Annotated in this window: 201 protein-coding genes and 13 pseudogenes (2 of these 214 only partly in view); 112 read left to right on the forward strand and 102 right to left on the reverse strand. The window is 52.1% G+C overall.

From position 1 onward, the window contains the following. Positions 1-263: pseudogene (locus HV334_RS25295) on the reverse strand (site-specific integrase); its annotated part reaches 122 nt to the left of the window's first position; the annotation flags it as partial. A 621-nt stretch (positions 264-884) separates the two neighbouring features. On the opposite strand from HV334_RS25295, the gene HV334_RS11905 reads away from it, so the two are divergent. Both HV334_RS11905 and tnpA read left to right on the forward strand, forming a co-directional pair. Continuing rightward, positions 885-1,703, forward strand: a complete 819-nt coding sequence (locus tag HV334_RS11905; protein WP_181221778.1) for an ETX/MTX2 family pore-forming toxin — start codon at positions 885-887, stop codon at positions 1,701-1,703. A gap of 189 nt (positions 1,704-1,892) precedes the next feature. Further along, positions 1,893-2,351 carry an IS200/IS605 family transposase gene (gene tnpA / locus HV334_RS11910; RefSeq protein WP_131381019.1) on the forward strand — a complete coding sequence of 153 codons (459 nt, stop codon included), beginning with the start codon at positions 1,893-1,895 and terminating at the stop codon, positions 2,349-2,351. 480 nt (positions 2,352-2,831) lie between these two features. On the opposite strand, the gene fnr is transcribed toward tnpA, so the two are convergent. Both fnr and ogt read right to left on the reverse strand, forming a co-directional pair. Beyond that, positions 2,832-3,584 carry a fumarate/nitrate reduction transcriptional regulator Fnr gene (gene fnr, locus HV334_RS11915; protein WP_003020397.1) on the reverse strand — a complete coding sequence of 251 codons (753 nt, stop codon included), beginning with the start codon at positions 3,582-3,584 and terminating at the stop codon, positions 2,832-2,834. A 194-nt stretch (positions 3,585-3,778) separates the two neighbouring features. Then, positions 3,779-4,294: a methylated-DNA--[protein]-cysteine S-methyltransferase gene (gene ogt / locus HV334_RS11920; protein WP_075848156.1), complete on the reverse strand. Its 516-nt coding sequence runs from the start codon at positions 4,292-4,294 to the stop codon at positions 3,779-3,781. 213 nt (positions 4,295-4,507) lie between these two features. On the opposite strand from ogt, the gene smrA reads away from it, so the two are divergent. Next, entirely contained in the window at positions 4,508-5,071 is a 564-nt protein-coding gene (gene smrA / locus HV334_RS11925; RefSeq protein WP_016153202.1) for a DNA endonuclease SmrA, read from the forward strand. A gap of 12 nt (positions 5,072-5,083) precedes the next feature. On the opposite strand, the gene HV334_RS11930 is transcribed toward smrA, so the two are convergent. Both HV334_RS11930 and HV334_RS11935 read right to left on the reverse strand, forming a co-directional pair. Then, a complete protein-coding gene (locus HV334_RS11930) occupies positions 5,084-6,316 on the reverse strand; it encodes a sensor domain-containing diguanylate cyclase (RefSeq protein ID WP_049282426.1) in 1,233 nt (410 codons plus the stop codon). Between the two features lie 67 nt (positions 6,317-6,383). After that, a pseudogene (locus tag HV334_RS11935) lies at positions 6,384-8,497 on the reverse strand (EAL domain-containing protein). A gap of 410 nt (positions 8,498-8,907) precedes the next feature. On the opposite strand from HV334_RS11935, the gene HV334_RS11940 reads away from it, so the two are divergent. The 4 genes from HV334_RS11940 to dbpA all read left to right on the forward strand — a co-directional run bounded on the left by HV334_RS11940 (position 8,908) and on the right by dbpA (position 13,002). Continuing rightward, entirely contained in the window at positions 8,908-10,017 is a 1,110-nt protein-coding gene (locus HV334_RS11940; RefSeq protein WP_049282424.1) for a methyl-accepting chemotaxis protein, read from the forward strand. 156 nt (positions 10,018-10,173) lie between these two features. Beyond that, positions 10,174-11,157 (forward strand): zinc transporter ZntB, encoded by a 984-nt coding sequence (zntB, locus tag HV334_RS11945; protein WP_016153198.1) that lies wholly within the window; start codon positions 10,174-10,176, stop codon positions 11,155-11,157. Positions 11,158-11,432: 275 nt separating this feature from the next. Then, positions 11,433-11,600: a hypothetical protein gene (locus tag HV334_RS11950; RefSeq protein WP_016153197.1), complete on the forward strand. Its 168-nt coding sequence runs from the start codon at positions 11,433-11,435 to the stop codon at positions 11,598-11,600. A 28-nt stretch (positions 11,601-11,628) separates the two neighbouring features. Then, positions 11,629-13,002, forward strand: a complete 1,374-nt coding sequence (dbpA, locus tag HV334_RS11955; RefSeq protein ID WP_181221780.1) for an ATP-dependent RNA helicase DbpA — start codon at positions 11,629-11,631, stop codon at positions 13,000-13,002. Positions 13,003-13,051: 49 nt separating this feature from the next. On the opposite strand, the gene ttcA is transcribed toward dbpA, so the two are convergent. From ttcA to nifJ, 5 genes are all read right to left on the reverse strand, one after another. Further along, on the reverse strand, positions 13,052-13,987 hold the full coding sequence (gene ttcA, locus HV334_RS11960) for a tRNA 2-thiocytidine(32) synthetase TtcA (protein WP_181221782.1): 936 nt from the start codon (positions 13,985-13,987) through the stop codon (positions 13,052-13,054). 198 nt (positions 13,988-14,185) lie between these two features. After that, the gene (gene uspF, locus HV334_RS11965) at positions 14,186-14,620 is read right to left on the reverse strand and encodes a universal stress protein UspF (protein ID WP_016153190.1); all 435 of its coding nucleotides are present in this window, start codon (positions 14,618-14,620) and stop codon (positions 14,186-14,188) included. An 81-nt stretch (positions 14,621-14,701) separates the two neighbouring features. Next, positions 14,702-14,914, reverse strand: coding sequence for a KTSC domain-containing protein (locus HV334_RS11970; RefSeq protein ID WP_016153189.1), 213 nt, complete (start codon positions 14,912-14,914; stop codon positions 14,702-14,704). Between the two features lie 145 nt (positions 14,915-15,059). After that, the gene (ompC, locus tag HV334_RS11975) at positions 15,060-16,193 is read right to left on the reverse strand and encodes a porin OmpC (RefSeq protein WP_016156616.1); all 1,134 of its coding nucleotides are present in this window, start codon (positions 16,191-16,193) and stop codon (positions 15,060-15,062) included. Positions 16,194-16,559: 366 nt separating this feature from the next. Beyond that, positions 16,560-20,084 carry a pyruvate:ferredoxin (flavodoxin) oxidoreductase gene (gene nifJ, locus HV334_RS11980; protein ID WP_181221783.1) on the reverse strand — a complete coding sequence of 1,175 codons (3,525 nt, stop codon included), beginning with the start codon at positions 20,082-20,084 and terminating at the stop codon, positions 16,560-16,562. A gap of 274 nt (positions 20,085-20,358) precedes the next feature. On the opposite strand from nifJ, the gene HV334_RS11985 reads away from it, so the two are divergent. Beyond that, a complete protein-coding gene (locus tag HV334_RS11985) occupies positions 20,359-20,625 on the forward strand; it encodes a DUF333 domain-containing protein (RefSeq protein WP_003020360.1) in 267 nt (88 codons plus the stop codon). 13 nt (positions 20,626-20,638) lie between these two features. Here the strand turns inward: HV334_RS11985 and hslJ are convergent, their stop codons facing one another. Next, positions 20,639-21,058 carry a heat shock protein HslJ gene (gene hslJ, locus HV334_RS11990; RefSeq protein WP_181221785.1) on the reverse strand — a complete coding sequence of 140 codons (420 nt, stop codon included), beginning with the start codon at positions 21,056-21,058 and terminating at the stop codon, positions 20,639-20,641. 112 nt (positions 21,059-21,170) lie between these two features. Further along, positions 21,171-22,160 (reverse strand): 2-hydroxyacid dehydrogenase, encoded by a 990-nt coding sequence (locus HV334_RS11995; protein WP_003833196.1) that lies wholly within the window; start codon positions 22,158-22,160, stop codon positions 21,171-21,173. A gap of 690 nt (positions 22,161-22,850) precedes the next feature. On the opposite strand from HV334_RS11995, the pseudogene HV334_RS12000 reads away from it, so the two are divergent. The 10 genes and pseudogenes from HV334_RS12000 to HV334_RS12045 all read left to right on the forward strand — a co-directional run bounded on the left by HV334_RS12000 (position 22,851) and on the right by HV334_RS12045 (position 31,988). Continuing rightward, positions 22,851-25,482 (forward strand): annotated as a pseudogene (locus HV334_RS12000) (YdbH family protein). Next, the gene (locus HV334_RS12005) at positions 25,479-25,670 is read left to right on the forward strand and encodes a YnbE family lipoprotein (protein WP_016156612.1); all 192 of its coding nucleotides are present in this window, start codon (positions 25,479-25,481) and stop codon (positions 25,668-25,670) included. Before HV334_RS12000 ends, HV334_RS12005 begins: the two are co-directional and overlap by 4 nt. Before the next feature lie 7 nt (positions 25,671-25,677). Continuing rightward, on the forward strand, positions 25,678-26,001 hold the full coding sequence (locus HV334_RS12010; protein ID WP_016156611.1) for a YdbL family protein: 324 nt from the start codon (positions 25,678-25,680) through the stop codon (positions 25,999-26,001). 111 nt (positions 26,002-26,112) lie between these two features. Then, entirely contained in the window at positions 26,113-26,718 is a 606-nt protein-coding gene (locus tag HV334_RS12015; RefSeq protein WP_181221892.1) for a CDP-alcohol phosphatidyltransferase family protein, read from the forward strand. Then, positions 26,715-27,632 carry a phosphatidate cytidylyltransferase gene (locus HV334_RS12020; RefSeq protein WP_153690336.1) on the forward strand — a complete coding sequence of 306 codons (918 nt, stop codon included), beginning with the start codon at positions 26,715-26,717 and terminating at the stop codon, positions 27,630-27,632. The genes HV334_RS12015 and HV334_RS12020 overlap by 4 nt, the downstream gene beginning before the upstream one ends. Positions 27,633-27,635: 3 nt before the next feature. Next, a complete protein-coding gene (locus HV334_RS12025) occupies positions 27,636-28,277 on the forward strand; it encodes a lysophospholipid acyltransferase family protein (protein WP_047501707.1) in 642 nt (213 codons plus the stop codon). Next, on the forward strand, positions 28,270-30,030 hold the full coding sequence (locus HV334_RS12030) for a bifunctional alpha/beta hydrolase/class I SAM-dependent methyltransferase (protein WP_047501709.1): 1,761 nt from the start codon (positions 28,270-28,272) through the stop codon (positions 30,028-30,030). The genes HV334_RS12025 and HV334_RS12030 overlap by 8 nt, the downstream gene beginning before the upstream one ends. Beyond that, positions 30,020-31,324 (forward strand): phosphatase PAP2/dual specificity phosphatase family protein, encoded by a 1,305-nt coding sequence (locus HV334_RS12035; RefSeq protein WP_181221787.1) that lies wholly within the window; start codon positions 30,020-30,022, stop codon positions 31,322-31,324. Before HV334_RS12030 ends, HV334_RS12035 begins: the two co-directional genes overlap by 11 nt. Beyond that, positions 31,300-31,701, forward strand: coding sequence for a hypothetical protein (locus tag HV334_RS12040; RefSeq protein ID WP_016156605.1), 402 nt, complete (start codon positions 31,300-31,302; stop codon positions 31,699-31,701). The genes HV334_RS12035 and HV334_RS12040 overlap by 25 nt, the downstream gene beginning before the upstream one ends. 101 nt (positions 31,702-31,802) lie before the next feature. Continuing rightward, entirely contained in the window at positions 31,803-31,988 is a 186-nt protein-coding gene (locus HV334_RS12045; protein ID WP_016153181.1) for a hypothetical protein, read from the forward strand. Positions 31,989-32,031: 43 nt separating this feature from the next. On the opposite strand, the gene azoR is transcribed toward HV334_RS12045, so the two are convergent. After that, positions 32,032-32,637, reverse strand: coding sequence for an FMN-dependent NADH-azoreductase (gene azoR, locus HV334_RS12050; protein WP_006684422.1), 606 nt, complete (start codon positions 32,635-32,637; stop codon positions 32,032-32,034). 201 nt (positions 32,638-32,838) lie between these two features. Here azoR and hrpA point away from each other — a divergent pair, with 201 nt between their 5' ends. From hrpA to aldA, 3 genes are all read left to right on the forward strand, one after another. Then, the gene (gene hrpA, locus HV334_RS12055) at positions 32,839-36,741 is read left to right on the forward strand and encodes an ATP-dependent RNA helicase HrpA (protein WP_181221789.1); all 3,903 of its coding nucleotides are present in this window, start codon (positions 32,839-32,841) and stop codon (positions 36,739-36,741) included. Between the two features lie 85 nt (positions 36,742-36,826). Next, positions 36,827-37,618, forward strand: coding sequence for a YdcF family protein (locus tag HV334_RS12060; RefSeq protein ID WP_047417340.1), 792 nt, complete (start codon positions 36,827-36,829; stop codon positions 37,616-37,618). 199 nt (positions 37,619-37,817) lie between these two features. Further along, a complete protein-coding gene (aldA, locus tag HV334_RS12065) occupies positions 37,818-39,257 on the forward strand; it encodes an aldehyde dehydrogenase (protein WP_181221791.1) in 1,440 nt (479 codons plus the stop codon). Between the two features lie 40 nt (positions 39,258-39,297). Here the strand turns inward: aldA and HV334_RS12070 are convergent, their stop codons facing one another. After that, positions 39,298-40,224: an alpha/beta hydrolase gene (locus tag HV334_RS12070; protein ID WP_049282409.1), complete on the reverse strand. Its 927-nt coding sequence runs from the start codon at positions 40,222-40,224 to the stop codon at positions 39,298-39,300. Between the two features lie 240 nt (positions 40,225-40,464). On the opposite strand from HV334_RS12070, the gene cybB reads away from it, so the two are divergent. The 7 genes from cybB (at position 40,465) to HV334_RS12105 (ending at position 48,063) form a co-directional block, all read left to right on the forward strand. Next, a complete protein-coding gene (gene cybB / locus HV334_RS12075) occupies positions 40,465-40,995 on the forward strand; it encodes a cytochrome b561 (protein ID WP_019076843.1) in 531 nt (176 codons plus the stop codon). Positions 40,996-41,166: 171 nt separating this feature from the next. Then, positions 41,167-41,586, forward strand: a complete 420-nt coding sequence (locus HV334_RS12080; RefSeq protein ID WP_016153176.1) for a translesion error-prone DNA polymerase V autoproteolytic subunit — start codon at positions 41,167-41,169, stop codon at positions 41,584-41,586. A 2-nt stretch (positions 41,587-41,588) separates the two neighbouring features. Beyond that, positions 41,589-42,857 carry a Y-family DNA polymerase gene (locus HV334_RS12085; RefSeq protein ID WP_029139549.1) on the forward strand — a complete coding sequence of 423 codons (1,269 nt, stop codon included), beginning with the start codon at positions 41,589-41,591 and terminating at the stop codon, positions 42,855-42,857. 278 nt (positions 42,858-43,135) lie between these two features. Continuing rightward, on the forward strand, positions 43,136-44,437 hold the full coding sequence (locus HV334_RS12090) for an AppA family phytase/histidine-type acid phosphatase (RefSeq protein ID WP_181221793.1): 1,302 nt from the start codon (positions 43,136-43,138) through the stop codon (positions 44,435-44,437). 341 nt (positions 44,438-44,778) lie between these two features. After that, a complete protein-coding gene (locus HV334_RS12095; protein WP_003833178.1) occupies positions 44,779-45,054 on the forward strand; it encodes a metal/formaldehyde-sensitive transcriptional repressor in 276 nt (91 codons plus the stop codon). A 32-nt stretch (positions 45,055-45,086) separates the two neighbouring features. Further along, positions 45,087-46,205 carry an S-(hydroxymethyl)glutathione dehydrogenase/class III alcohol dehydrogenase gene (locus HV334_RS12100; protein WP_181221795.1) on the forward strand — a complete coding sequence of 373 codons (1,119 nt, stop codon included), beginning with the start codon at positions 45,087-45,089 and terminating at the stop codon, positions 46,203-46,205. 169 nt (positions 46,206-46,374) lie between these two features. Continuing rightward, the gene (locus tag HV334_RS12105; protein ID WP_181221797.1) at positions 46,375-48,063 is read left to right on the forward strand and encodes a methyl-accepting chemotaxis protein; all 1,689 of its coding nucleotides are present in this window, start codon (positions 46,375-46,377) and stop codon (positions 48,061-48,063) included. A 45-nt stretch (positions 48,064-48,108) separates the two neighbouring features. Here the strand turns inward: HV334_RS12105 and pcaQ are convergent, their stop codons facing one another. Next, positions 48,109-49,032, reverse strand: a complete 924-nt coding sequence (gene pcaQ / locus HV334_RS12110) for a pca operon transcription factor PcaQ (protein WP_003020288.1) — start codon at positions 49,030-49,032, stop codon at positions 48,109-48,111. Between the two features lie 231 nt (positions 49,033-49,263). On the opposite strand from pcaQ, the gene HV334_RS12115 reads away from it, so the two are divergent. The 5 genes from HV334_RS12115 (at position 49,264) to rimL (ending at position 54,519) form a co-directional block, all read left to right on the forward strand. Next, positions 49,264-50,166 carry a manganese-dependent inorganic pyrophosphatase gene (locus tag HV334_RS12115; protein ID WP_181221799.1) on the forward strand — a complete coding sequence of 301 codons (903 nt, stop codon included), beginning with the start codon at positions 49,264-49,266 and terminating at the stop codon, positions 50,164-50,166. 120 nt (positions 50,167-50,286) lie between these two features. Continuing rightward, positions 50,287-51,630, forward strand: a complete 1,344-nt coding sequence (locus HV334_RS12120; RefSeq protein WP_016156596.1) for a VOC family protein — start codon at positions 50,287-50,289, stop codon at positions 51,628-51,630. Positions 51,631-51,823: 193 nt separating this feature from the next. Then, entirely contained in the window at positions 51,824-53,479 is a 1,656-nt protein-coding gene (locus HV334_RS12125; protein WP_029139548.1) for a glucan biosynthesis protein, read from the forward strand. Positions 53,480-53,646: 167 nt separating this feature from the next. Continuing rightward, positions 53,647-53,871 carry a YdcH family protein gene (locus HV334_RS12130; RefSeq protein WP_003833168.1) on the forward strand — a complete coding sequence of 75 codons (225 nt, stop codon included), beginning with the start codon at positions 53,647-53,649 and terminating at the stop codon, positions 53,869-53,871. Between the two features lie 102 nt (positions 53,872-53,973). Then, entirely contained in the window at positions 53,974-54,519 is a 546-nt protein-coding gene (gene rimL, locus HV334_RS12135; RefSeq protein ID WP_181221801.1) for a 50S ribosomal protein L7/L12-serine acetyltransferase, read from the forward strand. Here rimL and ydcK read toward each other — a convergent pair. Beyond that, positions 54,511-55,491: a YdcK family protein gene (gene ydcK / locus HV334_RS12140; protein WP_181221802.1), complete on the reverse strand. Its 981-nt coding sequence runs from the start codon at positions 55,489-55,491 to the stop codon at positions 54,511-54,513. The two genes, rimL and ydcK, sit on opposite strands and share 9 nt — an antisense overlap. A gap of 113 nt (positions 55,492-55,604) precedes the next feature. Here ydcK and tehA point away from each other — a divergent pair, with 113 nt between their 5' ends. The 3 genes and pseudogenes from tehA (at position 55,605) to HV334_RS12155 (ending at position 58,032) form a co-directional block, all read left to right on the forward strand. Beyond that, on the forward strand, positions 55,605-56,606 hold the full coding sequence (gene tehA / locus HV334_RS12145) for a dicarboxylate transporter/tellurite-resistance protein TehA (RefSeq protein ID WP_047358122.1): 1,002 nt from the start codon (positions 55,605-55,607) through the stop codon (positions 56,604-56,606). Next, complete coding sequence (gene tehB, locus HV334_RS12150; RefSeq protein WP_181221804.1) at positions 56,606-57,202, forward strand: tellurite resistance methyltransferase TehB; 597 nt, start codon at positions 56,606-56,608, stop codon at positions 57,200-57,202. Before tehA ends, tehB begins: the two co-directional genes overlap by 1 nt. A gap of 155 nt (positions 57,203-57,357) precedes the next feature. Next, positions 57,358-58,032: pseudogene (locus tag HV334_RS12155) on the forward strand (DUF3313 domain-containing protein). A 35-nt stretch (positions 58,033-58,067) separates the two neighbouring features. On the opposite strand, the gene HV334_RS12160 reads toward HV334_RS12155, so the two are convergent. After that, positions 58,068-58,976 carry a DMT family transporter gene (locus HV334_RS12160; RefSeq protein WP_016156589.1) on the reverse strand — a complete coding sequence of 303 codons (909 nt, stop codon included), beginning with the start codon at positions 58,974-58,976 and terminating at the stop codon, positions 58,068-58,070. Between the two features lie 184 nt (positions 58,977-59,160). On the opposite strand from HV334_RS12160, the gene HV334_RS12165 reads away from it, so the two are divergent. Next, positions 59,161-60,030: a helix-turn-helix domain-containing protein gene (locus HV334_RS12165; protein ID WP_046275602.1), complete on the forward strand. Its 870-nt coding sequence runs from the start codon at positions 59,161-59,163 to the stop codon at positions 60,028-60,030. On the opposite strand, the gene HV334_RS12170 is transcribed toward HV334_RS12165, so the two are convergent. Continuing rightward, entirely contained in the window at positions 60,013-61,179 is a 1,167-nt protein-coding gene (locus HV334_RS12170) for a benzoate/H(+) symporter BenE family transporter (RefSeq protein ID WP_181221811.1), read from the reverse strand. The two genes, HV334_RS12165 and HV334_RS12170, sit on opposite strands and share 18 nt — an antisense overlap. A gap of 105 nt (positions 61,180-61,284) precedes the next feature. Here HV334_RS12170 and HV334_RS12175 point away from each other — a divergent pair, with 105 nt between their 5' ends. Both HV334_RS12175 and HV334_RS12180 read left to right on the forward strand, forming a co-directional pair. After that, positions 61,285-61,821 carry an XRE family transcriptional regulator gene (locus tag HV334_RS12175; protein ID WP_016153160.1) on the forward strand — a complete coding sequence of 179 codons (537 nt, stop codon included), beginning with the start codon at positions 61,285-61,287 and terminating at the stop codon, positions 61,819-61,821. 79 nt (positions 61,822-61,900) lie between these two features. Continuing rightward, positions 61,901-63,862 (forward strand): U32 family peptidase, encoded by a 1,962-nt coding sequence (locus tag HV334_RS12180; protein WP_181221812.1) that lies wholly within the window; start codon positions 61,901-61,903, stop codon positions 63,860-63,862. A gap of 3 nt (positions 63,863-63,865) precedes the next feature. Here HV334_RS12180 and HV334_RS12185 read toward each other — a convergent pair whose 3' ends face one another. The 4 genes from HV334_RS12185 to HV334_RS12200 form a co-directional block, all read right to left on the reverse strand. Further along, positions 63,866-64,096: a DUF2554 family protein gene (locus tag HV334_RS12185; RefSeq protein ID WP_016153158.1), complete on the reverse strand. Its 231-nt coding sequence runs from the start codon at positions 64,094-64,096 to the stop codon at positions 63,866-63,868. A gap of 189 nt (positions 64,097-64,285) precedes the next feature. Further along, positions 64,286-64,411 carry a DUF2474 domain-containing protein gene (locus HV334_RS12190; RefSeq protein ID WP_003020230.1) on the reverse strand — a complete coding sequence of 42 codons (126 nt, stop codon included), beginning with the start codon at positions 64,409-64,411 and terminating at the stop codon, positions 64,286-64,288. Then, positions 64,411-65,421: a cytochrome d ubiquinol oxidase subunit II gene (gene cydB / locus HV334_RS12195; RefSeq protein ID WP_141875205.1), complete on the reverse strand. Its 1,011-nt coding sequence runs from the start codon at positions 65,419-65,421 to the stop codon at positions 64,411-64,413. The genes HV334_RS12190 and cydB overlap by 1 nt, the downstream gene beginning before the upstream one ends. Beyond that, positions 65,421-66,824: a cytochrome ubiquinol oxidase subunit I gene (locus tag HV334_RS12200; protein ID WP_047417372.1), complete on the reverse strand. Its 1,404-nt coding sequence runs from the start codon at positions 66,822-66,824 to the stop codon at positions 65,421-65,423. Before HV334_RS12200 ends, cydB begins: the two co-directional genes overlap by 1 nt. Positions 66,825-67,087: 263 nt before the next feature. On the opposite strand from HV334_RS12200, the gene HV334_RS12205 reads away from it, so the two are divergent. The 8 genes from HV334_RS12205 (at position 67,088) to patD (ending at position 74,924) form a co-directional block, all read left to right on the forward strand. Continuing rightward, a complete protein-coding gene (locus tag HV334_RS12205) occupies positions 67,088-67,276 on the forward strand; it encodes a type II toxin-antitoxin system HicA family toxin (protein ID WP_049259794.1) in 189 nt (62 codons plus the stop codon). Between the two features lie 31 nt (positions 67,277-67,307). Beyond that, the gene (locus tag HV334_RS12210) at positions 67,308-67,724 is read left to right on the forward strand and encodes a type II toxin-antitoxin system HicB family antitoxin (protein ID WP_131341011.1); all 417 of its coding nucleotides are present in this window, start codon (positions 67,308-67,310) and stop codon (positions 67,722-67,724) included. A gap of 92 nt (positions 67,725-67,816) precedes the next feature. Beyond that, positions 67,817-69,226 carry a PLP-dependent aminotransferase family protein gene (locus tag HV334_RS12215; protein ID WP_019076828.1) on the forward strand — a complete coding sequence of 470 codons (1,410 nt, stop codon included), beginning with the start codon at positions 67,817-67,819 and terminating at the stop codon, positions 69,224-69,226. A gap of 329 nt (positions 69,227-69,555) precedes the next feature. Further along, positions 69,556-70,701 (forward strand): putative ABC transporter substrate-binding protein YdcS, encoded by a 1,146-nt coding sequence (ydcS, locus tag HV334_RS12220; RefSeq protein WP_181221815.1) that lies wholly within the window; start codon positions 69,556-69,558, stop codon positions 70,699-70,701. A gap of 16 nt (positions 70,702-70,717) precedes the next feature. Then, positions 70,718-71,734, forward strand: coding sequence for an ABC transporter ATP-binding protein (locus HV334_RS12225; RefSeq protein WP_016156582.1), 1,017 nt, complete (start codon positions 70,718-70,720; stop codon positions 71,732-71,734). Continuing rightward, positions 71,735-72,679 (forward strand): ABC transporter permease, encoded by a 945-nt coding sequence (locus HV334_RS12230; RefSeq protein ID WP_016153152.1) that lies wholly within the window; start codon positions 71,735-71,737, stop codon positions 72,677-72,679. Next, complete coding sequence (locus HV334_RS12235; protein ID WP_181221817.1) at positions 72,669-73,475, forward strand: ABC transporter permease; 807 nt, start codon at positions 72,669-72,671, stop codon at positions 73,473-73,475. The genes HV334_RS12230 and HV334_RS12235 overlap by 11 nt, the downstream gene beginning before the upstream one ends. 21 nt (positions 73,476-73,496) lie before the next feature. Then, on the forward strand, positions 73,497-74,924 hold the full coding sequence (gene patD, locus HV334_RS12240; RefSeq protein ID WP_019076825.1) for an aminobutyraldehyde dehydrogenase: 1,428 nt from the start codon (positions 73,497-73,499) through the stop codon (positions 74,922-74,924). Between the two features lie 191 nt (positions 74,925-75,115). Here the strand turns inward: patD and HV334_RS12245 are convergent, their stop codons facing one another. Further along, complete coding sequence (locus tag HV334_RS12245) at positions 75,116-76,243, reverse strand: multidrug effflux MFS transporter (RefSeq protein WP_115190564.1); 1,128 nt, start codon at positions 76,241-76,243, stop codon at positions 75,116-75,118. Between the two features lie 101 nt (positions 76,244-76,344). Between HV334_RS12245 and HV334_RS12250 the strand changes: the two genes are divergently transcribed. Beyond that, positions 76,345-77,124 (forward strand): helix-turn-helix transcriptional regulator, encoded by a 780-nt coding sequence (locus tag HV334_RS12250; RefSeq protein ID WP_047417382.1) that lies wholly within the window; start codon positions 76,345-76,347, stop codon positions 77,122-77,124. 119 nt (positions 77,125-77,243) lie between these two features. Here HV334_RS12250 and yncL read toward each other — a convergent pair whose 3' ends face one another. After that, complete coding sequence (yncL, locus tag HV334_RS12255) at positions 77,244-77,339, reverse strand: stress response membrane protein YncL (protein ID WP_071524268.1); 96 nt, start codon at positions 77,337-77,339, stop codon at positions 77,244-77,246. Positions 77,340-77,531: 192 nt separating this feature from the next. Between yncL and HV334_RS12260 the strand changes: the two genes are divergently transcribed. Further along, positions 77,532-77,705 (forward strand): GhoT/OrtT family toxin, encoded by a 174-nt coding sequence (locus tag HV334_RS12260; protein ID WP_016153148.1) that lies wholly within the window; start codon positions 77,532-77,534, stop codon positions 77,703-77,705. A gap of 19 nt (positions 77,706-77,724) precedes the next feature. Here HV334_RS12260 and HV334_RS12265 read toward each other — a convergent pair whose 3' ends face one another. The 3 genes and pseudogenes from HV334_RS12265 to HV334_RS12275 all read right to left on the reverse strand — a co-directional run bounded on the left by HV334_RS12265 (position 77,725) and on the right by HV334_RS12275 (position 84,163). Further along, positions 77,725-79,884, reverse strand: a complete 2,160-nt coding sequence (locus HV334_RS12265) for a virulence factor SrfC family protein (protein ID WP_181221819.1) — start codon at positions 79,882-79,884, stop codon at positions 77,725-77,727. Beyond that, positions 79,881-82,851, reverse strand: a pseudogene (locus HV334_RS12270) (virulence factor SrfB). The gene HV334_RS12265 and the pseudogene HV334_RS12270 overlap by 4 nt, the downstream one beginning before the upstream one ends. Positions 82,852-82,855: 4 nt before the next feature. Next, positions 82,856-84,163 carry an SrfA family protein gene (locus tag HV334_RS12275; protein WP_181221821.1) on the reverse strand — a complete coding sequence of 436 codons (1,308 nt, stop codon included), beginning with the start codon at positions 84,161-84,163 and terminating at the stop codon, positions 82,856-82,858. Between the two features lie 282 nt (positions 84,164-84,445). Between HV334_RS12275 and HV334_RS12280 the strand changes: the two genes are divergently transcribed. Both HV334_RS12280 and HV334_RS12285 read left to right on the forward strand, forming a co-directional pair. Continuing rightward, positions 84,446-86,044 carry an ABC transporter substrate-binding protein gene (locus HV334_RS12280; RefSeq protein ID WP_016156573.1) on the forward strand — a complete coding sequence of 533 codons (1,599 nt, stop codon included), beginning with the start codon at positions 84,446-84,448 and terminating at the stop codon, positions 86,042-86,044. Positions 86,045-86,061: 17 nt separating this feature from the next. Further along, complete coding sequence (locus HV334_RS12285) at positions 86,062-86,295, forward strand: YdcY family protein (RefSeq protein ID WP_181221822.1); 234 nt, start codon at positions 86,062-86,064, stop codon at positions 86,293-86,295. Between the two features lie 66 nt (positions 86,296-86,361). Here the strand turns inward: HV334_RS12285 and HV334_RS12290 are convergent, their stop codons facing one another. Together HV334_RS12290 and mddA are read right to left on the reverse strand one after the other, a co-directional pair. Then, positions 86,362-86,811: a DMT family transporter gene (locus HV334_RS12290; RefSeq protein WP_016156572.1), complete on the reverse strand. Its 450-nt coding sequence runs from the start codon at positions 86,809-86,811 to the stop codon at positions 86,362-86,364. Beyond that, a complete protein-coding gene (mddA, locus tag HV334_RS12295) occupies positions 86,808-87,326 on the reverse strand; it encodes an L-methionine sulfoximine/L-methionine sulfone acetyltransferase (protein ID WP_047498607.1) in 519 nt (172 codons plus the stop codon). Before mddA ends, HV334_RS12290 begins: the two co-directional genes overlap by 4 nt. A gap of 37 nt (positions 87,327-87,363) precedes the next feature. On the opposite strand from mddA, the gene HV334_RS12300 reads away from it, so the two are divergent. Then, on the forward strand, positions 87,364-87,939 hold the full coding sequence (locus HV334_RS12300) for an XRE family transcriptional regulator (protein WP_046275593.1): 576 nt from the start codon (positions 87,364-87,366) through the stop codon (positions 87,937-87,939). A gap of 58 nt (positions 87,940-87,997) precedes the next feature. Continuing rightward, positions 87,998-89,035 (forward strand): NADP-dependent oxidoreductase, encoded by a 1,038-nt coding sequence (locus tag HV334_RS12305; protein ID WP_016156570.1) that lies wholly within the window; start codon positions 87,998-88,000, stop codon positions 89,033-89,035. 30 nt (positions 89,036-89,065) lie between these two features. Here the strand turns inward: HV334_RS12305 and pqqU are convergent, their stop codons facing one another. Further along, complete coding sequence (pqqU, locus tag HV334_RS12310) at positions 89,066-91,186, reverse strand: TonB-dependent receptor PqqU (RefSeq protein ID WP_181221826.1); 2,121 nt, start codon at positions 91,184-91,186, stop codon at positions 89,066-89,068. 260 nt (positions 91,187-91,446) lie between these two features. Between pqqU and HV334_RS12315 the strand changes: the two genes are divergently transcribed. Together HV334_RS12315 and HV334_RS12320 are read left to right on the forward strand one after the other, a co-directional pair. Next, positions 91,447-92,508 carry a YncE family protein gene (locus HV334_RS12315; protein WP_046275590.1) on the forward strand — a complete coding sequence of 354 codons (1,062 nt, stop codon included), beginning with the start codon at positions 91,447-91,449 and terminating at the stop codon, positions 92,506-92,508. 136 nt (positions 92,509-92,644) lie between these two features. Further along, positions 92,645-92,866: a YgdI/YgdR family lipoprotein gene (locus tag HV334_RS12320; protein ID WP_003020157.1), complete on the forward strand. Its 222-nt coding sequence runs from the start codon at positions 92,645-92,647 to the stop codon at positions 92,864-92,866. Between the two features lie 41 nt (positions 92,867-92,907). Here the strand turns inward: HV334_RS12320 and ansP are convergent, their stop codons facing one another. Both ansP and HV334_RS12330 read right to left on the reverse strand, forming a co-directional pair. After that, positions 92,908-94,350 carry an L-asparagine permease gene (gene ansP, locus HV334_RS12325; RefSeq protein ID WP_003833088.1) on the reverse strand — a complete coding sequence of 481 codons (1,443 nt, stop codon included), beginning with the start codon at positions 94,348-94,350 and terminating at the stop codon, positions 92,908-92,910. A 280-nt stretch (positions 94,351-94,630) separates the two neighbouring features. Beyond that, positions 94,631-96,171: pseudogene (locus HV334_RS12330) on the reverse strand (PAS domain-containing methyl-accepting chemotaxis protein). A 516-nt stretch (positions 96,172-96,687) separates the two neighbouring features. Here HV334_RS12330 and HV334_RS12335 point away from each other — a divergent pair. The 7 genes and pseudogenes from HV334_RS12335 (at position 96,688) to HV334_RS12370 (ending at position 104,005) form a co-directional block, all read left to right on the forward strand. After that, the gene (locus HV334_RS12335; RefSeq protein ID WP_181221828.1) at positions 96,688-97,686 is read left to right on the forward strand and encodes an MsnO8 family LLM class oxidoreductase; all 999 of its coding nucleotides are present in this window, start codon (positions 96,688-96,690) and stop codon (positions 97,684-97,686) included. Beyond that, positions 97,686-98,807: an amidohydrolase gene (locus HV334_RS12340; RefSeq protein WP_181221830.1), complete on the forward strand. Its 1,122-nt coding sequence runs from the start codon at positions 97,686-97,688 to the stop codon at positions 98,805-98,807. Before HV334_RS12335 ends, HV334_RS12340 begins: the two co-directional genes overlap by 1 nt. A 25-nt stretch (positions 98,808-98,832) precedes the next feature. Continuing rightward, positions 98,833-101,091 (forward strand): annotated as a pseudogene (locus tag HV334_RS25300) (NtaA/DmoA family FMN-dependent monooxygenase). A gap of 10 nt (positions 101,092-101,101) precedes the next feature. After that, positions 101,102-101,611, forward strand: a complete 510-nt coding sequence (locus HV334_RS12355) for a GNAT family N-acetyltransferase (protein WP_016153131.1) — start codon at positions 101,102-101,104, stop codon at positions 101,609-101,611. 9 nt (positions 101,612-101,620) lie between these two features. Beyond that, positions 101,621-102,547: an amino acid ABC transporter permease gene (locus HV334_RS12360; protein WP_016153130.1), complete on the forward strand. Its 927-nt coding sequence runs from the start codon at positions 101,621-101,623 to the stop codon at positions 102,545-102,547. After that, positions 102,531-103,304 carry an amino acid ABC transporter ATP-binding protein gene (locus HV334_RS12365; protein ID WP_016153129.1) on the forward strand — a complete coding sequence of 258 codons (774 nt, stop codon included), beginning with the start codon at positions 102,531-102,533 and terminating at the stop codon, positions 103,302-103,304. The genes HV334_RS12360 and HV334_RS12365 overlap by 17 nt, the downstream gene beginning before the upstream one ends. 83 nt (positions 103,305-103,387) lie before the next feature. Beyond that, positions 103,388-104,005, forward strand: a complete 618-nt coding sequence (locus tag HV334_RS12370; protein WP_016153128.1) for a glutathione S-transferase family protein — start codon at positions 103,388-103,390, stop codon at positions 104,003-104,005. Positions 104,006-104,073: 68 nt separating this feature from the next. Here the strand turns inward: HV334_RS12370 and HV334_RS12375 are convergent, their stop codons facing one another. Together HV334_RS12375 and HV334_RS12380 are read right to left on the reverse strand one after the other, a co-directional pair. Further along, on the reverse strand, positions 104,074-105,384 hold the full coding sequence (locus tag HV334_RS12375; protein ID WP_016153127.1) for an MFS transporter: 1,311 nt from the start codon (positions 105,382-105,384) through the stop codon (positions 104,074-104,076). A gap of 73 nt (positions 105,385-105,457) precedes the next feature. After that, on the reverse strand, positions 105,458-106,654 hold the full coding sequence (locus tag HV334_RS12380; RefSeq protein WP_016153126.1) for an L-talarate/galactarate dehydratase: 1,197 nt from the start codon (positions 106,652-106,654) through the stop codon (positions 105,458-105,460). Positions 106,655-106,973: 319 nt separating this feature from the next. Here HV334_RS12380 and HV334_RS12385 point away from each other — a divergent pair, with 319 nt between their 5' ends. Beyond that, positions 106,974-107,978, forward strand: a complete 1,005-nt coding sequence (locus HV334_RS12385) for a LacI family DNA-binding transcriptional regulator (RefSeq protein ID WP_181220419.1) — start codon at positions 106,974-106,976, stop codon at positions 107,976-107,978. A 34-nt stretch (positions 107,979-108,012) separates the two neighbouring features. Then, positions 108,013-108,240 (forward strand): tautomerase PptA, encoded by a 228-nt coding sequence (gene pptA, locus HV334_RS12390; RefSeq protein WP_181220420.1) that lies wholly within the window; start codon positions 108,013-108,015, stop codon positions 108,238-108,240. Between the two features lie 39 nt (positions 108,241-108,279). Here the strand turns inward: pptA and HV334_RS12395 are convergent, their stop codons facing one another. Continuing rightward, positions 108,280-108,852, reverse strand: a complete 573-nt coding sequence (locus HV334_RS12395) for a flavin reductase family protein (RefSeq protein WP_181220421.1) — start codon at positions 108,850-108,852, stop codon at positions 108,280-108,282. Positions 108,853-109,009: 157 nt separating this feature from the next. On the opposite strand from HV334_RS12395, the gene nhoA reads away from it, so the two are divergent. Next, positions 109,010-109,855 carry an N-hydroxyarylamine O-acetyltransferase gene (gene nhoA / locus HV334_RS12400; RefSeq protein ID WP_181220422.1) on the forward strand — a complete coding sequence of 282 codons (846 nt, stop codon included), beginning with the start codon at positions 109,010-109,012 and terminating at the stop codon, positions 109,853-109,855. Between the two features lie 57 nt (positions 109,856-109,912). On the opposite strand, the gene HV334_RS12405 is transcribed toward nhoA, so the two are convergent. The 7 genes from HV334_RS12405 to HV334_RS12435 all read right to left on the reverse strand — a co-directional run bounded on the left by HV334_RS12405 (position 109,913) and on the right by HV334_RS12435 (position 119,885). Then, a complete protein-coding gene (locus HV334_RS12405; protein WP_181220423.1) occupies positions 109,913-110,806 on the reverse strand; it encodes a PhzF family isomerase in 894 nt (297 codons plus the stop codon). 135 nt (positions 110,807-110,941) lie between these two features. Further along, on the reverse strand, positions 110,942-111,622 hold the full coding sequence (gene narI, locus HV334_RS12410; protein ID WP_003833047.1) for a respiratory nitrate reductase subunit gamma: 681 nt from the start codon (positions 111,620-111,622) through the stop codon (positions 110,942-110,944). Beyond that, the gene (narW, locus tag HV334_RS12415; protein ID WP_016153117.1) at positions 111,619-112,314 is read right to left on the reverse strand and encodes a nitrate reductase molybdenum cofactor assembly chaperone; all 696 of its coding nucleotides are present in this window, start codon (positions 112,312-112,314) and stop codon (positions 111,619-111,621) included. Before narW ends, narI begins: the two co-directional genes overlap by 4 nt. Beyond that, the gene (gene narH, locus HV334_RS12420; RefSeq protein WP_016156550.1) at positions 112,314-113,858 is read right to left on the reverse strand and encodes a nitrate reductase subunit beta; all 1,545 of its coding nucleotides are present in this window, start codon (positions 113,856-113,858) and stop codon (positions 112,314-112,316) included. Before narH ends, narW begins: the two co-directional genes overlap by 1 nt. Further along, entirely contained in the window at positions 113,855-117,595 is a 3,741-nt protein-coding gene (locus HV334_RS12425; RefSeq protein ID WP_181220424.1) for a nitrate reductase subunit alpha, read from the reverse strand. The genes narH and HV334_RS12425 overlap by 4 nt, the downstream gene beginning before the upstream one ends. A 113-nt stretch (positions 117,596-117,708) precedes the next feature. Next, positions 117,709-119,094 carry a NarK family nitrate/nitrite MFS transporter gene (locus HV334_RS12430; protein WP_047358146.1) on the reverse strand — a complete coding sequence of 462 codons (1,386 nt, stop codon included), beginning with the start codon at positions 119,092-119,094 and terminating at the stop codon, positions 117,709-117,711. A gap of 212 nt (positions 119,095-119,306) precedes the next feature. Next, positions 119,307-119,885 carry a TetR family transcriptional regulator gene (locus HV334_RS12435; RefSeq protein WP_181220425.1) on the reverse strand — a complete coding sequence of 193 codons (579 nt, stop codon included), beginning with the start codon at positions 119,883-119,885 and terminating at the stop codon, positions 119,307-119,309. A 117-nt stretch (positions 119,886-120,002) separates the two neighbouring features. Here HV334_RS12435 and HV334_RS12440 point away from each other — a divergent pair, with 117 nt between their 5' ends. Continuing rightward, positions 120,003-121,490 carry an MFS transporter gene (locus tag HV334_RS12440; RefSeq protein WP_019076798.1) on the forward strand — a complete coding sequence of 496 codons (1,488 nt, stop codon included), beginning with the start codon at positions 120,003-120,005 and terminating at the stop codon, positions 121,488-121,490. On the opposite strand, the gene HV334_RS12445 is transcribed toward HV334_RS12440, so the two are convergent. Both HV334_RS12445 and HV334_RS12450 read right to left on the reverse strand, forming a co-directional pair. Then, positions 121,491-121,871, reverse strand: a complete 381-nt coding sequence (locus tag HV334_RS12445) for a GFA family protein (protein ID WP_087121860.1) — start codon at positions 121,869-121,871, stop codon at positions 121,491-121,493. Positions 121,872-122,014: 143 nt separating this feature from the next. Continuing rightward, positions 122,015-122,962, reverse strand: a pseudogene (locus tag HV334_RS12450) (porin); the annotation flags it as partial. A gap of 82 nt (positions 122,963-123,044) precedes the next feature. Between HV334_RS12450 and HV334_RS12455 the strand changes: the two are divergent. Continuing rightward, positions 123,045-124,025, forward strand: coding sequence for an IS5-like element ISKpn26 family transposase (locus HV334_RS12455; protein ID WP_020899206.1), 981 nt, complete (start codon positions 123,045-123,047; stop codon positions 124,023-124,025). 143 nt (positions 124,026-124,168) lie between these two features. On the opposite strand, the pseudogene HV334_RS12460 reads toward HV334_RS12455, so the two are convergent. Together HV334_RS12460 and yddG are read right to left on the reverse strand one after the other, a co-directional pair. Next, positions 124,169-124,309, reverse strand: a pseudogene (locus tag HV334_RS12460) (phosphoporin PhoE); the annotation flags it as partial. A gap of 458 nt (positions 124,310-124,767) precedes the next feature. Further along, positions 124,768-125,649, reverse strand: coding sequence for an aromatic amino acid efflux DMT transporter YddG (gene yddG / locus HV334_RS12465; protein WP_047498654.1), 882 nt, complete (start codon positions 125,647-125,649; stop codon positions 124,768-124,770). A 287-nt stretch (positions 125,650-125,936) separates the two neighbouring features. On the opposite strand from yddG, the gene fdnG reads away from it, so the two are divergent. The 3 genes from fdnG to fdnI are packed head-to-tail and all read left to right on the forward strand — an operon-like array spanning position 125,937 to position 130,531. Then, positions 125,937-128,984, forward strand: a complete 3,048-nt coding sequence (fdnG, locus tag HV334_RS12470) for a formate dehydrogenase-N subunit alpha (RefSeq protein WP_094169740.1) — start codon at positions 125,937-125,939, stop codon at positions 128,982-128,984. Positions 128,985-128,997: 13 nt separating this feature from the next. Continuing rightward, entirely contained in the window at positions 128,998-129,882 is an 885-nt protein-coding gene (fdnH, locus tag HV334_RS12475) for a formate dehydrogenase N subunit beta (RefSeq protein WP_181220427.1), read from the forward strand. Then, positions 129,875-130,531 (forward strand): formate dehydrogenase-N subunit gamma, encoded by a 657-nt coding sequence (gene fdnI, locus HV334_RS12480; protein ID WP_016153106.1) that lies wholly within the window; start codon positions 129,875-129,877, stop codon positions 130,529-130,531. The genes fdnH and fdnI overlap by 8 nt, the downstream gene beginning before the upstream one ends. A gap of 139 nt (positions 130,532-130,670) precedes the next feature. Here fdnI and HV334_RS12485 read toward each other — a convergent pair whose 3' ends face one another. The 3 genes from HV334_RS12485 to sra all read right to left on the reverse strand — a co-directional run bounded on the left by HV334_RS12485 (position 130,671) and on the right by sra (position 134,713). After that, the gene (locus HV334_RS12485; RefSeq protein ID WP_181220428.1) at positions 130,671-132,386 is read right to left on the reverse strand and encodes an ABC-F family ATP-binding cassette domain-containing protein; all 1,716 of its coding nucleotides are present in this window, start codon (positions 132,384-132,386) and stop codon (positions 130,671-130,673) included. Positions 132,387-132,695: 309 nt separating this feature from the next. After that, entirely contained in the window at positions 132,696-134,393 is a 1,698-nt protein-coding gene (gene maeA, locus HV334_RS12490) for a malate dehydrogenase (protein WP_016153104.1), read from the reverse strand. 179 nt (positions 134,394-134,572) lie between these two features. Continuing rightward, positions 134,573-134,713 carry a stationary-phase-induced ribosome-associated protein gene (gene sra, locus HV334_RS12495; protein WP_006684530.1) on the reverse strand — a complete coding sequence of 47 codons (141 nt, stop codon included), beginning with the start codon at positions 134,711-134,713 and terminating at the stop codon, positions 134,573-134,575. Positions 134,714-134,940: 227 nt separating this feature from the next. Between sra and HV334_RS12500 the strand changes: the two genes are divergently transcribed. Next, positions 134,941-135,369 (forward strand): OsmC family protein, encoded by a 429-nt coding sequence (locus HV334_RS12500; RefSeq protein WP_181220429.1) that lies wholly within the window; start codon positions 134,941-134,943, stop codon positions 135,367-135,369. A 50-nt stretch (positions 135,370-135,419) separates the two neighbouring features. Here the strand turns inward: HV334_RS12500 and HV334_RS12505 are convergent, their stop codons facing one another. From HV334_RS12505 to HV334_RS12530, 6 genes are read right to left on the reverse strand one after another with little or no spacing between them, the layout of a single operon-like run. After that, positions 135,420-136,190: a 3-hydroxybutyrate dehydrogenase gene (locus tag HV334_RS12505; RefSeq protein ID WP_181220430.1), complete on the reverse strand. Its 771-nt coding sequence runs from the start codon at positions 136,188-136,190 to the stop codon at positions 135,420-135,422. 11 nt (positions 136,191-136,201) lie between these two features. Further along, the gene (locus HV334_RS12510) at positions 136,202-137,596 is read right to left on the reverse strand and encodes a GntP family permease (protein ID WP_196615732.1); all 1,395 of its coding nucleotides are present in this window, start codon (positions 137,594-137,596) and stop codon (positions 136,202-136,204) included. Positions 137,597-137,640: 44 nt separating this feature from the next. Continuing rightward, positions 137,641-138,564, reverse strand: coding sequence for a 3-hydroxyacyl-CoA dehydrogenase family protein (locus HV334_RS12515; protein ID WP_181220431.1), 924 nt, complete (start codon positions 138,562-138,564; stop codon positions 137,641-137,643). Then, positions 138,554-139,759: an acetyl-CoA C-acetyltransferase gene (locus tag HV334_RS12520; protein ID WP_016156539.1), complete on the reverse strand. Its 1,206-nt coding sequence runs from the start codon at positions 139,757-139,759 to the stop codon at positions 138,554-138,556. Before HV334_RS12520 ends, HV334_RS12515 begins: the two co-directional genes overlap by 11 nt. A gap of 10 nt (positions 139,760-139,769) precedes the next feature. Further along, entirely contained in the window at positions 139,770-140,426 is a 657-nt protein-coding gene (locus tag HV334_RS12525) for a CoA transferase subunit B (RefSeq protein WP_016153097.1), read from the reverse strand. Positions 140,427-140,428: 2 nt separating this feature from the next. Further along, the gene (locus tag HV334_RS12530; protein ID WP_016153096.1) at positions 140,429-141,136 is read right to left on the reverse strand and encodes a CoA transferase subunit A; all 708 of its coding nucleotides are present in this window, start codon (positions 141,134-141,136) and stop codon (positions 140,429-140,431) included. A gap of 142 nt (positions 141,137-141,278) precedes the next feature. On the opposite strand from HV334_RS12530, the gene HV334_RS12535 reads away from it, so the two are divergent. Continuing rightward, a complete protein-coding gene (locus HV334_RS12535; protein WP_016153095.1) occupies positions 141,279-142,169 on the forward strand; it encodes a LysR family transcriptional regulator in 891 nt (296 codons plus the stop codon). 28 nt (positions 142,170-142,197) lie between these two features. Here HV334_RS12535 and HV334_RS12540 read toward each other — a convergent pair whose 3' ends face one another. The 7 genes from HV334_RS12540 to HV334_RS12570 are packed head-to-tail and all read right to left on the reverse strand — an operon-like array spanning position 142,198 to position 149,115. Next, positions 142,198-143,133 (reverse strand): ABC transporter ATP-binding protein, encoded by a 936-nt coding sequence (locus HV334_RS12540; RefSeq protein WP_016156538.1) that lies wholly within the window; start codon positions 143,131-143,133, stop codon positions 142,198-142,200. Further along, positions 143,126-144,112 carry an ABC transporter ATP-binding protein gene (locus HV334_RS12545; RefSeq protein WP_016156537.1) on the reverse strand — a complete coding sequence of 329 codons (987 nt, stop codon included), beginning with the start codon at positions 144,110-144,112 and terminating at the stop codon, positions 143,126-143,128. Before HV334_RS12545 ends, HV334_RS12540 begins: the two co-directional genes overlap by 8 nt. Continuing rightward, positions 144,109-145,005: a D,D-dipeptide ABC transporter permease gene (gene ddpC, locus HV334_RS12550; RefSeq protein WP_075848214.1), complete on the reverse strand. Its 897-nt coding sequence runs from the start codon at positions 145,003-145,005 to the stop codon at positions 144,109-144,111. Before ddpC ends, HV334_RS12545 begins: the two co-directional genes overlap by 4 nt. Then, complete coding sequence (locus HV334_RS12555) at positions 145,002-146,024, reverse strand: ABC transporter permease (RefSeq protein ID WP_016153091.1); 1,023 nt, start codon at positions 146,022-146,024, stop codon at positions 145,002-145,004. The genes ddpC and HV334_RS12555 overlap by 4 nt, the downstream gene beginning before the upstream one ends. A gap of 44 nt (positions 146,025-146,068) precedes the next feature. After that, positions 146,069-147,631, reverse strand: coding sequence for an ABC transporter substrate-binding protein (locus tag HV334_RS12560; RefSeq protein WP_181220432.1), 1,563 nt, complete (start codon positions 147,629-147,631; stop codon positions 146,069-146,071). A gap of 15 nt (positions 147,632-147,646) precedes the next feature. Next, positions 147,647-148,234, reverse strand: a complete 588-nt coding sequence (gene ddpX / locus HV334_RS12565; RefSeq protein ID WP_181220433.1) for a D-alanyl-D-alanine dipeptidase — start codon at positions 148,232-148,234, stop codon at positions 147,647-147,649. A 14-nt stretch (positions 148,235-148,248) separates the two neighbouring features. Further along, positions 148,249-149,115, reverse strand: coding sequence for a MurR/RpiR family transcriptional regulator (locus HV334_RS12570; RefSeq protein WP_181220434.1), 867 nt, complete (start codon positions 149,113-149,115; stop codon positions 148,249-148,251). 400 nt (positions 149,116-149,515) lie between these two features. Here HV334_RS12570 and hdeB point away from each other — a divergent pair, with 400 nt between their 5' ends. Both hdeB and HV334_RS12580 read left to right on the forward strand, forming a co-directional pair. Next, positions 149,516-149,845 carry an acid-activated periplasmic chaperone HdeB gene (gene hdeB, locus HV334_RS12575; RefSeq protein ID WP_181220435.1) on the forward strand — a complete coding sequence of 110 codons (330 nt, stop codon included), beginning with the start codon at positions 149,516-149,518 and terminating at the stop codon, positions 149,843-149,845. A gap of 155 nt (positions 149,846-150,000) precedes the next feature. Beyond that, positions 150,001-151,945 (forward strand): annotated as a pseudogene (locus HV334_RS12580) (methyl-accepting chemotaxis protein). 65 nt (positions 151,946-152,010) lie between these two features. Here the strand turns inward: HV334_RS12580 and HV334_RS12585 are convergent. Beyond that, positions 152,011-153,378, reverse strand: a complete 1,368-nt coding sequence (locus HV334_RS12585) for a glycoside hydrolase family 10 protein (RefSeq protein WP_181220436.1) — start codon at positions 153,376-153,378, stop codon at positions 152,011-152,013. Between the two features lie 12 nt (positions 153,379-153,390). After that, the gene (locus tag HV334_RS12590; RefSeq protein WP_016153085.1) at positions 153,391-153,678 is read right to left on the reverse strand and encodes a VF530 family protein; all 288 of its coding nucleotides are present in this window, start codon (positions 153,676-153,678) and stop codon (positions 153,391-153,393) included. A 455-nt stretch (positions 153,679-154,133) separates the two neighbouring features. Between HV334_RS12590 and HV334_RS12595 the strand changes: the two genes are divergently transcribed. The 3 genes from HV334_RS12595 (at position 154,134) to HV334_RS12605 (ending at position 156,860) form a co-directional block, all read left to right on the forward strand. Further along, the gene (locus HV334_RS12595; RefSeq protein WP_016153084.1) at positions 154,134-154,850 is read left to right on the forward strand and encodes a YebC/PmpR family DNA-binding transcriptional regulator; all 717 of its coding nucleotides are present in this window, start codon (positions 154,134-154,136) and stop codon (positions 154,848-154,850) included. A 742-nt stretch (positions 154,851-155,592) separates the two neighbouring features. Further along, positions 155,593-156,351 carry a trans-aconitate 2-methyltransferase gene (gene tam / locus HV334_RS12600; RefSeq protein ID WP_181220437.1) on the forward strand — a complete coding sequence of 253 codons (759 nt, stop codon included), beginning with the start codon at positions 155,593-155,595 and terminating at the stop codon, positions 156,349-156,351. Positions 156,352-156,482: 131 nt separating this feature from the next. Then, positions 156,483-156,860 (forward strand): GFA family protein, encoded by a 378-nt coding sequence (locus tag HV334_RS12605; protein WP_016153082.1) that lies wholly within the window; start codon positions 156,483-156,485, stop codon positions 156,858-156,860. Here the strand turns inward: HV334_RS12605 and HV334_RS12610 are convergent. The 6 genes from HV334_RS12610 to sad form a co-directional block, all read right to left on the reverse strand. Further along, on the reverse strand, positions 156,857-157,771 hold the full coding sequence (locus HV334_RS12610; protein WP_016153081.1) for a bestrophin family protein: 915 nt from the start codon (positions 157,769-157,771) through the stop codon (positions 156,857-156,859). The two genes, HV334_RS12605 and HV334_RS12610, sit on opposite strands and share 4 nt — an antisense overlap. 208 nt (positions 157,772-157,979) lie before the next feature. Next, entirely contained in the window at positions 157,980-159,431 is a 1,452-nt protein-coding gene (locus HV334_RS12615; protein WP_181220438.1) for a tagaturonate reductase, read from the reverse strand. Positions 159,432-159,537: 106 nt separating this feature from the next. Continuing rightward, positions 159,538-160,065: a GNAT family N-acetyltransferase gene (locus tag HV334_RS12620; protein ID WP_153690369.1), complete on the reverse strand. Its 528-nt coding sequence runs from the start codon at positions 160,063-160,065 to the stop codon at positions 159,538-159,540. An 81-nt stretch (positions 160,066-160,146) separates the two neighbouring features. Further along, positions 160,147-160,506 carry a DUF4186 domain-containing protein gene (locus HV334_RS12625; protein WP_016153078.1) on the reverse strand — a complete coding sequence of 120 codons (360 nt, stop codon included), beginning with the start codon at positions 160,504-160,506 and terminating at the stop codon, positions 160,147-160,149. Continuing rightward, positions 160,506-161,432: a glutaminase B gene (glsB, locus tag HV334_RS12630; protein ID WP_181220439.1), complete on the reverse strand. Its 927-nt coding sequence runs from the start codon at positions 161,430-161,432 to the stop codon at positions 160,506-160,508. The genes HV334_RS12625 and glsB overlap by 1 nt, the downstream gene beginning before the upstream one ends. 175 nt (positions 161,433-161,607) lie before the next feature. Next, complete coding sequence (sad, locus tag HV334_RS12635; RefSeq protein WP_181220440.1) at positions 161,608-162,996, reverse strand: succinate-semialdehyde dehydrogenase; 1,389 nt, start codon at positions 162,994-162,996, stop codon at positions 161,608-161,610. Between the two features lie 102 nt (positions 162,997-163,098). Here sad and HV334_RS12640 point away from each other — a divergent pair, with 102 nt between their 5' ends. Beyond that, entirely contained in the window at positions 163,099-163,974 is an 876-nt protein-coding gene (locus tag HV334_RS12640; RefSeq protein WP_016153075.1) for a LysR family transcriptional regulator, read from the forward strand. Between the two features lie 221 nt (positions 163,975-164,195). Beyond that, positions 164,196-165,392, forward strand: a complete 1,197-nt coding sequence (locus tag HV334_RS12645; protein ID WP_019076778.1) for a sugar transporter — start codon at positions 164,196-164,198, stop codon at positions 165,390-165,392. A gap of 35 nt (positions 165,393-165,427) precedes the next feature. On the opposite strand, the gene HV334_RS12650 is transcribed toward HV334_RS12645, so the two are convergent. Continuing rightward, a complete protein-coding gene (locus HV334_RS12650) occupies positions 165,428-166,093 on the reverse strand; it encodes a MarC family NAAT transporter (protein WP_016153073.1) in 666 nt (221 codons plus the stop codon). Positions 166,094-166,350: 257 nt separating this feature from the next. On the opposite strand from HV334_RS12650, the gene marR reads away from it, so the two are divergent. From marR to marB, 3 genes are read left to right on the forward strand one after another with little or no spacing between them, the layout of a single operon-like run. Beyond that, entirely contained in the window at positions 166,351-166,785 is a 435-nt protein-coding gene (gene marR, locus HV334_RS12655) for a multiple antibiotic resistance transcriptional regulator MarR (protein WP_016156485.1), read from the forward strand. Between the two features lie 18 nt (positions 166,786-166,803). Continuing rightward, on the forward strand, positions 166,804-167,187 hold the full coding sequence (marA, locus tag HV334_RS12660) for an MDR efflux pump AcrAB transcriptional activator MarA (protein ID WP_003032424.1): 384 nt from the start codon (positions 166,804-166,806) through the stop codon (positions 167,185-167,187). Positions 167,188-167,217: 30 nt separating this feature from the next. Further along, positions 167,218-167,436 (forward strand): multiple antibiotic resistance protein MarB, encoded by a 219-nt coding sequence (gene marB / locus HV334_RS12665; protein ID WP_016153071.1) that lies wholly within the window; start codon positions 167,218-167,220, stop codon positions 167,434-167,436. Between the two features lie 30 nt (positions 167,437-167,466). Here the strand turns inward: marB and eamA are convergent, their stop codons facing one another. After that, on the reverse strand, positions 167,467-168,366 hold the full coding sequence (gene eamA / locus HV334_RS12670) for an O-acetylserine/cysteine exporter (protein ID WP_019076776.1): 900 nt from the start codon (positions 168,364-168,366) through the stop codon (positions 167,467-167,469). 198 nt (positions 168,367-168,564) lie between these two features. Between eamA and ydeE the strand changes: the two genes are divergently transcribed. After that, complete coding sequence (ydeE, locus tag HV334_RS12675; RefSeq protein WP_181220441.1) at positions 168,565-169,752, forward strand: efflux MFS transporter YdeE; 1,188 nt, start codon at positions 168,565-168,567, stop codon at positions 169,750-169,752. 40 nt (positions 169,753-169,792) lie between these two features. Here ydeE and urtE read toward each other — a convergent pair whose 3' ends face one another. The 5 genes from urtE to urtA are packed head-to-tail and all read right to left on the reverse strand — an operon-like array spanning position 169,793 to position 175,260. Continuing rightward, a complete protein-coding gene (gene urtE, locus HV334_RS12680) occupies positions 169,793-170,491 on the reverse strand; it encodes an urea ABC transporter ATP-binding subunit UrtE (RefSeq protein WP_047500443.1) in 699 nt (232 codons plus the stop codon). Positions 170,492-170,500: 9 nt separating this feature from the next. Continuing rightward, positions 170,501-171,298, reverse strand: a complete 798-nt coding sequence (urtD, locus tag HV334_RS12685) for an urea ABC transporter ATP-binding protein UrtD (protein ID WP_181220442.1) — start codon at positions 171,296-171,298, stop codon at positions 170,501-170,503. Continuing rightward, entirely contained in the window at positions 171,298-172,371 is a 1,074-nt protein-coding gene (gene urtC / locus HV334_RS12690) for an urea ABC transporter permease subunit UrtC (RefSeq protein ID WP_046276388.1), read from the reverse strand. Before urtC ends, urtD begins: the two co-directional genes overlap by 1 nt. Further along, on the reverse strand, positions 172,371-173,945 hold the full coding sequence (urtB, locus tag HV334_RS12695) for an urea ABC transporter permease subunit UrtB (protein WP_181220443.1): 1,575 nt from the start codon (positions 173,943-173,945) through the stop codon (positions 172,371-172,373). Before urtB ends, urtC begins: the two co-directional genes overlap by 1 nt. A 43-nt stretch (positions 173,946-173,988) precedes the next feature. Further along, positions 173,989-175,260, reverse strand: a complete 1,272-nt coding sequence (gene urtA, locus HV334_RS12700; RefSeq protein WP_016156478.1) for an urea ABC transporter substrate-binding protein — start codon at positions 175,258-175,260, stop codon at positions 173,989-173,991. A 486-nt stretch (positions 175,261-175,746) separates the two neighbouring features. On the opposite strand from urtA, the gene mgtS reads away from it, so the two are divergent. Continuing rightward, positions 175,747-175,842: a protein MgtS gene (gene mgtS, locus HV334_RS12705; protein WP_003032406.1), complete on the forward strand. Its 96-nt coding sequence runs from the start codon at positions 175,747-175,749 to the stop codon at positions 175,840-175,842. A gap of 740 nt (positions 175,843-176,582) precedes the next feature. On the opposite strand, the gene dcp is transcribed toward mgtS, so the two are convergent. Beyond that, positions 176,583-178,628: a peptidyl-dipeptidase Dcp gene (dcp, locus tag HV334_RS12710; protein WP_181220444.1), complete on the reverse strand. Its 2,046-nt coding sequence runs from the start codon at positions 178,626-178,628 to the stop codon at positions 176,583-176,585. Between the two features lie 137 nt (positions 178,629-178,765). Here dcp and ydfG point away from each other — a divergent pair, with 137 nt between their 5' ends. The 3 genes from ydfG to ydfZ all read left to right on the forward strand — a co-directional run bounded on the left by ydfG (position 178,766) and on the right by ydfZ (position 180,677). Beyond that, the gene (ydfG, locus tag HV334_RS12715) at positions 178,766-179,512 is read left to right on the forward strand and encodes a bifunctional NADP-dependent 3-hydroxy acid dehydrogenase/3-hydroxypropionate dehydrogenase YdfG (protein ID WP_016153061.1); all 747 of its coding nucleotides are present in this window, start codon (positions 178,766-178,768) and stop codon (positions 179,510-179,512) included. An 86-nt stretch (positions 179,513-179,598) separates the two neighbouring features. Further along, the gene (locus HV334_RS12720; protein ID WP_181220445.1) at positions 179,599-180,285 is read left to right on the forward strand and encodes a GntR family transcriptional regulator; all 687 of its coding nucleotides are present in this window, start codon (positions 179,599-179,601) and stop codon (positions 180,283-180,285) included. Between the two features lie 188 nt (positions 180,286-180,473). Continuing rightward, positions 180,474-180,677 (forward strand): putative selenium delivery protein YdfZ, encoded by a 204-nt coding sequence (ydfZ, locus tag HV334_RS12725; protein WP_003032393.1) that lies wholly within the window; start codon positions 180,474-180,476, stop codon positions 180,675-180,677. 74 nt (positions 180,678-180,751) lie between these two features. Here the strand turns inward: ydfZ and HV334_RS12730 are convergent, their stop codons facing one another. The 4 genes from HV334_RS12730 to HV334_RS12745 all read right to left on the reverse strand — a co-directional run bounded on the left by HV334_RS12730 (position 180,752) and on the right by HV334_RS12745 (position 185,421). Next, a complete protein-coding gene (locus tag HV334_RS12730; protein ID WP_016156476.1) occupies positions 180,752-182,218 on the reverse strand; it encodes a mannitol dehydrogenase family protein in 1,467 nt (488 codons plus the stop codon). Between the two features lie 159 nt (positions 182,219-182,377). Next, entirely contained in the window at positions 182,378-183,712 is a 1,335-nt protein-coding gene (locus HV334_RS12735; RefSeq protein WP_049041486.1) for an MFS transporter, read from the reverse strand. Positions 183,713-183,772: 60 nt separating this feature from the next. Next, a complete protein-coding gene (gene rspA / locus HV334_RS12740; protein ID WP_181220446.1) occupies positions 183,773-184,987 on the reverse strand; it encodes a starvation-sensing protein RspA in 1,215 nt (404 codons plus the stop codon). A 107-nt stretch (positions 184,988-185,094) separates the two neighbouring features. Continuing rightward, positions 185,095-185,421, reverse strand: coding sequence for a YnfA family protein (locus tag HV334_RS12745; RefSeq protein ID WP_016153055.1), 327 nt, complete (start codon positions 185,419-185,421; stop codon positions 185,095-185,097). Between the two features lie 153 nt (positions 185,422-185,574). Here HV334_RS12745 and HV334_RS12750 point away from each other — a divergent pair, with 153 nt between their 5' ends. Next, on the forward strand, positions 185,575-185,916 hold the full coding sequence (locus HV334_RS12750; RefSeq protein ID WP_181220447.1) for a DUF1283 family protein: 342 nt from the start codon (positions 185,575-185,577) through the stop codon (positions 185,914-185,916). Positions 185,917-185,951: 35 nt separating this feature from the next. Next, positions 185,952-186,512 carry a spermidine N1-acetyltransferase gene (gene speG / locus HV334_RS12755; RefSeq protein WP_006684613.1) on the forward strand — a complete coding sequence of 187 codons (561 nt, stop codon included), beginning with the start codon at positions 185,952-185,954 and terminating at the stop codon, positions 186,510-186,512. Between the two features lie 7 nt (positions 186,513-186,519). On the opposite strand, the gene HV334_RS12760 is transcribed toward speG, so the two are convergent. Then, the gene (locus HV334_RS12760) at positions 186,520-187,230 is read right to left on the reverse strand and encodes a YnfC family lipoprotein (protein WP_181220448.1); all 711 of its coding nucleotides are present in this window, start codon (positions 187,228-187,230) and stop codon (positions 186,520-186,522) included. Positions 187,231-187,332: 102 nt separating this feature from the next. Here HV334_RS12760 and HV334_RS12765 point away from each other — a divergent pair, with 102 nt between their 5' ends. The 6 genes from HV334_RS12765 to clcB all read left to right on the forward strand — a co-directional run bounded on the left by HV334_RS12765 (position 187,333) and on the right by clcB (position 193,777). Further along, positions 187,333-187,641, forward strand: coding sequence for a DUF1161 domain-containing protein (locus HV334_RS12765; RefSeq protein ID WP_103766286.1), 309 nt, complete (start codon positions 187,333-187,335; stop codon positions 187,639-187,641). Positions 187,642-187,782: 141 nt separating this feature from the next. Beyond that, the gene (gene ynfE, locus HV334_RS12770; protein WP_181220449.1) at positions 187,783-190,227 is read left to right on the forward strand and encodes a selenate/tellurate reductase subunit YnfE; all 2,445 of its coding nucleotides are present in this window, start codon (positions 187,783-187,785) and stop codon (positions 190,225-190,227) included. Between the two features lie 10 nt (positions 190,228-190,237). Next, positions 190,238-190,855, forward strand: a complete 618-nt coding sequence (locus tag HV334_RS12775; protein WP_049281795.1) for a DMSO/selenate family reductase complex B subunit — start codon at positions 190,238-190,240, stop codon at positions 190,853-190,855. Position 190,856: 1 nt separating this feature from the next. Then, the gene (locus tag HV334_RS12780; protein WP_049281796.1) at positions 190,857-191,711 is read left to right on the forward strand and encodes a dimethyl sulfoxide reductase anchor subunit family protein; all 855 of its coding nucleotides are present in this window, start codon (positions 190,857-190,859) and stop codon (positions 191,709-191,711) included. Between the two features lie 42 nt (positions 191,712-191,753). Continuing rightward, the gene (dmsD, locus tag HV334_RS12785; RefSeq protein WP_181220450.1) at positions 191,754-192,368 is read left to right on the forward strand and encodes a Tat proofreading chaperone DmsD; all 615 of its coding nucleotides are present in this window, start codon (positions 191,754-191,756) and stop codon (positions 192,366-192,368) included. A 119-nt stretch (positions 192,369-192,487) separates the two neighbouring features. Further along, positions 192,488-193,777 carry a voltage-gated ClC-type chloride channel ClcB gene (gene clcB, locus HV334_RS12790; RefSeq protein WP_181220451.1) on the forward strand — a complete coding sequence of 430 codons (1,290 nt, stop codon included), beginning with the start codon at positions 192,488-192,490 and terminating at the stop codon, positions 193,775-193,777. Here the strand turns inward: clcB and bioD are convergent. The 3 genes from bioD to HV334_RS12805 form a co-directional block, all read right to left on the reverse strand. Beyond that, entirely contained in the window at positions 193,733-194,428 is a 696-nt protein-coding gene (gene bioD, locus HV334_RS12795) for a dethiobiotin synthase (protein ID WP_016153046.1), read from the reverse strand. The genes clcB and bioD overlap by 45 nt on opposite strands. 125 nt (positions 194,429-194,553) lie before the next feature. Continuing rightward, positions 194,554-195,774, reverse strand: a complete 1,221-nt coding sequence (gene mlc / locus HV334_RS12800; RefSeq protein ID WP_016153045.1) for a sugar metabolism global transcriptional regulator Mlc — start codon at positions 195,772-195,774, stop codon at positions 194,554-194,556. Between the two features lie 118 nt (positions 195,775-195,892). After that, positions 195,893-196,801, reverse strand: a complete 909-nt coding sequence (locus HV334_RS12805) for a LysR family transcriptional regulator (protein WP_141875172.1) — start codon at positions 196,799-196,801, stop codon at positions 195,893-195,895. A 107-nt stretch (positions 196,802-196,908) separates the two neighbouring features. Here HV334_RS12805 and HV334_RS12810 point away from each other — a divergent pair, with 107 nt between their 5' ends. Next, on the forward strand, positions 196,909-198,162 hold the full coding sequence (locus HV334_RS12810) for an MFS transporter (protein ID WP_047500485.1): 1,254 nt from the start codon (positions 196,909-196,911) through the stop codon (positions 198,160-198,162). A gap of 33 nt (positions 198,163-198,195) precedes the next feature. On the opposite strand, the gene HV334_RS12815 is transcribed toward HV334_RS12810, so the two are convergent. The 3 genes from HV334_RS12815 to HV334_RS12825 form a co-directional block, all read right to left on the reverse strand. After that, positions 198,196-198,882, reverse strand: a complete 687-nt coding sequence (locus tag HV334_RS12815; protein WP_049281799.1) for a CPBP family intramembrane glutamic endopeptidase — start codon at positions 198,880-198,882, stop codon at positions 198,196-198,198. Positions 198,883-199,034: 152 nt separating this feature from the next. Next, positions 199,035-200,525 (reverse strand): ATP-binding protein, encoded by a 1,491-nt coding sequence (locus HV334_RS12820; protein WP_016156464.1) that lies wholly within the window; start codon positions 200,523-200,525, stop codon positions 199,035-199,037. Continuing rightward, positions 200,522-201,244, reverse strand: coding sequence for a response regulator transcription factor (locus HV334_RS12825; protein ID WP_016153040.1), 723 nt, complete (start codon positions 201,242-201,244; stop codon positions 200,522-200,524). Before HV334_RS12825 ends, HV334_RS12820 begins: the two co-directional genes overlap by 4 nt. Positions 201,245-201,433: 189 nt before the next feature. Here HV334_RS12825 and msrP point away from each other — a divergent pair, with 189 nt between their 5' ends. Then, complete coding sequence (gene msrP / locus HV334_RS12830; protein ID WP_019076759.1) at positions 201,434-202,438, forward strand: protein-methionine-sulfoxide reductase catalytic subunit MsrP; 1,005 nt, start codon at positions 201,434-201,436, stop codon at positions 202,436-202,438. After that, positions 202,439-203,065, forward strand: a complete 627-nt coding sequence (msrQ, locus tag HV334_RS12835) for a protein-methionine-sulfoxide reductase heme-binding subunit MsrQ (protein WP_181220452.1) — start codon at positions 202,439-202,441, stop codon at positions 203,063-203,065. A 266-nt stretch (positions 203,066-203,331) separates the two neighbouring features. Here the strand turns inward: msrQ and HV334_RS12840 are convergent. Beyond that, positions 203,332-203,712: pseudogene (locus HV334_RS12840) on the reverse strand (hypothetical protein); the annotation flags it as partial. Positions 203,713-204,168: 456 nt separating this feature from the next. Between HV334_RS12840 and tnpB the strand changes: the two are divergent. Together tnpB and HV334_RS12855 are read left to right on the forward strand one after the other, a co-directional pair. Next, positions 204,169-204,516, forward strand: coding sequence for an IS66 family insertion sequence element accessory protein TnpB (tnpB, locus tag HV334_RS12850; RefSeq protein WP_000609174.1), 348 nt, complete (start codon positions 204,169-204,171; stop codon positions 204,514-204,516). A 49-nt stretch (positions 204,517-204,565) separates the two neighbouring features. Further along, a complete protein-coding gene (locus HV334_RS12855) occupies positions 204,566-206,101 on the forward strand; it encodes an IS66 family transposase (RefSeq protein WP_001000406.1) in 1,536 nt (511 codons plus the stop codon). A 41-nt stretch (positions 206,102-206,142) separates the two neighbouring features. On the opposite strand, the pseudogene HV334_RS12860 reads toward HV334_RS12855, so the two are convergent. Continuing rightward, positions 206,143-206,424, reverse strand: a pseudogene (locus HV334_RS12860) (phage baseplate protein); the annotation flags it as partial. 10 nt (positions 206,425-206,434) lie between these two features. Then, positions 206,435-207,582, reverse strand: a protein-coding gene (locus HV334_RS12865) for an IS3 family transposase (protein WP_131020090.1) whose coding sequence is annotated in 2 segments (ribosomal slippage) — positions 206,435-207,333 and positions 207,333-207,582 — 1,149 coding nt in all. Because the reading frame shifts where the segments join, the coding sequence is not laid out codon by codon here. A 362-nt stretch (positions 207,583-207,944) separates the two neighbouring features. On the opposite strand from HV334_RS12865, the gene HV334_RS12870 reads away from it, so the two are divergent. The 3 genes from HV334_RS12870 to HV334_RS12880 all read left to right on the forward strand — a co-directional run bounded on the left by HV334_RS12870 (position 207,945) and on the right by HV334_RS12880 (position 211,058). After that, positions 207,945-209,432 carry a carboxypeptidase M32 gene (locus HV334_RS12870; RefSeq protein WP_181220453.1) on the forward strand — a complete coding sequence of 496 codons (1,488 nt, stop codon included), beginning with the start codon at positions 207,945-207,947 and terminating at the stop codon, positions 209,430-209,432. Positions 209,433-209,570: 138 nt separating this feature from the next. Continuing rightward, a complete protein-coding gene (asr, locus tag HV334_RS12875) occupies positions 209,571-209,966 on the forward strand; it encodes an acid resistance repetitive basic protein Asr (protein WP_181221894.1) in 396 nt (131 codons plus the stop codon). Between the two features lie 270 nt (positions 209,967-210,236). Next, positions 210,237-211,058, forward strand: a complete 822-nt coding sequence (locus tag HV334_RS12880; protein ID WP_016153036.1) for a serine protease — start codon at positions 210,237-210,239, stop codon at positions 211,056-211,058. A gap of 34 nt (positions 211,059-211,092) precedes the next feature. Here HV334_RS12880 and mdtI read toward each other — a convergent pair whose 3' ends face one another. Together mdtI and mdtJ are read right to left on the reverse strand one after the other, a co-directional pair. Next, the gene (gene mdtI / locus HV334_RS12885; RefSeq protein WP_181220454.1) at positions 211,093-211,422 is read right to left on the reverse strand and encodes a multidrug/spermidine efflux SMR transporter subunit MdtI; all 330 of its coding nucleotides are present in this window, start codon (positions 211,420-211,422) and stop codon (positions 211,093-211,095) included. Further along, entirely contained in the window at positions 211,409-211,774 is a 366-nt protein-coding gene (gene mdtJ, locus HV334_RS12890) for a multidrug/spermidine efflux SMR transporter subunit MdtJ (protein ID WP_161623250.1), read from the reverse strand. The genes mdtI and mdtJ overlap by 14 nt, the downstream gene beginning before the upstream one ends. A gap of 416 nt (positions 211,775-212,190) precedes the next feature. Here mdtJ and HV334_RS12895 point away from each other — a divergent pair, with 416 nt between their 5' ends. Then, the gene (locus tag HV334_RS12895; protein ID WP_019076755.1) at positions 212,191-213,225 is read left to right on the forward strand and encodes an AI-2E family transporter; all 1,035 of its coding nucleotides are present in this window, start codon (positions 212,191-212,193) and stop codon (positions 213,223-213,225) included. 125 nt (positions 213,226-213,350) lie between these two features. On the opposite strand, the gene pntB is transcribed toward HV334_RS12895, so the two are convergent. Together pntB and pntA are read right to left on the reverse strand one after the other, a co-directional pair. Further along, positions 213,351-214,739: a Re/Si-specific NAD(P)(+) transhydrogenase subunit beta gene (gene pntB / locus HV334_RS12900; RefSeq protein WP_181220455.1), complete on the reverse strand. Its 1,389-nt coding sequence runs from the start codon at positions 214,737-214,739 to the stop codon at positions 213,351-213,353. 10 nt (positions 214,740-214,749) lie between these two features. Continuing rightward, positions 214,750-216,279 (reverse strand): Re/Si-specific NAD(P)(+) transhydrogenase subunit alpha, encoded by a 1,530-nt coding sequence (pntA, locus tag HV334_RS12905; protein ID WP_181220456.1) that lies wholly within the window; start codon positions 216,277-216,279, stop codon positions 214,750-214,752. A gap of 525 nt (positions 216,280-216,804) precedes the next feature. Here pntA and ydgH point away from each other — a divergent pair. The 3 genes from ydgH to folM all read left to right on the forward strand — a co-directional run bounded on the left by ydgH (position 216,805) and on the right by folM (position 220,134). Continuing rightward, on the forward strand, positions 216,805-217,749 hold the full coding sequence (gene ydgH / locus HV334_RS12910; RefSeq protein ID WP_016156455.1) for a DUF1471 family protein YdgH: 945 nt from the start codon (positions 216,805-216,807) through the stop codon (positions 217,747-217,749). Between the two features lie 243 nt (positions 217,750-217,992). Beyond that, complete coding sequence (locus HV334_RS12915; protein ID WP_016153028.1) at positions 217,993-219,375, forward strand: amino acid permease; 1,383 nt, start codon at positions 217,993-217,995, stop codon at positions 219,373-219,375. Between the two features lie 36 nt (positions 219,376-219,411). Further along, entirely contained in the window at positions 219,412-220,134 is a 723-nt protein-coding gene (gene folM / locus HV334_RS12920; RefSeq protein WP_019076752.1) for a dihydromonapterin reductase, read from the forward strand. Here the strand turns inward: folM and HV334_RS12925 are convergent. Further along, positions 220,131-220,466 (reverse strand): GlpM family protein, encoded by a 336-nt coding sequence (locus tag HV334_RS12925; RefSeq protein ID WP_016153026.1) that lies wholly within the window; start codon positions 220,464-220,466, stop codon positions 220,131-220,133. The genes folM and HV334_RS12925 overlap by 4 nt on opposite strands. Positions 220,467-220,583: 117 nt before the next feature. On the opposite strand from HV334_RS12925, the gene rstA reads away from it, so the two are divergent. Next, positions 220,584-221,327, forward strand: a complete 744-nt coding sequence (gene rstA / locus HV334_RS12930) for a two-component system response regulator RstA (RefSeq protein ID WP_181220457.1) — start codon at positions 220,584-220,586, stop codon at positions 221,325-221,327. A gap of 148 nt (positions 221,328-221,475) precedes the next feature. Here the strand turns inward: rstA and HV334_RS12935 are convergent, their stop codons facing one another. Both HV334_RS12935 and HV334_RS12940 read right to left on the reverse strand, forming a co-directional pair. Continuing rightward, positions 221,476-222,504 (reverse strand): HoxN/HupN/NixA family nickel/cobalt transporter, encoded by a 1,029-nt coding sequence (locus tag HV334_RS12935; protein WP_181220458.1) that lies wholly within the window; start codon positions 222,502-222,504, stop codon positions 221,476-221,478. 120 nt (positions 222,505-222,624) lie between these two features. After that, entirely contained in the window at positions 222,625-223,464 is an 840-nt protein-coding gene (locus tag HV334_RS12940) for an aminoglycoside phosphotransferase family protein (protein WP_181220459.1), read from the reverse strand. 191 nt (positions 223,465-223,655) lie between these two features. Here HV334_RS12940 and HV334_RS12945 point away from each other — a divergent pair, with 191 nt between their 5' ends. Next, positions 223,656-224,447 carry an MBL fold hydrolase gene (locus HV334_RS12945; RefSeq protein ID WP_019076747.1) on the forward strand — a complete coding sequence of 264 codons (792 nt, stop codon included), beginning with the start codon at positions 223,656-223,658 and terminating at the stop codon, positions 224,445-224,447. Positions 224,448-224,469: 22 nt separating this feature from the next. On the opposite strand, the pseudogene HV334_RS12950 reads toward HV334_RS12945, so the two are convergent. After that, positions 224,470-224,813: pseudogene (locus HV334_RS12950) on the reverse strand (DUF1294 domain-containing protein). 65 nt (positions 224,814-224,878) lie between these two features. On the opposite strand from HV334_RS12950, the gene rstB reads away from it, so the two are divergent. Beyond that, positions 224,879-226,180, forward strand: a complete 1,302-nt coding sequence (gene rstB, locus HV334_RS12955) for a two-component system sensor histidine kinase RstB (protein WP_181220460.1) — start codon at positions 224,879-224,881, stop codon at positions 226,178-226,180. A 73-nt stretch (positions 226,181-226,253) separates the two neighbouring features. Next, positions 226,254-227,183, forward strand: a complete 930-nt coding sequence (gene tus / locus HV334_RS12960) for a DNA replication terminus site-binding protein (RefSeq protein ID WP_019076745.1) — start codon at positions 226,254-226,256, stop codon at positions 227,181-227,183. Here tus and fumC read toward each other — a convergent pair. Both fumC and fumB read right to left on the reverse strand, forming a co-directional pair. Continuing rightward, entirely contained in the window at positions 227,180-228,583 is a 1,404-nt protein-coding gene (gene fumC / locus HV334_RS12965; protein ID WP_181220461.1) for a class II fumarate hydratase, read from the reverse strand. The genes tus and fumC overlap by 4 nt on opposite strands. A gap of 142 nt (positions 228,584-228,725) precedes the next feature. Next, positions 228,726-230,372: a class I fumarate hydratase gene (gene fumB, locus HV334_RS12970; protein WP_181220462.1), complete on the reverse strand. Its 1,647-nt coding sequence runs from the start codon at positions 230,370-230,372 to the stop codon at positions 228,726-228,728. A 262-nt stretch (positions 230,373-230,634) separates the two neighbouring features. On the opposite strand from fumB, the gene manA reads away from it, so the two are divergent. After that, positions 230,635-230,686, forward strand: the 5' end (the start) of a protein-coding gene (manA, locus tag HV334_RS12975; RefSeq protein WP_049268629.1) for a mannose-6-phosphate isomerase. It continues 1,124 nt past the right edge of the window; the window shows 52 of its 1,176 coding nt (coding positions 1-52); it begins with the start codon at positions 230,635-230,637; the stop codon falls past the right edge of the window.

Below are 230,686 nucleotides of genomic sequence, written 5' to 3' on the forward strand. Positions count from 1 at the left end.
CTTCGTAAACCATACGCGCATCTTCGTGTCCCATCTGACTGGCAATAAACGAAGGATTTGCCCCAGCGGAGAGTTCGCAGCAGGCATAAGTGTGTCGGGACTGATAGGCGTGCCGGTTTCATCTATGAGCGAGCCTGATGCCACGGCGCCATCCATAAGAAATCGATGCTTTACAAAAATAGCCGTTCTTTTTTGGAGTTAGATCTTGGGACAAAAACAAACCTGATTGCCTGCTGCTCAGTTTTCCCGTGCTTTCTGTGATGCATGCTGAATGTTCTCTATGAGGGTACTGCCACCCACGAGCCCCTGAAGGGTATTAATGCCGGATTTTATGGTGATGAAGGATGCTGCGGATACCTCAAGCGCCTTAGATTCAGTAAATAGATTTCAGTAAATAGATCGTATAACTCTTTGAACGTTGTTATCCGCTTCGTACAGCTAAACTTACTGAGTGCCTTTGTTTACATGGTTCAACAAAGTACGAGTCACGGAGGCTGTCTAAAGACTCACCGGGAGGCACCCGGCACCATACTCCATTAGCCCCGACTCCTCTGCTGAGGCTTTTTCATTCATATTGTATGTTTTCTGCTTATTTTTATTCCCAACTATTACTGTCACTCAGAGTGCCAGATATGAAAGAAATTATTTACAGCACTATGCTAATAAAGCATCGACCATTTCAGGATAACTGCGCTGGGCGGATTATTCACCTATGTCGCAATAGATAATATATCCATAATTATAATAAGTGTGATTTTAATGATTCATTTTTAATATAAAATATTTTTGTTGATATTTGTCAATATTCAATATTGTAGTGAGAGTATTAATAATGATGGCAATGCGTTAATAAATGAAATTTCTTGGTGCATGGAGGGAGTAATATGCTAGATAAAAAATCATGGGTGTATCCGGTATATAAAGTTGTTTATGACTCTTACAGGCGCGAAGTCGGAATGACAAATGAAGACTCGTTTATGGCACAAATACGCCCAATAGGTGTGAATGACTTATCAGTTCAGGAAAAGGGAAGGCCGGAAATTACAAATGGCAAAATGGAACTGATGGGCTGTGCAACTCTTCGGAATGATACAAATGAACCTCAAGTACTGACTTCAGGAGAGTTTGAGAAGGAAATTACTAGCTCATGGTCAACTACAGCCACAGACACAAGAACTTTTGGCGGGGAGTTAGAGTATAAGGCTTGCATAGGGCCAAGGTGGTTTCGTTCTGAAATTAGAGTGGAATTTCATCTTGAGTTTAGCCATTCTGAAGCAAAAACCCGGTCAGGTTCTGAGACACTGAGATATAAATTACCGGGACAATCTATTACTGTCCCGCCCCGAAGTGTTCGTTATATATCTTGTTATTTAGTCAAAGGGAATGCAGTGGGTGCAGTTGATTTATTAGTTAAAACTGAAGGTGCATACAGATCGAGTGGTGTTAACTGGAAAGGCGAAAAAATATCTAAAAATGGCTCGATTTATAATATTATTGATGAAATGAGCAAGGTTAGTGAATACCCAAAATTTAAATTAATACCGACTGAAAAGAAAGTTCAGTTTGTTGGTACTGCTCAATATACAATTGATGCTGCGTTTGAAGTATCAGTTCAGGTAACTGATACTCCACCGAATATGGGTGAGAGTAACGATGGTGTTCTGGAAGAATACCGTGTAATACCAGAAATCTTAGCTAGTTAGACGTGTCTTAACCAATTAAGCCTACCTGCGTGGTGGGCTTTTTCTTGTGCACAGAAAACCCCCAGCTAGGCTGGGGGTTCCGGAAAGCTTTCAGCTTTGGGCCAGTTATTAAAACCCCTTTTGATTTGTTAAAACACATTGCGGTCTGGCAACTGCAAATGTTTAACAAGAAATCAAAAGGGGGTCCCAATGGGGGACGAAAAGAGCTTAGCGCACACCCGATGGAACTGTAAATATCACATAGTTTTTGCGCCCAAATACCGAAGACAAGCATTCTACGGGGAGAAACGCAGGGCGATAGGCAGCATTTTAAGAAAGCTGTGTGAGTGGAAAAACGTGCGGATCCTGGAAGCGGAATGCTGTGCGGATCATATCCATATGCTTGTGGAAATCCCACCCAAAATGAGCGTATCCGGCTTTATGGGGTATCTGAAAGGGAAAAGCAGTCTGATGCTGTATGAACAGTTTGGGGATATGAAATTCAAGTACAGGAATAGAGAGTTCTGGTGCCGGGGATACTACGTAGATACGGTGGGTAAGAACACGGTGAAGATACAGGAATACATAAAGCACCAGCTTGCAGAAGATAAAATGGGTGAGCAGTTATCGATCGCTTATCCGGGTAGCCCGTTTACGGGCCGTAAGTAACGAAGTCTGATGCAAATGTCAGATCGTATGCGCCTGTTAGGGCGCGGCTGGTAACAGAGCCTTATAGGCGCATCCGAAAAACCTCCGGCTATGCCGGAGGATATTTATTCCGAAAATCCCTTAGTTAACCATCAACTTTCGAGCTTGATCGTTAAACCCAATCTGCGGGATTTTCAGAAAAGCCCGTAAAGTAAATTGAATCCATGGCTTTCGTAATTGATGAATTTCTAAATGGATGTTAAGTACGTTATGCCATTGGGATGGCCATAACAGATAGCTGAGAGGGATTGTTAGGGCAAATTTGGGTCTCAGGGGCAGGTTTTGGGGCAAAAAAATAGCCGCTATTGTCAGAACCCACTGTTCTGTATGTGTATGAAATACAGGTAAATCATTGAAACAGGAGAAAACCTCCTGCCAGATCAATAAATCGGGAAAATTTAGCGATTTGACAGAAGGATAACAGAAATGCTTGCGGAAAGATTACGCAACGTTACGCGTGTGGCCAGCAAGAACTGCCAGCGCGTCGCTATTCTCAATAGTTATGTATTTGCCTTTCACTGCCAGCATGCCGCTTTTCTGGAAACGACCCAACAGGCGGCTGATGGTTTCAACCGTCAGACCCAGGTAGTTACCGATGTCGCCGCGGGTCATGGTCAGACGGAACTCACGAGGTGAGAATCCGCGCTGGGCAAAGCGGCGAGACAAGTTGTAGATAAAGGCCGCCAGGCGCTCTTCTGCATTTTTCTTCGACAACAGCAGGATCATATCCTGGTCGCCTTTGATTTCGCCACTCATCAGACGCATCATCTGCTGACGCAGATTCGGCATTTTTCCGGACAGGTCATCAAGGGTTTCGAAAGGAATTTCGCAAACCATTGAGGTTTCCAGCGCCTGGGCAAAGCTCGGGTGATGTCCGCTGCCAATCGCGTCAAAACCGACCAGATCACCCGCCAGATGGAAGCCGGTAATTTGCTCATCGCCTTGTTCGGTAATGGTATAGCTTTTAATCGTTCCGGAGCGGATAGCGTAGAGTGATTTAAGTTCATCACCTGCTTTAAAGAGCGTTTGCCCCTTTTGGATAGGCTTTTTGCGCTCGATGATGTTATCGAGCTGGTCAAGCTCATGCTCGTTAAGTGTGAACGGGATGCAAAGCTGGCTGATGCTGCAATCCTGGCAATGGATAGCACAACCGCCAGACTGAATGCGCCGTATAATTCGCTTTTCCGGGATCATAGGTCTGCTCAAGCCGTAATTGATATTTGTCAATTTTAACATCTTTTTGGTGAGCACGTAAGCCTGAGCTACTCCCAATAGAGAATAATTCAGGTATAACCGGAATGAATGTTTGTATCTCCTTGATTAACCGCATTAAATTTGTGGTCACATTATGCGAAAGTGTGACGAATAAGGCATTAATTGCCTGGAATCTAGAGTAGCAAATAGCCTTCGTGACGCAATAACCACTCTTTTCGCTGCACGCCGCCAGCATATCCAGTCATGGTGCCGTTACGCCCAATGACGCGATGGCAGGGGACCACAATGCTTACCGGGTTGGCGCCATTGGCCGCACCGACGGCTCTTGCAGCACCGGGGCGCCCTAACTGTTCGGCCAGTTGACCATAGTGCATGACCTGCCCACACGGGATAGTGCGTAATGCTTGCCAGACTTCACGCTGGAAAGGCGTGCCAGCCGTTGCCGTTTCCAGCGTGTCAATAATGCTGAGATTCCCGGCAAAATACTCCGACAGTTTATCGCTTAATCCGCCTGGGTTTTTAGCTGTAATACGCTGATAACCTTCTGTGCGGTAATGAATATCCAGCAATTGTTCCATGCGATCGCGGTGCTGATCCCATTCCACCGCGCGCAGGCGAAATTGCTCATCACAAATAACCCACAGCGGGCCCAGCGGCGTGTCGATGGTATCTTCCAGTAAGTTCAGCATCCGTTTCTCTCATTACAGCGTTCAGGCGAGGTTACACATTATCACGCCAGCGACAGTCGCAGCTATACCCCTAAAAACGGATATCTGTATGTCGTGAGTAGATCTTTTCAGCGGAGCGAGCCGGGTGAATTATTGGAAATAATCGTAAACCGTTGTCGGTATAATAGTGCGCGGTTATGATAATGCTCGTCGTAATTCGCTGGAGGAAGAAACATGAACCTTGATGATGCTTCGCTGTTTCTGGATGCTATGGGGGATGTCCAACCGCTGAAGGGCTGCGCCGATGTACACTGGCAGCCAACGCGTAATATCCGCACTCCGGCGCGTATCGATACGCTTCAACTGGATAACTTTCTCACGACGGGGTTTCTCGATATTATCCCGTTGAACGAGCCGCTGGAGTTTCGTCGCGAAGGTTTACAGCACGGCGTGACTGACAAACTGCGAACCGGAAAATATCCGCAGCAGGCGAGCCTTAATCTCATCCGCCAGCCCGTAGAAACATGCCGCCAGATGCTATTCAGTTTTATTCTACAGGCACAGCAAGATGGATTACGTAACGTGCTGGTGATACACGGTAAGGGGCGTGACGATAACGCTCATGCCAATATTGTTCGCAGCTATGTGGCGCGCTGGCTGACAGAATTTGATGACGTCCAGGCCTACTGCGCCGCTTTGCCGCATCACGGCGGCAGCGGAGCATGCTATGTGGCATTACGTAAAACCGCGCAGGCAAAACAGGAAAACTGGGAGCGTCACGCTAAGCGCAGCCGCTGAGCAACGTATTTATCAGGCGGCCAATACTCTGTTCCTGCCTTCGTGCTTGGCTTTGTACAACGCGTCGTCCACGCGTTTGAATAATTCATCAATACTTTCGTTCGTTTCGTGCCGCGCAACGCCAATGCTGACGGTAAAGCGGGGAAGACCAGGGAGAGTAACCTTGGCTACCGTCGCGCGGATCACTTCTGCAAGATTGAGGGCGACATCCAGCGAGGTTCGCGGTAGCAGCAGCACAAATTCTTCACCACCCCAGCGAAAAATAAGATCGTCTTTTCGTGCACAGGATTCCAGTGTGCGGGCCAGAGCGCAAAGCACTTCATCGCCTTTTAAATGACCGAAGAGATCGTTAATGCTTTTAAAACGATCGGTGTCGATCAACAACAGACTGTAGTCCTGCGTCAATGATACCGCATGCGTCTGCTCCGGCTCGGTTACCTGATAAAAATGTCGGCGATTAAGTAATCCCGTTAAAGGGTCACGCAGAGCGGCATGCTCAAGCTCCTGTTCCAGCCGTTTTTGTTCGGTAATGTCATGAATAATGCACAACATGAGTTTATTACCGTAAATTTCAATCGGTCCGGCGTAGGTTTGCACATGACGTGAGGTGCCGTCAGCCAGTTTATGGACAAAGTGCAAAGGCTTATGGCCGCCGGGCAGATGGGCGATTTCATGCATTACCGGCAATATATGGCGGCCCAGCATGTTGATCTCCCAGGTATGTTTCTGGCACATCACATCAAGGTTGTAACCATAAAAATTCAGGGCACTGAGGTTTGCATCAACGATCAGGCCATCGCGGGACGGATCAATCAGTAACATTGGCGCGGAGTTGGTCTGGAAAAAACGCGCATAAAAGCCCTGTTTTTTTCGTTGATAAGTTGCTGAACGGCTGGCTTTCAGACCTTGCGCAGTAGGCGTTTCAATGCCTTCGAAAAGGATAACATCCCCCACGCCCGGCAGAGATTTAATGGACAGGCGGCTGGCCAACGCGATTTCCTCACCATCGCGGTAAACCGTGAGGATCTCAACAACGTGATGATGATTGCTCAAGTCACTGAGATACATGGTTAAATCATTTTGAGAATGCGTTGAGAATATGCCCTTGCGCAGTGGGGAAAAACAGAGATCCCGCATTAACTCACGTGCAACGATATTAGCGAACACCAGTTCTTCGGTTTGTGGCGAAACAATCCACACCGGAAAGGTTAACAAATCCAGTGAATGCAGCTCGGTTGTGCTCATCGATAATCCCGTTATCTTTATCTGCTGTGTTGCCCGTTTAATGGCGAATATTTTAGATATTACAGTCTCACAAAGTTATTGATTGTCGGTGAGACAAGGGTTGTACGACTGGCTTTTGTTTGATGCTGTTTTCTGATTGGATCAGTTCATGAATCTTATGCGCTGGCAGCGGTTTTGCAAACAGGAAACCTTGCAGCATGCTACACCCCATCTGGGTAAGAAGTATTTCCTGCTCCTGAGTTTCTATTCCTTCAGCCACCACGCGCATATTCATGGAGTGAGCTATGTCAATAATGGTAGACACAATTTTTGTATTTTTACTGTTCTCGCTAATATCTTTGACAAATATCCTGTCGATTTTTAATTCCCGTGCCGGCAGTGACTTCAACATCAATATATTTGAATAACCAGTGCCGAAATCATCAATAGAAACGGTGATTCCCAAAGCAGAGAAAGCATTCAGGATTTCAATACTGCGTTTTAAATTTTTAAGTGCAGTGCTCTCCGTGAGCTCCAGCGTGAGAGAGGCAGGTGAAAGTTGGTATTGCGCCAGGGCGTTGCAAACAACATCAATAATATCATGCTGTTCAAACTGGGCGGGAGAGAGGTTAACGGCGAGCGTCCATTCTGTATTCCCTTGTAATGTCCACTGATGCAACTGCAAACATGCCTGTTGGATAACCCATTTGCCGACGGGAATAATCAGGCCCGTTTCTTCCAGCGCAGGCAGAAATTCAGCCGGTAGCAGCATGCCGCGCTCCGGATGATGCCAGCGTAATAACGCTTCAAAACCAGTCAGGGAATGATCTCCGGCGGTATATTTAGGCTGATACCATAGCTCAAACTGGTTGCGTTCAAGCGCTTGTGAAAGTTCCTGTAGAAATGTCGGCGGCGTATCAGCGATAGCTTCCATCTGGGGACTATAAATAGCCCAGCCGTTTCTGCCCGCCTGTTTGACATGATACATCGCCATATCGGCCTTCACTTTTAGCTCATGTAGTGTCGAACCATGTTCGGGATAAATACTGCTCCCCGCACTTAACGAAACCCGAATCGTATGACCGAATAAGGTAAAGGGGTCACCGATCGCATCTGAAATTCGCGTAAGCAAGGCGGAGATAGCCTGCGGGTTGCAGTCTGGAACCAGCAAGATAAATTCATCTCCCCCCAGTCTTGCCAGCGTCATTGAATCATCAAGGCAACTGTAGATACGCTGTGTACTGGCAATCAGCAGTTGATCGCCGATGTGATGCCCCCAGGTATCGTTAACGACTTTAAAACGATCGAGGTCGATAAATACCAACGCGAAATGCTGTTGATGCAATTTGGAATGCCGCAGGCAGGCCTATAAGCGGGTATCTATTTGCGTTCGATTAGCAAGTCCGGTCAGCGCGTCGAAGTGGACCTGATGTTCAAGCTGGCAGTTCAACTGATGCAGGTTGTCAGCCAGTCGGGAAGTGCGCAGTTGTGAATCCACCATCGAGACGACCAGCATGATACCCAAAATAATTAGCGTGACGGCGCAGACCCAGACAGAGAGTTCCAGCGTACTTAGCCCATCGTGCGCAGTGTGTCCAAAATGGGTGAACGTTGCCGCTCCCATACCGGTGCAATGCATAGAAGCAATTGCCAGCGCCATAATAAGGGCTGCAATAAGTCGGTTAATCAGCACGCGACGGGTGTTTTGGCGTAAATGGAAGGCCAGCCATAAACCTACGCCAGACGCAACGACAGCAATAATTACAGAGAGCAAAATCAGCGAGCGATCCCATGAGATGGCCACATGTTCGATAATGGCATACATGCCAACATAGTGCATCGTGACAACGCCAGCGCTCAGTATGCTGGTGGCAATGACCAGTCGTTTTGTTGATAGCGTATTACCGGAAATAGCGATATTGATGGCGAGGGTTGCAGAAATGAGCGCAATAAAGAACGAAAACGCGGTGAGTGATAGGTGATAATTGATCGGCATAGTCATTTTCATGGCCAGCATACCGATAAATGCATCGACCAGATCCCCATACCCAGCGTAGCGCCGCCAGATAGCCGCCAGAAGGTAGATTCACGTTTGCTGGAGATTGCTACCTTACCCGCGCTGTCGAGGGCAATAAAGGAGGCAATAAATGCGACAACAAAGGAAATCCCAATCAATACAGGGTCCCACGACACGTGCAACATCTTACTACCTATCGAAAAAAAGCCGTGATGATAAATCTAGCAGGTTTTGTCCAGTTAACCTGATAAAACCAGGAATGTTCTTGTGTTTTTGCAATGAGTATTAGAGCGAAGGGCAAGATATTGAAAATGACAAGCCATTACTTATATAAACATTCATAAAAATTATGTTTCTGTGTGTTTTATGCTCGTCACGTGCTCGCCATCACAATAATCTGATGGTGGGGAACATTACAGCCATTGGCGGGATAAAGTGCTGACCTATTATGAATGACTAGTGTAATTTATTGACTTAAGTAAAAGGTCTTCTGGCTCTCATTGAAAGTTCAGCTTTCGTCACAGAGCAATGGAAATCTGTATTGCAGATGCTATAAAAATAACATCTACGTTATTTCTTGGTGCACAGGGTTAAAATGTTAAATGATATTAGCGTCAGAACCTTTATTATTTTATTTCTGCTCATTACGGCGGTTGCGCTCAATGTTGTTGAAATGATTTTTTCGGCTACCCCAGAAATTATTATTGGTACTAATGCGGTAAGCATTATTTCTATATTATGTTTGTGGTGGTACATGACGAAATATCTGGTCATGCCGATTAATACGGTCAAAAGAAGCATTGAAGAGGTAACATCCGGGAATCTGGCAATCAGTATTCCCGAGTTTGGTAATAACTGTGCGGGTAGACTAATTCCTGGCATCAATAGCTTATCAAGTAATATTTCAGCACTCGTTAATGAGATCAGAACATCCTCGCAAACGGCGATGACGCTTTCTGAACAGCTGGCGGAACGCAGCGCCGAGCTTTCAGTGAAAACAGAACAGCAATCCGGAGCATTAATGCAGACGGCTGCCAACATGGATGAAATAGCGGTTAATACGCGGAATAATGCTGATAACACGCAAATAGCCAGCGCCCAGGCAACAATTGCCACGCAATGCGCCCGTCAGGGTGGCGAATTAATGGTGCAGGTTGCGACAAATATGCGTTCAATCACCGAATGCGCACAGCAAATGACAGAAATTATTACGCTGATAGATGGTATTGCATTCCAGACAAATATTCTGGCATTGAATGCTGCTGTGGAAGCTGCAAGGGCCGGTGAACATGGCAAAGGTTTTTCTGTGGTGGCCGGTGAGGTAAGAATGCTTGCACACCGCAGTGCAGATGCCGCTAAGAATATTAAGCAACTGATTGCCCAAACCCATCAAAATGTTCAGCAAGGCGCTGCTATTGTGCGTGAAGCTGAAAAAAACATGCATGATATTGTCGGGGGGGCAGGGCAATTAAACCAACTGATGGGCGAGATATTAACCACTACGCAGGAGCAGGAGAAAGGGATTATCAGAATTACCCATGCTCTGGCCGAACTGGAGAACGTCACTCAAAGTAATGCCATTATGGTTGATGAGCTTTCTGACTCCTCAGGTATCCTGAAAAACCAGGTGATTGACCTTCAATCGCGAACGCATAAATTTCGCTTAAGTCATACGCTTGAATCAGAGAGACGCCAGCGGGCCTGAGAGGGGCATCTCGTAACCAGCGCCGCATTCGTCGGCGCTTTTCTTATTATCAGATACTTTTTATGAATCATTTCAGCACAATGGGACAATGAGATATTGCTTAACATATTCTGACAGCTAGACTAACGAAAAAAGCTGAATGTTTGTGGAGGCGCTGTGGAAGCCATTAAGGGAACGGATGTTAATGTGCCGGATGCCGTGTTTGCCTGGCTGTTGGATGGCCGTGGTGGGGTGAAGCCACTGGAAGATAACGATGTTATCGACAGTCAACATCCCTGCTGGCTGCATCTTAATTATACCCATCCTGAAAGCGCGCAATGGCTGGCGACAACGCCTTTACTTCCCAATAACGTGCGTGATGCGCTGGCGGGTGAAAGCACGCGCCCACGCGTAAGCCGGGTAGGGGAAGGTACGTTGATTACGCTGCGCTGTATTAACGGCAGCACCGACGAGCGACCTGACCAACTGGTTGCGATGCGCTTATATATGGATGAACGTCTGATTGTCTCAACGCGTCAGCGTAAAGTCTTGGCGCTGGATGATGTGGTCAGCGATCTCCAGGAAGGCACGGGAGCGGCTGATTGTGGTAGTTGGCTGGTGGATGTTTGCGATGCACTAACCGATCATGCCAGTGAGTTTATCGAACAACTGCACGATAAGATTATCGATCTGGAAGATAACCTGCTTGATCAGCAGATTCCGCCGCGTGGTTTCCTGGCATTGCTGCGTAAGCAGTTAATTGTGATGCGCCGCTATATGGCGCCTCAGCGCGATGTCTATTCCCGGCTGGCGAGCGAACGTTTTTCCTGGATGACCGACGACCATCGGCGGCGGATGCAGGATATCGCTGACAGGCTAGGGAGAGGGCTGGATGAAATAGATGCTTGTATTGCCAGGACCGGTATTATGGCGGATGAAATTGCGCAGGTTATGCAGGAGTCTCTGGCTCGCCGAACGTATACAATGTCATTGATGGCAATGGTTTTTCTTCCCAGCACATTTTTAACCGGGCTGTTTGGCGTTAACCTCGGCGGTATCCCTGGCGGTGGCTGGCAGTTTGGCTTCTCACTTTTTTGTATTCTGTTAGTGGTCCTGATTGGTGGTGTTACTTTATGGTTGCATCGTAGTAAATGGTTGTAACAACAACGTTTTTTAGTGACTTTTGCGCATGAAAACGTCCTGGTTTTTGAGCGAAGTCAATAAACCATCTACCTATTCGGGGCAATATCTCTCTCGCAGGTGAATGCAACGTCAAGCGATGGGCGTTGCGCTCCATATTGTCTTACTTCCTTTTTTGAATTACTGCATAGCACAATTGATTCGTACGACGCCGACTTAGATTAGTCGGCTTTTTTTTGCCTGCAGGAAATCAGCGTCTACCCTAAAAGAGCCAACCTGAATAACTGGAGGGGTATATGAACTGTCTGATTGCAACGCCGCACACTGATTCGCTACCGACCGACCCGGTTCCCATTCCCGATCCCATACCTCGTCCGCAGCCAATGCCGGATCCGCCACCGGATGAAGAGCCGATTAAATTGTCGCATCGCGGGCGCAGATCTGCGAGGATACGCGCCTGCTGATTGTGAGTTTTTACCGCGAGATTAAATTGTGACCGCTTTTTCAACCCTGAATGTTTTACCTGCTGCCCAACTCGAGAATCTTAACGAGCTGGGTTATCTTGAAATGACGCCTGTTCAGGCTGCTGCGTTACCGGCAATTCTGGCGGGGAAAGATGTTCGCGTGCAGGCTAAAACCGGCAGTGGCAAAACGGCGGTTTTTGGTCTTGGATTATTACAGCATGTTGATGTCGCGCTGTTTCAGACGCAGTCCCTGGTGCTGTGCCCAACGCGCGAGCTTGCTGACCAGGTGGCGGGTGAGCTGCGTCGCTTAGCGCGCTTTCTGCCTAACACCAAGATCTTAACGTTGTGCGGTGGGCAGCCCTTTGGCGCACAACGTGACTCCCTGCAGCATGCGCCACATATTATTGTCGCCACACCGGGGCGTTTACTCGACCATCTGCAAAAAGGCACTGTTTCTCTGGATGCCCTGAATACGCTGGTGATGGATGAAGCCGATCGCATGCTGGATATGGGCTTTAGCGATGCGATTGATGATGTCATTCGCTTTGCGCCAGCTTCGCGTCAGACCTTACTGTTTTCTGCGACCTGGCCGGAAGCCATTGCCGCCATTAGTGGCCGGGTGCAACAAAATCCATTAACGATCGAAATTGATACCGTTGACGCGCTGCCGGCGATTGAGCAGCAGTTTTTCGAAACTTCCAGCCACGGCAAAATTGCGCTGCTGCAAAAATTGCTCAGTCAGCATCAACCTGCATCATGCGTAGTTTTTTGTAATACCAAAAAAGATTGTCAGGCCGTGTGTGACGCGCTGAATGCGGCGGGGCAAAGCGCTCTCTCACTGCATGGCGATCTTGAGCAGCGCGATCGCGATCAGACGCTGGTCCGTTTTGCCAACGGTAGCGTGCGCATTCTGGTTGCTACCGATGTGGCCGCGCGTGGTCTGGATATTAAATCACTTGAGCTGGTGGTTAACTTCGAACTGGCGTGGGATCCGGAAGTCCACGTCCATCGTATCGGACGTACCGCGCGTGCCGGCAACAGTGGTCTGGCGATTAGCTTCTGTGCACCGGAAGAAGCGCAGCGGGCCAATATTCTTTCTGAAATGCTGCAACTGAAGCTGAACTGGCTGCCAGCTCCCGCTAACGGCCCAGTCCTGCCGCTGGAAGCTGAGATGGCGACGTTATGCATTGATGGCGGTAAAAAGGCTAAAATGCGTCCCGGCGATGTTCTCGGTGCGCTGACCGGTGATATTGGTCTGGAAGGCGCAGATATCGGCAAAATTGCCGTTCATCCGGCGCATGTCTATGTCGCGGTTCGCCAGACTGTAGCGCATAAGGCATGGAAGCAATTGCAAAACGGTAAGATAAAAGGCAAGACTTGCCGGGTTCGGTTATTGAAATAACCACTCGTCGGAGCGCCTGATGGCGCTCCGCTTATCCGGTACTATCGACTTACTTCACTTCCACGACGTCCAGGCGCAGCTCATCCAGTTGAGCATCATCTTCTTCTGGCTGCCAGCCCGCAGGCTGCAGCGGGATCTCTTCACGATCGAACGCTAAATCACCGCCGTCCACAACCTCTGAACCGTGCCTGATACCTTTAAAATCGAACAGATTGATATCGCTAAGATGTGAAGGTACAACGTTCTGCATTGCGCTGAACATGGTTTCAATACGCCCTGGATAGCGTTTGTCCCAGTCGCGCAGCATATCGGCAATGACCTGACGCTGCAGGTTAGGCTGTGAGCCGCACAGATTACATGGAATAATCGGGAAACCTTTCGCTTCGGAGAAACGCTCGATATCTTTCTCACGGCAGTAAGCCAGCGGACGGATAACGATATGTTTACCGTCATCGCTCATCAGCTTCGGCGGCATACCTTTCATCTTCCCGCCGTAGAACATGTTTAAGAACAGCGTTTGCAGGATGTCGTCGCGATGGTGACCGAGCGCAATCTTGGTGGCGCCTAACTCAGTTGCCGTGCGGTACAGAATGCCGCGACGCAGGCGAGAGCAGAGCGAGCAGGTCGTTTTACCTTCAGGGATTTTATCTTTGACGATCCCGTAGGTATTTTCTTCGACAATCTTATACTCCACGCCCAGTTGTTCCAGATATTCCGGCAGAATATGCTCCGGGAAGCCAGGTTGTTTCTGATCGAGGTTAACCGCAACTAAGGAAAAACTGATCGGGGCGCTTTGCTGCAAATTACGCAGGATCTCCAGCATGGTATAGCTGTCTTTCCCCCCGGAAAGGCACACCATAATGCGATCGCCGTCTTCGATCATATTGAAGTCGGCAATCGCTTCGCCCACGTTACGGCGCAGACGTTTTTGCAATTTGTTCAGGTTGTATTGTTCTTTCTTGCTAATATCTTGATTTTGCGACATTTAATAGAGGCTCAATTCATAGTGTGGCATCAGAAGAGTATGCATCACGCCGGATAGTCCGGCAAAAGAAGTCTGATATAAAAACTGTGGCGTGTATGGTACGGATAAGCGGGAAAAATGTCAGCACATTTAGGACAGGAATCGTGGGGTATAAGAGGTAGAAACAAAAAGCCCGCAGCGATGTGCGGGCCAGACAGCTTAGCGGACTACCAGTACCGAACACTCCGCATGACGAACCACGGCTGCGGCGTTAGACCCCAGCAGGTAGGTGGTGATGTCAGGGCGATGTGAGGCAATAATGACCATATCAGCCGGTAATTTTTTGGCCATCTCCAGAATCTTATCTTTTGGCGCACCTTCTGTGACATGAACGTGCACTCTGTCCGTTGGGATATTGAACTTCTTGATAATCTCTTCCAGTTGAGATTTTGCTTCGGCTTTCAGATCTTCCATGGCCGGTAACTCTGCCGAGTAGGCCAATCCCAGGGAAGCATAATAGGGCAGTGACGGAATTACGGTCAAAAAATGAACCTGTGCATCGTCAATTTTTGCCTCTGCTTCAACATGGGCTATAACACGTTGAGTTAATTCTGAGTCTGAAATATCGATGGGTACAAGAATCGTTCTGTTCATAAAACCTCCTGTTTAAGTATCCACCCAAAGCTTACCGCGTAATGGCACTTTATGTACAATGACAAAGATCACATTTTGGCATCACTTTATTTTTATTTCAGGAAACTTTCCTTTTATTACTCCATCGTAAAATCGACCTTTAGAAACGACGCTTAGGAAATCACGAAAAATACGAGCAGGGACATGCTGATATTGCAGAGTAGACAACTGGTGAAAGCGAATTTCTAGCGTGCGGGAGGATTCGTCATAGCCGACGGATGCAATACGGGATGATTTTACAGGATGATGATTCATTGCAGGTATCCTCTACTACAGGTCTTAATGCAAGATATCATCTATCAGAGATGTGTTTTAGCGCAACAGATATAATGTTTTGATCTGGATAAAACAGAATTGTTAGAACATAAAGAGAGCCCGCTGTTGCCAGCGGGCTGACGGATTAGAATTGGTAAACCATACCCAGTGCTACTACGTCATCGGTAGAGATGTCGTTTTGGCTGTAGAAGTTTTTATCTTCATCCAGCAGGTTGATTTTGTAATCAACGTAGGTGGAGAAGTTTTTGTTGAAGTAGTAAGTAGCGCCAACGGATGCGTATTTCACCAGATCCTGGTCGCCATCAGATCCGTTTACACCCAGATCCTTACCTTTAGACATCAGGAAAGAAACTTCCGGACGCAGACCGAAGTCGAACTGGTATTGCGCAGTCACTTCAAAGTTCTGAGTTTTGTTGGCAATCGTATTATCACTACCGTTTGAGCCACCATAAGGGGTCATGTTGCGGGTTTCGGAGTACATGGTTGCCAGGTAGATGTTGTTCGCGTCGTATTTCAGACCGACTGTCCACGCGTCAGCTTTATCACCGCCCGCGGTAGAATCGTTAACCTGCTCGTTAGTACGGTCAGAAGAGGTGTATGCTGCACCGAAGCTTACACCCATACCCAAATCGTAGGTCGAGGAGATACCGAAGCCGTCACCGTTGGAGTTCTTCATGTTACGATCGTCGCCACCGTTATTGGTGCCTTCCTGCTCTGGTGACTGATTTTCGTTCGCGCCCTGATACTGCAACGCCACGTTCAGACCGTCAACCAGACCAAAGAAGTCGGTATTACGGTAGGTCGCCACGCCGTTCGCGCGACCGGTCATGAAGTTGTCTGCTTTGGTGTAAGAGTCGCCACCGAATTCCGGCAGCATATCGGTCCAGCCTTCAACGTCGTACATTACGCCGTAGTTACGGCCGTAGTCGAATGAGCCGTAGTCGCCGACTTTAATACCTGCGAATGCCAGACGAGTCCAGGAGTCGCCTTTATCACCTTCGGTGCCGTTAGCCTGAACCTGATATTCCCACTGGCCGTAACCGGTGATCATATCGTTAACCTGAGTTTCGCCTTTGAAGCCCATACGCATATAAGTCTGATCGCCATCACTGTTAGCGTCATCAGAGAAATAATGCAGGCCGTCTACTTTGCCATAGAGATCTAATTTGTTGCCGTCTTTATTATAAACTTCAGCAGCGTGAGCAGCGCCTGCAGCCAGCAGGGCAGGAATTACGAGAGCCAGTACTTTTCTGTTCATTGAAATAATCCTTTAGTTTTTTTATTAACCTGTGACTACCCATGTAGGGAGTAAAAGCATGCTAAAGGAGAAGTTCCGTAAAGGGATAAATATGAATTGTTACGCCTTAAGTAAAACCTTAAAGAAATAATTCTACGGAAATGATGATAATTGTGGTGAATGTATGGATGGTAAATATATAAAATAAAAATTATACAAGTGAAGTGTGTTGGGCTATTCTGCGCGTGTTATATGCCTTTATTGTCACGTTTTATTTTTCGTTGACGTATTGATAGCTATTATTAATTAGCCAGCGAATAAATTGACAAGCCCGAACAACTGTTCGGGCTTTTTTTTGGGTTCCAGGTTAATACTGAGATAAACGCATTACTCGGTACCGCTCTTTTCCGCTTTTCCAGCCAACTGCGCAAGGAAGTCGTAGCGTTTTTGCAGATCGGCTGCGGCGTCTTTCCAGAGCTGTTCTGCGACTTCTGGCTGTTGGGCATTCAGGCGACGGAAGCGCTGCTCGTTAAGCAATGTTTCGGCCAGGGCGTCTGACGGTGGCCGAGAGTCCAGCGCCAGCGGCAGCTTACCTTCATCTGCTCGACGCGGATCAAAGCGGTACAGCGGCCAGAACCCGGTTGCCGTGAGCTGACGCATCTGATCATGGCTTAGTGCGAGATCGTAACCATGCTCTTCACATGGGCTATAGGCGATAATCAGCGACGGACCTGGATAGGCCTCCGCTTCCTGGATAGCTTTCACCGTCTGGTTCAACTGCGCGCCCAGAGAGATTTGTGCAACATACACGTGCCCGTACATCATCATACTGACGCCAAGATCTTTGCGAGCTTTGCGCTTGCCATGTTCACCAAATTTAGTGACGGCCCCGAGCGGCGTAGCTTTCGACGCTTGTCCGCCTGTATTGGAGTAACACTGGGTATCCAGTACCAGAATATTGACGTTCTCGGTCAGGCTCAGGACGTGATCCAGGCCACCAAAACCAATATCGTAAGCCCAGCCATCACCGCCAATCAGCCAGATAGATTTCTCGACCAGCGCGTCGGCATCGGTTAACAACTGCTGTGCGCCTTCGACATCTTTCAGGTGCTGGCGCAGTGCTGCAACTTGCTCACGGCGCACCTCTGGCGTAGCTTCAGCGTGCAGGGCGTCATTCAGTTCAGCCGGAATGTTATCAGCAAACTGTTCCACTAAACGCATGACGCGTACACGGTGCTGATCCACCGTCAGGCGGAAGCCCAGCCCAAACTCGGCGTTATCCTCAAACAGGGAGTTTGCCCACGCAGGCCCGCGACCATTGGCGTCGGTGGTATAAGGCGTTGAGGGCAGGTTACCGCCATAAATTGATGAACAGCCGGTCGCATTGGCGATCAGCATGCGGTCGCCGTACAACTGCGTAAGCAATTTGATATACGGCGTTTCACCACAGCCAGAGCAGGCCCCAGAGTACTCAAACAGCGGTGTTATCAACTGCGAGGTACGAATATCAATGCGTTCCAGTTTAGTGCGATCGATTTCCGGCAGATTGAGGAAGTAGTCATAGTTAACTTTTTCTTCTTCCACGTGCTCAAGGCGCGACATCATATTGATGGCCTTGATCTCCGGGTTTTGGCGATCTTTCGCCGGGCATACTTCGACGCACAGATTACACCCGGTGCAATCCTCTGGCGCAACCTGCAGGACATATTTCTGACCGCGCATATCGCGTGATTTCACATCCAGAGAATGCAGGCTGGCAGGGGCATTTTCCATCGCTTCTGGTGAAACCACTTTGGCGCGGATAGCCGAGTGCGGGCAGGCGGCTACGCAGTGGTTGCACTGGGTACACAGCTCTTCTTTCCAGATGGGGATCTCTTCAGCGATATTGCGTTTTTCCCAACGCGTGGTGCCCATCGGCCAGGTGCCGTCTGGCGGCAGCGCTGAAACGGGGAGGGCATCGCCCAGACCGGCGAGCATTGCCGCGGTGACGGTTTTCACGAAATCAGGTGCGGCATCAGAAACCACCGGTGGGCGATTAGCGCTATGTGAGTCAACCGGCTGAAGCGCCACTTCGGCAACGGATTCACGCGCCAGGGCCAGCGCCTGCCAGTTACGTTCAACCAGATCCTGCCCTTTACTGCTATAGCTTTTCGCAATCGCACCCTGCAATTCAGCCAGAGCGCTGTCGCCTGGTAAGATTTGCGTCAGATGGAAGAACGCCATCTGCATAACGGTGTTAATACGTGCAGCCAGACCACACTCGCGGGCGATTTTGGCCGCATTAATCACGTAGAAACGCGCTTTCTTCTGATTCAGAACAGCCTGAACTTCCTGCGGCAGACGTGTCCAGACTTCATCCACACTGTACGGGGTATTAAGCAGGAATATACCGCCAGGTTTCAGGCGCTCAGCCATCTGATACTTATCGATAAATTGCAACTGGTGACAACCAACAAAATCGGCTTGCGACACCAGATACGCTGAGCGAATAGGTTGTTCACTAACGCGCAGGTGAGAAACCGTCAGACCGCCTGCTTTTTTCGAGTCATAGACGAAATAACCCTGCGCATACCACGGCGTAGAGTTACCGATAATCTTGATGTTGTTTTTGGTGGCCGACACGCTACCGTCACTGCCCAGCCCGTAAAACAGTGCCTCGAGCTTCGCGGTACCGGGCAGGGTGTTTTCCGGTAACGGTAGCGACAAGTTGGTGACATCATCATAGATACCGACCGTAAAGCGAGATTTCGGCTTCGCGCTACTCAGTTCATTAAAGACCGCCATGACGCAGTCCGGGCCAAACTCTTTGGAAGAAAGGCCATAACGCCCGCCAATCACGCGCGGCAGCGTTTCTCGTTCGCCGCAGTTAAAGGCTTCCGCCAGCGCGGTCATTACATCCAGATACAACGGTTCAGCTTGCGCGCCGGGCTCTTTGGTGCGATCCAGGACGGCGATGCTCCGTACCGTTTCCGGCAGGGCGCGCAGTAAATGTTTGGCAGAGAATGGGCGGAACAGACGCACTTTCAGAACGCCTACTTTCTCGCCGCGTGCCAGCAGCTCTTCGACGACTTCTTCACTGGTTCCAATCGCCGAGCCCATCAAAATAATGACGCGTTCTGCCTGCGGGTGACCGTAGTATTCAAATGGCTGGTACTGACGGCCCGTCGCAGCAGAGAAATCGTTCATCGCCTGTTCTACGTGATCGTAAACCGCGTTGTACCACGGGTTTGTTGCTTCGCGTGACTGGAAGTAGGTGTCCGGGTTCGCAGACGTACCGCGAATAACCGGATGCTCCGGGTTGAGCGCGCGCGCGCGATGAGCATCGATTTCTGCCTGCGGCATCAGCCCGAGGATTGTGTCATCGGCCAGCGGCACTATTTTATTAATTTCATGCGATGTGCGAAAACCATCAAAGAAATGAATAAACGGGACCCGGCTTTTCAGGGTGGCCATTTGCGAAATTAGCGCAAAGTCCTGAGCTTCCTGAACGCTGCTGGCGCACAGCATTGCGCATCCCGTCTGGCGCACCGCCATCACGTCGGAATGATCGCCAAAGATGGATAATGCGTGAGTGGCAATCGTACGCGCCGCAACGTGCAGCACAAACGGAGTCAACTGACCGGCCAGTTTGTACAGCGTCGGGATCATCAGCAACAGGCCCTGCGATGAAGTAAACGACGTAGAGAGCGCACCGGTCTGCAACGCGCCGTGAACGGTCGCTATCGCACCGCCTTCCGACTGCATTTCTACGACACGAGGGGTATCCCCCCACACGTTTTTAAGCCCGTTCCCGGCCCAGGCATCCGCCTGTTCCGCCATCGTCGAACTGGGCGTAATCGGGTAGATGGCGATAACCTCGCTGGTACGAAATGCGACCGAAGCAACCGCACCATTACCGTCAATTGTGATCATACTGACACCCTTACATTGCGCAAAAAAAGGGACACGCGTAACAGCGGCGAATCCTGTAGTTATCCTTTTAGTTTAGCAAAAGCGCTAAAGACAGATTTTCGCTTTTGTGTCCCTCGAATAAACAGAATGAATGGTTTGATCAAAGGAGCAGCCAAAAAATTGCCAGAAAATGTAAACAGTGCGCATAAATGCGCATATTGCCTCTCGACGGCGGTGTTTCCGCTGCCTATTATTTATGGCTGTGTCGTTTGGTTAATATTCAGAGGGGAGTAAGATGCGCGCAGCGTTTTGGGTAGGGTGTGCCGCGTTATTATTATCGGCTTGTAGTAGTGAACCTGTTCAGCAGGCAACCGCCGCGCATGTCGCACCGGGGATGAAGGCCGCAATGTCCAGTTCTGGAGAAGCTAATTGCGCCATGATTGGTGGTTCGCTCTCCGTTGCCCGTCAGCTGGATGGTTCAGCTATCGGAATGTGTGCGTTACCCAACGGCAAACGCTGTAGTGAGCAGTCGCTTGCCGCCGGAAGCTGTGGCAACTATTAAGCCACCGCGTTTCCTACATTAAATCCGCGAGTTTATACGTCAGCGTTTGTTCTGCTGTCGCCAGTGTTAACTGGTCAGCAGTCAGATCGACCTGTGCGCCTTGCTTAAACATGTCGCTGACGATCCCGTCGAGCGCGTTAAGCTGTGGATCGGCGCACATCATGCGGGTCATCGCCATATCTTTAACCTTCAACTCGCCGTCGGACAGTTTGCCCTGACCGTGGAATTGATTACACATCTTTCCCGATACCGTCATGTTTTCGCCAAAACTCAATTCGGGTGGGTTATTGGCGACGGTGACGGCTTTACCATTCACGCTTTGCAAAACGAAGCGGTGATGCTGCAACTGTTCGTGATTGACGGAAACTTTTCCATTGCTCACACAGCCAGCCATCAGCATGCTGAGCGCAATCAACGTGACAACTTTTTTCATTCAATTTCTCTACGTTTGTGACGGGAATACATTCAATATAATAATGATACTGAAGATTTTAGCATCGGTGATTATCTGAAAATACCCCCCTGAATCCAGGGGAGCACAGGGATTAGAAGAGGGCGTTTGGACAGGTTTCGCCTTTGGAGATCTGTGCCAGATTTTGCAGCGTGGTCTCAGAAATGCTGGTCAATGCTTCGGCAGTCAGGAACGCCTGGTGACCGGTGAACAGCACGTTATGACAGGCCGACAGGCGGCGGAACACATCATCCTGAATCACGTCATTGGATTTATCTTCAAAGAACAGGTCGCGTTCGTTTTCATACACGTCCATACCCAGAGAACCAATTTTCTGGTTTTTCAGCGCATCGATAGCGGCTTGTGAATCGATCAATGCCCCGCGGCTGGTGTTAATAACCATCACGCCATTTTTCATTTGCTCAAAGGCTTCGTGATTGAGCAGGTGATAATTCTCCGGCGTTAACGGACAGTGCAGGGAGATGACATCGGACTCCGCGAACAGCGTTTTAAGATCGACATATTCAACGCCTAACTCCAGTGCGGCAGCGCTTGGGTAGGGATCAAACGCCAGCAGGCGCATCCCAAAACCTTTCAGGATCCGCAGTGCCGCAATCCCAATCTTACCGGTACCGATCACCCCAGCCGTTTTGCCATACATGGTAAAGCCGGTCAGCCCCTCAAGAGAGAAGTTGGCATCACGAGTACGCTGATAGGCGCGGTGAATACGGCGATTCAACGTCATCATCATGCCAATCGCATGTTCAGCGACGGCTTCGGGTGAATAGGCTGGCACACGGACGACCTGCAGGCCGAGCTCTTTTGCCGCGTCGAGATCGACGTTATTGAAGCCGGCGCAACGCAGCGCAATATATTTCACGCCATGCTTTTTCAGCTCTTCCAGAACCGGGCGGCTGCCATCGTCGTTAACGAAAATACAGACGGCTTCACAGCCATGGGCTGTTTTGGCTGTTTTCTCCGTCAGCAGAAAGTCAAAGAATTCAAGTTCAAAACCAAAAGCCTCGTTAACCTGCTGCAGATACTTCTTGTCGTACTGTTTTGTACTATAGATGGCGAGTTTCATAAGACTTTCTCCAGTGATTTTGACGTCACATTAATCCAATTCAAATTATTTTACAAAATCTAAAAAGTTATTGATAGCCATAGGCGTAATGAATAATTTCAGCGCATCTGTTGTTAGTGTGGGCAGGTTACTCAATTTCAACAACTGGATATTTTTCCGTCCAACTCAATACCCGTAATCGATGCAGGTAAAAAGCCAGCCGAATCACATCCAGACAGCTACGCTTATACAGGTAGCAAATATCGGGAGGGGTCATGTTAACTCACTCTGAAGCAAAGCGATGGGCCACCTTAATGCTTAAGGCGGCATTATGTGATGGTATGAAACCTGAGGAGATTTCCCGGCAGGTACATCTGGTCTGCGATCATCATGGTAGGGAGTGCCTCGAAGAGCTCATTGAGGAAATTCTGATAGAAGCTGGTCGTTTAGGACCTAAACATAGCGATGGAGAACTGAGGCCTCATTGAGTCTGAGTTCTTTATATTCCCGACGGCACGTGTAACAGCGTGCCATATAAAACAATGCACTATCTTATTGAATTAATTATTATTTTATTGATTCCCGTTGATTAATAAATAGTGCATATACTTCATGGGAATTTATTCTTAATGTGGGCATATCCTGTTAAACATGCCACAATACTGGCCTAAACCGGCTTAAATTTTCGCTAAATCAGGATATTAACTACCCATGAAGGGTAAATATAAAGCCGCTCTGGCACTTCTCTTATTATTGATTCTCGTGCCGCTGACGTTGGTGATGACGCTTGGCCTGTGGGTTCCTACGCTGGTGGGCGTCTGGTTACCTGTTGGCACGCGCGGATGAGAGCCCACGGCTGACACGGCATGGGCTACATATCCCGGAACTCCGCTATCTGGTCGATGATTGCCCGCTAGCGCGCATTACTCAGGCCGATCTTTCCCATCCCAGCCGCTGGTTGCTTAATGTCGGGACAATTGAGCTGGATTCCGCTTGCCTGGCTAAATTACCGCAGACAGAAGCGTCTCCGGCAGCGCCCAAAACGCTGGCTGAATGGCAATCGATGCTGCCCAATACCTGGATTAACATCGACAAAGTTATTCTCTCCCCCTGGCAGGAGTGGCAGGGAAAACTGTCTCTCTCGCTAACGCCATCGACCCAGCAACTGCGCTACCAGGGTGAAAAAGTGAAATTCCAGGGGCGTCTGCACGGGCAAAATCTCACGGTAAATGAGCTGGATATAGCCGCGTTTGAAGGGCAACCGCCGGTAAAACTGGTCGGTGAATTTACCATGCCGCTGGTTCCTGATGGACTACCGGTGAGCGGTCATGCGGTTGCTACTCTGAGCTTGCCGCAGGAGCCCTCACTGGTGGACGCAGAACTGGAGTGGCAAGAAAACAGCGGACAACTGATCGTTATGGCGCGGGACAATGCCGATCCGTTGCTCGATCTTCCGTGGGAAATAACCCGTCAGCAATTAACCATCAGCGACGGTCGCTGGAACTGGCCTTATCAGGGATTCCCGCTCAGCGGGCGGTTGGGCATGAAAGTTGAAAACTGGCAGGCCGGGCTGGAAAATGCGGTGGTGAGCGGGCGTCTGAACATACTGACCCAAGGCGATGCAGGTAAAGGAAACGCCGTATTAACGCTGGGGCCGGGTAAGCTGGGTGTGGATAGTAGTGATATGCCGTTACAGTTGATAGGCGAGGCGAAACAGGGTGACCTGATCTTCTACGCCAAATTACCCGCCAGACTCACCGGAAGCCTGAACGACCCGCAGCTGGCTTTCGAGCCAGGAGCGCTGCTGCGTTCGCGTGGACGGGTGATTGACTCGCTGGATATTGACGAAATTCGCTGGCCGCTGGCGGGCGTAAAAGTAACGCAGCGCGGCGTAGATGGCCGTCTGCAGGCTATATTGCGCGCGCATGAAAACCAGATGGGCGGTTTTGAATTGCATCTGGATGGTCTGGCAAATGATTTTCTCCCTGACGCGGGTCGCTGGCAGTGGCGGTACTGGGGCAAAGGCAGCTTTACGCCAATGCATGCGCGTTGGGACGTGGCGGGTAAGGGCGAATGGCATGACAACACCCTGAAGCTTTTTGATCTCTCCACCGGATTTGACCACCTGCAATACGGCACCATGAAGGTAGAAACCCCACGCCTGGTGATGGACGAGCCGATCGTCTGGGTACGGGATGCCAACAAACCGACTTTTAGCGGCGCGCTGTCGCTGGACGCAGGGAACACCACTTTTACCGGGGGGAGCGTGTTACCGCCGTCAACCCTGAAGTTCAGCGTGGAAGGCACCGACCCGACGATTTTCCAGTTTAAAGGCCAGCTTCACGCGGGCGCGATAGGTCCAGTACAGGTAAATGGCCGTTGGGACGGGATCCGTCTGCGCGGACAGGCCTGGTGGCCAAAACAATCGCTCACCGTATTCCAACCGCTCATCCCACCAGACTGGAAAATGAAGCTACGTGAAGGTGAACTGTATGCGCAGGTTGCGTTTTCGGCTGCCCCGGAACAGGGCTTTGAAGCGGGCGGCCATGGGGTATTAAAAGGCGGTAGCGCCTGGATGCCCGATAACCAAATTAATGGCGTCGATTTTGTGTTGCCTTTCCGGTTTAGTGAAGGCGCATGGCAACTGGGTACGCGTGGACCTATTTCACTGCGTATTGCGGAAGTGGTGAATCAGGTGACGGTGAAAAATATCGCCGCCGATCTACAGGGGGCGTATCCCTGGAGTGAAGACAATCCGTTACTGTTAAGCGATGTCAGCGCCGAACTGCTGGGGGGCAAAGTCATCATGCAACAACTGCGGATGCCGCAGCACGATCCGGCATTATTACGGGTGCAGAATATCTCTTCCAGCGAGCTTATCAGCGCGGTTAATCCCAAACAATTCGCCATGTCTGGCCCGGTCAGCGGTGCGTTGCCGTTATGGCTGGATAACGAAAAGTGGATCATTAAAGACGGCTGGCTGACCAACCCGGGGCCTATGACGCTGCGTATTGATAAAGACACGGCGGATGCCGTCGTCAAAGATAATATGGCAGCCGGTGCGGCCATTAACTGGCTGCGTTATATGGAAATAAGCCATTCCTGGACGAAAATAAATTTGGATAATCTCGGTGTCTTAACCATGCAGGCAACCGTAACTGGCAATAGCCGGGTGGATGGCAAAGTGGGGACGGTTAATTTGAATTACACCCATGAGGAAAACGTCTTTACGCTATGGCGTAGTTTGCGTTTTGGCGACAATTTACAGGCATGGCTTGAACAAAATGCAGCGCTGCCGGAATCCCATTGCCCGGAAGGCAAGGAATGTGAGGAACAACAATGAAAACGATAGCTGCCATGCTGGGTCTGCTGGCTTCATCTCTGCTGATCGGCTGCACACCCAGAATTGAAGTGGCTGCGCCTAAAGAGCCGATCACTATTAATATGAACGTCAAAATCGAGCATGAGATCCATATCAAAGTCGATAAAGACGTTGAGAGCTTATTAAAATCGCGCAGCGATTTGTTCTGAGGTCACGATGAAAAAACAGCTTGCAGTGATCCTGGTGGCATTGAGTTTATTCAGTGGCAATGGGTGGGCATTGACCTTGAATGAAGCCAGATCCCAGGGACGGGTGGGCGAAACGCTTAATGGTTATCTGGTGGCATTGCAAACCGACGCCGAAACGCAGGCGCTGGTGAGTGAGATTAATAAAGCACGCAGCGCCAGCTATCAGCAACTGGCTGAGAGCAATAACATTCCTCCAGATGAAGTGGCGAAAATGGCCGGACAAAAGCTGGTCGCTCGGGCTAAACCAGGGGAGTACGTCCAGGGCATCAATGGTAAGTGGTTGAGAAAATAATGACGAAGTTGTAGATAGAATCCGATTTGTTTTTACACCAAAGGAAAGTATTAGGCGGGTATTGATAATTAATTCACTATAGTCAAGACCGCAAATTATCAAGGAGTGATGATGACGCTTTATCAGATCAAGCCCGCCTTTCAGACACTTTTACGCCCATTGATGTTTTGGCTACATAAGAATGGCGTCACGGCGAATCATGTAACTCTCGCCGCAATGGCGCTTTCTTTTGTGACCGGCGGCGTACTGGTGATTTTCCCCCAACCCGAATATTTTGTTGTTCTGCCCATCGTGCTGTTTATCCGAATGGCGCTTAATGCGCTCGACGACATGCTGGCGCGTGAATGTCACCAACAATCGCGCCTTGGGGCTATTCTAAACGAAAGCGGGGATATTCTTTCTGATATAGCGCTTTATCTGCCATTTATGCTTCTCCCTGACAGTAACGTAATACTGGTTATGGTGATGCTGTTTTGTGCGGTAATGACGGAGTTTTGCGGCGTTCTGGCGCAAACGATTAATGGTGTTCGCTGCTATGCCGGACCGCTGGGCAAAAGTGACCGGGCGCTGGTATTTGGCGCATGGGGCCTGGCACTGACTCTGTGGCCGCAGCTTGTACAGTGGAACAACGTGTTGTGGGGTATTGCTACCCTCCTGCTGCTATGGACGGTGGTTAATCGCTGTAAGAGCGCATTATGCGAAGAGGGGACGAAATGATGCTGCTGGAGCAGTCACTTGCGGTCATTTTTGCACTGCTGCTGGTTGCAACGGTGGTGAATGGCTTACTGGTGTGGCGACGGCCGGATAAAGACTGGCGGGAACTGACGTTACGTATTCGCACCTGGTGGCTAATCATCATCCTGTTTTCTCTTGCGATTTTAAGCCCACACTGGTTGGCACTGATCTTTTTCGCGCTGGTCAGCTTCATGGCGTTAAAGGAGTTTTTAACGCTGGTGCCGTCGCGTCAGACCGATCGCATGCCATTGCTGTGGATGTTCATTGCTATTCCGATTAACTACTGGCTGATTGGCATTAACTGGTACGGTATGTTTGTGGTGTTTATCCCGGTCTACGCTTTTTTATTCTTACCCGTGCGGATGGTCATTGCGGGCGATACTCATGGCTTCTTGCGCTACGCCTCGCAGCATCACTGGAGCCTGATGACTACCGTGTTTGCCTTCAGCCATGTCGCTTTTTTGCTGGTTTTGCCTGATGACGGCAAACAAACCGGTGCATTGCTGGTACTGTTCCTGGTTGGCTTAACGGAATTCAACGATATTGCGCAGTACCTTTGGGGTAAATCAATTGGGCGCATCAAAGTCATGCCTAAAGTCAGTCCTAATAAGACGCTGGCGGGACTGGTCGGCGGCGTAGCGACCACCACGCTAATGGCGGCGCTGCTTGGGCCACTGATGACGCCGTTAAGCATTCCATTGTCATTGTTGGCGGGTTTTATTATCGGCATCAGTGGTTTTTGTGGAGATGTGGTGATGTCAGCAATCAAACGCGATATCGGCGTGAAGGACAGCGGAACATTGCTGCCGGGTCATGGTGGGCTCCTTGACCGGCTGGATTCTCTGATCTTCACCGCGCCGGTGTTTTTCCATTTCATTCGTTACTTTTGCTACTAACTTATGCTGAGTTCAATTCTGCGAACGCTGTTTACGCTGTGTATTGTCTGGCCGGTGATTTGGCTGTGGCTGGGGTTACGTATCAAGCACCGGGAACGTTTACCTGCATGCGGTCCGGCAATTATCGTTGCCAATCACAACAGCCATATGGATGTTTTTGCGCTGCTTTCGCTCTTTCCGCTGCGCCGCCAGTCGTCGGTCCATCCGGTGGCTGCCGCTGACTATTTCCTGCGTAATAAAGCAATGGCCTGGTTTGCGCTTAATATTCTCAACATTATTCCCATTTCGCGAAAAGGCGGAGAAACTAATCCGTTAGCGCAGTGTGAACAGGCATTACGCGACGGAAAGATTCTGATCCTCTTTCCGGAAGGTACGCGGGGTGAACCTGGAAAATTGTCATCGTTGAAATCTGGATTGTGGCATCTGAGCCAGCATGTACCGGAGGTACCGATCATTCCCGTCTGGCTACGTGGCACAGAATCTGTGATGGCGAAAGGGAACCGTATACCACTGCCGCTGTTTATTGACGTCAATATTGGCAGAACGTTGCATTTTCATGGGGATAAACACCTCTTTATGAACGGACTCAGACAGCAACTGTTGCTGTTGGAGCAACAAACTAAAGGATTACATTCGCATGACTAATACACGAATACCTGACGAACGACATTTTGTGACCAGCGACAACACTGAACTGTTTTTCCGCCACTGGCCGGCTACGGCGCCGGGTGCGACGACGAAAGTGATCGTCATGTTCCATCGCGGTCACGAACATTCCGGACGGTTGCAGCATATTGTGGATGAGCTGGCGATGCCGGACACCGCATTCTATGCCTGGGATGCTCGTGGTCACGGCCACTCTCCAGGCCAGCGCGGTTATAGCCCTTCTCTGGCGCGTTCGGTACAAGATGTTGAAGAGTTTGTGCGTTTCGCTGCCGCTGACAGTCATGCCGCAATGGAAGATGTGGTGGTCGTGGCTCAGAGCGTTGGCGCGGTATTGGCCGCAACCTGGGCTCATGACTATGCCCCCGCTATTCGTGGATTAGTACTGGCATCACCGGCTTTCAAAGTTAAATTGTATGTGCCGTTTGCCCGTCCAGGACTGGCGCTGATGCAACGACTGCGCGGTCTGTTTTTCGTTAACTCTTATGTTAAAGGAAAATACCTGACGCACGATGTCGATCGTGTAGCGAGCTTTAATCTTGATACCCAGATCACCCGTGCCATTGCGGTGAACATTCTGCTGGATCTCTACAAAACGGCAGAACGCATTGTCAGTGATGCTGCCGCCATTACGATGCCTGTGCAATTGCTGGTGTCCGGGGATGATTTTGTCGTGCATCGCCAGCCGCAAATTGATTTTTATCAGCGCCTGAGAAATCCTCTCAAGGAGCTGCACGTGTTGCCGGGGTTTTATCACGATACGCTGGGGGAGAAAGACCGGCATCTGGCGTTCGACAAAATGCGTAATTTCATTACCACCTTATATGCTATGCCACTGCAGCGTTTTGATTACAGCAACGAAGATCGCTGGAGTCCTGGCGCTGATACCTGGCGGATGCTCAGCGGGGGACCCGCGCCATATTCTCTCGACGACATTGCGTATCGTGGCCTGCGCTATGGCATGAAGCTTCTCGGGACACAATCGACAGGCGTTCGTCTGGGATTTGAAACCGGCTTTGATTCGGGGAGTACGCTGGATTACGTCTATCGCAATCAGCCGCAGGGCAGCAGCGCGCTGGGGCGTTTGATTGACAAAAACTACCTCAACAGCGTGGGCTGGAAAGGGATCCGTCAACGTAAGATTCATCTGCAGATGTTGATTAGCCAGGCGGTTGCACAACTGGCGGAGCAGGGCACGCCGGTACATGTGGTGGATATTGCTGCCGGACACGGGCGTTATGTGTTCGATGCGTTGGCTGGCGAATCGGCGGTACGCTCAATTTTACTGCGCGATTACAGTACATTGAATGTGAATATAGGTCGGGAAATGATCGCCAGCAGAGGTCTGACTGACATTGCACGCTTTGAACAAGGCGATGCCTTCAACCGTGAAGAACTGGCGGCATTGGAACCTCGTCCTACTCTGGGGATTGTCTCTGGTTTGTACGAGCTGTTTCCAGAGAATTTGCTGGTCAAAAACTCTCTGGCCGGGCTTGCGGATGCGATAGCGCCAGGGGGCCTATTGATATACACCGGGCAGCCGTGGCATCCACAGCTTAAAACGATAGCCTGGTCGCTGACCAGTCATAAAGACGGCAAAGCATGGGTTATGCGCGTGCGTACGCAGGGTGAAATGGATGCGCTGATTCGCGAGGCGGGCTTTGAGAAGTGCACCCAACTGATTGATGAATGGGGGATTTTCACCGTTTCTATGGCGGTACGCCGTGCTTCCTGAACAGCGTAAAGTTACGGTGCAGGCGGTGGGCTGGTTACTGCTGCTGGCACCATTTTTTTTCCTTACGTACGGCAAGGTGAATCAGTTTACCGCCTGGCAAGATGCTCAGTATCAGAACGTTGGTAGCATCGTCTTTGGTTGGGAATCTGCTATTCCTTTTATTCCGTGGACCATCATCCCGTACTGGAGTCTGGATCTGTTTTACGGGTTATCCCTGTTTGTTTGCACCACGCGTTTCGAGCAGCGTCGGTTGGTGCTCAGACTGGTACTGGCATCGTTGATTGCCTGCGGCGGTTTTTTACTGTTCCCGTTACAGTTTAGCTTTACCCGCCCCGAAGTGACGGGCGCGGCGGGTTGGCTGTTTGCACAGCTCGAACAGTTCGATCTGCCCTATAACCAGTCGCCGTCGCTGCATATCATTCTCTGCTGGCTGCTGTGGCGGCATTTCAGTCGCCATCTGTCCGGCGGCTGGTGCAGACTGTGCGATGGCTGGTCATTACTGATCGCGCTATCGGTGTTGACCACCTGGCAGCATCACTTTATCGATATTATTACCGGGCTGGTGGCAGGCATGCTGATTGACTGGATGGTACCGGAACAATGCCGCTGGCGCTGGAGCAAACCGGATGCAGCCTGTCTGAGGCTGATGCGCCGCTACCTGCTGGGCTCGGCATTATGTTTTATTACCGCTGTGTTGCTGACGCCATGGTTGTTATGGCCAGCGCTGGGCTTGTTGATGGTCGGCTGCGGTTACGCTGGATTCGGCGCGGTGGTGACGGCGAAAGATTTACAGGGTCGACTGCCTCCCTCTGTTTACTGGCTATCATTACCGTGGCGTTCAGGAATGTGGCTGTCGATGCTCTGGTTCACCCGCCGTATACCGGCAGTAAGTCCGATTGCGGCTGGCGTATATCTCGGCAGTTTTCCGCGCTGCGCGCCTGCGCAAAAGGCGGTGCTCGACTTAACCTTTGAGTTTTCGCGTGGACGGGCGACAGCCTCGCACACTTATCATTGTGTACCGATGCTGGATTTAGTGATCCCACATGAAGCCGAGCTACAGCAGGCGGTGGACAGTCTGGAAACTCTGCGTGTGCGGCAGGGAACTGTGCTGGTGCACTGTGCCTTAGGATTGTCGCGCAGTGCAATGGTGGTCGCAGCGTGGCTGTTGCGTTATGGCCATGCGCCGACGGTAGAGCACGCCGTGGTGCAAATTCGAGCAAGTCGACCACATGTGGTGCTGACTGATAAACATCTGGAGATGCTGCAACAATGGCAACGGAAAGTGACAATGTAACAGATGCTGAGGTGCTTCAGCACGCTTTGCTACGGCACACGCTGGCAAGCTGGCGCTTCATTCTGCTTTTTTCCCTCCCGCCGATGGTGTGGGCGCTGTTTGTTGCTTCACCAGGTGTCGTGCGCGCCGTCATTGCATTGCTGTGCGCTGTGGTCTGGTTTGGTTGTTGGCGACTGTGGCTCGACCAGCGCTATTTTTCGCTGATTAATAAGCAAAACAACAAGCAGGCCGGAAACGCGTTGTACTTTATCTGGCGACGCGAACGGCTGAAAGCCCTGACGCTGGCTGAACGCCAGTCAGGTGCATTGCGACAATGTCGAAAAACGCTCTGTCTTGTTACAGTTCTGTGGGCTTTCTGGCTGGTGCTGCTACTGTAGTATTCATCTGACTTATTCATCGACATCGCAATAGTTGCCACACGGCATCAAAAAACTGAGGCTGATATAGTTCAACACCGGTCGCGTTGCGGAGTTAAATCATGTGGCTTTTCAAGTGGTATGTCTGGAATCGTTGGATATTCAAGCTGTTAAGCCGGGATGTTGCCGAGCCAGAACAATTTTTGCTGCATTGCTGGGAAGAGAATCTGGCGAAGTGCAGAGATTATGCAACCATCTGGCGTGATATTAACCGCATTCACGGCAAACAGGTGCAGGTAAAGAAGTAAATGCTGGAGAAACCCTCCCACCGGATGGTGAGAGGGTGAATTATCAGGCAGCGACGACGCTGTCGATAGCGGCTTTCGCATCGGACTGCGCTTTGGACGCCACTTCCGGGCCGTACGCAATGCCTTCAGCAAAGACGACGTTCACGTCGGTGATGCCGATAAAGCCCAGGAATACGTTCAGATACGGCGTGATCAGGTCAGTCGGCGTATCTTTATGGATACCACCACGGCTGGTCAACACGACTGCGCGTTTACCCGTCACCAGACCTTCCGGACCTTTCTCGGTATAACGGAAAGTCACACCTGCACGGGCAATCAGATCGAAATAGTTTTTCAGCTGGGTTGGGATGTTGAAGTTATACATCGGCGCGGCGATAACAATCACATCATGCGCTTTCAGCTCAGCAATCAGCTCATCGGACAACGCCAGCGCTTCCTGCTGACGCGGTGTCAGCGGCGCATCGCTCGGGCGCAGCGCACCCACCAGTTCGCCATCCAGTACCGGAACAGGATTTGCAGCCAGGTCACGGACGGTGATTTCATCAGCGGAGTGCTTTTCACGCCACTGTTCAACAAAATAATCAGACAACTGACCAGACTGAGAGTACCCTGCCAGAATACTGGATTTAAGAACTAATACCTTGCTCATGGGTGTTTCCTTTTATGTGTTTGAAGGGGGAGTGCCCCGTTGCTTGTTGACACTTTATTCACAATCCTGTCGCAGTGATAGCGCAATATATCGAATCCTATGTTCGAAATTATTGAACAACACATGAAAAGCGCTGATGTGGTACTCTATACCTATCATCTAAAAGAGATTTAACCCGGCAGAGCACTGCCTTTTAACGCTATGACAGAACAACCAAAATTAACCTTCAACATGTTGCAGCAACAGCTGGATTCACTGATGCTGCGTGACAGACAGCGTTTTGCCCGCCGCCTGCAGGGCGTGAAGAAGGTTAAAAATCCTGATGCACAACAGGCCATTTACCAGGAGATGGCAAAAGAGATTGATCACGCTGCAGGTAAAGTTGTGCTGCGTGAAGCTGCGCGTCCGGTCATCAGCTACCCGGAAAACCTGCCCGTCAGTCAGAAAAAACAGGATATTCTGGAAGCGATCCGCGATAACCAGGTGGTGATTGTCGCCGGGGAAACGGGGTCAGGTAAAACCACTCAGTTACCCAAAATCTGTATGGAGCTCGGGCGCGGGGTAAAAGGGCTGATCGGCCATACCCAGCCGCGTCGTCTGGCGGCGCGTACCGTGGCGAACCGTATTGCAGAAGAGCTGCAAACCGAGCCGGGCGGTTGTATCGGTTATAAAGTCCGTTTTAGCGATCATGTCAGCGACAACACCATGGTTAAGCTGATGACGGACGGTATCTTGCTGGCGGAAATCCAGCAGGATCGGCTGCTGATGCAGTACGACACCATCATCATCGATGAAGCGCATGAGCGCAGCCTGAATATCGATTTTCTGCTCGGCTATCTGAAAGAGCTTCTGCCGCGCCGTCCGGATCTAAAAATTATCATCACTTCGGCGACCATCGATCCGGAGCGTTTTTCAAAGCATTTCAATAATGCACCGATTATCGAAGTCTCTGGTCGAACCTATCCGGTGGAAGTTCGCTATCGTCCAATTGTTGAAGACGCAGATGACACCGAGCGTGACCAATTGCAGGCAATTTTTGATGCCGTAGATGAGTTAGGCCGTGAAAGTCAGGGCGACATTTTGATCTTCATGAGCGGCGAGCGCGAAATCCGCGATACCGCCGATGCGCTGAATAAGCTGGATTTGCGCCATACCGAAGTGCTACCGCTGTATGCGCGTCTTTCCAACAGCGAGCAGAATCGTGTGTTCCAGTCGCACAGCGGTCGCCGTATCGTGCTGGCGACCAACGTGGCGGAAACCTCGCTGACCGTTCCGGGGATCAAGTATGTGATTGATCCGGGTACTGCGCGTATCAGCCGTTACAGTTACCGCACCAAAGTTCAGCGCTTGCCGATTGAACCGGTGTCGCAGGCCTCTGCCAACCAGCGTAAAGGCCGTTGCGGTCGTGTTTCGGAGGGGATCTGTATTCGTCTGTATTCTGAAGACGATTTCCTGTCGCGCCCGGAGTTTACCGACCCGGAGATCCTGCGTACCAACCTGGCGTCCGTTATTTTGCAGATGACCGCCTTGGGGCTGGGCGATATCGCGGCGTTTCCGTTTGTTGAAGCGCCGGATAAACGTAACATTCAGGACGGTGTACGCCTGCTCGAAGAACTGGGGGCGATAACCACCGACGAACAGGCAACCGCTTACAAACTGACGCCATTGGGTCGTCAGCTCTCGCAACTGCCGGTGGATCCACGCCTGGCGCGCATGGTGCTGGAAGCGCAAAAACATGGCTGCGTACGTGAGGCGATGATTATCACCTCGGCGCTGTCTATTCAGGATCCGCGCGAGCGCCCGATGGACAAGCAGCAGGCCTCCGACGAGAAGCATCGCCGTTTCCACGACAAAGAGTCTGATTTCCTCGCATTTGTGAATCTGTGGAACTATCTCGGCGAGCAGCAGAAAGCGCTGTCGTCAAACCAGTTCCGTCGTCAGTGCAAACTTGATTTTCTGAACTACCTGCGCGTGCGTGAATGGCAGGATATCTACACGCAACTGCGTCAGGTGGTGAAAGAGTTAGGGATTCCTGTTAACAGCGAACCCGCTGAATACAGAGAGATCCACGTCGCGTTGCTGACCGGTTTACTGTCACATATCGGGATGAAAGATGCCGATAAACAGGAATTTACCGGGGCGCGTAACGCTCGCTTCTCGATCTTCCCGGGCTCTGGTCTATTTAAAAAACCGCCGAAGTGGACGATGGTAGCGGAGCTGGTGGAAACCAGCCGCCTGTGGGGACGTATTGCTGCACGCATCGATCCTGAGTGGGTCGAACCGGTTGCCCAGCATCTGATCAAACGTTCATACAGTGAACCGCACTGGGAACGTGCGCAGGGCGCGGTGATGGCAACAGAAAAGGTTACCGTCTACGGTTTACCGATTGTTGCAGCCCGTAAGGTGAACTACAGCCAGATCGATCCCGCGTTGTCGCGTGAACTGTTCATCCGGCATGCGCTGGTGGAAGGCGACTGGCAAACGCGCCATGCATTTTTCCGTGACAATTTGAAGTTACGCGCTGAGGTGGAAGAGTTAGAGCACAAATCGCGCCGTCGCGACATTCTGGTTGATGATGAGACGCTATTTGAGTTTTACGACCAACGCATCAGCCATGATGTAGTCTCCGCGCGTCACTTTGACAGTTGGTGGAAAAAGATCAGCCGTGAAACGCCGGATCTGCTCAACTTTGAAAAGAGCATGCTCATCAAAGAGGGTGCGGAAAAAATCAGTAAGCTGGATTACCCGAACTTCTGGCATCAGGGCAATCTCAAACTACGGTTAAGTTACCAGTTCGAACCCGGAGCCGATGCGGACGGTGTGACCGTACATATTCCGCTCCCGCTGCTCAATCAGATCGAAGAGAGCGGTTTTGAATGGCAAATTCCGGGGCTGCGCCGTGAACTGGTTATCGCCCTGATTAAGTCTCTGCCGAAACCGGTACGACGCAACTTTGTGCCCGCGCCAAACTATGCGGAAGCGTTTTTAGGCCGCGTCACGCCGCTGGAACTGCCGCTGCTGGACTCGCTGGAGCGTGAACTGCGCCGCATGACCGGCGTGACCGTTGACCGTGAAGACTGGCATTGGGATCAGGTGCCCGATCACCTAAAAATCACCTTCCGGGTAGTGGATGATAAGAACAAAAAGCTGCAGGAAGGACGTTCGCTGCAGGATCTGAAAGACGCACTGAAGGGTAAAGTTCAGGAAACATTGTCTGCGGTGGCGGATGACGGTATCGAACAGAGCGGGTTGCACATCTGGAGCTTCGGTCAGCTTCCGGAGAGTTACGAGCAAAAACGCGGTAACTATAAGGTAAAAGCCTGGCCAGCGCTGGTGGATGAGCGTGACAGCGTTGCCATCAAACTGTTTGATAACCCGCTGGAGCAACAGCAGGCGATGTGGTGCGGTTTACGCCGCCTGTTGTTGCTTAATATTCCTTCACCAATCAAATATTTGCATGAGAAACTGCCCAACAAAGCCAAGCTGGGGCTGTATTTTAACCCGTACGGTAAAGTGCTGGATTTGATTGACGACTGTATATCCTGTGGTGTGGATCAACTGATCGACGCCAACGGTGGTCCGGTGTGGACCGAAGAAGGCTTTGCGGCGCTGCATGAAAAAGTGCGGGCTGAACTGAACGATACGGTGGTGGATATTGCTAAGCAGGTCGAACAAATTCTGACCGCGGTGTTTAATATCAACAAACGTCTGAAAGGACGCGTGGATATGACCATGGCGCTGGGGCTTGCGGATATCAAATCGCAGATGGGCGGGCTGGTGTACCGTGGATTTGTTACCGGCAATGGTTTCAAGCGTCTGGGCGATACGCTGCGTTATTTGCAGGCTATCGAAAAGCGTCTGGAAAAACTGGCTATCGACCCGCATCGTGACCGTGCGCAGATGCTGAAAGTGGATAGCGTGCAGCAGGCCTGGCAGCAGTGGTTCAATAAACTGCCTCCCGCGCGCCGTGAAGATGACGATGTCAAAGAGATCCGCTGGATGATAGAAGAGCTGCGCGTCAGCTATTTTGCCCAGCAGCTTGGTACGCCGTATCCGATTTCCGATAAACGTATTTTGCAGGCGATGGAGCAGATTTCGGGATAAATCGGTACCAGACAGCATACCGGGTAAGGTGACGTCACCGCCCGGTATGCAACCCGATAAAGTATTAAGATCAGGAGTCATGAGTATGAGCCAGTTTCCGACACTTTCCGCAACCACGCTTGCGGCGATCAATACCGTAGGGCGATGGTTGGCGCAGAATGATTTTACGGGGAATATCACCGTTCAGTCAGATTGCGTGATTCTGGCAGGGAACGCGGTTATTCCGACCATCGACGCCGCCTGCCGGATCGCGAAAGAGCAACAGGTTCCCTTGTTGATTAGCGGTGGCATCGGTCACTCCACACGATTTCTGTATGACGCGATTGCAGAGCATCCTCGTTACAACATCATTCGTACCACCGGACGCGCGGAAGCGGCGATCCTTGCCGATATCGCACATCAGTTCTGGCAAATCCCGGGGGAGAAGATTTGGGTGGAAGACCAGTCAACAAACTGCGGTGAGAATGCCCGTTTTAGCTGTGCATTATTGAATCAGGCGACGGAAAGTATTCATACCGTCATTGTGGTACAGGATCCCACTATGCAACGTCGCACGATGGCAACCTTTCAGCGCGTAACCCGCGATGAGCCGCATGCGCCGCGCTGGTTGAGTTTCCCTGGATTCATCCCTGAGCTGGCCCAACAGCAAGACGGCGTGGATTTTGTGCCAGCAGCAGAAGGTTTGTGGTCAGTGGATCGCTATCTGTCTCTCATAACCGGTGAGCTTCCTCGCCTGCGTGATGATGCCACCGGTTATGGGCCGTGCGGCCGCGATTTTATCGCCCATGTTGATATTCCTCAGAACGTTGAGCAAGCCTGGCAGCAGTTGCAAAATGACATCGTGCTGACTGATTTACTGGAGAGCCGCTCTCTGTAATTCCTGTTGCCCGTTTGTCGGCGTTTTGCGGCAAACGGGCAAAAATCACACCTGTTTTTTCCCTTCATCATCACTTTGCCAGACGCTTTTATGAAGCCGCTCACAGAACAGCCACTCCAGCCATAATACGACCTGCATGATTGATATTAATTAACAATAGTTTTACTTGTTAAAAACAAATCAATCACAGGAGAGCCGCATGTCAGTACCCGTACAACATCCTATGTATATCGATGGGCAGTTTGTGACCTGGCACGATGATGCCTGGATTGATGTCGTCAATCCGGCCACGGAAGAGGTGATCTCGCGTATTCCCGATGGACGTGCCGAGGATGCGAGTAAAGCGATCGATGCTGCACAGCGCGCTCAGCCGCAATGGGAAGCGCTGCCCGCCATTGAACGGGCGAACTGGTTACGCAAAATTTCTGCGGGTATCCGTCAGCGAGCCAGTGAAATCAGTGCGCTGATTGTGGCGGAGGGTGGAAAAATACAGCAACTGGCTGAGGTCGAAGTCTCGTTTACCGCCGACTATATCGATTATATGGCGGAGTGGGCGCGTCGCTATGAAGGTGAGATCCTGCAAAGCGATCGTCCGGGCGAGAATATTCTGCTGTTTAAGCGCGCTTTGGGCGTGACTACGGGCATTCTGCCGTGGAACTTTCCATTTTTCCTGATTGCCCGCAAACTGGCTCCCGCACTGTTGACGGGTAATACCATTGTCATTAAGCCGAGTGAATTTACACCGAATAACGCCATCGCCTTTGCCAAAATTGTTGATGATATTGGCTTGCCGCGCGGCGTATTTAATCTGGTACTGGGACGTGGTGAAACGGTCGGTCAGGCGCTGGCCGCAAACCCGAAGGTGGCCATGGTGAGCATGACCGGTAGCGTCGGGGCGGGTGAGAAAATTATGGCAGCGGCGGCTAAAAATATCACCAAAGTTTGTCTGGAGTTGGGCGGCAAGGCCCCGGCTATCGTGATGGATGATGCCGATCTTGAACTGGCCGTAAAGGCAATTGTTGACTCGCGGGTGATCAACACCGGACAGGTATGCAACTGTGCCGAGCGCGTGTACGTTCAGAAAGGTATTTATGACCAATTCGTCAATCGTCTGGGCGAGGCGATGAAAGCCGTGCAGTTTGGCAATCCGGCTGAGCGCAATGATATTGCGATGGGACCGCTGATTAACGCCGCTGCGCTGGAGCGTGTAGAGCAGAAAGTTGCACGAGCGGTGCAGGAAGGCGCCAGAGTGGTGCTGGGCGGTAAGGCCGTTTCCGGCAAAGGGTATTACTATCCACCGACGTTACTGTTAGACGTGCGCCAGGAGATGGCGATTATGCACGAGGAGACGTTTGGTCCGGTGCTGCCGGTGGTAGCGTTTGATACGCTGGAACAGGCGCTGACGATGGCCAATGACAGCGATTACGGTCTGACCTCATCGATCTATACGCAGAATTTGAATACGGCGATGAAAGCGATCAAAGGGCTGAAGTTTGGCGAAACCTATATTAATCGTGAAAACTTCGAGGCGATGCAAGGCTTTCATGCTGGCTGGCGCAAGTCCGGGATTGGCGGGGCTGACGGTAAACACGGGCTGAACGAATATCTGCAAACGCAGGTGGTGTATCTGCAGTCCTAAGTTTTCGCCGGGTGAGCCTGTACGCCACCCGGCGCAATTCTCACACTTTGCTGGCGATCCAGTTCATCATCAATTCCGGCCAGATGGCCAGCGGCAATCCCTGCGCATCGCGAATACCAAATCCGTGCTTACCGCGTTCAAACAGATGCATTTCGACCGAAACCCCTGGCCTACGTAGCGCATTAAAGAAGACCAGGCTGTTTTCCACCTTCACCGCCGGATCGTCAATGGCGTGTAGCAAGAACGTCGGCGGCGTTGTGTTATCCACTCGCTCTTCAAGAGAATAGCGCTGCAGGTCTTCCTTTTCGGGCGTTGCGCCAACCAGCTCAAGGCGAGAGCCTGGGTGACCGATATCTTCGCGCAGGGTGATCACCGGGTACACCAGCGCCATAAAAGCAGGGCGCGCAGATTGTTCGTCTATGCTATCAATCGGCGTATAAACCGATTCGTCAAACCGGGTTCCCAGACTGGCGGCCACGTGTCCCCCGGAGGAGAAGCCCAACACGCCGATACGGTCAGGGTTGATTTTCCATTCATGAGCGTTGGCGCGAATGTAGCGCATGGCGCGTTGGGCATCGGCCAGCGGCGCATTTGCGCCTTCCTCGTGACCATCGCCCGGCATGCGGTAGGTCATCACAAACAGGGTATAACCGTGAGCGTTAAAGAACGGTGCCAGTGCGCTGCCTTCTTTATCCATCACCACGCGACGATAAGAGCCGCCAGGGGTAACAAGGATCCCTGTGCCGTTAGGTTTTGCAGGGGCGTAAACGGTAATTTCTGGTGCACGAATGCCGGTTACCGCACGATCATAAGCAGACGTTCCGGTATGCCGGGGTTCAGGCGTGAATACCGCATCGCTGTTTTTTGCTCCGGGGGCTTCACCCTGCGGCCAGCATGAGAAGGTGGCCGCGTGGGCAACGGCTTGCTCCATCATGTTTTCTAACGCTTCACGACTCAGTGCTTCCATTACTATGCTCCCTCAGTGGCAAAGGTTAGCTATAACATAGTTAATGAATTGAAAACGGGGAGAGACTCACGACGTATTGAATTCGCGGGAAATGAAAGACGGTGGAGGCGAATCTCCGCCGGAAGGCGAGAGCTTGATAAATTTATCCCGCGTACGAATAAGCCGGGTGAGCAAAAGTTAATGAATTTTTAACAAAAGCCCGTTATGGTGACGCATTATTGTTTTTATTCAGGAAGTGTTATGGGGAATAAGTATTCTGGCCTGCAAATTGGCATTCACTGGCTGGTCTTTTTGTTGGTCATTGTGGCCTACAGCGCCATGGAGTTTCGCGGATTTTTCCCGCGCAGCTATCGTCCCTTATTTAACATGGTGCACGTATCCTGTGGCATCACTATTTTAACGCTGATGGTGGCGCGTCTGCTGGTCAGGCTAAAATATCCGGCACCGCCGATTGTGCCAAAACCGAAGCCGATGATGACCGGAATGGCGCATCTGGGGCATCTGGTTATCTATCTGCTGTTTATTGTTCTGCCGATTATTGGACTGGTGATGATGTACAACCGGGGTAACCCGTGGATTGCATTCGGCATCGTTATGCCGCATGCGGCAGAGGCCAATTTTGATGTAGTGGATATGCTGAAGTCCTGGCACGTGACGCTGGCAAATCTGGGCTATTTTGTTATTGCTCTGCATGCCGCTGCGGCCCTGATGCACCACTATTTCTGGAAGGACAATACGCTGCTGCGCATGATGCCGCGAAAACGCTCCTGATGTAATGCCCCGCAAATGCGGGGTATTTTTTTAGCCGATTATTTTTCCAGACATCATAAAAACTTACCGACAAGATGGTTAAACAACGTCCAGTTCATCACACTCGCTACTTGATTGCTGCTCTTATTAAAACTACTGTATATAAATACAGTAAATGAGAGGCAGATTATTATGTTGTTTTTCCAGCCTGCGGAACGCCGCGAAATTAAACACTTTCCGTTATTTAGCGATCTTGTGCCCTGCGGTTTTCCATCTCCTGCACAGGACTACGTTGAGAAACGTATCGACCTCAATGACCTGCTGGTACGGCATCCCAGCGCAACCTATTTTGTTAAATCATCTGGCGACTCTATGAGGGGAGCAGGGATCGGCGAGGGCGATTTACTGATTGTCGACAGCGCCAGAAAACCTGCCCATGGAGACATTGTTATTGCCGCCGTTGAGGGCGAATTCACCGTTAAACGCCTGCAATTACATCCGGTTGTGATGCTGAAACCAGAGAACAGCGCCTACGCGCCGATCATGATTAGCAGCGAGGACACGCTGGATATATTTGGCGTGGTGACATTTATCATCAAAGCAGCGGGCTGATGATGTTTGCACTGGTGGATGTTAACGCGTTTTATGCCAGCTGTGAGTCGGCATTCCGGCCTGATCTGAAAGGGAAGCCCGTTGTCGTTCTTTCAAACAACGATGGCTGCGTTATTGCCAGCAGCGTAGAGGCAAAGGCGCTTGGCGTTAATATGGGCGCTCCGTACTTCAAACAGAAAGATCTGTTCAGGCGCTATGGCGTGTTCTGTTTTAGTTCGAACTACGAACTGTATGCGGATATGAGCAGCAGGGTGATGTCGATTCTGGAGGAGTTGTCGCCACGCGTGGAGATATACAGTATTGATGAAGCCTTTTGTGATTTAACGGGCGTGCGAAACTGCAGGGATCTTACGGATTTTGGTCAGGAAATCAGAGCAACCATTTTGCAGAAAACACGTCTCACGGTTGGGGTCGGCATTGCTCAGACCAAAACCCTGGCCAAACTGGCGAACCATGCGGCCAAAAAGTGGCAGGAACAGACGGGCGGAGTCGTGGATCTCTCAAATATTGAACGCCAGCGTAAGCTGATGGCAGCACTCCCGGTTGATGAAGTCTGGGGCATCGGACGCCGTATCGGCAAGAAACTGGACGTCATGGGCATTAAAACGGTTCTCGACCTCGCGGATACCGATATTCGCTTCATTCGTAAACATTTCAGCGTCGTGCTTGAGCGAACCGTCCGGGAATTGCGCGGTGAGCCTTGTCTGGCGCTGGAAGAATTTGCGCCGGATAAGCAGGAAATTATCTGCTCAAGATCGTTTGGTGAAAAACTCACGGATTACAACGCCATGAGAGAGGCCATTTGCACCTATGCTTCACGTGCTGCGGAAAAGCTGCGCAGAGAACACCAGTACTGCCGGTTTATCTCTACGTTTATCAAAACCAGTCCGTTTGCCCTGAATGAACCTTATTACGGTAACAGCGCATCGATAAAACTGCTGACGCCAACTCAGGATAGCCGGGACATTATTACAGCAGCCACGCGCAGCCTGGACGCCGTTTGGCGAGAGGGGCTACGTTATCAAAAAGCGGGCGTTATGCTGGGGGATTTTTTTAGCTCTGGCGTTGCACAGCTGAATCTTTTTGATAATAACGCCCCGCGGCGTAACAGCGATAAATTGATGGACCTACTGGATACTCTTAATGCTGAAAAGGGGAAAGGAACGCTCTACTTTGCCGGGCAAGGGATACAGCAGCCGTGGGCGATGAAGCGAGACATGCTTTCACCACGTTATACAACGAGATACAGTGATTTGCTGCGGGTAAATTGATAGCCAAACAAGGCTTCCGCCCACCTTATTTATACCGGATCAATTATCCTTTCAATGGCAGGACGTTGTAAATTGCCAACGATTCCATAACCTTGGATACCTTTCCAGTGCGGCTAAATTAGCGCTCCTTTAATACTTCGATAAGAGACAAAGTTGATATTCAAAAAGTTGGATTGTTGTGAACTCAGGAGTAGGATTATTTCTATCTGATAGAACCAGTTATCGAACTGGCTTATACGAGTTGTTTGTTTTTCACTTACGAAAAGGTGGTGCTGGTAATGAGTACATTCATCATTCGTTTATTATTTTTTTCTCTCTTATGCGGTTCTTTCTCAATACATGCTGAAGAGCAGAACGGTATGAAACTTGAGCGGGTTGTGATAGTGAGTCGTCATGGAGTAAGAGCACCTACGAAGTTCACTCCAATAATGAAAGATGTTACACCCGATCAATGGCCACAATGGGATGTGCCGTTAGGATGGCTAACGCCTCATGGGGGAGAACTTGTTTCTGAATTAGGTCAGTATCAACGTTTATGGTTCACGAGCAAAGGTCTGTTGAATAATCAAACGTGCCCATCTCCAGGGCAGGTTGCTGTTATTGCAGACACGGATCAACGCACCCGTAAAACGGGTGAGGCGTTTCTGGCTGGGTTAGCACCAAAATGTCAAATTCAAGTGCATTATCAGAAGGATGAAGAAAAAACTGATCCTCTTTTTAATCCGGTAAAAATGGGGAAATGTTCGTTTAACACATTGAAGGTTAAAAACGCTATTCTGGAACGGGCCGGAGGAAATATTGAACTGTATACCCAACGCTATCAATCTTCATTTCGGACCCTGGAAAATGTTTTAAATTTCTCACAATCGGAGACATGTAAGACTACAGAGAAGGCTACGAAATGCACATTACCAGAGGCTTTACCGTCTGAACTTAAGGTTACTCCTGACAATGTATCATTACCTGGTGCCTGGAGTCTTTCTTCCACGCTGACTGAGATATTTCTGTTGCAAGAGGCCCAGGGAATGCCACAGGTAGCCTGGGGGCGTATTACGGGAGAAAAAGAATGGAGAGATTTGTTAAGTCTGCATAACGCTCAGTTTGATCTTTTGCAAAGAACTCCAGAAGTTGCCCGTAGTAGAGCCACACCATTACTCGATATGATAGACACTGCATTATTGACAAATGGTACAACAGAAAACAGGTATGGCATAAAATTACCCGTATCTCTGTTGTTTATTGCTGGTCATGATACCAATCTTGCAAATTTAAGCGGGGCTTTAGATCTTAACTGGTCGCTGCCCGGTCAACCCGATAATACCCCTCCTGGTGGGGAGCTTGTATTCGAAAAGCGGAAAAGAACCAGTGATAATACTGATTGGGTTCAGGTTTCATTTGTTTATCAGACGCTGAGAGATATGAGGGATATACAACCGTTGTCGTTAGAAAAACCTGCCGGCAAAGTTGATTTAAAATTAATTGCATGTGAAGAGAAAAATATTCAGGGAATGTGTTCGTTAAAAAGTTTTTCCAGGCTCATTAAGGAAATTCGCGTGCCAGAGTGTGCAGTTACGGAATAAGTAACTAATTATTATATATATAGCGTATTAAAAAATAGAAACCCCCGGTTTGTAGTCGGGGGTATTCGTATTGATCATAATTACATGAGTCTTTCAATTGCCTGTTCTTTGCGAGTGACAATCCAGTTACGCTGCTCCAGAAAAAATCCGGACTGTTCAGCGATGCAGAATACATCGACAAAGCGCTCGGTGTTGCGGCTCTAAAACCGCTTTACACGGTGATATGTCCACATATGTCTAAATGTGCTGTTTGTGCAACGTATTAAATAATAACAAGTTATTAATTTTACAATTAGTTAAAAAGACTGATAGTATACCCCTCTATAGTATTTGGAGGGCGTATGCCGCATTCACCCGAAGATAAAAAACGCATTCTCACCCGTGTACGCCGTATTCGCGGTCAGGTTGATGCGCTTGAGCGCGCGCTGGAGTCCGGCGAGCCGTGTTTGGCTATCCTGCAACAAATTGCCGCCGTGCGCGGCGCATCCAATGGCCTGATGGGCGAAATGGTTGAGATCCACCTGAAAGACGAACTGGTCAGCGGGGAAACAACCCCAGACCAGCGTGCCGTGCGCATGGCTGAAATCGGCCATCTTCTGCGTGCTTATCTAAAATAACACCATCACCTCGCAATAATGGGAAGAGACAAATGAAATCACGTGCAGCAGTTGCATTCGGCCCTGGCCAACCGTTAAAAATTGTCGAAATCGATGTCGCACCGCCAAAGAAAGGTGAAGTGCTGGTTAAAATTACCCACACCGGCGTGTGCCATACTGATGCTTTTACGCTCTCAGGCGACGATCCGGAAGGGGTTTTCCCGGCGGTGCTCGGCCATGAAGGTGGCGGCATTGTGGTTGAAGTGGGTGAAGGCGTTACCAGCCTGAAACCGGGCGATCATGTGATCCCGCTATACACCGCAGAATGTGGCGAGTGTAAGTTCTGTAAATCGGGTAAAACTAACCTGTGTCAGGCCGTACGTGCGACCCAGGGCAAAGGTCTGATGCCGGATGGCACAACCCGTTTCTCGTATAACGGCGAGCCGATTTATCACTATATGGGCACCAGCACCTTCAGCGAATACACCGTTTGCGCGGAGATCTCTCTGGCGAAGGTTAACCCGCAGGCTCCGCTGGACAAAGTGTGTCTGCTGGGGTGTGGCGTGACCACCGGTATCGGAGCGGTCCATAACACCGCAAAAGTGAAAGAAAGTGATACCGTCGCCGTATTTGGTCTGGGCGGCATTGGCCTGGCGGTGATTCAGGGCGCGGCGCAGGCGAAAGCCGGGCGTATTCTGGCCGTTGATACCAATCCGGAAAAATTTACGCTGGCAGGTGAAATGGGCGCGACCGATTTCATCAATCCGAAGGATTACGACAAACCGATTCAGGATGTGATTGTCGAGCTTACCGATGGCGGCGTGGACTTTAGTTTCGAATGTATCGGTAACGTTAACGTGATGCGCGCGGCGCTGGAATGCTGCCATAAAGGGTGGGGCGAAAGCATCATTATTGGCGTGGCAGGAGCCGGACAAGAGATCAAAACGCGTCCGTTCCAGTTGGTTACCGGGCGTGTCTGGCGCGGTTCCGCGTTTGGCGGCGTGAAGGGGCGTACTCAGCTTCCTGGTATGGTTGAAGATGCGATGAGCGGGAAAATTCAGTTGGATCCGTTTATTACCCACCGTTTACCGCTGGAGCAGATTAACGACGCGTTCGATTTAATGCATCAGGGTAAATCCATCCGTACCGTTATCCACTTTGGCGATAACTAATTCATTGGCCAGCGGATTTCACCGCTGGCACTTTCCTGAATTTTTTAGAATTATGTTGTGAAAGTGTGACGAATCCGGCGCTTTTCACGGTAAGTAAACTTCCCGGATTGCCGATGACTATCTAACGGGCGTGTTTTCACGCATAAACCCTACAAGAGAGTCGACGGTCATGGACAACACTACATCGATGCAAGCCCAGCATAAACTGGGCTTTCTGCATCAAATCCGACTGGTTCCGCTGTTTTCCTCCATTCTCGGTGGCATCCTTCTGCTGTTCGCCTTAAGTTCCGGGCTGGCAGGCTATTTTCTTATGCAGGCCGATCGCGATCAGCGCGACGTGACCGATGAGATTCAGGTCAGGATGGGGTTATCTAACAGCTCTAACCACTTGCGTACCGCGCGTATCAACATGATCCACGCCGGCGCGGCGAGCCGTATTGCCGAAATGGATGACATGAAGGCCAATATCGCCGAGGCAGAAAAACGGATTAAGCAGTCGCAGGACGGTTTCAATGCTTATATGTCACGCGCGGTAAAAACGTCTGCCGATGAAGCGTTAGACGCTGAACTGAGCGCCAGCTTCAAAGCCTATACCGACGGCTTACAGCCGATGCTGAAGTACGCTAAAAACGGCATGTTTGAAGCGATCATCAACCATGAAAATGAACAGGCCAGACCGCTGGACTCTGCGTACAACAAGGTGCTGTTAAAGGCGATCGACATTCGTACCACCAGGGCGAATCAGTTAAGCGAACAGGCGCATCAGCGTACACAGCTTGGTATGGCTTTTATGCTGGGCGCATTTGTTCTTGCGCTGGCGCTGACCGTGATGACGTTCATTGTTCTGCGCCGTACCGTCATTCATCCTCTGTTGCGTGCCGCCCAGCGCATTGAGCAAATTTCAGCGGGGGATCTGACCATGCCGGAGGAACCGACCGGGCGCAGCGAAATTGGTCGCCTGAGCCGCCATCTGCAAACAATGCAACGTTCGCTGGGGACAACGGTAGGCACGGTGCGTCAGGGTGCGGAAGAGATTTATCGCGGTACCAGTGAGATTTCGGCGGGGAACACCGATCTGTCTTCACGTACCGAACAACAGGCTGCGGCGATTGAACAAACGGCGGCCAGCATGGAAGAGTTGACGGCGACGGTGAAGCAAAACGCCGACAACGCGCATCATGCGAGCAAGCTGGCAGAAGATGCCTCCGGTAAGGCCAGTCGGGGCGGTCAGATGGTTTCTGGCGTGGTCAAAACTATGGGCAATATCTCAACGAGTTCGAAGAAAATCTCCGAAATCACAGCCGTTATTAACAGCATTGCTTTCCAGACCAATATTCTGGCGCTGAACGCAGCGGTTGAAGCAGCACGGGCAGGAGAGCAGGGCCGTGGGTTTGCCGTGGTTGCCAGTGAGGTGCGCACGCTGGCAAGCCGCAGCGCTCAGGCGGCAAAAGAGATTGAAGGATTGATCAGCGAATCAGTCCGACTGATTGACCAGGGCTCCGGAGAAGTGGTCGCTGCGGGCAATACGATGACGGATATTGTCGATGCGGTAAAACGCGTCACCGACATTATGCTGGAAATTGCAGCGGCATCTGATGAGCAGAGCCGGGGTATCGTCCAGGTGAGCCAGGCAATTTCAGAAATGGATAAGGTAACGCAGCAAAATGCCTCGCTGGTTGAAGAAGCCTCTGCCGCTGCGGCATCGCTGGAAGAGCAGGCGGCGCGCTTAACGGAAGCTGTTGGCACATTCCGTTTAACAGGGACAAGTGCTATTAAACGCGCGCCTGTGACGACAAAGCCTGACCATTCACGCCCGCAGGCGGCAACTGCCAGTGGCGATAACTGGGAAACGTTTTAACAATAAAATCAATTAAGGGACCTGATGGTCCCTTAATTTTTGGCATCAAAACGGTACAGTTTTGCGTATTGCGGCGATCAGGATCTGCGCGGCCTGAGAGAGCTGCACATCGACACGGGTAAGAATGCCGATGGGTTCACCCGCACCGTGGGTGGGTATCGGCAACGACACCAGCGTCGCCTGGCGTAAATCTTCTCTAACTGCGCCTGAAGGGACAAACCACACATAGTCGTAATCGACCGTCAGTTGGCGGGAGAGTGATGCTGACAGCGTTTCAATACAGCCCGGCGGCATTTTGCAGCCCTGACTTTGCAACAACGCCTCTGCGTGCTGGCGAGGGGCGGTTCCTTTTGGTGAAACCACCACCGGCCACTCCATCACCCGACTCAGCGTGATGGTTTCCTGCAACAACGGGTGGTTAGGGCGCACGACCAGTTTGAGCGATTCCAGAAATAACAGCTCGTAGTTCAGACCAACCATCAATTCCGGATCGGCCATACGGCCAATGCCGAGATCAATTTCCCCTGACTTTAAACCCGCCAGGATCATGGGATTACTCATGGTGGCAACCTGCAGCGTGGTCTCCATTTGCTGCTTATGGAACGGGCCAATGACAGCCGGCAGAATGCCCAGGGCCGCGGTGGGTAAGGCGCCAATCCGTACGACATCCGTCTGTGACTCTTCGCGCTGGTTTAAGGCTTGTCCGGCGGTGTTGAGCGCATCCAGCACTCTGACTGCGTGGGTAAGAAACTGTTCTCCGGGCAGCGTTAATTGTGCGCCAAGACGGCCACGCTCAAAGAGCCGGGTACCGGTCAGTTGCTCCAGTTCATTCAGCGTTTTGGAGAGGGCTGGTTGGCTCAGGTTAAGGGTCTCAGCCGCGCGGCCCAACGTTCCCTGCTGTGCAACGGCGACAAAAGTATGAAGGTGGCGCAAGCGAATGCGCTGATTGAACAGAACATTTTTTTCCATATAGAGATGTTAAAAACAGAGTCGTATCGGTGACAAGTGAAGTTGTTCGATTTTGATAACTTGATAGCAAAATATTATTAACATTTATCCTATTTTACTTACAACTGATTTATTTTGCTTATGTTTTGTACAGCGCTGCCGGGCGGTGGGATCATGGAAGAGAATCCGTCCAGTCGATATACTTTCGTTATTGTTTGCTTTTGAACCATTATCTTCACAAGGTACTGATTAATGATAGATGTAATAGGGCACCTTAACCCCGATAGCGATGCCATTTGTACCGCCGCCATGACGGCGCGTTGGCTTACTTTACGTGGCCAGCAGGCGACGGCATGGCGTCTGGGCGAACCTAACCGCGAAACGCAATTTATCTTTGAGCATGCAGGACTGACGATGCCCGAACGGCTGACGTTTGAACTGACCGATCGTGATGTGTGGCTGGTCGATTTCACCGAGCCTGCCCAGGGGCCGGCATCGCTGGCAGAAAGTAACGTCGTGGGAATTATCGATCATCACCGACTCGGTGGATTAGTCACTCGTCTGCCACCAGAAGTGTGGGTGAAGCCAGTTGGCAGCAGCGCGACGCTGTTATGGCAACTGATGACGGAAGAGGAGCGCAACCAGTTGTCTGCCGCTGAGGCCGTTTTATTGCTGGGTGCGGCATTGAGTGACACTGTCACGCTTCGTTCGCCAACGACCACCTCTGACGATCGTCTGGCGGTGGAGGCCCTGGCCCAAAAAACCGGTGTGGATCTCGAGGCGTTTAGTCGCGACCTGCTGTTTGCTAAAACAAGCGTGGAAGGCATGAGCGCCCGCGAGCTTCTGCAGAAAGACATTAAAACCTTCACCATTCATGGACATTCGGTGTGTGTGGCGCAGCTTGAACTGTATGCGCTGCAACAGGTGGATGCGGTGCTGGACGATCTCCGTCTGGAAATGGCGCGCTATGCAGAGGAAAAGAATGCCGCGCTGGTTGTACTGATGCTCACCGATATCAATCTGGGCGACACCAGCCTGTGGTTTACCGGTACAGCGCTGTCAGACATCCCGCAGCCCTGTAAGGTGGAGGGGATGCTCAGCCGTAAAAAACAGATGTTGCCCTGGCTGGAAAGTCATTTAAAACCACGCCAGTAGGTTCTGTTCACCGTCTGTAGGGGTGGGAAATTTACGCGGGGTCACACTTTGTAAATTCTTCCCACCGGAGTCAGCGGCGTTTTCTACACTCCAGGTAATATTCACTGGAGGCATGACATTATGGCGAACACCATCACGGCAGATGAGATTCGGGAACAATTTTCGCAGGCAATGTCAGCAATGTACCAGCAGGAAGTTCCGCAATATGGCACGTTGCTGGAACTTGTCGCTGATGTGAATCTGGCGGTACTGGAAAATAATCCTACGCTGCATGAAAAACTGGCGAATGCAGATGAGCTGGCCCGGCTAAACGTTGAGCGCCACGGCGCCATTCGGGTGGGCACTGCGCAGGAGCTTTCTACGCTACGCCGGATGTTTGCCATTATGGGCATGTATCCGGTGAGTTATTACGATCTCTCCCAGGCCGGTGTTCCCGTGCATTCCACCGCGTTTCGTCCCATTGACGATGCGTCGCTTTCGCGCAACCCGTTTCGGGTATTCACCTCGTTATTGCGGCTCGAATTAATCGAAAACGCCGCGCTACGGCAAAAAGCCGCGGAGATCCTCGCGAAACGCGATATTTTCACCCGTCGTTGTCACGAACTGCTGGATGAGTTTGATGTGCAGGGCAGTTTTACGCCTGAGCAGGCGCAGGAGTTTGTGCAAGAAGCGCTGGAAACTTTCCGCTGGCATCAGCATGCCACGGTCGATGAGGCGACCTATCACGCATTGCACAATGAGCACCGGCTGATTGCTGATGTGGTGTGTTTCCCTGGGTGTCATATCAACCATCTGACGCCGCGTACGCTGGATATCGACCGGGTTCAGTCGATGATGCCGGAGTGTGGCATTGAACCCAAAATACTGATTGAAGGGCCGCCGCGCCGTGAGGTGCCCATTTTATTGCGCCAGACCAGTTTTAAAGCGCTGGAAGAGCCGGTGTTATTTGCCGGTGAAATGCGTGGCACTCACACGGCGCGTTTTGGTGAAATCGAACAGCGCGGCGTGGCCCTGACGCCGAAAGGCAGAGCATTGTACGACGAATTGCTGAATAAAGCGGGAACGGGAAAAGACAACCTGACACATCAGCTGCATTTGCAGGAGGTGTTCAAAGCATTCCCGGACAGCGAATTTCTGCTGCGCCAGCAGGGACTTGCCTGGTTCCGCTACCGGTTGACGCCGTCGGGCGAGGCGCATCGACAGGCGATTCGCCCGGATGACGACCCGCAGCCGCTCATTGAGCGAGGCTGGCTGGTTGCTCAGCCCATTACCTACGAAGATTTTTTACCGGTGAGCGCCGCGGGGATTTTCCAGTCTAATCTGGGGAATGAAACTCAGGCCCGTAGCCACGGTAATTCCAGCCGCGACGCGTTTGAACAGGCGCTGGGGTGTGCGGTTTATGATGAGTTTGCGCTGTATCAGGAGGCGCAAGATCGCAGTAAACGGCGGTGTGGTTTACTTTAATTGAATTTACATGGGATTCGGTCTGTTCCCATCGACATAAAATATTTTCGATTTTGTACAGATAATCGGCGACCAACAATTGGATTATTAATGAATTTTGTCTAGAGTGAGCGGTCAGAAATGTGCACTCTCTTGCCGCTGATTATGGCCGGCGCGGGACCATTTACACGACCAGAAGGACTCACTTTCAGGCATGAATCGCAGACGATTTATTAAAGGTTCAATGGCAATGGCCGCCGTGTGCGGAACCAGTGGTATTGCATCACTCTTTTCCAGCGCCGCCTTTGCGGCAGAGTCTGACATTGCAGACGGAAAAACCGTACGTTTTGATTTTTCCGTTCTGCAATCGATGGCCCATGACTTAGCACAGAAGCCCTGGGGCGGCGCACCGCGCGCGTTACCTGACACGCTGGCCAAACTGACGCCGCAGGCCTACAACAGCATTCAATATGACGCAGAGCAGTCTCTGTGGAACAATGTTGAAAATCGTCAGCTTGATGCGCAGTTCTTCCACGTGGGAATGGGCTTCCGTCGCCGCGTACGCATGTTCTCGGTTGATGGCAGCACGCATATGGCGCGCGAAATCCACTTCCGCCCGGAACTGTTTAAATACAATGATGCGGGTGTGGATACCAAACAGCTGGAAGGGCAGACTGACCTCGGGTTCGCCGGGTTCCGCGTGTTTAAAGCGCCAGAATTAGCCCGTCGCGATATCGTTTCTTTCCTGGGCGCCAGCTATTTCCGCGCCGTGGATGACACCTATCAGTACGGTTTATCGGCCCGCGGTCTGGCGGTAGATACCTACACCGACAGCAAAGAAGAGTTTCCTGATTTCACCTCTTTCTGGTTCGAAACGGTCAAACCGGGCGCAACCTCCTTTACCGTGTATGCGCTTCTCGACAGCCCCAGCGTAACCGGTGCATTTAAGTTCGTGATCCACTGCGAGAAAACGCAGGTGATCATGGATGTACAAAACCACATCTATGCGCGCAAAGACATCAAGCAGCTCGGTATTGCACCGATGACCAGCATGTTTAGCTGCGGCAACAACGAACGTCGGATGTGTGACACCATTCACCCGCAAATTCATGATTCCGACCGTCTGGCGATGTGGCGGGGCAATGGCGAGTGGATCTGCCGCCCGCTGAATAACCCGCAAAAACTGCAGTTCAACGCCTATACCGATAACAACCCGAAAGGGTTTGGCTTGCTGCAGCTCGATCGCGACTTCTCCCATTACCAGGATATCATGGGCTGGTACAACAAGCGTCCGAGCCTGTGGGTCGAACCGCGTAACCAGTGGGGCAAGGGGACTATCGGCCTGATGGAGATCCCGACGACCGGCGAAACGCTGGATAACGTCGTCTGCTTCTGGCAGCCTGAAAGGTCGATCAAAGCGGGCGATGATCTGGAATTCAAATATCGCCTGTACTGGAGCGCACAGCCGCCGGTGCGTTCACCGCTGGCTCGCGTGATGGCGACCCGAACAGGCATGGGCGGCTTCCCGGAAGGATGGGCGCCGGGCGAGCACTACCCGGAAAAATGGGCGCGACGTTTTGCTGTTGATTTCGTCGGTGGCGATCTAAAAGCCGCAGCGCCGAAGGGTATTGAACCGGTGATTACGCTCTCCAGCGGTGAAGCGAAACAGATTGAGATCCTTTACGTGGAACCTATCGACGGTTATCGTATTCAGTTTGACTGGTATCCGACCTCTGACTCAACCGATCCGGTAGATATGCGTATGTTCCTGCGTTGTCAGGGCGACGCCATCAGTGAAACCTGGCTGTATCAGTACTTCCCGCCAGCGCCGGATAAACGTCAGTACGTTGACGACCGCGAGATGCGTTAATCACTCCCTTTACGGCTCTCCGAATGGGGAGCCGTATCTGTAATCCTCTTCACAACCATTCTGTACACTATTTACTCGATCCCGTTCGCATTTTTCTGTAAGTCAAGTGGGTACTCTGGAGGTGTGTATTTCTTATACACGTCCTTTTCCACTAACAGGGAGAAAGTATGTTTCCAGAATACAGAGACCTTATTTCCCGACTGAAATCCGAGAACCCTCGCTTTCTGTCCTTATTCGAAAAACACAACAGCCTTGATCATGAGATCTCCAGACTGGAAGGTTCGGATGGTCGGGGGTATAGTTTGGACATTGTTCGCCTTAAGAAACAGAAACTCCACCTGAAGGAAGATCTGCTCAAAATATTGCAAAAAGAGAGTGTCAGTGAGAGCTAAGTAAAACGGCGCTTGCTGTGTAAAAGGGCTTCCAAAAGGGAGCCCTTCCTGTTTTTATTTGATGAGCAGGGTGGCCTGCTTAACCATCATAATGGAATGAAAATGTCAGAAGTGATTACCATCAATGACACGCTGGAACTGCGTGCCGTAGAAGAGCAACACGTCACGCCTCTGCATCAGTTGGTGCTTAAAAATAAACGCTGGCTCCAGCAGTCGCTGAACTGGCCGCAGTTTGTTGCCTCTGAGGAGGACACCCGCAAGAATGTGCAGGGCAATATGATGTTGCACCAGCGCGGTTACGCCAAAATGTTCCTGATTTTTGCGCAAGAAAATGTGGTCGGGGTTATCTCGTTTAACCAGATAGAACCGCTGAACAAAGCGGCTTATATCGGCTACTGGCTGGATGAGGAGCATCAGGGTAAAGGCATCATGTCCCTGGCGCTACAGGCCTTAATTCATCATTATGCGCAGCGTCAGGAGATTCGCCGCTTCGTGATTAAATGTCGCGTAGAAAACGTTGAGAGCAACCAGGTGGCGCTACGTAATGGCTTCCAACTGGAAGGATGTATGCAACAGGCGGAATTCCTTAATGGTGATTACTGTGATGTGAATCTCTACGCCCGTATCATTGATGGCTCTTCAGAATAAACCTGCGATAGGCGTGCGCGTAATGCGCTGTTCACCGTTAATCACTTTCGGTCCGCGTAGGTGAATGGCATCGCCATCAAACGCCTGGATATGCGCCTGACCGGTTATCTCAATGTGATGCTCGATCAGCACTTCGCCCAGCACGCAGACGTGGCCTTCAATCAGGATGTGGTCGTCTAACTGGAGCGGTCCACCGCGTAATTGCGCATGACCGCCGACCAGCACGTGGTGTTTCAGCACGCAGTTACCTTCAACTACCGCGTGCTCCGCCACCTGCGAACTGTAGCGTAGGGTAGGTATGGCATCTTCTTCGCTCCCGGCGATGACGCGCGCATATCCATAGACTTTGGCGCAATCGCAAATCCAGACATTGTTCTCTTCATTACCTTCCACCTGTGCGAAATCAAAAACTTCCGCCCGATGTTCAATAAAGGCATAGTTGATTTTCGCATCGCCATAGATCTGCGCCTGATGCACCACTCGTGAGTGGCTGACAAAAGCCCGATCATAAATTTGCAGGAACTGGTCGCTTTCACGGGTTAGCCCCCTGGCGGCGATGATTTCAGAGTCACACATCACGCGCGCATCACCAAAGAGAAGGCACTCGCCGCGAACCACAGAATCCTGAATGGTGACGTTGTCACGTATTTGCGCGTTATGACTGATTTCAGCCTGGTCAATCCACACGTCATCGCTAATTTGCGCGCCATCTCTGACCACGCTTGCCTGAGTAATGCGGGCGTTTCCTGTAATCGTCGCGCCGGAAAATGCGAGCGCGTTTTCATCGTAAATCCAGCAATCACCGCTTTGTGACAGCACGCTTTCATTGTCGATCCAGCCACCGGGCGTACCGGCCTGGACATCATTAAAATCAGTGAGCGCAATGATTTGGCGTAGTAATACGCTTTTTTTATTGCCATTATCCTGGTAACTAAAGGATCGAGACTCATCGCTGAGACGATATTTGGTCATAGCTCATTTCCATGTTGCGCACCTTAGTTAAACGTAGCAAAGTTTTCCGCACTGGCTAAATCAGCGGAAATTCCATAAAATGCATTTCAAATATACTTTAAAAAATAAACAAAATGAGTAAGAACAAACAGAGTGAGCGGGTCCTCAATCTTCCGGCCGGTTATTTTGGCATGGTACTGGGCATCATTGGGATGGGGTTTGCGTGGCGTTATGCCAGTCAGGTGTGGCCAGTGAGTCACTTGATTGGCGACGGTTTAGTGATCCTCGCAATGGTCATTTGGGGGCTGCTGACGCTGGCCTTTCTTAGCCGTTTACTGCGTTTTCCGCATAGCGTATTGGCTGAAATTCGTCACCCGGTGATGAGCAGCTTTGTCAGTCTGTTTCCGGCCACAACGATGCTGGTCGCGATTGGTTTTGTCCCGTGGTATCGACCGCTGGCGATTGGGTTGTTCAGCATTGGCGTGGTGATACAGCTGGCCTACGCCGCCTGGCAAACGGCAGGGTTGTGGCGTGGATCGCATCCAGAGGAAGCCACCACGCCGGGTCTGTATCTGCCGACCGTCGCCAATAACTTTATCAGTGCAATGGCCTGTGGCGCACTGGGTTTCAACGACGCAGGATTGGTGTTTTTGGGCGCCGGGGTTTTTTCCTGGCTCAGTCTGGAGCCGGTGATTCTGCAACGTTTACGTAGCTGCGGTGAGTTGCCTGCGGTGTTACGTACTTCACTTGGCATTCAACTGGCGCCTGCGCTGGTCGCCTGCAGCGCCTGGCTTAGCGTTAACGGTGGCGAGGGCGATACGTTAGCCAAAATGCTGTTCGGCTATGGTCTGCTGCAACTGCTGTTCATGCTACGGCTCATGCCGTGGTATTTGTCACAGCCATTTAATGCATCTTTCTGGAGCTTCTCGTTTGGCGTGTCGGCTCTGGCGACAACAGGGCTGCATCTGGGCCACGGTAGCGAGTCAGGATTTTTTCATACGCTGGCGATCCCACTGTTTATTTTTACCAATTTTATCATTGCATTATTACTGGTACGTACGTTTGCATTGCTGATGCAGGGGAAACTGCTCATCCGCACGGAGCGTGCTGCATTACTGAAATCTGAGGATAAATAATGACCCTTTGCGACGAAAACTACTTTACTGAGAAATACGATTTAACTCGTACGCATTCCGATGTTGTTGAAGCGGCAAAAATTGTTAAGCCAGGTAAAACGTTAGACCTGGGCTGCGGTAACGGTCGTAACAGCCTGTACCTTGCGGCAAACGGTTATGACGTGACAGCATGGGATAAAAATCCCATGAGCATCGCTAACCTTGAGCGTATCAAAGCGGCGGAAGGGCTGACCAATCTGCACGCGAACGTCGCGGATCTCAACGCATTACGCTTTGACGGCGAATATGATTTTATTCTTTCTACCGTTGTGCTGATGTTCCTTGAAGCCAAAACTATCCCTGGCCTTATTGAAAATATGCAGCGTTGCACTAAACCGGGCGGATATAACTTAATCGTCGCGGCGATGGATACCGATGATTTTCCTTGTACCGTGGGTTTCCCGTTCGCGTTTAAAACCGGAGAATTGCGCAATTATTACAGCGGATGGGAGCTGCTGAAATATAACGAAGACGTGGGTGAACTTCATCGTACGGATGAAAACGGTAATCGAATTAAACTGCGCTTTGCCACAATGCTGGCACGCAAAACTGCCTGAACCTCCCGCCTGGGTTAACTCTTTCTGCGCTCAGCATTTTTTGTGCCGGGCGTAGAGAGAAAATTGTGCGGTGTTTACCATTTTTAGTACATCCAAAATGAAACGGTTTTGCTATCCTTTTTAAGCATCATTGCGAAAACTAAAGGGATCGTTTCATGCGTACTCAAACTTTATTTAAAGTTGCAGTGCTTACTGGCTTGTAGGCATTATCCGGCTGTGCGTCAAAAGTGACCGCGCCGGATAAATATTCTGGGTTTTTAAAAAATTACTCTGATTTGAAGGAAACACAATCAGCATCGGGACAAACCGTACTCCGTTGGGTTGATCCGAGCTACAACGAATCCAAATATGACAACATTGTATATAACCCGGTAACGTATTATCCGGTTCCTAAACCTACCACGCAGGTAGGGCAGCAGGTTCTTGATCAACTGCTGACCTACACCAATACCCAGTTGAAATCCGCCATCAGCAAGCGTAAGCCCCTGGTTACTACCCCTGGGCCACGTAGCCTGATTTTCCGCGGAGCGATTACCGGTGTTGCAACGAGCAAAGAAGGACTGCAGTTCTATGAAGTGATCCCGGTTGCGCTGCTCGTTGCGGGAACACAAATGGCAACGGGTCACCGTACCATGGATACCAACCTCTATTTCGAGGGTGAGTTGATTGATGCTGCGACCAATAAACCGGTAATTAAAGTTGTACGTAAGGGTGAAGGTAAAGATCTGAGCAACGAAAATACGCCGATGACATTCGAAACGTTGAAGAAAGTTGTTGATGACATGGCGACGGATGCCACCATGTTTGACGTGAACAAAAAACCACAATAATAATCAACGCACCATCTCAGGATGGTGCGTTTTTTTTATGCCACCCGGCGTCGATAGAATAGTTTACCCATCAGCACTTCTGGTCGGGCAAACATCACCATATTCCCCAGTAAAATCAATACTAATCCGGCAATAGCGTTAACCTGCCAGACGTATCCTTCATACAATGTTGACAGCGTTAGCGCAACCAGCGGGAAAAGCAGGGTGCTGTATGCCGCCCTACTGGGACCAATGCGACCTACCAGTGTGAAATAAGCGCCGAAAGCAATCACTGAGCCAAAAATAGCCAGATATAACAGCGCGCTGAGATAGCTGAATGTCCACTGTGGCGTAAAATTGTCCCCGCGCATCAGCGCAATGGCAGCGATCAACAGCGTGCCGTACAGCATGGCCCAACTGTTGGTCGTTAACACTTCCAGCCCTTTTTTCTGGTGACGCATGCTGATCATATTACCCAATGAGAAACCGAAGGTTCCAAGGGCGCTTAAGCCGATACCCAGCAGCAAGGAATGATTGAATCCGCTGTTGAGCAAATCCTGCCAGAACAGAGTCACAATGCCCGTCAGTCCAAGACCGGCTGCGATATAGAAACGCAGCGGTGGTCTTTGCCCAAAAAAGATGAAGCTATTGACCGCATTGAACAGGACGGCCATTGAGAAAATTACCGACTCCAGGCCGGTATTAATCCAGGCCGCAGCCGTATAAAAACACCAGAAGTTGAAGCAAAAAACGCATCCACCCTGTAACAGACAAAACAGATGATCGCGACCAGACAGTTTGCGTAATTTACCGCTAACCAGCAGGATCACTATCATCAGCGAACTGGCAACGGCGAAGCGCCAAAAGATAGAAACCGGCGCAGAAACCGGGCCCTGCTGCAAATAAATCGCAATCCATGTCGTTCCCCAAATTACCACCACCAGGCAGTACAACAGTGCGTTCATACAACTCTCTCTTTTTTGGATTCAGGTTCACACTGTGTCATGTCTGGCGGCAGGAGGCTTTCATCGGTTTGCGGCGGACTTGCAAAATCTTGCGCTTTTTTAGCGTAAAAGCGAAAAGGAAGCTGTTAACAATATGTGGCTGTTATAGACTGAAAGCCTGCTAACTTATTTTGAATGTGATGGTATGCCTCAGCCCTACGATGCCTTTGAAAACTTACGCAAACATAATGCCGTGCTGCATGAATCGGTTGCGTTACATTCAGGGATCCAACTGGCGGCCTGGTCAAACAAGCGCGATACCATCACCCAGTATTGCGATCACCATACGCTCAGTTTATATATCGCGGATGGCTACGAGAGTTACCACAAAACGGCGGGGGGCTGGAAGAATGGCGGCGGACCGGACCGTTTTTGCCTGATGCCGAAAGAGAGCGAGTCAAGTTGGGATATCCGCGACGATCTTTCCTTTGTTCATCTCTATTGTACCGACGAACATCTACGCGAAGTGGGTGAAAAAGTCTGGGATAAAAGCCCCTATAGCTTCACGCTGGACGAGCACACGTTTGGCAGTGACCCGGGGATCACGGCGGTTTACCGTCAGTTTCTGCTTGATAACGACTGGCAGCAACCGGCCAATCACCTCACGCTCAGCGCGGCATCTTCGCTACTGTTAACGCATCTGATCCAGCATTACAGCAACGTCCAATGGCGACTGCCCACCGTCACCGGGGGACTCGCGCCCGTCACCTTGCGTAACGTGCTGGCCTATATTGACGCGCATCTGGCGTACCCAATCACCCTGAACGATCTGGCTAGCGAGGCGGCGCTTAGCGAATTCCATTTTGCCAGAATGTTTCGCCAGTCGATGAATATGGCACCGCATCAGTACGTGATGCAACGTCGTATGGCGCTGGCACAGCATCTGGTCTGTTACACTTCACGCAGTTTGTCAGATATTGCGATGACCTGCGGATTCAGTTCGGCAAGCCATTTTAGTAACCGGTTTAAACAGGTAACCGGTAAAACGCCAACGCAGCTACGTGCGGCGAAATAACGTCAACACGGCGTAGCAGATACCGCCGACGACCAGCCCCCAGAATGCAGATCCAACCCCCAATAACGTCAGGCCGCTGGCCGTGACCAAAAACGTAACGATGGCTGCGTCGCGTTCCGCTTCATTATGCAACGCCTGATACAAACTACCGCTAATCGTCCCGAGCAAGGCCAGACCGGCCAGCATCTGGATCCAGCTTACGGGTAGTGCCGCCATTAGTCCTGTGACTGAACCGCCAAACACCCCTGCCAGAAGATAGAAGACGCCAGCCGCGGCGGCGGCGAGCCAGCGTCGTTTGGCATCAGGATGCGCTTCGGGACTTTGGCAAATTGCGGCGGTTATGGCGGCAATGCAGATGGAGTAGACACCAAACGGCGAAAACAGCAGCGCCAGCAGGCCGGTAAAGATAATGAGCGGTGAAACGGGTAATGAATAGCCCGACGCATTCATAGTGGCAATACCTGGGGCATTTTGCGAAGCCATGGTAACCAGAAACAGCGGCAGCGCAATGCTGATACTGTGGGCAAATGAAAAGTGTGGGGCAATAAACGCAGGTATGACCGGCGATAAATTCACTCCGCTTGTGACAATGTCACCTTTTATTAGCGCGATAGCGATACCCGCCAGCATCGCGGCGATCGTCGCGTACCGTGGGGCTGTGACTTTAAATACCAGCCATGCCACCAGCATACTACCGCACAAAATAAGCTCACTGTTGAGGCTATTAAAGGCCTGCAGACCAAAGCGCAGCAGGATCCCGGCCAGCATGGCTGATGCCAGTGAGTGAGGGATTATTTTCATCAGACGGGCAAACAATCCGGTTATGCCGCACAGCACAATCAACGCGTTAGCTACGATAAAAACGCCGATAGCATCCTGAATCGATACCCCGTGCAGACCCGTAACCAGCAGCGCGGCGCCAGGTGTTGACCAGGCCGTGAGCACAGGAGCGCGATACCATAACGTCAGCGCCAGCGTACTGACGCCCATTGCAATCCCCAGCGCGGTCATCCAGCCCGCGATTTGATCGGTGGTCGCACCTGCGGCCAGGGCCGCTTGCCAGATAATGGCAGCCGAGCTGGCGTAACCGACCAGGACAGCCACAAAACCCGATAATACGGTGGGTAGTGGGATGGAAAATGCGCGCATAGTCACTCCGTGTGCGTTATAACGGTCAATTAATGTAGCACTGTGCGTTATAGCGTACAAGTGCTAAGCTGTAGCCTTGAGAAAGGAGAGTCAGGAAGGCGAAAAATGGAAAACTTAACCCACTATCTGGCCACAACGCTCCGCACGCTACGTCACCAGCGGGAATGGAGCCTGTCACGTTTAGCGGAGGAAACCGGCGTGTCAAAAGCCATGTTGGGGCAGATTGAGCGCAACGAATCCAGCCCAACGGTGGCGACATTGTGGAAAATTGCTACCGGACTGAACGTGCCATTCTCGACGTTTATTTCACCGCCAGAGTCAGACGGCGCGCCAACATTCGATCCCCAGCAGCAGGCGATGGTCGTCACGCCATTGTTTCCGTGGGACCCACAGCTGTGCTTCGATCATTTTTCGATACAGCTGGCACCCGGCGCACTCAGTGAATCGACTCCGCATGAAACCGGCGTTATAGAGCACGTGGTGGTGATAAATGGGCTGCTGGATATGTGTATTGAGGGGCAGTGGCGCACCATGAAATCCGGCGAGGGGGTGCGTTTTGCGGGAGACAGGGCGCATAGCTACCGTAACAGTAGCGAACAAACGGTTCACTTTCATTCCCTGATCCATTACCCGCGCGGTTAATCGGGAAAACTATTCCGAAAAGCCGCGCTTGTGACTACAATAGCCGCCATTTTTACCACTTGTGGATGGTAACAACTGTATGCGCCAGCAGCCTCATCACCTTGAATTGTTAAGCCCGGCCCGGGATACCGCCATTGCACGTGAAGCCATTTTGCACGGCGCTGACGCCGTTTACATTGGCGGACCGGGTTTTGGCGCGCGTCATAACGCCAGTAACAGCCTGAAAGATATCGCCGAACTGGTGCCGTTTGCGCATCGTTACGGGGCGAAAATCTTTGTGACGCTGAATACAATCTTGCATGATGATGAGCTGGAGCCCGCACAGCGATTAATTACCGATCTGTATCAGACCGGCGTTGACGCTCTGATTGTGCAGGATATGGGGATTCTGGAGCTGGATATTCCTCCCATTGAGCTGCATGCCAGCACCCAATGTGATATTCGCAGCGTCGAGAAGGCGAAGTTTCTTTCTGACGTCGGATTCACCCAAATTGTCCTCGCGCGCGAACTGAGCCTTGAGCAAATAAACGCCATTCATCAGGCTACGGATGCGACTATTGAATTTTTCATTCACGGTGCGCTGTGCGTCGCCTATTCAGGCCAGTGTTATATTTCACATGCGCAAACCGGACGTAGCGCTAACCGCGGTGACTGTTCTCAGGCTTGTCGCCTGCCGTATACCCTGAAAGACGATCAGGGGCGCGTGGTGTCCTATGAAAAACATCTGCTGTCGATGAAAGATAACGATCAGACCGCCAACCTCGGCGCGTTGATTGACGCAGGCGTGCGCTCCTTCAAAATTGAAGGGCGCTATAAAGACATGAGCTATGTGAAGAATATTACCGCGCATTATCGTCAGATGCTGGACGCCATTATTGAAGAGCGCGGCGATCTTGCCCGTTCTTCAGCCGGGCGTACCGAACATTTCTTTACTCCATCCACGGAAAAGACCTTCCATCGCGGCAGCACCGATTATTTTGTGAATGCCCGTAAGGGGGATATCGGCGCATTCGACTCACCAAAGTTCATCGGTCTGCCGGTTGGCGAAGTCCTGAAGGTGGCAAAAGATCATCTCGATGTTGAGGTAACAGAACCGCTGGCCAACGGGGATGGTCTGAACGTGTTAATCAAGCGTGAGGTCGTCGGATTTCGCGCCAACACCGTTGAAAAAACGGGGCACAATCGTTATCGGGTGTGGCCGAATGAAATGCCCGCCGACCTGCACAAAGTGCGCGCCAACCATCCGCTGAACCGCAATCTCGATCATAACTGGCAGCAGGCGTTGGCCAAAACCTCCAGCGAACGCCGCGTCGCGGTCGATATTGAGCTGGGCGGCTGGCAGGAACAGTTGATCCTGACGCTCACCAGTGAGGAGGGGGTGAGTATCACCCATACGCTGGACGGCCAGTTTGAGGAAGCGAACAATGCAGAAAAAGCGTTGAGCAACCTACAGGATGGCCTGGCAAAGCTGGGACAAACGCTGTATTACGCCCGTAATATTCAGGTGAATCTGCCGGGAGCATTGTTCGTGCCTAACGGTCAACTGAATCAGCTGCGACGTGAAGCGGTCGACATGCTGGATGCCGCTCGTTTGCAAAACTATCAGCGCGGTCGCCGTAAACCGGTTGCCCAGCCGGTGCCGGTTTACCCGCAAACGCATCTGAGCTTTCTGGCTAACGTCTACAACCATAAAGCGCGAGAGTTTTATCACCGTTATGGCGTGCAGTTGATTGATGCCGCCTATGAGGCGCATGAAGAAAAGGGCGATGTGCCTGTGATGATCACCAAACATTGCCTGCGTTTTGCGTTTAACCTGTGTCCGAAACAGGCGAAAGGAAATATCAAAAGCTGGAAAGCCACGCCGATGCAGTTGGTTAACGGCGATGAGGTCCTGACGCTGAAATTTGATTGCCGACCGTGCGAAATGCACGTGATCGGCAAGATGAAACATCACATTCTGAAGATGCCGTTGCCGGGCAGCGTGGTGGCTTCCATCAGCCCTGAAGAACTGCTGAAAACGTTGCCAAAGCGTAAAAGCTAACGGTTAGCTCTGATGTGTATCGGGTTTGCGTGATTTTTGCCAGTAATGGTGTTCGCGAAGATCGGCGGCGGATTCTTCCGCCGTCATTCGTAGTTCATCGCTGTCGGCTGTGTGTCGTAATAAGTGATCGGCATCCTGCACCTGAAGATATTCATGTCCCTGATTAGTAGCGAGAAGCTGACCGGAAAAAAGCGCGCTGGCCAGCAATAACACCGTTAACCCTTTCTTAAACATCATGCACCCTCTGGTACGTTAGCTGCGGAATTGACGATAATTTCGCCAGGTGACTATTCAATATTTTAATCGGGTTAATGACAATCTCTGTTTTGTCATTTCGATGTTTTTTACATTTTTGTTTAGATAACGTTGGGATTTGTCACAACCGGGCAGTGCAGCGCTGCCCGGTTGTTATCAGGGAGAGAATCAGGATTTAAATCCGGCGGCCGTCATCAGGAGACGAAAGAACATACCAACGGCGGCCAGGGCCAGCACGCTGCCGCCCCAGAGGATCACCAGCCACATCAGGCGTTTCCAGATTGTCTGTTGCATCAATGATACCCCTCACCATGTTGAACTTTGCCGCGGAAAACGTAGTAGCTCCAGAAGGTGTACACCAGGATTATCGGGATAATCAGCAGCGCGCCAACCAACATAAAGCCCTGACTCTGCGCCGGAGCTGCCGCCTGCCACAGCGTAATGGACGGTGGAATGATGTGGGGCCAGATACTGATCCCCAGCCCGCTGAACCCGAGAAAAATCAGCCCCAGCGTCAATACAAAAGGCAGCGTATGGCTGTTTTGCTGACCCAGCGAACGCCACAGCCAGAGGCTAATCAGCGCAACCAGGAGCGGAACCGGCATCAGGAACCACAGATTGGGCAGGCTAAACCAACGATCGGCAATGGCGCTGTGCGCCAGCGGCGTCCACAGACTGATAATGGCAATGACAACCAGCATCGCCAGCAGCAGTTTTCTTGCCACGCAGCGCATTTTATCCTGCAACGGATTTTCGCTTTTCATCACCAGCCATGTTGCCCCCAACAGGGCGTAGGCTACAACCAGGCCCACGCCGCAGAACAGGGTAAAGGGGGTCAGCCAGTCGAAAGGACCGCCGCTGTAGCTGCGTCCGGTGACGGAAAATCCATTGAGTACGGCACCGACCACAATACCCTGAGTGAATGTCGCGAGGATTGAACCGCCGAGAAAAGCTTTATCCCAGAATGGTCGATGCGCCGGCGTGGCTTTGAAGCGAAACTCAAACGCGACGCCGCGAAATATCAGGCCGATGAGCATCAGGGTCAACGGGATCGTCAGCGCATCGACAATCACCGCATAGGCCAGGGGAAAAGCGCCGAATAATCCGGCGCCGCCCAACACCAGCCAGGTTTCATTACCGTCCCATACCGGGGCGACGCTGTTGACCATCACATCGCGGTCATCCGCATCCGAAATCGCAGGGAATAAAATACCGATCCCGAGATCAAAACCGTCCATCACGATATACATCAGCGTGGCGAACACGATAATTACAAACCAGATAACTGATAAATCGATACCCATTAGCGGTGTGCCTCCGGTTGAGAATCGAGAACGACAGCAGAAAGCGGCCGCGCCGGCGTGCCTGTTGGTGGAATGGTCGGCTCATCTTCCTGTGGTCCTTTACGGATCAGGCGGATCATGTAGCTGTAACCCACGCCAAACACCGAGCTATACACCACAAAGAAAGACAGTAGGCTGATGCTCATATGTAAATCACCATGTGCGGAAACCGCATCCGCCGTACGTTGCAAACCGTAAACCACCCACGGCTGACGGCCAACTTCGGTGGTCACCCAGCCAGCAAGGATGGCAATCAGACCGGAGGGCCCCATCCACAATGCAAAGCGCAGGAAAGGACGTGAGGTGTATAGCCGCTGCTTATAACGCAGCCACAGGGCAAACGCGCCCAGCAGGATCATCAGCATGCCTAACCCTGCCATAATGCGAAACGACCAGAACACGATGGTGGAATTGGGCCTGTCTTCCTTCGGAAATTCTTTTAACGCCGGGACCTGTTTATCCAGACTATGAGTCAGGATCAGGCTGCCCAGCGCCGGGATTTCCAGCCCATAGCGGGTGCGCTCCTGCTCCATATCCGGCCAGCCGAACAACAGCAGCGGGGTCGGTTCACCGGGCGGATTTTCCCAGTGTCCTTCAATCGCCGCAATTTTTGCAGGCTGGTGCTTCAGCGTATTCAACCCGTGCATATCGCCAATTAAGGCCTGCAGCGGGGCGACGATTAACGTCATCCACAGCGCCATTGAAAACATCGCGCGAATTGCTGGCGTGCTATTACCGCGCAATAAATGCCATGCGGCTGATGCCGCGACAAACAGCGCGCTGCTCAGGAAGGCGGCAACGGACATATGCAGCAAACGATAAGGGAAGGAAGGATTGAAAATCACGGCGAACCAGTCGACGGGAACGACTTGCCCGTTAACAATTTCATAGCCCTGTGGCGTTTGCATCCAGCTGTTGGAGGCGAGGATCCAGAAGGTAGAAATAATAGTACCCAGCGCAACCATACAGGTCGCGAAGAAGTGAAGTCCTGGGCCAACCCGGTTCCAGCCAAACAGCATTACCCCGAGGAAGCCCGCTTCGAGGAAGAAGGCGGTTAATACTTCATAGGTCAGCAGCGGCCCGGTGATGCTACCGGCGAACTCGGAAAAACCACTCCAGTTCGTGCCGAACTGATAAGCCATCACCAGCCCGGAAACCACGCCCATACCAAAGTTTACGGCGAATATTTTCGACCAGAAATGGTATAGCGAGCGCCAGGTCGGATTTTTCGTTTTTAACCATAACCCTTCGAGCACCGCCAGATAACTGGCGAGGCCAATGGTAATCGCCGGAAAGATGATGTGAAAGGATACCGTAAACGCGAACTGGATCCTCGCCAGGTGAAACGCGTCAAGACCGAACATGCTTAGCTCCGCAGGCAAAATTGATTTAGCGCAATTCTAAGGCTGCGAAGCAATGGAAGGCAGAAACAGAACAGTTCTTTTTAACCATAACAGTTGTCGTGCTGTTATAGGTTGGCCTGGCTGATATGAAATCTGGAACCTGGATTCCTGTTATTGAATCGCGTCCTCCCCACGCGAGTGATTTTACGCTATCACTAGCGAGGTAATGAAAAGGTAATCATAAATGTTTACTTTGTGCGTATAATAGACGACAGGGAGGCGCAGTGAAGCAAAGTGAGTTCAGACGCTGGCTTGAATCTCAGGGAGTGGCTGTTACAAACGGCTCAAATCATCTGAAGTTGAGGTACCAGGGAAGGCGTAGCGTTATGCCCAGGCATCCTGGTGATGAAATAAAAGAAGCCTTGCGAAAATCGATCCTGAAGCAGCTTGGTTTACAGTCATCATCAATATGAGGTTAATTATATGAGAGATTTTGAAAAAATCATGCGTTATCCCGTTAATCTAATCCCCGCCGTGGAAGGTGGATTCGTGGTTTCTTTCCCGGATATTCCTGAAGCATTAACTCAGGGCGAAACCCGTCATGGGGCTTTGCAGGCTGCGCAGTCTGCATTGGTGACCGCTTTTGAATTCTATTTCGACGATAACGAACCGATTCCTTTACCTTCGGCGGTTGGCGCTGAAGGTGACTATGTGGAAATCCCCCTGAGCATTGCGTCGAAGGTTCTTTTGTTAAATGCCTTTCTTGAATCAAAAATCACCCAGCAGGAGCTGGCAAACAGGATTGGCAGGCCTAAGCAGGAAATTACCCGTTTGTTCGATTTAAAGCACGCGACAAAAATTGATGCTGTGCAAATAGCTGCACGCGCCTTAGGCAAGGAGCTGTCAGTAACAATGTTGTAAAACTGTTAACTATAACAGTTATAAAAAATGCCCTGATTATGTAAACTGATATATACAGTGCGTGTCACCGACACCGATTATCAGGACGAAAAATGAAAAAATACCAGCGACTGGCTGAGCAAATTCGCGATCAAATCGCGTCTGGCGTATGGCAGCCCGGCGATCGCTTGCCATCCTTGCGCGAGCAGGTGGTCAGCAGCGGCATGAGTTTTATGACCGTCGGACATGCATATCAGTTGCTGGAAAGTCAGGGCCGGATTATCGCCCGGCCGCAGTCGGGTTACTATGTTGCCGCGCGCCCTGAACGTGAGCTGGCAGCGCCGCAGGCGCAGGTGATGCGCGATGAAGCGGTGGATATCAACACCTATATTTTTGATATGCTGCAGGCCAGCCGGGATGCGTCAGTGATGCCATTTGCTTCTGCATTCCCCGATCCGCGTCTGTTTCCCCTCCAGCAGTTGAACCGCTCGCTGGCGCAGGTCAGTAAAACCGCGACCGCCATGAGCGTGATAGAAAACCTGCCGCCGGGAAATGATGAGCTGCGCCATGCCATTGCCCGCCGCTATGCTCAACAGGGGATGACCATTTCACCTGATGAAATTGTCATCACAACCGGTGCGCTTGATGCCCTCAACCTGAGCCTGCAGGCGGTTACCGAACCGGGAGACTGGGTAATTGTCGAAAATCCCTGTTTCTATGGGGCGTTGCAGGCCCTGGAGCGATTACGGCTGAAGGCGCTTTCGATTGCCACCGACGTGAAAGAGGGGATCGATCTTACCGCGCTGGAGCAAGCGTTGCAGGAGTATCCGGTAAAAGCCTGCTGGTTGATGACCAACAGCCAAAATCCGCTGGGTTTTACGCTCAGCCCAGAGAAAAAGGCGCACCTGGTCGCATTGCTGGAAAAATATCATGTAATGCTGATAGAAGATGATGTCTACAGCGAGCTGTACTTTGGTCGCGAAAAACCACTGCCTGCCAAAGCCTGGGATCGCGCCGACAGCGTTTTGCATTGTTCGTCTTTCTCGAAGTGCCTGGTGCCCGGATTTCGCGTGGGCTGGGTGGCGGCCGGGAAGCATGCTCGACGTATTCAGCGACTCCAGCTCATGAGCACGTTATCCACCAGTTCCCCCATGCAGCTTGCGCTCGTGGATTATCTGTCAACCCGGCGCTATGACGCGCATCTGCGCCGCTTACGCCGTCAACTGGCGGAACGCAAACAGCAGGCCTGGCAAACGTTGCTGCGCCATCTTCCGGCGGAAGTCAAAATTCACCATAACGACAGCGGCTATTTTCTGTGGCTGGAACTGCCAGAACCGCTTGATGCAGGCGTGCTCAGCACCCAGGCACTGGCGCACCATATCAGCATTGCACCGGGAAAAATGTTTTCGACCTCGGGGAGCTGGACTCGTTTCTTTCGCTTTAATACCGCATGGCACTGGGGAGAGCGTGAGGAACAGGCTGTGAAACAGCTGGGAAAATTAATTCGCGAGATGATGAAATAAAACGTAACGCGCTATTCAATATAAAAGAATAGCGCGTTCTTATTTTCGAAATAGAGAATACCTAACCCCGATGTTATTTATATCGGGTGCTACCATACAAAAAATCAATAGTTCTTACTATTGCCACCGTTGCACCTAACTCCTTGTCTATACTCCAGAAGATTAAAGCTCCCGATCAGCATCAGTAGCGTAATGAGCGTTAGCTCACAACCTGATTAAATTTCCTTGCGCCAGCAGGAACGCTTACAACACCCCGACTATTTTTAGGAAAGGACATATATTTACGGCAAGGCTGCCGCTCAATATTTTTTAGACAGGAGTAAGACGTTATGAGCAAGCAGTTTGCCCTCAGTAGCCTGTGCGCACTCAGTATGACGCTGATGACTGCACAGGCAGCCGAACCCCCGACATCCTTAGATAAACCGGAAGGCCGTCTGGATATTATTGCCTGGCCGGGCTACATCGAACGTGGACAGACCGATAAACAATATGATTGGGTCTCGCAGTTTGAAAAAGAGACCGGCTGCGCGGTCAATGTTAAAACAGCGGCCACTTCTGATGAAATGGTCAGCCTGATGGCAAAAGGCGGCTACGACCTGGTCACCGCTTCCGGTGATGCCTCATTGCGTCTGATTATGGGAAAACGCGTTCAGCCGATTAATACCGCGCTGATCCCTAACTGGAAAAGCATCGATCCGCGCGTGGTAAAAGGCGAGTGGTTTAACGTTGGCGGAAAAGTTTACGGCACACCGTACCAGTGGGGACCAAACCTGCTGATGTACAACACCAAAATTTTCCCAACGCCGCCGGATAGCTGGAACGTGGTATTTGTTGAGCAAAAACTTGGGGACGGAAAAAGCAATAAAGGGCGCGTTCAAGCCTACGATGGCCCGATCTATATTGCCGATGCTGCATTATTCGTTAAGGCGACTCAGCCGCAACTGGGCATTACCGATCCCTATCAGCTCACCGAACAACAGTATCAGGCGGTGATCAAAGTCCTGAGCGATCAACACGCGCTGATCCATCGCTATTGGCACGATACCACCGTGCAAATGAGCGACTTCAAAAACGAAGGTGTGGTGGCGTCCAGCGCCTGGCCTTATCAGGCGAACGCCCTGAAAGGAGAAGGCCAGCCTATTGCCACGGTCTTCCCAAAAGAAGGGGTTACCGGATGGGCTGATACCACCATGCTGCACAGCGAAGCCAAACACCCGGTGTGCGCTTACAAATGGATGAACTGGTCATTAACCCCGAAAGTTCAGGGCGACGTCGCAGCCTGGTTTGGTTCTCTGCCAGTCGTGCCTGAAGGTTGTAAAGCCAGCCTGCTGCTGGGTGAAAAGGGCTGTGAAACCAACGGCTATAGCTACTTTGACAAAATTGCCTTCTGGAAAACGCCGATCGCAGAAGGTGGCAAATTCGTTCCTTACAGTCGCTGGACGCAGGATTACATCGCCATTATGGGCGGTCGTTAATTCCGCTGGGGGTTTTATGACGTACGCAGTGGAGTTTCATAACGTCTCGCGTCTGTACGGGGATGTTCGTGCAGTTGATGGGGTGAGTATTGCGATTAACGACGGTGAGTTTTTCTCTATGCTGGGGCCATCCGGCTCCGGCAAGACCACTTGTCTGCGCCTTATTGCAGGGTTTGAGCAACTGTCAGGCGGCGCAATCACCATTTTTGGTAAGCAGGCCAGCGAATTGCCGCCCTGGGAACGGGACGTCAATACGGTATTTCAGGATTATGCGCTATTCCCGCATATGTCGATTCTCGACAATGTCGCCTACGGGCTGATGGTCAAAGGTATTGATAAAAAACAGCGTCACGCAAAAGCACGTGAAGCGCTGGATAAGGTTGCGCTCGGTTTTGTTTATGAACGCAAACCATCGCAACTCTCCGGTGGTCAGCGGCAACGCGTGGCGATTGCCCGCGCGCTGGTCAATGAACCGCGCGTCCTGCTGTTGGATGAACCGCTCGGGGCATTGGATCTTAAGCTGCGTGAGCAGATGCAGCTGGAACTGAAAAAGTTACAGCAATCCCTGGGTATCACCTTCATTTTTGTCACCCACGATCAGGGTGAAGCCCTGTCGATGTCCGATCGTGTGGCGGTGTTTAATAATGGCCGCATCGAACAGGTGGATTCTCCGCGTGAACTGTACATGCGTCCGCGCACACCGTTTGTGGCAAGTTTCGTCGGGACGTCAAATGTTTTTGATGAAACGATGTCAGCGAACGTTTGCGGGCTACAGGGTATGTTTTCCCTGCGTCCGGAACACATTCGCTTGAATGATACCAGTGGCGAAGTCCAGGCCCGGGGGGTTATCCAGGCGGTGCAGTACCAGGGCGCGGCGACACGTTTTGAGCTGAAACTTGTTGGCGGTGAAAAATTGCTGGTTAGCCAGGCGAACCTGACGGGAGAAATGCTGCCGACAACGCTGTCGCCGGGTCAACAGGTGATGGCATCGTGGTCACGCGACGTGATGGTACCGCTGGTTGAGGAGAGGTGAATGGCTATGAATGTCTTACATTCGCCTCCACAGTCGACAAGTCTGAACCGGATCTCAGGGTTCTTCTGGCGTAATCCGGGTCTGGGGCTGTTTTTGCTGCTCCTCGGACCGCTGATGTGGTTTGGGATCGTCTACTTCGGCTCATTACTGACGCTGTTGTGGCAAGGTTTTTATACCTTCGATGATTTCACCATGTCGGTCACACCCGACCTGACGCTGGCGAATTTGCAGGCGCTGTTTAATCCCGCCAACTACGACATCATTTTGCGTACCCTGACGATGGCGGTGGCGGTCACCATTGCCAGCGCGATTCTGGCGTTTCCGATGGCGTGGTATATGGCGCGATATACCAGTGGCAAAATGAAAGCCTTTTTTTACATTGCTGTGATGTTGCCGATGTGGGCCAGCTACATTGTTAAAGCCTACGCATGGACGTTACTGTTGGCTAAAGACGGGGTGGCGCAGTGGTTTTTAACCCATCTGGGGCTGGAGCCGTTGCTGCTTTCGTTCCTGACGCTGCCTGCGGTAGGCGGGAATACGTTGTCGACTTCAGGGTTAGGGCGTTTTCTGGTGTTCGTCTACATCTGGCTGCCGTTTATGATCCTGCCGGTACAGGCCGCGCTGGAGAGACTTCCGCCTTCGCTCTTACAGGCCTCCGCTGATTTGGGCGCTCGTCCGCATCAGACTTTCCGCTATGTGGTCCTGCCACTGGCGATACCCGGTATCGCGGCAGGGTCGATCTTTACCTTCTCTCTGACTTTGGGCGATTTTATCGTGCCGCAACTGGTGGGACCGCCAGGCTATTTCATCGGCAATATGGTGTATTCGCAACAAGGGGCGATCGGCAACATGCCGATGGCGGCGGCATTTACTCTGGTGCCGATTGTGTTAATCGCACTGTATCTGGCGTTCGTGAAGCGTCTGGGAGCTTTCGATGCACTCTGAACGCGCGCCCTGGTTACTCAAACTGGCGGCATGGGGCGGGGTTATTTTCCTGCACTTTCCCATCCTCATCATCGCCACCTATGCTTTTAATACTGAGGAGGCTGCTTTTAGTTTTCCACCGCAGGGGTTAACGCTGAAGTGGTTTAGCGTTGCGGCGCAACGTAGCGATATTCTGGAATCGGTGACGTTGTCACTTAAAATCGCTGCGTTGTCGACGGCCATTGCTCTTGTTCTGGGGACGCTGGCCGCTGCCGCACTGTGGCGCAGGGACTTTTTTGGTAAAAGCGCAATATCGCTGTTGCTGCTGTTGCCGATCGCGCTGCCGGGGATTATTACCGGTCTGGCGCTACTGACGGCGTTTAAAACTATCAACCTGGAACCCGGTTTTATCACCATCGTGGTCGGCCATGCAACGTTTTGCGTGGTGGTGGTATTTAACAACGTCGTGGCGCGTTTTCGCCGTACCTCATGGAGTCTGGTTGAAGCGTCTATGGATCTTGGCGCCAACGGCTGGCAAACCTTTCGTTATGTCGTGCTGCCAAATCTGGCGTCGGCACTGCTGGCGGGAGGGATGCTGGCGTTTGCTTTGTCGTTTGATGAAATCATCGTGACAACGTTCACCGCCGGACATGAAAGAACACTTCCTTTGTGGCTGCTCAATCAACTGGGTCGACCACGAGATGTGCCTGTCACCAACGTTGTGGCATTGCTGGTAATGCTGGTGACAACACTGCCAATTTTAGGGGCCTGGTGGCTAACGCGTGAAGGCGACACTCTCGCCGGAAACGGTAAATAAACGACGATATGGGAAATTGCTATGCAACATCAATTACTGATTAATGGCGAGCTGGTCAACGGTGAAGGTGAAAAGCAGCCAGTCTATAACCCTGCCACTGGAGAACGCATTCTGGAGATTGCCGAGGCGTCAGCCGGGCAGGTTGATGCGGCGGTACGTGCTGCAGACAACGCATTTGCCACCTGGGGACAAACCACACCGAAAGTCCGTTCCGAACTGCTGCTGAAACTGGCGGATGCTATCGCCGATAACGCGCAAACCTTCGCTGAGCTGGAATCGCTTAACTGTGGTAAGCCGCTGCACTGTGTCCTTAACGATGAAATTCCGGCAATCGTCGACGTTTTCCGCTTCTTCGCCGGGGCTGCTCGTACCCTGCAAGGGCAGGCGGCCGGAGAGTATCTGGAAGGGCATACGTCGATGATTCGTCGGGATCCGCTGGGCGTGGTGGCCTCTATCGCGCCGTGGAACTACCCGCTGATGATGGCGGCGTGGAAACTGGCACCGGCGCTGGCGGCGGGTAACTGTGTGGTGATTAAACCGTCAGAAATCACCCCGCTAACCGCTCTTAAACTGGCTGAATTTGCCAAAGATATTTATCCGCCAGGCGTTATCAACGTGCTGTTTGGCCGTGGCAAAACGGTGGGTGACCCGCTGACCGGTCATGAAAAAGTCCGGATGGTTTCCCTGACCGGCTCCATTGCGACCGGTGAACACATTATCCAGCACACCGCGCCTTCGATTAAGCGCACACATATGGAGCTGGGCGGCAAAGCTCCGGTCATCATTTTTGATGATGCCGATCTGGATGCGGTGGTGAGCGGCGTGCGAACCTTTGGGTATTACAACGCCGGGCAAGACTGTACCGCCGCTTGTCGAATCTATGCCCAGAAAGGCATTTATGACGCGTTGGTTGAGAAACTTGGTGCCGCGGTTGCCAGCCTGAAAATCGGCGCACCGAATGACGAATCGACGGAGCTGGGGCCGGTAAGCTCGCAGGCGCACCTCGATCGCGTGACTAAAGCGGTCGATGAAGCCAAAGCACTGGGGCATATCAAAGTCATCACCGGTGGTAAAAAAGTGGACGGCGCAGGCTACTACTTTGCTCCGACGCTGTTGGCCGGGGCGAAGCAGGAAGATGCTATCGTGCAGCGGGAAGTTTTCGGTCCGGTGGTCAGCGTCACCGTATTTGAGGATGAAGATCAGGTACTGGCGTGGGCTAACGATTCGAAATACGGCCTGGCATCCTCCGTCTGGACTCGGGATGTGGGGCGCGCGCATCGATTTAGCGCTCGCCTGCAGTATGGTTGCACCTGGGTCAATACCCACTTCACGCTGGTCAGCGAGATGCCGCACGGCGGACAAAAACAGTCTGGTTATGGCAAGGATATGTCGGTTTACGGGCTGGAAGATTACACGATTGTTCGCCATGTCATGATCAAGCATGAGTAATATCTGAAGCGCGAGCAATAAATGCGGCACGGATAGCTAAATACTGGCAAACGTGTGTCTATATTATTCGCGCCACTGGCCTCGTCGCCATCGGACGGCGGTAAGTTGGAAATATCCGCGAGGTCAGGCTATTAATACAACAAAGCCCCGGCTTAATGTCAGGGCTTTGTGCTTTCAGGATCGTCATCCGATTATCCGCGCCGCAAGCTGCAAATCCAGGCGAGTAGCGCACAGACGCTCAGAACCAGCCCCAGTTGTTGCACCATGCCTGCAACCCCCAGCATCATTCCCAGCAACAGGTAATAGCTTAATCCGAATAATGCACCGGCGGCCCCGGCCTGTTCACGATAGTGGCGTAGGGCCTGACTCAGCACATTGGGGATCGCGATGCCATAAGCAATCACCGCGCCGAAAACCGGTATCAGAATCCACGCGGAGTGCTGTAACCACCACGCGGCGAGGCCTGACAATGCTGCCAGCGCACAGGCATAACGTACCCTCTGTTCCGACGTCAGGTCTGTCGTCAATAATCTCCGGTTCAGCAGGCTGCCCGACAGCGAAGCAAACGCAAGTAGTCCCCCCGTCCAGCCAAAGGCTCTGGAACTCCATCCCAATTGCCCGAAAAGAAACGGAGCCAGGCTGTAATAGCTAAACAGCATGGTATTCAGCAGCGCAACCAGCATAGTATTTTTCCACAGTTCGCGGTCACGCATCATGCGGGAGAGCAGTGCAGCAAGGCTGGGTCTGAGCGTATTTTCGGGCCGGGTTTCTGGCAGCATGGTCGCAGTCAGTAGCAGCAGTAGCAGCGCCAGCAGCACAAGGGCAATAAATACACCGGTATGACCATACAGGCTAACCAACCAACCTCCGCTTAGCAGGCCGAAAACGGGACTCAATGCCAGCGCAGCGCCCATCACGGAAAAGACGCGGGATAGTGCAGTTGATTCATATGTGTCCCGTAACATGGTCTGTACCACCACTGACCCGGCAGCCGCGCCGATGGCTGAGATCATCCGCGCCAGCAGCAAAACGCTGAAGTCAGTGGCAACCACGGCCAGGGCACAACCTGACCCATAGCAGATAAGTCCTGCCAGCATCGCCCAACGTCGACCGATGCAGTCGCTCAGCCAACCCCACATCGCCACGCCGATGGCGAAGGCAATAAAATAAACGGAGAGTGTTTGCGCCGCGCGTTCACTGCTTACGTGATAAGACGTGGCGATTCCTGGCAATGCCGGGCTATAAATGGTTTCCACCAGTTGCGGAAACATAATGAGCAAAGTAAGAAGCCACAGCGGCGGGCGGCGAAGGGTGTTCATAGCAATATCCAGAGAGACAGAAAACTGGCGGGCATTATTGCTGAAAGGGAAGTGTCGCATTACCATTATCAAGACTTTAAATATCAAATATCGGACAGATAATGGAAATTGCCCCGGATGATGATTTCGATGCGGATAGCTTTGATAAACCGGTAATCGGGATTGCCTCCGAGATGGGCGTACACGATTCCGGCCGGCATAGCCATCTTCGTCATCAGCTACTTTTTTCGGCAGCGGGAAGCATTACGATTGAGCTGGAGCATGCCCTGTGTCTGCTACCGCCACGGCGCGCGGTCTGGATCCCGGCTGGTACGGTACATCGCGCCATAATGCGCGGGGTGATGGCTTATCGTTCGTTGTATTTTTCAACTACATTGCCGTTATCTAAGTTACCGCTGCAGATAGTCGACGTTAATCCTCTCTTTTTTGAAGTAATAGAACGTATGGCTTTCTGGCCATGGGAAATGCCTGCCGCGCAGCAGGCCAGTCTTATCACCGTTTTCTGTGAGGAAATGCGGGCCGCCCACAGTGAAAACTGGACATTGCAGTTTCCCTCAGATCCACGGCTGAACGTGTGGCTTGAAGGAGTACGTATGGGCGAGTTGCCACCACGACTAAATCAATTATCCCAACGGGTTGGGGCATGCGAGAGGACGATCAGTCGAATATTTACCAGGGATACCGGGATGAATTATCAGAGCTGGCGGCAGCAATTTAGACTATTAAAAGCCATGGAGATGCTGGCTGACGGGGGGCAGATCAGCCAGGTGGCGCAATATCTGGAATTTGTCAGTGACAGTGCTTTTATCGCTTTTTTCCATCAGCATACCGGCACAACACCGAGCCGTTATGCGGGCAATATAATGCCGCAGAAGGATTAGGGGGATTACATACTAAGGATAATTTACCGGGTGGCAGGAGAGTGGGAAAATCGTGTACTAATGGCAGAGAGAAGAGCCTCTCTGCCAGCAGACGCTGCAATTAATCAAGAAGAACGACATCAAGCAAACCAGCCAAACCTTGCGGAAATCAGACTGAAAAGTCCTACAGCAGCAAATATATTTATCAGCACCACAGTTTTACTGGAAACATTCATTTGTGCCACCTTTCGTTTTAACCCTTATGGGTATAGTACGGGTTATAACTATCCGCAATAGTACGGATTCTGAACATAATGAAAACGGCTTGTTTTACCGGCGTTTCTCTTAAAATAATTAATAAAACTTGATGTGGGTCATGAAAAAGAGCATATTGCGCGCGATTTTACCTTTCGGCCCGGATGCCTGACATGTCTCTGTACCAAAAAATGTTGGTTTTTTATGCGGTGATGGCCGCTATCACGGCAATCATCACCTGGTTTCTTTCCCGCGATAAAAAGCGGATTCGTTTTCTCAGCGCGGTATTAGTCGGGGCGACCTGGCCGATGAGTTTTCCCGTCGCGTTAATGTTTTCTCTCTTCTGATGACGGCGTAAACGCCGTTTCAGGAGGAAAGCAGGGCATCTAATCGTTTTTTGTCGGCTGCGCAAACATCCTGCGGATGCTGATATCCCACGTTTTCATTGGCGCGGGTATACAAAGCGACCAGCCAGTCGTAAACGTAACGGCTTGCGCCATGCGAAGGTTGTTCATCCAGTTTCGTCAACCGTAACATCGGCTGTTGCGCCGGGGCACTAAAAATAGCCGATCCTTTTTGGATCCTGCTGGCCGGACGCTGTTCCTCTGCCACGCTGGCAAATCCAAGCCAGGTAATAAAATCCCCAATATCGGCGTGAAGCTGCGCGGCGCAGACGTTTTCTCGCTGCATAATGCGCTGTAAGCGTTGCGGCATCTCCAGCCGATAGCTGGTGGTGACGAGGATATCGGCAACCTGCCTTAGCGTACGCGGCTCGAGACGTAAACGGCGCGCATTATTTTCATCGCGACACCACTGGCGCACGTGGTTAACCCACATTTTGTGCGCCAGATACCCGGCCTCTTTGCTTTCCGGCGAGTGCGGTGTGTCACGCACCTCGGCAAACAGGTCAATCTCTTCATTAAATAATCCGCTCACCTGTTCCTCGCGCGGCTGCTGAACACGCAGCAGCGACTCAAAGAGGCGCATCGGCGGAAGCAAACCGTCCAGGAGTTCGCCATGCTTTGCCGCCTGGGCCTGGAGCTGGCGGATCACCGACTCATTGCTACCCGATTCGGTTTCAACGGGGTTAATCCAGCCGATCAGGGTTTCGCGTACACGCTGCTGGTGCTGCTCACGCAGGGAGGTCAATCTCGCCTGGCGTTGCTGGGGCGAGGTTGCCTGAGTCAGCCATTCGACGAGGCATTGTAAGCTGTGTTTATCCAGCGCCTGCAGCGTGCCCCAGTGCAGTCCGGGCTTGCCCATTAATTGCTGCACAGATTCATCAAGATTTTGCTGAGTGCTAAACCGCGCATCCTGCGGAGTAATGGCCCAGACCACTCCCGGCAATGCGGCGTCATGTACGGGCTGAGTATCGTTAACCCAGCCCAGCAGCTTGCGGGTGATGGCGGGCGTCTGGGAGCGGGTAGATACCGCATTACAGATTAAAAGTACATCCGGTTGCAGATGCTGGCGATAATGTTCCAGCATCCAGCCTAATTTGGCCTGCCACAATGGATGGGGATGAACATCCGGGGCGAGGGGAATATCCAGCAGATCGACATTCTCCAGTACCGCGTCTTCAACCGTCAGGACCAGCTCGCGCGTGAGCAGCGCCAGCGAAGCCTGAGAAAGGCTGACCGCATTGAGCAACTGATCATTTTCTATTGGATGAACCACCACATCGCTTTGCGCCTCATTCCCGTTCAATGCTACCTGAGTCAGGAAACTCTCGGCAGGTAAACCAAAATGGTCAACCAGCAGGCTCAGCGGAGCCGCGAGTTCTTGCGCGCTCCCGGTTTGTTGCAGCGTATGCGCCAGCGCCAACCACTGTTGCGTCAACTCTGGTTGTTCTCCCCACAGTAACGCCCAGGCGTTTGCCCGGGTAGTCAGATCCAGAGCGGGTAGCAGCGTGGCAAACTGATGCCATAGCGCGTCGTCAAATTGCTGTTGTCTGGCCGGTACGCAGGCGCGCCAGAAACGACCAATTGCCGCGACATCATGCGCGGTAATGCCCGGCACCGGATGACGCTGGCGCAACGTTTGCCATTTTTCCAGGCGCGCCTCAATAATCGATTTCTCGACCTGGCGGTTGTCCGCAAGCGCACAGAACTGGGTAATAAATAGCTGTACCAGTTCGGCTTCACTGAGTAGCCGCAGGCGCAACGGCCATTCACCATCGAGCGGATTTTCATCACGCGTAAAGCGGATCGCCATATTGGTTGGCGCATGACCAGGATTAATATGTGAAAAGTAATCAAAGCTGCGATCCGGGGTAACGATATTCACTTTGCCATTGGCGTTGCTGCACAATGCTGTGAGCAGGTGCGCTTTTGCCGATTGCGAATGTCCGTAAAGCCCAACGCATCCTCGCGATGAAAAGGTCGTCTTCAACGCAGATTCATTAACGGCGGCCAGGGTGAGCTGTGCCAACAGGGCATCCGCTTCATCATCAAGATGCGCCGCACGCTGACGGGTATCAGTTACCCACTCGATGGCGGCCTGCGCGGTGTTTAACATCTTACTCATTTCAGGTACACGCTCCCGCTATCAATCCAGTAATGGCTCCCGCTATGGCGTCGGTCTGCCAGCGTATTCAGTTTTAACGTTAAGGCATTGGCGGCAACGGGAGTGCCATCCTGTAACCACGCATCGCTCAGTACGAAGAATTCCGGGCCGCTTTCTTTGCTACCACCGCGTAGCTGCAGCCGTACATTCAACACGCCATCTCCGGCGATGGTTTTTGCCAGTTCGGCAGAATTTATGCTGAGCGTATACAGCGGTGTGGCAGGCCAACGGCTGTTGGCCAGTTGACGGAAACCTAACGTAACGTTGCCGCGCAATGGGAAGTGCAGGCGGGCATCCAGCTTCGCGCCGGGCTTATCCAGATCGATATCGTGATACCAGATGTTCTCATCACGCAGCGTATTGACCGTATTATCCAACACGCCGAGATAACGTACGGCCGATATCGGCAGCTTTAAAGTTGAAACGCGGCAAGCGTAGATCCAGCGCCAGGCTACACAACATGGCACCAACTGCTGCGGTGGATTTGGGGTTACCAATCCGCCCTTGTTGGCTGAACGGATACCACTCATGTACGCGGTAGTTATCCATCCAGATCATACGATTAACCGGAACGGGCTGCAGATGGCGGATCAACGCCTGTACGCCAGGTAAACAGGCGGGTCTGCCGGTCACTAATAAAATATCGCAGCGATAGTGTGAAATGGCCTCACAGACCGCGTGCAGTGGGGAGGTCAGGGTAAACTGGCCCGCCAGTAACGCTTCTTGTAACTGCCTGAACTGCACCTGTAACGGCACGCTCAACACATCAAACGCTGGCGATCCCGCAGGTAACGCATGATCGATAGCCTGCTGGATGTAATTCAGCACGTTGCGCGTTGGTTGCTGGCTCAGGAGTTCGCCAAAGGTGGCATGCAGACCCGCTACCGGATCGTTAATATCACTTTGTTCCCAGGCTGAAAGTACCGCATGACCGAGCGGCATAAAGAGTTGTAACGCCGTTTGTTGACGCAAAATCGCCTGGGTGTCGATGCGCCCAGAATCGCCAAATAGCGTAGCCAGCAATGCGGCGGCGTCGGTCACGCCAGCCTGTTGCAGGCGGGTTTGCAGCGCAGGCAACACGCAACGCTGAATCACGTCCAGCAGCATATCATCGCCCGCAACCTTAAAGCCTTCACGGAACAGCAGGTGCGGGGTAATTTTGACGTTTGTACCCACGCCGTCATCAAGCTGATAATGGACGACGGCCATATCCGTTGTCCCGCCGCCAATGTCGATCGATGCCACGCGCAGCGCACGACCTTTAGTCTCACCAGGCTCCGGCAGACGGTCCGGGCGGGCAAGGGCGTTAAAGAACGATTCGGTGTGGCCATCGTAGTGAGAGATAGCTTCGTTATACAGCCACACCAGTTGCCCGCAGCTGGCCTCATCCCATTCCATCTGGATCTCAGGTACGGGAACCACGCTCTTTTCCTGCTGTTTACGGGTGGTGAAGTCTTCATCCTGCGGGTGCCAGCCCATTGCTTTCCAGACCAACGCAATAGCTTCAAACATGCGCAGGCGGAAAATCTCACGCTCCTGTTTGGGCATCGCCGACGGCAGGGTCAGGATCAGCGTACGCAACTGACGAGGAGATGCCGGGAATCCGAGGCGCAAACGCGTCGCCACGCTGTTAATTTGCCCCAGCGCCTGGGCCAGTATTTCGCACAACATATGCGTCATCAGCGTACTGCGGCTGTATTGCGGTGAGAATACCGGCAGACGATCATCCTGCGGCAGGCTGAACAGCGGTTGCCCGTCATCGTTCATCAGGTTCATTAGCGGGAAGGCGGTAGCCAGTGGTTCGCGCTGGGTTTTGCCATTCATCTGGCTAAAGCGCCAGTCATGCAACACCGGCGTTTCGTCCCACAGATAACGGCGCGGGCTGGAGATCCCACTGCTGCCTTCAGTGCCCATGCGCTGCATCGCCAGCTTTCGGGCTTCATCGCCAACGCGGACAATCGACGGCCAGATAAAGGCATCATCACGACCGCTCTCCACGGAAAAGTGCTGCTTACCAAAACGCGCTTCGGAAAACTCCAGTCGGCTGGTGAACAACGGATCGTTGAGAAACTGTGGCTCGCTTAACGAACGCACCTGCAATTCGGCTGTCTGGCGCAGTCCGTCATTGGCATCCCCGTGATCTTCAATCAGGACGCCACAGGTATGGGTGTTACCGATATCCAGGATAAGATCAACGGGAATGGCGGGCGTGCTAAGGGTATGCGTGACCAGTTTCACTTCCGGAACGGAAAGCTGCTCGCCTAACAGGGTCAGCACATTCAGCCAGTGCGCCTGATATTCAAAGTTACGCAGCGCCTGCTGGATCTCTTGTTCTGAGCGGTTCTCATGCTGTGTGACATGATGCATAAAGGATTCGCGCAACCAGCCGTCAATCCAGGTCTGGTCGAGGAAATCGGCAATTTCGTTGTCATGCCAGGCCAGCGCAAATCGCGTACCGTTCAGCAGGTCATTTTCGTTGGGGGTTAACGCCGCAGGGGCATTTTCAGTGAGCTGGCTGTCCAGCGCCACGGTGACGCGGTGGGTGTTGCCCGCGCTGTCAGGTTGCGCCAGCTTTCGCACCTGTACGCGCGCCCAGTTATCCGGGCCTTCAACGAACGTACGCGGCGGATTAAAGCGCAGGAACGGCAGCGGCAGCCAGACACCGTCGAGCACGTCCAGCGAATAATGCAGCTTCTGGGTGCTTTCCGGCTTCACCACTTCGGGCTGACCGCCGGTGCTGCCAGGTAAGGTATAACGTCCGGTTGTCAGATCGAAATCCAGCCGCAGCAGGGGACCGTTTGCTGTTTTGCGCACAAAGCGTCCATGATGCGCAGATTCCTGCGGCGTCAGGCCAAAATCCAGAAATTGCACACCGCTATTGGCGATGAGCGTCACGCTCTGTTTGTAGTCACACAGATTCACCAACATAAAATCAGGCACCTATCTTTTTGATCGTCAGAGGGATTTCCGCGTGATCGTCATAACGTGCGGTACAGGCGGCGACGTCATTGGTTCCCGCTTTGCAGGTAATTTCCGGCATCGGATAACGTGACCCGTCCGTACAACGGGCATTCCCGCGACTCTTAATCATTAATTCACCTGACTGATGCAAACCGGAGAAAATCTCGGCACGACAAACAATATTGTCGCCATGAACCACGCGCGCTGTGCCTTTATTGGCCTGGATCTGATAGCGCAGCGACGGCGCTTTACCGCTAACCGGATCTTTAACATCAACCATGACGCGCCAGTTACCGTTGAGAAAACGCGTCGTTCCTGCCTTCATCTGGTTGGCATCCATCACCAGCGCATCTTTCGGAATCGCGGCGATCACGACCGGTCCTTCGACAGGTTTTTCTTTTTTCGCAGCCGGAACCACTTCAGCCCGATGCAGCGGCAGTGCAGATGTCAGTTCTGGCAGCGGTGCCATATCTGCCTTAGCGACGTCTCTTGGGGGAACAGCGGGTACGGGCTGGGAGGGCTGTTGCTTCCACAACAGCGGCCCAACCATGGCTGCAATGATCACCGCGGCAACGGGCAGGCTCCACAGCGGCAGGCGGCGTGCGGGTTTCTTCTGTGCGAGCGGCGGCGAGACTTCAGGTTCGTTAACAACGACCGGGGGTTGTGGTTCAGGTTCAGCCGGTTTAGGTAGCTCAACCACTGGAGTCAACAAAGGCGCCTCGGCCTCGGCGAAGGTGATTTGGGCAGTGATTTCTTCTTCCGGCTCAGGCTCCGCTACGGTGACGACCGGAGGAATATCGGCAAGGCGCAGGCAATCGAGCACATCGTCGCGAGGATTTTCATTCAGATTGACGAAACCCCAGAACGTAATAACGGGTTTACCTTCAACCAGAAACACGTGATTCTCACCAGGAAACTGGATGGCTTTTTCCAGCAGTGAGCCAAACAGTTGCAGGGAGGTTTTACCCGATTGCAGACTTTTACGGCTCAGCGCCGCCGCATTTTCCAGCGTGCTTCCCAGATAGCGCAGCGCACGAAAACGGGCCTCTTCATCAGCGGCTTTCCATGCAACGGCTTTCCCTTCAATCGGCGAATACCAGTCAACGCGATCGCCGTTGTCGTTAATTTGTGGGATCGCCAGACAATCCACCATCGCCTGCTGTTTACGCAGGCGAAGCGTTTCACGAATTTGCAATGCTGAATCAAACACGGCCTGACCACCGCCGCCCACGGCCTGATAGTCATCCAAATTGCCGCTGCGCAAGAGAGTTTTTGCCACGTTGTTACCCCTTAGACTTCTTCACGTATCTACTTTACGTTTTATAAAAACGAGCAAACGGTGGAAGAGAGGCAAAAAGGGGCGAATTTTCATGGCATAGAGTGCCGGGAAAAATCTTGACGTTTTGAAAAAGACTTAAGGGAAATTAATTCGCTTAGGGTGATGAATTATTCAGCAAAATACACCGGATTAGAATAACCTGATAGTGATTTGTTATTGGTCAGTTTTTGTCAGCTATGCTCTGATATCCCGGTTAATAATAAAATAAGAAGGCTTATAACCATGATTGCAAGGAAAACGTTACTCGCGCTGGCGCTCAGCGCCGTCTTACCATCAGGCGCGGCGTTCGCGGCCAATACTGACACTCTCATTTACTGCTCAGAAGCGTCGCCAGAGTCATTTAACCCGCAAATCGCCAGTTCCGGTCCATCGTTTGTGGCCAGCTCACAGGTGCTCTACAACCGACTCATCAACTTTGATCCGGTAAAAAATACGCCAGTTCCGTCTCTGGCAACGGACTGGACGATTTCGCCGGACGGTAAGACCTACACTTTTACCCTGCGTCAGGGCGTGAAATTCAACAGTAATAAATTCTTCAAACCAACCCGTGACTTCAACGCTGATGACGTGGTTTTCTCGGTATTACGACAGAAAGATGCCGATCATCCGTACCACAAAATTTCTCAGGGAAGCTACGAATACTTCAACGATGTCGGTCTGGATAAACTGATTAAAGAAGTGAAGAAGGTCGATGATTATCACGTTCAGTTTATCCTTAATGAACCTAATGCCGCGTTTCTTGCCGACTGGGGAATGGATTTTGCCTCCATCCTCTCTGCGGAATATGCCGACGTGATGCTGAAAAAAGGCACCCCGGAAAACGTCGATAACTGGCCAATTGGCACCGGGCCATACGTGTTGCAGCAGTACAAGCAGGATTCGCAAATCCGCTATCTCGCCAACCCGAACTACTGGGACGGTGCCGTCCCCACGAAGCACCTGATCTTCTCAATCACGCCAAACGTTCAGACCCGATTGGCGAAACTGCAAACCAATGAATGCCAGATAATTCCGGCGCCTGCGCCCGTACAGTTTGACGAGATTAAGAAGAATAAAGATTTGACGCTGCATTCGGTTGAAGCGCTGAACGTCGGGTATCTGGCGTTTAATACCGAGAAAAAACCGTTTGATAACGTGCTGGTGCGTCAGGCGCTTAACTACGCGACAGACAAAAAGGCCATTATTAACGCCGTCTTTTTAGGTTCCGGTACGGTGGCAAAATCGCCAATTCCGCCGAATATGTTGGGGTTCAATAAAGATCTGCAGGATTACGCTTACGACCCGCAAAAAGCGAAAGATCTGCTGAAACAGGCGGGACTGGAAAACGGCTTTGAAGCGACGCTGTGGTCAATGCCGGTTCAGCGCCCATACAACCCGAACTCCCGACGGATTGCCGAGATGATCCAAAGCGACTGGGCGAAGGTTGGCGTGAAGGCGAAAATTGTGTCGTACGAGTGGGGCGAATATCTCTCCGGAATGCGTAAAGGTGAGCATGACACCGCGTTGTTCGGTTGGATGTCAGACAACGGCGATCCGGATAACTTCGCCGATGTACTGCTGGGCTGTGACAGCATTAAAACCGGATCTAACGCCGCGCGCTGGTGCGATAAAGAGTATAATTCGCTGGTTCAAAAGGCGAAACTGGTGAGTAAACCGGAAGAACGCGCCGCGCTTTACCAGCAGTCGCAAGAGATTTTCTACCAGCAGGCTCCGTGGATTGCGTTGGCAAACGGGAAAACGTTTTACGCGACGCGCAGCAACGTCAGCGGATACAGCGTTAGCCTGATGGGCAGCGATTTTTCAAAAGCAAAATTAAATTAATGAGTTAAGGAGAGGTTATGTCGCATCTGGATGAGGTCAGCGCACGTGTTGATGCCGCCATTGAAGAGAGCGTCATTACGCATATGAATGAATTGCTGATTGAACTCAGCGATGATGTCGTGCTGAGCCGGGAAGAACGTTACACCCAGCAACAGCGTTTGCGTACGGCTATCGCACATCATGGCCGTCAGCATAAAGAGGATATGGAAACCCGTCGCGAACAGTTGACCAAAGGCGGCGCAATCCTTTAATTCGTTGTGGCCAGATGGCGAAGTAACATCTTATCCGGCCTGCATGTTCAGGCCGGATAAGCGCAATTAAAACGAACGTCTCGCCACCAGCCAGGCCCCAACGACCAGCAGCACCGCGCCGCAGACCGGCCCCACCAACGCCCGCAGCGGCACGCCATGACTGCGGAGAATATCCAGCACCAGTCCGCCGATTAACTGGCTGGCCACCAGCACCGCGATAGTGGTTGCTGCACCCACATTTTGGTATCCACTGATGCTGGCAAAAACAAAGAACGATCCCAGCAAGCCAGGGATTAGCGTCCACCAGCGCACGCTGGAAACCAGTTCCCCAAACCCCGCCATACCTTGCTTAAACCACAGTATGCTGACAAACAGCACGATCCCGACCAGCGAGTTAAGTAACATGGCGATGAGGATCGTCGAGGACGTCTGCGTGATGCGTACCATCAAGGTATTTTGCACCACCAGACCAATACCTGCGGCAATCAGAAAGGAGAGGGTTAGCGTCTGGTTCATCTGCTGGCATCCGGTTCGCGGCGATCGTCTAACTGCAACTGCATAAAAGTCAGATCCAGCCAGCGCCCAAATTTCGTGCCAACCTGTGGCATTTGCGCGGTGGTTTTAAAACCCAGCGTGCTGTGCAGATGCAGCGACGCCTGATTCTGAGACTCAATGCCCGCAACCATCACATGCTTGCCGCACGCGCGGGCTTCTTCTATTAACCTGCTGAGCAGCGATCGTCCCAGGCCTTTACCCTGATGAGCAGGATGGACATATACCGAATGTTCAACGGTATGACGGAATCCATCAAAGTTACGCCAGTCGCCAAAGGAGGCGTACCCTGTAATCACGCCATTCTCTTCACTCACCAGCACCGGATAGCCCATCAACTGGCGGGCTTGATACCATGAGATACGGTTTTCGGCATCGACCGTTTGATCGTTCCAGATAGCCGCCGTATGCAGTACCGCGTGGTTGTAGATTTCTGCAATGGCGGCACAATCTTCTTTGCTGGCAAATCGAATGGACATGTTGAACCTCAGGGATTGTTCACTATAGTATTACAATATGAATACTATTGAAGACAGCATAAATCAACGGATCGGTGCAAGAATTCGCATTGAGCGGGAGTCTCGCGGCTGGTCTCTGACGGAACTCGCTGAACGCGCAGGCGTGTCGCGGGCGATGATCCATAAAATAGAGCGCGGTGAGAGCAGCCCAACGGCCACGCTGCTGGGCAGGCTCTCCGGTGCCTTTGGTATCAGCATGTCTATGCTGATGGCGCGGGCCGAAATGCAGGAGGGCAAGCTGCTGCGCTTCGCTGATCAGCCTGTCTGGCACGACCCGCAAAGCCACTATCTGCGCCGCCACGTTTCACCGCGCAGCGATCTGCCTATTGATCTGGTGCAGATAGAATTGCCTGCCGGAAGCGATATCCCGATGCCAGCCTCTTCCTATGTGCAGGCAAGACAACTTATCTGGCTACAGCAGGGGGAATTGGTCTTTGTGGAAGGGGACGTGCGTCATGAAATGCGGGCTGGCGATTGCCTGGAGCTTGGCCCGCCGAATGATTGTCGGTTTATCAATGAAACCGCACACCCCTGCGTTTACCTGGTTGTGCGGTTAAATCATGTCGTCAGCTAACTGGCGGGCACAGGCTGCTACTATTGATGGAATCATGCCAAAAGCAGAGGAGCACATCATGGGTCAACAGACTAATCGCAATCGCCGCTGGGTACTGGCTTCCCGCCCGCATGGCGCGCCGGTCCCGGAAAACTTCCGTCTTGAAGACGATGAGGTGGCAACGCCGGGTGAAGGCCAGGTTTTGCTGCGCACCATTTTTCTTTCCCTCGATCCCTACATGCGCGGACGCATGAGCGATGAGCCGTCTTACTCCCCGCCGGTAGAGATTGGCGGCGTGATGGTTGGCGGGACCGTGAGTCGCGTGGTGTCCTCCAACCATCCTGATTACCAGCCTGGCGAGTGGGTGCTGAGCTACAGCGGCTGGCAGGACTATGACATCTCCGACGGTAACGGGCTGGTGAAGCTTGGCGATAATCCTGAACATCCCTCCTGGGCGCTGGGAGTGATGGGGATGCCAGGATTTACTGCTTATATGGGGCTGCTGGATATCGGTCAGCCAAAAGCGGGGGAAACGCTGGTTGTGGCCGCCGCCACCGGCCCGGTTGGCGCAACGGTAGGGCAGATTGGTAAGCTCAAAGGCTGCCGGGTGATCGGGGTTGCAGGCGGGGCAGAGAAATGCCGACATGCCACCGAGGTCTTGGGCTTTGATGTCTGCCTCGATCACCACGCACAAGATTTTGCGCAACAGCTGGCAAAAGCCTGTCCGCAGGGGATCGATATTTACTACGAAAACGTCGGCGGCAAGGTATTTGATGCCGTTCTGCCATTGCTCAATACCTCTGCGCGCATTCCGCTGTGCGGACTGGTCAGCGGTTACAACGCCACATCGCTTCCAGGCGGACCCGATAGATTACCTTTGCTGATGGCAACGCTACTGAAAAAGCGGATCCGGATGCAGGGCTTTATCATTGGTCAGGATTATGGTCACCGCATTCAGGAGTTTCAGCGGGAGATGGGGCGCTGGGTTAAAGAGGGCAAAATCCATTACCGCGAGCAAATCACCGACGGTCTGGAAAATGCGCCGCAGACCTTTATCGGCCTGCTGACCGGCAAAAACTTCGGTAAAGTGGTGATTCGTCTTGCAGACGATGCGTAAAACGGATGGCGGGAGTCATTCCCGCCAGTGCTATTCAAAACGCCAGGCCAGATTAATCCCTACGCCATAGTTTCGTCCTGGCGCCGGTTCGTAATATCGACCATTTGCCTCATTCACTATCACCGAACCGACGTAGGACTTATCAAACAGATTATCCACCCGACCGAACAGGTCGATCATCAGACTGCGGTAATAAAATTTATAGCCGGTATTTAAACCCACTACGGTATAGGACGGGGCTTGCGCCGTATTTTCATCATTGGCCATAATGTTGCTCATATAACGAACATCAGTTCCCGCATACCAACCTTCATCAGGCACGTAGCCCAGCGAAGCAAATCCCATGTTTTGCGCAATGCCAGGCAGGCGGTTGCCGTTGCAGTTTTGATCGCCACAGACGTTGCTGCGGTAGGTCGCATCCAGCCAGGTCCATGCAGCTTTTACGCGCCAGCTTGCGGCAAAGCGTTGGTCCCAGGATAACTCACCTCCCTGACGGCGGGTTTTTCCAGCGTTTTTGTAGGTTGTCCGCCCGCCGCTACTGCTGTCAACCACGATCTCGTCATCGGTATTGGTCTGGAATAGCGCTGCGGTAAACAGCCCATCGCCGATACGCGTTTTACTGCCGATTTCCACGGTATCGTTTGTGGAAGGCTGTAGGTCAAAATTCATCCCACTTTGGCCGTCGGAGCGGTAAGACAACTCGTTGATGGTGGGCGTTTCGAACCCGCGTCCTGCGGCCAGGTAGACGTTCCAGGCATCGGTGATGGCGTATTTTAACGATCCAGCAGGTAACCACTGGTGATAGCTGGCGTCACCGCTGTCATCTGCGTTACCAGGCGTAATATAGCGATCGTTAGAATCAAACCACACCGAACTGTAGCGAACCCCGGCATCCAGCGAGAGTTTCTGCGTTAATTGCCACTGGGTTTGCAGATAGGGATCGACATTCCACATCAGGTTACGTTCGTTACGTCGTAAGTCGCCTTTCTGACCATATTCTGGCACGCCATCATCAAGGCGAAAGTTGTTGTAGCCTTTACGGTTCTCGCTCATGTTTTCGTAATTCAGACCGGTGGTGAAGGTCACGGGTACGCCCAGCTCGCCACGGTGAGTCCAGCGGTTGTCTATCCCCTGATAATGACGTTGCAGGGTAATAACGCCTCCGGCATGAGACGGTTTTAACTGCGGGGACATCGGGATCGACTGATACTGAGTGGTTTCACGCTCCCCCGCATAGGTCATGATGCTGATATCATCCTTCGCGCTAAGCTGGCGTTCATAGCGCAATCCTGCCTGGGTCTGCTTGATGGTTTTTCGCGTGTTGTATTGCTCAGCGCGGGGAGATTGCTGCGGATTGGCCTGCCACTCCGACTCGGTAAGACCACCAGGATCGTCAGCTTTACTCTCTACGCTATTGAAAATCAGGGTTAGTTTGCTCGTATCGTCCATGCGCACGCCCAGTTTGGCATTGGCCAGATTTTTTTGTGCGCTGCTGCGATCGCGATAACCATGGGTGGTAAACCGGGTTGTTGAAACGGTGTAATCCACATCCCCTCGCTGTGTGCCATCGCCCAGTGCGCCCGTTGCTTTTAACCCGTAGCGCCAACTGCCAAAACTGCCGTAATAACTGCTGGCTTCAATGGTTGGCGGCTCATGTCCCGTTTCAGTGCTGACATTCATCACTCCACCAGACGCATTGCCATACAGAGCAGAGAAGGGGCCGCGTAAAACCTCAATATTTTGTACGCTGCTGATATCAATATTGGATGTTTGACCCTGCCCATCCGGCATGGTTGCCGGGATCCCGTCGACATACAAACGAATGCCGCGGATGCCATAAGTGGTTCGCGAACCAAATCCGCGAATCGACAACTGGAGATCCTGGGCGTAGTTTTGCCGATTTTGCACCTGTAGCCCAGGGACGCTGGTCAGGGATTCAGACAGGTTAATTCGCGGCGTTGCCAGACGCATATCTTCTCCGTCAACGACGCTGACGGCGGCAGGGGTGTCCAGTTCAGAAACGGACTGTGGTGTCGCGCTAACGATCAGAGTTTGATCGTTTATCTCACTTTCTGCCACGGCATAAGGCGAGAGGAAGACAGGCAGTAAAGAAACAGGAAGTGCAGTGTAGCGGGATGCAAAAATCGTCATGAACAAGGCCAGTTAATGATGCTTACGCCGTAACACCAGCGATAAGCGCGTGAATTTTTTTATAAAAGATGAATTTTAGCGCTGCTGAATTGCGCTAATTTTTCGGGCAATGACAACGATTGTAGTCAATATGTGAAGAAGTGCTCCACTTTGAGATGAATAATGATTACTATTCTCATTCTTAAAAAAGGCAAAACCATGATTTTGCTCATTGAAGCTATGTGAAGCAGTAACAAACGAATTTATCAAAGGGAGTCGTCATGTCTTTACGTCATCTGTTTTCGCCGCGTCTGCGTGGTTCTTTACTGTTAGGTTCACTGCTCGTTGCATCATCTTTTACTACGCAGGCTGCAGAAGAACTGCTGCGCAAAGCCGTGGGCAAAGGCGCCTATGAAATGGCATACAGCCAGCAAGAGAACGCGCTGTGGCTGGCGACCTCGCAGAGCCGCAAACTGGATACCGGCGGGGTGGTTTACCGTCTTGACCCGGTCACCCTCGAAGTGACTCAGGTTATTCATAACGATCTCAAACCGTTTGGCGCCACCATCAACAACGCCACGCAAACGCTGTGGTTCGGCAACACGGTAAACAGCGCGGTGACGGCAATGGATGCTAAAACGGGCGCGGTGAAAGGACGTCTGGTGCTGGATGCGCGTAAGCGTTCTGAAGACGTTCGCCCACTGCAGCCGCGTGAGCTGGTCGCCGATGACGCCACCAACACGGTATACATTAGCGGTATTGGTAAAGAGAGCGTGATTTGGGTGGTGGACGGTGATGCCATTACATTGAAGGACACCATTCAAAATACCGGCAAAATGAGCACCGCTCTGGCTGTCGACAGCAAGGCTAAACGACTGTACACCGCCAATGCGGACGGTGAATTCATCACCATTGATACCACCACCAACAAAATTCTCAGCCGTAAAAAGCTGCTGGATGATGGAAAAGAGCATTTCTTCATCAACCTGAGCCTGGACACGGCGGGCAACCGCGCCTTTGTCACCGACTCTAAAGCGGCGGAAGTGCTGGTAATCGACACCCGTAATGGCAACGTCCTGGCAAAAGTCGCCGCGCCGGAATCCCTGGCCGTGCTGTTTAATCCGGCGCGTAACGAGGCCTACGTGACCCATCGTCAGGCCGGCAAAGTGAGCGTGATCGACGCGAAAAGCTATAAAGTCGTTAAAACGTTCGAGACCCCAACATTCCCGAATAGCCTGGCGCTCTCCGCCGACGGTAAAACCCTGTACGTTAGCGTGAAACAGAAGTCCACCCGCGAGCAGGAAGCCACCCAGCCGGACGATGTTATTCGTATTGCGCTGTAATTAACCGGAGGGGGAAACCCCTCCTGTCACTTCTCTAAATCCCCCGATACGCCTCGTTACACCCCGCCAGTAGCCTGACCCACTTCAGGGACTTACACTACGCCCTCAACGGCTAACTGAATAACACGGGAATACCATGAAAAAGCCATTTATCTGTCTTTGTGCAGGCGTAATGCTGTTTACATTGGCAGGATGCACCACCGATTACGTCATGACGACCAAAAGCGGACAAACCATCACCACTCAGGGTAAGCCAAAACTGGATAAAGACACGGGAATGACCAGCTATACCGATCAGGATGGGAATGCGCGGGAAATTAACAGCAACGACGTAGCGCAGTTGATTGAAGCGAACTAAAAAAGAAGGCCTGAAGGATTAACCTGTCAGGCCTTCTGCCGTTATGGCGCGGTGCGGTGGATCTCTGCAACGCGTTTACGCACACCGAACCAGCCCGCGACCAGCAGGATGGCAATCAGCGGTAATGACGCGATGGTATAGGTGCCATTTGGATAGTCAAACGCCATCAATACCAGTACGCTCAGCAGGAACAGCAGCGTTAACCACGAGGTAAACGGTGCGCCCGGCAGTTTAAAGCTGACGTCTGCCGTTTTACCTTCTTTTATGGCCCGGCGCAGACGCATCTGACAGACCATGATAAACCCCCACGACGCAATAATGCCCAGTGACGCGAAGTTCAACACGATCTCAAACACCTGTGATGGCACCAGATAGTTCAGGAATACCCCGACGACATACACGACCAGCGTGGCGAGGATCCCGGCCCAGGGCACCTGTTGACGGCTCATTTTAGCCATGAATTTCGGTGCCGAACCGCCCATCGACATGGAGCGTAAAATACGCCCGGTGCAGTACAGCCCTGAGTTAAGGCTGGAAAGCGCCGCGGTGAGCACCACAATATTCATGATACTGCCAATGTACGGCACGCCCAGTTTGGAAAAGAAGGTCACAAACGGGCTTTGCCCCGCCTGATAGGCGTTCCAGGGCAGTAGCAGAACCAGCAGCACGACAGAACCCACATAGAAGAGACCAATACGCCAGATAACGCTATTGATTGCTTTCGGCACCATCGTTTGCGGATCTTTGCACTCACCGGCGGCGGTACCCACCAGTTCAATAGAGGCAAAGGCAAAAACCACACCCTGTACCAGTACCAGCGCAGGCAACAAGCCATGCGGGAAGAAGCCGCCGTTGTCGGTAATCAGGTGAAAACCCGTGGCGTTACCATCCAGCGGCTTTCCGGTACCTAAAAAAACGGTACCTACCACCAGGAAGATCACAATTGCCAGTACCTTAACCAGCGCAAACCAAAACTCCATCTCCGCGAACCACTTCACGCCGATCATGTTCATGGTGCCGACAATAGCCAGCGCGCCGAGGGCGAACACCCACTGCGGCACGTCGCCAAATGCGCCCCAGTAGTGCATATACAACGCCACCGCGGTGATATCGACAATGCCGGTCATTGCCCAGTTGATGAAGTACATCCAGCCAGCCACATAGGCGGCTTTCTCACCTAAAAATTCACGGGCGTAGGAAACGAAGCTACCGCTGGAAGGGCGATGTAAAACCAGTTCGCCGAGCGCGCGCAGTATAAAGAACGAAAAAATACCGCATACCAGATAGACCAGCGCCAAAGCCGGGCCGGCCATCTGCAGGCGTGCGCCTGCCCCTAAAAACAACCCGGTACCAATTGCGCCGCCAATGGCGATCATTTGTACCTGTCGATTGCCCATCGCTTTGTGATACCCCTCTTCGTGAGCATTCAACCAGCGTCGTTTCGCCGCATGTTGTTCCGCGGCTTGCGTGTTGTTTGTGTTCATTACGATTCCTGTTGACCTGACAAAAATACAACATCCTTTTTGCCGCACCTGCTGCGGCGAAAACAGCCTTACCCTTCATTGTGTTACGGGGGAAAACTGCCGGCCGAGCATCCTACATTCAATTGATTGGTTCCGCAAAGCTCCGGTAACAAGAATTCAGCATTTTTATACAGCCGGTACTGGCGCGGTGTGGCCTCGATTCAGCCAATAAAAGAGAAGGGCCTTTATACCTGTAGAGGAGTGCGCTTATCGAGACATTCACCCAATAAGCGCCGTAACGTTATGCCGATACGCCAAAGACCTGAACGGCCTGCTGTAAGCGTGATGAACGCTGGGTCAGATCGGCGGTGGCGTCGGTGACGCGCTCCACCATCTCGGCATTATTGTGTGTCATGGTGCCAACGCGTGAAATTGAATCGTTAATCAGATCCAAAGCCTGGGTTTGCTCACGCGTGGCCAGACTAATGTCTTTGATCATCATCGACATCTGCAGTACATCCCCAATCATCCCGGTAAGATGCGTTTCTGTTTGCTCCACCATTTTGACGCCGCTATTAACATTGGCGACGTTCTTCTCAATAAGCTGTTTGATCTCTTTTGCCGCAGACGCCGAGTGTTGAGCCAGATTGCGGACTTCTGCCGCAACAACGGCGAAGCCACGCCCGGATTCCCCGGCTCGCGCGGCTTCAACCGCGGCATTGAGCGCCAGAATATTGGTCTGAAAGGCGATGCTGTCGATCACGCCAATGATGTCAACGATCTGCCCGTTGTCACGCGATATCGCCTGCATCATGGCGATAGTTTGTTTCATGATATCGCCGCCTTCTGCAGCGTTGGCGCTGGTTTTATCGGCCATGGTCATGGTATGTGCCGTCGTTTCAGCGGTTTGTTGTACCGCGCTACCAATTTCTTCAATGGCCGCAGCGGTTTGTTGCAGGTCGGCAGAGGTTTCTTCTGAACGCTGATGCAGCGCCGTACCTTCTTTTGACACCCGCTGACTGATAGCGCGAATACCGGAAATTTGCGTACTGACGTCATCGACCAGAGAACTCAGATTAAGCCCGGACTGATTAACCAGTCGCATTAGCATTCCGATCTCATCCACCCGATTTAAATGACAGTTATCAGGTTTACGTCCGGACACCACTTTCTTCATTTGCGTCAGGAGCGTATTAACTGGCTGACAAATTTGATACTTAAGGTAAATAGCCAGCGCCAGAAATAACACCAGCAAGCCACCCGACTGAATAAAGGGATTAAACGGAGCGAAGATAAATAACAAAGCGAGCAGGGCCGTCCCCCCTAAAGAATAATTGACGCGCTGGCTGATATTCAGCCATTTAAACATGGAGGTCCATGCCAATAAGCCGCGACGAATGATAATCCCTTTAAAAAGTCGAAAGCCTTTAAACTGCTGACTATTCATTTTTTGGTATAAACTTTCGCTGTGAGTTATTTCATCACGCGAAGGAACGGTACGCACCGAGATGTAACCGGTGAGTTTTTCATTGTGCCAGACCGGCGTAACGTTGGCGCGAACCCAGTAATGGTCACCATTTTGGCGGCGGTTTTTCACCATACCCGTCCAGCTGTCTCCCTGCTGTAGCGTGTACCATATATCGGCGAATGCAGCGGGAGGCATGTCAGGATGGCGAATAATATTATGCGCTTCGCCCATTAATTGATCTTCGTTAAATCCGCTGGCATCGATAAAAGCAGAGTTAGCGTAGGTAATATGACTTCTTTATCCGTCGTTGAAAGCAGCGTCGCTTTGTCGTTAAGTGCGTGCTCAATTTGTGTAACGGGCATGTTACTTTTCATAGAGGCCCCATAATGATATGTATAATCCATACAAAAATTCCCGCAATAAAATCGGGAGGAATATTAAAAAGCCGTTTTAAACCGTTTTAATAAGAAACGCTGCATTCTCTACTAATCATCATTTCTGTGGAAGTATTTAAATTAAAAAATCTCTGTGGAATATTCATTCAGGGTCATAAAACTGAAACATTTTATACAACCGCATAACGTTTTAAGTCATTTAACCTGACTTAACGTAAATCGCGTTAAAAAACGTTTTCGCAAAAAGAAAACTGGCATGAAATGATTTGGATGTTATTCCCGTGAGACCAACGACCCTATTATATTTTGTAGGCCATACATTCCGCGTGTTTTCAGTTTCGTGTTCCGACCAGTACAAGGCAATCCGAATTTTAACCCTGACAGCGTCAGGGCTGGTTATCTACTTTTTAGCTGAGCAAATGTGAATTAAATGTTTCTGCATGGTTATCTGATAATTTAATAATAATGACATGTTAACAAGCATAGGCCCGTAAGATGTCATATCGCCTGAGTATTCTGGATAAAAGCCCCCTCGGGGAAGGTGAAACCGCCGCGATGGCGCTTGCCCGGACGTTACGTCTGGCGCAGCGGGCAGAAGAGTGGGGATACCATCGTTTCTGGATCGCTGAACACCATAATACGCCACAGCTGGCCAGCCCATCACCGGAGCTGGTGATTGCCTGGATCCTCGGGCAAACCCAGCGTATTCGCGTAGGCTCCGGTGGCGTGATGCTGCAACATTACAGCCCGTACAAAGTGGCGGAAAACTTCAATCTTCTGGCCTCGCTGGCACCCGGGCGTGTCGATCTCGGCGTAGGGAAAGCCCCTGGCGGCTTACCACTGTCGACTCAGGCACTACAGCAAGGAGTGCATCAGGATGAAAAAGGCAGTTTTGCCGACCAACTTTCCCAGCTTAACGACTGGCTGACGCTGAGCGGCACGGAAAGCGGGGAAACGGTATTTCCGACGCCAATCCCACCGTTACCGCCGGAAGGATTTGTCCTGGGAGCCAGTGTGCAAAGCGCACAGTTAGCAGCGCAATTCAATTGGCATTTTATCTTCGCGGCACACCTCAACGGTGACCGCGCGTTATTGCGTGACGTTTTGTCCTTCTGGCAGGCCCACAGCGCACGTCCGACGATAGTTGCCGTCCAGGTGATTGTGGCTGACAGTAACGATACCGCCGCGCAGCTTGCGGAAAACGTGCAAATCTGGGGCGTGGAGCTGGAGAATGGTCAACGTGTCACGGTAGCCAGCGAAGAGCAGGCGCTGGCATTCGCCGCGCAGGCCGGCAGTCCGCCACGCAAAATCGCGCGTCGTGAGCAGGCGTTGTTACACGGCACGGCTCAGGAGGTGATGGCAAAGCTGAATGCCCTGCATACGCAATTTGGCATTGAGGAGTTCATTATCGACACGCCAGTCGCGGAAGGTCACGCGCGTCTGACATCGCTGCGGTTGTTGGCGCAAGCCCATAACGCCGTGGAGGTGCTCTGATGACTCTGGCCTCAACGCTTATCAACTGGCGTCGTGAATTACACCAGCACCCGGAGCTTTCCCTGCAAGAGTCGGCAACGACGGCGCGCATTCACGCCTGGCTGCACGCAGCGGACGTCGAGATTTTGCCGTTCGACCTGAAAACCGGTCTGGTCGCGGAAATCGGGCAGGGAGAAGATGTCATCGCGCTGCGAGCGGATATCGATGCGCTACCGATAGAAGAAAGCGCCGATGTGCCGTTTCGCTCCCTCACACCGGGAGTGATGCATGCCTGCGGGCATGACGTCCACACCAGCGTCATGCTGGGCGCCGCGCTGCTGCTTAAACAACAGGAAAAACACTTACCGGGGCGCGTACGTATTTTGTTTCAGCCCGCTGAAGAGAGTTTCGGTGGCGCAAAAACGCTGATCCGCGCCGGTGCGCTGCACAACGTTGCGGCTATTTTCGGCATGCACAATGAGCCAGGTTTACCAGTGGGGGAATTTGCCACACGCGGCGGTGCGTTCTATGCCAACGTCGATCGCTTCGTGCTGCGTATTAATGGCAAGGGCGCACATGCGGCGCGTCCGCATGAAGGCAGAGATGCCATCCTGCTCGCCAGCCAACTGGTCACGGTGTTGCAAAGCGTTGCCAGTCGCGACGTTAACACACTTGATTCAGTGGTGCTTAGCGTGACCCGTATTCAGGGAGGAAATACATGGAATGTGTTGCCAGAATCCGTTGAGCTGGAAGGGACGCTCAGAACGCACCGGACTTCGGTGCAACAGCAGGTTAAAGCACGGGTTAATGACATCGCCGCCGGTTTTGCCCACGCCTTTGGCGCACAAATCGATGTTATCTGGCATGCGGGGCCGACCGCGTTGGTAAACGATGCACGTTGGGCCGATATCGCCACCGCCGTGGCGAGACAATCAGGCTACACCACCCACCATGCCGACCTGCATATGGGCGGCGAGGATTTTGCTGTCTATCTGGAAAATACGCCTGGCGCATTTGTCAGTATTGGCAGCGCCAGTGAATACGGATTACATCATCCGGGCTTCAATCCGGACGAACGTTTAATTGAACCTGCCGCGCATTACTTTGCACAGTTAGCAAAAACGGCATTCGCACATCTTTAAGTTTACCTGTTGGGTAGGGGTTATTATGGCTGAAAATCGGCAACTACGGCTCGGCACTATTCTGCATGGCGCAGCGGGAAATATGTCCGCATGGCGTCATCCGGCGGCACAGGCCGATGCCAGTATTAATTTTGATTTTGTCAAAGAGACGGCGCTTATTGCGGAAAAAGGGAAGCTTGATTTTATTTTTGTCGCCGATGGTCTGTATATTAATGAAAAATCAATCCCACACTTTTTAAATCGCTTTGAGCCGCTGACGGTATTATCTGCTTTGGCCAGCATTACCCAAAATCTGGGATTGGTTGGCACGGTATCCACGTCATACAGCGAGCCGTTTACTACCGCACGGCAGTTCGCCAGCCTTGATCATCTCAGCCAGGGGCGAGCCGGATGGAACGTGGTCACATCACCTCTGGAGGGTTCGGCAAAGAACTATTCCCGTGCCCAGCATCCAGAACATGCCCTGCGTTATCGTATCGCCGATGAATATTTACAGGTGGTGAAAGGACTGTGGGATTCCTGGGAAGATGATGCTTTTACCCGTAATAAGGCAAGCGGAGAATTTTTTAATCCGCAAAAACTGCATACGCTTAACCATCATGGAGATTATTTTCAGGTCGCAGGGCCGTTAAATATTGGGCGCACGCCACAAGGCCGTCCGATTATATTCCAGGCGGGCGCTTCACAGGATGGTAAGAAATTAGCGGCGCAGCATGCCGATGCTATTTTTACCCATCAGGAGTCGCTGGCGGAGGCCAAAGAGTTCTATCAGGATGTAAAAAGCCAGTTGGCCTACGCCGGGCGACATCCCGAACAACTGCATATATTCCAGGGCGTCAGCGTGATTGTTGGCGACAGCGCAGAGGATGTTGAGCAGCAGTATCAGACTACCGCTGCGCTGGTCTCTATTACCGACGCGCTGAACTACCTGGGCCGCTACTTTGAACATCATGATTTCGCCCAATATCCACTGGACGCACCGTTCCCGGATCTGGGTTCCCTTGGACAAAACAGCTTTCGCAGTACGACTGATGAGATCAAACGCAACGCGCGTGAGCGTGGCTTAACGCTACGCCAGGTTGCTCTGGAAGCGGCCAGTCCACGCCCACGTTTCAGCGGTACGCCGCAACAGGTTGCCGATGGTCTTCAGCAGTGGTTCGACGAAAAAGCCGCAGACGGTTTTATCATCCAGGGTGGAACGCCAGATACCTTCCCGCGTTTTGTCGAACAGGTTGTCCCCGTGCTTCAGGCGCGTGGCCTGTTCCGCCATGAATATCCCGGTACGACCCTGCGCGCAAGCCTGGGACTCGCGACACCTGCAAACCAATTCACACAATAAGAGAAAAACGCTATGCAGAAAAAATCAGTCTTCCTCGCGCTGTCACTGGCTTTCAGCGCTAACGTCTGGGCAAATGATGTGACTATTAACGGTACAGGCGTAAGCCTGGAAGCCAATAAAACGCCAATCAATACGGCAAAAAATCCGCAGGCGATTGCGCAGTTGCCCGCGAATCTGCACCTGGCCGTACCGGGTAAATTCACCGTGGCGATTGCCGGGTTAAGCCAGCCGCCGCTGACCGTCTTTGCCGATGACAATAAGACACTGATCGGCAGCGAGGCGGACATCGCTCGTCTGGTGGCTGACAGTCTGGGGCTGGAACTCAACGTCGTGCCCACGTCATGGGAAGACTGGCCGCTGGGCGTCACGTCCGGCAAATATGATGCCGCGATCAGCAATATTACCGTCACCAAAGCCCGCAAAGAGAAATTCGATTTCGCGACGTATCGTAAGGACTCCCTTGGCTTCTATGTCAAAACCGGCAGTAAGCTGAAGAAAATCGAGCAGGCAGAAGATATCGCCGGTCTGCGCATCATCGTCGGTTCGGGGACAAATCAGGAAGCCATCCTGCTCGCCTGGAACGATGAGAACGTGAAGAAAGGGTTGCAGCCGTTTACGCCGGTGTATACCAAAGATGATGCCGCGCAAACCCTGGCCCTACAGTCAGGCCGCGCCGATGCTTACTTCGGTCCTAACGTTATCGGCGCGTGGAAAGCTGCACTCAACGGTAAAACGCAACGGGTGGGCAGCGTTGATGGCGGTTGGCCAAAAGCGGCACACATCGCTGTGACGCTGAAAAAGGACAGCGGTCTGGTTCTGCCGGTACAAACCGCCCTCAACGGCGTAATTGGCAACGGCGACTATGACAAGGTGCTGAACCGCTGGGGAGAAGGGGTGGAACGTATTCCGCAATCTGAAATCAACCCGGCCGGTTTAGGCGACTAAGGAGGTCATCGTGAGCGATCAATTTCGCGTGGTCTCACCTGAAGCCAGCGAGCTGCAGCCAATTTTGAACGGTCTGTTCGGTGAATATGCCGCCCGCTATGGCGATTATTTTTCTCGCGACGCTGAAGTGGAGCTGACCGAATGGTATCTGGCACCGCAGGGACTTTTCGTGGTACTGGAACGCAGCGGCGAGATTATCGCCACCGGGGCCTACAAACCTTACGACAAAGACACCGCCGAGATTAAGCGCATCTGGACGAAAAGCAGCCTGCGTCAGCAGGGGCTGGCGGCGCGCGTGGTGCAGGAGCTGGAACGCAGGGCGCTGCTGGCGGGCTACAGCCGGATTTATCTGACCACGGGATTTCGCCAGCCGGAGGCCGTGCGACTTTATTTAAGCCAGGGCTACGATCCGCAATTTGATACAGCGCGCGATCCCGAAGAGTACAGCCTGCCACCGTTTGATGGACGGCTACGCTTTACCAAACTGTTGACCATCGCCGGTCAGGCCAGAATAGCCTGAGGAGAGAAGATGAAAACGACGGAGAGTATTAAAGTCGTACCGGCGCGCTATCCTATGCGCACCGCAGGAGCAGTCATTGCCTTGTTTGTCCTGGCGGTGATTATCCAGTCCGTGGCGTTTAATCCGCGCTGGGAATGGGGCGTGTTTGCCCGTTGGTTCTTTGATCCGGTTATCTTGTCCGGCCTTGGGCAAACTCTGCTACTGACGCTTATCGGTACGCTGTTGAGTATTATCATCGGTGGTCTGCTGGCGCTGGCACGGCTTTCATCTTCCTGGCTGCTGAACGGTCTGGCATGGGGATACATCTGGCTGTTTCGTTCGTTACCGCTGATTGTGGTGCTCATCGTTTTGTACAACTTCTCCTATTTGTACGACACGCTGGCGATTGGTATTCCGTTTACTCCCATTCAATGGGGCAGTTTTGAGACCATCAATGTGCTCGGCCAGTTTTCCACCGCGGTGGTTGGCCTGACGCTGGTGCAAAGCGCCTATACCGCTGAAATTATTCGTGGTGGATTTTTAGGGGTTGACCACGGCCAGTACGAGGCAGCGGCAGCGCTGGGCTTACCCGCATGGCGACGTACGCTGCGGATTATTCTGCCGCAGGCGCTGCGCACCATTTTGCCTGCTGGCTTCAATGAAATCATCAGTCTGGCGAAAGGGACGGCGATGGTATACGTGCTGGCAATGCCTGAGCTGTTCTACACCATACAGATGATCTACAACCGCACGCAGGAAGTGATCCCGCTGCTGATGGTGGGTGCGGTGTGGTATCTGGTGATCACCAGCGTCCTGTCGTTAATTCAGCACCTGGTCGAACGCGCGCTGGCCCGCAGCGAGCGACGTTCCGCAATCAATACCGCCCGGGTGAGCCGTGCAGAAAAACGCAACCGTCAACGTCCGCAGCAGGAGGCCGTCCATGTCCCACTCGCCTGAAGGCCATATTTCCATTACCGGCGTCAGCAAATACTTCGGTCGCCACAAAGCGCTGGATAATGTATCGCTGGAGATCCCTCCCGGAACGGTAACGGTTATTCTTGGCCCGTCCGGTTCAGGGAAATCCACACTCTTGCGGACGATCAACCATCTGGAGCGCGTCGATGAAGGGTTTATTCAAATCGATGGCGATTACATTGGTTATCGTCGGCAGGGAGACAAGCTGTATGAGCTGAAAGAGGCGGAAATTTTGCGCCAGCGCGTTAACGTCGGCTATGTGTTCCAGAATTTTAATCTGTTCCCGCACTTAACGGTGCTGGAGAATTTGATTGAAGCGCCCATTGCGCACGGTCTGGCATCGCGTAAAGCCGCCACCGAGCGGGCATTAACTCTGCTTGATGCCGTTGGCCTGCGTAATAAAGCCGATGCCTGGTCGCGTCATCTCTCCGGCGGTCAGCAGCAGCGTATCGCTATAGCCCGTGCGCTGGCGCTAAATCCACGCGTTATGCTGTTTGATGAACCCACTTCAGCGCTGGATCCTGAACTGGTTGGCGAAGTTCTGGATGTCATCAAAGCACTGGCGCAGTCGGGAACCACGCTGGTTGTGGTGACGCACGAGATTGGGTTCGCCCGGGAAGTGGCGGATCAGGTGGTGTTTATGGTCGATGGCAAAATTGTCGAACAGGGCAGCAGCGAGCAGGTGCTGAATCATCCACGCCACACGCGCACCCAGCAGTTCTTGTCGAAAGTGCTGTGAACTTGCAGGGAAAGATAGGCAGGTCTGCATAGACTGACGAATGCTGCTCTACACTTAGGGTTTTAACTTTGGGGGGTTGCAGCATGATTAAGGTCTATGGGGTGCCGGGCTGGGGATCGGCCATCAGTGAAGTGATGCTCACACTGGCGGAGATCCCTTACAGCTTTATTGATGTGGATGGTTTTGACCGCGACGGGCCTTCGCGGGAGTTGCTTAAAAAAATGAATCCGCTGTGCCAGGTGCCCACACTGATACTGGAAAATGGTAACGTGATGACGGAAACGGCGGCGATCGCCCTGATGATCCTCGATCGTTGTCCTGAACTTGCGCCACCCGTTGGGCACGCTGAGCGCCAGCAGTTTCAGCGTCTGTTGATATGGCTGGTGGCAAATGTCTATCCAACGTTTACCTATGCCGATTATCCACAACGCTGGGTACCAGACGCCGCGGCGCAGTTGAAAAAGAACTGTATTGAGTACCGCAAATCGCTTTATATGTGGCTGAACGACCAGCTAAGCGCTGAGCCGTACGCGTTTGGCGATCAGCTAACACTGCTGGACGTTTATATTGCCGTTATGCGCACCTGGGGGCCGGGGCATGACTGGTTTCAGGACAACACGCCCAATATCAGCGCCATTGCTGACGCGGTTTGCCAGCATCCTCGACTGCGTACCGTACTGAAAAATAATAAGATTATTTGAAAAAAAAACGCTGTTCCGCAGGAGTGCAAATCCCGGAACAGCGGGCGAACTATCGCCATAAGCTTACATTACGCGACGGACGGGCTCAGCGTAATACGATCCAGCGGCCCCACGATAAACAGATAAGAAATCAGGCCAATCAGCCCCATCGAACCGACGTACAGAATGGCGTAATCGAATGACTGGGTATTCGCCAGAATGACGCCGATCACCAGCGGCGTGATAATACTCGCCATATTGCCGCACATATTGAATACGCCGCCAGCAATGCCGAGCACTTCTTTTGGTGAAGTATCGCTAAGTACGCACCACCCCAGATTGCCAAAGCCTTTGGCGAAAAATGCCAGACTCATCGCCGCGATAACCACAAATTCTGACGAGGTGTAGTTAGCGATAACGATGACACAGGAAAGTAACATTCCGCAGATAACGGGTAGCTTACGAGCAACCGTCAGGCTGTAGCCGCGCTTTAATAGCCAGTCTGAAAAAACGCCCCCTAACAATCCACCGATAAAACCGGCAATAGCAGGAATACTGGCGACAAACCCCACTTTAAGGATCGACATTCCTTTAGCCTGATACAGATAGGTAGGAAACCAGGTCAGGAAGAACCAGGTGATTGACGTCACGCAGAACTGCCCGATGTAAACGCCAATCATCATGCGGTTGACGCAGACGCTTTTTATTTGCGCAAAGGTAATCTTCTGTGGCTCTTTTTTATTTCCCAGCGACGGTTCGCCACCGCCTTCCCGGATATAGTCAATTTCCTGCTGGTTTACCTTCGGATGATGCATAGGATCTCTGATTTTTACCAGCCAGAAGATGCCAAGAATAACGCCAATCGCCCCGATGTAATAAAAAACAAAGTGCCAGCTGAGATTATGCAAAATAATCGTCATTAACGGTGTAATTACCCCTAACGAGATATATTGCGCGGCCTGGTAAACTGAGGTGACAAAGCCTCGTTCATTATTAGGAAACCACTGTACGCTTAATCGGCTGTTGGCAGGAAAGGCCGGAGCCTCAATGGCACCCATCAGTAAACGTAAGATTATCAATACCACAAGTGGACTGGCATACAGATAAATGGTGCCCTGAAACATGGTCACTAGCGACCAGCCAATCAGGGCGCAGCCGTATACCAGACGAGAACCGTAGCGATCAAGTAGCCAGCCGCCAGGCAATTGCATAATGACATAAGAAATACCGAAGGCAGAAAAGGCCAGCCCCATTGCTTCGGGATCAAAACCTAATTCTTTGCTCATAATCGGAGCCACGACGGATAACGTCGCGCGATCGGCGTAATTAAATACGGTGGCTAGAAACAGAAATATCAAAATACCGTAACGCACTTTTGTGCGCTTTATTATTGTGTTCATCACCCACTCCTTTCATAAGGTTGAGAGCGTTTCTGTAGGGAAGAGGGCGGGTATTACTTACCCGCCAAATAAATTAAGGACGTTTACCAAACTCGCAGGTTAATTGCGTCCAGCGACGTGTCTGCTCGCTGATGCTGAACCCCAGACCGTGACGGTCGGAAACCCACATCCGCCCATCGCGCAGCTCAAGCTGTTCATTAAATAACGGGTTCAGCCATTCGAAATGTTCCAACCATGGCTCAAGCGGGTAAGCGGCGGACAGATGCAGGTGAACTTCCATGGCAAAGTGCGGAGCCAGTTTGCGACCGTGTTTCGCCGCCAGGTCCATAATTTTCAGAAACGGTGAAATTCCCCCCACACGCGGTGCATCGGGCTGCACAAAATCACTGGCATTACCGAGGATCAACTGTTCATGTTCGCGGAAGCTGGTCAGCATTTCACCGGTAGCAATCGGGGTATCAAGCGCGGCGGCCAGTTGGGCGTGACCTTCCACATCGTAGGCATCCAGCGGCTCTTCAATCCAGATCAGATTGAACTGCTCCATTTTTCGTCCCATACGAATGGCGGTTTCTCGATCCCACTGCTGATTGGCATCGACCATCAGCGGGAAGTCATCGCCCAGCGCTTCACGCACCGCGGTTAAGCGGCGAATATCCTCGGCGCAGTTTGGCTGACCAACCTTGAGTTTGATGCCGCCGATGCCGTTTTCACGGGAAATAACGACGTTTTTGAGCACCTGATCCAGCGGCGTATGCAGGAATCCGCCGGAGGTGTTGTAACACTGCACGGAGTCCCGGTGTGCACCCAATAGTTTTGCCAGCGGCAACCCTGCTCGCTTGGCCTTCATATCCCACAAGGCGATATCGATAGGGGAGATAGCCTGAACCGCCATGCCGCTGCGCCCCACGGAAGCGCCAGCCCACAGTAGCTTGGTGTAGATCTTGTCGATATCGTTTGGATCTTCGCCTAACAGGTTATCGGCAATTTCTTTGGCATGAGCATAGATTCCCTGGCCGCCAGCCCGTTTGGAGTAACTAAATCCAACGCCTTCAAACCCGTCGCGACTGCGGATCTCCGCGATAATAATGGCGACTTCGGTTAGGGGTTTCTGGCGACCGGTCAGCACTTTGGCATCGCTCACGGGTGTTGCCAGAGGAAGGAAAGCCAGGGATAGCTTAACCCACTCGATACGGTCGCCGGTTTCAGCCGCGGTTTTTGCATTGGCTGATTTGGCATACGTTACGGCATCGGAATTCGCACTTAATGACATTTTAATCTCTCCTGGTGATAACAAATGATTGCGCTAACATTTTTAGTGTTAGCGCAATCATTGCGCCAGCGAATTGAATGCGTTTTGAACAATCACTCACAAATACTGAGACAAAAGGGCAGTAACTTGTAAACAGCATCACATTCCAATACTTTATGGGTAAATGCACAAGTCATTATGATGGCGCTATCATTTTAGATGACGCTAATTAACTAAGCTGCTGTTTTCTCAGCGTTATCGTAGAGTGGCGCTGGCAATAGCCGAAATCATGATGAATAATGCCAGGATAAATCAGCGATTTTTGACAAGGGCATCGACAGTGAAAAATCCCAGACCTCCGCGCGCACCCACGCTGGAAGATGTTGCCCGTACCGCGGGATTGTCGCCCATGACGGTGAGCAGGGCGTTGAATTCCCCGCAGCTGGTGCGCCCGAGAACGGTTGAAAAAGTGATGCAGGCGGTACGCGCCACCGGATATATTCCCAACGCGCTGGCCGGGGGGCTGGCGTCGCGTCGCAGTAAGCTTATCGCTGTGGTTGTCCCACAAATTAACAACAATATGTTTGTCGATACCATCCAGTCATTAAGCGATGAACTGGCTGAACGCGGGTACCACATCTTGCTCTGCGTGTCGGGTTATACGCCGCAAACAGAGGCTGAGCTGGTGGCGACGCTGCTTTCTCGTCGCCCGGATGGTGTAGTGCTCACCGGTATCCATCATACCGCCGAGCTGAAAAAGGTGATTCTTAATGCGGCCATCCCGGTCGTGGAAATATGGGATTTAACGCCAACGCCCATCGATATGCTGGTGGGGTTTTCGCATGAAAAAGTCGGGCAGGCGGTAGCAGACTATTTGCTGGAAAAAGGGTATCGCCGTCCTGGTTTGCTATGGACCGCCGATCGCCGGGCTGGCCAGCGTAAACAAGGACTGTGCGATGCGCTGAGCCGTCATGGTATTGCGGCTGGTGCACAGGTGGATGTCCCGCTTCCTGCCTCTCTGGCATTGGGGCGTAGCGGGTTGGCACAGCTATTGGCTGAACGCGCGTTTGATGTCATCGTCTGTAGCTCAGATACGTTAGCCCAGGGGGCGATCATGGAAGCTGAAAGCCGTGGTCTACGCGTGCCGCAGGAATTAGCGGTAATCGGTTTTGGCGATCTCGACTTTGCCGCCAGTAACCGACCAGCCATCACCACCGTCAGCGTCGACAGACGGGCTATTGGACAACGCGCCGCCTCTCTGCTTGCCGATCGTATAGAACAAATTCCGCGTGAAGACGATATTATTGATGTTGGATTTCACCTGGTGGAACGAGAATCCGCATAAGTTACCTGCATCCCAAAACAATAAGGAATCTGCTATGCCGCACGTCGATATCAAATGTTTTCCTCGCGATCTTAACGACGAACAAAAATCCGCGCTGGCGGCGGATATTACCGACGTCATTATTCGTCATTTGCAAAGCAAAGACAGTTCAGTGAGCGTGGCGCTTAATGAAATTGAGCCCGAGGCGTGGCAGGGCGTGTGGGATACGGAGATTGCGCCGCAGATGGCTAGGTTGATTAAAAAACCCGGCTACAGCATGTAAGACAAAACGGGCGGATTTTCCGCCCGTTTTGTCGTGCCATTATTCAGCTGCTGTTATGAGTTTTCCACTGGTGACAAACGTTCCGGCCCCAAGGTGATGCAGGGTATTGAGCTTGCCATCATCAAACTGCCAGCGTCCTTCCACGAAGGCTCGCTCATCAGCGGCAGCCGAGACCACTTCACCAAACAGCGTGTCATATTTTTCCTGTGCCGCAGTGGCAGGCAACAGGCGACACTCCATCCAGGCCAGACATTTTGCTTCAATCAGCGGTAAACCCAGTACCGGTCCCTGCACCACGGGAATGCCGTAGCAGTTGAATTTATCTTCCACCCGACCGGAAACGCTGCCTACGGCCCAGGTCCAGTTGGCGGCGGTAACGCCCGGAATAACGATGCCGAATTTGCCGCTACGTTCAATGAGCTCACGTGACCAGGCGGTCTTGTCGACAACAATCGCGATCCGCGGTGGTTCAAACTCCACGGGCATTGACCACGCGGCAGCCATCACATTTCGCCGCTCGGTATGCTCATCCCGGCTGGTGATTAATATCGTTGGGCCGTGATTTAGCAACCGACTGGCATGTTTTAATTCGATCGGACGAAAATGGCTCATGGATGCTCCTTGGCTGAGAGATAACACACCACAATAAACATAGATATTAACGGTATTAGCGATTTTGTCGCCTCGCCAGGAGGAACAACGCACAAAATCGACGGCGCAAAATTAAAAATGCGTTATAAGTACTGCATTAATCGAACAGGAACTCCGTATGACGCCTTTTTTAACCGCTTATTTTGCCCGTATTGGCTGGTCAGATTTGGCCAGGGGCAACATTGAAACCTTACGGGCGCTGCATTTACTGCACAACGCCGCCATACCTTTTGAAAACCTGGATGTATTGCTTCCAAGAGAGATGCAGCTTGACGATTTGTCTTTGGAAGAGAAGCTGGTGACGGCGCGTCGCGGCGGCTATTGTTTTGAACAGAACGGAGTATTTGAGCGGGCGCTACGCGAAATCGGTTTTACCGTACGCAGTCTGCTCGGACGTGTGGTACTGGCGAACCCGTCAAGCCTGCCACCACGCACGCATCGTCTGTTGCTGGTTGAGTTGCAGGGAGAGCAGTGGATCGCCGACGTTGGTTTCGGCGGGCAGACGCTGACGGCGCCGATTCGTCTGCAGGCGAATGTTGAGCAGAAGACACCACACGGCGAATATCGGCTGATTCAGGAAGGTGAAGACTGGATCCTACAGTTCTGTCATCACGAACACTGGCAATCAATGTACCGTTTCGACCTGGTCATACAGCATCAGAGCGATTATCTGATAGGCAACTTCTGGTCCGCTCACTGGCCGCAATCACATTTTCGCCATCATCTGTTGATGTGTCGTCATCTGCCTGACGGCGGGAAATTAACGTTAACCAATTTTCATTTCACCCATTATCAGGATGGACACGCGGTAGAACAGATTAATCTACCTGACGTCGCCAGTCTGTATGCTTTGTTGCAGGAGCGGTTTGGCCTGGGCGTGGATGACGTGAAGCATGGGTTTACCCAGGATGAGCTGGCGACGGTAATGGCGGCGTTTGATACGCATCCGGAGGCGGGGAAATAGGGGCATCGGAATTAGTGCCGGATTGGCGTAATCGCCTTATCCGGCCTACGGGAACAATTAAAAATCTATCGTCCATTCTGCGTGAAACAGGATCACCGCCGAACCGGTAATGGTGACTTTTTCTGGCTGGTTATCACGGATAGTCACCGTCACATCAACAATACCGTCGCGCCCGAGCGCACGGCCCTGATGTCCCTGAACACGTAACGTTTTCCCATCATGTGCCATCAGCCCATGGTGAACCAACCACGCGCCCATTGGACCGTTGGCATTGCCGGTAACCGGGTCTTCCACAATCCCAATTGCAGGCGAAAACATGCGGCCATCGGTGGCGTTTTCGCCCGGGCGGATTTGAAAAGGAAAGAAGCCGTTACAGCCAATTTGTTGGCTGATGGCTGTCAGAGCCTGCAAATCAGGGGAAAGGGCGTCGAGGTCCACCTCGGGCTTGAGCGGAATCATCACTTTCGAATGCCCGGTGGTAGCAACCTGAATCGGCAAGCCTGCCAGCATATCGTCTTCGCTCAGGTGTAGGGCCTCGATAATCGCACTACGAATAACCCCTTCCAGCGGAGGTTCAAATCCGGGTACGCCTTGCTCAAGGCTAATACGATAGTCATTCCCGATAGCTTCGATATCCACCCGATGACGACCGGCCAGCGAGGTTTGCCAGACTGTACTGTTGCCCAAGCCAAGCACGTTTGCCCGCACATAATGTGCAGCGACGGTAGCATGCCCACAGATAGGAACTTCGACCGTCGGCGTGAAATAGCGGATGCGAACATCGCTGTCGTCGCTGGTCAGCAGGAAAGCGGTTTCCGAATGACGCAGCTCGCGAGCAATGAGTTGCATCTGCGCTTCGCTCAGTCCGTCAGCATGCAAAACCACGCCTGCTGAATTGCCGCGAAAGGGTACCGAGGTAAAGGCATCGACGTGGTAAACCTGTGGTTTCATTAACGTTCTCCCTGGAATGGAGAAGCATCATAACGTGCAAAATGCCGGATGGCGATGATCGCTATCTTATCCGGCCTACGGTGCCTGGTTGTAGGCCGGATAAGGCGTGTCGTCACCCGACATTTCAATGCGGATTTATCGGCGTGAACGCACTATTTGATAGCGGCGGGTAAAGTACTCAAACGGCGCGCTCCACACGTGAACCAGGCGCGTGAACGGGAACAGCAGGAAGATAGTCATCCCCAGAACCAGATGCACACGGAAAATCAACGCCACGCCATCCAGATGCGCAGACGCGCCGCCCTGGAAAGTCACCACCGACTGCGCCCAACCTACCAGTTTCAGCATTTCACTGCCGTCAGGATGCTGCGCAGAGAATGGGATGGTGGTTAAGCCGAGGATACACTGAATCAGCAGAACGCAGAGGATCAGGATATCGGCAGTGGAGGAGGTTGCACGAATGCGCGGATTGGTCAAACGACGTACCAGCAAGCCAGCGCCACCGACCAGCGTCAGCACGCCACAGAGCCCACCGGCGATCATCGCCATCTGCTGCTTCACCGCAATCGGCAGGAACCAGGCATACATCCAGTGCGGGGTTAACATGCCAAACAGGTGCCCGAAAAAGATCCCCAGAATGCCGATGTGGAACAGGTTTGACCATAACACCATGCCGCGTTTGTCCAGCATCTGGCTGGAAGAGGCCCGCCAGGTGTATTGCCCGTAGTCATAGCGTAGCCAACTGCCGAGGATAAACACCGTGCCGCACAGGTACGGGTAGATATCGTAAAAAAAGACGTTCAGGTACTGTATCATTTCGGGCCTCCCGCGCTGACGTCGACATACTGAGGTGCCACGTCCTGGCTAAAGCGTCGTTGATAGTTTTGTAACGGTGAACTGTCACAGGCGGTGGCGTTATCCTCGATAAACTTCACCTGTTCCTCTTCCCAAACGGCATCCAGCGCCTGTCGGGTATCGTCGCGGGTTTCCGTGCCAACCTGTTTAGTGACACTGTCACTTGAAAGAGGGCTTCCGGCAAGCAGTAGCAGGGCGTCAAACAGTTGATACCACGGCGTATCACGCTGTTTCAAACGCCCCCCCAGCAGCGCCAGAATCGGTGCGACGTTCTGCAATCCTTCTTTGGCCTCCGCTTCCGGCAACACGCTTAAGTACTCCAGATACAGCGGCAGATGATCCGGCAGTTCGCGGCAGTCGAGCTGCAGTCCGACCTTTTCGTACTGCGCCAACAGATCAACCATCGCCTGGCCCCGATCGCGAGACTCGGCGTGCACGTGCTCAAACAGCAGCAGAGAGGTGGCCCGGCCCCGGTCAAATATCTCACACCATTCGGCTTGTTTATCCAGTAATGGCGCATTGAGCAGCCCCTGGCTAAATTCGGTAAGCATTGGGGCATCGCTGGCCACAAGCGCCAGCGCCTCGTCTTTACACTCCCACAGCAACTCGTCGGGATATTCCATCAGCAGGCCGATAACCTTCAGGATTTGCATTATTCACCCTCCGCTTTATCGCGCACTTCGGTGATGTCGATGGCGTCAATACGACTGCTGTTAAACAGGTTGAATTTGGTATCTGAGCCATGGCAGCCGTCGCCAAAGGTAAATCCGCAACCGTTTTTCTCCGGGAACGCATCACGCGCCATTTCACGGTGGCTGGTCGGGATCACGAAGCGGTCTTCATAGTTGGCGATGGCCAGATAGCGATACATCTCTTCAACCTGCTCAACGGTCAGACCCACTTCCTCAATCGCGCGGGTGTCCGTAACGCCTTCTACGGTTTGCGAACGCATATAATGGCGCATGGCCATCATTCGTTTTAGCGCGCGCAGTACCGGACCGGTATCGCCCGCGCTAAGCATGTTGGCAAGGTACTGAACCGGAATTCGCAGTGATTCAACCGCTGGCAGAATGTTGCCATTGTGCGGCAGTCCCCCCGCGTCAGCGACCGACTGAATCGGCGACAACGGCGGTACATACCAGACCATCGGCAGGGTGCGGTATTCCGGGTGCAGCGGCAGCGCCAGCTTCCAGTCCATCGCCATCTTGTAAACGGGCGAACGTTGGGCCGCTTCGATGACGTTGTGCGGAATACCTTGTTTTAACGCCTCTTCAATGACCGCCGGGTCGTGTGGATTGAGGAACACATCGCACTGACGCTCGTAGAGATCGGTCTCATGCTCGGTGCTGGCTGCTTCTTCGATGCGGTCGGCATCGTACAGCAATACGCCAAGATAGCGGATGCGTCCCACGCAGGTTTCCGAACATACCGTCGGCTGGCCGGACTCAATACGCGGGTAGCAGAAAATGCACTTCTCTGATTTACCGCTCTTCCAGTTAAAGTAGATTTTTTTGTACGGACAACCGCTGATGCACAAGCGCCAGCCGCGACATTTATCCTGGTCGATCAACACGATGCCGTCTTCTTCACGCTTATAGATGGCACCGCTCGGGCAGGTGGCGACACAGCTTGGGTTCAGGCAGTGTTCGCACAAGCGCGGTAAATACATCATGAAGGTGTTTTCGAATTGCCCGTACATCTCCTTTTGCATTTTCTCAAAGTTACGGTCGCGGGCACGTTTTGAGAACTCGCCGCCGAGTAACTCTTCCCAGTTAGGGCCCCAGATAATCTTGTCCATCCGTTTGCCATCTATCAGCGAACGTGGACGTGCGGTGGGCTGATTCTTGCTTTCCGGCGCGCTATGCAGATGCTGATAATCGTAGGTAAAGGGTTCGTAATAATCATCGATTTGCGGGATCACCGGGTTAGCAAAAATTTTGGTGATAACGCCCATCTTGCCGCCCAGGCGCGGCCTTATCTTCCCGTTAACATCGCGAACCCAGCCGCCTTGCCACTCTTCCTGATCTTCCCAGTTTTTCGGATAGCCAATGCCTGGCTTGGTCTCAACGTTGTTAAACCACGCATATTCCATCCCTTCACGTCCGGTCCAGACGTTTTTACAGGTGACGGAGCAGGTGTGGCAGCCGATGCACTTATCCAGATTAAGAACCATGCCTACCTGTGAGCGTATTTTCATTTTTTCGCCTCCTGTACCTGATCGCGACCTTCATCATCCAGCCAGTTAATATTTTTCATTTTTCTAATCATGATGAACTCATCGCGGTTAGAGCCGACCGTGCCGTAATAGTTGAAGCTGTATGCCAGTTGCGCATAGCCGCCGATCATGTGCGTGGGTTTCGGGCAGACGCGGGTGACTGAGTTATGGATCCCGCCGCGCATACCGGTGACTTCCGAGCCAGGGATATTCATGATTCGCTCCTGAGCGTGATACATCATGGTCATTCCCGGCGGCACGCGCTGACTTACCACAGCACGCGCGGTGAGCGCACCGTTGGCGTTAAAGGCTTCAATCCAGTCGTTATCCTCAATGCCCAGCTCTTTAGCATCGGTCTCACTGATCCAGACAATGGGGCCACCGCGCGACAGCGTCAGCATCAGCAGGTTTTCGCTGTAGGTAGAATGGATCCCCCATTTCTGATGCGGAGTCAGGAAGTTGAGCGCTTTTTCCGGGAAGCCGTTAGGCGGAACTTCGCGCATATTGCTGACGCTACGGGTATCGATAGGCGGACGATATGCCACCAGACTTTCACCAAACGCTCGCATCCACGCGTGATCCTGGTACAACTGTTGGCGACCGGACAGGGTACGCCACGGGATCAGCTCGTGGACGTTGGTATAGCCTGCGTTATAGGAGACATGTTCACTTTCCAGCCCGGACCAGGTGGGGCTGGAGATGATTTTGCGCGGCTGCGCCTGAATATCGCGAAAACGGATTTTCTCGTCTTCTTTGTTCAACGCCAGATGCGTATGGTCGCGTCCGGTCATCGCTCCCAGCGCTTCCCAGGCTTTCACCGCCACCTGACCGTTCGTTTCCGGTGCCAGGGCGAGGATCACCTCAGACGCGTCCAGCGCGGTGTCTATCAGTGGTCGGCCTTTCGCCGGACCTTCGCGTTTGGTGTAGTTCAGCTTGCCGAGGAAATCGACCTCCGTCTGGGTATTCCACGTAATACCTTTCCCGCCGTTACCGAGCTTGTCCATTAGCGGACCGAGCGAAGTGAAGCGTTCGTAGGTGGCGGGATAGTCACGTTCCACAACGGCAATGTTGGGCGCCGTTTTCCCCGGGAGGAGATCGCATTCGCCTTTACGCCAGTCCTGAATGTCAAACGGCTGCGCCAGCTCTGCCGGGGAGTCGTGTTGCAGCGGTTGCAATACCACATCCGTTTCTTGCCCAAGGTGCCCGACGCAAACCTCAGAGAAGACTTTGGCGATGCCTTTATAAATTTCCCAGTCGCTCTTCGATTCCCACGCAGGATCGACCGCCGCCGACAGCGGGTGAATAAACGGATGCATATCCGAGGTGTTCATATCGTCTTTTTCATACCAGGTGGCGGTCGGCAAAACGACATCGGAGAACAGGCAGGTACTCGACATACGGAAATCGAGCGTTACCAGCAGATCAAGCTTGCCCTCTATCGCCGCGGACTGCCATTCCACCTCTTCAGGTTTTATACCTTCGCTTGAACCGAGCGCTTCCCCCTGGATCCCGCTTTCGGTACCCAGCAGATACTTGAGCATGTATTCATGCCCTTTACCGGAGGAGCCGAGCAGGTTAGAGCGCCAGACGAAGAGATTACGCGGATGGTTGTTACCACTATCCGGCTGCTCGCAGGCAAAACGAATTTCACCCGATTTCAGCGCCTGTGCAGTGTATTGTGCAGGCGACACTCCCGCTTGTTCTGCCTTTGCTTTGACGGTCAGAGGGTTGAGGTTGAGCTGCGGCGCGGACGGCAGCCAGCCCATTCTTTCTGCCCGCACGTTAAAGTCGATCAAATGTCCGCTAAACTTGGACGCGTCAGCCAGCGGAGAGAGGAGTTCCTGAGCGGTGAGTTTTTCATAACGCCACTGGCTGGAGTGATTGTAGAAAAACGAGGTGCTGTTCATCTGACGCGGCGGGCGGTTCCAGTCCAGCGCAAAGGCCAGCGGCAACCAACCAGTTTGCGGACGCAGTTTCTCCTGACCCACATAGTGCGCCCAGCCGCCGCCGCTTTGTCCCACACAACCGCAGAACACGAGGATGTTAATCATTCCACGGTAGTTCATATCCATGTGATACCAGTGGTTGACGCCAGCCCCGAGGATAATCATCGAACGGCCATGGGTTTTGTGCGCCGTATCGGCAAACTCACGGGCGATTTGTTCGATATGACGACGAGGGACACCGGTAATTTGCTCTCCCCAGGCCGGGGTGTAGGCTTTCACTTCGCTGTAATCTTGCGCGCTATGAGCGTCATCCAGATCACGGTCGAGGCCGTAATTCGCCAGCACCAGATCATAGACGCTCACCACCGGGCAACGGCTGCCGTCGGCGAGGGTAAGATGTTTTACCGGCAGTTGACGAATCAGCACGGGTTCCTGTTTCACGCTGCGAAAATGTGGGTTTTCGTTGCCGCCGAAGTAGGGGAATGCCACGCCGGTCACTTCATCATGCTGACCAAGCAACGAGAGGAAAAGTTCTGTTTCAGCGCCAGCCGCCAGTGGCTCCAGGTTCCATTTACCTTTCTCGCCCCAGCGAAAACCGATAGACCCGTTCGGGACCACCAGTTCGCCAGCAGTGTTAAAGGCCACGGTTTTCCACTCCGGATTGTTACTTTCGCCCAGACCATCGACAAGATCTGAGGCGCGCATCATGCGCCCTGGCACGTAGCTGCCATCTTCCCGGGCATCCAGCAAAACCAGCATCGGCATATCGGTATAGCGACGACAGTAATTGATGAAGTAATCGCTGGGATTGTCGAGGTGGAATTCTTTCAGGATGACGTGGCCCATCGCCATCGCCAACGCGCTGTCTGTCCCTTGCTTGGGGGCCAGCCACTGGTCGCACAGTTTGGCGACTTCCGAGTAATCCGGCGTAATGGCAATCGTCTTGGTGCCTTTGTAGCGTACTTCAGTAAAAAAGTGCGCATCCGGGGTACGGGTCTGCGGCACGTTTGACCCCCAGGCGATGATGTAGCTGGAGTTATACCAGTCGGCGGATTCTGGAACATCGGTCTGTTCGCCCCAGGTCATCGGTGATGCAGGCGGTAAATCGCAGTACCAGTCATAGAAGCTCAGGCAGGTTCCGCCCAGTAGCGAAAGATAGCGTGTGCCTGCGGCATAGGAGACCATCGACATAGCAGGGATCGGGGAGAACCCGGCCACGCGATCCGGGCCATAGGTTTTCACCGTCCAGACGTTGGCGGCAGCAATGAGCTGATTAAGCTCTTTCCAGTTGGAACGGATAAAACCACCGCGCCCGCGTACCTGCTTGTAGCTCTGGCATTTTTGCGGGTCGTTCATAATGGATTCCCAGGCCAGCACCGGATCGGGCTGGCGGGACAGGGCGTCGCGCCACAGTTCGATCAGACGTTTACGCACCAGGGGATATTTCAGACGGTTGGCGCTGTAAAGATACCAGGAGTAGCTGGCACCGCGCGGGCAGCCACGGGGTTCATGATTTGGCAGGTCAGGGCGGGTACGCGGGTAGTCGGTTTGCTGCGTTTCCCAGGTCACCAGTCCGTTTTTGACGTAGATTTTCCAACTGCATGAGCCGGTACAGTTAACGCCGTGGGTAGAACGCACAATTTTGTCGAACTGCCAGCGCTGACGATAGCTGTCTTCCCAGTCCCGGTTGGTGTGCATCACTTGCCCGTGCCCATCGGCAAACGTATCGCCCTTTTGTTTAAAGTAGCGAAAGCGATCGAACAGTTTACTCATGACATAACTCCTGCTTTGAGAATATTGCCGACGGTGAATCGAACGGTAGGCCGGATGGCGGTTAACGCCTTATCCGGCCTATCGAACTGTCCGATCCTGCGGTATCCATTTTGTTATTTTTTTTGTGATTTACGGCCATAGACCAGCCAGGTCACCAGCACGCAGACGATGTAAAACACGAGGAATATTTTCATTGCGCCCACCGGAGAGCCGGTCAGCGCCAGCGATGAACCAAACGCTTTGGGGATGAAGAAGCCCCCCACAGCGCCAATAGCAGAGATGAATCCCAGGGCGGCAGCGGTATCGGTTACCGCCTCACGTTGGGCCTGTTCTTCAGTACCACCGTGCAGCTTCACCCGGTATATGGTGATTTTGCGAAAGATCACAGCGATCATCTGGAAGGTTGAGCCGCTTCCCAGACCCGCAGTCAGGAACAAGCCCATAAACACCAGGTAGAAGGCGACAAAGTTTCCTTCGCCTGACCCAGGCAGGGTGAGGAACAGCAGGGCGCTAAACAACGCCATAAAGATGAAGTTAATTAACGTGACGCGCACACCACCGAATTTGTCAGAGATCACCCCACCTGCCGATCGCGCAAGAGCACCGATGAAGGGGCCGAAGAACGCCAGTTGCAGGATATTCACGTCCGGGAACTGAGTTTTCGCCAGCATGGCAAAGCCTGCCGAAAAGCCGATAAATGAACCGAAAGTGGCGAGATACAGCAGGCTTAATAACCACAGATGAAAACGTTTGAGGACCGGCAACTGGGAAGCAATTGAGGCCTTCGAACTGGCAATATCGTTCATTCCCATGCCTGCTGCTAAGGTGGCTATCAGCAGTAACGGAACCCAAATCCATGCGGCATTGGCCAGCGACAATAACGAGCCGTCGGCTTGCGGTACGCCCTGTACGCCCAAAAAGGTAAAGATAGGCAGAAAGATCACCAGCGGCGCGATCAACTGCATCACGCTGACGCCAAGGTTGCCGAGACCGCCGTTAACGCCTAATGCGCTGCCTTGTTTCGCTTTGGGGAAGAAAAAGCTGATATTACCCATGCTGGAGGCAAAGTTTGCGCCAGCAAAACCACACATCAGCGCAATGATAATAAATACGCCAAACGGAGTAGCGTTATTTTGCACGGCAAAACCGAGCCAGACGCAGGGAATCACCAGAATAATCGTGCTAAAAATGGTCCACCGGCGCCCACCAAATATAGGTACCATAAAGGAGTAGGGAACGCGCAATATTGCGCCAGAAAGAGAAGGCAATGCCGTTAATAAAAACAGTTGGTCAGTAGTGAAATTAAAACCAATTTTATTCAGATTGACGGCCACGGCGCTAAACAACATCCAGACGCAGAACGCCAGCAACAGACAACTTACTGATATCCAGAGGTTTCTGCGTGCAATATGCTTACCTTTGTTTTCCCAAAAGGCGGGGTTCTCCGGTTTCCAGTCAGTTAAAAGATAACGATTATTTTTCTCATTTGATGCTGACATATTATTCTCCATGCCCATGCCGTTCATGAAAAAGAAATAAACGCACACAGCGCCGCGCGAGTTCTTTTTAGAAATTATTGAAAAGTTTTGGGAATATTGACTGAAAGAATAGATAAAAAAGTGCAATAACGCGGCGTGATGAGGGAATTACATGTTGCTTAAGTGTTACCAATTGTAAAAATAAAAGATGTATTATTAATTCATCTATAACATCAATTAACTAACTCTAACGTAATCATACGATCCAAATGGCGTTCGAATGCAGGGTCGGTCATTTCCTCAATGCCTAAGACATAGATGCCATCCAGGCCGCAAACCAATGCGATTAAGCGCCAGGCCACCTCGGCCGCATCCGGTATTGCTGAAAATTCACCTGCACTCTGTCCTTGAGTGATGATAGCGGCGGTTTCTTCATGCCACATCCGCATGGTTAGCAGGTAGGCGCTTTTGATTTCCGGATCTTTATCCGCCAGGACCTGCGCTTCGCGCCACAGTTTAATGTAGGGTTCGAACCCGCCATCTTCGCTGCCCAACATAGCATGCAGTCGTTCGCGGAAGCTGGCGTTATCACTGACCTGTTCGGCATCCAGAAGGGTCCGTATCAGTTGCACAAAAGCGAGGGATTTTAACTCACCCGCAGAGGTAAAGTGATGGTGTACCTGCCCGGTGGACACCTGAGCTTCCGTGGCAATACGCCGCACCGTCATAGCAGTAAATCCTTCCTCAAGCGCGACACGCATGGCCGCTTGCAGAATAACTTCCCGACGTTCGTCCCGATTCAGATAGCTCATCTTTCCTCCTGTACCCGTATAGCACGCAGTTTAACAAAAAGTTGGACATACGTTCAAATTTCCGTAGGATCGCTAAAGCTGGACACGTGTCCAGTTTCAGTTTCGTTAGGGAGTTTTATGTTTCGTCAGTGGTTAACGTTAGTCATTATTGTACTGGTCTACATCCCTGTTGCGATTGATGCAACGGTGCTGCACGTTGCCGCGCCCACGCTGAGTATGACGCTGGGTGCCAGTGGTAACGAGCTGCTGTGGATCATTGATATTTATTCTCTGGTAATGGCCGGAATGGTATTGCCAATGGGTGCGCTGGGCGATCGTATTGGCTTTAAACGTCTGCTGCTGTTAGGGGGCGGATTATTTGGTCTCGCATCGCTGGCCGCTGCCTTTGCCCACAGCGCGGGTTGGCTGATTGCCACCCGGGCCGTATTGGCTATTGGGGCGGCGATGATTGTTCCGGCAACGCTTGCGGGTATTCGCGCCACATTCGCTGAGCAACGGCATCGCAATATGGCGCTCGGTGTCTGGGCTGCCGTGGGTTCCGGCGGTGCGGCATTTGGCCCACTGGTTGGTGGGATGCTGCTGGAGCACTTCTACTGGGGATCCGTATTCTTAATTAATGTACCGATTGTCCTGGTGGTAATGGCCTTAACCGCACGCTTAGTGCCGCGCCAGGCCGGACGTCGCGATCAGTCGTTAAATTTCGGTCATGCGATAATGCTGATTGTCGCCATTCTGCTGCTGGTTTACAGCGCTAAAACCGCGCTGAAAGGGCATACGGCGACCGCTGCCATTGCGTTGACGCTGTTAACCGGCGCGTTACTGTTGTGGCAGTTTGTCCGCATTCAGCTCGCTGCTTCCCGCCCGATGATTGATATGCGGCTGTTCACGCATCGCATCATCTTAAGCGGCGTTGTGATGGCGATGACCGCGATGATAACTCTGGTGGGTTTCGAGTTACTGATGGCTCAGGAGCTACAGTTTGTTCATGGTTTAACACCGTATCAGGCGGGACTGTTTATGCTGCCGGTGATGCTGGCAAGCGGCTTCAGCGGACCCATTGCCGGTATGCTGGTGTCACGCCTGGGATTACGTTGTGTGGCAACGGCGGGTATGGCGCTTAGCGCCGTCAGTTTTTACGGCCTGGCGATGACAGATTTCAGTACTCAGCAGATTCAAGCCTGGATATTAATGGCTTTGCTCGGTTTCAGCGCCGCCAGTGCGCTGCTGGCCTCAACGGCGGCTATCATGGCGGCAGCCCCGGCAGAAAAAGCCGCAGCCGCGGGCGCCATTGAGACAATGGCTTATGAACTGGGGGCCGGGCTTGGGATCGCTATCTTTGGTTTGTTGTTGAGCCGCAGCTTTTCAGCCTCGATTCTGCCACCTGTCGGACTTAACCCACAGGAGATAGAACGAGCCTCATCGTCAATGGGGGAGGCGGTGCAACTGGCGCACTCGCTCCCGTCGTCGCTGAGTGAGGCGTTGCTGTCGGCTGCTAAAGAAGCCTTTACCTGGTCGCACAGCGTGGCCTTAAGCAGCGCCGGCAGCATGCTTATCGTATTAGCGGTAGGAATGTGGTTCAGTCTGGCAAAGGTACAGCGTCAATAACTAATGGGCTAAATGACAGGGGTAATCCATCTCTTCGACTTCTTTCCCACTCAGTCGAGCGTATTGCCCCGTCAGCCTCCAGAACGCAGGCTGTGTTTCCGTATAGATCTCTGCCGCTAAAACCAGGCGGCGGCGATCCACCTCATTCAGCTCCAGCAGCGTCCACGGCACAAAATAACGATCGCTGCCCGTTAGGGTAAACCACAGCGGGCACCCGCATCCGGAACAGAAGAAACGTTCACCACGATTTGAAGATGGGAAGTGCGAAGGTTCTGCTGAATCTGGCGACATCAGCGGCTGAGCGCTGGCTTCCAGATACATAGCGATGCCACCTGACCACTTCTGGCACAGCGTACAATGACAGGCATAGACATCCAGCATTTCGACGTCGACGGTAAAATGACTCTGCCCGCAAAGACAACGACCAGTGAATGTCTGCACGGCATACTCCTTATGACCGAGTCTACATTAAGAGAAAAAGCCAGCCCTGGAAGGACTGGCTTTGTATTCAGACTACAACAAAATTAGAACTGGTAGTTCAGACCAACAGCAACGATGTTGTCAGTGCTTACACCGGCAGCTCTTGTGAAGTTGTTGGCATCCAGCAGGTTGATTTTGTAATCAACGAAGGTGGACATGTTTTTGTTGAAGTAGTAGGTCGCGCCCAGATCTACGTATTCAACCAGATCCTGGTCGCCGTAACCGTTGATGTCTTTACCTTTAGACTTCAGGTAAGCAACGGACGGACGCAGACCGAAGTCGAACTGGTACTGAGCAACAGCTTCAAAGTTCTGTGCTTTATTTGCAATACCGATGATCTCAGTACCTTTAACAGTACCACCAAAGGTAGTCATGTTACGGGTTTCGGAGTAGGTGGTTGCCAGGTAGATGTTGTTCGCATCATATTTCAGGCCAGCAGCCCAAATTTCAGCGTTCTTACCGTCAGCTTTGAACTGACCGCTGTGGTTGTTCTGGGAGTCAGTACGGTCAGATTTCGCATAGGTTGCACCTACACCGAAGCCATCGTACTCATAGGTAGTTGACAGACCGAAGCCGTCGCCATTAGCTTCTTTGTCGGCGCTACGATCGTTTTTACCCTGGTACTGCAGGGCAAAGTTCAGACCTTCAACCAGACCGAAGAAGTCGGTGTTACGGTAGGTTGCAACGCCAGTAGTACGACCAGTCATGAAGACGTCAGTCTGGGTCCAGGTATCGCCACCGAACTCTGGCAGAACGTCGGTCCATGCGCCGATGTCGTAAGCTACGCCGTAGTTACGACCGTAGTCGAAAGAACCGTATTCAGCGAATTTCAGGCCAGCGAATGCCAGACGGGTTTTATCTTTGTCGGAACCCTGATCTTCAGAACGGTTGCCTTTGAATTCATATTCCCACTGACCGAAACCAACCAGTTGGTCGTTGATCTGAGTTTCGCCTTTGAAGCCCAGACGCGCGTAAGTTTTGTCGCCATCGCTGCTGGTATCGTTAGGGAAGGTGCGAACAAGTTCCTGATATGAGATCATCATATTCATCCGGAGCGCATCCCAGAGGGACATCATGAGCCATCAACTCACCTTCGCCGATAGTGAATTCAGCACTAAGCGCCGTCAGACCCGAAAAGAGATTTTCCTCTCCCGCATGGAGCAGATTCTGCCATGGCAGAATATGACCGCTGTCATCGAGCCGTTTTATCCCAAGGCGGGCAATGGCCGACGGCCCTATCCGCTGGAGACCATGCTGCGTATTCACTGCATGCAGCATTGGTACAACCTGAGCGACGGTGCCATGGAAGATGCCCTGTACGAAATCGCCTCCATGCGCCTGTTTGCCCGATTATCCCTGGATAGCGCCCTGCCGGATCGCACCACCATCATGAATTTCCGCCACCTGCTCGAGCAGCATCAACTGGCCCGTCAATTGTTCAAGACCATCAATCGCTGGCTGGCCGAAGCAGGCGTCATGATGACCCAAGGCACTTTGGTGGATGCCACCATCATTGAGGCACCCAGCTCTACCAAGAACAAAGAGCAGCAACGCGATCCGGAGATGCATCAGACCAAGAAAGGCAATCAGTGGCACTTTGGCATGAAGGCCCACATTGGTGTCGATGCCAAGAGTGGCCTGACCCACAGCCTGGTCACCACCGCGGCCAACGAGCATGACCTCAATCAGCTGGGTAATCTGCTTCATGGAGAGGAGCAATTTGTCTCAGCCGATGCCGGCTACCAAGGAGCGCCACAGCGCGAGGAGCTGGCCGAGGTGGATGTGGACTGGCTGATCGCCGAGCGTCCCGGCAGGGTAAAAACCTTGAAGCAGCATCCGCGCAAGAACAAAACGGCCATCAACATCGAATACATGAAAGCCAGCATCCGTGCCAGGGGGGAGCACCCGTTTCGCATCATCAAGCGGCAGTTCGGCTTCGTGAAAGCCAGATACAAGGGGCTGCTGAAAAACGATAACCAACTGGCGATGTTATTCACCCTGGCCAACCTGTTTCGGGTGGACCAAATGATACGTCAGTGGGAGAGATCTCAGTAAAAACCGGAAATAACGCCAGAAATGGTGGAAAAAATAGCCTAAATAGGCTGATTCGATGTGTTTGCGGGAAAAAAATCGGCCCAGATCCGCGAAATTTTAATCAGCGAGTCAGCTTGGGAAGAAATGACCTACTTATTCGCACCTTCCTTAGAGAAGTAGTGTTGAGCGTGAACTTTACCGTACAGGTCCAGTTTGTTTGCGTCTTTGTTATATACCTCAGCTGCGTTTACCGCACCTGCCGCCAACAGGCTAGTCACTGCCACTGCAACTAATTTAAGTTTCATTCTAAATAATCCTTATAATTATTTCTTGGTGTGTTTCCTAAACCATTGCTAAACGAAGGGGTTCGTCAATGGCAAACCATTTTTAAATGACGCAGTGGTATAAGTTCAATAATAAGTTTCATAATATTGCGAAATATTTGAAGTTGTGTGATCCAGATCTACATAATATAGCTGATTGTATTAATCTTAATATGTGACAGATCGGAATGGGTATATTTACATGGGGAACTATTGTGCAGGCTATGATTTAAATGGCGTTAGTTTCGCAGGTGTAATATATACATGTGAAGAGATATAGATGACCGAGTAATACTTTCGGGTGTTAATTAATTTCCATATGTTTAACATTTAATTAAACAAATATAAACATAAACCGCAGCGGAATGAACAATTATTATTCATTAAATTGTCTAAAGTATAGCCGGATTTTATTTGTTTGTGATAAAATCCGACTTTTTTCAGGCACGGCGCGTTGCCAGCCAGCAAAGCAGAGACCCCGCGCAGACCATCAGCGCTCCTTGCCAGAAGGATAGTGACAGCGGGGCGCTGAGCAACACCGCGGCCAGCGCAGAGGACAGCACTGGAGTAAAATAAGACCCGACGGCCATAACGGTCACGTTGCCATGCAAAATGCCAATATTCCACGCAGCATAGGCAAATCCTAACGTTAATGCTGCCGTGAACATTTTAATCGTCACCGAAGTGCTAAAAACCATTTCTGGTTGAGGCGTAATTAAATAGTAAATCCACAAACTTGCCGCCGTTAGTAAAACGAACACGGTGATGCCGTTAAAACCTTTTGCATATTTATTGGTCACCGTGCAATACGTTGCCCAGATAAAAGCGCCGAGAAAGGCGAGGAAATAGCTAAGCGGACTGCTGGCAACATTACTGATAATTTCTCCAGGATTGAGGCCGTTTTCGCCCCCCAACACCCAACAAACCCCGGTCAATGCGATGATTAATCCGGGAATCACCAACCAGGTTGTTTTTTGGCCATTAAATAAGATGGCGAATAATATTGTCAGACTTGGCCAGAGATAATTGACCATACCCACTTCAATAGCCTGGTGACGAGTGGCGGCATAGCCGAGGGCCAGCGCTAAACATATTTCATAGCTAACAAAAAGCACGCTACCGGCGATTAAATATCGCACAGGAATTTTTCTGATATTTGGGAATCCGACGGTAAATATCAGCAACAGGCCGCTTAATGTAAAAATCATCGCCGCGCCGCCTGCCGGCCCCAGTCCTTCGCTTACCCCACGAATAAGCCCGACCATCGTGCTCCAGAGCACGATGGCAATAAGCCCAATTAACGTTGCTTTTTGTTTTGTCATGCTGATTGTCTGTCCATGGTACTGGCAAAAATTAAGCTGAAATGTATAGCACCTTTACACCGTAGCGCGCTAATTAATTCCCTTTTGTCTACTCCCTTATGGGTACAAAGGTTAAGCGAAGTGCACTATTTAGTAGCGGAACCGTTTCGTTATTGATTTGACGCAAAAAAAATATGGATATAGCTGATAGTTTCGTCGCGAAGTTGTACATGTCATCTTTCAATCATGCCGCGCTGGCGCAATTTGAGAGATTTCCTGTACGAATCCCTGCAAAAAAGAGGAAAGCAATGGACGTCAGCCGCAGACAATTTTTTAAAATCTGCGCGGGCGGTATGGCGGGAACAACAGTAGCCGCTCTGGGTTTTGCACCCAAAATGGCACTGGCTCAGGCGCGAAACTATAAGCTGTTGCGCGCCAAAGAGATCCGAAACACCTGCACATACTGTTCCGTAGGTTGCGGGCTATTAATGTATAGCCTGGGAGATGGAGCAAAAAACGCCAAAGAGTCGATTTACCATATTGAAGGGGATCCGGATCATCCGGTGAGCCGTGGGGCATTATGCCCTAAGGGCGCAGGATTACTGGATTACGTGCACAGTGAAAACCGTCTGCGTTACCCGGAATATCGCGCTCCAGGCTCCGACAAATGGCAGCGTATCAGCTGGGATGAGGCTTTCACCCGTATCGCGAAGCTGATGAAAACTGACCGCGACGCCAACTTTATTGAGAAGAATGAGCAGGGCGTAACGGTAAACCGCTGGCTTTCTACCGGGATGCTGTGCGCATCTGCGGCAAGTAATGAAACCGGCATGCTGACGCAAAAATTTGTGCGCTCACTCGGCATGCTGGCAGTAGACAACCAGGCGCGCGTCTGACACGGACCAACGGTAGCAAGTCTTGCTCCAACATTTGGTCGCGGTGCGATGACCAACCACTGGGTTGATATTAAAAACGCCAACGTCGTGATGGTGATGGGCGGTAACGCCGCTGAAGCACATCCGGTGGGATTCCGCTGGGCGATGGAAGCTAAAAACAACAATGATGCCACGCTAATTGTTGTTGACCCCCGTTTTACACGTACAGCCTCGGTAGCGGATATTTACGCGCCAATTCGTTCCGGCACGGACATTACGTTCCTGTCCGGCGTCTTGCTGTATCTGATTGAAAACAACAAAATCAACGCTGAATACGTTAAGCATTACACCAACGCCAGCCTGCTGGTGCGTGATGATTTTGCTTTTGAAGACGGTCTGTTCAGCGGTTACGACGCGAAAAAACGCCAATACGATAAATCGTCCTGGAACTACCAGTTCGATGAAAACGGCTACGCGAAACGCGATGAAACGTTAAGCCATCCTCGCTGTGTCTGGAATCTGCTAAAACAGCACGTTTCCCGCTACACGCCGGATGTGGTGGAAAACATCTGCGGTACGCCAAAAGAAGACTTCCTGAAAGTGTGCGAAGTGCTGGCTTCCACCAGCGCAGCGGATCGCACCACCACGTTCCTGTATGCGCTGGGCTGGACACAGCATACCGTCGGGGCGCAGAACATCCGTACCATGGCCATGATCCAGTTGCTGCTCGGCAACATGGGGATGGCAGGTGGCGGGGTCAACGCTTTACGCGGTCACTCCAACATTCAGGGTTTAACCGACTTAGGGCTGCTCTCTACCAGTCTGCCAGGCTACCTGACGCTGCCGTCAGAGAAACAGGCCGATCTGCAAACCTATCTGGCTGCTAACACGCCAAAAGCGACGTTGGCCGATCAGGTGAACTACTGGGGCAACTACCCGAAATTCTTCGTCAGCCTGATGAAATCTTTCTACGGCAATGCGGCGCAGAAAGAAAACGACTGGGGCTTTGAGTGGTTGCCGAAGTGGGATCAGTCCTACGACGTCATCAAATACTTCAACATGATGGATAGCGGGAAAGTGACCGGCTACATCTGTCAGGGCTTTAACCCGGTCGCGTCCTTCCCGGACAAAAACAAAGTGGTGCAGTGCCTGAGCAAACTGAAGTATCTGGTGATTATCGATCCGCTGGTGACCGAAACCTCTACGTTCTGGCAGAACCACGGCGAATCAAACGACGTTGATCCGGCTTCTATTCAGACCGAAGTCTTCCGTTTGCCATCCACCTGCTTTGCGGAAGAGGACGGCTCCATCGCCAACTCCGGTCGCTGGCTGCAGTGGCACTGGAAAGGTCAGGATGCCCCGGGTGAAGCCCGCAACGACGGCGAAATTCTGGCCGGTATTTATCACCGTCTGCGCGACATGTATCGCACTGAAGGCGGTAAAGCCGTAGAACCCGTGCTGAAAATGAGCTGGAACTATAAGCAGCCGGACGAACCGCACTCCGAGGAAGTGGCAAAAGAGAACAACGGCTATGCGCTGGAAGATCTCTATGATGCCAACGGTGTGCTGGTTGCGAAGAAAGGCCAGTTACTCAGCAGCTTTGCGCTTCTGCGCGATGATGGGTCTACGTCATCGTCCTGCTGGATTTATACCGGTAGCTGGACCGAGCAGGGCAACCAGATGGCCAATCGCGATAACGCCGACCCGTCAGGTCTCGGTAATACGCTGGGCTGGGCCTGGGCATGGCCGTTAAACCGTCGCGTGTTGTATAACCGCGCTTCGGCGGACCCGCAAGGTAAGCCATGGGATCCAAAACGCATGCTGATCCAGTGGAACGGCACGAAGTGGACGGGGAACGATATCCCGGACTTCAACACCGCAGCACCGGGCAGTGGCACCAATCCGTTTATTATGCAGCCGGAAGGGCTGGGTCGTCTGTTCGCTATCGATAAGATGGCGGAAGGTCCGTTCCCGGAACACTACGAGCCGATGGAAACGCCGCTGGGTACGAACCCGCTGCATCCGAACGTGATCTCCAACCCGGCAGCGCGTCTGTACGAAGCGGATAAGTTACGCATGGGCACGAAACAGGACTTCCCGTACGTCGGGACGACCTATCGTCTGACCGAACATTTCCATACCTGGACCAAGCACGCATTGCTGAATGCGATTGCCCAGCCAGAGCAGTTTGTGGAAATCAGCGAAACGCTGGCGGCAGCGAAGGGGATCTCCAACGGCGATCACGTCAAAGTCAGCAGCAAGCGTGGATTTATTCGCGCAGTTGCCGTGGTTACCCGTCGTCTGCGTACTCTGCACGTCAACGGTCAGCAGGTTGAAACGGTTGGGATCCCGATCCACTGGGGCTTTGAAGGAGTCGCGCGTAAAGGCTATATCGCCAACACCCTGACGCCGAATGTCGGTGATGCAAACTCGCAAACGCCGGAATACAAAGCGTTTTTAGTTAACATCGAGAAGGCGTAAGGGAGGCGAACATATGTCTATGGAAACGCAGGACATCATCAAACGGTCCGCAACAAACGCCATCACGCCGCCGCCTCAGGCCCGTGATTACAAAGCTGAGGTCGCAAAGCTGATCGACGTTTCCACCTGCATAGGCTGTAAGGCCTGTCAGGTGGCATGTTCAGAGTGGAATGATATCCGCGATGAAGTCGGCCACTGCGTCGGGGTGTATGACAACCCTGCCGATCTTAGCGCCAAGTCCTGGACGGTGATGCGGTTTACCGAAACCGAACAGAACGGCAAACTCGAGTGGTTGATTCGTAAAGACGGCTGTATGCACTGTGAAGATCCGGGCTGCCTGAAGGCATGCCCGTCTGCCGGGGCTATCATCCAGTACGCCAACGGGATTGTTGATTTTCAGTCAGAGCACTGCATTGGCTGCGGCTACTGTATTGCCGGGTGTCCATTTAATATTCCGCGCCTCAATAAAGAGGATAACCGCGTATATAAATGTACGCTTTGTGTGGACCGCGTCAGCGTCGGGCAGGAGCCTGCCTGCGTGAAGACCTGTCCGACCGGGGCAATCCATTTCGGCACCAAGCAGAAAATGCTGGAAATGGGCGAACAACGTGTGGCAAAACTGAAAGCACGCGGTTATGAACATGCCGGTCTCTACAACCCGGAAGGTGTGGGTGGCACGCACGTGATGTACGTTCTGCATCATGCCAACCAGCCGGAGCTGTATCACGGCCTGCCGAAAGAACCGCAGATCGATACCTCTATCAATCTGTGGAAAGGGGCGCTGAAACCGCTGGCCGCTGCCGGATTTATCGCCACCTTCGCCGGACTGATTTACCACTACATTGGTATCGGTCCGAATAAGGAAGTGGACGACGACGAGGAGGATCATCATGAGTAAGTCGAAAATGATTGTGCGCACGAAGTTTATCGACCGCGCCTGTCACTGGACGGTGGTGATCTGCTTCTTCCTGGTGGCGTTGTCGGGGATTTCGTTTTTCTTCCCGACTCTGCAATGGCTGACGCAGACCTTCGGTACGCCGCAGATGGGGCGCATTTTGCACCCGTTCTTCGGACTGCTGATCTTCGTGGCACTGATGTTCATGTTTGTACGCTTTGTTCACCACAACATCCCGGATAAAAAAGATATCCCGTGGCTGAAAAATATTGTGGAAGTGCTGAAAGGCAATGAACACAAAGTGGCGGACGTGGGTAAGTACAATGCCGGACAGAAAATGATGTTCTGGTCGATCATGAGCATGATTTTCGTGCTGCTGATCACCGGCATCATTATCTGGCGTCCGTACTTTGCGCAGTTTTTCCCGATGCAGGTCGTGCGCTATAGCCTGCTTATCCATGCGGCTGCGGGGATTATCCTGATGCACGCCATCCTCATCCACATGTATATGGCATTCTGGGTGAAAGGATCGATTAAAGGCATGGTCGAAGGGAAAGTGAGCCGTCGCTGGGCGAAGAAACATCACCCGCGCTGGTATCGCGAAGTTGAACGACAAGAAGCGAAAAAAGAGAGCGAGGAAGGGGTTAACTAACTCCTGACGTGCCCTGATCGTAATGGCGCTACACCAGTAGCGCCATTTTTTTGCCAAAAAAATGTCATGTTTCGATAAGCCGGATGACGGGCCTATACGCGCATTTTGCTGATGTAGGCCTGCCATCCGGCAATACGGTTTACTCCAGTTGTGAGTTCAGGCGCTCAATCTCCTCACTCCATTGCGCCTGTAACAGCGGCTTTTGATGTTTCGGCTTGCGGGCAAGATCGTCAGCCAGACGCTGCTCCAGCTCAAGAAGTTGTTCCAGCAATCCATCGCTGTCACCGCTTATTTCGGCTCTCGCATCGACCACCGTTTTGGGAACGGTTATCTCCGAGGATGTTTCCCGAATACGCGCATTGACCGCGTCCAGATCGTGCCATTCACTGAGTTCGCCGTGGTCGATCAACCAAAACCGGTTACAGCTTTGGCTAATAAGCTGACGGTCGTGACTGACCAACAACACGCCGCCGTTATAGCTTTGCAGCGTTTCTGCCAACGCCTCTTTACCTTCCAGATCCAGATGGTTGGTCGGTTCATCGAGCATCAGCAGGCTGTAGCGCGCAAGCGTTAGCCCAACAAACAGCAGCCGGGAGCGCTCGCCGCCGCTTAGGGAACTGATCCGCTGCGCGTGACGAACCCACGGAAAACCCGCGCTAATCAGCGCCATTTTGCGGATATCAGGCTGCGGAGCAAACGGCTCCAGCGCGTCAAATAACGAATCGTTATCTGCGAGTTGGTGCAGCGTCTGGTCGTAATACCCCAACGTAACGCGCGGGTGCAACACCAGTGAAGGTGATGCCAGTTGTGAGTGAAACTGTTGCCAGATAAGCCTTAACAACGATGATTTCCCGCAACCGTTGCGCCCGACAATCGCCACGCGATCGCCGCTTTTTAACCGGAGACCGGCAATGGAAAACAGCGTATCGGCGTCGGGAGCAGGGGCCACGGACAGATTAGTCATCTCCAGCAAACGATCCGCACGCAGGGCATCTCCCTGCAATGTTAGTGTCCACTGACTTCCTGACGTCACTTCAGTCTGTACCTCTTTCAGGCGCTGTACCTGCTTTTCCATCTGCTTGGCCTTGCGGGAAAGATCTTCGTTGTCGTAGACCCGCCCCCAGGTAGCCAGCCGTTTGGCGCTGGCGGTCACCCGGTCTATCTCCTTTTGCTCAGCCTTATGGCGCAGAGCATCGCTGATGTCTCTTTCTGCCAGAGCCTGACGCGCTGCGCTACAGGGCAGATCGAAGGCATGAAGAGTTCGATCGCGCAGGATCCAGGTTCCGTGAGTCACCGCGTCTAACAGCTGCGGGTCGTGGGAAACCACCACAAAACTGCCAGACCAGTTTTGTAAGAACTGTTCCAGCCACAGTAATGTTGGCAGATCCAGGTGGTTACCCGGCTCATCCAGCAGCAGCAGGTCAGGGTTTCGCATCAGCGCCCGCGCCAATAACAGACGCGTGTGTTGGCCGCCGCTCAGCGTGTGTGCTGTCAGAGATAAATTCTCCGGCGTGAACCCCATTTCGGCGAGCAGTGCTTCAACTCGCCACTGCTGACCTGCGCGTTCATGCTCGGGCAGTTGAGCCAGAACGGCTTCCTGCAGCGTGAGCGGCAGTATTTCGTCAGGCAGATGTTGTTCTACACGGGCGAGATGGCAGTGATTTGCCTGCGCGATAACCCCACTGGTCGGCGAAATTGTGGCATCGAGCAGTTTTAACAGCGTGCTTTTGCCGCAGCCGTTGTAACCGATAAGCCCGATGCGGTCGCCTTTTTTCAGGGTAAAGGAAAGATCGTCGAATAGCGTGCCGAATGCCGTATCAACGTGTAAGGATTGTGCGGTTAGTAATGTGCTCATTGTTGCTTACTCAAGAGTTACAGGCGTAAAAACGCCTCGTCAAACATCGCTGACGATAACCCGGTAAGCCCGAGAGAAGGGGATTTAGAAGTTAGCTTCGCTCAAGCAGAAGTTATCGCAGCACGATACCGATAACGCTTGAGCACTGGCGATCGCCAAAAGCATGTGAAACGATAAAACGTTCACAGTACAGCATAAGTATCCTCCTTTTGTTTTTCAGAATGTTAATCGGTAGCGAAAGTGTAATCGTAAGTCACGCAGTCGCGCAAGTTCTGAGCGCCCGGCAGCAACGTGCCGCCGGGCAAACCGTCAGATAGAGGTACGACGGTAGTCGCGGTATTCTGCCTGCCAGAAGTTATCGTCAATCGCCTGTTGCAGCGCTTCGGCGGAGGTTTTCACCGCCACGCCTTGCTGCTGGGCCATTTTACCGACGGCAAACGCGATGGCGCGGGAAACGGTCTGAATATCTTTCAGCTCAGGTAACACCAGTCCTTCGCCGTTGAGCACCAGCGGTGAATACTGCGCCAGTGTTTCACTGGCCGACATCAGCATTTCATCAGTGATACGCGATGCGCCAGAGGCAATTACCCCCAGACCAATACCCGGGAAGATATAGGCGTTGTTACATTGGGCAATGGGATAGATTTTCTCTTTCCACAGTACCGGTGCGAACGGGCTACCGGTCGCAACCAGCGCGTTACCCTCGGTCCAGGCGATAATATCCTGTGGCGTGGCTTCTACGCGGGAAGTCGGGTTAGACAGCGGCATGACGATCGGACGCGGGCAATGCTTATGCATTTCGCGAATGATCTCTTCGGTAAACAGGCCGGTCTGTCCGGAAACACCAATCAGGATGTCCGGCTTAACGTTGCGTACCACATCGAGTAACGACAGCACATCTTCTTGCGTATCCCAGTGCTGCAGATTTTCGCGTTTTTGCACCAGTTTGGTCTGGAAAGAGAGCAGGTTCGGCATCTTATCGGTTAACAGGCCGAAGCGATCGACCATAAACACGCGTTGACGCGCCGCTTCTTCGCTTAAACCTTCACGCTGGATTTGCGCGATGATCTGCTCGGCAATTCCGCAACCGGCGGAACCTGCCCCGAGGAAGACAATGTTCTGTTCGCTTAACTGGCTACCGGCCGCACGGCTGGCCGCAATCAGCGTGCCAACGGTCACCGCAGCGGTACCCTGAATATCGTCGTTAAACGAGCAAATTTCATCGCGATAGCGGGTCAACAGCGGCATGGCGTTTTTCTGTGCGAAGTCTTCAAACTGCAACAGCACGTCCGGCCAGCGATGCTTCACGGCCTGGATGAATTCATCGACAAATTCGTAGTATTCATCATCGGTGATACGCGGATTACGCCAGCCCATATACAGCGGATCGTTGAGCAGTTGCTGGTTGTTTGTTCCGACGTCCAGTACCACCGGCAGGGTGTAGGCCGGGCTGATCCCACCACATGCGGTATACAGCGACAGTTTACCGATTGGAATACCCATCCCGCCGATCCCCTGATCGCCAAGACCCAAAATACGTTCCCCATCGGTGACAACGATGACCTTGATATTGTGGTTAGGAACGTTTTGCAGGATATCGTCCATATTGTGGCGGTTCTGATAAGAGATAAACACGCCGCGCGCGCGACGATAAATCTCGGAGAAACGCTCACAGGCCGCGCCGACCGTTGGGGTATAGATAACTGGCATCATCTCATCAAGGTGATTATGCACCAGCCGGTAAAACAGGGTTTCGTTGGTGTCCTGGATGTTGCGCAGATAAATATGTTTATCGATTTCGGTTTTAAATCCCTGATATTGGATCCAGGCGCGTTCAGCCTGTTCTTCAATCGTCTCGACCACTTCCGGCAGTAACCCCAGCAGGTTGAAGTTACGGCGTTCTTCCGCACTGAAAGCACTCCCTTTATTCAGTAAAGGGAATTCAAGCAGAACCGGGCCAGCGTAGGGGATGTAAAGGGAACGCAGTTTTTTAGTTTCGTTTTCCATGTCACTCACTCTTTTTTGAATAACCGTCCCTGGCACTCTTTATGATCGTATGTGGCCTGTCAGCCAGGGAAACGGCCGAAGTATAAAGCATTGTGAATGGGTTAAGGGGTTTTATAAGCAAAAACACCACTGCGGTTGCAATGGTGTTTATCTCGTTATTCAGTCAGACGTGCGAAAGGCTATTTGCCGTCAGCGCGGCGCTTTCTTCCGGTAGGATTATTGACCACGTTGGTTTTGTCACCTTCGGTCACGACTTTACGTTGATTTGAGATTTTGTGGTCCAGTCCGAGAATATGACGGGCCTGACGGTTCGATTTCATTCTAACTCCTTAATCCTGTTACTGGTTTCAAGGGCGAGTCCGTATGAGAACGGACGAAATACAACCTGATAGAAAGCCGATGTTAAAAATAGCGGCTTTCTGGATGGTCGGTCATTTCAGCTGAAAGGTCAATGCTTAAGCGGCAAATGAGAACTATCCCGTATGTGCCATGCTTTTTCTCAGCCGTCCTATACTTGTAACTCCAACGACAACACAGGAGAGCGGTAATGACTATCCATAAGAAAGGTCAGGCACACTGGGAAGGCGACATTAAGCGCGGTAAAGGTACCGTGTCGACCGAAAGTGGGGTGTTGAATCAGCAACCGTATGGGTTTAATACCCGATTTGAAGGGGCGAAAGGCACCAATCCTGAAGAGTTGATTGGCGCGGCGCATGCAGCCTGCTTCTCAATGGCGCTTTCGCTCATGCTGGGCGAAGCGGGTTTTACCCCAGATGCCATTGATACCACTGCCGATGTTTCTCTGGATAAAGTGGATGCCGGATTTGCTATCACCAAAGTCGCGCTACACAGTCAGGTGAGCGTCCCTGGGATAGATGCCGCCACGTTTGACGGCATCATCCAGAAAGCAAAAGCCGGCTGCCCGGTATCACAGGTACTGAACGCGGAAATCACGCTGGATTATCAGTTAAAATAGTAAAGATGGTGTGCCGGATGCGACGGGGTCTTATCCGGCACCAGATGTCTTTATTGCGCCACCCAGCCGCCATCCATATTCCACGCCACGCCACGCACCTGCGACGCACCGTCTGAGCACAAAAATAGCGCAAGCTGACCCAACTGTTGCGGCGTGACGAATTCGCGCGACGGCTGTTTTTCCGCCAGCAGGGCGTCACGCGCAGCGTCAGGCTCAGCGCCTTCGGCAATACGTTTATCGATTTGCTGCTGGACCAACGGCGTAAGCACCCAACCGGGGCACAGCGCATTGCAGGTGATACCCGTCTGCGCGGTCTCCAGCGCAATGGTTTTGGTTAATCCCACCACGCCGTGCTTCGCCGCCACATAGGCGGATTTCTCTTTTGAGGCCACCAGGCCATGAACAGAAGCGATATTGATGATGCGTCCCCAGTTACGCTTACGCATGCCGGGAAGCGCCAGGCGCGTGGTGTGAAAGACAGAAGAGAGGTTAATGGCGATAATCGCGTTCCATTTATCAACCGGGAAGGTCTCCACCGGTGAAACATGCTGGATCCCGGCATTGTTGACCAGAATATCCACACCGCCAAATTCGCTATCGGCATAGCGCATCATGTCGGCAATTTGCGCTTCATCGCTCAGGTCCGCACCATGATAGCCTGGCGTTTTGCTATATTGTGCAATGGCATCTTTGGCGGCTTCCACATCACCAAATCCGTTAAGGATCAGGGTAGCGCCCGCTTGCGCCAGCACCTGTGCGATGCCTAATCCAATACCGCTGGTAGAGCCGGTAACCAGAGCGGTTTTTCCCGTTAAGTTCATGATGATTCTCCTTAAACAATTCCGGTGGTGTAGAAGACGCCGATAACAAACAGCACGGCCAGACTTTTAATTACGGTAATGGCGAATATCCCGCCGTACGCCTGACGATGGCTAAGACCGGTTATGGCCAGCAGGGTAATGACCGCACCGTTATGTGGCAGGGTATCCATACCACCGCTGGCCATTGACGCCACGCGGTGGAAGACCTCGAGGGGAATATTGGCGGCATGGGCGGCGGCAATAAAAGTGTCAGACATGGCGGCGAGGGCAATACTCATCCCGCCAGACGCCGAACCGGTGATCCCGGCAAGCGTGGTGATGCTGATAGCCTCATTGAGCAGCGGGTCGGGAATGGCTGCCAGCGCTTTTGACAGCACGAGGAAACCTGGCAGGGCAGCGATCACTGCGCCAAAACCGTATTCTGATGCGGTGTTCATGGCCGCGAGGATCGCGCCGCCAACCGCCGTTCGGCTCCCTTCCGCCAGGCGACCTTTAATGTTGCGATAGCCGAAGAGCACCACCAGGAGGATCCCAGAAATCAGCGCCGCTTCTACCGCCCAGATAGCGGTGATTTTACCGACTTCGGTGGTAATCGGTTTGGCAAGGCCCGGAAGTTCCAGTTGATGCGTAGCGCCATACCATTGCGGGATCCAGTGAGTAAACAGCAGGTTAAAAACGCCAACCAGGATCAGCGGAGAGATAGCAATTATCGGGTTCGGCAGGTTAATGTTATCCGGCGTTTCCGGCTCGTTTAACAGTTCAGTGCCGTACCCTTCATTCTTTGCCTGCGCTTTACGACGCTGGCGCTCGAGATAAACCAGACCGACAACGATGATAAACAGAGAGCCGATCAAACCCAGCCAGGGCGCGGCCCAGGCGTTAGTTCCAAAGAAGCTGGTCGGAATAATGTTCTGGATCTGCGGCGTGCCTGGCAGAGCGTCCATGGTGAAGGAAAACGCGCCCAGCGCAACGGTGGCCGGGATCAGGCGCTTCGGAATATTGCTCTGACGGAACAGCTCCGCTGCAAATGGATACACCGCAAATGCCACCACGAACAACGATACGCCGCCGTAGGTCAACAGTGCACACACCAGTACAATCACAGGGATGGCGTGACGACGCCCGAGAATGTTGATGGCGGCGGCAACGATGGAGCGAGAAAAACCCGATAACTCGATTAACTTGCCAAACACAGCGCCCAGTAAGAACACCGGGAAGTAAAGCTTCACAAAACCGACCATTTTTTCCATAAACAGGCCGGTGAAGGCAGGGCCGACGGCGCTGGGTTCGGTGAGCAATACAGCACCTAATGCCGCGATGGGGGCAAACAGGATGACGCTATATCCGCGATAGGCTGCCAGCATCAGCAGGCCCAACGCTGCCAGGGCGATTAATACACTCATCATGACTCCTCAATATCATTGTTATAGTGGGGGTACAGAAAGAGAAGTTACGGTTTCAGGGCAAAGCGCAGCTGATGCTCTCTGCGTTGCTGGATATATTTCTTGCGCGAATCATCCCAGCGATAAAATCCCTGACCGCTGCGCAAACCGGTATCACCGTTAGCCACCTTGTCAGCGACCAGAGACATCATGTCGCTCCCGGTTGCCAGCTCCGGTAGCAGATGCCGACAAATGTCCTGTACCGTAGAAAGTCCGGTCATATCCGCCGCCTCCAGCGGACCGACCATCGCATAGCGGCGACCGAGCGAGGCGCGCATTACCTGATCCACCACCTCTGCGCTGGCGATCCCGCTTTTTACGATATGCAACGCTTCACGCAGCAGAGCGAACTGCAGGCGATTACCGACAAACCCCGGCGCGGCGCGGTCGAGCACAACGGCTTCCAGCTGCATCGAAAGCAGCAGCTGTTGCAGTTCCTGCAGATATTCCGGCTTCGTGGCCGTGCCGGGTACAATCTCAACCAGTGGAATAAAATGCGGCGGGTGCCAGAAATGGGCGATTAACAACCGCTCAGGATGGGCGAGCTTCTCTGCCAGCGCATCCGGCGGCAGGCCGCTGGTGTTACTGGCAATGACGGCCTCAGGCGCGATCAGTGCTTCCAGTTGTGCATACAACGCGTGCTTGAGTTCGAGTCGCTCCGGGATGGCTTCGATCAGTAACCCGCACGCGGCAATATCGTGCAGCGAGGTAGTACCATGCAGACGACTCACAGCCTGTGCTTTGTCGTTTTTAGGAAACTGTTCGGTGGTAATCAGTTCATCCAGAATACCGCTGGCAACTGCGCCAATGTCTGCAATACGGTTGCTATCGGTGTCGTACAGCCAGACATCGTGACCATAACGGACGAAGTGGGTGGCAATACCGACACCCATTAACCCCGCGCCCAGTACGCAGATATGCTTACTTTTCATGAGATACCTCCTGCGGGCGCTCAACCGCCAGCGCCACCCCCTGACCGCCGCCTACGCACAGCGTAGCCAACCCTTTGGCGGCGTTACGGCGGGCCATTTCGTGCAGCAAAGTCACCAGAATTCGGCAACCTGACGCGCCAATGGGATGGCCCAGCGCAATCGCGCCGCCGTTTACGTTCACCCGATTGCTGTCCCAGTTCAGGGATTCGCCAACCGCCAGCGCTTGCGCGGCAAAGGCTTCGTTGGCTTCAATGAGATCGACATCATTCAACGTCCAGCCAGCTCGCTTCAGGCACTGAAGTGATGCCTCTACCGGCCCAATGCCCATAATCGCAGGGTCGACGCCGGAGACGGCGTAGCCCGCTACTCTGGCAAGAACCGGCAGATTAAGTTCTGCTGCTTTGGCGGCGCTCATCAACATCACCGCGGCGGCGCCATCGTTGATTGAAGAGGCATTCCCGGCGGTCACCGTGCCGTTACCAGGGCGAAACGCTGGTTTGAGCTGCGCCAGCTTTTCAGCCTGCGTATCCGGACGAGGCTGTTCGTCACGATCCACGACACGCGGCGGTTTTTTGCCCTGCGGGACGCTGACTGGCGTGATTTCCGCGCTAAAACGACCGGCTTCAATGGCGGCGGCTGCTTTTTGCTGTGAGCGCAGGGCAAAGGCGTCCTGCTGCTCGCGACCGATCACGAACTTATCCGCCAGATTTTCCGCGGTAATCCCCATGTGATAGTCGTTAAACGCATCCCACAGACCGTCATGCACCACGCTGTCTTTCATGCTGGCATGACCGAGCCGCAGTCCCGCCCGGGCGCCGTCGAGGAAATAGGGCGCATTGCTCATGCTCTCCTGCCCACCGGCAATCACAATTTGCGCATCGCCGCAGCGAATCGCCTGGACCGCCTGATGCACCGCCTTCATGCCCGAGCCGCACACCAGATTCAGGGTTAACGCGGGCGTGGTGACCGGCAGTCCTGCGCGTAACGCTGTTTGCCTGGCAGGGTTCTGCCCGCAGCCTGCCGTCAGAACCTGGCCGAAGATCACTTCATCAATTTGCTCAGGTGCCACGGCGGTTTTTTCAAGCAGCGCACGGATCACCACTGAACCTAGTTCAACCGCGGAAAGCGGCGCCAGCGCGCCATGAAAACTGCCAATTGGGGTGCGCGTTGCCGCGACAATAACAACATCCTGCATGGTCAGCTCCTCAGCTAAAGTGCATTTCGGGGACATTTTCGGGAACGATCAGCTTGCCGGCGGTTCTGGCGACAATCTCATCGACGCTGATGCCCGGCGCTCGCTCGCGCAGAATGAACGCCCCGTCGGCAATCTCCAGCAGCGCCAGATCGGTAAGCACACGTTTAATACAGGCCACGCCGGTCAGCGGCAGGGTGCAGGCGGGAAGCAGTTTCGACTCGCCGCTTTTAGAGGCATGCGTCATCACCACGATGATGTTGTCGGCTCCGGCAACCAAATCCATCGCGCCGCCCATGCCTTTCACCATTTTTCCGGGGATCATCCATGAGGCGATATTGCCGTTAACATCCACTTCAAACGCGCCGAGCACCGTCAGGTCGACGTGACCGCCGCGGATCATGGCGAAGGATTGCGCCGAGTCGAAGATTGCCGCGCCTTTGCGCGCCGTCACGGTCTGTTTCCCGGCGTTGATCATGTCAGCATCAATTTCGTCTTCCGTGGGAAACGGGCCCATACCCAGCAAACCGTTTTCCGATTGCAGCATTACGTCCATGCCTTCAGGAATGTAGTTCGCCACCAGAGTAGGAATACCAATCCCGAGGTTGACGTAATAACCGTCTCGCAGTTCGCGGGCGACACGCATCGCCATTTGTTCACGCGTTAACATGGTCAGGCTCCTTTCTGGCGCAGGGTGCGTTGTTCAATACGTTTTTCAAACTGCCCCTGGATAATGCGGTTAACGTAAATTCCGGGGGTGTGAATTGCGGCGGGGTCCAGCTCTCCGGGAGGGACAATTTCTTCAACTTCCACGACGGTAATACGCCCAGCGGCGGCCATCAGCGGATTAAAATTCTGTGCGGTGTGGCGATAAATAACGTTGCCGTACCAGTCGGCTTTCCAGCCTTTAACCAACGCAAAATCACCGGTTATCGCCTGCTCTAAGATGTAAGGGCGTCCGGCAAACTCGCGAACTTCTTTCCCTTGCGCGACCGGGGTTCCGTATCCGGTCGCGGTAAAGAATGCCGGGATCCCCGCGCCGCCCGCGCGCAGCTGCTCAGCCAGCGTGCCTTGCGGCGTCAGGATAGCTTCCAGTTCACCGCTGAGAACCTGCTGCTCAAACAGGGCGTTTTCACCTACATAAGATGCGACCACTTTGCGTACCTGGCGCGTTTCCAGCAAAACGCCAAGGCCAAAACCATCCACGCCGCAGTTGTTTGACACAACCGTAAGCCCCTGAACCTCCCGACGGCGTACTTCGGCAATCAGGTTCTCAGGGATCCCACATAAGCCAAAACCGCCCGCCAGCAGCGTCATGTTATCGGTCAGTCCTTCCAGCGCCTCTTGATAGGTGGCAACCCGTTTATCCAGTCCAGCCATATACTTGCCCCTCCTGTTGTCCTTGCCGACATCATTGGGGGTGAAAAATGATTTGTTAATTTTAAATTTGTGACTCACTCATTGGGTTTTTTTATCAATTTAATGTTAATTAAAGGTATTCAACAAGTTAAAGGAATGCGAAATGGGAATGAGCATCAAACAGTTACGCGCGTTTTTAGCGGTAGCTCACACTCTGAATTTTGCTCATGCCAGTGAAAGACTGAATATGTCGCAACCCGCTTTAAGCCTGGCGATTAAAGGACTGGAGGATTCACTGGGCGGGGCGTTACTGTTGAGAACCACCCGCAAAGTGACCCTGACGCAGGAGGGAGAAACGCTGCTCAACATGGGGCGACAGCTGCTGGCGGACTGGGAGAATACGGAAGAGGCAATGCGCCAACGCTTTACGCTGCAGCGCGGGAAAATTTCTATTGCCGCCATGCCCTCATTCGCCGCTAACGTCCTGCCATCGGTACTGAAAACGTTTCGTGATTCCTACTCCGGGATCAACGTAACGGTACATGACGTGATTAACGAACAAGTGATTGAGATGGTCAGTGAAGGGCGGGTGGAGATGGGCATTGCCTTTGAGCCGGACTCTTCAGGGCATCTGCATTTCACCCCGCTCGGCGTGGATCGTTTTATCGCGATTGTTCCGCCGACATGCAAACTGGCGGGCCGGGATCGTATTGCGTGGCGCGAATTGCTGACGCTGGATTTTATCACCCTGCAACGTCCTTCCGCCGTGCGCCTGATGCTGGAAGAACAGCTGGTGCAAAGTGGGCATACGCTGGAAGTGGCGCTGGAGAGCCATCAATTGGTGACGGTTGGTCGCCTGGTGGCGAGCGGACTGGGCGGCAGCGCTGTGCCCGCATTGTGCCGTACGCAAATGACAGAGCTGGGCGCAACCTGTATCGATCTGGATACGCCGGTGATCCAGCGTCGGATCGGCGTTTTGCGTTCGGCGCATCATAAGTTATCTACCGCTTCTGAAGTGCTGGTGGATTCACTGAAAAAGGCGTATTGCACCTGACTCTCACGCAATACGCCAACCGCTCAGCTCATGCAACCGCCCGCCAGCAGCGAACTTCACCACCGCTATCACTTTTCAGCAATGCCTGTTTCTTCTCACAGCCGCTGGTCGCCAGTGGGCATCTGTCACGGAAAAAACAACCCTGGGGCAGCGTTCGGTTCCCCGGTAGTTCGGTTTTCCGTAACACCAAATCCTCCGCCAGCGGTGCTCCCGTTTTAGGGACCGAATCCAGCAATAATCGCGTGTAGGGATGGGCGGGCTGCGTGAGTACCTGCTGCGCATCGCCCAGCTCAACAATTTGCCCGAGGTACATCACCGCCACGCGGTCGCTCATATGGCGGACCACCGACACGTTGTGCGAGATCAGCACGTAGGTCAGGTTTCTGCGCGCCTGCAATGACACCAGCAGATTGAGAATTTGCGCCTGCACGGAGATATCCAGCGCCGAAGTAGGTTCATCAAGCACAATCACGTCCGGCTCTGATGACAACGCCCGGGCGATGGCAATACGCTGGCGCTGTCCACCGGAAAACGCATGCGGCAGGCGGTCGAGATATTCAGGACGAATTCCCACTTGTCGCGCCAAATCTTCAGCAAGCATACGGCGCTCACGTTCTGCAGGACGTTTTTGGATCCACACCGGTTCGGTGATAATCCGCCATACCGGTAAGCGCGGATCCAGCGATGAAAGGGGATCCTGAAAGACCATTTGCATACCGGTATGCTGCTTGTCACCACGGCGCGCATAGTTGCCCTGACTGGGTTTCAGCATCCCCATCAGCAGTTGCGCCAGCGTACTTTTTCCACAACCGGACTCGCCAACAATCCCCAGCGTTTCCCCCTGACGGATCTGTAAATCCAGACCATTGAGGGCATGCACCCGTTCCGTTACCTTGCCGAGCCAGTTTTTACGCGCAGGGAAGTTGACATGAACATTCTGCAGCGCCAGTAAAAAATCAGACATGTGTTGTCTCCAGTTGCGGATACCAGCAGGCAGATTGTTGATCCCCGCCTCCCTGACTGCGTAACGCAGGTGTTTCTTCACAACGGGGGCCAGCGGCAAAGCAGCGCTCGCGAAACGCGCATCCCGTCGGTAAGCAGGTTAAGTTCGGCACGGTGCCGGGAATGGCGGGCAGCAATGCGCGCGGCTCGCCGTGTTCCGGCGCGCATTTCAGCAGACCAATGGAATAGGGATGCGTCGGGCGTTGAATAACGGTTTGCGTTGGGCCACTCTCAATTACGCTTCCGGCATACATGACGTACAACCGGTCGCATAACTGTGAAACCACTGCCATATCATGGCTGATAAATAACACGGCTGTCCCGCTGGCTCGCGCTTTTAACTTCAGCAAACGCAGCACCTGCAGTTGCACCGTGACGTCCAGAGCGGTGGTCGGTTCATCGGCAATGATAAGCTCCGGTTCACACGAAAAGGCCAGCGCTATCATTACGCGCTGGCGCATCCCGCCGGAAAGCTCAAACGGGAAACGCTTCATGACTTCCGCCGCGTCCGGGATTTGCATCTCCTGGAGTAAAGCGATGGCTTTCTGACGGGCATCCGTGCGGCTTAACGCCTGATGATGGCGGATAACCTCCACCATTTGCTGACCGATGCGTCGGGTCGGATTCAGCGCCGTCATGGGTTCCTGAAAGATCATCGCTACGCGTGCGCCGCGCCATTGGCGCATTTGCTTCTCGCTGGCATTGAGCACATCTTCCCCCAGCAGCGAAACGCGTCCCTGGTGGATATGATAACTGCCTTCCGGCAGAAGACGCATGGTGAGCATGGCCGTCACGGACTTACCGGAACCGGACTCACCAACCACGCCAACGATTTCTCCGCGGTTGATATGCAGCGATACATGGTTAAGCGCATGCACGTCAGCTTTATAGCCGGGAAAACTCAAATGCAAATCTTCGATTTCCAGCACGGGTTGTGTCATGACTGTTTTCCTCCGGCTTTCGGGTCAAGCAGATCGCGAATACCATCGCCAAAGAGATTAAAGCCCACGGCGGTAATCAGAATGGCGGCGCCGGGGAAAGCGCAATACCACCACTGATCAAGCACATAGTTACGGCCTATTGCGACCATCGCTCCCCATTCAGCGCTGGGTTGCTGTGCGCCCAGACCGATAAATCCGAGCGTGGCGGCCATCAGGATCGCACTGCCGATATCCAGCGACGCTTGCACAATTAGCGGGGGCAGAGAGTTACGTAAAATGTGCCAGCTAATCAGATGCCAGCGTGATGCGCCGTAGGTCCGCGCCGCCTGCACATAGGTAAACTGGCGCACTACTAACGTTTGACCGCGTGCGAGGCGCACATAAAACGGAATACGTACGATAGCAATCGCCAGCATGGCGTTAAACAGGCTTGGACCCAACGCGGCGGCCAGCGCCATCGTCAGCACCAGCGAGGGAATGGACAGCATAATGTCCATTATTCGCATAATAATTGCATCGGCGCGTCCGCCCATTACGCCAGACAAACAGCCCAGCAGCGAACCCAATCCCCCGGCGATACCCACCACGACCAGCCCCGCAACGACCGATTGTTGGCTACCCACCAGAACGCGGCTGAACAGATCGCGGCCGACTTCATCGGTACCAAACCAGTGAGCGGCTGACGGGGGCAGCAGGCGTGCACTCAAATTGATGGCATTAGGGTCGTGAGGGGTTATCCACGGCGACAGCACCATCAGCAGCAGTATCACTACAATGATGACCCCGCCAACCAGCGTCAGCGGGCTGCTTTTCATCATCCAGAACAGTTTAGCCCAGTCCGTGCGACGGCGTGCTGTCTGAGGCGCGGCTGGCGTTTCTTGTGTGAGCATCATTGTGCGTCTCCGCGTCCAATTCGTGGATCGATCCACAAGTAGAGTAAATCCACCACCAGGTTAACCAGCACATAGGCGAAAGAGACCACCACGGCAAATCCCATTACCGCCGGGAAGTCGAGCGCCTGAATCGACGTCACCACCCAGGCACCCATTCCCGGCCAGGCGAAGACCGTTTCAGTCAGCACCGCACCGTAGAGCAGATCGCCCAATGCCAGGCCGAGAACGGTTATCGAGGGGATAAGCGCATTTGGCAACGCGTAACACAACACGATGTACCAGCCCGGCAACCCGCTGGCGCGAGCGGTGCGAATGTAATCTTCACTCAGTTGCTCCAGCATGGCGGAGCGAATCTGACGGGCAACGATCCCCAGGTGCACAAAGGCCAGCGTCAGTGATGGCAGGATCAGATGCTGAAGCGCATTGAAAAAGACTTCGCCATTGCCTTCCAGCAGTGCATCAATCAGATAGAACCCGGTGACGTGAGTTGGCGGATCCAGCCAGTCGTCTAAACGTCCACCGCCGGGTAAAATTTGCAGATGACCATAAAACAGCACGATAACCCCCAGCCCCAGCCAGAATGCTGGCGTGGAGATACCGGTGATTGCCATCAGACGGACGAGGTGATCTAGCCAGCGGTTGCGCCAGACCGCAGATAAAATGCCCAAAGGAATACCGATAACCAGCGCCAGCAACAAGGAGCAGAAAGCCAGCTCAAGGGTGGCGGGGAAGAAGATGCGCAGCTCATCCAGCACCGGACGTCCGGTGCGAATAGAGGTGCCTAAATCGCCGTGAAAAATGTCGCTGACATAGCGAAAAAACTGGACATACAGCGGCTGGTTCAGCCCCAACTGTTGGCGAATATTTTCGACAATTTCATCACTGGCGCGATCGCCTGCCAATAGCCGCGCGGGGTCGCCAGGTATCAGGTGCGAAATAATAAAAGTGATTACGCAAACACCGATAACCACCAGAATAAGTCCCCAGCATCGCTGGCGTAAAATGCTCCAGAACGTCATTAGCTTCCCCTTGCGGAGCCAGAGCGGCTCCGCATTAACGTGGCTTATTTACTCATGGTGGAGATATTGAAGACCTGTTCCAGCATGGGGTTGAATACAAATCCTTTGACGTCTTTGTTCATCGCCAACTGATAGTTTTTCTGGAATAAATAGACGTAGGCGGCTTCATCAATCACGATAGTTTGCGCCTGCTGGTAGTCATTGGTTCTGGCAACCTGATCGGTCGTGGCCAGCGCGCTACGCAGCAGCTTATCGACCTCACCGTTTTCATAGAACGAACGGTTACCCGGCAAGCCTTTCTTATCTGACTCAAACCAGTAGTTCATAAACATGTACGGATCGGCGAAATCTGGGCTCCAGTTGCCAATGGCAATGTCGTAATCTCCTTTGCCCACGCGGTCACGCATGGTGGCGTTAGCCAGTTTTTCCAGCTTCACCTTAATGCCCAGTTTGCCAAGGCTTGCCTGGGTCGCGAGCGCGATAGGTTCCCAGTTAGGGTCATTATCCGAGTACAGGAAGCTCAGGCTGTCAGGTTTGGTGGCAACTTTCTCCCACGCCGCTTTCGCTTTGGCTTCATCGAAACTGTACTGCATGGCCTTGTCGTCAAAACCCCACATGCCTTCAGGGATCGGACCTCGCATTTGCTTACCGTTGCCGCTCAGGATCCCGTTTACCATGCCTTTATAATCGGTGGCCCACGAGATGGCGCGGCGTAAATCCACCTGATTGAGCGGCGCTTTACTGTTATTCAGATACAGATAGGTCACGCGCAACGAGGGATAATCCGCCACGTTAACTTTGCCTTCCTGTTTTAAGGCGGCAAGTTGGTCAACCGGAAGCGCATCGGCAATGTCGATATCACCCCGCGACAATTGCAGACGGCGAGAGGCGCTTTCACCGATGATTTTTACCGAAACCCGCTTAAACGCCGGTTTTGCACCGGCATAATATGGGTTAGGAACCAGCACCAACTGCTGTCCCTTTTGCCAGCTTTTGAGCATGAAGGGACCGGAGCCTGCCGTGTTCTGCGCCAGGAATCCGCGGGCATCGTCTGCGGCATGCTCTTTTAAGACGGCCGGGTTAATAATTGAGGCCCCGTCATTGGCCAGCGTATACAGGAACGGCGCAAATGGCTGGCTGAGGGTAAACTTCACCGTATTGTTATCGATAGCCTCAACCTTCAGATCTTTCGGGAACGCTTCTGCAGGCCCCTGGCCGATTTTGAGCAAGCGTTCAAAAGATTGCTTAACCGCATCAGCCGTCACCGGCGTTCCGTCGGTGAATTTGGCATCGTTTTTCAGGATAAACGTCCACTCTTTTTGGTCGTCAGAGGCCTTCCAGCCGCTGGCCAAATCGCCTTCAACTTCCGTGGAGCCTTTACCGCCATCCGTTTTGTACTGAACCAGCCGCTGATAAGAGGGATAGGTGACCGTCCAGTCGTTGTTATCGATGGTCACGGCGGGATCGAGCGTCTGCGGATCGGCAGCTTTGCCGATCACCAGCATATCTTTGGGAACGGCGGCCTGCGCAGCGGGCAGGGCAAACGCCAGCGCAACGGCTATCAGAGCGGGGCGAAAAAACGCGTTTAACGCAAGTGTAGTCTTCATAACCAGGCTCCAGAATTAAAGGGAATGTTGTGTTGTTATGGGTGTGACAGTGTAACAATCTATCTGATCGTCAAGCAGCGGATAGCGGGCGGCATCAGGTAATTCAAAATGCCACCACTCGCTGGTGATACCGACAAAACCGCCGCCGAACATAATGGCATTGAGCAGCAGGCGGTTGCGCTGCGCAGCCGGAGGAACAGAAGGGTGCCAGGCATGGGAACGGTCGTGCATCTCATCAAAGCCCGCGCCCATATCGAGAAGATTGCCACGATCGTCCATTAGCGTAACGTCAATGGCCGTCCCGCGGCTGTGATTAGATCCTATCGCAACATCGACAACATACTGAGGATCCGGACACGCATTCCACAACACAGCCTGCGCCTGCTGCGGGCGATACGCGTCGTATACCACAAGTTTCAGGCCCGCCAGTTGCGCAATACTGATGCTTTTCGCCAGCGCAGTGACCGCCTCGGTGTGCAACAGGCAACGAGCATCCCGGTAGATAGGGGCGCCGGTAATGTTGTCTGCCGTAGCGTATTTAAGATCGATATGCAGCGACGGGAATATCACCGACAGATCGACCAGTTCTGGGGTTTCTGACATAGCACGTTTCCTGTTTATTGTTCGAATTGACCAAATTGTTGTTGTAACTGGCGATTGGTTTGCAGGCGTTCTGCGAGGGATTCACCCAGTTGTGCCACCACCGCAGAGAGTAATAAGTTGAACAGACAGCTCACCGGAGCCAGTGAGTCCCAGAAATGTCCGGTGTCAGTTTTCACCTGAAGTAAGTCAATGGAATAGTCTCTGGCCCACGGGCACCACACATCGGTGATTAACGCCAGCGGAATGCAGCGTTCTGTGGCAACGCGGCAATATTGTCGCGAGATAGCGGAATAGGCACGCATATCGGTGATCACCACGTAAGGCTGGGTGAATCCTGAATTCAGCGACTCGACCCAACTGCCGGAAAGCCCTTCGGAGTAGCTGACTTTAGGCCGCAGGTATTCCAGGTGACTGAAAAAGGCGTTAGCGATCCCGCGGGTGGACTGGATCCCAAGGATATACACGGCTTCCGCATGCGCCAGCCGCTGCGCTATGCGTAAAAACGTTTCGCCTTGCGCGAGTTGATAGACATAGGTAATGGCGTCGATTTCCAGTAACAGCGACTGCTGCGCGCGATCTGGCAGGCTTTGTTGTTGGTGCCAGGAGTCCAGCCGCTCGTTCATCCCCCAGGGTTGATAGGCGACGACGGGTAGCTCCCGCAGGCTGGCTTTTGCATCTTCCAGATTGCGAAAACCCAGTTTACGCAGATAGCGTCCAACGGTAATGCCGCTGGTTCCGGTCGCTTTAGCAATACCATCCGCGGTTTCAAAAGGGATCTGCACAGCATGGGCTAACAGCCACCCGGCCACGCGCTTTTCGCTGGGCGTCAGTTGGCTAAAGGTCTGCTCTATACGGGTAAATAACTCCGGTTTCGCTGTCATTACCTTCTCGCTGTTAATTGTTTGTCAGAGTACGGTTCACTGTTAGCAAATTAACAATGCAGGACGCGTGCCATGTTAGTAACAGCGGCACGCCGACCATTTTTGTTAAAAATCAGCCCATATCCGTTAACTAATGATCAACATTTGTGCAGCGTAGTTCAGTTTTGGTGCAGCGACAGGGGAAGAGGGGTATGAATCTGCTGATTTCGTCGGAACGATCACATTGTGGTCACGTTTTACGCCCAGACATCAGAATCAGTAATGTGAAATATAAATTTCAGCCATATCAATGGTGGCAATCTTTATTCTTATGACGTTAGGGGTATTATTTTTTGCGAACTACATTAACGGTTTGAAGCGCAAGTGTAGATATTATTTATATTATAAATGGAGTACTACAATGAATAAATTCTCCCTTTCTACAGCAGGTATTCTGGTCGCAGCGCTGTTAACCAGTGTCAGCGTCAATGCAGCAACTGATAACGCTAAAATTGAAGTGACTCCAAAAGGCATGAATTGCCAGGAGTTTATTGATTTGAACCCGCAAACTATGGCCCCGGTGGCTTTCTGGGTGCTCAATGAAGACGAAGATTTCAAGGGTGGCGATTACGTAGACTATAACGAAACCGTGACGACTGCAGTTCCTCTGACTGTTGAACTTTGTAAAAAACATCCGCAGAGCGAATTAAGTAAAATAAAAGACGAAATCAAAAAAGAATTATCCAAATAAGATTAAGTCATTATTAAAACCCAGCCAAAGTGCTGGGTTTTGCTATTTGTGACAATGTCACCTATTTATTTTGTGATACTTAAGAAAACTTTATAAAGATATAAACGCCTGTGCCGATACTGGATAAAAGTTAGCCTTTTGCAGAAGGAGTTTGTATGGCCTGGTATCCTACTCGTATTTCAACGCGTTTAACCATCGGCGGCATTCTGCTGCTTGCAGTCACGACCCTTGTTATTGTGGTGATTATGCTCTGGCGTGGCCAACCGCGCGTCGTTGAAATCAACACCGCCCTGATCGAAGAAACAGGGCAAGGTTTAACCCGCCAGTTGAGTACCGTATTGTCCCGAATTGAAGGTGAGACCGTCAGCTTGTCACGACTGGCTGAGGTGCTGCCAAATGATGAATCTCTTTACCAAAGCGTCGTTCCGCATCTGATTGGTGAAGATAAAGATTCGATTATTACCGGCGGCGGCATCTGGCCAGAACCAGTACGCTTTCACCGCAGGTGTGGAGAAAAGAAGCTTTTTCTGGGCGCGTAATGCTGAAGGTAAACTGGTGTATTCCAACGACTATAACGTCGAAGGGTCAAGCGGATACCACAATGAAAACTGGTATCAGCATGCCAAAGGGCATTCACAAAACAGTTGCTTATGGTCTGATGTCTACCAGGACGCCAGTACAGGCGTCAACATGGTGACGTGCAGCGTACCTTATCAACTGGCGGGCAAGTTTGCCGGTGTCGCCACCACCGATATTCGCCTGGATAACGTCGCCACTTTCATGCAGCAACAGGGAAACAGCACCGGTGGTTACGCGTTTGTGGTGGACAAGCAGGGACAAATCCTCTATTTCCCGCAGGCCGATCTGGCGAAATATAAAACCATTAACGATCTGGCGCAAAGCGCGCAATGGCTTATCCCGGTGGAAAACGGTCTGAAATCTCTGCGCCCAGCGGACGGGGTGAAAACGATTACGCTTGCAAATGATAACGTCCTGAATTCGGCTTCACGGGTGATGCTGTTCCCGATGGCGGATACCGGTTGGGTTGTTGGTCTTGCGACGCCTGAATCGCGTATCGTCGGCCTTGCCAAAGTGATGATGCAGGACGTGCTGGAAGTGTTGATCCCGATCATGACCCTGTTGCTGGTGGGATCCTGGCTGGTGGTTCGCCGACTGATTTCGCGTCTTGATGATACCCGTCAGGCTCTCGATGACATTGCGCAGGGAGAAGGCGATCTTACCCGTCGCCTGGATGTCCGTGGCAAAGATGAGATTTCCGCTATCGCCGAAGCGTTTAACCTGTTCGTCGATAAAATCTCAGCCATTCTGATCACTGTCAGAAGCAGTAGCGTAGTGGTTGCGAATAACGCTGTCAGCCTGGCAGACAGTAATATGGAACTTTCATCTCGCGTTACGCAACAGGCCGCTGCGCTGGAAGAGAGTTCGGCGGCGATGGAACAGTTAAATGCGACCGTTCATCAAAATGCCAGTAATACACAACTGGCGGATGAACTCTCTGATAGCACCGCGCAAACGGCCAACCGCTGCGGCGATGTTATGCAGGGTGTTATCTCTACAATGGATAACGTCAGTGCCTCATCCGGCAGAATGGTGGAAATTGTCGCGGTTATCGACAGCATTGCGTTCCAGACCAATATTCTCGCCCTGAATGCCGCGGTTGAAGCAGCCAGAGCAGGTGATGCCGGGAGAGGGTTTGCCGTTGTGGCCTCCGAAGTGCGCACTCTGGCTCAGCGCAGTGCCACTGCCGCGCAGGAAATAAAAGCATTGATTGATGAATCCGTTTCTCATGTAGGTAGCGGAAGTCAGCAAATTCACAATGCGGGCGAACGTCTGGGAGAACTGGTCAGTAATGTACGTCAGGTACGTCAGTTGATGGGGGAAATACGAGTTGCGGGTGAAGAACAACGCAAGGGCGTTTCCGAAGTTACGCTGGCCGTTACCGAAATGGACAGCACCGTTCAGCAAAACGCCTCGTTAATAGATGATGCCGCCGCGCGAACGCAGGCGCTGAAAGAGGAGGCGGAACAGCTGGCGATGCTGGTCTCATCATTCAGATTGCCTGAGCCTTCAGTTGCCTGATGGATCGGTTAAGAGCGTCCGTATTACCGGACGCTCTTGCGTTATAAATCCAATACGGACGACCATTAACGCCCCCAACGACTGCGAATATAGGTCACAGCTTCCTGCGTTTGCGGCTGATTAAGGTAATCTTCGCGAAACAAAATTGTGCCGTTAATGTGCGGTTCAGACTCGTTCAGATCGAGCTGTTTTTTCAGCTCCGGCACGCCGCCTTTAACCGTCCAGTCAGGTTCTTTTCGCGACGGCTCACCGACTTTGTACAACGCCACGCCAATATACAGGCGGGTGTTGGTTGATTTGACGACATCTGCCCACCATTTCGCCAACACATCGTAACGCGCCGCGTCGCGGGCAAAAGGCCAGTACAGCTGCGGGGCGATGTAGTCCAGCAAGCCTTGTTGCACCCAGCGGCGGGTGTCCGCATACGATTCATCATAGGCTGCCGCGCCGCGCGTGTCGGAGCCCGCCGGATCGTGCGAACGGTTGCGCCACACGCCCGCAGGGCTGACGCCAAATTCAACTTCAGGTTTGAGTTTCTTGATGGTTCGTGAAACCTGAGCGATCAGGCGTTGCGTGTTATCGCGCCGCCAGTCAGCTTTGGAGACAAATCCCTGGCCGTATCTTCTGAAGGTCTGGCTGTCGTTGAGCGCAGAGCCGGGAGACTCGGTATAGAAGTAATCATCGAATTGCACGCCGTCAACCGGGTAATTCTCAACGACTTCAGCCACGATACTGGTTATCCAGTCACGCACTTCGGGAATACCGGGATCTAACACAAAACGCTCGGCCGAGGTACGGATCCAGTCCCGATGCAGGACAAAAACGCTGGAAGGCGTCTGTGACAGCGTGTTGTTTAATTCGGTAACCGTTGCCGGTTTAGTGTTCACGGACACGCGGTAGGGGTTAAACCAGGCATGGACTTTCATTCCGCGTTTATGCGCTTCATCGAGCATAAACCGTAACGGATCGTAACCCGGATCCTGACCAATCTTACCGGTCAGGGTATCTGACCACGGCAAGATTGTAGAATGCCACAGCGCAGTGGCATCGGGCTTCACCTGGAAAAAAACGGTGTTAATACCAAGACGTTTCAGGTTATCCAGCTTGTCCGTCAGCGCCTTTTGCTGCTGGCTGATACGAACGGCAGGCGAGCTGATGTTGACGGATGAAATCGGCGGCCAGTCAAGACGCGAAACCGTTGCCAGCCATATACCGCGTACCGGCTCCTTGCTCTGCTGTGGATTGCCCACCGGGGGCAGTGGGGTGATTTTTGAACCGGGCGGCTGTGAAGAACAACTGCCAAGTAGCAACATACTGCCTACGAGCAGCGCGAACCATTTCATGTTGGTTCGCGGCAGCCTGGCTCGGGAACGGGCGAGAATATTCTCCAGTTTTTTCTGATAATTTGCTGAAATAAAACCGGATGCTGACATCAGATTTTGCTCTTAATTCTTCTTGTTGCGGCTGTTAGCCCAGGGATCGAACGCCGGTTCGGTGGTGTTATTTGAGGCAAGGTCATGCAGTGAATCCAGGTACAGCGCTTCAACTTCTGCCCGCGCCCACGGCGTGCGGCGCAGAAACTTCAGACTGGATTTAACGCTCGGCTCATTTTTAAAGCAGTTGATATTAATGCGTTGCGCCAGCTCAGCCCAACCATAACGATCAACCAGTGCATTGACCTGCATTTCAAGCGTTACGCCATGTAAAGGGTCTTTAGAAATATGAGCATTCATATGAAGTCCAGTTCAGTGGTTCCAGATTTTGTCAGTAGTGCAACGGGAAGAAGGTTACAAGAAAGCGGGGCGACCAGCAATGGCATCTGTTCCTCAGGCTTTCATGATTAAGAAGTAAACATCAGCCAGACATTGCTGAAGAAAAGATGTGGATTAGATGCGTTCATTAATCTTAAGTGAGTATTTATACCTGGATTGTTACTTTAGCTTCTCTTTATTTATATATTATTGCTGTCGTTCAACTATTAAAATTAAAAAACGAAAGATCCAAAAAAAACCGAAAATAACATATCCATAATGTTAACTATTGATAAAATTAAAGTAACATTTAGTAAAACATGGATATTTTGTTTTTCATGGACGAGAGTTTACATATCATGATATAATATTGCGGAAAAATTTGCAGGTTATTAATCTGCGTGTAATGTAAATGAATTTCTGAGGAGACTATTCCAGTGGGACGTAAATGGGCAAATATTGTTGCTAAAAAAACTGCTAAAGACGGTGCAACGTCTAATATATATGCAAAATTCGGTGTAGAAATCTATGCTGCTGCCAAACAAGGTGAACCAGATCCAGAATCAAACTCTGCTTTAAAATTCGTTATTGAACGTGCGAAACAAGCACAGGTTCCTAAACACGTTATTGATAAAGCAATTGATAAAGCCAAAGGCGGCAGCGATGAAACGTTCGTGCAAGGGCGTTATGAAGGCTTTGGTCCAAGTGGTTCACTGATTATCGCTGAAACGTTGACGTCAAATGTTAACCGTACGATTGCTAATGTCCGCTCAATTTTCAATAAAAAAGGCGGGAATATCGGAGCGGCAGGTGCTGTCAGCTATATGTTTGACAATACCGGGGTGATTGTATTTGCAGGAACAGATCCTGACCATATTTTTGAAATTTTGCTTAATGCTGATGTAGATGTTCGCGATGTAACCGAAGAAGAGGGAAACATCGTTATTTATACTGAATCTACAGACCTTCATAAAGGAATTGCAGCCCTGAAAGCCGCAGGGATTACTGAATTCTCAACAACAGAATTAGAAATGATTGCTCAATCAGAAGTTGAACTTTCACCAGAAGATTTAGAAATCTTTGCAGGACTCGTAGATGCCCTTGAAGATGACGATGATGTTCAAAAAGTCTATCACAACGTTGCAAACCTCTAATTATAAATAAAGGAATCTGTTATTGCGGCAGATCTTTAACTTATAAAGTTGTTACAAAAATATCTAGCCCGATACATTGATTATAAAAAAAGAAAAAATTTACGGTAGAAAATCAAAGTGACTGTCTGCTTTTGCTCAAGGCAGACAGTCATGTCCAGCAGTTTTCAGTCAGGATTAGCAGGGGGAGCTTTTCCAGGAATGAAAAAAACCGCTTCCTGGCTTCCTGACTCGAAGGCGACAACAGCTCTGACCTTATCGTTTTTCATCACTGTGTACCAACCGGAACCGCCAAACTGAGAATGGCTAAAGAGGGATCTGCATTCGGGGTCATCTGACGAAAACTTGTTACCGTAGCAGATAAGGGAAGGGTAAGGATTTGATGGAACGGCGTCAGCTAAGGGGTATGAACTAAGCATCCATCAAATACCAAATTGCATTTAACATAATATACATTATGCGTACTAGTGTTGAGTAAGGTAGAATCTGATGCTTTATGGTAATCCTTGTGCTGCTCGATAATGATGGCCAAACCTCTTTTCAAATGCCGTTACCAGCGCTAACACTGAACATCAAAACTGATAACTGTAGTTCACGCTGGCAAACCACAGACATGCCAATCTGTCTTCCTGGCATATTTCTGCCCTTATCCTTCATTATCATATAATCTTCTAAATGAAATGGCTCACCGGCAAGGACTTATGCGGTCCTTTCTGCCTTTTTCTCTCATACTGGAGATTCATTCATGGCTGACTGGAACCCTTCGCTTTATCTGCAATATGAAACTGAACGTTCAAGACCCGCAGCGGAATTACTCAACAGAGTGGCGTTAGAGAGTGTTCGTTCAGTTGTTGATCTTGGCTGTGGTCCGGGAAACAGCACGGCATTACTGCTTCAGCGCTGGCCTTCGGCTGTAATAACCGGGGTTGATTCCTCACCCGCCATGCTGAATGAAGCGCGCAACGCATTACCGCAATGCCATTTTATTGAAGCGGATATCAGTCAGTTCCAGCCCGAGCATCCTGTGGATCTGCTTTACGCAAATGCGTCTTTACAATGGGTACCCGATCACTATGAACTATTGCCGAACCTGGTATCGCTGCTGGGTCGCAACGGCGTTCTGGCCGTGCAAATGCCGGATAACTGGCTGGAACCCACGCATGTTCTGATGCGCGAAGTGGCTTATGAACAGGGTTTCCCGGACCGGGGTCGTGCGCCACTTCCTGGCGTACATGCCTACTATGATATTTTGACCGAAACTGGCTGTGAGGTGGATATCTGGCGCACCACGTATTATCACATTATGGATTCTCATCAAGCAATTATCGACTGGGTAAGTTCTACAGGCCTGCGCCCCTGGTTGCAGGATTTGAGAGAAAGTGAGCAACGTCAGTATCTGGCGCGCTACCACGAACTACTTCAGGAGCAATATCCACTGCAGGAAAATGGCAAAATTTTACTGGCGTTTCCCCGATTGTTTATTGTTGCGCGCCGCAATAATTAAGCATTTATCATCAGATAGATCACAGGAATAGAGGATCGCCTATGAGCGCCCTCGCCTTTTTAACATAAGGATCTAGTGACAATGCGAGGCATCTGCTAGTGTCTTGCCACGTGTTTCCGATGGGAGTTGTTATGTCTAAAGTCTACATTGGTGGGTGTCTTTGTGGTTCGATCCGCTTCACGGCCAGCAGTCCTAATAATTCCCATACCTGCTCCTGCGATATATGCCGGAAACATACGGGCGCACCGACCGTCGTCTGGATTGAGTTTGATGCAGAAAATGTAGAATGGACGGGAAAAGCCGGCAAACCGACAACCTGGCGCTCATCAGAAACGAGTTGTCGAGCCTTTTGCCCTCAGTGCGGCAGTTCCGTGGGCGCTATTGATGACGCCCCGGTAATTGCACTTTTAGCCGGGGCTTTTGATGATCCTAACGATGAAGACCTGGCACCAGAGTTTCATTCGTTTTCCGATATGCAGCCAGCCTGGTGGCAAAACGAACGTAACTAAGTTAGTTGGTAATGCTTATCAGGCATGTGTTTTGCTGGCACATTTGTTTCATCGTTCATCTGCAGCAAATCGATTTCGATCGCATTGCAAATCGCATCCAGCGGCAGGTCATTGTTCTCTGTGCCAAACGGATCTTCAAGCTCTTCTGCCAGCGTGTCGAGCGAGATAAACGTATAGGAAATAAGCACCGAGATAAACGGTGTCATATAGTGCAGATCCACCACTAACGCGAATGGCAGCATGATACAAAACAGGTATACCGTGCGATGAAGGATCAACGTATAAGCAAACGGGACCGGCGTATTCGCAATCCGCTCACAACCAGCCAGTACCGCAGACATATCGTTTAACCTATTGTTTAAACTATGAAATAATATGTCTGACAGTTGACCATTACGCCTGCGCACGGCCAACCACTCGCCCATCAACAACAAAATGCGGTTTGCTGGAGATTGTGAGGCAAATACCGTCTGCAGATCTTTCTCGCTGAGGTACTTCGCCAACGGCTCTGCCTGTGGCTTTCGACGTAAAGTCATGCGTAAACAATGGGCAAACGCGATTTGCAGACGAACAAACTGCCCTAATTCGGCGTCGTCCGGTAAGGTGGTTTTTACCTCACGCAGTAGCGATCGGGAAGCAATCATCAACTGCCCCCACAGGTGTCGGGCCTCAACGTAACGTGAGTAACAGGCGTTATTGCGAAAACCTAAAAAGATTGCAATCGCCACGCCGAGAATGCTGAATGGCGCCAGGGTGAATTTGATTCCCAGCATCGTATACCACGGAAGCATGATAATAACGGCGATGGAGAGCAGGAAGTTCAGCAGCAGTCGTGAAAAGATTTTAGATAATACTGACCCATGCCAGACGAATATCAGGCGTAGCCAGTGTTGTTGGGGGCGAACGATCATGGTTTTCTTCGGGAAAATGTGAAATCCATCACATTAGACGCGATCATGATCAATGTTGCAAGTTAATCGCAACATTAACTAAACAACTGTTGCTCTGCCAGAACCACCGCGCACCGGAGTTACAGAACGGTGAAGTCATTAATAAATAATAGTATGTTGTAACTAAAGAATGTTCTATAAAAAACCCGGCCTGAGCCGGGTTGTCTTCTTAGCACAATGGCTTAACGGCTTCACGCATGCCTTTGGCCAGAATGGTATCCAGATCGGCTGAAACCTGCTCCACGAGTCCGGAAACCTGAGCCAGATCCTGTTCCCAGTGTTCTTTAACGCCCAGTACCGATTTGACTAACTCTTCGGTGCTTATCTGGCGGTCATGATGCTGGGACCACAGCTGTTGAAAACGTGCCATCCAGTGCGCATCATCCTGGACCGGATAAGCCTCACCGTTACGCTCTCCACGATAGAAAGCTATCAGCGCGGCAAGCGCAAACGTCAGGCGCGCCGGCAGTTTACCGCTGGCCTGTTGCCCTGCCAGCAGCTGCGGCAAAATACGGGTACGGAATTTAGTCATGCCGTTCAGGGCAATCGACAGCAACTGATGCTTGATGTACGGATTGCAGAATCGACCGGTCACCGCGCTGGCGAAAGACGCCAGCTCATCGCGGGGTAAATCCAGTACCGGAATGATCTCTTCATAAATCGCTTTTTCAACGAAGGCGCAAATCTCTGCGTCATTCATCGCCTCACCCACGGTGTCCAGCCCTGCCTGCCAGGCAACGGGAACCAGTGCGGTGTGTGCGCCGTTGAGAATCGCCACTTTCCGTTCTTTGTACGGTTTGATGTCATCAACAATCAGGACATTGAGCGGATACTTATCCAGACGCAGTTCTGCAGCTAATGACTTCGGTCCCTGAATAACGAACAGATAGAAGTGTTCTGCAGTGTCGAGGAAGGCATCGTGATAGCCCAACTCAGCTTCCAGTTTCTCCACTTCGTCACGCGGATAACCGGTAACAATGCGGTCCACCAGCGTGGAGCAAAATGCGTTGGCCTGATCCAGCCACTGAATAAATGCCTCCGGCAGCGCCCACTCCTGAGCGTAGCGCAGCACCAGTTCACGCAGCGCATCACCATTGTAATCAATCAGTTCGCAAGGAATGATAATCCAGCCTTTATCCGACGCGCCATTAAAATGGCTGAAGCGTTCGAACAACAGTCGGGTCAGTTTAGCCGGATAACTCACCGCCGGTGCATCCTCAAACTTATCGCCCGCGTGGTAGCTGATGCCCGCTTCAGTCGTGTTGGAGAACACAAAACGCATATCTGGATTATGCGCCAGCTTCAGGAACTCATCGTATTCGCTATAGACGCTGATTTCGCGGTTAACCGAACGGATCAAACGGGCATCGCTTACGGCCTCGCCCTTCTCATTCAAACCACGAATGATGGTGGTATAGAGACCATCCTGCGTACTCAGCGATGGCGGGAAGGTACTTTCGATGGGACGAACAATGACTACACCAGCGTTCAGATCGGTATGTTCGTTCAGCCAATCGACTTGCCAGTCAACAAAGGCGCGCAGGAAGTTTCCTTCACCAAACTGAATAATGCGTTCAGGATACTGAGCACCGGGGAAATCGCGACGATTTAGTGTTTGCACAATGGGTTCCCTTTTTAATTAGTCATACAACCTGATTGAATTGGTCCAATAGGTTAGCAAACTTTAATACATTGAAACCCTGTTTTGATCAATCCCCGGCGACAAATTAGAGAGTTTTGTAGAAAAGTGTGGTCCCGGTCAGCTTCCCGTCAGGCATTTTTGCATAGTCCGGTATCACCCCTACTTTTTGCCATCCACAATTGTGGTAGAACAACTCAGCGCTGCTGCCCGTCGCTGTATCAAGCACCAGCAGCGTTTTCCCTTGCTGACGCGCGCAGTTTTCGAGTTCGTTCATCAACGTCCGGGCAACACCACCGCGCCGTGCTGAGGGGTGAACCAGCAGCTTGGCGACATCAGCACGATGAGGTTGGTTTTCGGGTTGATCGATAATGAGCTGGACGGTACCGACAAGCACCCCCTGTGCGTTCTGCGTACCCAGAACAATCCTTTCTCCACGGTCAACGCTTTGCGCGACACTTATCCAGAAAGGCCGTGATTTATCACCACTAAAAGGGAGCATAAAGCTGACAGAGGCGCCATCATTGACGCATGTTTCAAGGATATCGCTGAACTCACCGATTCTCGACAGAATCTGGGCCGCGCTCAGCACAAAGCAGGGTTTACAGGAAGCCATTTTTTTCTCCTTAGAATGACCCCTTCATACTGCTTTTAACAATTACACAACACAAGGAGTCATATCATAGGATTATGTTATCTATGGCTTGTTCATCTGGATCACTAGCCAGTGATAGATAACCGTGACAACGTAACGCTGCTGTTCATCGTTTAACGCCACCCCCTGAGGGATATCATGCCATTTCGCCAGACATCCCCGACAACAGGTCGCCGTAGCATGTTGAGCGATAAATACCGGATGCCCGCGCATGGGTGTCTGCTTACCGTCATTGGCAGGAAACGCGGGCGCCAGCCGTTTGGCAATAAAATCCGTGGCGTGTTGTTCGATAACCGGCGCGCCTTTATCCAGACAATACTGCCTTTCTTTCTGACCAAGGCGAAACCGCGAGCGAAACGTTGATTTCGCCAGCCGGGCAAAAAGAGGATCGAGCGTGTTCATCAGTAAACCGAGCGCCCCAGTTGTTGCGTTAGTTGCTCCAGCACGGCGATACCCGCCAGCGAATTTCCCGCCGCATCCAGTTCCGGACTCCAGACGGCAATCGCCATCTCGTGAGGCACGATAGCCACGATACCGCCCCCCACACCAGATTTCGCCGGTAAGCCCACTCGCCAGGCAAATTCCCCTGCATTCTGATACATGCCACTGGTCGCCATCAGCGCGTTGATCTGCCGGGCTTGCATAGGCGTCACCACGGGCTCTGTAAGATGAAAAGCATGTCCCTGATTCGCCAGAAAGACGAACGTGCGGGCCAGCTCTACACAGCTCATTTTCAGTGCGCAGTAGTGAAAGTAATTTTGCAAAACGGTGGTCACGTCATGGTGAAAATTGCCAAAGGACTTCATTAGCCAGGCAATAGCCGCGTTACGCGCCGAGTGCTCAAACTCAGAACGCGCCACCGTCGCATCATAGGCGATATCCGAAACGCCGCTTAGCGCCCGTACCACTTCCAGCATCCGTTGACGCGGTGCGCTCAGACGTCCTTGCAGCATATCGCAAACCACCAGCGCCCCGGCGTTGATAAAGGGATTGCGTGGGATGCCTTGCTCCATTTCCAACTGCACCAGGGAATTAAAAGGATGCCCGGAAGGATCCTTGCCGACGCGTTGCCAGATCTCATCTTCCTGATAGTGACGCATCGCCACGACCAGACTGAGCACCTTTGAAATTGACTGAATAGAAAAGCGCTCTTGCGCATCCCCCGCCTGATAGTGCTGTCCATCGACGGTGCAAATAGCAATACCCAGTTTTGAACCGTCGACAGAAGCTAAGGCAGGAATGTAATCAGCGACTTTACCCTGACCAATCAGCGGACGAACCTGCTGCACAATGGTCTCTAAAATTGAATTGTCCATGGCCCTGGCCACAACATGCTCCTTGCTCGCAGGTATGAAAGGCCTGCGAGTATAACAGAGCTGAATACGCAGCGTCAGGCCGGAAGGCGGAATCTGGCCACGGTCTGCATGAGCGGGTGAGATTCATGCCGTAGACAGAAATATTGCAGAATTAAGGCCGGTGCCCCCGTCGGAGGCACCCACACCATCAGAGGCGGTTTTTCCAGACGGTCTGTACATTACAAAACTCATGCAGACCAAAGTGTGAAAGCTCGCGGCCAAAACCACTTTTCTTCACGCCGCCAAAAGCAACGCGGGCATCGCTGGCGCTGTAACCATTGATAAATACGCCCCCACACTCCAGGCGTGACGCCATCTTCTGCGCCAGAGCTTCATCCGCGGTGAACACCGTGGCTGATAAGCCGAAATCACTGTCATTAGCCAGCGCTAAAGCATGTTCCGCATTCTTTGCAACGGTAATCGCTGCAACCGGGCCAAACAGCTCCTGACGAAAAGCCGTCATCTCCGGGGTGACATCCCCCAGAACCGTCACGGCATAGTAATTGCCCTGACCCGCGATTTTTTCCCCGCCGAGAAGTAACCGCGCGCCTTCGGCAAGGGAGGCTTCGACCTGCTGATGCAGCTCATCGCGCAGATCAAATCTTGCCATCGGACCCAGATCGTTTTCTTCGTTCAGCGGGTCGCCCATTTTGAGCGCGCTCGCGGCCGCCACAAAACGAGCCGTAAATTCTGCCGCAATTCCTTCTTCGATAATAAAGCGCTTTGCTGCCGCACAAACCTGTCCGGTGTTCTGATAACGACCGGCGACCGCCGCCTTAACGGCCAGATCGAGGTCAGCATCATTAAGGACAATAAACGGATCGGAACCCCCCAGTTCAAGCACGCATTTTTTCAGCGCCGCCCCCGCCTGAGCACCAATCGCAGCACCAGCTCGAACGCTGCCCGTCACCGTTACCGCCGCGATACGCGGGTCATTGATCATCTGACTTACCCCGGCGTTATCGGCATTCACCCAACCATAAACACCCGCGGGAACGCCCGCATCAGCAAAAACCTGCGCGATAATCGCAGCACAGCCGGTTACGTTTGGCGCATGCTTTAACAGATAGCCATTTCCGGCCAGCAGAATTGGAATGGCGCCGCGAAGTACCTGCCAGAGCGGGAAGTTCCACGGCATGATCGCCAGAATAGTTCCAACGGGGCGATACTCAATCACCGCCTGGTTGTTCTCCACCAGCGTAGGTTCCGGGTTGAGCATCGCCGGTCCATGTTCGGCGTACCAGTCACACAATGCGGCTGATTTGGCAACTTCACCACGCGCCTGCTTGATGGGTTTCCCCATTTCACGTGAGATACACTGCGCCATCTCTTCGGCGCGATGACGCAGAGCCTGCCCGATATGACGCAGCGTTTGCGCACGCTGCTCAACGCCAGTGTGTTTCCATTCGCGGTAGCCATTCGCGGTAAGGCTCAGCGCATGTGCAATCTCCTCAGTACTGGCCCACGGCATTGCCGCCAACCTTTCACCGTTGGTAGGGTTAACGGAAATCGCATGTGTTGCTGCTGTGATAGTCATAAGTGCCTCTCTTTATCGCAGGGTATGGTCATATCATGCGCATATTTACTCTTTCTGAAAAATGAATAATATTAACCACACCATTCACGAAAAGAGAATATTATGGATCTGACGCAACTGGAAATGTTCAACGCCGTCGCGGAGACAGGCAGTATTACGCAGGCCGCCGCGAAGGTGCATCGCGTGCCATCCAATCTCACCACCCGTATTCGCCAGCTTGAAGCCGACCTTGGCGTCGATCTGTTTATTCGTGAAAATCAGCGTTTGCGGCTTTCCCCGTCCGGGCACAATTTTTTACGCTACAGCCAGCGGATCCTCGCCCTGGTTGACGAGGCGAGAATGGTCGTCGCCGGCGATGAACCGCAGGGGTTGTTCTCTCTTGGCTCGCTCGAGAGTACTGCCGCTGTGCGGATCCCTGCCACGCTGGCTGAATACAATCAGCGTTACCCCAAAATTCAGTTTGCGCTGGCGACAGGTCCTTCAGGCACGATGCTGGACGGCGTGCTCGACGGGACGCTGAACGCCGCCTTTGTCGACGGCCCAATTACTCATCCAGGTCTTGAAGGAATGCCGGTCTACCGTGAAGAGATGATGATAGTCACTCCGCACGGTCATCCCCCTATCCAGCGGGCCAGCGACGTTAACGGTTGCAGCATTTACGCCTTTCGCGCCAACTGTTCCTATCGTCGCCATTTTGAAAGCTGGTTTCATGCCGATCGCGCAATGCCTGGCACCATTCATGAAATGGAGTCGTATCACGGCATGCTGGCTTGCGTCATTGCCGGTGCGGGTATCGCGCTGATACCGCGTTCGATGCTGGAGAGCATGCCAGGACACCATCAGGTCCACGCCTGGCCGCTAAGCGAAAACTGGCGCTGGCTGAATACGTGGCTGGTCTGGCGCAGAGGGGCAATGACGAGGCAACTGGAAGCGTTTATTGAGGTATTGAACCCTCAGTTGTCGAAAAGCACGGAATAATTCGCGATTCTCAAACAACGCCATAAATAGTGTTCCGGGTGAATTCACACGCCCGGAATTTCATTAATAATGAAACAGTTAAAATTACGCGGAATGTTCGGCAGTCAATTTTGCCACCCAGTCAATGAAATGGGATCTGCATCACGAAATGATTGTATTTTAGCCAGCAAAAGTTTTAAGATCGTGGCCTTACCTTTTCGCAGCTAATCCACCTAATTGATATGACAACAGACACTGTTTCCCGCAAGGTCGCGTGGCTTCGGGTAGTTACGCTTGCCATTGCCGGTTTTATTTTCAATACCACTGAGTTTGTCCCTGTCGGTTTGTTATCCGACATCGCACAAAGTTTTAATATGCAGACCGCTCAGGTCGGGATCATGCTGACGATCTACGCCTGGGTTGTCGCCCTGATGTCGCTGCCTTTCATGCTGCTTACCAGCCAGGTAGAACGCCGCAAACTTCTGATCTGCCTGTTTGTCGTTTTTATCGCCAGCCACGTTCTCTCTTTCCTGGCATGGAATTTTACCGTGCTGGTGATCAGCCGTATTGGTATTGCTTTTGCCCACGCTATTTTCTGGTCGATCACCGCATCGCTGGCGATTCGCCTGGCTCCTGCCGGGAAACGCGCGCAGGCTCTCAGCCTGATTGCGACCGGCACCGCGCTGGCGATGGTGCTGGGCCTGCCTATCGGGCGCATCGTTGGTCAGTATTTTGGCTGGCGTACTACCTTCTTCGCCATCGGTATGGGGGCGTTAGTCACCCTACTTTGCTTGATTAAGCTCCTGCCAAAATTACCCAGTGAGCATTCCGGTTCATTAAAAAGCTTGCCGGTTTTATTCCGCCGTCCGGCATTGATGAGCCTGTATCTGCTGACGGTGATTGTGGTCACCGCGCATTACACGGCCTACAGCTATATCGAACCGTTTGTACAGACCGTCGCCGGACTGAGCGCAAACTTTGCCACCGTGCTGCTGCTGGTTCTGGGTGGCGCGGGGATTGTCGGTAGCGTCATTTTTGGCAAGCTGGGTAATCAACATGCTTCCGTATTGATTAGTAGCGCCATTGCCCTGCTGACGGTGTGCCTGGTGCTGTTACTGCCCGCAGCGGACAGCGAAATGCATCTGGCCGTCCTGAGTATATTCTGGGGCATCGCCATTATGTTGATAGGCCTGGGTATGCAGGTCAAAGTGCTGGCGCTGGCCCCGGATGCCACCGACGTCGCAATGGCCCTTTTCTCTGGTATCTTTAATATCGGGATAGGCGCTGGCGCGCTGGTGGGAAATCAGGTGAGTCTGCACTGGTCAATGTCTACGATTGGTTACGTAGGTGCAGTGCCTGCGGTTGTGGCGTTCATATGGTCGGTGATTATCTTCCGTAAATGGCCAGTATCACTGGAAGAGCAGCCTCAGCATTCATAAAAGCGTGCCCGGTAGACAATACCGGGCACGTTGTTTTAAGCGTAAGTTTTAATGATTTCCAGCACGCCGTTAATAATAAACTGCACGCCCATACATACCAGCAGGAAGCCCATCAGTCGGGAGATCGCCTCAATACCGCCTTTGCCGACCAGGCGCATGATCCCGCCAGAACTGCGTAAACAGCCCCACAGGATAACCCCGACCACCGCAAAAATAATCGGCGGTGCGACCATTATCACCCAGTCCGGAAACTCAGCCCCATGACGCACGGTGGACGCCGAGCTGATGATCATTGCAATCGTACCCGGACCCGCGGTGCTTGGCATGGCCAGCGGAACAAATGCAATATTGGCCGTCGGTTCATCTTCCAGTTCTTCTGATTTGCTTCTCGCTTCCGGAGAGTCATGTGCCTTCTGCTGTGGAAACAACATTCGAAAGCCGATAAACGCAACGATTAACCCACCCGCGATACGTAACCCGGGAATCGAAATCCCGAAGGTATTCATCACCAGTTGTCCGGCATAATATGCCACCATCATGATGGCAAACACGTAAACGGACGCCATGAGTGACTGACGGTTACGCTCTGCGCTGTTCATGTTGCCGGCAAGGCCGAGGAACAACGCCACGGTGGTTAACGGGTTTGCCAACGGTAACAGGACTACCAGCCCCAGTCCTATTGCTTTAAACAAGTCCATCATAATGTCATCTTTCCTGTGCGTTAATCGTCAACGGCAAGTATACGGTGAAATCCGGGAGATAAGCCATTTTCGCGGTGTAAGGATTCATTTTTCACCCGCACGTATAAACCATAATTTTCAAACCGTTAAAATTCCACTCGCCAGAAATTGAGTCTGATGATTTAGCAAAACGTGGCATTTGCTGACCCATTCATTTGACTTATATTTGCCTAAGCAATAATATCAGCCGTGACTAACTACTTGCCAGGGCAACCATTGTGAAAAGCACCAGTGATCTGTTTAACGAAATCATCCCACTGGGTCGTTTGATCTACATGGTTAATCAGAAAAAAGATCGTTTGCTAAACGACTATCTGTCACCGCTGGATATCACGGCATCACAGTTCAAGGTGCTCTGCTCCATCCGTTGCGCGGTGTGTATTACCCCTGTCGAATTGAAAAAAGTGCTGTCTGTCGATCTCGGCGCCCTGACGCGGATGCTGGACAGGCTGGCCTGTAAAGGCTGGATAGAAAGGCTTCCGAATCCACATGACAAGCGAGGCGTGCTGGTGAAACTCACCGAGCATGGCGCGGCAATTTGCGAGCAGTGTCATCAATTAGTAGGGCAAGACCTGCACCAGGAACTAACAAAAAACTTAACGGCGGATGAAGTGACCACGCTTGAGCATTTGCTTAAGAAAATCCTGCCGTAAACAGAAAGAGGTATGACGATGTCCAGACGCAATACTGACACAATCACTATTCATAGCATTTTGGACTGGATCGAAAATAACCTTGAATCGCCGCTCTCGCTGGAAAAGGTGTCAGAGCGTTCAGGTTACTCCAAATGGCACCTGCAACGGATGTTTAAAAAAGAAACCGGTCATTCACTGGGTCAATACATCCGTAGCCGTAAAATGACTGAAATAGCGCAAAAATTAAAAGAGAGTAACGAGCCGATCCTTTATCTGGCGGAGCGTTACGGTTTTGAGTCCCAGCAAACGCTGACCCGGACATTCAAAAACTATTTTGATGTTCCGCCGCATAAATACCGTATGACGAATATGCACGGCGAATCACGCTATTTGCTGCCACTCAATCAATGTAATTGCTAATCGCCAGTTAACGACGTAACCGAGGAAATCATGAAACTTCTGTCTTATGCGATGCTGGCCCTGCTGTATGTTGTTTCGGGCCAGAGCATGGCGGAACAGACCGCGCAGCCTGCCACACAAAACAGTCGTGATGCGATGATTATGCCGCCTGCGCACGATCGGTCCCCGTTCGATTTTAATCATATGGGTGCAGGCAGCGACAAATCCGACGAATTAGGTGTGCCTTATTACAATATGCGCAACCTGTAATTTTTTTGCCCCGTCACTGCGGGGCTTTTTTTACCCTCTCGCCTGCGCAGTCTTACGCAACCGAAAGCCAAACACATTGATGTACAATCCTGCCATGATCAGCAGCGCACCGAGCAGTTGTAATCCGGTAAGCGTTTCATCCAGCAGCACGGCTGCACTCGCCAGTCCAACAACCGGCACCAACAGCGACAACGGCGCGACACGCCAGGTTTCATAACGCCCGAGTAAAGATCCCCAGATGCCATAACCCACAATGGTCGCCACAAACGCCAGATAAACCAGTGACAGAATGGTGGTCATATCTATCGTCACCAGACTTTGGATAATTTGCGTTGGGCCATCGAGAAGTATTGAGGCGAGGAAGAATGGGACAACAGGAATCAACGCACTCCATACCACCAACGACATCACCGCCGGGCGTGACGTATGCTGCATGATTTTTTTATTAAAGATATTACCGCTGGCCCAGCTTAGCGCCGCCGCCAGCGTCAGCATAAAACCGAGCATGCCAACATGCTGTCCGTTCAGACTGGCCTCAATCAGCACCAGCACGCCAAATATGGCCAGCGCAATTCCTACCCGTTGTTTACCTTGCAGACGTTCACCAAAGGCGAATGCCCCCAGAATGATGGTGAAAAACGCCTGAGCCTGTAATACCAAAGAAGCTAACCCGGCAGGCATACCGAATTTGATGGCGCTAAAGAGAAACGCAAACTGCCCAAAACTGATGGTCAGCCCATAGCCGAGCAGCAGTGAAAGCGGAATTTTCGGCCGGGCAACGAAGAAAATCGCCGGAAATGCCACCAGTAAAAAACGCAACCCTGCCAGCATTAAGGGTGGCATATTGTGTAGACCCACTTTGATGACGACAAAGTTCAGCCCCCAAACCACAACGACCAGTAACGCTAATAACCCGTCTTTACGCGACATACCACCGCCCCTGCGAATATTAAATTTTTGTAAACAAATTAAAGTAACGGAAATCGTTGTGCCGTAACAGATCATTAATTCAGGTAGGCCACACAGGGCATTTTCGGACAACTTATTGAGTGTACATCACACTTTTAGCATGCTATTTGTTTCTGATATCTAAAAAAAACATAACAACATGCATTGTCGGGCAGGAAAATGAATATCTCTCTGAGAAGGTCCACTCTCGCGTTACTCGCGTCATCATTGTTATTAACGATTGGGCGTGGCGCCACGCTGCCCTTTATGACGATCTACCTCAGCCGACAGTACAATCTGAGCGTCGACCTGATCGGTTATGCGATGACGGTCGCACTGACCATTGGCGTCGTGTTCAGCCTTGGCTTTGGTATTCTGGCCGACAAGTTTGATAAAAAACGCTATATGCTGCTGGCTATCTGCGGCTTTGCCTCTGGCTTTATTGCTATTCCACTGGTGCATAACGTAGTGGTAGTGGTTTTGCTCTTTGCCCTGATCAACTGCGCCTACTCCGTCTTCGCCACGGTGCTGAAAGCCTGGTTTGCCGATAATCTCTCGGCGACCAACAAAACTAAAATTTTCTCGCTTAACTATACCGTGCTGAACATCGGCTGGACCGTAGGCCCACCGCTGGGTACGCTCCTGGTGATGCAAAGCATTAACCTGCCGTTCTGGCTCGCTGCTGCATGTTCAGCACTCCCTCTGGTGTTTATCCAGACCTGGGTAAAACGTTCACCAGCAGCATCAGAAGGTCTGAACGCCGCAGTTTGGTCCCCCTCGGTACTGCTGCGCGACAGAGCATTATTCTGGTTTACGCTGTCAGCATTTTTGGCGTCATTCGTTGGTGGTGCCTTCGCGTCCTGTATTTCGCAATACGTTATGGTGGTTGCAGACGGCGATTTTGCCGAGAAAGTGGTGGCAGTCGTCCTGCCTGTTAACGCCGCCATTGTGGTATCACTGCAATATGCCCTCGGGCGCAGGCTCACCGCCACCAATATTCGCCCGCTAATGACTGTGGGCACGCTGTTCTTTGTGGTCGGTCTGGTTGGCTTTATCTTCTCCGGCAACAACCTGGTGTTATGGGGCATTTCTGCGGCCTTTTTCACTATCGGTGAGGTCATTTACGCGCCGGGTGAATACATGCTCATCGACAACATCGCGCCTGCAGGAATGAAAGCCAGCTATTTTTCTGCCCAGTCGTTAGGCTGGTTGGGCGCAGCGGTAAACCCATTAGTCAGCGGCGTCATTTTAACCACATTGCCGCCGTGGTCGCTGTTTGTGGCGCTGATGGTGGCGATCGTTCTTGCCTGGGCGCTAATGATAAAAGGCATGCGCGCCAAACCCTGGGGCCAGACGGCGGTCTGCTAATGATGATCGCGACAGAGCCAAAGCCGCTCTGTCGCGAATCTCAAATGGCGACCAGCCCTCGAACGCCTTCGGATTCCATATTTTTACCGTCACCGCTTTGAATAATGCTGCCTCGCGACATGAGTAAGTATTTGTCGGCCAGTTGCTGCGCAAAATCATAGAACTGCTCTACCAGCAAAATGGCCATGTCACCCCGGTGCGCCAGTTGAGAAATCACCTGCCCAATTTCTTTAATCACCGACGGCTGGATCCCCTCCGTGGGCTCATCGAGGATCAACAACTGCGGGCGACTGGCCAGTGCTCGTCCAATCGCCAGTTGCTGTTGTTGCCCGCCGGACAAATCTCCGCCCCGCCGATGTTTCATCTCCTGTAGCACTGGAAAGAGCGCATAGATATCATCCGGCACTCGTCTGGCCTCCTGTGCTGAAAAACGGGAAAGGCCGAGCAGCAGGTTCTCTTCTACCGTCAGTCGCGGGAAAATATCGCGACCCTGTGGTACATACGCCACACCGGCCCTGACCCGCTGATGCGGCTTCCAGTGAGTGACATTTTTCTCCTGCCAGAGCACACTCCCGCTGCGGGCAGGAATAAGCCCCATCAGGCACTTCAGAAGCGTCGTTTTCCCCACGCCGTTACGCCCCAGCAGACATGTCACCTCGCCGATACGCGCCTCAAAGTTCACACCTCGCAGAATATGGCTGCCACCATAGTATTGATTCAGTTCTTTCACCTGCAGCATCTGTGCTCCTTAACGCCCGAGATAAACATCAATAACCTGCTCATTGGCCTGCACTTCGCGCAGACTTCCCTGAGCCAGAACGCGTCCCTGGTGTAAGACCGTGACGCGATCGGCAATGGTTTCGACAAATCCCATATCGTGCTCAACAACCATCAGCGAGTGCTTCCCGGCAAGCTTACGAAACAGTTCCGCAGTGTATTCCGTCTCCGCATCCGTCATGCCCGCCGCGGGTTCATCCAGCAGCAGTAAATGCGGCTCCTGTACCAACAGCATGCCAATTTCGAGAAACTGTTTTTGCCCGTGAGAAAGTAGCCCGGCGCGGCGGGCCCGCTCGTTGCCCAGCCGCAACAGCGCCAGTATTTCATCTATACGATCCCGTTGTTCGCCGGTGAGGCGCGCCCGTAAAGAACCCCAGACAGATTTATCGCTTTTCAGCGCCAGCTCCAGATTCTCCTCTACCGTTAACGCTTCAAATACCGTGGGTTTCTGAAACTTCCGCCCAATTCCCTGACGTGCAATAGCGATGGGATCCAGCGTTGTTAAATCGGTCGACTGATCGTATATCGCCCGACCACTTTGCGGCCTGGTTTTGCCGGTAATAACATCCATTAGCGTCGTTTTTCCGGCACCGTTGGGACCAATGATGCAACGCAGCTCCCCAACGCCAATATTGAGCGTGAGATCCGTTAACGCCTGGAAGCCATCGAAGTTAACGTTGATTTTTTCCAACTGGAGCACCGGGTCCGTTTGGTTGCGAAACCGATCGCCTGGCATCTGGCGAGTAAAAAGCCCTTCATCTGGCTGCATTATTTGTCTCCCTTGCGAAACAGACCCATCACACCACGAGGTAAAAACAGCGTAACGCCAATAAAGATCAGGCCAAGAAACAGTTGCCAGTATTCCGGCATAATGACGGTAAACAGGCTTTTAGCGCCGTTCACCAGTACGGCGCCAAATACCGGGCCAATCAGGGTTCCACGCCCGCCGAGGGCAACCCAAATCGCCGCTTCTATCGAGTTGGTCGGCGACATTTCGCTGGGGTTAATGATTCCCACCTGCGGAACATACAACGCCCCCGCCAGGCCACACAGCACGGCGGAAAGCGTCCACACCAGCAGCTTGAAACCTTTCGGATCGTAACCACAGAACATCAGACGGTTCTCGGCGTCGCGCACGGCGGTGAGAATTCGACCAAACTTACTGCGGGCCAGCGCCAGTCCCAGCCATATTGCCAGCACCAGCAGCATGACCGTCGCCAGAAACAGCGCGATACGGGTTGAGGTCGCGGTCACCGGAAATCCCAGAATGGTGGTAAAGCCGGTAAAACCGTTATTTCCCCCAAAGCCGGTTTCGTTGCGGAAAAACAGTAACATTCCGGCGAAAGTCAGGGCCTGGGTCATGATGGAGAAATAAACCCCTTTGATTTTTGAACGGAAGGCAAACCAGCCAAATACCAGCGCCAGCAGGCCCGGCACCAGCACAACCAACAACATCGCCCAGATAAAATGTTGCGTTCCCCACCAAAACCAGGGCAGCTCGGTCCACGACAGAAACGACATAAAGGCCGGTAATCCTTCGCCGGAAGCCTGGCGCATCAGGTACATTCCCATCGCATATCCCCCCAGCGCAAAGAAAATACCGTGGCCCAGCGAGAGCATTCCCGCATAGCCCCACACCAGATCCAGCGCCACCGCCACAATGGCATAGCAGAGAATTTTCCCGGCCAGAGTCAATGTCCACACCGATATGGCCAGCGGATGATCCGCAGGTAACAGCGCCAGAAACGGCAGAATAATCAGCGCCAGCAGTAACCCCAGCCCCAGGATGCGTGTCGCGCGCGGCGCTTTACGCGCCAGCGTTAATGTCATTGGCATCGTCATCAGTCAATAACCCTCCCTTTCAACGCGAACAGCCCCTGAGGACGTTTCTGAATAAACAAAATAATCAACACCAGAATCATAATCTTACCGAGAACCGCTCCCACCTGAGGCTCAAGAATTTTGTTGAAGATCCCAAGCCCAAACGCAGCGGCTACACTCCCCGCGAGTTGTCCCACGCCGCCCAGCACCACCACCAGAAACGAATCAATAATGTAGCTTTGCCCCAGCTCCGGTCCTACGTTGCCTAACTGCGAGAGCGCTACGCCCCCCAGTCCGGCAATCCCTGAACCAAGACCAAAGGCCAGCATATCCACTCGTCCGGTAGGTACGCCGCAGCAGGCCGCCATATTGCGATTTTGCGTCACCGCACGTACGCGCAGTCCGAGACGGGTTTTATTCAACAACAGCCAGGTGAAGAACAGGACCAGAATGGCAAAGCCAAGCACCACAATTCGGTTCCACGGCAAAATCAGATTGGCATAAACCTGAATGCCCCCGGAAAGCCATTCCGGATTAGCGACTTCAAGGTTTTGCGCGCCGAAGGACATACGCACCAACTGGATAAGCATCAGGCTGATCCCCCACGTTGCCAGCAGGGTTTCGAGCGGACGCCCGTATAAATGGCGGATCACTCCGCGCTCGAGTAGCATTCCAACCCCAGCGGTAAACAAAAAGGCGACCGGAAGCGCAATAACCGGATACCAGGCCAACCATTGCGGGAAAAACTGGCCCATCAGCTGTTGCACCATCCAGGTACCGTAAGCGCCGAGCATTAACATCTCACCATGCGCCATATTAATGACGCCAAGTAAGCCGTAGGTTATCGCCAGACCCAATGCCGCCAGCAGCAAAATGGAGCCCAGCGACAATCCCATAAATGCCTGTCCAAGAAGATCGCCAACCTTCATGCGATGCGCGATGGCATTCAGGCTTTCGTCAGCGGCAGCACGAACGCGGGCATCAGGTTCATGTTCAGCATGGGTGAATGGCTGCAGGCGCGCCTGGGTTTCAGGATCGTTCGACGCCCCTAGCAGTTCGATTGCCTGACGTCTGATCTCAGGCGAGATGCTGGTCAGTTGCAGGTTTGCCAGTGCAATAGCCAGTAAGGATTTCACGTCAGCATCGGGCTCCTGGGCCAGTCGTTGCTGCAAAAACGGCAGCATCCCCGGCTGGGCTTCACGCTGTAATGTACGCGCTGCCCCGCCTCTTTGCGTGACACTGTCACTTAAGAGCTGGTGGACGGCCAAGGTTCCGGCAACCAGATTACGCAGGCGGTTAGTCAGGCGGATTTTTTTTAGCTCGCCGTTCGGACCTGCCGCCATTCCTAGTGGTTGTACGTGCGAGCCGTTCATGATGAACGCGTTTTTCGCGTTATCTGTCAGCAGGTTCTCATCACTCAGCGCTTTGAGCACCGGCAAGCGTTGAACGTCGGGTTTTACCGACCATTGTTCTAGCAAGGCGGCCTGCTGAGTCCGGTTGGCGGCGGTAAAGGTATCGGCATCTGCGGCCTGCGCTATCCACGGCAAAAGCCACGTCAGCAACAACACACCACGAATAAAGCGCATGGCTTTCATGAGCATTCTCCAAAGCGTTGCCCTCCCGCAGGAGGGCGTAAGATCAGTTGCTGGCGGTTTTAACGGGCTGTTCAGATTTTTTATCATTACCGGCGATATACGGACTCCACGGCTGGGCGCGAACCGGCGCTTCGGTTTGCCACACCACGTTAAACTGGCCGTTACCTTCAATCTCGCCAATCATGACGGGTTTATGCAGGTGATGGTTGGTCGCATCCATGGTCAGGGTAAATCCTGATGGTGCCGCGAATGATTGTCCTGCCATAGCCGCCCGGACTTTATCCACATCGGTAGTTCCGGCTTTTTCTACTGCCTGCGCCCACATATGCAGGCCAACATAAGTGGCTTCCATAGGGTCGTTGGTCACCACCGAATCAGCATTCGGCAGCTTATGTGCTTTGGCATACGCCCGGTAATCCGCGACGAACTTCTTGTTGGCCGCATTATCTACGGACTCAAAGTAGTTCCACGCAGCCAGGTTGCCCACCAGCGGTTTAGTATCGATACCGCGCAACTCCTCCTCACCCACAGAGAATGCCACCACCGGAACATCCGTGGCTTTCAGGCCCTGGTTCGCTAACTCTTTATAGAATGGAACGTTAGAATCCCCGTTGATGGTCGATACCACCGCCGTTTTTCCTCCTGCGGCGAATTTTTTAATACTGGCAACAATGGTCTGGTAATCGCTGTGTCCGAATGGGGTATACACCTCTTCGATGTCTTTATCGGCCACGCCTTTCGAATGCAAAAAGGCGCGTAAAATTTTGTTAGTCGTACGCGGATAGACATAGTCCGTACCCAGCAGGTAGAAGCGCTTAGCGCTGCCGCCGTCCTCACTCATCAGATACTCAACCGCCGGGATCGCCTGCTGGTTAGGCGCAGCGCCGGTATAGAAGACGTTAGGCGACATCTCCTCACCTTCATATTGCACCGGGTAAAACAGCAGACCGTTCAATTCTTCAAATACCGGTAAAACCGATTTACGCGAAACCGATGTCCAGCAGCCGAAAACCGCCGCTACCTTGTCCTGACTCAGTAACTGACGTGCTTTTTCAGCAAATAACGGCCAGTTCGAAGCCGGGTCAACCACCACCGGTTCCAGCTTTTTGCCCAATACACCGCCCTGCGCATTGATTTCATTAATAGTCATCAACGCCACATCTTTCAGCGGCGTTTCGGAAATAGCCATGGTGCCGGATAACGAATGCATGATGCCAACCTTAATAGTGTCGGCCGCCTGAACGCTAAAACTCATTCCCATTGCGACAACAGAGGCGGAAAGCGCAAAAGCTTTTAAAAATGTACGACGCTGCATAGTTTCACTCCTGAAATTAGTCTTGTTGAAAGCTCCGGTGCAGCCGGGCAGACAAAACGGTGCAAATTAAGGGTATTCAGAAGTGATAAGGCAAAAACGATGCCAGATATTAAAACATCATATAAAATCAATGAATTAGAATTTTAGGCACAAAAAGCAGTATTAATTTTTGCCGCCAGAAGGATTAATCGCGTGAAACATTGAACCACAATGAGACAACTCTGCATTATAAACGTGCAACAATCTGTGTCTGTCACACACGGTCATAACGGCGTGCCCCGGTATAAAAACATGGTTATTTGTTCGCAGATAACCGTGCCTTGTCACTATTATTTATTTTTCCCGACGTAATCACGTCAAAATTTTACTTTTCCGCCGAAATAATCACACAGTTCAGCCTTTGTTTAAGATTGAATTGCTACTATAGTCATAAGCGAGGTGAACTTAAGGTAAGAGAGGAAACTCACAAATAAAGGAGCATTTACTATGCTGGGTAATATGAATATTTTTATGGCTGTTCTGGGAATTATTTTATTTTCCGGTTTCCTGGCCGCGTATTTTAGCCACAGATGGGATGATTGATGAACGGAGATAGTCCTGAACCGACCCGGCCCCTTGCTGCGTAGCTGCACAAGGGGCCATTTTTTTACCTGAATTCCCCTTCCCGGCACCTTTTCCCTGATGTACAGATAAAAAAAAACCGCCGGATAAACCAGCGGTAAATGCTTGCATGGATAGATTTGTGTTTTGCTTTTATACGCTACCTGGCAATTACCTGCGAAGATAACGGATAGTTGGCTAATCTATCATCGACAACCCCAATGAACGTTAAACGAAACGTAACTACCTTCTATAAGACATGTTGGCCGCTAATGAGATTCTTGCAAACCGTACAGTAATCCATGTTATCGCAATGGTTATAAAATGAGCTATTTATTGCTTCATAGTGTATGGTAAGCACCCCATCACAAGGACAATCAATATGTCGATACTCAAAGATATTAAGATGCGTACTTTACGACCAGTGAAAAGTACCTGTCCTCACTGCTGCCGCCAGTCAATGCACAGCCTGTCGAGAATAAAAAACAACATAACGTTAGTCTGCCCCAACTGCGGCAATACCTACCTTCCTTCCCAAAGCAAACCAGTCAAGTAACGTAAGAACAGGAAAACAATGCCGACCTTTCACCAGCAGCACTCCCTACCCGAGCGTCTCTATGAGATGCAAGGCATCAATACCCAACAACGATTCATTTTGCTGAAGAAAAAATCCAGCTAACAACCGGGCACCACGCCCGGTTCAATTTTCTGGCTGACCTGTCTTAAGCGCTCAAGCCACGATGTTCCAGCATGGGTTCCATGCGCGGTTCACGCCCGCTCCACTGGCGATAAAGTTCAGTTAAATCAGTGCTGTTTCCGCGGGACAAAATTGCTTCGCGGAATTTCTGTCCGTTTTCACGGGTTAATCCGCCCTGCTCTACGAACCACTGATAGCCGTCATCGGCCAGCATTTGCGTCCACAGATAGGCATAATAACCTGCGGCATAACCGCCACCGAAGATATGGGCAAAATAACTACTGCGATAACGCGGCGGCACGGCCTTGAGATCCAAACCTTCCGCCGCCAGCGCCTGCTGTTCAAATTGATCGACCGGATGAGATGACTCGCTCAACTCCAGAGAGTGCCAGCGCATATCCAGCAATGCAGCGCTGAGCAGTTCGGTCATGTCGTAACCTTTGTTAAACAGACTGGCCCGCTGCATTTTATCCCGCAATGCCTGCGGCATTTGCTCCCCGGTATCAACATGTCGGGCAAAACGGGCAAAGACCTGAGGATGGCTCGCCCAGTGTTCGTTGATCTGTGAAGGAAACTCGACAAAATCACGCGGAGTGTTGGTCCCAGAAAGCGTGGCATAACGCTGAGTGGCGAACAGACCGTGCAATGTATGTCCAAATTCATGAAATAGCGTAATAACATCATCCCACAGCAGCAATGCAGGCTGATCCTGTGCTGGTTTTTGATAATTACAGACGTTGTAAATAACCGGTCTGGTTTCGTTAAGCAGCGATTGCTCGACAAAATTGCCCATCCAGGCTCCGCCGCTTTTTGATTCCCGGGCAAAGAAATCACCGTAAAATAGCGCCAACCCTACGCCATCATGATCGAATATTTCCCATACCCGAACATCCGGGTGATAAACCGGAATATCGAATCGTTCAACGAATTTGATGCCAAAGAGTTGATTGGCCGTCCAGAAAACGCCCTCGTTCAGCACCGAATCAAGGGCAAAGTAAGGTTTGAGCTGTGCCTCATCAAGGTCATATTTCTCACGACGGACCTGCTCGGCATAAAACGACCAGTCCCAGGCCTCGGCGCTAAACGACTCGTGTTCTTGAAAGATAACGTTCTGGATTTCAGCCTGCTCATCCAACGCCCGCGCCCGCGCGGCTGGAACAATAGATCGCATAAATGTCAGTGCCGCTTCCGGTGTTTTTGCCATCTGGTCGGCAATTTTCCAGGCTGCGTAATTGGCAAAACCAAGCAGTTGCGCCTGCTGCATCCGGATTGCTACCAGTCGCTGAATAATAGCTCGCGTGTCGTTGCCATCATCATTTTCAGCCCGCGTCCATGCGCGGGTGAACAGTTTTTCGCGGGTCTGACGATCGCGTAAAACCGCAAGCGCCGGTTGCTGTGTTGTGTTTAATAGCGGGATAACCCAACGCGCTTCAAGCCCTTTCGCCCTTGCAGCTTCGGCGGCAACGGCAATTTCTTCTGTGCTCAGCCCCTCCAGATGCCGGATATCATCCACCACCATAGCACCTGACGTGTTTGCTGCCAGCAACCGTTGATTGAACTGGCTGGTCAGCGTGGCTGACTCCGTATTGAGCGCTTTAAGTTTGGCTTTATCGGTCTCGTTCAGACGGGCGCCGGCCAGTACAAAACGCTGATACACAACCTCCAGCAGACGTATTGATTCGCTATCCAGACTTAACGTACCACGCCGTTGCCAGACGGCTTCGACACGGGCGAAAAGCGCGCCATTGAGATAAATATCATTGGCAAGGTTCGCCAGCTCTGCGGAAAACTCTTCGTCAATGCGCTGTAGTTCATCGTTGGTGTGCGCCGCCGTCATCGCGAAGAAAACGCTGGTCACACGCGTGAGCAGCCCCCCGCTTTGTTCAAGCGCCAACAACGTATTAGCAAAATCAGGAACCTGTGAGTTTTGCACAATAGCGTCGATCTCGGCGCGTTTTTGCCGCACGCCTTCATCAAACGCTGGACGATAATGCTGCACGTCGATCTGATCAAACTGCGGTGCCTGATACGGCAATGTGCTGTGGTGTAAAAATGGATTCGTTAACGACATCTTTCACTCCTGAAAACGATTTGTTTACCAGAGTAGACTTCCCGGGAATCGACCGCAATCGCGTTAAGCAGGAATAGCTCTGAACGGAAATGACGTGCTATGGTAGTACTACATAAAAAGCGTTGAGGAACAGTGAGATGATCGTTTTAGTAACCGGAGCAACCGCAGGTTTTGGTGAGTGCATTACGCGTCGTTTTATTGAGAATGGGCATAAAGTTATTGCCACCGGACGCCGCCAGGAGCGCCTGCAGGAACTCAAAGATGAGCTGGGTGACCGCCTCTATACCGCGCAACTGGACGTACGTAATCGTGCATCAATTGAAGAGATGCTGAACGCCTTACCCGCTGAATGGCGCGATATTGATGTTCTGGTCAACAACGCGGGTCTGGCGCTGGGCCTTGAGCCAGCCCACAAGGCCAGCGTTGAAGACTGGGAAAATATGATCGACACCAACAACAAAGGCCTGGTTTATATGACCCGAGCCGTTCTGCCAGGCATGGTTGAGCGCAACCGCGGTCATATTATCAATATCGGTTCTACCGCGGGAAGTTGGCCATACGCTGGCGGGAACGTCTACGGTGCGACCAAAGCGTTTGTTCGCCAGTTTAGCCTGAATTTACGTACTGACTTACACGGCACTGCGATTCGCGTTACCGACATTGAACCGGGTCTGGTTGGCGGTACGGAATTCTCTAACGTACGTTTCAAAGGCGATGACGCCAAAGCTGAAAAAGCCTACGAAAACACCACCGCCCTGACCCCGCAAGATGTTACAGAAGCGGTATGGTGGGTGGCGTCCTTACCCGCTCATGTCAACATTAACACCCTTGAAATGATGCCTGTCACACAGTCTTTTGCCGGACTGAGTATTCATCGGAGCTAATTTCTCTGCCCGGCCTTGCGCCGGGTATAGATAGCCTGAAATAAGTGATAAGATCTCCGGGTTAACTCTCTAAAAAGTAAGAATGAATGACCGTAGAAACGCAGCTCAACCCTACACAACCGGTAAATCAACAGATTTACCGTATTCTTCGTCGTGATATCGTGCACTGTCTGATTGCACCCGGTACGCCGCTGTCGGAGAAAGAGGTTTCCGTACGCTTTAATGTGTCACGCCAGCCGGTACGAGAAGCATTCATCAAACTGGCAGAGAACGGTCTGATTCAGATCCGCCCGCAGCGTGGCAGCTACGTAAACAAAATTTCGCTGTCGCAGGTGCAAAACGGCTGTTTTGTTCGCCAGGCAATTGAATGTGCCGTGGTCCGCCGCGCCGCATCACTGATCACCGACAAACAGTGCTATCAGCTCGAACAAAATCTGCATCAGCAGCGCATCGCGATTGATCGAAAACAAATCAATGATTTCTTCCAGCTTGATGACGAATTTCATCAGAAACTGGCTTTAATCGCTGAGTGCCAGCTCGCCTGGGACACCGTTGAGAATATTAAGGCCACGATTGACCGCGTTCGCTATATGAGCCTGGATCATATCTCTCCGCCTGAAATGCTGCTGCGTCAGCATCACGATATTTTTACCGCACTTGAGAAACATGATGGCGATGCCGTTGAGCGCGCAATGATGCTGCATCTCCAGGAAATTGGTGAGTCCGTTCAGGTAATCCGTCAGGAAAATAGCGACTGGTTCAGCGAAGATTAATATTACGCTCACCTCACACCGAGGTGAGTTTCTCCTGCCTTCCCCTCTCCCGCACATCTGCATAAAAAAAGCTGTGATTTTGATCGAAAACAAAAAAAATCATTAACGAGAAGCGTATTTATATTGCGCCCGTTACGTGGGACTAGAGCCCACGGGCTTTGACGGTAAGTTGGAAAGGAGAAAACACCATGAAAACATACGATCGTAACCGTAACGCAATCACCACTGGCAGCCGCGTCATGATTAGCGACACCGGACTTACAGGCCGCATTACAGCGATAGATACCGATGGCCTGACCGCTGAGCAAATTCGCCGCGGGAAAACAGTGGAAATCGAAGGGTGTGAAGGTAAATATGCCCCCCTCGAGCTGATTCGTTTGGGCATGAACTAATTGGTGTGAATGCCAGAAAACAATGCGCCATCTGGCCCGTTTATAGCCAGATGGCGACTTAAATGATGTTCTCGTTACTTCAGTTTTGCAGCATACTTCGCAACGGTTGCCTTCGCCCCTTCAGCCAGTAAAGCAAGATAGGCTTGTGTGACCTGGTTCTTGAACAATTCTACCTGCGGCAGTTCACGACCAAAAATAGCATCGATCGCCAGCAGCGCCTGGACACGATCTTCGCCCTCGTTACTGCTATGCACCGCTTTCTGGATCACCGGTAACAGCGGATCGCTGATTTCAATCGCCTGGCCCTGATCATCCACACCGCCGACGTAACGCATCCAGCCAGCCACGCCCAGCGCCAGCAGTTCAAAATGGCTACCGTGCACAATGTGCCAGCGAACGGAGTCCAGCATACGCTGCGGCAGTTTTTGACTGCCGTCCATCGCGATCTGCCAGGTGCGATGACGCAGTGCCGGGTTGCTGTAGCGCTCAATTAACAGATCGGCATAGTGCGGAAGATCCACACCTTTCACTTTTAACGTGGGCGCTTGTTCCTGCAACATCAGCGCGCGCGCGGCGAGGCGATAATTTTCATCGCCCATGCAATCGTTAATGTGCTGATATCCCGCCAGATACCCCAGATAAGCAAGGAAAGAGTGGCTGCCGTTGAGCATACGCAGTTTCATCTCTTCAAACGGAATGACATCAGCAACCAGCTCCGCTCCCGCCTTCTCCCATTCAGGGCGGCCAGCGACAAAGTTATCTTCAATAACCCACTGACGGAACGGTTCACATGCTACGCCTGCCGGGTCGCGTACGCCGGTAATGTGTTCAATTTTGTCCAGCGTATCCTGGGTAACAGCAGGGACAATGCGGTCAACCATTGTCGACGGGAATGTGACATGTTGTTCGATCCACGCAGCCAGTTCCGCATCCACCGCCCGGGCATACGCGGTGACAACATTGCGCATCACATGACCGTTTTCTGGCATGTTGTCGCAGGACATCACGGTAAAAGCGGCTAAACCCGCAGCTTTGCGGCGTGCAAGCGCCTCAACCACAACGCCTGGCGCAGTTTTTGGCTGTTTTGGATTTTGTAGATCGGCGGCAATCATCGGGTTGTCTAACATCAATTGACCGGTCGCCGGAGAATGGCAATACCCTTTCTCGGTAATGGTCAGGGAAACAATCGCAACCTGCGGTTCACTCATCGCAGCCAGTACGCTTTCCAGACCATCAACCTGCGCATGCAGCGCATTTTTCACCACGCCCACGACTCTTGCAGTCCATGCATCCGCAGACATTTCTGCAACGGTATACAGGTTATCTTGCTGTTTCAGATCGGCAATCTGCTGCTCGCCGCCAATCAGGTTCACTTCGCAATAGCCCCAGTCACTGCCGTGATCTGCAGCGAGAATGTCAGCGTAAACCCCCTGATGTGCGCGGTGAAATGCGCCAAACCCCAGATGAACAATACGCGGGACCAGTTTTGTACGATCGTAGTCGGGAAGTGCAGCCTTTGCCGTTAAGAGCTTGTTTTGCATGGTATGACCTACTTATCAATGAAATCAGGATTGATTCAGAGTAACGCCTATATGGTTGTATGTTTTGATTTGCATTAAGCTTTTAATGATTGGTATGACATCACTTAAAGCTGTGTACCATAAAAGGTAAATTTGGCGGCATATTGCCGCCAAAGGATATTAATGTTTCTGCCACTGCTGGTATTCACGTTTAAGCCTTTGCGGTGCAGTTTCCGGCATCATCAGCAAACCAATAACTGAGATGACGCCAAGTACAATCACATAGGTTGCGAGTCCATAATAATGTCCACCAGTTACTTGCAGAATTTTTACTGCTACTAAACCAAGAATCCCACTACCAATTAGCGATCCCAACTGCCAAATTAATGCTATTCCGCTACAGCGAATATGAGTCGGGAAAAGCTCTGGGAAATAAGATGCCTGAGGTGCATAACACATACTATGCCCAACGCTCAGTACTAGGATCATTACTATTTGCGTAAGCCAAAAGCTATCCTGATTGATTGCAAGGAAGAAAGGAATAATCATAACGACCTGGAGCAATGCGCCGATAATATAAACTGGTTTACGCCCAATTTTGTCGCATAGCGAGCCCATCATCGGTATTGCAATTATTTCTATAATCACCGCAACAATCATTGTCTCCATCAAGATATTTGCATCGAGATTGTTTGCCTTACCGTATGCAAGGACAATCACTGTAAACATTGCAAATGTGCAAGCCTCAATCAGCTTCGCACATACTCCCTTAACGACAATTCCCGGAAAATCACGGATAACTTCAACTAATGGGCGTGATTCTTCTGCTTTTGTCTCCCTAATCTGAGCAAAGACTGGTGATTCGTCAATTTTTAAGCGGATAAATAACCCAACAATAACCAGCAACAGACTTAACAAGAACGGTATACGCCACCCGTAATCCATCATTGCCTCTGGAGAAAGAGTGGCATTTAACAACGCAAAGAGTGCTAACGGCAGAAGAAAACCAACTGGGGCACCGATTTGAACCCAACTCGAAAAAAATCCACGATGTTTGGGCTCAGAATATTCAGCAGTCATCAATACTGCACCGGCTTGTTCTCCTCCAACACCAAAGCCCTGTAATACACGAATAAATATAAGTAAAGCTGGAGCCCATACACCTATTTTTTCATATGTAGGTAACAACCCAATACAGAATGTCCCTAAGCCAACGATTAATATAGTAATAACCAGTGCTTTTTTGCGCCCGACCTTATCGCCAATATGCCCAAAGACAATTCCTCCTAATGGTCTAGCCAGGAAACCAACGGCATAGGTTGCAAAAGCAGCCAGCGTACTAATTAACGGATCGTCACTTGGGAAAAATAAATGACCAAAAAAGAGTACGGCTGCTGTCCCATATGCAAAGAAGTCATAGTATTCGGCAGCAGTACCAATTGCGGAGGCTGAAGCCACTCTGCGAATAATGGGTTTATTATCTACGTTATTTTTAATATCGACTGAACTAACCATAAGTTTTACCTTCTGTAGGGTATTGAGTTAATCAACATCTTTCGTACGTAAAATTTATATTTACCAGTTCCACAACGTGCCATCTTCCAGACGAGCAACAGGCAGATATGCAGGGTCATACGGATATTTCGCCGCCTGCTTTTCATCAAACTCGATCCCAAGACCTGGTTTGTCTCCAGGATGCATATAGCCGTTATCAAAGGTCCAGTTATGCGGGAACACTTCCAACATTTGCTCGGAATACCCCATATATTCCTGTACGCCGAAGTTCGGCACCCACAGATCAAAGTGCAACGCAGCGGCCATGCATACTGGGGACAGATCGGAAGGTCCATGCGAACCGGTACGTACCTGATACAGCGACGCAAAATCGGCAATTCGACGCATGCCAGTGATACCGCCCGCATGGGTGATGGTGGTGCGGATATAGTCGATCAATTGCTCTTCGATAAGCTGTTTGCAGTCCCAGATGCTGTTGAAAACTTCCCCTACCGCAATCGGCGTGACCGTATGCTGGCGGATCAGGCGGAAGCATTCCTGGTTTTCAGCCGGGGTTGGGTCTTCCATCCAGAACAGACGGTATTGCTCGATGCTTTTGCCGAAACGGGCCGCTTCAATTGGCGTCAGACGGTGGTGCATATCGTGCAGAAGATGTTCGTTGAAACCAAACTTGTCGCGCACGGCTTCAAACAGTGTTGGTGTGAAATCGAGGTACTTCTCCGTTGACCATAACTGCTCTTCTGGCCACTGCCCTTTGGTAGCGGGTTCGTAGGCCAGTCCTTTGCCTTTAGACATACCGTAAGTGGTTTTCATACCCGGCACGCCGCACTGCACGCGAATTGCTTTAAAGCCCATCTCTTTATGGCGCGCATAATCTTCGAGTACGTCATCAACGGTATGGCCTGTGGTGTGACAGTAAACCATAACGCCTTCACGAGATGCGCCGCCGAGCAGCTGGTACAACGGCATATTCGCCGCTTTCGCTTTGATGTCCCACAATGCCATATCCACCGCGGAAATCGCCGACATGGTGACCGGACCACGACGCCAGTACGCGCCTTTGTAGAAAAACTGCCAGATGTCCTCAATTCGGTGCGCATCGCGACCAATCAGCTGCGGACAAACATGATCTTTCAGATAGGACGCTACGGATAACTCGCGTCCGTTTAACGTCGCATCTCCCAGCCCAGTGATCCCATCGTCTGTCGTAATTTTCAACGTGACAAAATTACGCCCCGGACAGGTGACAAACACTTCAGCCCCAACAATCTTCATCTCTTATTCCTTGCATTTGTTCTTGTGATGCAGGAAATTTACCCAACTGAGCTACTACCATACAAGTATGAAGATCAAAAAAACGCTGATTGATCACAAAAAAGGCGCTATGCGCGCCCCCATCCCGCCACAATAATCAGCATGCCGCACAATGCCACCAGCGCGCCTGACCAGTCGTACAGGCTAAGTTTTACGCCGTCAACAATACGTAGCCAAAGCAACGCTGTCACCACGTAAACTCCACCATAGGCCGCGTACACACGCCCGCTTGCTGCCGGATGCAGCGTCAGTAACCAGACGAATAAGGCCAGTGACATCCCGGCGGGTATCAGCAGCCAGGCCGTAGCCCCTCGCTTAAGCCAGAGCCAGGGTAAAAAGCAGCCAATGATTTCGCATAACGCGGTGATGAAAAAAAGGAATGTGGTCTTAAGCATTGATGTTATTCAGTTACCTTCGGTTTAACCATGATACGACAGAATGTCGTTAGCGTATCCATCTCCGCTGAGTGGGTATGCCCGCAAGCCGGAATAGTGTAGAATTTAACCCTGTTTTATTGTTTTTCCCCTTTCCCATAAAAGGAATTCGCCATGAATATTACACTGACCAAACGCCTGTGCCTGACGGCTATGCTGACGCTGGCTGCGGCTGTGTACACCTCTTCCGCATTTGCTGAAACCAGTAAACTGATCATTGAATCCGGGGACAGTGCGCAAAGTCGTCAACAGGCAGCAATGGAAAAGGAACAATGGAACGATACGCGTCAGTTACGCCAGAAGGTCAACAAGCGTGCAGAGAAAGAGTGGGACAAAACCGACGCAGCTTTCGATAGCCGTGATAAATGCGAACAGAGCGCTAATATTAATGCGTACTGGGAGCACAACACCTTGCGCTGCCTCGACCGCCGCACTGGCCGCACCGTTGCCCCATAATGATTGCACTTTGAAAGATATTGAAAGGATACGATATGACTAGCGCCCTCAGTGTTAAGCTGCGCCCGCTGGAGCGTGAAGATTTACGATTTGTCCATCAGCTTGATAACAACGCCAGCGTAATGCGTTACTGGTTTGAAGAACCTTACGAAGCATTTGTTGAGCTGTCAGATCTGTATGACAAGCATATCCACGACCAAAGTGAACGTCGCTTTGTTGTGGAATGCGACGGTGAAAAAGCCGGACTGGTGGAGCTGGTTGAAATTAACCATGTGCACCGCCGGGCAGAATTCCAGATCATTATTTCGCCGGAGTATCAGGGCAAAGGTTTGGCTTCCCGGGCTGCTAAGCTGGCGATGGATTACGGCTTTACCGTACTTAACTTATATAAGCTGTATCTGATCGTTGATAAAGAGAACGAAAAAGCCATCCACATCTACCGTAAACTCGGGTTTATGGTCGAAGGCGAGCTGATTCATGAATTCTTTATCAACGGTCAATACCGCAACACTATCCGCATGTGTATCTTCCAGCAGCAGTATCTGGCAGAACATAAAACGTCAGGTCCCAACCTGCTGCAACCTACCGCTCAATAAAGACTGACTAATAGTAATCGATGGTGTTTTCAATCGAGTAATGGTGTTCAACTGCCGGCTTCACGCTCTCGTCAACGATAACAAGCTGGCAGTTGACCGGATTAGCATAGTCATCATACTTGCACGTTTGTTTTACATTACCTAACGGATGGTTATTGAGCAGACTTACCGCGGTGTAATCCAGCTTCTTTAACGGGTCAACCGACGGTTTGGCATCAACCTGCAAGGTATTGTCCTTATTGACGGTGGTTTTACCCAGCGGGTAGCCTTCCGCATCATAGCGATATTGCACCTTCATCTCTTTTCCCGTGGCGGAAACGACAAAACCGTTATCGTCGGTATCCCATACCACGCCCGCCGCAGGCAGTTCTGCTAACTGACATTTACCCTGTAAGCGGATCCGTTTTTCCAGCGTTTTGGCGTCCCGGTAATAGTTAGCATCCAGGACCAGCGCCATGCCGGTATTGCTTTCGATATCATGCAATTCAAGCGTATCGAAGCACCCTTCCTGTGAGAGCGTACCGACAACGCGCTTGGTGACTACACCTTTGTCATTAAGCAGCGTCTGGCTGAAATCTTTTACTGGCCCGCGAAGCGGATCGAAATCAAATTCATTGGAAAAACTGGCCATTTCCGGCGTAAAGGAATCCAGGCCTTTGGCGTTATCACACCCGACCAGCATGACGCACAGGAAACCTAATAAGATCTTTTTCTTCACATTTTTCACCGGGATAAGAAGATAATTCTCAATCATATTAGCAAATACAGTTATTTACACCAGAAATGCTAATCTTAGTCCAGGTCGATCATAAAGGAGCTGATGATGAAATACATAACAGGAATTGCCGCGCTCTTACTGGCCGTCGCGTCCCCGCAGGTTTTGGCGGCACCGGCGTCATGTGAACGCGTGAAAAGTGATATCGAACAGCGCATCATTAATAATGGCGTTGCTGAATCCAGCTTTACGCTGAACATTGTCCCCAACGATCAGGCCGATCAGCCTGATTCACTGGTCGTGGGACATTGTGCAAACGATACGCACAAAATTCTCTATACCCGAACCAACAGTGGCAATGCCCCAGCCAATAGCACCCCTGCCCAGGACGGGCACGCCGCCGAACCGCAATAAATCACGCCCTCCGTGCGCGGAGGGTCACTCCAGTTTGATATGCATTAAGATGACATACCCATAAGTGGGTAAACTCAAACCATTATTAGCATGCTATTAATTTCGTTATAGAAATTAATATATAGCGATAACTATAATGGGGTGAGTAATGTCAAAACTGAGCAATATGGAGGCATTAGCCGCAGGACGTTAGTGAAATCCTCGGCAATCGGTTCGCTGGCGCTTGCCGCGGGTGGGCTGTCGTTACCTTTCGGAATGCGCACTGCCGCCGCAGCGGTACAGCAGGCGATACAACCCGTTGAAGAAAAAGTGGTTTGGGGCGCTTGTTCCGTAAACTGCGGCAGCCGTTGTGCCCTGCAACTCCACGTCAAAGATAATGAAGTCCTTTGGGTGGAGTCCGATACGACCGGGGACGATATTTATGGTCAACACCAGGTTCGCGCCTGTTTGCGTGGGCGCTCAATCCGTCGACGGATCAATCATCCGGATCGCCTGAATTACCCCATGAAGCGCGTGGGCAAACGCGGTGAAGGTAAATTTGAGCGTATAACCTGGCAGGAAGCACTGGATACCATCAGTGCCAGTTTGAAAAATACCGTGCACAAATACGGTAACGAGGCCGTGTATATCAACTACACCTCTGGCATTGTAGGCGGCAACATTACTCGCTCCTCCCCTTATGCCTCGCTGGTCGCTCGCCTGATGAACTGCTATGGCGGATTCCTGAGTCATTACGGCACCTACAGTACCGCACAAATCGCGGCGGCAATGCCTTATACCTACGGTTCAAACGAAGGCAACAGCACCTCCGATATCGAAAACACGAAGCTGGTGGTGATGTTCGGCAATAATCCCGCCGAAACGCGTATGAGCGGAGGTGGAATCACTTACTTCCTGGAACAGGCCAGGGAGCGCTCTAATGCCCGGATGATCGTCATCGACCCGCGTTATACCGATACCGCAGCGGGTCGTGAAGATGAATGGATCCCTATTCGTCCAGGCACCGATGCCGCATTAGTAGCCGGAATCGCCTGGGTCCTGATTCACGAAGATCTCGTTGACCAGACGTTTCTGGATACATACTGCATCGGTTACGACGAGAAAACCCTGCCCGCCGACGCACCCGCTAATGGGCACTACAAAGCCTATATTTTGGGCAACGGTGATGACGGTATCGCTAAAACTCCCCAGTGGGCCTCACATGTTACCGGGATCCCAGCCGAGCGCATTATCAAACTGGCTCGGGAAATCGGCAGTACAAAACCCGCATATATTTGTCAGGGCTGGGGTCCGCAACGCCAGGCTAACGGCGAGCTGACCTCACGCGCAATCGCGATGCTGCCAATCCTGACTGGCAACGTTGGCATCAACGGCGGCAATAGCGGTGCACGAGAATCAACCTACACCATCACGATTGAGCGTATGCCGCTGCCAGAAAATCCCATTAAGACCCAGATATCCTGCTTTAGCTGGACCGACGCAATCGTCCGGGGCCCGGAAATGACCGCTACCCGCGATGGCGTACGTGGGAAAGATAAGCTCGACGTGCCGATTAAATTTATCTGGAACTACGCGGGCAACACCATCACCAATCAGCACTCAGATATCAATAAAACGCATGAGATCCTTCAGGACGACACGAAATGCGAAATGATTGTGGTCATCGAAAACTTCATGACCTCTTCGGCCAAATATGCCGATATTCTGTTGCCTGATTTAATGACCGTCGAACAGGAAGACATCATTCCTAACGATTATGCAGGCAACATGGGTTACCTCATTTTTATTCAACCCGCGACGTCGCCTAAGTTCGAGCGCAAACCGATCTACTGGATAATGAGTGAAGTCGCAAAACGTCTTGGCGATGATGTCTATCAACGGTTTACTGAAGGCCGTACCCAGGAGCAGTGGCTTCAGTATCTGTATGCAAAAATGCTGGCTAAAGACCCCGCGCTCCCGACTTATGACGAGCTGAAAAAAATGGGGATCTATAAACGCAAAGATCCTAACGGACACTTTGTCGCCTATAGAAAATTCCGCGAGGATCCACAGGCCAACCCGCTCAAAACACCGTCTGGCAAGATTGAAATTTACTCCAGCCGACTGGCGAAAATTGCCAGTACATGGGAACTGCAAAAGGACGAGGTAATCAGTCCGCTTCCCGTTTATGCATCCACGTTTGAAGGGTGGGATGACCCGAAACGCAGTTCATTCCCGCTGCAGATGTTTGGTTTCCACTACAAATCCCGCACCCACTCCAGCTACGGCAATATCGATGTTCTCCAGGCATCCTGTCGTCAGGAAGTATGGATCAATCCCATCGATGCCCAAAAACGGGGGATTGCAAATGGCGATATGGTGCGAGTCTTTAACGATCGCGGTGAACTGCGTATCCCGGCAAAAGTAACGCCACGAATTTTGCCCGGAGTAAGCGCAATGGGCCAGGGTGCATGGCACGATGCCGATATGGCTGGCGATAAGATTGACCATGGCGCCTGCGTCAATACGCTGACAACTCAGCGCCCGTCTCCGCTGGCAAAAGGCAACCCACAGCATACTAACCTGGTCGAGATCGAGAAGGCATAAGGACTAACCCATGACAACTCAGTATGGATTTTTTATTGATTCCAGCCGTTGCACGGGGTGTAAAACCTGCGAGCTGGCCTGCAAAGATTACAAGGATCTCACTCCCGACGTCAGTTTCCGGCGTATTTACGAATACGCTGGAGGCGACTGGCTGGAAGATAACGGCGTCTGGCAACAGAATGTCTTCGCCTACTACCTCTCCATTGCCTGTAATCACTGCGAAGATCCGGCCTGCACCAAGGTTTGCCCCAGCGGCGCTATGCATAAGCGTGAAGATGGTTTTGTGGTGGTGGATGAAGACATATGCATAGGCTGTCGCTACTGCCACATGGCCTGCCCGTACGGCGCACCGCAGTACAATGCCGCCAAAGGTCATATGACCAAGTGCGATGGCTGTCATGACCGCGTGGCCGACGGCAAAAAACCCATCTGCGTCGAGTCCTGTCCGCTGCGCGCGCTGGACTTTGGTCCAATTGATGAGCTGCGCAAAAAGCACGGTGAACTGGCGGCGGTCGCTCCGCTGCCAGGTGCGCACTTCACCAAACCGAGCATTGTGATCAAACCCAACGCCAATAGCCGCCCGACCGGGGATATCACGGGTTATCTGGCGAATCCGCAGGAGGTGTAACATGGGCAATGGATGGCATGAATGGCCGCTGGTCCTGTTTACGGTGCTGGGCCAGTGCGTGGCCGGGGCGCTGATAGTGAGTGGCTATGGCTGGCTGACCGCTAAAGACGAGGTGGCAAAACAACGTATCGTGCGCAGCATGTTTTTTCTGTGGCTGGTGATGGGCATCGCCTTTCTCGCCTCGGTAATGCACCTGGGTTCGCCACTGCGTGCCTTTAACTCGCTGAACAGAGTTGGCGCATCTGCGCTGAGTAACGAAATCGCCAGTGGTTCACTGTTTTTCGCCGTCGGTGGCCTGTGGTGGCTGGTGGCGTTTCTCGGTAAAATGCCCGCAGCGTTAGGTAAAATCTGGCTGCTGGTGGGCATGCTGCTGGGTCTGGTATTTGTGCTGGCGATGACCAGCGTCTACCAGATAGACACTGTCCCGACCTGGTATAACGGCTACACTACGGTGGCATTTTTTATGACGATGTTGCTGAGCGGACCGCTGTTTGCCGCCCTGCTGCTGCGTGCTGCGGGTGTTTCCTCTGGCACCGCCAGATTCGCCTACATAAGCGTTTTGGCCCTACTGGTGATCGTGGCGGTTATTGTTCTGCAGGGACTGTCGCTCGGCGGGATCCACAGTTCGGTGCAATCCGCCAGCGCGCTGGTTCCCGACTACGGAAGCTTGCAGGTCTGGCGCATCATTCTGCTGGCCGCCGGTCTGGGCTGCTGGATATGCCCGCTGATACGTCGTAAAGCACCGTCCGTCGGCGGCCTGGCGCTGGGCTTAGTGTTAGTCCTCGCCGGTGAAATCATTGGCCGCGGATTGTTTTACGGTTTACATATGACAGTCGGAATGGCTGTTGCAGGTTAACTTTCGGGTGCGGGGCAACCCGCACTGTTCAGGATTGTTTGCATGACCCATTTTTCGCAAGGTGACAACTTTTCTACCGCGGCGCGCGTTCTCGGCGCACTGTTTTACTATGCGCCAGATAGCGCGGAAGCCTCTGCATTAGTCAGCGCGTTAAGAGCCGATGGCTGGCAGGCGCAGTGGCCGCTCGATCAGGCAATGCTTTTCCCGCTGGCAGCACGCCTACAAGCCGAGGTCGATGAGCCTCTCCCGCAGGCCTGGCAACGCCTGTTTGTCGGTCCATATGCGCTACCCTCTCCGCCCTGGGGATCCGTCTGGCTGGATCGTGAAAACGTGTTGTTTGGCGACTCTACGCTGGCACTCCGTCAGTGGATGCGGGACAACGGCATCCAGTTTGCCATGCAGCAAAATGAGCCAGAAGATCACTTTGGTGCACTGCTGTTGCTGACGGCCTGGCTTGCTGAAAATGAACGCCACACCGAGTGCGAACAGCTGCTGGCCTGGCATCTGTTCCCGTGGTCATCCCGCTTCCTTGATGTGTTTATCGAAAAAGCTGATCATCCGTTTTACCAGGCGCTGGGGGAGCTGGCCCGTCTGACGCTGGCGCAATGGCAGTCGCAGTTACTGATCCCGATAGCCGATAAGCCACTTTTCCGTTAGTTTCATCACAGGCAGGATGTGTCCTGCCTGTGTAGCATCCTGTTGCGCACGCTGAGCTTTTGCTTCTGTTGCCAAATAGCCGCAAAATAAAGCGTCTGAAATTTCCTGTCTGGCCACTCATGCATCATTTACATGCTTATCCTGACCTGCGCGCCATGTTCCGCCGCCTGCTGATTGCTGCGCTGATTGGTATCCTTGCTGCGTTGGCCGTCGCAGGATTTCGCCACGCCATGCTCCTTCTTGAATGGTTGTTCCTGAGCAATGACACAGGGAGTCTGGTCAACGCGGCAACAAACCTTTCCCCTGTAAGACGCATGCTGACACCTGCGTTAGGAGGGCTGGCGGCGGGTTTGCTGCTTTGGGGATGGCAAACGTTCAACCGGTTAGGCCCGCAGGCTCCCACTGATTACATGGAAGCCTTGCAAACTAACGGACAATTTGACGTCAGTGCAAGCCTGGTGAAATCGCTGGCCTCGTTACTGGTCGTCTCCAGCGGGAGTGCCATCGGGCGCGAAGGTGCCATGATTTTACTGGCAGCGCTGGCAGCCTCCAGCTTTGCTCAACGCTTCACCCCGCGCACAGAATGGAAGTTATGGATTGCCTGCGGAGCCGCTGCGGGTATGGCCGGAGCGTATCATGCCCCACTGGCGGGCAGTCTATTTATTGCTGAAGTGTTGTTTGGCACGCTGATCCTCGCGTCACTGGGACCGGTGGTGGTATCCGCCGTCGTCGCCTTGCTCACCACCAATATGCTGAGCGCCAGCAATGCGCTGCTGTATGCCGTGCACTTCACACGGGAACTGCATGCGCTGGAATACGTCATGATCATCAGCACCGGTCTGGCTGCCGGCGTTTGCGGACCGCTATTCATGTGGTTGATGACCGCCAGCCATAATGGGTTTTTGCGCTTAAAACTCTCGCCCCCGTGGCAACTGGCGCTCGGCGGGCTGATCGTTGGCCTGCTGTCATTGCTCACGCCTGCGGTCTGGGGTAACGGCTACAGCGTGGTGCAGTCATATTTACTCTCCCCACCGCTGCTGGCCGTGGTGAGCGGGATCTTCATCTGCAAATTACTGGCGGTGCTTGCCAGCAGTGGTTCCGGTGCGCCTGGCGGTGTGTTTACGCCAACGCTGTTTGTCGGTCTTTCGGTGGGTATGCTGCTGGGACGAGTGTGGGGATTATGGCTTCCGGGTCCGGATGAGATTGCCATTCTGCTGGGATTAACGGGGATGGCCACGCTGCTGGCAGCTACCACGCATGCGCCAATAATGTCGACACTGATGGTTTGTGAAATGACCGGGGAGTATCGTCTGCTCCCCGGATTGCTGATTGCCTGTGTGGTGGCGTCTGTACTGTCGCGAACGTTACGCCAGGACTCTATCTACCGACAACACGCTGCCGAGCATTGACAGACGGATGTACTGAGACAGCTCGCGTTGCTCTGCGCGAGGCAGATAAGGCAGTTCACCGATCAGCGGTGCGGGTAATTTTTTGCCCAGCACATCAATGATTTCCGCATAATGTGCCAGCCCCGGGTTGATTCGGTTCGCAACCCAGCCAATCAAAGGCAGTCCGTCGCTGGCAATCGCCTGCGCGGTGAGGATGGCATGATTAATACAGCCTTCCTGGATACCCACTACCATTAGCACCGGCAGTTGTTCCTGCACCACCCATTCAGATAACGGACGCAGATCGTTCATCAGGCTCCGCCAGCCTCCGGTGCCTTCCACGACAACGTGATCCACTTTTTCGCTGAGGCTTGCGAGGCCGTTGGATAACAGGGTGTAATTGACCGGACCACTATGCGCTACGCTGCTTTCATCCTCACTCAACGCAATCGGGTTGACCGCCTCGTAGGGCAGTTCGATAGTAGACACGCTTTGCAGCACCAGCGCATCTTTGTTGCGCAGACCTTCAGGTGTCTCTTTGCTTCCTTTAGCCACGGGTTTGTAGCCCGCAACGCTTTTACCCCCTGACGCTAACGCTTGTAGTAATGCGCGGGAAACCACGGTCTTCCCAACAGAAGTGTCTGTACCTGTAATAAAGAAACGCTTCAGCATCACTAACTCCACCGTTATGCTTTGAAAATATAAGTCAGGAAAATAATACAGTGGAGAAAGTCTAAGGTATGACGACAAGAATCGGCTTGAGATAGCGCAATTTTTCGTACAACAGTTAAAAAATGTTAACCCTGTAATAGACGAATCAACAAAGAACCGTTATACATCGCGTCCTTCACGAGCGCCGCCCCTGCCATCGTCCCTTGATTGGTGAACTGCGTACTTTCGACGACAATATGCTGACTGTAGGCCGGGAGCGCTTGTTGACGAATGCTGTCAGCAATAGTGGGAAACAAAATATCCGCCGCTTTACTGAGCGGAGAACCAATCAATATCTTTTGCGGGTTGAACAAATTCACCATGATGGCCAGAATGCGTCCGACATGGGTCCCGACGCCGCTAATGATATCTTTCGCCAATAAATCCCCCTGCATCGCCGCCAGACACAGCGCGTCTACCGTTAACGGTTGCCCGTGTAGAGAAGAACTCATTGACTGCTTCAAGCGTACCTGTGCCAGTTCGAGCACGCTGTCGACGCTGGCGATCGTTTCCAGGCAACCATGGTTGCCGCAATAGCAGCGTTTGCCGTAGGGGTCCACCTGGGTATGACCAATTTCCACCAGGCTACTGCTGCCGGCATGCAGTAGATGACCGTCGGTGATTACCCCTGCCCCCACGTTATGATCGATCACTACCTGAATGACGTCGCGCGCGCCGCGCGATGCGCCAAAAAGCGCCTCGGCCATAGTCCAGGCGCTGATATCATGCTGAATATAGACCGGCACGCCGGTATGATTTTCAAGCGCTTCACCCAGCGGCATCTCTTTGACATCGTCGTAGAATGGCATGCGATGAACGATACCGTTTTCAGTATCAATAATGCCGGGTAAGGTAATGGCGATGGAGGTTAAGCGCTCCAGCTTTTGCTGGTGGCGGATGAAAAACTGATCGACCTGGGTAATAACGCGTTCCAGCAATGGTGTTTCACTGACCAGCGCCATTTCAAGACAATCTTCAACCACCAGTTTGCTGCTCAGATCGCGCAGCGCCAGAAAGATCTCGCCGCGACTGATACGAATGGATAAATAGTGCCAGGCTTCCGTTTCCACAACCAGCCCAACGGCCGGACGTCCACGGCTGCCCGCTTCCTTGATTTCCAACTCTTGCACCAGGTGCGCTTCGAGCATTTCGCGGACAATTTTAGTAATACTGGCAGGCGCCAATTGTGCCAGGCGAGAGAGATCAATACGCGATACCGGACCCAGCTGATCAATCAGGCGATAAACCGCGCCCGCATTGGTCTGCTTAATTTGATCGATATGCCCAGGCTGACTATCAGCAACCACCACTTACTCCCTTTATTTTCGCGCTCCGAAATAATCTGCGGGCTATGGTGAAGCACTTCAATGGCTTCCGTCAACTTTTTACTTAGCCTTGTGATTTACTGCACATTTTCGCCCATTTTTAAACTAAATTAATCGCCTGAACGGCCGCCAGCAGTTGCTCGCGAAAGCGTTGCGCGGCGTGACTTTGCTCATGATGTTTTGGCCACACTAGCCACATTTCCGAAACGGCATCTTCTTCCGCTATCGGGATCCAACACATTTCATACAATTGCACCCGTTTAAAGGAAGCGGGAAGAATGGAAACGCCTAATCCTGCGGCCACCAGCCCGATGATAGTCATCGCCTCACCAACCTCCTGAGTGATAGTCGGCTTCAGTCCATAGCGATGCATGAGGCCAAGAATATCGTCATACAACCCCGTCCCCACATGCGGATCAAAAAAGACAAATGGCTCATTGGCCAACTCCGCCAATGTGACCACGGGCTTTTGCGCCAACGGATGCGCGCGCGGGATCATCGCCATCAGCGGCTCATGCAGAATGATTTCACGCTCCAGCGTTTCCGGAAGCTGCGTGTTGCGCAGAAGTCCCAAATCCAGCGTTCCTTCATTGAGCGGGGCAATTTGCTCGCGCGTGTTCATTTCACGGGTTTGCATATGTACAGCGGGGTAGCTCTGGCGAAAGAGGGATAACGTATCTGAAACCGCTTTGATAAACGGTGCCGATGACGTAAAGCCGATACGCAATTCCCCCGCTTCTCCCAGATGCAGACGCTCAGCCCTGGCAGCGGCCTCATTAACCAGCCCCAGGATCTGCCGACTGTCTGCCAGAAACTGCTTTCCGGCAGAGGTCAGCGCCACGCTGCGGTTAGTGCGCGCCAGAAGTCGGGCGCCGACCTGCTGCTCGAGGATCTGGATTTGCTGGCTCAGCGGCGGTTGCGAAATATTCAGCCGTGCCGCCGCCCGGCCAAAATGCAATTCTTCGGCAACCGCTACAAAGTAACGTAAATGACGCAGCTCGATATTCATATTTTTAATATATCATTTGAGATTATTAATATATTAGACAGAATAATGCAATTTTCATACTCTTAAAGCTAGTCATGTAGAGGTAATTGATTGAGCAAGGATTTCAAGTGAGCCGTACAACCACTGTCGATACCGCGCCGACAAGCGATGTTGATGAACAGAGAGTTACCCCGCCGGATAGTTTTATCAAACGCGGAACATCCCCATTTATGCGCGTCACGCTGGCGCTGTTTTCGGCCGGACTGGCGACATTTGCTCTCCTCTATTGCGTGCAACCCATACTGCCAGTGCTCTCGCACGAGTTTGGGGTCTCTCCCGCCAGCAGCAGTATTTCGCTTTCCATCTCAACGGCGATGCTCGCGATCGGTTTACTGTTTACCGGTCCACTTTCCGATGCGATAGGCCGCAAGCCGGTGATGGTTACCGCCCTGCTGCTCGCGTCCTGTTGTACGTTGCTTTCGACGATGATGACCAGCTGGCACGGTATTTTAATCATGCGTGCGCTGATAGGTCTTTCGCTCAGCGGCGTGGCGGCAGTGGGAATGACCTATCTGAGCGAGGAAATACATCCCAGCTTCGTCGCCTTCTCAATGGGCTTATATATCAGCGGTAACTCGATTGGTGGTATGAGTGGCCGTTTGATAAGCGGCGTGTTTACCGACTTTTTTAACTGGCGTATCGCGCTGGCGGCGATCGGTTGTTTTGCCCTCGCCTCCGCGCTGATGTTCTGGAAAATCTTGCCGGAATCTCGTCATTTCAGACCCACATCGCTGCGACCGAAAACGCTGTTTATCAACTTTCGTTTGCACTGGCGCGACAGAGGCTTGCCGCTGCTGTTTGCGGAAGGTTTTTTACTGATGGGGTCGTTTGTCACGCTGTTTAATTACATCGGCTACCGTCTGATGCTCTCGCCGTGGGAACTCAGCCAGGCGGTTGTCGGTCTGTTGTCCGTAGCCTATCTGACCGGGACCTGGAGCTCACCGAAAGCGGGGTCGATGACCACCCGCTATGGACGTGGTCCGGTAATGCTCTTTTCAACCGGCGTGATGCTGATTGGACTGTTGATGACCCTGTTCACGTCGCTGTGGCTGATCTTCGCCGGGATGCTGCTCTTTTCAGCCGGGTTCTTTGCCGCGCACTCCGTGGCAAGCAGTTGGATTGGACCACGGGCAAAACGCGCTAAAGGCCAGGCATCTTCCCTGTATCTGTTCAGCTATTATCTGGGTTCCAGTATTGCCGGTACGCTGGGTGGCGTATTCTGGCACAGCTACGGCTGGAACGGCGTGGGCGGATTTATCGCCCTGATGCTGGTGCTGGCGTTGCTGGTCGGTGCACGTCTGCACCATCGTCTGCACGTATAATCCACGTTGCCCGGGTTCCGGGCATCGCCTTCATCAACCATGCTGTAACGTCTGAGCCCCCATTTGCAGGGCAATAACCGTCCCGTTCATCGCTATATGCAGCATAACCGGCATCAGCAGGCCGTTGCTTTTCAGTCTGGCGATGATCAAAACCTGCGACACAAGAAACAGCATCAGCAACGTGCGCAGATCCACATACTGCGTATGCATGATGGCAAAAATGACCGATACCACCACCGACGACAGCCAGGTTTTATTATTGAACCAATACTGGAATGCGTTGAATAAACAGCCCCTGAAAACAATCTCTTCATACACTGGCGCAATAAATATCAGGGTCAGAGTAGATAACCACAGCGCGTAGCTGTTTAGGGATATCTGGCTGGTCACCCACGCTTCGGTTTGTCTGAGGCCCAGAAACCATGGCAGGATAAGCTGAATAAACAGCAGCGCCACGAACAAAATGGCAAACCACCTGGCGTTGAAAATTCCCTTTCCCAGCCCCTCTCTTTTTCTGAAGAAGAAGTAATACAGCGGGACCAGCACAACAAATTCCAGCGCAAACAGCAGCGGAAAAAGTAGCCCTTTGGCAAGCAGAACCTGGCTGGCGGGGAAAAACAACGGAATAAACGTGAGGCCAAACATCAGCAAAAACATGGTAAAACAGCCAGCAACCGCTTTGGTCCTGACGATATACAGGTTGTCGGCATCCTGTGACATACGATCTCCTTGCGCTTATCAAAGATAACTTGATGAATTATCAATATATGATAAAAATTCTCATTATCACTGACAACCTACCAACTTTTACGCAATGCCCACGGTTTACAACGTGTATAGCGTTATAGACTCTTTTCAGCGGAACATTCTCATCAGCTACTCAGTGGAGAATCCGCCAGCGGCAACGAAAAACGGAAACAGGCCCCTGCCGTTGAATTAATCAGGCGGATATCTCCCCCATGCAGTTCGAGCATTCTGCGCACGATCAGTAAGCCCAGACCACCACGCTCAGCCCGCTGCTCACGGGGTAGTAACGCCGTCGGGCGCTGAAATAATACTTCGCGAACAGCCTCTTCGACGCCAGGCCCGCTGTCCTGCACTTCTGCTAACAAGCGGTCTTCATCACGCCAGACTTTTAGCCACACTTCGCCCCCGTCAGGCGTATGACGGATAGCGTTATCCAGCAAATTCGTGACGATTCTTTCCATCATCGATAAATCGGCATTCACCAGCGGTAACGGACCAATTACGTCAAGGTGCAACTGCAAATGACGCGTGGCAACGGGTAGATCAAATTTCTGCGCCACATCCTGGATCAGCTCGCCAATAGCAAAACGTTCACGCTGTGGTTTTATGCCGCCATGCTCAAGTCTCGCCAGCTCAAAAAGCTGTTGTGACAGATGGCGAACCTTATGCCCCTGGCGCAGTGCAATACTAAGATAATGCCGGTTTTCCTCCGGCGTCATCGTATCGGCTTTCAGCGACAGCATTTCCAGATACCCCAGCAGTGAAGTGAGCGGCGTACGTAAATCGTGCGAAATATTGGCGATAAACTCTCTGCGCTGACGATCGCTGTCAGCTAATAAATCCCATTGGTGGGCAATTTTCTGTGCTAACTCAATAAATGCATTGTTCAGCAACGCAATTTCATTCGCCGGAGCTAAATCGGGCTTTTTCTGCGCTAGCTGTTTGATGACGCTAATGCTGTCCTGCTCCAGATTAACCACCTGACCGGTCAGCCTTTTCACCGGATTCGTCACCCATCTCCACACCAGGTACCCCGCGATTGCACCGGCTAATAAAACCAGTATTAACGTCCCGGTCACGGTGTTCCAAAGCGTTTTTTGCCAGGCGGTATTCGCCAGCATATTGAGATCTTCGCCCTGGAGAATAATGTACAAATAGCCATGCAGCTTGCCGTTAAATAAAACTGGCGCGGCGCTGAATACCTTTTGCTGGCTGCTGCGCGGATCATTGCCATAAACGGGCAGCTCGTCCGAATTAAGGAAAACCTGGATCGGCTGTACGCTAATGTTCTGGCGCTGAATATGCCCAGGCGGAGCGGCATCAGCAAGTATCTCGCCTGATGGTGAAACCAGATACAGCTCCACGCTAGGGTTGAGCGTCATCAGGTGATTAAACAGTCCTTTTAAGGTCTGCCGATTAACCTGCCCGCTGGCATCAATAAGCGACTCACTTTTGACAATTTTGCTTGCCAATTCCAGCGAGAGCCTTTGCACCATGGCGTCGCCATACTGTTTACTGCTGCGGATCTGGACAACGCTGACCGCAACCGCGCAAATCAACATAATAGCGGTAAAGACCAGGGTCAGACGCTGGCTCAGCGACAATCGATAAATCATGGTTGATGCTCCGCGTTAACCGCAGCAAGCTTATAGCCTCGTCCCCACACGGTAAGAATAATTTCCGGCTCCGCAGCATCTTTTTCAATTTTGGTGCGCAGGCGATTGATATGACTGTTCACCGTATGCTCATATCCTTCGTGCTGGTAGCCCCACACCTGGTCTAACAACGCCTGACGCGAAAAGACCTCCCCGGGATGGCGGGCGAAAAAATAGAGCAGATCGAATTCACGCGGCGTTAAATCGAGGGATTTACCCTGCAGGCGGACTTCCCGGGCTAATGGATCAATCTCCACACCATGGACGGTGATAATCCCCGCCTCCATACGCAGGTTCTGACTCATCGCCTCTTGACGGCGAAACAACGCCTTCACCCGGGCCATCAATTCCAGCACCGAGAAAGGTTTGGCTAAATAATCATCGGCGCCCATTTCCAGCCCCAGTACGCGGTGAGTTTCACTGGTGCGAGCGCTGATAATAATGACAGGTAGATAGAAACTCATTTGCCGAATGCGACGACAAATTTCCAGACCGTCCACGCCCGGCAGCATTAAATCGAGGATAACGGCATCCCAGACGTGCTTCTCCAGTAGCTCGACCGCTCGTGCCCCATCAGCCTCATGAATAATTTCGTACCCCTCATCCTTCAGGCTAAGTTGCAAAAGTGAGGCAATATCGCTGTCATCTTCCACCAAAAATATCTTTTTCGCGCCTGCCATCAGTGTCATCCCCCTCTCGTCATGCTGAAAGCTTACCTCAGGCAAGGGGCGGAAGTTATCACAAAATTTTTAACTTTTCGTGAGGATCCAGGGATACGCATGCGTCCAGTATGTCGTTATAGATAGGTCAGGCATCAACAGGGAAACGTCGATTTGTTTTCCTTAACATGAAAATAAAAAGGAAAAGTTATGCAGAAAAAACATCCACTTCGGGAAGCTGATGTTACCGCCGAGTCCGTTTTTTTTATGCAACGACGACAGATCCTCAAAGCTCTTGGGATAGGTGCGGCGGCGGCTTCGTTCTCTTCCCCGACACAGGCCGGTCTGCTGAATTGGTTTAAAGGCAACGATCGCCCGTCTGCACCAGCGGGCAAACCGCTCGAGTTCACAAAACCCGAGATCTGGCAAAACAATCTCCCCTTGACGCCGGAAGACAAGGTAACGGGCTACAACAATTTCTACGAATTTGGTCTGGATAAAGCCGACCCTGCCGCGAATGCCGGTAGCCTGAAAACCGATCCCTGGACGTTAACCATCAGCGGTGAAGTGAACAAACCTTTAACGTTGGATCATGATGCGCTGACGACTCGTTTTCCATTAGAAGAGCGTATTTACCGGATGCGTTGCGTTGAGGCGTGGTCGATGGTTGTACCGTGGGTCGGCTTTCCTTTGCATAAATTATTGGCGCTGGTTGAACCCACCAGCCACGCCAAATACGTCGCCTTTGAAACACGCTACGCGCCTGATGAAATGCCCGGCCAGAAAGATCGCTTCATTGGTGGCGGGTTGAAGTATCCCTATGTTGAAGGTTTACGTCTGGACGAGGCCATGCACCCGCTTACCCTTCTGACCGTGGGCGTGTATGGCAAAGCGTTGCCGCCGCAAAACGGGGCGCCAATACGCCTGACCGTACCCTGGAAGTACGGCTTCAAGGGCATTAAATCGATAGTCAGTATTAAGCTGACGCGTGAACAGCCGCCGACGACCTGGAATATGTCGGCACCTAACGAATACGGTTTTTACGCCAACGTAAATCCGCAAGTCGATCACCCCCGCTGGTCTCAGGCCACGGAACGTTTTATCGGTTCGGGTGGCATTCTCGATGTGCAGCGACAGCCCACTTTGCCTTTTAATGGTTATGCCGATGAGGTGGCTTCTTTATATCAGGGCATGGATCTACGGGAGTATTTTTAAGTGAGGTTAACCGCAAAACAGATAACCGGCCTGAAAGTACTGCTGCATCTCGCCGGTTTATTACCCCTGCTATGGCTCTTCTGGGCCGCACAGCATGGTGAGTTGGGGGCCGACCCGGGTAAAGATATCCAACACTTTACGGGCATCACCGCGCTGAAGTTTCTGCTTGTTACCCTGCTGGTGTCACCGCTTGCCCGCTACGCAAAGCAGCCGTTGTTGTATCGCACCCGTCGATTATTAGGGTTATGGTGTTTTGCATGGGCCACGCTGCATATGACCAGCTATGCGCTGCTGGAGTTGGGTATACAAAATCTGGGATTATTGGGACGTGAACTGGTTTCACGCCCATGGCTAACGTTGGGCATGACTGGTTGGATAATCTTATTCCTGCTGACGCTGACCTCCACGCAAGCCGCGCAGCGTAAAATGGGCAAACGCTGGCAAACGTTGCACAACTACGTCTACCTGGCGGCCGTTTTGCTTCCGCTGCATTATCTGTGGTCGGTAAAAGTGTTATCACCGCTCCCCATTATTTATGCCCTCTGTTTTCTCGTGCTACTGGCTTTTCGCTATAAAAAGCTGTTACGCAAAGTCGGGTACAAAGGTGTGTTTATGAAAAGTGAATGAATCACGGTAAACTTCTCATCACACCTACAACAGAACGAGAACAAAAAATGAGTAACAATGATAATTACCATCAGCTCACCCGCACGTTCCAGCGGCTCTCTCGCTTCTCCCACCTCTCGGCAATCGCCAGTTGGGACATGTTTACCATTATTTGAATTTTATACTTTTCAATACGTTAATCAATTTGGCGTATGAAAAGTGCATGAATCGTGCATGTAGCACCTAGATAATTTTACATTTTAAAACTATCAAATCCAGCTAGAAAATCAGTATGTACCCTTCTTGTTTGGATTCACAGAGTACTTCTTCAAAGCACTACCTGTACCAGCATTACCAAGCGCCTTTGTAGCTCCAGCATTAGCGGAGTCTGAGAAGGTGCTTTCACCATCTTTTACCGTAACGCTCTTGGAACAATTCAGACGGGCTTTTAACTGTTCGTTGGTAAGTTCACTTGAAGAACGGTTATAAAGTTCCTTACAAGCCAGCATAGGCGTATTTTTGCTACGGTCTGTTGTAGTGTTACCAATGCTCTTTTTAGAGGTTACACCATCATCTTTAGTAGTTGCTGTTTTACCAGTTGCTGCACTCACATCTGTAGTCCCTAGCACAGCTTTAAAATCCACACCTTGGAAGGTCATCTGTAAGCGTCGTCTGAGTACCGTCTGGTCCCGAATCCAGGATCCTGTAACTTAAGCACCCACTTATTTTGCAGGTGGACACCTCATGCGCGCTAAAGAAAGACTTCCCCGGAAACACTATTCCCCTGAATTCAAAATGGAACTGGTCAGGCTGGCTCTTGAAGAAGAAGGCAGTATTGCCGCACTGGCCCGGAAACATGACGTCAATGATAACCTGCTCTTTAAATGGATAAGGCTCTGGCAGCGTGAAGGGCGGGTCTGTCGGCCCCGAAAAAACTCATCGTCGCTTCCTGCCCTGATACCCGTGCAGCTTCAGGCGGGCTCTTCTCTCCCAACCTTCGAACTACCATCCTGCTCTCCTCCCGCTACCTGCCACATAAAATGTCGGGGAGGAGAAATAACACTGACTCATCCCTCTGCTGAACTCATGAGCACTGTCCTGCGCGAACTGATGCGGGGGCCGGTATGATAAATCTTCCCGCAGGCACAAAAATCTGGCTGGTTGCCGGTATCACCGATATGCGCAACGGCTTCAATGGCCTCGCCGCAAAGGTGCAGACCGCGCTGAAAGATGACCCGATGTCCGGCCACGTCTTCATCTTCCGGGGACGCAGCGGCAGTCAGGTAAAACTGCTCTGGTCCACCGGCGATGGTCTGTGCCTGCTGACAAAGCGACTGGAACGTGGTCGCTTCGCCTGGCCCTCAGCCCGCGATGGCAAAGTGTTCCTGACGCCGGCGCAACTGGCGATGCTGATGGAAGGTATCGACTGGCGACAGCCAAAGCGGTTACTGACATCCCTGACCATGTTGTAGCGCTCTTTATCCTGGTTGTCGCAGAATAAGCCTGGTAAAATACAGGCTTATGAACGATACCTCTTCTGACGACATCCTTCTGCTGAAACAGCGCCTGGCCGAACAGGAAGCGTTGATCCACGCCCTGCAGGAAAAGCTGAGCAACCGGGAACGCGAAATAGACCATCTGCAGGCGCAACTGGATAAGCTGCGCCGGATGAACTTCGGCAGTCGTTCCGAAAAGGTATCCCGCCGTATCGCGCAAATGGAAGCTGACCTGAACCTGCTGCAGCAGGAAAGCGATACGCTGACCGGCCGGGTGGATGACCCGGCAGTGCAGCGCCCGCTGCGTCAGACCCGCACCCGCAAACCGTTCCCTGAGTCACTCCCACGGGATGAGAAGCGGCTGCTGCCGACTGAGCCGTGTTGCCCGGAGTGCGGTGGTTCGCTGAGTTACCTGGGTGAGGATGCCGCCGAACAGCTGGAGCTGATGCGCAGCGCCTTCCGGGTTATCCGGACAGTCCGTGAAAAGCATGCCTGCCGTCGGTGCGATCGCATCGTTCAGGCCCCGGCTCCTTCGCGCCCCATCGAACGGGGGATCGCCGGACCGGGGCTGCTGGCCCGAGTGCTGACCTCAAAGTATGCAGAGCACACACCGCTGTATCGCCAGTCGGAGATCTATGCCCGCCAGGGTGTAGTGTTGAGTCGTTCTGTACTGTCGGGCTGGGTGGATGCGTGTTGTCGTCTGCTGGCACCGCTGGATGAAGCCCTTCAGCACTATGTCCTGACCGACGGCAAACTCCATGCTGACGATACGCCTGTCCCGGTGCTGTTGCCGGGCAATAAGAAGACGAAGACCGGGCGCTTATGGACGTACGTTCGAGACGACCGCAACGCCGGATCAGCGCTGGCCCCCGCAGTGTGGTTCGCTTACAGCCCGGACAGAAAAGGTATCCACCCTCAGACCCATCTTGCAGGCTTCAGTGGCGTACTGCAGGCTGATGCCTACGCCGGGTTCAACGAGCTCTACCGCGACGGCCATATAAAGGAAGCCGCGTGCTGGGCCCATGCCCGCCGAAAAATCCACGATGTTCACGTCCGTACCCCGTCAGCCCTGACGGAGGAGGCGCTGAAACGGATCGGCGAGCTGTATGCCATCGAGTCGGAGCTCAGAGGTAAAAGAGCAGAGGAACGGCAGGCAGTCCGGCACCAAAAAGTGCTGCCGCTGCTGGCGTCACTGGAGGGGTGGCTGCGGGAGAAACAGAAAACCCTCTCAAGGCACTCAGAACTGGCGAAGGCGTTCGGGTATGCGCTGAACCAGTGGCCGGCGCTGACCCGCTATGCAGAAGATGGCTGGGTGGAGGTGGATAATAACATTGCCGAAAACGCCCTACGACTGGTCAGTCTGGGGAGAAAAAACTGGCTGTTCTTCGGCTCGGATCATGGTGGTGAGCGCGGTGCGTCACTGTACAGTCTTATCGGGACGTGCAAATTAAACGGCGTGGATCCGGAACGCTATCTGCATCATGTACTTGATGTCATCGCCGACTGGCCTGTGAACCGGGTGGGTGCTCTGCTCCCGTGGCGGGTTACTCTGCCTGCCTGACCAGCTTCACTTCGTCAATACGGTTCTCACTGCACGCTTACGGTCATCTGAATACGAAGACCATTAGTAATAGTGTGTTCTTTAGATGCCTTAAACTGTGTAATAACAGCATCATCAATCTTGATTCCATCCTTACAGACAATGGTAATAATCTGTTTCTGGTCTCTCCAGGTCTCTACAGTTGAAATAAAGTTTTCTACAAGTTGCCCTTGTCGGGTTCTTAAAATAGAACCGCTTGAATCAACTACTACAACACCTGAAATAGTGATTGTTTTAGGTGCTCTTTGAACGTTATCTGTAATAGTCTGCCCAGACTGAATCGCCACGGATAATCTAGACACTTCCGAGCCGTTGATAATACTGTTTTTCATATTCTGTCGGTGACATCTGTTCGCTAGAACCATGCCGACGCTTACTGTTATAAAACATTTCGATGTAATCAAAAATATCACTGCGGGCTTCTTCTCGCGTTCCGTAGATCTTTTTCTTTATCCGTTCACGTTTCAACAACTGGAAAAAACTTTCTGCAACCGCATTATCATGGCAGTTACCGCGACGGCTCATGCTACCCTCCAGGCCGTGTGATTTCAGGAACGACTGCCACTCATGGCTTGTGTACTGACTGCCCTGATCCGAATGAACCAGCACCTGTTTTTCGGGATTACGCCGCCATACAGCCATCAGCAGTGCGTTCAGGACAATGTCCTTTGTCATCCGGGATTGCATGGACCAGCCGATAATTTTGCGTGAGAACAGATCAACAACAACGGCAAGATACAGCCAGCCTTCGTGGGTCCTGATGTAGGTTATGTCCGTTACCCAACGCTCATCCGGAGCATCCGGATTGAACTGTCGCTGGAGCCTGTTGGGCGACACGATACTGGCCTCGCCTTTACGTGCCCGCGGGCTCCGGTATCCGACCTGAGCCTTTATCCCGACACGTTTCATCAGTCGCCAGACCCGGTTCACTCCGCACTGTTGCCCGCTGTCCCGCAGATCCAGATGGATTTTGCGATAACCATAGACGCATCCCGATTCCAGCCAGAACTGTTTAATCTGTCCTGTCAGTCTCAGGTCTGCCTGATGGCGTTGTGAATGCGGCTGCTGAAGCCAGGCGTAAAAACCACTGGGATGAACATCCAGCACCCGACAGAGCAGGCGAACAGGCCAGCAACAGGAGTTGTCACGGATAAAGGCGTACCTCAGTCGGACAGCTTTGCGAAGTACGCCGCAGCTTTTTTTAATATGTCCCGTTCGTCGGTAACCCGTTTCAGCTCTTTCTGGAGACGGCGGATCTCGGCCTGAGCATCTGACTGTTCTTTATTAGTGGAAGAATCCGGACCGTACTTCTTTATCCAGGCATAAAGGCTGTGGGTGGTGATATCGAGACGTGTTGCAACGCTGGCAACAGAATAACCGCGATCAACAACCTGTTTGACTGCTTCAGTTTTAAACTCTTCGGGATAACGCTTACCGCTCATGGGCACCTCTCTTTAAGCCATCTTAAATGACTCTGAGGTGTCTGTTAAACCCGTGGCGATTCAACAAAGCATCATCAACCAAACGGTCACGATATGACTTAAGGGCGTTTCTTAAGCTCTCGAATGGAAGAGAAAGCTCTTTGAATCTTACATACTGAATGGTCAACTTTTGTGCTCTAAATTTTGCAATCTCTGGTATTCGAGTCCTAAGACTTACCGACAATGTTCGATTGTTAAGTTTTTTCCTCCAGAGGTAGCCATCTTTCTGAGAGTGGCTAAGATGGGTGCATGAAAAGTGCATGAATCGTGTATGAATCACGGTAAACTCCTTGAAACATACCCAACTAACGAGAAGAAGAACTATGCAGAAAAACCTTTCTTATCAGGCACTCACCCGCACGTTCCAGCGGCTCTCTCGCTTCTCCCACCTCTCGGCAATCGCCAGTTGGGACATGTTTACCATGATGCCATCTGGCGGCAGCAAAGCTCGCGGCGAAGCACTGGCCGAGCTGAGCGTGCTTGAGCACCAGTTGTTAACCGACCCGAAGGTGGCAACGTGGATCGCCGCAGCCCAACAGGAAGACCTTAACGATGTTGAGCAAGCCAACCTGCGCGAAATGTCGCGACTGCATCATCAGGCATCCTTACTACCTGAATCGTTGGTAGAAGCGAAATCACTCGCGGGTAGCCGCTGTGAGCATGCCTGGCGCAGCCAGCGACCAGCGAATGACTGGGAGGGATTTTCCGAAAACCTGAAAGAGGTCGTGAAGCACAGTCGTGAAGAAGCCCGGCTGCGTGCCGAAGCCACAGGCTGTTCGCCGTATGACGCGCTACTGGACATATTCGAACCAGGGATGACCAGTGCCCAATTGGATGTTCTGTTTGCAGACGTTAAAAGCTGGTTACCGGATCTGCTCAACAAGGTGGTGGTAAAGCAGTCTCAGCAGTCGCTCATCGCCCCGGTTGGTCCTTTCCCAACCGCAATCCAGCGAGAGTTGGGCCTTGAAACGATGGCGCAGTTGGGATTCGATTTTACGGCTGGTCGACTGGATATCAGTGCGCACCCCTTCTGTGGTGGCGTACCTGAAGATGTGCGTATCACCACCCGCTATGATGAAAACGAATTACTTAGCGCGCTGTTTGGCGTGATCCATGAAACCGGTCACGCCCGCTATGAGCAAAATCTGCCGCACAGTTGGTCAGGGCAACCTATCGCTCTGGCACGCTCAACCGCTATTCATGAGTCCCAGAGTCTGTTCTTTGAGATGCAACTGGGGCGCAGTAAAGCATTTCTGACGCGGTTAATTCCTGCTGTGACGCGCCACTTTGGCGATCAGGCTGCGTTTGAAGAAAGCAATTTCATCGCCTGGAACCAGCAGGTTAAACCCGGTTTTATCCGTGTTGATGCCGACGAGGTGAGCTATCCTGCTCACGTTATCCTGCGTTATGAAATCGAACGCGCGCTCATTAATGGCGATATTGAAGTGGATGATATCCCGGCATTGTGGAATGAGAAAATGCAGTCCTGGCTGGGGCTGTCAACCATCGGCAACTATCGTAACGGTTGTATGCAGGATATTCACTGGACCGACGGCGGCTTTGGCTACTTCCCTTCCTATACTTTAGGCGCCATGTATGCGGCGCAGTTATTCAGTGCCGCTAACCGCGCATTGCCTGATTTAGAGCAGTCTATTGCGCAAGGTGAGTTTGGTGCCCTGTTTGACTGGTTACGTCAGAATATCTGGCAGCATGGCAGCCGTTTCACCACTGAACAACTTATTACCCAGGCCACCGGAGAGCCGCTCAGCAGCCGTTATTTCCGCGCTCATCTGGAAGCCCGCTATTTGTAATCTCATACCGTGAGTCATTGTACATATCGTTACAAGCCGAAACCAATGACTCACGGAAGCCCTGTGATTACAGCGATATAGTTATTTCAACGGCCCCGCAGTGGGGTTGAATGAAAAAACCAAATCGAGGGTATGAGAATGAAAAAAGTATTAGCTCTGGTTGTTGCCGCTGCTATGGGTCTGTCTTCTGCTGCATTTGCTGCTGAAACAACTGCTACCACCGCTCCGGCTGCTGCTGCAACCACCAAAGTAGCTCCGGCAAAAACCACTCATCATAAAAAACAGCACAAAGCAGCGCCGCAGAAAGCGCAGGCAGCTAAGAAACACGCTAAAAAATCCGCCACAAAACCGGCTGTAGAACAGAAAGCGCCAGAGCAGAAAGCACAGGCAGCTAAAAAACACACCAAAAAAGCAGCGACCAAACCCGCTGCAGAACAAAAAGCACCAGAGCAGAAAGCTCAGGCAGCAAAAAAACACACCAAAAAAGCCGTAAAACACGACACCGCTAAACCCGCTGCTCAACCAGCTGCATAACACATTTGTAGTTACTATGGCGTCCCCCACGCCATAGCATACGGCGCTAAATCGACCTGATTTAGCGCCGCCTTTTGGAGGGTAAAATGGTGTCACATTATCGCTTTGAGTTCATTCTTATTACCCTGATAATTTGCGCCCTCATTGCCATGCATTTTTATCTTTCCTGAGTGTAGTTATCTGATTTTACTCCCACTTTCCCGCCGTCCCGTCTATAGTATTAACTGAGGGTTTGCTGTTAAAAATCATAATTCCCCACCAGAGTGTGATATGCATAAAACCATTGCTGTGTTACTGGGTTCAATTTGTTTACTTCCTGTCGTGGCGCATGCGGACCAGCCTGCAACGGCCAGCGCTGAAGCAGAAAACGTAAAAACGCTGTTTTTTGGTCATGACGATCGCATAAAAGTGACTGACCCAACGCAATCTCCTTGGGACGCTATCGGGCAACTGGAAACCGCCAGCGGTAACCTGTGTACTGCCACGCTCATTTCACCACGACTGGCACTGACTGCCGGACACTGCTTACTCACCCCCCCGAAAGGCAAGCCGGATAAAGCCGTGGCATTACGCTTCGTGTCGAAAAAGGGTGTCTGGCGCTACGAGATCCACGGCATTGAAGGACGGGTTGATCCCTCGCTCGGAAAACGTTTAAAAGCCGATGGCGATGGCTGGATTGTGCCGCCTTCCGCGGCCCCGTGGGATTTTGGTCTGGTGGTGCTGCGTTACCCACCTTCTGGCATCACACCGCTGCCATTATTTGAAGGTGATAAAGCGGCATTAACCGCGGCGCTGAAAACCGCAGATCGTAAAGTTACGCAGTCGGGTTACCCGGAAGATCATCTCGATGACTTGTACACGCATCAGGATTGCGTGGTGACCGGTTGGGCGCAGAATACCGTTTTGTCGCACCAGTGCGACACACTCCCGGGCGACAGCGGTTCACCATTGATGTTGAAGACAGATACTGGCTGGCAGTTGATTGGCGTACAAAGCTCCGCTCCGGCGGCGAAAGATCGCTGGCGGGCCGATAATCGCGCCATATCCGTGACCGGTTTTCGCGATAAGCTGGATGAGTTGGCGAAGGAATAACCTATGCTGCCCGTAGTAACGGGCAGCACTGAGATCAGGCAAGTTTAATCATCACCATTCCGGCAAGCAGCAGCGCCAAACCGATCCAGCCTTTTTGATTCAGGCGCTGACCAAACAATACCCAACCTGCCGCTAACGTCGCGGCAATCCCGAAGCCGCCCCACAAGGCGTAGGCAACAGAAAGGTCGATACCTTTTACCGCCTGGGACAGCGCGCTAAAGGCCGCTAACACGGCTACCAGCGACAGCACGCCATAAGTCTTGCGGCGAAACCCATCTGAAAATTTCAAAAAGACGTTAGCGACGATTTCGAGCACAATGGCTATGCCAAGCCATGCGCCGTGAACCCACTCAAACTGCTGCATGGCTCACCTCTCTGCCCGCCTTTGTCGGTTTTCGTGTACCGGATTTAATCAGCACAATACCTAACACCAGCGAGACCAGTCCAGCCACCTTCATCGTGGACAAGGTTTCGTCAAATAACAGCACGCTGAACAGCGTAATAAATAAAATACCGATACCTTCCCATAAGGCATAGGCCACACCAAGGGCAATTTTTTTAACGGCAAAACTGAGAAAAATATACGATAAGGCAATCATTACCAGCATTAAAATAAAGCCCGAATTACCATGGCCGACGCTTGCCCATTTCATTGACAGCGTACCAGTAATTTCAGCCGCGATGGCCAGACCTAATAATATCCAGTAAAACATAATGCTTCTCCTGCTTGAGAATATAGTCCTTTGGGCCTACTGCATGCAGTAAACCAAAAAATAAAATTAGTTAGCTCAGCGCACAGCGCCAGCTCAGGCAGAAGAAGGGACTAAAGCGCGTTGCGCCAGTGTTGCTCACCCGCAAGCAAGAAAGTGGAGGAGGTACGAAGAAGTGAAGGTAAACGCAAAAACATCCTGAACATATTGTCCATAATATTACAATTATCCGCAGTGTTGCTTCTCATCATCGCGGATGATAATTGTCCTCGGTAGTTAAACACAGATGATTTGTACCATAGCTTCAATGCGAACTCAAAGTCTTTTCACTTCTTTACCTGCCCCATTTGATTTTTGTTATAACGGCTCGACGCAAATCACATTATTATTCAGATTCAAAAATGAAAAATGCAGGAATACACATGGCGAAACCGATCATCACGCTTAACGGCCTAAAAATAGTCATTATGCTGGGCATGCTGGTTATCATCCTGAGCGGCATCCGCGTTGCCGCAGATATCATCGTCCCATTTATTCTGGCGTTATTTATTGCCGTCGTGCTTAACCCCGTGGTGCAGCGGATGGTCAAACTTCGCATACCGCGCGTAATAGCGGTATCATTGCTCATTGTTATTATTGTGATGCTAATGGTGTTGCTATTAGCGTATTTAGGTACATCCTTAAATGAGCTTGCGCGAACGCTGCCGCAGTATCGCTCTTCACTGGTTATCCCACTCAAAAACCTTGAGCCGTGGTTACAGCGCGCAGGGATCGGCGTTTCCGTGGATGAACTCGTCAAATATATCGACCCGAACGCGGCAATGACGCTGGTGACCAATTTACTGGCGCAGTTGTCTAATGCCATGTCATCGATATTTTTACTGCTGTTGACGGTGGTTTTTATGCTGCTGGAAGTACCGCAGTTACCCAACAAACTCAAACAAATGATGAGTCGTCCCATTGAGGGAATGGCGGCGATTCAACGCGCCATCGACAGCGTATCCCACTATCTGGTGCTCAAAACGGCGATCAGCATTGTGACCGGGCTGGTAGCCTGGGGCATGCTCGCCGCACTCGACGTGCGTTTCGCTTTTGTCTGGGGACTGCTGGCGTTTGCGCTCAACTATATTCCTAATATCGGTTCAGTGCTGGCCGCCATTCCCCCTATTGCTCAGGTGCTGGTATTTAGCGGCCTTTATGACGCCCTGGTGGTTTTCGCAGGTTATCTGGTCATTAACCTGGTGTTCGGGAATATCCTCGAACCGCGGATCATGGGACGTGGACTTGGGTTGTCTACACTGGTGGTGTTTCTGTCGTTAATCTTCTGGGGCTGGTTACTGGGGCCTGTCGGGATGCTGCTTTCTGTGCCGCTGACCATCATCGTGAAAATCGCGCTTGAGCAAACCAACGGTGGTCAAAGCATTGCAGTGTTGCTGAGCGATCTCAATAAAGAATGAATATACACGGCGTTTTACGGTGATTAGACGGCTAAAACCGTATGGGTTTATGAGTGGTAATCATGAATAGCGGAGTATTAAAAAAAAACGGCCTCCGCAGAGGCCGTCTTGGTTTGCGCTGACGATTACAGCGCTTTCAGGATCGCATCCACGCTGGCTTTGGCATCGCCAAACAGCATATGGGTGTTTTCTTTAAAGAACAGCGGGTTCTGCACGCCAGCATAGCCGGTGTTCATAGAGCGTTTGAACACGATAACGTTCTGCGCTTTCCATACTTCCAGCACCGGCATACCGGCGATTGGGCTACGCGGATCGTCCTGCGCCGCCGGGTTTACCGTATCGTTGGCGCCAATCACCAGCACGGTATCGGTATCGGCGAAATCATCATTGATTTCATCCATTTCCAGCACTATGTCATAGGGTACTTTGGCTTCCGCCAGCAGCACGTTCATATGACCTGGCAAGCGCCCTGCTACCGGGTGAATACCAAAGCGTACCTTGATGTCGCGGGCGCGCAGTTTCTCGGTGATTTCAGCAACCGGATATTGCGCCTGTGCCACGGCCATGCCATAGCCCGGGGTGATTATCACGGAGTGCGAGTTCTTCAGCATTTCTGCCGTGTCTTCCGCATTAATCTCACGATGCTCACCGACTTCTTCATCAGACCCCGTAGAAGAACCATCAGAACCAAAGCCACCGGCAATCACGCTGATAAACGAACGGTTCATCGCCTTACACATGATGTAAGACAGGATCGCACCGGAAGAACCGACCAGCGCACCGGTGACGATCAGCAGATCGTTGCTGAGCATAAAGCCCGCCGCCGCCGCCGCCCATCCTGAATAGGAGTTAAGCATTGAAACGACGACCGGCATATCCGCACCGCCGATGGACGCCACCAGATGCCAGCCAAAGGCTAACGCAATAATGGTCATCACCAGCAGCGCCAGAACCTGCAGACCCACGCTTTCGGTACGAACAAACACCACCAGCAGCAGGAAAGAAACAACCAGTGCCGCCAGGTTCATTTTGTGACGATTCGGCAGCATCAGCGGTTTAGAGGAGATCTTACCGCGCAGTTTGCCAAACGCCACCACGGAACCGGTAAAGGTCACCGCACCGATGAAGATACCAAGGAACACTTCCGTCAGGTGAATGTTCACCAGAATCGGTTCCAGGCCCGTGTCGTGATACAGGTAGCTGTTGAAACCCACCAGTACCGCCGCCAGACCGACGAAGCTGTGTAGAATCGCCACCAGCTCCGGCATCTCGGTCATCTCGACTTTCTTCGCCAGACGAATACCAATCGCGCCGCCGATGATCATCGCCACCAGGATCCACGCAACGTTGCCGGTCTCCGGGCCAAAAATCGTGGCAATCAGCGCAATCGCCATCCCGGCGATACCGTAGTTGTTACCCTGTTGAGAGGTTTCGTGTTTCGAAAGCCCCGCCAGGCTGAAAATAAACAGGATCGCGGCAACAATGTATGCAGCTGTAACTAATCCTCCAGACATATGTTACCCCTTAGTTTTTCCGGAACATTTTCAGCATGCGCTGAGTCACGGTGAAGCCACCGAAAATATTAATGCTGGCAATAAGCACCGCGATAAAGCTCAGGAAACTCACCCAGCCACCCTGGCCAATTTGCAATAACGCCCCGACAACGATGATCCCGGAGATAGCGTTTGTCACGGACATCAGCGGAGTGTGTAGCGCGTGCGACACATTCCAGACCACGTAGTAACCCACTACACAGGAAAGCGCGAACACCGTAAAGTGACCCAGGAACTCTTTCGGCGCGACATCAGCGAGCCAGCCAAACAGTATGACGACCAGCGCCATCAGCGCATATTTGCGCCACGGTGAGGTCGGTTTTTTCTCTTCTTTCGGTGCGGGCGCGGCTTTTGGCGCAGCCTGCGGCTGAGCAGAAACCTGGATCGGCGGCGCAGGCCAGGTGATTTCACCCTCGCGAACCACCGTAACGCCACGTACGACTACGTCGTCAAAATCGACGGTGATATTGCCGTCTTTCTCTTTGCACAACAGCTTGAGCAGGTTAACGAGGTTCGTGCCATAAAGCTGGGAAGACTGCGTCGGCAGTCGGCCTGGCAGATCGGTATAACCGATAACCTTCACCCCGTTCTCGGTGGTGGTCACCTGGTTGGGCACGGTATATTCGCAGTTACCGCCGTTTTGCGCGGCGAGATCGACAATCACGCTGCCCGCCTTCATCGAATCGACCATTTCACGGGTGATCAGTTTCGGTGCCGGTTTGCCCGGAATCAACGCGGTGGTAACGATAATATCAACGTCTTTCGCCTGTGCGGCGAAGAGCGCCATTTCGGCTTTGATGAACGCTTCGGACATCACCTTGGCGTAACCGTCGCCGCTGCCGGCCTCTTCTTTAAAGTCCAGTTCGAGGAACTCAGCGCCCATACTCTGAACTTGCTCTTTCACTTCCGGACGGGTGTCAAAAGCACGAACGATAGCGCCCAGGCTGTTTGCCGCACCGATAGCTGCCAGACCTGCCACACCCGCCCCAATCACCATGACCTTGGCAGGTGGAACCTTGCCCGCGGCGGTGATCTGGCCGGTGAAGAAGCGGCCAAATTCATGAGCGGCTTCAACAATGGCACGATACCCGGCGATATTCGCCATCGAGCTTAAGGCATCAAGCGACTGCGCGCGCGAAATACGCGGCACGGAGTCCATCGCCATAACCGTCACGTTGCGCTCTGCCAGCTTCTGCAACAGCTCAGGGTTTTGCGCGGGCCAAAGAAAACTCACCAGCGTCGTGCCCGGGTTGAGCAACGGGATTTCCGCCTCTTCCGGCGCGTTGACCTTCAGGATGATCTCTGACTGCCAGACGGCATTTCCGTCAACAATTTCTGCGCCTGCTTGTACAAACGCCTTATCGTCAAAACTTGCCAGTTGACCTGCACCGCTTTCAACCGCGACGCTGAAACCCAACTTAAGCAGCTGCTCAACCGTCTTCGGCGTAGCTGCGACACGGGTTTCATTGGTTAACCGTTCTCTTGGTATGCCAATTCGCATAATGTTCCCTTCCATCTGTATTTGTGATGATGGTTTATCAATGTTCGCACGAGGCATGCGCGCACTCTCGAAAGAGGTCAGTGTTACCCCAATAAAATAAAACAGTAACAAACTCTGTATAACCTACTGAAAATGACGCCTGTGATCTAGCGCCAAAAAACAGTATTTATTATGAAATTCGCGAAATAGAGATGAATCGAACCGCTGGCAGATAAAATACCCTAAAAATAGCCCACAAAGGCCGATAATTCGCTCAAGCGAAGCGGCAAAACATGATTACGTGCCTGCCAAAAACAATTGATTAACATTAAATTAACTTATGAAATTCAACTGCTTTATCAGTTTTGGTCGCCAAACGCCGAAATTTTCGACATATCACAAAATGTTATCTGTGTTGTTACGTCACGTGGCACGATGAGTGAAAATTGACGCAGACACTGACACAATTTAAATGCAATAATCAGCGACGTTTCTAGTCAATAACAATACCAGTACCTGGTTTGCGCAAGGCGAAGGATTATTTTTATGAAGCTTAAGAACACTCTCCTGGCGTCCGCACTTATTTCTGCGACTGCTTTTTCTGTAAATGCAGCGACAGAATTGACGCCGGAGCAAGCGGCTGCCCTGAAACCCTATGACCGCATTGTGGTTACCGGTCGTTTTAATGCTATCGGTGACGCGGTGACCGCCGTATCACGCCGTGCAGATAAAGACGGTGCAGCCTCCTTTTATGTTGTTGATACCTCAGATTTTGGCAGCGGCGGTAACTGGCGCGTTGTAGCCGACATCTATAAAGCCGATGCTGAAAAAGCGGAAGCGTCCAAAAACCGTGTCATTAACGGCGTGATGGAATTACCGAAAGATCAAGCCGTTCTGATAGAACCATTCGATACCGTTACGGTGCAGGGTTTCTACCGCAGCCAGCCTGAAGTGAACGATGCCATCACCAAAGCAGCGAAAGAGAAAGGCGCTTACTCCTTCTACATCGTGCGCCAGGTCGATGCCAACCAGGGTGGTAACCAGCGTATTACCGCATTCATCTATAAGGCTGATGCGAAAAAACGCGTAGTACAAAGCCCTGATGCGATCCCAGCAGATTCAGATGCCGGACGTGCCGCATTAGCCGCCGGTGGCGAAGCCGCGAAGAAAGTTGAGATCCCAGGCGTTGCGACTACCGCGTCTCCGAGCGCTGAAGTCGGACGTTTCTTCGAAACGCAATCCACCAAAGGTGGGCGTTACACTGTCACGCTGCCGGATGGAACCAAAGTTGAAGAACTGAACAAAGCAACCGCCGCTATGATGGTGCCGTTCGACAGCATCAAGTTTACCGGTAACTATGGCAACATGACTGAAATCTCTTACCAGGTTGCCAAACGCGCAGCGAAGAAAGGCGCTAAGTATTATCACATCACCCGCCAGTGGTCTGAACGTGGTAATAACATGACCATCAGCGCTGACCTGTATAAGTAATACTCAGTCCCTTATCAGGTCTACAGCCTTGTAGACCTGATAATTTCCCGCCATCCTCCCCTCGGGCGAAAAAAAACAGCAGTATTAAGACTACTTTTCACACTATTAGTCACAAATCTCTCTATCCCCATTGCATGCGTTCTCTTCTCTCCGTAAAATCCCGCGCCTTAGTGGCTTTCACCATTTTTATGCGGTTTGCCAAAATAATTATTCTCTCACTCTCGTTTTTGTCACTGGATACAAATGGAAAAGAAATTGGGTCTGAGCGCACTCACCGCGCTGGTTTTAAGCTCAATGCTCGGCGCTGGTGTTTTCAGCCTGCCACAAAATATGGCGGCGGTAGCAAGCCCGGCTGCATTACTGATTGGTTGGGCGATTACCGGTGCGGGTATCCTTTTGCTCGCCTTTGCCATGCTGATTCTGACGCGTATCCGTCCTGAACTGGATGGCGGCATATTTACCTATGCACGTGAAGGTTTCGGTGAGCTGATTGGCTTCTGCTCCGCGTGGGGATATTGGCTGTGTGCTGTTATCGCTAACGTTTCGTATCTGGTGATTGTTTTCTCTGCGCTCAGCTTCTTTACCGACACGCCGGAGTTACGTCTGTTTGGCGACGGTAATACCTGGCAGTCGATTGTTGGCGCATCGGTGCTGTTGTGGGTGGTCCATTTTCTGGTGCTGCGTGGTGTGCAAACGGCAGCCAGTATTAACCTGGTGGCGACGCTGGCGAAATTACTGCCGCTTGGTCTGTTTATCGTGCTGGCGTTTATGCTGTTTAAGCTCGACACCTTTACCCTCGATTTTACCGGCGTAGCGTTGGGCGTTCCCGTCTGGGAGCAGGTAAAAAACACCATGCTCATCACCCTGTGGGTTTTCATCGGTGTGGAAGGCGCGGTGGTGGTTTCAGCTCGTGCCAGAAACAAACGCGATGTCGGACGCGCTACGCTGCTGGCGGTACTCGCCGCGCTGGGCGTTTATCTGCTTGTCACCCTGCTGTCTCTGGGCGTTGTCGCGCGTCCCGAACTGGCGGAGATCCGCAACCCCTCAATGGCCGGTCTGATGGTGAAAATGATGGGGCCATGGGGTGAAATTATTATTGCCGCAGGTCTGATTGTCTCCGTGTGCGGTGCTTATTTAAGCTGGACGATTATGGCGGCGGAAGTGCCGTTCCTCGCCTCCACGCACAAAGCGTTTCCACGCATTTTTGCGCGGCAGAACGCGCAAGGCGCGCCATCGGCGTCGCTGTGGCTAACCAATATCTGCGTACAGATTTGCCTGGTGCTGATCTGGCTCACAGGTTCCGACTACAATACGTTATTAACCATCGCCTCAGAAATGATTCTGGTGCCCTATTTACTGGTCGGCGCATTTCTGCTGAAAATTGCCACTCGTCCAATTCATAAGGCTGTCGGTATCGGAGCGAGTATTTATGGCATATGGTTATTGTATGCGTCAGGTCCGATGCACCTGCTGCTGTCTGTGGTGCTGTATGCGCCAGGGCTGCTGGTCTTCCTTTATGCCCGTAAAACACACGCGCATGAAAACGTATTAAAACGCCAGGAAATGGCGCTGATCGGCCTGCTGCTTGTTGCTGCTGTTCCGGCGACCTGGATGTTGATGGGGTAACATTGTCCCCATCGTTCGCGACACATGGAGATTACGATGGGTAAAAAGCCCCCTTTGCCAATTCTTATCACCGGAGGAGGTCGACGTATCGGCCTCGCCGTCGCATGGCACTTTATTAATCAAAAACAGCCAGTTATCGTTAGCTACCGCACGCATTATCCGGCTATTGATGGCCTGCGAGATGCGGGCGCGCTGTGTATCCAGGCTGATTTTTCCACCGATGAGGGCGTACTGGCCTTTGCGGATGAGGTCAAAGCACAGACGGATGGCCTGCGCGGTATTGTGCATAATGCCAGTGCCTGGCTTGCAGAAAAGCCCGGTGCGCCGTTAACCGAAGTGCTGTCAGCCATGATGCAGATTCACGTCAATACCCCCTACCTGCTCAACCACGCGCTGGAAGGATTGCTGCGCGGGCATGGACACGCGGCCAGCGATATTATCCATTTTACGGATTATGTTGTGGAGCGTGGCAGCGATAAGCACATCGCTTATGCAGCCAGCAAAGCGGCGCTGGACAACATGACCCGCTCGTTCGCGCGCAAACTGGCACCAGAAGTGAAAGTGAACGCGATTGCCCCCTCGCTAATCCTGTTTAACGAGGGTGACGATGCAGAGTATCGTCAGCAGGCATTGAACAAATCACTGATGAAAACAGCGCCGGGTGAAAAAGAGGTCATTGATTTAATTGACTATCTGTTGACCAGCTGTTTTGTCACCGGGCGTAGTTTTGCCCTTGATGGCGGGCGTCATCTGCGTTAGTGCAATTTAATCCAACAAAAAATAAGCAACCATGCGCTCAGGCCCCAGCACACCACTGAACCGCCGAGCGCAACGGGTAAGCGCATAAATCCGGTGAAATACCACAGCGAAACGAGGTAGACAAAATAGGGAATAATCGACCACATGCTGAAGACAATGGTTGTACGCAACGCTTCGATCCCACGTTCACTGGCCACGATATAGTGGGCAATCAACGCAAAGGTCGGGAACAACGGAATTAATCCGGCAATATAGTAGTTCTTTGTTTTCGCCAGCACACCAATCAACACCACCACCAGCGCACCGAGCGCCGCTTTTATAACGAGTCCCATCACTCTGCCTTAACACATCAATAACATCAGCCCCTAGCATAACGGAAGCGTTCTTGTTTAGAAAAGATTAATGGAAGGAAAAACCAGGGCGGTGTATGTTGGCGTTTTATATTCAAAATGAATGATATGAACACCATCGTATTTGTTGAAGATGATCCCGAAGTTGGCTCGCTGATTGCGGCCTATCTGGCCCGGCATGATATTGAGGTTATCGTTGAGCCTCGAGGTGATTTGGCCGAGGAGAAAATCCTGCAAGTTCAACCCGATCTGGTGTTATTAGATATCATGCTGCCGGGCAAAGATGGGATGACTATCTGCCGCGATTTGCGTGGACGCTGGCAGGGTCCAATTGTCCTGCTCACCTCGCTGGACAGCGATATGAACCATATCCTGGCGCTGGAAATGGGTGCCTGTGACTATATTCTGAAGACAACGCCGCCAGCAGTGCTGCTTGCTCGCCTGCGTCTGCATCTGCGCCAGAATGAACATTCAGTCCAGTCTAAAGGCATTCAGGCGGCAACCATCACGCCGCACACGACGCTGCGCTTTGGCACACTCACTATCGACCCAACCAATCGTTCCGTGCTGCTCGGCGGCGAGCAAGTCTCACTCTCCACCGCCGATTTTGAATTACTGTGGGAGCTGGCAACCCATGCCGGGAAAATTATGGACCGCGATGCGCTGCTGAAGAACCTGCGCGGCGTAAGTTATGACGGCATGGATCGCAGCGTTGATGTCGCAATTTCCCGGTTACGCAAAAAACTGCTCGATAACGCGACTGAACCCTATCGAATCAAAACGGTGCGCAACAAAGGTTATCTGTTTGCACCGCACGCCTGGGACGATGAGTCTCAAATGTAATCCCTCCGGGCCGACCATTATACGTTACACCGTCACTTTTAATATCACCCAGATTTGGGTGATGAAAATGGTGTGTATCGTCACCGTGAATTAGTCAGTCCTCAAGTAAGATCAAAGCCTTCCCTTTCACGGAAGGCTTTCTTTTGTGTCAACTAAACGTCAGCCCGTCGTATTTTTTCCAACGGTAATTTACTGCAGAAATAATCCAGCAGACGATAAAGACGCCAATAATCGCAAACCCGACATTCCCCATATGGTCACTCAACTCGCTGACGGTATCCCACAACCCCCCCTGAAGCGAAAATGCGTCAGAGAGAAGCCCCAGCGCCTCCAGCCCGCCAATAAAAAGCGCAACAATTACCGAGGTCCCGGTGATGGTCATATTGTAATAGAGCTTACGCTGCGGCTTATTGAATGCCCATCCGTAGGCCTCAACCATCAGGATACTGTCGAGGCAGTCAATCAGCGCCATGCCGCAGGTAAACAGCGCCGGGAACACGAGAATTGACCACACCGACATGCCACTGGACGCGCTTGAAGCAGAAATTCCGAGCAGAGAAATTTCAGTAGCGGTATCAAAACCCAGGCCAAACAAAAAGCCGACAAAATACATATGCCAGTCTTTGCCTACCAGCCGAAACGCCGAGCGGAAAAGCCAGTTCAGCGGGCCTGAAACTGTCATTTCCTCTGTGGTGCCATCGTAAGTACCGGTGCGTTTTAGATGACGAAAAGCCTTCCAGACATGACAGAATATAACGAGATTAATGGTAGCCAGAATCAGCAGAAATACGGCAGAAACCGTGGTACCTATCAGACCGCCGACATTCTGAAACCATGCCATGTGTTGCTTAAACACGCTGGTGGTCAATGCAATGCCAATGCTTGCCAGTACCACAATGGTGGAATGCCCCAGGGAAAACCAGGCTCCCGTCGTCAGGGCGCGTTTTTTCTGCTGCATGAGTTTACGCGTAGCGTTATCTATCGCGGCGATATGATCGGCATCAACAGCATGGCGCAAACCATAGCACCATGCGATCAGACTAAGCGCCAGTAACGATGTGTTGTTGCTAAACACAGTGAAAGCCCACAGCCACGCCACGATGTTTGCCCCGATGAGTAAGACCATCAACAAAATAATGTTCGGGCGTTTTTTTAATAATAAAAACAATGCGTTCATTGCTCACAGCCTGTCAAATTTGCGCTAAAAAACACACTACACCGCCGTTCACTGATTGATTAATAAAACATTTACCAGGCTAATGATAACTCTAAAGAATTACCAGCCCAGTGTCGTAGATCAAAATTGATTACCCCCAAAAGCGAGTTCCGCGCTCGCTAACTCTGCGATGCGCAGGGGTATCGTGGCGCAGTCTCCTTCTTGCAGAAACCAGGCAGACGACAACCCACACCAGGCAATAATCCACATCAGCAAACGCTGCCGTTCAATCCTCGCGATTTCAGACACAATATTTACCCGTTGTCTGAATTTTACTGGCTCAATGGCGACAGGTTTGGTGGGGTCGGCAAGATCGGGATTAGTAAAAATATTGGCGTAATCAAAGCCACGCTCGCCCACCAGCCCTTTAGGATCGATAGCCAGCCATCCTTTCGTTCCGAAATCAAGAATATTGCCGTGGTGTAAGTCACCGTGCAATACGACTTCATTCTGGGGAGAGGAGAGCAATACGTTTGCCACCTCTGCACAATGCGTCAGGATGCCGCCATGCTTTTTCGCGGCAGGAGCCAGATCGCGAAACCAATAAAGTAGCGGTGTTAACGCAGGCGTTGACGCATTCCGGGGGAGATGGAGTCGACTGGCTGCATGGCAAATAATGCGACAGGCCTGCGCATCATTGCCAGACCAGGACATGTCCGCTAAAGACCCCGCCCCTGTTGCACGTTCTAACAGAATCGCCCCTGCTGCATGAGCAAGCACTTTCGCAGCACCATTCCCGTTCCACCAGACCATTAGTTCGCAGCCGTTCCGTTCACTGTCATCGTCGGTGAGTTTGAGTATGGCTTTCTGACCATCTTTGGTCACCACGGGCAAAAGCTGTGATGTGTGCGTCTCAAGCGGTTGGCCATCAGGAGTAAGTCCCCAACGGCTAAGCCAGGTGTTGAACAGACTATTTTCCAAACATTATCCTCATTTTTTCGCCGGAAATGACCCTCGACAGGGACGGTGTAGACATTATTCCTGCTTTCTGCTGGTTGGGCCACAACGACTCACGCCCACAATACCTGGCTTATCGTGTAGAGCACTAAAGGGCACACCCTTGCGTATCGGTGTGCCATGCTGACTGTGTTTTTTCAATAGAGGAAGACACGATGATCACGTTATGCAAAGCCTGTGGAACATCCTATGAGGTTGCAGACGCCCTTCCTGAACATTGCGATATCTGCCAGGACGAACGTCAGTATGTCCCCGCGACCGGACAGGAATGGGTCGATTTTGCCGCACTTTGTGCTTCGCACACAAATAAGTGGCGGCAACATGACAGCACCCTCCTCAGCATCCGCACCGTTCCTGGTTTTGCAATTGATCAACGGGCGTTTATTCTGCGTACTCCGGAAGGCAATATTTTATGGGACTGCATTGCCACGCTCGACGACGCCACAAAAATGCTAATAACGTCCCTGGGCGGGCTTAAGGCCATCGCGATTTCGCATCCTCATTACTACACCACCATGCAAGACTGGGCTGACGAATTTAACGCTCCCATTTATCTCCATGCCAACGACCGCAAGTGGGTAATGCGCGACAGCCCGTGGATTAAATTTTGGGATGGCGACACCCTGGAACTAACACGCGACGTCAGTGTGATACGCCTCGGCGGACACTTTGCTGGCGGCTGCGTTCTGCACTGGGCGCGAGATGAAGGCGTGGTGCTTTCCGGCGATATCGTTCAGGTCACCCCTGGGGCGCATGCCGTCTCCTTTATGTGGAGCTACCCCAATATGTTGCCATTGCCAGCCGCAACGGTCAGCGACATTACCCACCGCCTGAGTACGGTGAAATTTAAGCAACTTTATGGCGCGTTTGAAGGGAAAGACATAACGAAAAATGCCGATGACATCGTGCAGCGCTCAGGTGAAAAGTACGTTTCCTGTCTCAAGTAAGCAGGCTGCCTGTCACTGACGTTCACCAGGATGAAAAAGGATAGAAATGATAGGCCGCTCCGATGACAGACACATTCACTATCACACTGATAATAAAGTAGGTTTTGAATGGCTGTTTTTGTGTTTTATGGCGAAAGAGTTGTTGAGCGGCTATCGCGCCCCCCACCCGCCAACAACGCCAAACAGCAGCAAAGTGGACTCCGGCACTCGGCGCCAGGCCCTGCGCGCTGCCATTTTATCCGCACCGTACATTGCCAACGTCAGTATGTTGGCGAGCAAAAACCATATAACAAAGGGATGCGAGGTGAAAATGCAGCCTAACGCTGCGAAAATGAGTAGTAAATAACAACAGCGATTGAAATTCATATTTTTATATCACAGCAATTTTGAGAGTATCGGTGAGCATTATATTATGTATTCGGTGATTTTTTATGAAGAAGCTGTTTGTACAGTTTTATCTCCTGCTGTTTGTCTGCTTTCTGGTGATGACCCTGCTGGTCGGCCTGGTCTATAAATTCACCGCAGAGCGCGCAGGCAGACAATCCCTCGACGATTTAATGAAAAGCTCGTTATACCTGATGCGCAGCGAGCTTCGCGAGATCCCGCCACGTGACTGGGGTAAAACGCTGAAGGAGATGGATTTGAACCTCTCCTTTGACCTGCGCGTTGAACCGTTAAATAAGTACACGCTGGACGTTCAAACAATGCAACGTTTGCGCGAAGGCGATATCGTGGCGCTTGACGATCAGTACACATTTATTCAACGGATCCCACGCAGCCATTACGTGCTGGCCGTCGGCCCGCTTCCCTATCTCTATTTTCTTCATCAAATGCGCTTGCTGGACATCGCGTTGATGGCGTTTATTGCTATCTCACTGGCCTTTCCGGTACTTATCTGGATGCGTCCGCACTGGCAGGAAATGCTGCGACTGGAAGCTGCTGCACAGCGTTTTGGGGAAGGACATCTGGGCGAACGCCTCCATTTTGACAGCGGTTCCAGCTTTGAGCGATTGGGTATCGCGTTTAACCAGATGGCAGACAATATCAATGCGCTAATCGCCAGTAAGAAACAACTTATCGATGGCATTGCCCATGAGCTTCGTACCCCACTGGTACGCCTACGTTATCGTCTGGAAATGAGTGATAACCTCACCGCGCAGGAATCCCAGGCGCTGAATCGCGATATTGGTCAACTGGAAGGGTTAATCGAAGAATTACTGACCTATGCCCGGCTGGACCGCCCGCAAAATGAACTGAAGCTCAGCGTACCGGATCTGGCCGTTTGGCTGATAACCCATCTGGAGGATGTGCAAAGCGTAAACCCTGAGCGTGCGGTGCACTTACGCCATCTTAATATTGGTGACTACGGCGCGCTGGATATGCGCCTGATGGAGCGCGTACTGGATAATCTACTGAATAACGCCCTGCGCTATTGCCAGTCTACGGTGCAAGCGAGCCTGTTATTGAATGGCAATCAGGCGACGCTGGTTGTGGAAGATGACGGTCCCGGTATTGCTCCAGACGCCCGCGAACAGGTTTTTGAACCGTTTGTACGCCTTGACCCCAGCCGTGACCGGGCGACCGGTGGTTGCGGGCTTGGGCTAGCCATTGTTCACTCGATCGCATTGGCTATGGGCGGTACGGTCGTTTGTGATGAAAGTGAACTCGGCGGCGCCCGCTTTTGTTTCAGTTGGCCCGTCTGGCATAACATTCCTGAAATTTCAGCTGCCTGACCCATTCGGCTCGGTGGTCAAATGGTGGAGGTTGTGCTATAAAAAAGTATGTTGTAACTAAAATGGTAAATCTATGGCCCGTTACGATCTCGTCGACCGCCTGAACGGCACCTTCCGCCAGATGGAGCAAGAGCTGGCGCTTCTGAACGACAATCTGTTGCAGCAGACGCTGCTGATTGCGCGCGTCTTCTCGTTACCGGAAGTGGCCAAAGAGGCAGAACATGCCCCACTGCAGAACATTGATGTTAAGCAGCATTTAGGTAAAGAGGCTGAAACGCTGGCGCTACGCCACTATCGTCATCTGTTTATCCAGCAACAGTCCGAGAATCGTAGCAGCAAAGCGGCCGTCCGCCTGCCAGGCGTACTGTGTTATCAGGTAGATAACGCAGCTCAGCGCGCTCTGGAAGAGCAAATACAGCGTATTAACCAGCTAAAAACCACCTTCGAGCGCATTGTCACGGTGGAATCAGGGCTGGCACCGGCAGCGCGTTTTGAATGGGTGCATCGCCACCTGCCGGGACTGATTACGCTGAATGCCTATCGTACGCTCACCCTTGTCAGAGAGCCTGCCACCCTGCGATTTGGCTGGGCCAACAAACACATTATTAAAAATCTGAAACGCGATGAAGTACTACAGCAACTGGAAAAAAGCCTGACGTCGCCGCGCAGCGTACATCCCTGGACGCGGGAAGAGTGGCAAGCGAAACTTGAACGGGAATATCAGGATGTCGCCGCCCTGGGCCAGCAGGCGCGCCTGAAGATTAAACGGCCGGTAAAAGTGCAGCCCATCGCCCGCGTCTGGTACAAAGGAGAACAAAAGCAGGTGCAATATGCCTGCCCGACGCCCTTGATCGCGTTGCTCAACAATGAAAACGGCATGACCGTACCAGATATCGGCGAGTTACTGAATTATGATGCCGACAATGTTCAGCATCGTTTTAAACCTCAGGCGCAGCCGTTGAGATTGATTATTCCCCGGCTGCACCTGTACGTTGCGGATTAACTGCCTGGCCGCATACTGCCAACCATCAGTTCCGGGCGTACCCAGCTGTCAAACTCCGCTTCGGTTAGATACCCCAGCGCCAGGGCGGAGGCTTTTAACGTCAGCCCCTCTTTGTGCGCCTTTTTGGCAATTTCAGCGGCTTTATCATAACCGATATGGGTATTGAGCGCGGTCACCAGCATTAGCGACTCGTTGAGCAGTTGATCGATTCGTTCACGATTAGGCTCGATTCCTGTCGCGCAGTGCTCGTTAAAGCTTTCCATACCGTCAGCCAGCAGACGCACCGACTGCAGGAAATTGTGGATGACCATCGGACGGTAAACGTTGAGCTCAAAATTACCTGACGCTCCGCCCATGTTGATGGCGACATCGTTGCCCATTACCTGACAGCAAAGCATGGTCAGCGCTTCACACTGGGTAGGATTGACCTTACCCGGCATAATGGAGCTGCCCGGTTCATTTTCAGGAATCGAAATTTCGCCAATCCCGCAACGCGGACCGGATGCCAGCCAGCGCACATCGTTGGCGATTTTCATCAGCGATGCCGCCAACCCTTTTAGCGCGCCGTGGGCGTGAACCAGTGCATCGCAGGTAGCTAGCGCTTCAAATTTATTCGGTGCGGTAACGAACGGCGCACAGGTAATGTCCCGCAATTCATCCGCGACCCGACGGGCATATTCCGGATGTGTGTTCAGTCCGGTCCCTACCGCGGTTCCCCCCAGCGCCAGTTCCGCCACGTGGGGTAAGCTGTTTTCAATGTGTCTGAGGTTATGTTCGAGCATTGCCACCCAGCCGGAAATCTCCTGGCCAAGCGTAAGCGGGGTTGCATCTTGCAGATGTGTACGACCAATTTTGACGATATCCGCGAAAGCGTGCGATTTATCACTGAGCGTTTTAGTTAACACATTTAACTGCGGGATCAGTGAGTTACGCAGCGCCAGCAGCGCGGCAACGTGCATTGCGGTCGGGAACACATCATTCGAGCTTTGGCTTTTATTAACATCATCGTTGGGGTGAACTTTCCGTTCCATCCCCCGCACGCCGCCCAGCAACTCGCTGGCCCGGTTTGCCAGTACCTCGTTCATGTTCATATTGCTTTGCGTACCTGACCCGGTTTGCCAGATGGCCAGCGGAAACTCATCGCGGTGTTTATCCGCCAACACCTCATCTGCGGCCTGCATAATAGCCCTGGCTTTGTCCTCCGCCAGTAGCCCGAGATCCTGGTTAACCTTTGCTGCAGCGCGTTTCGTCAGCGCCAGCGCATGGATCAGCGAGACCGGCATTTTCTCCGTAGAGATACGAAAATGCTCCAGCGAACGTTGGGTTTGCGCGCCCCAAAGCTTATCGGCTGGAACATCAATCTCCCCCATTGAATCATTCTCGCGGCGTACCGTTACCATTACCTGCTCCTTACATTAACAATTGATTAGGTTATGTTTCGACATTGCCCATTTGCATTGGTCTTATGAGTATTAACGAGGATTAATCTGTCGTTTGGTGGTTCGTGCGGTAAAAAAAAACCGCCCCGAAGGGCGGCTGACGTTACTTAACGCAGCGTGCGCACTGCGACGTCTGAATCTGTTTGAAGAAATCGTTGCCTTTGTCATCCACCAGGATAAACGCCGGGAAATCTTCCACTTCAATTTTCCAGATGGCTTCCATCCCCAGTTCAGGGTATTCCACACACTCCAGACTCTTGATACTGCCCTGGGCCAGCACCGCTGCCGGGCCGCCGATACTGCCTAAGTAGAAGCCGCCATGCTTATGACAGGCATCGGTCACCTGCTGGCTGCGGTTGCCTTTCGCCAGCATGATCATGCTGCCACCTGCGGACTGAAGCTGGTCAACATACGAATCCATACGCCCTGCCGTGGTTGGTCCAAGCGAACCAGAGGCATAGCCTTCCGGCGTTTTTGCCGGGCCAGCGTAATAGATCGGATGATCTTTAACATACTGCGGCAAACTTTCACCGTTATCCAGACGTTCTTTCAGTTTCGCATGCGCAATATCACGGCCAACAATAATGGTGCCGTTAAGCGACAGACGTGTAGAAACCGGGTACTGCGACAACTGGGCCAGGATCTCTTTCATCGGACGATTGAGGTCAACCCGTACCGCTTCGCCTTCTCCCGCCTGGCGCAACTCTTCTGGTATATATTTGCCAGGATTATGCTCCAGTTTTTCGATCCAGATACCTTCACGGTTGATCTTAGCTTTGATATTTCGATCGGCTGAGCAAGAAACGCCCATACCAACCGGACACGACGCACCGTGACGCGGCAGGCGGATCACGCGGATATCATGAGCGAAGTACTTCCCGCCGAACTGCGCGCCCAGCCCCAAATTCTGTGCCTCAATCAGCAGCTCTTTTTCCAGCTCCACATCGCGGAATGCCTGACCATGTTCGTTACCTTCGGTCGGCAGCTCATCGTAATATTTAGCCGACGCCAGTTTCACCGTTTTCAGCGTGGCTTCCGCTGACGTTCCACCGATCACGAACGCAATGTGATACGGCGGGCAAGCCGCTGTTCCCAGCGTTCGCATCTTCTCAACCAGGTAATTTTTTAATTTGCCCGGCGTGAGCAGCGCTTTGGTCTCCTGGTACAGATAGGTTTTGTTCGCCGAACCACCGCCTTTAGCAATACACAGGAATTTGTATTCATCGCCATCGACGGTATACAAATCTATCTGTGCCGGCAGGTTGGTACCGGTGTTCACCTCTTTATACATATCCAGCGCGGCGTTTTGTGAATAGCGCAGGTTGTCTTCGATGTAGGTGTTATACACACCGCGCGCCAGTGCAGCTTCATCACCGCCGCCGGTCCAGACGCGCTGACCTTTTTTACCCACGATAATCGCGGTGCCGGTGTCCTGACAGGTCGGCAAAATACCTTTTGCCGCAATATCAGAGTTACGCAGGAATTGCAGGGCCACATATTTGTCGTTTTCGCTGGCCTCCGGGTCACGCAGAATGTCGGCCACCTGCTGCTGATGCGCAGGACGCAGCATAAACGAGGCATCATGGAAGGCCTGACGAGCCAGCAGCGTTAAGGCTTGCGGCGCGACTTTAACAATCTCCTGCCCTTCAAATTCGGCAACGGAGACATGGTCACTGGTCAGCAGATAGTATTCGGTATTATCCTTTTTGAGGGGGAAAGGATGCTGATAATGAAAGGGTTTGTTTGACATTGTGCTCTCACTTACTGCTCGGTCTGGTTATTCTCTGGGCAGATGTTCCATTGCCCTGCTTCCCTGCCGCAGGTCGGGTTGTAGAAGGAAAGGCTTTCTGCAACCGGAATTACTCAGGGTATTAAAAGCGAGTCACCATATCCTACACAATTTTTTAACAAAAACTGAGACAAGTACGACTTTTTACATGTGCAGGTTACTTCGCTCAGGGTTTCTTGGTTTAATAGCCGTAGAAAATTCCACATTGAAACAGGGCTTGAGAATGCAAAAACTCATCAACTCAGTGCAGAACTACGCCTGGGGAAGTAAAACTG

It is taken from the genome of Citrobacter sp. RHBSTW-00944, assembly GCF_013615435.1.
Lineage (GTDB): Bacteria > Pseudomonadota > Gammaproteobacteria > Enterobacterales > Enterobacteriaceae > Citrobacter > Citrobacter braakii.

Bases quoted from the DNA above. Each gene is read 5' to 3' on its own strand.
- HV334_RS11905 (WP_181221778.1), top strand. From the start codon at position 885: ATGCTAGATAAAAAATCATGGGTGTATCCGGTATATAAAGTTGTTTAT.
- tnpA (WP_131381019.1), top strand. From the start codon at position 1,893: ATGGGGGACGAAAAGAGCTTAGCGCACACCCGATGGAACTGTAAATAT.
- fnr (WP_003020397.1), bottom strand. From the start codon at position 3,584: ATGATCCCGGAAAAGCGAATTATACGGCGCATTCAGTCTGGCGGTTGT.
- ogt (WP_075848156.1), bottom strand. From the start codon at position 4,294: ATGCTGAACTTACTGGAAGATACCATCGACACGCCGCTGGGCCCGCTG.
- smrA (WP_016153202.1), top strand. From the start codon at position 4,508: ATGAACCTTGATGATGCTTCGCTGTTTCTGGATGCTATGGGGGATGTC.
- HV334_RS11930 (WP_049282426.1), bottom strand. From the start codon at position 6,316: ATGAGCACAACCGAGCTGCATTCACTGGATTTGTTAACCTTTCCGGTG.
- HV334_RS11940 (WP_049282424.1), top strand. From the start codon at position 8,908: ATGTTAAATGATATTAGCGTCAGAACCTTTATTATTTTATTTCTGCTC.
- HV334_RS11950 (WP_016153197.1), top strand. From the start codon at position 11,433: ATGAACTGTCTGATTGCAACGCCGCACACTGATTCGCTACCGACCGAC.
- ttcA (WP_181221782.1), bottom strand. From the start codon at position 13,987: ATGTCGCAAAATCAAGATATTAGCAAGAAAGAACAATACAACCTGAAC.
- uspF (WP_016153190.1), bottom strand. From the start codon at position 14,620: ATGAACAGAACGATTCTTGTACCCATCGATATTTCAGACTCAGAATTA.
- HV334_RS11970 (WP_016153189.1), bottom strand. From the start codon at position 14,914: ATGAATCATCATCCTGTAAAATCATCCCGTATTGCATCCGTCGGCTAT.
- ompC (WP_016156616.1), bottom strand. From the start codon at position 16,193: ATGAACAGAAAAGTACTGGCTCTCGTAATTCCTGCCCTGCTGGCTGCA.
- nifJ (WP_181221783.1), bottom strand. From the start codon at position 20,084: ATGATCACAATTGACGGTAATGGTGCGGTTGCTTCGGTCGCATTTCGT.
- HV334_RS11985 (WP_003020360.1), top strand. From the start codon at position 20,359: ATGCGCGCAGCGTTTTGGGTAGGGTGTGCCGCGTTATTATTATCGGCT.
- hslJ (WP_181221785.1), bottom strand. From the start codon at position 21,058: ATGAAAAAAGTTGTCACGTTGATTGCGCTCAGCATGCTGATGGCTGGC.
- HV334_RS11995 (WP_003833196.1), bottom strand. From the start codon at position 22,160: ATGAAACTCGCCATCTATAGTACAAAACAGTACGACAAGAAGTATCTG.
- HV334_RS12005 (WP_016156612.1), top strand. From the start codon at position 25,479: ATGAAAACGATAGCTGCCATGCTGGGTCTGCTGGCTTCATCTCTGCTG.
- HV334_RS12010 (WP_016156611.1), top strand. From the start codon at position 25,678: ATGAAAAAACAGCTTGCAGTGATCCTGGTGGCATTGAGTTTATTCAGT.
- HV334_RS12015 (WP_181221892.1), top strand. From the start codon at position 26,113: ATGACGCTTTATCAGATCAAGCCCGCCTTTCAGACACTTTTACGCCCA.
- HV334_RS12020 (WP_153690336.1), top strand. From the start codon at position 26,715: ATGATGCTGCTGGAGCAGTCACTTGCGGTCATTTTTGCACTGCTGCTG.
- HV334_RS12025 (WP_047501707.1), top strand. From the start codon at position 27,636: ATGCTGAGTTCAATTCTGCGAACGCTGTTTACGCTGTGTATTGTCTGG.
- HV334_RS12030 (WP_047501709.1), top strand. From the start codon at position 28,270: ATGACTAATACACGAATACCTGACGAACGACATTTTGTGACCAGCGAC.
- HV334_RS12040 (WP_016156605.1), top strand. From the start codon at position 31,300: ATGGCAACGGAAAGTGACAATGTAACAGATGCTGAGGTGCTTCAGCAC.
- HV334_RS12045 (WP_016153181.1), top strand. From the start codon at position 31,803: ATGTGGCTTTTCAAGTGGTATGTCTGGAATCGTTGGATATTCAAGCTG.
- azoR (WP_006684422.1), bottom strand. From the start codon at position 32,637: ATGAGCAAGGTATTAGTTCTTAAATCCAGTATTCTGGCAGGGTACTCT.
- hrpA (WP_181221789.1), top strand. From the start codon at position 32,839: ATGACAGAACAACCAAAATTAACCTTCAACATGTTGCAGCAACAGCTG.
- HV334_RS12060 (WP_047417340.1), top strand. From the start codon at position 36,827: ATGAGCCAGTTTCCGACACTTTCCGCAACCACGCTTGCGGCGATCAAT.
- aldA (WP_181221791.1), top strand. From the start codon at position 37,818: ATGTCAGTACCCGTACAACATCCTATGTATATCGATGGGCAGTTTGTG.
- HV334_RS12070 (WP_049282409.1), bottom strand. From the start codon at position 40,224: ATGGAAGCACTGAGTCGTGAAGCGTTAGAAAACATGATGGAGCAAGCC.
- cybB (WP_019076843.1), top strand. From the start codon at position 40,465: ATGGGGAATAAGTATTCTGGCCTGCAAATTGGCATTCACTGGCTGGTC.
- HV334_RS12080 (WP_016153176.1), top strand. From the start codon at position 41,167: ATGTTGTTTTTCCAGCCTGCGGAACGCCGCGAAATTAAACACTTTCCG.
- HV334_RS12085 (WP_029139549.1), top strand. From the start codon at position 41,589: ATGTTTGCACTGGTGGATGTTAACGCGTTTTATGCCAGCTGTGAGTCG.
- HV334_RS12090 (WP_181221793.1), top strand. From the start codon at position 43,136: ATGAGTACATTCATCATTCGTTTATTATTTTTTTCTCTCTTATGCGGT.
- HV334_RS12095 (WP_003833178.1), top strand. From the start codon at position 44,779: ATGCCGCATTCACCCGAAGATAAAAAACGCATTCTCACCCGTGTACGC.
- HV334_RS12100 (WP_181221795.1), top strand. From the start codon at position 45,087: ATGAAATCACGTGCAGCAGTTGCATTCGGCCCTGGCCAACCGTTAAAA.
- HV334_RS12105 (WP_181221797.1), top strand. From the start codon at position 46,375: ATGGACAACACTACATCGATGCAAGCCCAGCATAAACTGGGCTTTCTG.
- pcaQ (WP_003020288.1), bottom strand. From the start codon at position 49,032: ATGGAAAAAAATGTTCTGTTCAATCAGCGCATTCGCTTGCGCCACCTT.
- HV334_RS12115 (WP_181221799.1), top strand. From the start codon at position 49,264: ATGATAGATGTAATAGGGCACCTTAACCCCGATAGCGATGCCATTTGT.
- HV334_RS12120 (WP_016156596.1), top strand. From the start codon at position 50,287: ATGGCGAACACCATCACGGCAGATGAGATTCGGGAACAATTTTCGCAG.
- HV334_RS12125 (WP_029139548.1), top strand. From the start codon at position 51,824: ATGAATCGCAGACGATTTATTAAAGGTTCAATGGCAATGGCCGCCGTG.
- HV334_RS12130 (WP_003833168.1), top strand. From the start codon at position 53,647: ATGTTTCCAGAATACAGAGACCTTATTTCCCGACTGAAATCCGAGAAC.
- rimL (WP_181221801.1), top strand. From the start codon at position 53,974: ATGTCAGAAGTGATTACCATCAATGACACGCTGGAACTGCGTGCCGTA.
- ydcK (WP_181221802.1), bottom strand. From the start codon at position 55,491: ATGACCAAATATCGTCTCAGCGATGAGTCTCGATCCTTTAGTTACCAG.
- tehA (WP_047358122.1), top strand. From the start codon at position 55,605: ATGAGTAAGAACAAACAGAGTGAGCGGGTCCTCAATCTTCCGGCCGGT.
- tehB (WP_181221804.1), top strand. From the start codon at position 56,606: ATGACCCTTTGCGACGAAAACTACTTTACTGAGAAATACGATTTAACT.
- HV334_RS12160 (WP_016156589.1), bottom strand. From the start codon at position 58,976: ATGAACGCACTGTTGTACTGCCTGGTGGTGGTAATTTGGGGAACGACA.
- HV334_RS12165 (WP_046275602.1), top strand. From the start codon at position 59,161: ATGCCTCAGCCCTACGATGCCTTTGAAAACTTACGCAAACATAATGCC.
- HV334_RS12170 (WP_181221811.1), bottom strand. From the start codon at position 61,179: ATGCGCGCATTTTCCATCCCACTACCCACCGTATTATCGGGTTTTGTG.
- HV334_RS12175 (WP_016153160.1), top strand. From the start codon at position 61,285: ATGGAAAACTTAACCCACTATCTGGCCACAACGCTCCGCACGCTACGT.
- HV334_RS12180 (WP_181221812.1), top strand. From the start codon at position 61,901: ATGCGCCAGCAGCCTCATCACCTTGAATTGTTAAGCCCGGCCCGGGAT.
- HV334_RS12185 (WP_016153158.1), bottom strand. From the start codon at position 64,096: ATGTTTAAGAAAGGGTTAACGGTGTTATTGCTGGCCAGCGCGCTTTTT.
- HV334_RS12190 (WP_003020230.1), bottom strand. From the start codon at position 64,411: ATGCAACAGACAATCTGGAAACGCCTGATGTGGCTGGTGATCCTCTGG.
- cydB (WP_141875205.1), bottom strand. From the start codon at position 65,421: ATGGGTATCGATTTATCAGTTATCTGGTTTGTAATTATCGTGTTCGCC.
- HV334_RS12200 (WP_047417372.1), bottom strand. From the start codon at position 66,824: ATGTTCGGTCTTGACGCGTTTCACCTGGCGAGGATCCAGTTCGCGTTT.
- HV334_RS12210 (WP_131341011.1), top strand. From the start codon at position 67,308: ATGCGTTATCCCGTTAATCTAATCCCCGCCGTGGAAGGTGGATTCGTG.
- HV334_RS12215 (WP_019076828.1), top strand. From the start codon at position 67,817: ATGAAAAAATACCAGCGACTGGCTGAGCAAATTCGCGATCAAATCGCG.
- ydcS (WP_181221815.1), top strand. From the start codon at position 69,556: ATGAGCAAGCAGTTTGCCCTCAGTAGCCTGTGCGCACTCAGTATGACG.
- HV334_RS12225 (WP_016156582.1), top strand. From the start codon at position 70,718: ATGACGTACGCAGTGGAGTTTCATAACGTCTCGCGTCTGTACGGGGAT.
- HV334_RS12230 (WP_016153152.1), top strand. From the start codon at position 71,735: ATGGCTATGAATGTCTTACATTCGCCTCCACAGTCGACAAGTCTGAAC.
- HV334_RS12235 (WP_181221817.1), top strand. From the start codon at position 72,669: ATGCACTCTGAACGCGCGCCCTGGTTACTCAAACTGGCGGCATGGGGC.
- patD (WP_019076825.1), top strand. From the start codon at position 73,497: ATGCAACATCAATTACTGATTAATGGCGAGCTGGTCAACGGTGAAGGT.
- HV334_RS12245 (WP_115190564.1), bottom strand. From the start codon at position 76,243: ATGAACACCCTTCGCCGCCCGCCGCTGTGGCTTCTTACTTTGCTCATT.
- HV334_RS12250 (WP_047417382.1), top strand. From the start codon at position 76,345: ATGGAAATTGCCCCGGATGATGATTTCGATGCGGATAGCTTTGATAAA.
- yncL (WP_071524268.1), bottom strand. From the start codon at position 77,339: ATGAATGTTTCCAGTAAAACTGTGGTGCTGATAAATATATTTGCTGCT.
- HV334_RS12260 (WP_016153148.1), top strand. From the start codon at position 77,532: ATGTCTCTGTACCAAAAAATGTTGGTTTTTTATGCGGTGATGGCCGCT.
- HV334_RS12265 (WP_181221819.1), bottom strand. From the start codon at position 79,884: ATGAGTAAGATGTTAAACACCGCGCAGGCCGCCATCGAGTGGGTAACT.
- HV334_RS12280 (WP_016156573.1), top strand. From the start codon at position 84,446: ATGATTGCAAGGAAAACGTTACTCGCGCTGGCGCTCAGCGCCGTCTTA.
- HV334_RS12285 (WP_181221822.1), top strand. From the start codon at position 86,062: ATGTCGCATCTGGATGAGGTCAGCGCACGTGTTGATGCCGCCATTGAA.
- HV334_RS12290 (WP_016156572.1), bottom strand. From the start codon at position 86,811: ATGAACCAGACGCTAACCCTCTCCTTTCTGATTGCCGCAGGTATTGGT.
- mddA (WP_047498607.1), bottom strand. From the start codon at position 87,326: ATGTCCATTCGATTTGCCAGCAAAGAAGATTGTGCCGCCATTGCAGAA.
- HV334_RS12300 (WP_046275593.1), top strand. From the start codon at position 87,364: ATGAATACTATTGAAGACAGCATAAATCAACGGATCGGTGCAAGAATT.
- HV334_RS12305 (WP_016156570.1), top strand. From the start codon at position 87,998: ATGGGTCAACAGACTAATCGCAATCGCCGCTGGGTACTGGCTTCCCGC.
- pqqU (WP_181221826.1), bottom strand. From the start codon at position 91,186: ATGACGATTTTTGCATCCCGCTACACTGCACTTCCTGTTTCTTTACTG.
- HV334_RS12315 (WP_046275590.1), top strand. From the start codon at position 91,447: ATGTCTTTACGTCATCTGTTTTCGCCGCGTCTGCGTGGTTCTTTACTG.
- HV334_RS12320 (WP_003020157.1), top strand. From the start codon at position 92,645: ATGAAAAAGCCATTTATCTGTCTTTGTGCAGGCGTAATGCTGTTTACA.
- ansP (WP_003833088.1), bottom strand. From the start codon at position 94,350: ATGAACACAAACAACACGCAAGCCGCGGAACAACATGCGGCGAAACGA.
- HV334_RS12335 (WP_181221828.1), top strand. From the start codon at position 96,688: ATGTCATATCGCCTGAGTATTCTGGATAAAAGCCCCCTCGGGGAAGGT.
- HV334_RS12340 (WP_181221830.1), top strand. From the start codon at position 97,686: ATGACTCTGGCCTCAACGCTTATCAACTGGCGTCGTGAATTACACCAG.
- HV334_RS12360 (WP_016153130.1), top strand. From the start codon at position 101,621: ATGAAAACGACGGAGAGTATTAAAGTCGTACCGGCGCGCTATCCTATG.
- HV334_RS12365 (WP_016153129.1), top strand. From the start codon at position 102,531: ATGTCCCACTCGCCTGAAGGCCATATTTCCATTACCGGCGTCAGCAAA.
- HV334_RS12370 (WP_016153128.1), top strand. From the start codon at position 103,388: ATGATTAAGGTCTATGGGGTGCCGGGCTGGGGATCGGCCATCAGTGAA.
- HV334_RS12375 (WP_016153127.1), bottom strand. From the start codon at position 105,384: ATGAACACAATAATAAAGCGCACAAAAGTGCGTTACGGTATTTTGATA.
- HV334_RS12380 (WP_016153126.1), bottom strand. From the start codon at position 106,654: ATGTCATTAAGTGCGAATTCCGATGCCGTAACGTATGCCAAATCAGCC.
- pptA (WP_181220420.1), top strand. From the start codon at position 108,013: ATGCCGCACGTCGATATCAAATGTTTTCCTCGCGATCTTAACGACGAA.
- HV334_RS12395 (WP_181220421.1), bottom strand. From the start codon at position 108,852: ATGAGCCATTTTCGTCCGATCGAATTAAAACATGCCAGTCGGTTGCTA.
- nhoA (WP_181220422.1), top strand. From the start codon at position 109,010: ATGACGCCTTTTTTAACCGCTTATTTTGCCCGTATTGGCTGGTCAGAT.
- HV334_RS12405 (WP_181220423.1), bottom strand. From the start codon at position 110,806: ATGAAACCACAGGTTTACCACGTCGATGCCTTTACCTCGGTACCCTTT.
- narI (WP_003833047.1), bottom strand. From the start codon at position 111,622: ATGATACAGTACCTGAACGTCTTTTTTTACGATATCTACCCGTACCTG.
- narW (WP_016153117.1), bottom strand. From the start codon at position 112,314: ATGCAAATCCTGAAGGTTATCGGCCTGCTGATGGAATATCCCGACGAG.
- narH (WP_016156550.1), bottom strand. From the start codon at position 113,858: ATGAAAATACGCTCACAGGTAGGCATGGTTCTTAATCTGGATAAGTGC.
- HV334_RS12425 (WP_181220424.1), bottom strand. From the start codon at position 117,595: ATGAGTAAACTGTTCGATCGCTTTCGCTACTTTAAACAAAAGGGCGAT.
- HV334_RS12430 (WP_047358146.1), bottom strand. From the start codon at position 119,094: ATGTCAGCATCAAATGAGAAAAATAATCGTTATCTTTTAACTGACTGG.
- HV334_RS12435 (WP_181220425.1), bottom strand. From the start codon at position 119,885: ATGAGCTATCTGAATCGGGACGAACGTCGGGAAGTTATTCTGCAAGCG.
- HV334_RS12440 (WP_019076798.1), top strand. From the start codon at position 120,003: ATGTTTCGTCAGTGGTTAACGTTAGTCATTATTGTACTGGTCTACATC.
- HV334_RS12445 (WP_087121860.1), bottom strand. From the start codon at position 121,871: ATGCTGGATGTCTATGCCTGTCATTGTACGCTGTGCCAGAAGTGGTCA.
- HV334_RS12455 (WP_020899206.1), top strand. From the start codon at position 123,045: ATGAGCCATCAACTCACCTTCGCCGATAGTGAATTCAGCACTAAGCGC.
- yddG (WP_047498654.1), bottom strand. From the start codon at position 125,649: ATGACAAAACAAAAAGCAACGTTAATTGGGCTTATTGCCATCGTGCTC.
- fdnH (WP_181220427.1), top strand. From the start codon at position 128,998: ATGTCTATGGAAACGCAGGACATCATCAAACGGTCCGCAACAAACGCC.
- fdnI (WP_016153106.1), top strand. From the start codon at position 129,875: ATGAGTAAGTCGAAAATGATTGTGCGCACGAAGTTTATCGACCGCGCC.
- HV334_RS12485 (WP_181220428.1), bottom strand. From the start codon at position 132,386: ATGAGCACATTACTAACCGCACAATCCTTACACGTTGATACGGCATTC.
- maeA (WP_016153104.1), bottom strand. From the start codon at position 134,393: ATGGAAAACGAAACTAAAAAACTGCGTTCCCTTTACATCCCCTACGCT.
- sra (WP_006684530.1), bottom strand. From the start codon at position 134,713: ATGAAATCGAACCGTCAGGCCCGTCATATTCTCGGACTGGACCACAAA.
- HV334_RS12500 (WP_181220429.1), top strand. From the start codon at position 134,941: ATGACTATCCATAAGAAAGGTCAGGCACACTGGGAAGGCGACATTAAG.
- HV334_RS12505 (WP_181220430.1), bottom strand. From the start codon at position 136,190: ATGAACTTAACGGGAAAAACCGCTCTGGTTACCGGCTCTACCAGCGGT.
- HV334_RS12510 (WP_196615732.1), bottom strand. From the start codon at position 137,596: ATGATGAGTGTATTAATCGCCCTGGCAGCGTTGGGCCTGCTGATGCTG.
- HV334_RS12515 (WP_181220431.1), bottom strand. From the start codon at position 138,564: ATGAAAAGTAAGCATATCTGCGTACTGGGCGCGGGGTTAATGGGTGTC.
- HV334_RS12520 (WP_016156539.1), bottom strand. From the start codon at position 139,759: ATGCAGGATGTTGTTATTGTCGCGGCAACGCGCACCCCAATTGGCAGT.
- HV334_RS12525 (WP_016153097.1), bottom strand. From the start codon at position 140,426: ATGTTAACGCGTGAACAAATGGCGATGCGTGTCGCCCGCGAACTGCGA.
- HV334_RS12530 (WP_016153096.1), bottom strand. From the start codon at position 141,136: ATGGCTGGACTGGATAAACGGGTTGCCACCTATCAAGAGGCGCTGGAA.
- HV334_RS12535 (WP_016153095.1), top strand. From the start codon at position 141,279: ATGGGAATGAGCATCAAACAGTTACGCGCGTTTTTAGCGGTAGCTCAC.
- HV334_RS12540 (WP_016156538.1), bottom strand. From the start codon at position 143,133: ATGTCTGATTTTTTACTGGCGCTGCAGAATGTTCATGTCAACTTCCCT.
- HV334_RS12545 (WP_016156537.1), bottom strand. From the start codon at position 144,112: ATGACACAACCCGTGCTGGAAATCGAAGATTTGCATTTGAGTTTTCCC.
- ddpC (WP_075848214.1), bottom strand. From the start codon at position 145,005: ATGATGCTCACACAAGAAACGCCAGCCGCGCCTCAGACAGCACGCCGT.
- HV334_RS12555 (WP_016153091.1), bottom strand. From the start codon at position 146,024: ATGACGTTCTGGAGCATTTTACGCCAGCGATGCTGGGGACTTATTCTG.
- HV334_RS12560 (WP_181220432.1), bottom strand. From the start codon at position 147,631: ATGAAGACTACACTTGCGTTAAACGCGTTTTTTCGCCCCGCTCTGATA.
- ddpX (WP_181220433.1), bottom strand. From the start codon at position 148,234: ATGTCAGAAACCCCAGAACTGGTCGATCTGTCGGTGATATTCCCGTCG.
- HV334_RS12570 (WP_181220434.1), bottom strand. From the start codon at position 149,115: ATGACAGCGAAACCGGAGTTATTTACCCGTATAGAGCAGACCTTTAGC.
- hdeB (WP_181220435.1), top strand. From the start codon at position 149,516: ATGAATAAATTCTCCCTTTCTACAGCAGGTATTCTGGTCGCAGCGCTG.
- HV334_RS12585 (WP_181220436.1), bottom strand. From the start codon at position 153,378: ATGTCAGCATCCGGTTTTATTTCAGCAAATTATCAGAAAAAACTGGAG.
- HV334_RS12590 (WP_016153085.1), bottom strand. From the start codon at position 153,678: ATGAATGCTCATATTTCTAAAGACCCTTTACATGGCGTAACGCTTGAA.
- tam (WP_181220437.1), top strand. From the start codon at position 155,593: ATGGCTGACTGGAACCCTTCGCTTTATCTGCAATATGAAACTGAACGT.
- HV334_RS12605 (WP_016153082.1), top strand. From the start codon at position 156,483: ATGTCTAAAGTCTACATTGGTGGGTGTCTTTGTGGTTCGATCCGCTTC.
- HV334_RS12610 (WP_016153081.1), bottom strand. From the start codon at position 157,771: ATGATCGTTCGCCCCCAACAACACTGGCTACGCCTGATATTCGTCTGG.
- HV334_RS12620 (WP_153690369.1), bottom strand. From the start codon at position 160,065: ATGGCTTCCTGTAAACCCTGCTTTGTGCTGAGCGCGGCCCAGATTCTG.
- HV334_RS12625 (WP_016153078.1), bottom strand. From the start codon at position 160,506: ATGAACACGCTCGATCCTCTTTTTGCCCGGCTGGCGAAATCAACGTTT.
- sad (WP_181220440.1), bottom strand. From the start codon at position 162,996: ATGACTATCACAGCAGCAACACATGCGATTTCCGTTAACCCTACCAAC.
- HV334_RS12640 (WP_016153075.1), top strand. From the start codon at position 163,099: ATGGATCTGACGCAACTGGAAATGTTCAACGCCGTCGCGGAGACAGGC.
- HV334_RS12645 (WP_019076778.1), top strand. From the start codon at position 164,196: ATGACAACAGACACTGTTTCCCGCAAGGTCGCGTGGCTTCGGGTAGTT.
- HV334_RS12650 (WP_016153073.1), bottom strand. From the start codon at position 166,093: ATGATGGACTTGTTTAAAGCAATAGGACTGGGGCTGGTAGTCCTGTTA.
- marA (WP_003032424.1), top strand. From the start codon at position 166,804: ATGTCCAGACGCAATACTGACACAATCACTATTCATAGCATTTTGGAC.
- marB (WP_016153071.1), top strand. From the start codon at position 167,218: ATGAAACTTCTGTCTTATGCGATGCTGGCCCTGCTGTATGTTGTTTCG.
- eamA (WP_019076776.1), bottom strand. From the start codon at position 168,366: ATGTCGCGTAAAGACGGGTTATTAGCGTTACTGGTCGTTGTGGTTTGG.
- ydeE (WP_181220441.1), top strand. From the start codon at position 168,565: ATGAATATCTCTCTGAGAAGGTCCACTCTCGCGTTACTCGCGTCATCA.
- urtE (WP_047500443.1), bottom strand. From the start codon at position 170,491: ATGCTGCAGGTGAAAGAACTGAATCAATACTATGGTGGCAGCCATATT.
- urtD (WP_181220442.1), bottom strand. From the start codon at position 171,298: ATGCAGCCAGATGAAGGGCTTTTTACTCGCCAGATGCCAGGCGATCGG.
- urtC (WP_046276388.1), bottom strand. From the start codon at position 172,371: ATGACGATGCCAATGACATTAACGCTGGCGCGTAAAGCGCCGCGCGCG.
- urtB (WP_181220443.1), bottom strand. From the start codon at position 173,945: ATGAAAGCCATGCGCTTTATTCGTGGTGTGTTGTTGCTGACGTGGCTT.
- urtA (WP_016156478.1), bottom strand. From the start codon at position 175,260: ATGCAGCGTCGTACATTTTTAAAAGCTTTTGCGCTTTCCGCCTCTGTT.
- mgtS (WP_003032406.1), top strand. From the start codon at position 175,747: ATGCTGGGTAATATGAATATTTTTATGGCTGTTCTGGGAATTATTTTA.
- dcp (WP_181220444.1), bottom strand. From the start codon at position 178,628: ATGTCGTTAACGAATCCATTTTTACACCACAGCACATTGCCGTATCAG.
- ydfG (WP_016153061.1), top strand. From the start codon at position 178,766: ATGATCGTTTTAGTAACCGGAGCAACCGCAGGTTTTGGTGAGTGCATT.
- HV334_RS12720 (WP_181220445.1), top strand. From the start codon at position 179,599: ATGACCGTAGAAACGCAGCTCAACCCTACACAACCGGTAAATCAACAG.
- ydfZ (WP_003032393.1), top strand. From the start codon at position 180,474: ATGAAAACATACGATCGTAACCGTAACGCAATCACCACTGGCAGCCGC.
- HV334_RS12730 (WP_016156476.1), bottom strand. From the start codon at position 182,218: ATGCAAAACAAGCTCTTAACGGCAAAGGCTGCACTTCCCGACTACGAT.
- HV334_RS12735 (WP_049041486.1), bottom strand. From the start codon at position 183,712: ATGGTTAGTTCAGTCGATATTAAAAATAACGTAGATAATAAACCCATT.
- rspA (WP_181220446.1), bottom strand. From the start codon at position 184,987: ATGAAGATTGTTGGGGCTGAAGTGTTTGTCACCTGTCCGGGGCGTAAT.
- HV334_RS12745 (WP_016153055.1), bottom strand. From the start codon at position 185,421: ATGCTTAAGACCACATTCCTTTTTTTCATCACCGCGTTATGCGAAATC.
- HV334_RS12750 (WP_181220447.1), top strand. From the start codon at position 185,575: ATGAATATTACACTGACCAAACGCCTGTGCCTGACGGCTATGCTGACG.
- speG (WP_006684613.1), top strand. From the start codon at position 185,952: ATGACTAGCGCCCTCAGTGTTAAGCTGCGCCCGCTGGAGCGTGAAGAT.
- HV334_RS12765 (WP_103766286.1), top strand. From the start codon at position 187,333: ATGATGAAATACATAACAGGAATTGCCGCGCTCTTACTGGCCGTCGCG.
- HV334_RS12775 (WP_049281795.1), top strand. From the start codon at position 190,238: ATGACAACTCAGTATGGATTTTTTATTGATTCCAGCCGTTGCACGGGG.
- HV334_RS12780 (WP_049281796.1), top strand. From the start codon at position 190,857: ATGGGCAATGGATGGCATGAATGGCCGCTGGTCCTGTTTACGGTGCTG.
- dmsD (WP_181220450.1), top strand. From the start codon at position 191,754: ATGACCCATTTTTCGCAAGGTGACAACTTTTCTACCGCGGCGCGCGTT.
- clcB (WP_181220451.1), top strand. From the start codon at position 192,488: ATGCATCATTTACATGCTTATCCTGACCTGCGCGCCATGTTCCGCCGC.
- bioD (WP_016153046.1), bottom strand. From the start codon at position 194,428: ATGCTGAAGCGTTTCTTTATTACAGGTACAGACACTTCTGTTGGGAAG.
- HV334_RS12805 (WP_141875172.1), bottom strand. From the start codon at position 196,801: ATGAATATCGAGCTGCGTCATTTACGTTACTTTGTAGCGGTTGCCGAA.
- HV334_RS12815 (WP_049281799.1), bottom strand. From the start codon at position 198,882: ATGTCACAGGATGCCGACAACCTGTATATCGTCAGGACCAAAGCGGTT.
- HV334_RS12820 (WP_016156464.1), bottom strand. From the start codon at position 200,525: ATGATTTATCGATTGTCGCTGAGCCAGCGTCTGACCCTGGTCTTTACC.
- HV334_RS12825 (WP_016153040.1), bottom strand. From the start codon at position 201,244: ATGGCAGGCGCGAAAAAGATATTTTTGGTGGAAGATGACAGCGATATT.
- msrP (WP_019076759.1), top strand. From the start codon at position 201,434: ATGCAGAAAAAACATCCACTTCGGGAAGCTGATGTTACCGCCGAGTCC.
- tnpB (WP_000609174.1), top strand. From the start codon at position 204,169: ATGATAAATCTTCCCGCAGGCACAAAAATCTGGCTGGTTGCCGGTATC.
- HV334_RS12855 (WP_001000406.1), top strand. From the start codon at position 204,566: ATGAACGATACCTCTTCTGACGACATCCTTCTGCTGAAACAGCGCCTG.
- HV334_RS12870 (WP_181220453.1), top strand. From the start codon at position 207,945: ATGCAGAAAAACCTTTCTTATCAGGCACTCACCCGCACGTTCCAGCGG.
- asr (WP_181221894.1), top strand. From the start codon at position 209,571: ATGAAAAAAGTATTAGCTCTGGTTGTTGCCGCTGCTATGGGTCTGTCT.
- HV334_RS12880 (WP_016153036.1), top strand. From the start codon at position 210,237: ATGCATAAAACCATTGCTGTGTTACTGGGTTCAATTTGTTTACTTCCT.
- mdtI (WP_181220454.1), bottom strand. From the start codon at position 211,422: ATGCAGCAGTTTGAGTGGGTTCACGGCGCATGGCTTGGCATAGCCATT.
- HV334_RS12895 (WP_019076755.1), top strand. From the start codon at position 212,191: ATGGCGAAACCGATCATCACGCTTAACGGCCTAAAAATAGTCATTATG.
- pntB (WP_181220455.1), bottom strand. From the start codon at position 214,739: ATGTCTGGAGGATTAGTTACAGCTGCATACATTGTTGCCGCGATCCTG.
- pntA (WP_181220456.1), bottom strand. From the start codon at position 216,279: ATGCGAATTGGCATACCAAGAGAACGGTTAACCAATGAAACCCGTGTC.
- ydgH (WP_016156455.1), top strand. From the start codon at position 216,805: ATGAAGCTTAAGAACACTCTCCTGGCGTCCGCACTTATTTCTGCGACT.
- HV334_RS12915 (WP_016153028.1), top strand. From the start codon at position 217,993: ATGGAAAAGAAATTGGGTCTGAGCGCACTCACCGCGCTGGTTTTAAGC.
- folM (WP_019076752.1), top strand. From the start codon at position 219,412: ATGGGTAAAAAGCCCCCTTTGCCAATTCTTATCACCGGAGGAGGTCGA.
- HV334_RS12925 (WP_016153026.1), bottom strand. From the start codon at position 220,466: ATGGGACTCGTTATAAAAGCGGCGCTCGGTGCGCTGGTGGTGGTGTTG.
- rstA (WP_181220457.1), top strand. From the start codon at position 220,584: ATGAATGATATGAACACCATCGTATTTGTTGAAGATGATCCCGAAGTT.
- HV334_RS12935 (WP_181220458.1), bottom strand. From the start codon at position 222,504: ATGAACGCATTGTTTTTATTATTAAAAAAACGCCCGAACATTATTTTG.
- HV334_RS12945 (WP_019076747.1), top strand. From the start codon at position 223,656: ATGATCACGTTATGCAAAGCCTGTGGAACATCCTATGAGGTTGCAGAC.
- rstB (WP_181220460.1), top strand. From the start codon at position 224,879: ATGAAGAAGCTGTTTGTACAGTTTTATCTCCTGCTGTTTGTCTGCTTT.
- tus (WP_019076745.1), top strand. From the start codon at position 226,254: ATGGCCCGTTACGATCTCGTCGACCGCCTGAACGGCACCTTCCGCCAG.
- fumC (WP_181220461.1), bottom strand. From the start codon at position 228,583: ATGGTAACGGTACGCCGCGAGAATGATTCAATGGGGGAGATTGATGTT.
- fumB (WP_181220462.1), bottom strand. From the start codon at position 230,372: ATGTCAAACAAACCCTTTCATTATCAGCATCCTTTCCCCCTCAAAAAG.